Consider the following 225,908-nt stretch of genomic DNA (forward strand, 5'->3'; position numbering starts at 1 on the left):
ATCGGCTCCGTCTACCGGTTCTTCTCCAACAAGCGGGCGCTCGTCGACGCCCTCGCGCTCCGCAACCTGGACACCTACGCCGACCGCATCGCCGCCCGGCTCGCGGACCTCCCGGCCGGCGACTGGCGTGCCGCCATCGACGCGGTCCTCGACGAGTACCTGACGATGAAGCGGAGCGTCCCCGGCTTCGCGCTCGTCGACTTCGGGCCGCCGTTCCCCGCCGAGGGCGCGGCGGACGACGCCAACCGGCGGCTGGCGGACCGGCTCGCCGCGCTGCTCGCCGGCCACCTCGGCCGACGGCCCGACGAGGCCCTGTCCCGGGCGATCCTGGTGAGCGTCGAGGCCGCCGACGCGCTCCTCCAACTGGCCTTCCGCACGGAACCGTCGGGGGACGCGGCCATCGTCGCAGAGACGCGGACCCTGCTCAGGTCCTACCTCGCCCAGACGCTCGACTGAGCCAGGGTCCTGGGCGGGGGGAGCGTTCGACGGCTCCGCGTGTGTCCGGCCGCGGGTGCGCCCGCCTCCCCGTGCGCCTTGCGAGGGCCCCTGGGCGGGAGCGTTCAGCCGCTCCGCGTGCCGACCGCGTGCCTGAGCGCCTTGCGCGTCGCCCCTGGGCACCTTGCGCGTCGCCCCTCGCCGGGGCCTTCGGCTCCGCGTCTCCGGCCGCCCGTGCGTCCTGCGCGCCGCTCCTGGCGGGTCCGCCCGCCTTCTCGCTGCTCGGCGCCGCCGTACTGAACGCCATTCCGGTCCCCGTGAGACCCGCTCTCCAACATCACCGTGTTGACCTGGGGTTTTGCTCGTATTGCTCACGCGTCAACATCTTGTTAACGCCGCGAGAACGCCCCTAACGTCATCCGGACCGCCGACACCGGTGGGAGTTCAAGGATGAACGTTAGGTATCCCCCATGCTGACAATCCTCGGCTTCGCCATGATCGCGACCTTCCTGGTCCTGATCATGACGAAGAAGATGTCGCCGATCGCGGCGCTGGTACTGATCCCCGCACTGTTCTGTGTCGCCGTCGGACAGGGAGCGCAGCTCGGCGACTACGTCATCGAAGGCGTCGGCAACCTCGCGCCCACCGCGGCCATGCTGATGTTCGCCATCGTCTACTTCGGCGTGATGATCGACGTCGGCCTGTTCGACCCGATCGTCCGGGGCATCCTGAAGTTCTGCCAGGCCGACCCGATGCGCATCGTCGTCGGTACGGCGGTGCTCGCCGCGATCGTCTCGCTGGACGGCGACGGCTCCACCACCTTCATGATCACCGTCTCGGCGATGTATCCCCTCTACAAACGCCTGAAGATGAGCCTGGTCGTCATGACCGGCGTCGCGGCCACCGCCAACGGCGTCATGAACACCCTCCCCTGGGGCGGCCCCACCGCTCGTGCCGCCACCGCCCTCAAGCTGGACGCCTCCGAGATCTTCGTGCCGATGATCCCGGCGCTGGCCATGGGTCTGCTCGCCGTGTTCGTGCTGGCGTACGTGCTCGGCCTCCGGGAGCGCAAGCGCCTGGGGATGCTCACGCTCGACGAGGCGCTCGCCCGGGAGCCGGAGCCGGAGACCGTGTCCACCGGTGCGGGCGGCGCCGGCGGTGAGGACCGCCTCCGCAAGTCCGCCTCCGCGGGCGGTACGGGGACGGGGACGGGCGCCGGCACCGGCGGAGACTCCGCGGCCGACCCCGCGGACGAGGACGACGACGCATTCCAGGGCCTCGACCCGAACCGGTCCACGCTCCGCCCGAAGCTCTACTGGTTCAACGCCGGGCTCACCGTCGCCCTGCTGACGGCGATGATCATGGAACTGATGCCGATCCCGGTGCTCTTCCTGCTCGGCGCGGCCCTCGCGCTCACCGTCAACTTCCCCCACATGCCCGACCAGCGGGCCCGGATCGCCGCGCACGCCGACAACGTCCTCAACGTCTCCGGCATGGTCTTCGCCGCCGCCGTATTCACCGGAGTCCTCACCGGCACCGGCATGGTCGAGAACATGGCGGACTGGGTCGTCGGCGCGGTCCCCGACGCGATGGGCCCGCACATGGCCATCGTCACGGGCCTGCTCAGCCTGCCGCTCACCTACTTCATGTCCAACGACGGCTTCTACTTCGGCGTCCTCCCCGTCCTCGCCGAGGCCGGCGCGGCCCACGGGGTCTCGCCGCTGGAGATCGCGCGCGCCTCCCTGGCCGGCCAGGCCCTGCACATGTCCTCGCCGCTCGTGCCCGCCGTGTACGTCCTCGTCGGCATGGCGAAGGTCGAGTTCGGCGACCACACCCGCTTCACCGTCAAGTGGGCCGTCCTCACCTCCCTCGTGGTGCTCGCGTCGGGCGTCCTCTTCGGCATCATGTAATGCCACGCACACCGCGAACCGGGCCCGGCAGGGGCTGGCTGTTGCGCCTCGTCATCGCCTTCGCCTTCGCGCAGGGGGCGGTGTCGATGGCGCGGCCCGCCGTCTCCTACCGGGCCCTCGCGCTGGGCGCCGATGAGGCGGCCGTCGGCGTCATCGCCGGGGTCTACGCCCTGCTCCCGCTGTTCGCCGCCGTGCCGCTCGGCCGCCGCACCGACCACGGACGCTGCGCGCCCCTGCTGCCGCTCGGCGTGCTCCTGATCTCCGGCGGCTGCGCGGCCGGCGGCATCGTCTCCTCGCTGCCCGCGGTGGCCGCCTGGAGCGGGGTGATGGGCCTCGGCCACCTGTGCTTCGTGATCGGCGCGCAGTCCATCGTGGCCCGGCAGTCCGCGCCCGACGAACAGGACCGCGACTTCGGGCACTTCACCATCGGGGCCTCGCTCGGCCAGCTCATCGGCCCGGTCGCCGCGGGCGCGCTCATCTCCGGGCAGGGCGGGTCCCTGGGCCGTACGAGCGCGCTCGCCCTCCTCGTATCGGCCGCGGTCGCCGCGGTCGCCCTCATCTCGCTCCGGCGCATCGAGCATCGCCGGGAGGCCGGCCCCGGGGTCGGCCCGACGGCAAGGTCCCGGTCCGCGCGATCCTGGGCGCGCGCGGCGTCCCCGCGGGCATCTTCATCAGCATGGCGGTGCTGTCCGCCACCGACATCCTCACCGCCTACCTGCCGGTCGTCGGTGAACACCGCTCCATCGCCCCGGCCACCGTCGGGCTGCTGCTGAGCCTGCGGGCCGCCGCCACGATCGCCTGCCGGCTGGTCATGTCCCCGCTGCTGCGGCTGCTGGGCCGCAGGGCCCTGCTGACCACCAGCTGCCTGCTCGCGGGGCTCCTCTGCGCGGGCGTCGCCCTCCCCGTGTCCGTCGCGGTCCTCGCCGTCATGCTCGCCGTCCTCGGCTTCTGCCTCGGCGTCGGCCAGCCGCTGTCCATGACCACCGTGGTCCGGGCCGCCCCCGACCGGGCCCGGTCCACCGCGCTCGCCCTCCGGCTGACCGGCAACCGGCTCGGCCAGGTCGCCGCCCCCGCCGCGGCGGGGCTGATCGCGGGAGCGGTGGGAGTGGCCGCCCCGTTCGTGCTGCTCGGCGTGGGCCTGATCGGCGCGGCGGGACTCGGCCTGCGCGGCGACGGACGACCGGAGCCGTCGCAGGCACCCCTGGACACGGGGTCGGTACGGGCGCCCCTCGCCACGGAGCCGGTTCCGGCCCCCCTGGACATGGAGCCGGCACAGGCATCCCCGGACACGGAGTCCGCCCACGCTCCGCCGGCCCAGGTGCCCCCGGCCGTACCGCAGGACACCCCGGCCGGCGGCGGGCCCGTACCGCCGATCGCACGGAACGGGGCCGAGAACCCTGGCTGACCGGGCCGCAGCGGGCGCGTACCGCCGATCGCAAGGAACGGGGCCGAGAACCCTGGCTGACCGGGCCGCAGCGGGCGCGTACCGCCGATCGCACGGAACCGGACCGAGAACCCCGGCTGACCGGCCGGCAGCGAGCCCGTACCGCCGACCGCACGGAACGGGGCCGAGAACCCCGGCTGGACCGGTCCCACCGGACCCGTCTGCCCCAACCTTCGCGCGAGTCATTCCCACACCCCGCCCGGTGGGCTAGCTTCCACACAGCCGCTCCCCACCGCGATGCCACCACTTCCTCCGGGCGGACCCTCATGACGCGCGCGATCTCCCTGCACCAAGTCAGCAAGAACTACGGCCGGGACCGGCGGGCCGTCGACCGGTTCACGCTCTCCATCGACCCCGGCGAGTTCGTCGTGCTGCTCGGGCCCTCCGGCTGCGGCAAGTCCACCGTGCTGCGCATGATCGCGGGCCTGGAGGAGATCACCGAGGGCGAGCTGCTCCTCGACGGGGAGTACGCCAACCACACCCCGCCGCGGACACGCGGCATGGCGATGGTGTTCCAGAACTTCGCCCTCTACCCGAGCATGACCAACCGGGCCAACATCGGCTTTCCGCTGAAACTGGAAAGCCCCCGCGAGGACAACACCGCGCGCGTCGAGGCCACCGCCCGGATGCTCGGGATCGGGCACGTCCTCGACCGCTACCCCGCGCAGCTCTCCGGCGGCGAGCGCCAGCGGGTCGCGATGGGCCGGGCCATCTCCCGCCGGCCCTCCGTGTTCCTGATGGACGAGCCGCTCTCCAACCTCGACGCGAAGCTGCGCAGCCATCTGCGTGCCGAGATCGCCCTGCTCACCAGGGAACTCGGCGTCACCACGGTCTATGTCACGCATGATCAGGCCGAGGCGATGTCCCTGGGCGACCGGGTGGCCGTGATGCGCGGCGGAGTCCTCCAGCAGGTCAGTCCGCCCCGCGAGGTCTACGCCCTGCCGGACAACGTGTTCGTGGCCGCCTTCATCGGCACCCCGCGCATCAACCTCCTCCAGGCCGTCGTGCACGCCCCGCTGGAGGGCCGGATGTCGATCGACCTCGGGAGGCAGCGGCTCGCCCTGCCCGAACCCCTCAGCCCCGACCACCAGTTGCTCCGGATCCAGCAGGGCCGGCGGATCATCGTGGGGCTGCGCTCGGAGGCGGTCCGGGTCGCCCCGCCCAGTCAGGCCCGGCCCGGCGAGGTCGCCCTCAGCGGCATCGTCGAGCATGTCGAGTACCAGGGGCACGAGGCGCTGGTCCACCTCAGGACCGGTTCGCGGCCCGCCGTGGTCCCGGACCTCGAATCCGCCCGGCCCCGGGCGATGCCCCGCCGCCGCAGGGCCGCGGCCGGCGGGGGAGGCGGGGTCGGCGTCCTGGAACGGCTCAGGGGGCGGACGGGCGGCCGTATCAGCGGTCCTGTCGTGACCCTCGACGATCCCGCCCCGGACCCCACGGAGCCCCGGGGCCCCGACCACCCCTCCGCCCCCTCCGGCGACCTGGTCGTGCGCACCGGCCCCGACATGCGACTGCGGACCGGGGGACAGGTGCCGCTGCTGGTGGACCTGGCCCACCTGTACGTCTTCGACCACTACGGCCGCCGCATCTGCCCCCTGCCCCGGGACGCCCCCGGCTTCGACGACCTCCCCCAGGGCTGAGGGGCCCGACGGCTCAGCGCCCCGTGGAGCCGTCGGCCAGCTCACGGAGGATGTCCGCGTGACCGGCATGGCGACCGGTCTCCTCGATCATGTGCGTGAGGGCCCAACGGACGCTGGGGGCGGGGTCGTCCGGGCGTGGGCGGGGCACCGGCGCGCCGAGGTCGGTGCACGTGTCGAGTGCGCAGTTCGCCTCCGCGACCGCTTCCCGGTAGCGGGCGACGACCTCGGCCACGCCGTCCGCGGGGGCGGCGTGGAAGGTCGCCGCCCAGTCGGCGACCCGCTTCCCGAGGAACAGGGACCGCTCGACGGACGTCAGGTGGTTGAGCAGGCCGAGCAGATTCGTGCCCGAGGGCACCGTGGCGGCGCGGGCCTCCGGTTCCGGGGCTCCCTCGACCTTCGCGGCGATCGAGTCGCGTAGGTAGTCGAGGAAGCCGCGCAGCACCTCGGCCTCGCTGCCCCCGGTCCGGGGCGGCGGGGTGTCCCGGCGGCGTGGCGGGCGGGGTTCGGCGGTCATGGGTGTCTCCTGAGGATCCGGGTTCGCGTGCTCGCTCCAGTCTTGGCCGGCCCACTGCCGCCCGGGCAAGGGATCATGCCGTTACGGCAAGGCGGTGCGAGGCAGGGACGCTCGTGCCGGGGCGTGCGTGCCGGGGCGGTGCGTGCCCGGGTGACCGGCGTCTCCCAAGGCTCCCTGGCGCCGGAAAACTAACGGCGCTAGTTTGGGCGGGTGCGACGTGCCGCCCCGCGCCGCAGGGCTTCGGCGCTCCGCACAGCTCGGCTCCGCACAGCACGTCCGGGAGGAAACAGCCATGAAGGCGCATGACCAGATGTACATCGACGGTGCGTGGCGGCCCGCCGCCGGCCAGGACACGATCGCGGTCGTGAACCCGGCCGACGAGCAGGTCATCGCCCATGTGCCGGCGGGGACGGCCGAGGACGTCGACGCGGCGGTACGGGCGGCGCGCGCGGCTTTCCCCGCCTGGGCCGCGACCCCGCCCGCCGAGCGCGCCGCCCGGCTCACCGCGCTGGCCGACGCGCTGGCCGCCCGCAAGGACGCGATGGCCGAGACCATCACGGCCGAGCTGGGCTCGCCGCTGCCGCTCTCCCAGAAAGTTCACGCCAGCGTGCCCGTGCTGGTGGCGGCCTCGTACGCCGAGCTGGCCGCCCACCACGCCTTCGAGGAGCGGATCGGCAACTCCACCGTGCTGCTGGAGCCGGTCGGCGTGGTCGGCGCGATCACCCCCTGGAACTACCCGCTCCACCAGATCGTCGCCAAGGTCGCCCCCGCCCTCGCCGCGGGCTGCACCGTCGTCCTCAAGCCCGCCGAGGACACCCCGCTCACCGCGCAGCTCTTCGCGGAGGCCACCGAGGCGGCCGGTCTGCCGCCGGGCGTCTTCAACCTCGTCACCGGCCTAGGACCGGTCGCCGGCCAGGCGCTCGCCGCCCACGAGGACGTCGACCTGGTCTCGTTCACCGGCTCCACCGCGGTGGGCCGGCAGATCGGCGCCACCGCCGGAGCCGCGATCAAGCGCGTCGCCCTCGAACTGGGCGGCAAGTCCGCCAACGTGATCCTGCCCGGCGCGGACCTGGCCAGGGCGGTCAACGTCGGCATCGCCAACGTGATGACCAACTCCGGCCAGACGTGCAGCGCCTGGACCCGGATGCTGGTGGACGCCGAGCGGTACGAGGAGGCCGTGGAGCTCGCGGCGAACGCCGTCACCAAGTACGTGGTCGGCGAGCGGGTCGGCCCGCTCGTGAACGCCAAGCAGCGAGACCGGGTGCGCGGTTACATCGCCAAGGGCGTCGAGGAGGGCGCCCGGCTGGTCGCGGGCGGCCCGGACGCGCCCCTGGAGACCGGCTACTACGTCAGCCCGACCGTTTTCGCCGACGTCACCCCGGACATGACGATCGCCCGCGAGGAGATCTTCGGCCCGGTGATCTCGATCCTGCGGTACGAGGACGTGGACGACGCCCTCCGTATCGCCAACGACACCGTGTACGGGCTCGCCGGCGCCGTCTGGGCCGCCGACGACGAGGAGGCGGTGGCCTTCGCCCGCCGGATGGACACCGGACAGGTCGACATCAACGGCGGGCGGTTCAACCCGCTGGCCCCGTTCGGCGGTTACAAGCAGTCGGGGGTGGGACGCGAGCTGGGGCCGCACGGCCTGGCGGAGTACCTCCAGACCAAGTCGCTCCAGCTCTGAACCCCGTAACCCTTTCCGCACAAGGAGCCTGCTCGTGGTCCGCGCCGCCGTACTGCCCGCCGTCGGAGCTCCGCTGGAGATCACCGACATCGTCCTGCCGGAGCCCGGCCCCGGCCAGGTGCGCGTCTCCCTCGCCGCCGCCGGCGTCTGCCACTCCGACCTGTCCCTGTCCAACGGCACCATGCGCGTCCCGGTGCCCGCCGTCCTAGGCCACGAGGGCGCCGGTACGGTCCTGGCGGTCGGCGAGGGCGTCACGCATGTGGCCCCCGGCGACGGCGTGGTCCTCAACTGGGCCCCTTCCTGCGGGGCCTGCTTCCACTGCGGGATCGGCGAGGTCTGGCTCTGCGCCGACGCCCTGAAGGGGACCGCCAACCTCCACGCCCGTACGGCCGACGGCACCGACCTGCACCCCGGCCTCAACGTCGCGGCCTTCGCGGAGGAGACCGTCGTCGCCGCGAACTGCGTGCTCCCCGCCCCCGACGGCATCCCGCTCACCGACGCCGCCCTCCTCGGCTGCGCGGTCCTGACCGGCTACGGGGCGATCCACCACAGCGCCCGGGTCCGCGAGGGCGAGAGCGTCGTCGTCTTCGGGATCGGCGGCGTCGGCCTCGCCGTGCTCCAGGCCGCGCGGATCGCCGGCGCCTCCCGGATCATCGCGGTCGACGTCTCCCCGGCCAAGGAGGAGCTGGCCCGGCAGGCGGGAGCCACCGACTACGTCATCGCCTCGGCCACCACCCCGCGCGAGATCCGCAAGCTCACCGGCGGCCGGGGCACGGACGTCGCGGTCGAGTGCGTCGGCCGGCCCGCGACCATCCGGGCCGCCTGGGAATCCACCCGGCGCGGCGGGCGCACCACGGTGGTCGGCATCGGCGGCAAGGACCAGGAAGTCACCTTCAACGCCCTGGAGATCTTCCACTGGGGCAGGTCCCTGACGGGCTGCGTCTATGGCAACAGCGACCCGGCCCGCGACCTGCCCGTCCTCGCCGGCCACATCCGCGCGGGCCGCTTCGACCTGTCGATGATGGTCACCGAGCACATCGCCCTGGACGGCATCCCCGCCGCCTTCGACAACATGATCGCGGGCAGGGGCGGCCGCGCGCTGGTGGTCTTCCCTTGACCGGCCGGGCGTCCGTGACCAGCTAGAAGTCCGTGCCCAGCCGGAAGTCCGTGGTCCGTCAGAAGCTGGTGGCGCGCCGGAAGTCGGTGGCGCGCCGGAAGTCGGTGGCCCGGGACGCCGACGTCACCGGGCCACCGACAGCCGGGCGTCCATCGCGCCCTCCTCGACCAGCCGGGAAGCCCCGCTACGTCCGTTCCGCCCGGCGCTCCTCCTCGTGACGGTCTTCCTCCACCGGCCGGGCCGGATCTCCGCCCGGGGCCCCGGTCCGCTGACGGCTCCGGGAGACCGCCACCCCGACCAGGCAGAGCAGCCCGCCGAGTACCCCGAGCAGCGTCGGCACCTCGTCCAGCAGCAGCCACGCCATGAGCACCACCAGCGCCGGGACGGCGTACGTGGTGGCGCCCATCCGGCCCGCGGTGGTCCGGGCCAGGGCGTAGCCCCAGGTGGTGAAGGCCAGCGCGGTCGGGAAGACGCCCAGATAGATCATGTTCAGCGTGGCGGACATGGGGGCGTCGGCCGCCTCGGAGACCAGCACCCCGGTGAACGGCAGGCAGGCGACGGCGCCGATCACGCAGCCGAAGGTGTTGATCTGCAGCGAGGAGCCGTGCGCGAGCGCCGGCTTCTGGCTGACCACGCCCAGCGCGTAGACCACCGCGGCCAGCAGGCAGAGCGCCACGCCCAGCACGGAGGAGCTGCCGTGCCCGGACATCGCGAGGCCGACGACGACCGCGCCCAAGAACGAGATGCCCATTCCCAGCAGCAGGCGGCGCGGCAGCCCCTCGCCGAGCATGCGGGCGCCCATCAGGGCCATCAGGATCGGCCCGATGTTCACCAGCATCGCCGCCGTCCCGGCGTCGACCTCCTGCTCGCCCCAGTTGAGCGCCACCATGTACAGCCCGAACCACAGCACGCCGGACGTGATGATTCCGCGCCAGGCACCGCGCCCGGGCAGCCCCTCCCGCCGTACGAGGAGGATCGCCCCGAGCACCAGCGCGCCCGTCACCAGCCGCCCGAGGGCGAGCGCGCCGGGGGAGTAGGACTCGCCCGCACTCCGGATGGACACGAAGGCGGAGGCCCACAGCACGACCGTGGTGCAGGCGGCGGCGGTGGCGCGCCGGCGGTGGGCCGGCGGGGAGACCGGAAGGGGTGTCGGGGTCGTCGTCATGGCCACGACCGTAGGCCCGGAACGCTCCTACCCCCACTCAATTGTCGAGGGCCGTCAATCGGCGGCCGGGCCGCCCCGCCCTGTGGTCGGCGACCCCTCGGCGACCGGGCAGCCAGGGCACCGTCCGTCCCGAGCGCCGGTTCCGTCCTCGAGCGCCGGACGGGCTGAAAGCGCTGGTCTCCGTCCTCAAGCATCGGACGGGCTGGACAGCCGCTCGTCCGTGGGCCGCGCGTACTGCTCGTACTGCATCGTCAGCCCGTCCAGCAGGGCCCGCAGCCCGGTCTCGAAGGCCCCTTCGTCGACCTGGCGACGGTGGTCGGCGAGCAGGTGGGCCTGGCCGAGGTGCGGGTAGTCGGCGGGGTCGTAGGCGGACTCGTCGTCGACGAAGCCCCCGGCGAAGGAGCCCAGCGCCGAGCCGGTGATGAAGTAGCGCATGAGCGCCCCGATCCGGGTCGCCTGCGCGGGCGGCCACCCCGCCCCCACCATCGCCCCGAACACCGCGTCGGCGACCCGCAGCCCCGCCGGGCGCCGCCCGGGGCCCCGGGCGAGGACCGGGACGATGTGCGGGTGCGCGGCGAGGGCGGCCCGGTAGGAGAGCGCCCAGTCGTGCAGGGCCTCGCGCCAGTCGCGCGGGTCCGACTCCTCGAACATCGACAGGTCGACCTGTACGGAGACCGCGTCGGCGACGGCGTCGAGGATCTCCTCCTTGTTGCGGAAGTGGTTGTAGAGCGAAGGGCCGCTGACCCCCAGGACGGCCGCCAGTCGACGCGTGGAGACGGCGTCCAGCCCTTCGGAGTCCACGAGCGCGCTCGCCGCCCCGACGATGCGGTCTCTGCTCAGGAGGGGCTTGCGCGGTCGGGCCATGCGGCTCATAGTAGGGCCTGCGAACCAGAAACTAGCAGTGCTAATTAATGTGCGCCCGGGCGGCGCCGGTGAGAGGCAGTGGGTGGGCACGATGGACCTGACGCTCAGCGAGGAGCAGGAAGCCGTCCGGAAGCTGGCCGAGGACTTCGTCGCCCGCGAGGTCGCCCCCCATGTCGTCGCGTGGGACCGTGCCGAGAATGTCGACAGATCGATCGTGAAGAAGCTCGGGGACCTCGGCTTCCTCGGTCTGACCGTCCCCGAGGAGTACGGCGGCTCCGGCGGCGACCACCTGTCCTACTGCCTGGTCACCGAGGAGCTGGGGCGCGGCGACTCCTCGGTGCGCGGCATCGTCTCCGTATCGCTCGGGCTGGTCGCCAAGACCGTCGCGACCTGGGGCGACGAGGAGCAGAAGCGTGCCTGGCTGCCCCGGCTCACCTCCGGCGAGGCGATCGGCTGCTTCGGCCTCACCGAGCCCGGCACCGGTTCGGACGCCGGGAACCTCGCCACCCGGGCCGTGCGCGACGGCGGTGACTACGTCGTCAACGGCACCAAGATGTTCATCACCAACGGCACCTGGGCCGATGTCGTACTGCTCTTCGCGCGGACGAACGACGCCCCCGGCCACCGGGGCGTCTCCGCCTTCCTCGTCCCCGCCGACACCCCCGGCCTCACCCGCCGCACCGTCCACGGCAAGCTCGGCCTGCGCGGCCAGGCCACCGCCGAACTGGTCCTCCAGGACGTCCGGATACCGGCCGGTTCTCTCCTCGGGCCCGAGGGCAAGGGCTTCTCCATCGCCATGTCCGCCCTGGCCAAGGGGCGGATGTCCGTCGCGGCGGGCTGCGTGGGCATCGCGCAGGCCGCCCTGGACGCGGCCGTGCGCTACGCCGGCGAGCGCGAACAGTTCGGCAAGGTCATCGCCCGCCACCAGCTCGTCCAGGAGCTGCTCAGCGACATCGCCGTCGACGTGGACGCGGCCCGGCTGCTGACCTGGCGCGTCGCCGACCTGATCGACCGGGGCCAGGAGTTCGCCACCGCCGCGTCCAAGGCCAAGCTGTACGCGTCCGAGGCCGCCGTCCGCTGCGCCAACAACGCCCTCCAGGTCTTCGGGGGCTACGGCTACATCGACGAGTACCCGGTCGGCAAACTGCTGCGGGACGCCCGCGTGATGACGCTCTACGAGGGCACCAGCCAGATCCAGAAGCTGATCATCGGGCGCGCGCTGACCGGCGTCTCCGCCTTCTGACCGGCTCGCGGGTTCGTACGGGTGTCTGAGTACGGGCTGAGTACGGGCGCGGATGTGGCGTGCGCCACGTCGGCGGATGCTGAACCCATGAGTGACACGACATCGGTCAAGCAGCAGAGCACCGCCGCCTTCTACATGCAGGCGGTCGCCTCCTTCATGGTGGCGATCGGCGCGGTCGCCTTCGGCATCTTCTTCCTCGACGCCGACGCCTGGGTGCGCGGCTTCCTCGCCATCGGCGTGCTCTACCTCGTCACGTCCTGCTTCACGCTCGCCAAGGTGATCAGGGACCGCCAGGAGGCCGGACAGATCGTCAGCCGGGTGGACCAGGCCCGGCTGGAGAAGATCCTCGCCGAGCACGACCCCTTCCAGAAGCTCTGACCGGCAGGATCGGGCGGGGCAATTGCTAAGCGCTTGCTCAGGTTCGGGGTATGGTGTGCGTCCTGTTGACGGAGAGGGGCCCTGGGCGATGTGTGCGGCGGAGGAGACGAGCGGCGAGGACGCGCCGTGGGGCGAGGTCACTCCCGAGGCGGCCAGGCGGCTCCTCGTCGCCGCCGTGGACGCCTTCGCCGAGCGCGGATATCACGCGACCACCACCCGTGACATCGCCGGCCGGGCCGGGATGAGCCCGGCCGCGCTCTACATCCACTACAAGACCAAGGAAGAGCTGCTCCACCGGATCAGCAAGCTCGGCCACGAGCGGGCGCTGTACGTGCTCGCGGCCGAGGCCGACCGGGACGGCACGGCCGCCGAGCGCCTCGCCGGGGCCGTCCGCTCCTTCGTCCGCTGGCACGCGGAGCGGCACACCACCGCCCGGGTCGTGCAGTACGAGCTCGACGCGCTCGGCGAGGAGCACCGCACCGAGATCGTCGCGCTGCGGCGCCGGAGCGACGCGGTGGTGCGCCGGATCATCGGCGACGGGGTGCGGGACGGCGAGTTCGACGTCCCCGACGTCCCCGGCACCGCCCTCGCGGTGCTCTCCCTCTGCATCGACGTGGCCCGCTGGTTCAACGCCCGGGGAACCCGCACCCCCGACGAGGTCGGCGAACTGTACGCCGGCCTCGTCCTGCGGATGGTCGGAGCCGGGCAGGCCCAGAAGTAGCCTGCGGCTCCGGAAGCAGGCGGGGCTCCGGAGGCAGCCGACGGCTCCGGAGGCAGCCGACGGTTCCTCAAGTGTCAGAAGTAGTAGCGGGACACCGACTCGGCGACGCAGGCCGGCTTCTCGCTGCCCTCGCGCTCGACCGTGACGACCGCCGTGACCTGTACACCGCCGCCGGCCTCCTCGACGCCGCGCAGCACCGCCGTCGCCCGCAGCCGCGAGCCGACCGGGACGGTCGAGGGGAAACGGACCTTGTTGGTCCCGTAGTTGATGCCCATCTTCATGCCCTCGACCCGCATCACCTGCGGCACCAGCGCGGGCAGCAGGGAGAGCGTCAGATAGCCGTGCGCGATGGTCGTGCCGAACGGCCCGTCCTTCGCCCGCTCCGGGTCCACGTGGATCCACTGGTGGTCGCCGGTCGCGTCGGCGAACCGGTCGACCCTCTCCTGGTCGATCTCCAGCCAGTCGCTGTGTCCCAGCTGCTCGCCCACTCCGTCCCGCAGCTCCTGCGCGGACGTGAAGATCCTCGGCTCTGCCATGTTCCCGGTTCCTGCCTTCCGGCTCGGCGCACCATCAGGCGCGATGTCTAAGCGCTTGCTCAGCATCGTTGTGCGGCGCGTTCCTGTCAACGACATGGCAGTAGATTCGAGGGGTGCCCCAGATTCCGCAGACACACCACGAACTCTCGGTCGGCCAGCTCTCGGCGCGCAGCGGCGTGGCCGTCTCGGCCCTGCACTTCTACGAGACCAAGGGCCTGATCACCAGCAGCCGCACCAGCGGCAACCAGCGCCGCTACCCGCGGGACGCGCTGCGCCGGGTCGCCTTCGTCCGGGCGGCCCAGCGCGTCGGTATTCCCCTGGTCACGATCCGGGAGGCGCTCGCCGAACTGCCCGAGGAGCGCACGCCGAACCACGAGGACTGGGCCCGCCTCTCCGAGGTCTGGCGCAAGGAACTGGACGAGCGCATCGGGCAGTTGCACCGCCTGCGCGACCATCTGGCCGACTGCATCGGATGCGGCTGTCTCTCCCTGGAGACCTGTGTGCTGTCCAACCCCGACGACATCGTCGGTGAGCGGATCACCGGTTCCCGTCTGATGCCCGAGGGCCGGAAGCCCCCGGCGCACGTAGTTCCCCGGGCCCGGGCGCGAGGCCTCACGCCGCCGTCGTGGCCGGCCTCCGGTGCCGTGGCAGCCGTGCCCTGGCCAGTGTGCGGTCGGTCAGGGCGGGCTGCGGGACCGCGATCCCGCAGCCCGTGCACACCGGGCCCGCCCAGGGCGCCTCGCCCCGCTCCTGCCGCCACTCGATGCCGGTGTCCGCGCAGACCGGGCAGGCGGAGCCGGGGCCGGCGCCAGAGCCGCGATCAGGCGGCGCAGGACCTCCGCGAGCGGCTCGGTGGGATGGATGTCCGGGTCGGAGCAGCGGGCCACCCCGTGACCGCCCCAGGTGCGGCGGTGCCAGTCGTCGAACGCACCGGGCCGCCGCAGTCCCGCGTGCTTCTCGCGCCGCCGCCGCTCGGCGAACCCCGCCTCGTACGCGAGCCAGACGGCCCGCGCCTCCTCCAGCTCGTCCAGCGCGCCCACCAGGCGCACCGGATCGGGGGCCCGGTCCTCGGGACCGATCCCGTGCCGGGCGCACAGATGATCCCAGGTCGCCCGATGCCCGTAGGGGGCGAACCTCTCCAAACACTTGCGCAGCGAATACCGCCGCAGGGCCAGATCCCCCATCGGATCGCGGACCTGTCTCGCAAGACTCCGGAAACCGGCCATGACACCGCCACCTCCGTCGCTCTTCCTTGGACGTCAAGGAGTGGACGTACGCCTGCCCGTTTCGGCTCCATCGAAAGATGAAATCCGTCCATTGGCCGAGACTCCCCATGTGGGAAGGGGTGCCACGGGCGGGAGCGAAGCGGCGCGCGGGCGGGTGGTGCGAGGGCGCACTCCTCGCGCGGGTGGCGAAATCCGATGGCGCCGTCACGGGCCCGTGCGGTTGGGTTCCCCCCATGACAACAGCTCGTCCGCGCCTGGAGAAGGTGACCCCCGACAACGTGCTCGCCGCCTGTCGGCTGGAAGTCGCACCCGAACAGCGCGGGTTCGTCGCCCCGGTGGCGCGGTCCCTGGCCGAGGCCTATGTCCACCCCGACCTGGCCTGGCCCCGGCTGATCTGCGACGGTGAGCGCCTCGTCGGCTTCGTGATGGCGTACTTCGACCTGCCGTTCGACTTCGACGCCGGAACGCCGGACGCCCCGCCCCGCTCCGGGCTCTGGCGGCTCGCCGTCGCCGCCGGCGAGCAGGGCCGGGGCTACGGGCGGTTCGCCGTGGGGGCGGTGAACGAGGAGATCCGCCGACGGGGCGGAACGGTCTCGACCGTGACCTGGAAGCCCGGCGAGGGCGGCCCCGAGGAGTTCTACCTCCGCCTCGGCTACCGCAGGCGGGGCCTCACGGACGACGGCGAATACCTCGGCGACCTGGACCTCACCGCCTGACCGGACGCGGGGGCCTAGCCTCCGTACCGCAGATACCTCCGCCGCTTCGCCCGGAACGCCGACAGGTCCCGCCGCCACGCCCGTACCACCGTGTCGGTGTCCGCGCCCGCGTCGATCATCGTGCGGACACGGGTGTTCCCGGTGAGCTTGTCGATCCAGTTGTCCGGCCGCCAGGCGAAGCCGCTCCACGTCTGCTTCGCCGTCACCAGCAGGGCGATCCCGGTGCGGACCGGGTCGAAGACCTCCCGGTCCTGGACGTGCACCTGCACCCCGCCCACCGTCTTCCCCGCGAACTTGGAGAAGGTCGGCGCGAAGTACGCCTCGCGGAAGGCCACCCCCGGCAGCTCCAGGGCGTTCGCGGCGGCCGCCCAGCGGTGGTCGACGCCCTCCGCGCCCAGGAGTTCGAAGGGCCGCGTGGTGCCGCGGCCCTCGGAGAGGTTCGTGCCCTCGAAGAGGCAGGTGCCGGAGTAGACGAGCGCCGTCTCGGGCGTCGGCATGTTCGGGCTCGGCGGCACCCACGGCAGCCCGGTGTCGTCGAAGAAGTCCGAGCGCCGCCACCCCGACATCGTCACCACCTCCAGCCGCACCGGATTCTCGTGCAGGAACTCCGCGTTGAAGAACAGGGCCAGCTCCGCCACCGTCATCCCGTGCGCCTGGGCGATCTCCCGGCGTCCGACGAACGTGCCGAACGCCGGGTCCAGCACCGGGCCCAGTGCCGCCCGACCGGTCACCGGGTTCGGCCGGTCCAGCACCACGAGGCGCTTGCCCGCCAGCGCCGCCGCCTCCATGCAGTCGTACAGCGTCCAGATGTACGTGTAGAAGCGCGCACCCGCGTCCTGGATGTCGAAGAGGACCGTGTCCACGCCCGAGGCGGTGAAGACGTCCGCGAGCGGCTGCCCGCTCTTGAGGTACGTGTCGTAGACCGGCAGCCCGGTCGCCGGGTCGTCGTAACGGCCCTCGGAGCCGCCCGCCTGCGCGGTGCCCCGGAACCCGTGCTCGGGGCCGAAGACGGCGGTCAGGTCCACCCGTGCGTCCGGGTGCATCACGTCGACGATGTGCCGGACGTCGGCCGTGACGCCGGTCGGGTTGGTGACGATCCCGACCTTCTGGCCCCGCAGCGGCCGGTAGCCGTCGGCCGCCAGCCGGTCGAAACCGGTGAGCACCCGGCCGCGCCCGGGCCCGGAGCCGCGTCCGGCGGCGGCCGTCGCCGCGGCGGGACCGGTGCCGGCCACTGTCGCCGCGAGCGCGCCCACGGCGCCTCCCGCGGCCAGCACCCCACGTCGGGACAGGCTCATTCCGCTACCTCCATGATCGCGCCGACTGTCATGGCCACGCACGCTAGCGCGGGCGGGAGCCGCACGGAACGACCTGGACCGCGCCGGATTCCCCGAGCCGGTCGCGGGGATCCGCACGGGCCCCGGCCGGTCCGTCCCCGCCCCTTCCCGGATCACATACCGACCGGTTAGTCTGCCGGTGCAGCCGGATGGGAAGGGCGGGATGACGATGGGTACGGTGCAGGGCGCCGGCGTAGTGGTCACAGGGGCCGGAGGCGGCATCGGCGCCGCTCTGGCCCGCAGGTTCGCCGCCGGGGGCGCGCGGGTCGTCGTCAACGACCTCGACCCCGCCCGGATCGAACCGCTCGCGAAGGAGATCGGCGGCTTCGCCGTCGCCGGGGACGCCTCGGGCATCGTGGACGCCGCCCGGGAGGCGCTGGACGGCACGGTGGACGTCTACTGCGCCAACGCCGGCCTCGCCTCGCCCGGCGACGCGTTCGCCGACGAGGAGGTCTGGGCCGACGCCTGGGACGTCAACGTGATGGCCCACGTCCGCGCGGCCAGGGCCCTCCTGCCGGACTGGCTGGAGCGAGGCAGGGGCCGTTTCGTCACCACCGCCTCCGCCGCCGGGCTGCTGACGATGATCGGCGCGGCCCCGTACAGCGTCACCAAGCACGGCGCGGTCGCCTTCGCCGAGTGGCTCTCGCTCACCTACCGCCATCGCGGGGTCAAGGTCCACGCGATCTGCCCGCAGGGCGTGCGCACCGACATGCTCACCGCCGCCGGTTCGGCCGGCGAACTGGTCCTCGCTCCTGGCGCCATCGAGCCGGACGCGGTCGCCGACGCGCTGTTCGAGGCGATGGACGCCGACCGCTTCCTGGTCCTGCCGCACCCCGAGGTGGCCGGCTACTACCAGGCCCGCGCCGCCGATCCCGACCGGTGGATGGGCCAGATGAACCGCCTCCAGCGGAAGTGGGAGGCGAGCGGCGCGTGAACGACCCGATCCCCGACCCCGCCACCCCGGCCCCCGGCGGCTCGATCTACGCGGCCCAGCCGTGGCTCGCCCTGCTCAGCGACGCCCAGCGCGCCCCCGTCACCCCGCCCGCGACCGTGCTGCACGCCTTCCGCGCCGCGGTCGGCCGCACACCCGAGCACCCGGCCCTGGCCTACTTCGACGGACGCCTGAGCTACCGCGAGACCGAGGAGCTGTCCGACTCGGTGGCCGGACACCTCGCCGCCCGAGGGCTGCGCAGCGGCGACCGGGTCGCGATCATGCTTCAGAACAGCCCGCACTTCGTCCTCGCGCTGCTCGGCGCCTGGAAGGCGGGCGCGACCGTCGTCCCCCTCAACCCGATGTACAAGTCCGGCGAGGTCGGCCACGTCCTCGCGGACGCCGGGGTCACCGCGCTGATCTGCTCGGACCGGGCGTGGGAGGCGTATCTGCGGGACATCGCGGCGGCGGCCCCGGACCTCACGGTCGCGCTCACCGCCTGCGAGCTGGACCTCCAGAGCGTGAACGACCCCCGCGTCCTCGGCTTCGAACGGCTCCCGGCCCCCGGCCCCGACGACCTCGCGGACGATCTGCTCACCGCGGCCCGCGCCGGGAACCCGGCCCCGGCCGGCCGGGAGCTCACCGCCGCCGACACGGCGCTGATCAGCTACACCTCCGGGACGAGCGGCACCCCCAAGGGCGCGAAGAACTCCCACGGCAACATCATGGTCAACGCCGAACGCCAGCGCACCGGCCATCCGATCGCGGAGGGCTCCGTCTATTTCGCGCTCGCCCCGCTCTTCCACATCACCGGCATGGTCTGCCAGCTCGCCGCCTGCGTCGCCAACGCGGGCACCCTGGTCCTCGCCCACCGCTTCGAGGCGGGCGTCGTCCTGGAGGCCTTCGCCACCCACCGCCCCGCCTACACCGTCGGCCCCTCCACCGCCTTCATGGCGCTGGCCGCGCACCCGGACGCCACCCCGGACCACTTCGCCTCGTTCCGGGTGATCTCCTCCGGCGGCGCGCCCCTGCCGCCCGCGCTCGTGGAGAAGTTCCGCGCGGGCTTCGGCCCGTACATCCGCAACGGCTACGGACTCACCGAGTGCACCGCCCCCTGCGCCTCGGTCCCGCCCGAGCGCGAGGCCCCGGTGGACCCGGTCTCGGGCACCCTCTCCGTCGGCGTTCCGGGCCCCGACACCTTCGTACGGATCCTCGACGAGACGGGCGGGGAGGTCCCCTTCGGGGAGCAGGGCGAGATCGCGGTGCGCGGTCCCCAGGTCGTCTCCGGCTACTGGAACCTCCCCGAGGCCACGGCCGCCGCCTTCCCGGACGGCGAGCTGCGCACCGGCGACATCGGCTTCATGGACGCGGCGGGCTGGCTGTACGTCGTCGACCGCAAGAAGGACATGATCAACGCCTCCGGGTTCAAGGTGTGGCCGCGTGAGGTGGAGGACGTCCTCCACACCCACCCGGCGGTGCGTGAGGCGGCCGTCGTGGGCGTGCCCGACGCGTACCGGGGGAGACGGTCCGGGCGTACGTGAGCCTGCGCCCGGGGACCTCGGTGGAGCCCGGCGAGCTGAGCGCTCACTGCGAGGAACGACTCGCCGCGTACAAGTATCCGCGCGAGGTGGAGATCCTGGCCGAGCTGCCGAAGACGGCGAGTGGGAAGATCCTCAGGCGGGAACTGCGTTCCCCCCGTTAGAACGGCGTCGAAACAGCGCACGCACGGTACGAAAGGAAGGTGGCGGCTCATGGCCAAGGCGACGGACCAGAACGGCACTCCCGTCCCCCAGAGGCTGCTGGCCGCCGCCACCCGGCTCTTCGCCGAGCGCGGGTACGACCGCACCTCGGTCCAGGAGATCGTCGAGGCGGCGGGCGTCACCAAGGGGGCGCTCTACCACTACTTCGGCTCCAAGGAGGACCTGCTCCAGGAGGTCTACGCCCGGGTGCTCCGGCTCCAGCAGGAGCGGCTGGACGCCTTCGCGGACGCCGAGGCCCCCATCGAGCAGCGGCTGCGCGACGCGGCGGCCGACGTGGTCGTCACGACCATCGACAACCTGGACGACGCCGCGATCTTCTTCCGCTCCATGCACCACCTGAGCCCCGAGAAGAACAAGCAGGTGCGCGTCGAGCGCCGCCGCTACCACGAACGCTTCCGGGCCCTGATCGAGGAGGGCCAGCGCGGCGGCGTGTTCTCCTCGGCCACCCCCGCCGACCTGGTCGTCGACTACCACTTCGGCTCGGTCCACCACCTCTCCACCTGGTACCGCCCGGACGGCCCGCTCAGCCGCCAGGAGGTCGCCGACCACCTCGCGGACCTGCTGCTGCGGGCCCTGCGCCCCTAGGCCCTGTCCGGCCGACGGATCGTGCCATCCACTGGCCCGCTCCGCCGGTCGGGGCGAGGCTGGAGAGATGACGTATGTCCTGCCTCCCGATGAGGTGCCGGAGTCCGCGGGCGAACGCTGTCCGTTAATAGAACGGTCATGTCCGGTTTCCGCTCTTGACGGAGCACTGTCATTTCCTTGAGCATCGGTCACGCATCGCGCACCTCTGGGCCGCTAGTCGGGGCCCACGCTCCAGGACCCGGCCGGATCACCGCGCGGCCGGGGACCCCCCGCACGTTCCGTCAGTCCCCAACGGAATCCGGAGCCCGTGAATGAGACCGAACCGTTTCACCCTGCGCAGATCCCCGACGGCCGCCCTGGCCGTCGCCCTCGCCGCCGTCCTCGCCGCCGGAGCACCGGCCGCCCAGGCCGCAGCCGCGCCGGTGCCGGCGAGCGCCGCCGCACCCGACATCCCCCTGGCGGGCGTCAAGGCCCACCTCACGCAGCTCTCGACGATCGCCGCGAACAACGGCGGCAACCGCGCCCACGGCCGCCCCGGCTACAAGGCGTCCGTCGACTACGTGAAGGCCAAGCTCGACGCCGCCGGATACACCACCACACTCCAGCAGTTCACCTCGGGCGGAGCCACCGGCTACAACCTGATAGCCGACTGGCCCGGCGGCGACCCGAACAAGGTCCTGATGGCCGGGGCCCACCTCGACTCGGTCTCCTCCGGCGCCGGGATCAACGACAACGGCTCCGGCTCGGCCGGCGTCCTGGAGACCGCCCTCGCCGTCTCCCGCGCCCAGTACCAGCCCGACAAGCACCTGCGGTTCGCCTGGTGGGGCGCCGAGGAGCTGGGCCTGATCGGCTCGAAGTACTACGTCAACAACCTGCCGTCCGCCGAGCGTTCAAAGCTCTCCGGCTATCTCAACTTCGACATGATCGGCTCGCCCAACGCCGGCTACTTCGTCTACGACGACGACCCGGTCATCGAGAAGACCTTCAAGGACTACTTCGCGGGCCTGAACGTCCCCACCGAGATCGAGACCGAGGGCGACGGCCGCTCCGACCACGCCCCGTTCAAGAACGTCGGCGTTCCCGTAGGCGGACTCTTCACCGGCGCCGGCTACACCAAGTCCGCCGCCCAGGCGCAGAAGTGGGGCGGGACCGCGGGGCAGGCCTTCGACCGCTGCTACCACTCGTCCTGCGACACCACGAGCAACATCAACGACACCGCCCTGGACCGCAACAGCGACGCCGCCGCCCATGCCATCTGGACCCTGTCCTCCCCCGCCGGCGAACCGCCCGCCGGGGACGTGTTCAGCAACACCGCCGATGTCGCCATCCCGGACGGGGGAGCGGCCGTGACCTCGCCGGTCGCGGTCACCGGACGGACGGGCAACGCCCCAGCCGCCCTCCAGGTCGGCGTCGACATCAAGCACACCTGGCGCGGCGATCTGGTCGTCGACCTGGTGGCCCCGGACGGCACCGCGTACCGGCTGAAGAACTCCAGCAGCGGCGACTCGGCCGACAACGTCATCACGACGTACACGGTCAACGCCGCCGCCGAGGTGGCCAACGGCTCCTGGAAGCTCCGGGTCCAGGACGTCGCCCGTCAGGACACCGGCTACATCGACAGCTGGAAACTCACCTTCTGAGCCTGCCGTATACGTACGGGCGCGGCCCCCTCCCGAAGAGCACCTCGGGAGGGGGCCGCACCGGCCGCACCGCCGCCCGTCACACGTACCGCTTGATCTCCCGCCGGGCCAGCGACCGCTGGTGCACCTCGTCCGGCCCGTCCGCCAGCCGCAGCGTCCGCGCCGAGGCCCACAGCTCCGCCAGCGGGAAGTCCTGGCTCACCCCGCCCGCGCCGTACAGCTGCACCGCGGAGTCGAGGATGTCCACCACCGCGCGCGGGGTGGCGATCTTGATGGCCTGGATCTCGGTGTGCGCGCCCTTGTTGCCCACGGTGTCCATCAGCCAGGCCGTCTTCAGCACCAGCAGCCGCAACTGCTCCACCGTGACCCGGGCGTCCGCGATCCAGTTCTGCACGACGCCCTGCTGCGCGAGCGGCTTGCCGAACGCCGTACGCGCCACCGCCCGCCGGCACATCAGCTCGATGGCCCGCTCCGCCATCCCGATGAGCCGCATGCAGTGGTGGATCCGCCCCGGGCCCAGCCGCGCCTGCGCGATGGCGAAGCCGCCACCCTCCTCACCGATCAGGTTCGCCGCGGGCACCCTTACATCGTGGAAGACCACCTCGGCGTGACCGCCGTGCGCGTGGTCCTCGTACCCGTACACCCGCATGGCGCGCCGCACTTCGAGCCCGGGGGTGTCGCGCGCCACCAGGATCATCGACTGCTGGCGACGGATGTCCGCGCCGTCCGGGTCGGTCTTGCCCATCACGATGAAGACCGCGCAGTCCGGGTTCATCGCCCCGGAGATGTACCACTTGCGCCCGTTGACGACGTAGTCCCCGCCGTTCCGGGTGATCCGCGTCTCGATGTTCGTCGCGTCCGACGACGCCACGTCCGGCTCCGTCATCGCGAACGCGGAGCGGATCTCCCCGGCGAGCAGCGGCTCCAGCCACCGCTTCTTCTGCTCGTCGGCGGCGAACTGGAAGAGCACCTCCATGTTCCCGGTGTCCGGGGCCGCGCAGTTCAGCGCGGTCGGCGCGAGGTGCGGGGAGCGTCCGGTGATCTCCGCGAGCGGGGCGTACTGGAGGTTCGTCAGCCCGGCCCCGTAGTCCGCGTCGGGCAGGAAGAGGTTCCACAGCCCCTGCCGCCGCGCCTCGGCCTTCAGCTCGCCCACGACCGCCGGGGTGTCCCACGGGGAGGCGAGGAGTGCCCGCTGCTCCTCGGCGACCTGCTCGGCCGGATACACGTGCTCGTCCATGAACGCGAGCAGCCGGCTCCGCAGCTCCTCGGTACGGGCGTCGAATGCGAAGTCCATGAGGGTTCAGCCTTCCTGGAGGGTGGTGAGGCCGTGCTCGATGAAGACGGGGACCAGATCGCCGATCCGGTCGAAGCCCGCGCCGACGGTCTGGCCGAGGGTGTAGCGGTAGTGGATGCCCTCCAGGATCACGGCCAGCTTGAACCACGCGAACGCGGTGTACCAGGAGAGGGCGGAGGTGTCCCGGCCCGAGCGGGCCGCGTAGCGCTCGATCAGCTCGGCGGGGGAGGGGTGCCCGGCCGCGCCGCTGGTGGTGGAGACGGGAGACTGGGGCAGGTCGAGGTCGGAGCTGTACATCACGAGCAGCCCGAGGTCGGTCAGCGGATCGCCGAGCGTGGACATCTCCCAGTCGAGGACGGCGTTGATCCGGTCGTCGGGGCCGAGCAGCACGTTGTCCAGGCGGTAGTCGCCGTGGACGACGGTGGGCGCGGGGGAGGAGGGCAGCCCGCGGCCCAGGGCGGCGTGCAGCTCGTCGATGCCCGCGAGCTCGCGGTTGCGGGAGGCGTCCAGCTGCTTGCCCCAACGCCGCACCTGCCGGTCCAGGAAGCCGTCGGGACGCCCGAAGTCCCCGAGCCCGACCGCCCCCGGGTCCACGGCGTGCAGGTCGACCAGGGTGTCGACGAGCCCGAGGACCGCCGCCCGGGTGCGCTCGGGGCCCAGCGGGGCGAGCTGCTCGGCGGTGCGGTAGGGGGTGCCCTCGACGTACTCCATCACGTAGAACGGGGCGCCGATCACGCTGTCGTCCTCGCAGAGCAGCAGCGGTTCCGGCACCGGGACGGCGGTGGGGTACAGGCCGCTGATCACCCGGTGCTCACGCGTCATGTCGTGCGCGGTGGCCAGCACATGGCCGAGCGGAGGCCTGCGCACCACCCACTGCCCCGTCCCGTCGCCGACGACGTAGGTCAGGTTCGAGCGACCGCCCTCGATCAGCCGCGCTTCGAGGGGCCCGCTCACCAGCCCCGGCCGCTCGCGGTCGAGATGTCCGCGCAGCGGTTCCGGGTCGAGACCTGGTGGGGGGAGTGAGCTCATGGTGCGTACCTCCGGGCGACGGAACAAGACGGTTGGGCGAGGCGACGGGACGATCGGGAACCATGATGCCGACCAGTCGGTATGCCGTCCAGTGCCCTCCCGTGATCCGGCGGCGCGGAAGCCGGTCCGACCCTTTCGGTGAAACTCATCCCTGAATAGAGTTCACGTATGAATACAGATGATCTGGTGATCGAGGGCGTCCGGCTCACCCCGATCCTCGTGTCCGACCCACCCCTGCTGAACACCCAGGGAGTCCACCAGCCGTACACACCGCGCCTGATCGTGGAGGTCCTCACCCGGGGCGGGACGACCGGCGTGGGGGAGACCTACGGCGACGGCGCCTACCTGGAGCCCGCGCGCTCCCTCGCCGCGGCGCTCCCGGGCCGGGCGGTCACCGATCTGAACGGGCTGTTCGCCCTGGCCGAGGAGGTGTGCGGCGCAGCGCGCGCCGCGGACGACCGGGTCGACGCCGGGGGGCTGCGCGGGGTCAGGAACGCGGAGAAGATCCGGCTCTCGGTCGTCTCCGCCCTCGAGGTCGCCTGCCTGGACGCCCTCGGCAAGGCCCGGGGCCTGCCCGTGCACGCCCTGCTCGGCGGCAAGGTCCGTGACACCGTCGAGTACAGCGCCTACCTCTTCTACCGCTGGGCCGCCCACCCCGGCCCCGGCGAGCGGGACGACTGGGGCGCGGCGCTCGACCCGGCCGGCGTCGTCGCCCAGGCCCGGCGCTTCGCCGACACCTACGGCTTCGGCTCCTTCAAGCTCAAGGGCGGCGTCTTCGAGCCCGACCGGGAGATCGCCGCGATCCACGCCCTGGCCGAGGCGTTCCCGGGCCGCCCGCTGCGCCTGGACCCGAACGGCGCCTGGTCCGTCCCCACCTCGCTGTACGTCGCCGAGCAGCTGAAGGGCGTCCTCGAATACCTGGAGGACCCCACCAGCGGCACGGCCGGCATGGCCGCCGTGTCGGCCGGCACCGACGTCCCGCTCGCCACCAACATGTGCGTCACCACCCTCGCCGAGGTACCCGAGGCCTTCGCCCGCGACGCCGTCCAGATCGTCCTGAGCGACCACCACTACTGGGGCGGACTGCACCGCACCCGGGAACTGGCGGCCATCTGCCGCACGTTCGGCGTCGGACTCTCCATGCACTCCAACACCCACCTCGGCATCAGCCTCGCCGCGATGACCCACGTCGCCGCGACGGTGCCGGACCTCGCTCACGCCTGCGACAGCCACTACCCCTGGCAGACCGAGGACGTCATCACCGAGCGCCACACCTTCACCGGGGGCCGGCTCACCGTCTCCGACGCCCCCGGCCTCGGCGTCGAACTGGACCGCGAGCGCCTGTCCGCCCTGCACCGGCGCTGGCTGGCGGACGAGACCCACCGGGAGCGCGACGACGCGGCGGCCATGCGCGCCGCCGACCCGCGGTGGACGACCCCGACGGTCCCGCGCTGGTGAGGACGCCGACGGTCCCGCGCCGCCGAGAGGGGTGGGCCCCGGCCGTACCCCCTGAGTTGCGGCGGCCCCGACCTGCACGGAAGGTCGAGGAATGAAGGCGATCAGCTACAGCGCGTACGGCTCCGCCGACGTCATGGAGTACGGCGAGCGGCCCGACCCGAAGGTCGGCCCCGACACGGTCCTGGTGAAGGTACGGGCCGCCGCCGTCAACCCGGTCGACTGGAAGGCCCGCGAGGGCTACCTCCAGGGTGGCCTCGAAGCCGTCTTCCCGGTGATCCCCGGCTGGGACGTCTCCGGGGTCGTCGTGCAACCGGGCGTCGCCGTGGACGAGTTCGCGGTCGGCGACGAGGTCATCGGCTACGTACGCGAGGACTTCCTCTCGCGCGGTACGTTCGCCGAGTACGTCGCCGCGCCCGTGCGCACCCTGGCCCGCAAGCCCCTGAGCCTGAGCTTCGAGGAGGCCGCGGGCCTGCCGCTGGCCGGGCTGACCGCCTACCAGGTGCTGCACCGCACCCTGAAGATCCGCGAAGGCGACACCGTCCTGGTCCACGCGGCGGCCGGCGGCGTCGGGTCGCTCGCCGTCCAGATCGCCCGGCACACCGGCTGCCGGGTGATCGGCACCGCGAGCCCCCGCAACCACGAGCACCTCCGCAGCCTCGGCGCGGAGCCCGTGGAGTACGGCGAGGGCCTCGTCGACCGGCTGCGCGCACTGGTCCCGGACGGCTTCGACGCCTCCTTCGACACGGTGGGCGGCGACGCCCTGCGGGCCTCCGCCGACACCCTCGCCCCGGGCGGCAGGCTCGCCTCCATCGCGGACGGCGAGGTCTTCTCCTACGGCGGCCGTTACGCCTTCGTGCGCCCCGACGCCGACGACCTGGCCCAGGTCGCGGAACTGGCCGAACGGGGCATCGTCACCGTCCATGTGGACCGGGTGTTCCCGCTGGAGCAGGCCGCCGACGCGTACCGGCTCAACGAGGAGGGGCGGACCCGCGGCAAGATCGTGGTGACGGTGGACTGGGACGGCTGAGGAGCCCGCCGGCGTCCCGGTTCGCTCAAGAACAGCCCGGCCGCGCGGGTCCGGCTCGGCTTCGAGAACAGCCTGGCCGCCCGCGTCCGGCCCGCGTCCGGCCCGGCTCGGCTGGGCTCGGCTCGGCTCGGCTCGGAAAGAGTCCGGCCGCCCGCGTCCGGCCCGGACGACCGGTCCGGGCCTCAGAACAGCATCGCCGCGGCGAACACCGCCAGCGCCACCGTGCACAGCGTCGCCGCCAGCGCTCCTCGCGGGGCGAGCGGCTCCGGCCGCGCCGCCTCCATTCGCAGCATCCGACGGTGGGCCACCACCAGGAAACCCAGCCAGGCCGCAGCGCTCAGCGCCACCGCGACCACCGCGGCCGGGGTCGCCCCGCCGAGCAGCGCCTGCCGCACCGCGAGCAGCGCGACGACCGTGGCCGACAGCGTCGTACGCCGCCAGGCCAGCCGGGTCCGCTCGGGCTGCAGCCCGGGATCCCGGTCCGCCGTCGCCGTCACACGCCCTCCCAGCCGAAGAGGACCACCACCACCATCGCCACGGCGACGACGGCGACCACCAGGCTCAGCAGCGTCGGGAACCGGGACACCGGCAGGTCCTCGCCCCGCCGCATCGCCCGCTCGCACCGCACCCAGTGGTTGACCGCCCGCAGCGCGCAGAGCACCCCGGCCGCGAGCAGCCCGAGCGCGAGCCCGGCCCGGGCGCCCCACACGAGCTCCGGCAGGAACTGGTCGACGGCGAAACCCCCGCCGATCAGGGCCAGCGCCGTCCGGATCCAGGCGAGGAACGTCCGCTCGTTGGCCAGCGAAAAGCGGTAGTCGGGGGTGTCCCCCTCGTCCCGGATCCGCTGCGGCGCGAACCACAGCCGTACGCTCTGCACGATCTTGTCCACACCTGGAACCCTAGTACCAACGTCGCTCAGGCCCGGGCGACGGCGTCTACCAGGTCCCGCCGCACACGTCTGTCCGATACGGGCACCCCACGGCGACGGCCTGCGGGGAAGGTCAGTCCGCTCGGCAGAACGTGTCCTTGGTGGGCATCCGGCCCTCGACGAGGTAACGCGTGGCGGTGTTCAGGGCGCAGGAGTTCTTGCCCAGGACGTACACGCCGTGCCCACTGTCGTCGACAGTGACCAACCGCGCCCGGTCGCCGAACTTCTCGCGCAGCATCTTCCCGCCCCGCAGCGGGGTCGACGCGTCCCGCCGGTTCTGCAGGAGCAGCACGTTGCGGGGGCCCTCGGCGTTGATCTTCACCGGGGGTTCGGCGGGGGCGTACGGCCAGAAGGCACACGGGGTGATGTTGGCGGTGGCGGCGCCGAACAGCGGGTGGCGTTCGCGGTCCGCGGTGACGCCCCGCCGGTAGGTGTTGACGTCCTCGGGCCACTCGATGTCGTTGCAGGTGACGGAGAGGAACACGGTCAGGGCGTTGTCGTTCGGCGACGACGTCCCGTCACCCGTCTCCTCGGGGACGGGTGACAGGGCGCGGGCCGCCGTCCGGTCGCCTTCGCGCAGCGCCTGCCAGGTCTGCGCCAACTTGGGGTACTGCGACTGCTTGAACAGGTGGCTGAACGTCAGGAGCCGGAAGAGGCTGCCGTCGATCCCCGCGACCGGAGTGCCGTCGAGCACGCCGGCGATGGCGAGGTAGGAAGCCCGGACCTGTTCGGGGGTGCGGCCCAGGCCGTAACTGTCGTGCCGGCGGGCGGCCCATCGCGCGAAGTCCGGCAGGGTCTGCTCCATGCCGAGCGCGTAGCGGCGCAGGCCGTCGCGGTCGAGGTGGGTGTCTCCGATGTTGCTGTCGAGCACGATCCGGTCGGCTCGCTCGGGGAACATCGACGCGTACGCGGCGCCGAGTGCCGTGCCGTAGGAGTAGCCCAGGTAGCTGGTCGTCTCCTCGTCGAGCGCGGCCCGGATCCGGTCCAGGTCGCGGGCGGTGTTCGCCGTGGTGAGGTGGCGCAGCGTGCCGTCGTAGTTGGCCGCGCACTGCTCGGCGGCCTGCTCGGCGACTTTCGCCTGTGCGGTGACCGCGGCGTCGTCGACCGCGTACGGCGGGATGTTGGAGTAGTAGGGGCTGTCCGTGGTGAAGCCGCAGCTGACCGGTGTGGAACGGCCCGTCCCACGGGTGTCCATGCCGATCAGGTCGTAGCGGTCGGTGACGCCGGTGGGCAGGCCCTGGGCCACCAGCAGCGCGGAGAGCGCCAGCCCGGACCCCCCGGGGCCGCCCGGATTGAGCATGAGGACGCCACGCCGTTCGTCCGGGTCGGCGGCGGCCAGCCGGGAGACGCTCAGGTCGATCTGCTTCCCCTCCGGGTCGGCGTAGTCCAGCGGGACGGGCACGGTGGCGCACCGCAGCTCGGTCGGAGCCGCTTCGGCCACGACGTCGTCGGGGCACTGGCCCCACTTCAGCGGCGGCGCTTCGGGCTCCCCGGCGGCGGCGGGCACCGCGGCGAGCGAACCGCCGAGGCCGAGGACCACCAAGAGGGCCAGGCTCCGGCCCGCTCTGCCTTGTCGTTTCATGTCCAGTCTCCGCATCCGGTTCGTGGTCGTGGTCCTGGCCATCCCACCGCGTGCCCTTGGGGCAGGGTCAACAAGGACCGGCGTGGAACCGGCCGGTGGTTGACTGTGCCCCCAGGGCACGGTCTTGAATGGCTGCGGGGGGGGGGAAGACGCTGGAGAAGGGGCTCCCGGTGGGCTGGAGTACGCGTCAGCTGGCGGAACTCGCGGGCACGACGACCAAGGCCGTGCGGCACTACCACGAGATCGGCCTGTTGGACGAGCCGGAACGGGCGTCCAACGGCTACAAGCGGTACGGCGTCAGCCATCTGGTCCGCCTGCTGCGCATCCGCAGACTGACCGACCTCGGCGTGGCCCTCGCGGATGTCCCGTCGGTCGAGAGCGGCGACGAGAAGGCACGGCAGATCCTCCGTGACCTGGACGCCGAACTCGCTGCGGACATCGAACGCCGGCAGCGGATGCGGCGGGAACTGGCGGCCGTCATGGAGAACCGGGCCGCGCTCGACATGCCCCAGCAGTTCAGGACACTCGCCGACGATCTGCCCGAGACCCAGCGGTCGCTGCTGATGGCCTACTCCAGCATCCTCACCCCCGTGGCGATGGCCGCCCTCCAGGAACAGCTCGCGGGACCTCGCCGGGATCTCGAAGGGGAATTCGCGGCACTCGACGAGGACACCCCCGAAGAAGTGCGGCAGCGGCTGGCGGAACGAATGGCGCCCGGTGTCCGCCAACAGCACAGGGACCATCCCGGCCTGGCCGACCTGGCGTACTCCTCGCGCCGGGAGCCGGCGGTCGCCGAGTCGGTCGTCGTGCACGCGCTGGTCGAGTACTACAACCGCGCCCACCTCGATGTGCTGCAACGCGTCCACGCGATCCTCTTCGAGGACGACACCGCGCAGAGCGAACAAGACGAGGCCCGGGACTGAGAGCCCGCGCCGGGACTGAGAGCCCGCGCCGGGACTGAAAGCCCGCGCCGGGACCGAGAGCCGGCGCCGGGACCGAGAGCCGGCGCGTACCTCGCCTCCGTGGCCGGGGCCGGCCGCCCTGCATGATCGTCCGGCTACTCGACGCGGGCTGCCGCAAAGCACTGTCGCGGACAGACTCCCGGACGCCCGCCACGCACACGTTCCACGAGTACGGGAGGCTACTCACCGACCGGGCCCGCTCAACCCCGGTCAGCCCCGGTCAGTCCCGCGCGGACCCGTTCGAGGCGGCCGAGTCCGGTCGAGCCGCCCGGAACTCCCGCAGCCGCCGGTACGCCTCCACCCCGTCGGGCACCCAGGGCCACTCGTCGAGCCGCCGCTCCAGCTCCGCGTCGTCCAGGAACGTGTGCCAGGCGACCTCCTCCACCTGCGGGGAGACCGGCGGCTCGCACCGCACCCGGTAGACGGCGGACCACCAGGTGTGCGCCGCGTCGGCGTAGAGGAACCGGAACAGCGGCTCGGGCCGCGGCAGCCCCGAGACCCCCAGCTCCTCCTCCGCCTCGCGCAGCGCCGCCTCGTCGTACGACTCGCCCGCCCCCACCACCCCGCCGACGAACATGTCGTAGTGCGAGGGGAAGACCAGCTTCGTGGGCGTACGCCGATGGACGAAGACCCGCCCCTCGGCGTCGCGCGCCTCGATGAACACACAGCGGTGCCGCAGCCCCCGCGCGGTCGCCTCGCCGCGCGGGGCCTGCCCGATGACCTCGTCTCTCTCGTCGACGATGTCCAGGATCTCGTCAGAGGGCGTCATACGTTTCATCCAACAGCACCCGGACGGTTGACGTGGCCCCGGCGGGTACCCAAGATCTGACGCACGGGTAACTTGAACGTTCCGCCGGTCCGGTGGGCCGACCTTCCCCGCCCGCCCCGAGCCACCCCGACAGGACGGAACTCATGGCGTACGACGCTGATGTGATCGTGATCGGGGCAGGACTCGCCGGGCTCGTGGCCACCGCCGAACTGGTCGACGCCGGCCGTTCCGTGATCCTCCTCGACCAGGAGCCCGAGCAGTCCATCGGCGGCCAGGCGCACTGGTCCTTCGGCGGTCTCTTCCTCGTGGACTCGCCCGAACAGCGTCGGCTGCGGATCAAGGACAGCCGGGAGCTGGCCCTCCAGGACTGGTACGGCACGGCGGGCTTCGATCGGGAGACCGAGGACCGCTGGCCGCGTAAGTGGGCCGAGGCGTACGTCGACTTCGCCGCCGGCGAGAAGCGCTCCTGGCTGCACCAGCAGGGGCTGCGCATCTTCCCGGTCGTCGGCTGGGCGGAACGCGGCGGCTACGACGCGATGGGCCACGGCAACTCCGTACCCCGCTTCCACATCACCTGGGGCACCGGCCCCGGCGTCGTCGCGCCCTTCGAACGGCGGGTCCGCGAGGGCGTCGCCAAGGGGCTCGTTCAGCTGAGGTTCCGCCACCGCGTCACCGGCCTCGCCCGCACTGCCGGGGCGCTCGACACGGTCACCGGCGAGATCCTGGAACCCAGCGCCGCCGAGCGCGGCACCGCGAGCAGCCGGGAGGCCACGGCCCCCTTCGAGCTGAAGGCACAGGCGGTGATCGTCACCTCCGGCGGCATCGGCGGCAACCACGACCTGGTCCGCGCCCAGTGGCCCGAGCGTCTGGGCACTCCGCCCGAGAAGATGCTGTCCGGGGTGCCCGCGCACGTCGACGGACTGATGCTCGGCATCGCCGAGAAGGCGGGCGCGCACCACATCAACCGCGACCGGATGTGGCACTACACCGAGGGCATCGAGAACTGGAACCCGATCTGGGCCCGGCACGGCATCCGGATCCTGCCCGGGCCCTCGTCGCTCTGGCTGGACGCGCGCGGCAAGCGCCTGCCGGTCCCGCTCTTCCCCGGCTTCGACACGCTCGGCACCCTCGAACACATCATGGGCTCCGGCCACGGCTACACCTGGTTCGTGCTCAACCAACGCATCATCGGCAAGGAGTTCGCGCTCTCCGGCTCCGAGCAGAACCCGGACCTGACCGGCAAGTCGGTCCGCGACGTGATCGGCAGGGCCCGCGCGGACGTGCCCGCACCGGTCAAGGCGTTCATGGACCACGGAGCGGACTTCGTCGTGGAGAAGGAACTCGGCGCGCTGGTCCGGGGCATGAACGCGGTCACCGGCGACGACCTCATCGACGAGGCGAGCCTGCGCCGCGAGATCACCGCCCGTGACCGGGAGATCGCCAACCCCTTCACCAAGGACCTCCAGGTCACCGCGGTCCACGGGGCCCGCGCCTACCTCGGCGACCGCCTCATCCGCACCGCGAAACCGCACCGCGTCCTGGACCCGGCGGCGGGCCCGCTGATCGCGGTCCGGCTCAACATCCTCACCCGCAAGTCCCTGGGCGGCCTGGAGACCGACCTGTCCTCCCGCGTCCTCGACCCCGAGGGCGCCCCGCTCCCCGGCCTGTACGCGGCGGGCGAGGCGGCGGGCTTCGGCGGCGGCGGAGTCCACGGCTACCGCTCCCTGGAGGGCACGTTCCTGGGCGGCTGCATCTTCTCCGGCAGGGCGGCGGGCCGGGCAGCGGCGCAAGCGACTGCGTAACGCCCCGACCGGGGCCGCTGTGCGAGCCTCCCCCGATCGCTGAGGACCTGGCCCCGAACCTCAAGCCCTCCGGGCCGCGTTGCGAGCCCCCCGGCCATCGGACCGGGCCGGCACTTCAAGCCCCTCCGGCGATTGAGGAGCGGGGCCCGGGGCAGCGCCCCGGCGGCCACCCGGCCGAAGGCCCCGCCCCCACCCCGCGGACGAACCGGACCCCGCCCTCACCCCAACCGCTCGACCACCCGAAACCGCTCCGCGACGATCAGCGTCCCGTCGTCCACCGTGAACCCCGGATCCCCCAACGCCTCCCGCATCTCCTCGCTGTGCCAGAACCGCTCGTGCCCCGCCCGCCATTCGGCCACCGACCGGTATCCCTCGCCCTCGTCGAGCGCATGCTGGAGATCCACCTCCCCCAGGGGCAGTACCCGTACGTCGATCAGCTCCAGCACCGCCACCTCCCGCCCTTCCGAGTCGATCAGCGCGGAGCGTTCGCCCACGGGGGAAGCTCCTCCTGCTCCCGTTCGTACTCGGCCAACAGCCCGGAGGTGGACACCTTCTCGCCGGAGAGGACCGCCGCCACCAGCCGGTCGCGCAACGGCCCCGGAAAGGCGAGAAGGAAAGGGCTGAGGGGTTCGCGGGGTTCCATGTCCTCAGTGTGTCAGGCGCCACTCCGCGCCCACCGACCCGGCCGCACGCTGCGCGAACACCCCGCCCGATGGGGCGCAATCCAGCCAAGTAGCGGAAAAGTGCACAGAGTTGACATCAAGCGCCCCTTGACGGGGAGCATTGCCTACCGCTTTGCTGTGCGCGATCATCCGCTCGCACACCGCATCGAAAGAAGCCTGCGGCATGCCCCCGCCTCCGCCGCCCCTGGGCCGCTCCCGCCGTCGGGGCAGCCGCTCGGACCACGTCTTCGACCTGGCCCTCGACGACGATGAACTCATCGCCGCACGAGGCCGGTTCGTTCAGGGAAGATGGTCCGAGGCCCGCACCCTGCTCGTGGGCACCGGGCGGGACTGGGACCGCCGCGGACACCGCGTGCTGGCCCTCGCCGAGACCCCGTCCGCCGTGGACTGGGCCGGTGACTGGCTGCTCGTCGAACCCGAGAGCGCCGACGCCGCCACCCTCCTCGGCTGCGCCCGGGTCGCCCGCGCGCTGCGGCCCAAGGCCAAGGCGAACGACGCCGCCCGTGCCCGGGAAGCCTGCCTGGCCGCCGCCCGTCTCCTCCCCGACGACCCCACCCCCTGGCTCGCGCTGCTCCTCCTGGACCGGGGCCGCGACGACGGGGCGGACGAGACCGGCCGGCTCTTCGAGGAGGTGCGCTCCCGCCACCCCGACCACCATCACGCCCACCACGTGATGACCGCTCTGCTGGCCGAGAGCAACCCCGCCAGCGGCCACGACCCCCTCCACGAGGTGTACGACTTCGCCGCCTGGGCCGCCGAACTGGCCCCCGCCGACTCCCCGTTGTCCGTTCTCCCGGTCATCGCCCACGCCGAGCGCTACCGCGTCCTGGTCGCCGCCGGCATCGAGCCCGGCGACCCGGCGCTCTCCGGGCACTGGTCCGGACGGCGGGCCCGCCAGGTGATGAAGGCCGCCTTCGACTGGTGGCTGGAATGGGAGCGCGAGGACCACCCGCGTCACCGCCTCGACCTGAACTTCCTGGCCCACGCCAAGGTCTGCGAGGGCCGGCCCGCCGAGGCCGCCGCCCTCTTCCACCGCATCGGCCCGTACGCCACCGCCGCGCCCTGGTCGTACTCCGGACGGGAGCCCCACGCCGCGTTCGTCGCCGCGCGCGCCTACGCGCTCGGCACCCGGTGAAGCGCCCGTGAAGCGCCCGTGAAGGGCCCGCGAAGCACCCCGTGATCCACGAAAGGCACCACCCCACCACGAAGAAGGGACCCATCCCGCCATGTCGAGGGGCAGTTCGATTTCCAGCGAGACCGGCAGCACGAGGGCGACGGCCGACACCGGCGGGATCAACACCTACAAGGGCGAGGAACGAGCCCTGCGGGCGAACCGGCTCGGCACCCCCGGACTCCTGCTGTCGGTGATCGCGGCCAGCGCCCCCCTGATGGTGGTCGCGGGAGTGATGCCCACGGTCTTCGGCGTGATGGGCATCGTCGGCCAGCCGCTGCTCTACCTCATCCTGGGCGTCGTCCTGATGCTGTTCAGCGTCGGCTACGCGGAGATGAGCCGGCACGTCCACAACGCCGGCGCGTTCTACGCGTACATCGCCCGCGGGCTCGGCCCGACCGCCGGCGCCGGAGCCTCGCTGGTGGCGTTGGTCGCGTACAGCGCGATGCAGGTCGGCATCTACGGAATCCTCGGCTTCGAGGTCTCCGGCATCTTCGCCACGTATCTCGACATCGAGCTGGCGTGGTGGATCCCGGCCCTGGTCGCGGCGGCCGTCGTCGGCGCCCTCGGCTGGCTGAAGATCGACCTCAACGCCAAGGTGCTCGGCGTCCTGCTGGTCATCGAGTGCGCCCTCGTCGTGATCTTCGACATCGCCGCCGTGAGCAAGCCCGGCCCCGAGGGCCTGTCGCTGCACGCCTTCAACCCCGAGACCCTCACCGGCGCCGGGCTCGGCACCGCGCTCTGCTTCTGCATCGCCGCGTTCGTCGGCTTCGAGCAGGCCCCGGTGTACGCGGAGGAGACCAGCCGCCCGCAGATCGTGGTGTCCCGGGTGATGTTCCTCGCGGTGGGCTACGCCGCGCTGTTCCTGGCGATCAGCTCCTGGGCCCTCACCGTCGCCGCCGGACCCGGCTCCATCGTCGACACCTCCCTCAAGGAGGGCCCCGGCATGCTGTTCGGCCTCACCGAGGAGCGGCTCGGCTCCACCTTCACCGACGTGCTGCACGTCCTGTTCGTCACCGGGATGTTCGCCGCGCTCCTCAGCTTCCACAACGTCGTCGCCCGCTACGCGTTCGCCATGGGCCGCGAGGGGCTGCTGCCCGCCCGCTTCGGCCGCACCAACCGGGCGAGCGGCGCCCCCGGCACCGGCTCGCTGCTCCAGACCGTCGTCTCCGTGGTGATCATCCTGGCGTTCGCGTTCACCGACGACAAGCCGGTCGGCGACCCCACCGCCCCCGTCCTGCGGCTGTTCACCTGGATGGGCAACGTCGGGGCGCTGGGCGTCATCCTGCTCATGGCCGCCGCCTCCTTCGCCGTCATCGCCTTCTTCGTCAAGCGCGGCGCGGGCCGCGCGCAGGCCCCGCGCCTGGTCGCCTCCGGCCTCGCCGGACTCGCGCTCCTGACGATCGCCGTCTTCACCCTCCGCGACTTCGACGTCCTCGTCGGCTCCGGCCCCGGTTCGGCCCTCAGCCGGCTGCTGCCGGGCGTGATCATCCTCGCGCTCGTCGGAGGCCTCGTGTACGGGGCGGTGCTGCGCTCGGTCAAGCCCGAGGTGCACGCCCGCATCGGCCTCGGCAACGAGGCTTTCCAGCTGGAGAAGGCGGCCGAGAGCGATTCGGCCCGCCGCTGACGACTCCCGTACGCACGCGAGACGCCCGCCCCGGTGCCGTACCGGGGCGGGCGTCTCGTCCTTGCCGTACGGGAAGGGCTACAGCAACAGCGAGAGCAGCAGGATGAAGGCCATGGCCACCACGGAGATGATCGTCTCCATCACCGACCAGGTCTTCACGGTCTGGCCGACGTCCATGCCGAAGTACTCCTTCACCAGCCAGAACCCGGCGTCGTTGACATGGCTGAAGAAGAGCGAACCGGCGCCGACGGCCAGCACCAGCAGGGCCGCGTGCGAGGTCGACATGTCGGCGGCCAGGGGGGCGACCAGACCGGCGGCCGAGATGGTGGCGACGGTGGCCGAGCCGGTGGCGAGGCGGATCGCGACGGCGATCAGCCAGCCGAGCAGCAGGGCCGGGATCGACCAGTTCTCGGAGAACTCCAGGATCATCTGACCCACCCCGGCGTCGATCAGCGTCTGCTTGAAGCCGCCGCCCGCCCCGACGATGAGCAGGATTCCGGCGATCGGGGCGAGGGACTTCTCCACCGTGCCGGCGAGCCGGTCCTTGGTGAACCCGGCGGCCCGGCCGAGCGTGAACATCCCGACGAGGACGGCCGCGAGCAGGGCGATCAGCGGCGAACCGATGACCGCGGTGACCTTCTGGAGACCGTTGTCGGGGTTGTCGACCACGATCTCGACGAGCGCGTTCAGCAGCATCAGGACGACCGGGAGCAGGATGGTCGCCAGGGTCGCGCCGAAGCTCGGACGGCGGTCCAGGTCCTCGGAGGGGCGCTGCGGGATCATGTTCTCCGGCGGCTTGATGTCCACCCAGCGCGCGGCGTAGCGGGAGAAGACCGGACCGGCGATGATCACCGTCGGAATGGCGACCAGCACGCCGAGCGCCAGCGTCACGCCGAGGTTGGCGTCCAGGGCGTCGATCGCGACCAGCGGGCCGGGGTGCGGCGGGATCAGTCCGTGCATCACGGAGAGTCCGGCCAGCGCGGGGATGCCGATCCGCATCAGGGAGTAGTTGCCGCGCTTGGCGACGAGCAGGACGACCGGGATCATCAGCACGATCCCGACCTCGAAGAACAGCGGCAGACCGATGATCGAGGCGATCAGCACCATCGCCCACGGCATGACCCGGCCGCTGGCCTTCGCGAGGATGGTGTCGACGACCTGGTCGGCCCCGCCCGAGTCGGCGAGCAGTTTGCCGAGGATCGCGCCGAGCGCGATCAGGACGCCCACGCCCGCGACGGTGGAGCCGAGGCCCGCGGTGAAGCTGAGGATCGTGTCGGCCGGAGCGGCTCCCGCGAAGGAGCCGAGCGCCAGCGAACCGATGGTCAGCGCCAGGAACGCGTGCATCTTGAGCTTGGTGATGAGGAGAACGATGACGGCGATGCCCGCCAGGACGGCGATGCCCAACTGAGCGTTGCCTGCCGAGGTGATCGGTTCGGCGGCTTCCGCTGCCAGCATCTCGACGCTGAGACTGGTCACGGTGATGGTCCTTAACTATCGAGCCGGCGCAGCGCGGCGACGGCTCGGCGGGTGATTTCCTCGGGGGTGCCGGACACGTCGACGCTCACCCCGGCCTCGTCGGCCTGGAGCGGCTGCAACGTCGCGAACTGCGAGTCGAGCAGCGCGGTGGGCATGAAGTGGCCCTTGCGGTCCGCCATCCGCTCCTCGATCAGCGCCCGGTCACCGGTCAGATGCAGGAAGACGGCGTCCGGCGCCCCGTCCCGCAGCCGGTCCCGGTAGACCCGCTTGAGCGCGGAGCTGGAGACGACCCCGCCGAGCCCGGCCCGCCCGTGCGCCCACGCGCCGATGGCGTCCAGCCAGGGCCACCGGTCGTCGTCGTCCAAGGGGGTGCCGGCCGACATCTTGGCGATGTTCGCCGGAGGATGGAAGTCGTCGCCCTCGGCGTACGGAACGCCGAGTTCGGCGGCGAGCAGGGGACCGATCGTGGTCTTGCCGGTTCCTGCTACGCCCATCACCACGACGACGTGGGGGGTGCTCATGGGGGGTGCCGTGTTCATGGGTGTCTCGCTGTCTTCTTCGACATCGGTCCGTCGCGCTACTGAAACCTATTAGGTACGACTTATTCAAGAGTCTGTGACGTAAACGTCGTACTTATTGTTCCCGAGGGTCGCCCCGTAGGCTTGACCCATGACCACACAGAGCCAGGGGCTGCATACGCATGTGCTGGACACCCTGGGTCTGGAGATCTCCTCCGGCCAGTGCCCGCCCGGCAGCGTCCTACGCACCGACGAGCTCGCCCAGCGCTTCGACGTCTCCCGTACGGTCGTCCGCGAAGTGGTCCGGGTCCTGGAGTCGATGCACCTGGTCGAGTCCCGCCGCCGCGTCGGCGTGACGGTCCGCCCCACCGAGACCTGGAACGTCTACGACCCCCAGGTCATCCGCTGGCGCCTCGCCGGCGCCGACCGCCCCCGCCAGCTGCGCTCCCTCACCGTGCTGCGCTCCGCGATCGAACCGGTCGCGGCGTCCCTCGCCGCCCGCCACGCCACCGCCGCGCAGTGCGCCGAGCTCACCGAACGCGCCCTCGGCATGGTCGCCACCTCGCGCGGCCAGCAGCTGGAGGGCTATCTCGAACACGACATCGCCTTCCACCGGATCGTCCTCAACGCCTCCGGCAACGAGATGTTCGCCCGGCTCGGGGACGTCGTCGCCGAGGTCCTCGCGGGCCGCACCCACCACCAGGTGATGTTCGAGGACCCCGACCCGGCCGCCGTCACCCTCCACGTCCGCCTCGCCGAGGCGGTCCGCGAGGGCGACCCGGAGGCCGCCGAACGGATCACCAAGGAGATCGCGGTCGGCGCCCTGCACGAGCTGGACGTGCTCGCTCCGTAGGACCTTCCGCGCGACGCGGCGCAGGACCCGGCCCCCGAGGCGTACGGTGGTCCGCGATCGATCTTCGCGAAGCGCGGGAGCAGGGAGAGCAGGGCTATGGCACAGCAGGTGCAAGCAGTCATCGCACCGGGGAAGAACGAGCCGGTCAGGGTCGAGACGATCGTGGTCCCGGACCCCGGCCCCGGCGAGGCGGTCGTGAAGATCCAGGCGTGCGGCGTCTGCCACACCGACCTGCACTACAAGCAGGGCGGCATCAACGACGAGTTCCCCTTCCTCCTCGGCCACGAGGCCGCGGGCGTCGTGGAGTCGGTCGGCGAGGGCGTCTCGGACGTCGCCCCCGGCGACTTTGTCGTTCTCAACTGGCGTGCCGTGTGCGGCCAGTGCCGAGCCTGTCTGCGCGGACGCCCCTGGTACTGCTTCGACACCCACAACGCCAAGCAGAAGATGACGCTGCTCGACGGCACGGAGCTGTCGCCCGCGCTGGGCATCGGCGCGTTCGCCGAGAAGACCCTCGTCGCCTCCGGCCAGTGCACCAAGGTCGACCCCGAGGTCTCCCCGGCCGTCGCCGGACTGCTCGGCTGCGGCGTCATGGCGGGCATCGGCGCCGCCATCAACACCGGCCAGGTCGGCCGGGGCGACTCCGTCGCCGTCATCGGCTGCGGCGGCGTCGGCGACGCGGCGATCGCCGGATCCCGGCTGGCCGGCGCGGCGAAGATCATCGCGGTCGACATCGACGACCGCAAGCTGGAGACGGCGAAGAAGATGGGCGCCACCCACACCGTCAACTCCCGCTCCACCGACCCGGTCGAGGCCATCCGCGCCCTCACCGACGGCAACGGCGCCGACGTCGTCATCGAGGCGGTCGGCCGCCCGGAGACCTACCAGCAGGCCTTCTACGCCCGCGACCTCGCCGGAACGGTCGTCCTCGTCGGCGTCCCCACCCCGGACATGAAGCTCGAACTGCCGCTCCTGGACGTTTTCGGCCGCGGCGGCTCGCTCAAGTCCTCCTGGTACGGCGACTGCCTGCCCTCCCGCGACTTCCCGATGCTCGTCGACCTCCACCAGCAGGGCCGCCTCGACCTCGCCGCCTTCGTCACCGAGACCATCGGCATCGGCGACGTCGAGCAGGCCTTCGCCCGGATGCACGACGGCGACGTCCTCCGCTCGGTGGTGGTCTTCTGATGACCGCCCGCATCGACCACCTCGTCACCTCCGGCACCTTCGCCCTCGACGGCGGCGAGTGGGACGTCGACAACAACGTCTGGATCGTCGGCGACGACACCGAGGCGATCGTCATCGACGCCGCCCACGACGCCGCCGCCATCGAGGCCGCGCTCGGCGGCCGGGCGCTGCGCGCCATCGTCTGCACCCACGCGCACAACGACCACATCGACGCCGCCCCCGCCCTCGCGGACGCCACCGGCGCCCCGATCCTGCTCCACCCGGACGACCTGCCGCTCTGGCAGCAGACCCACCCGGACCGCGCCCCCGACGGCACCCTCGCCGACGGCCAGGAACTGACCGTCGCGGGCACCACGCTCACGGTCCTGCACACCCCGGGCCACGCCCCCGGCGCGGTCTGCCTGTACGCCCCCGAGCTGGGAACGGTCTTCACCGGCGACACCCTCTTCCAGGGCGGCCCCGGCGCCACCGGCCGGTCCTTCTCGTCGTTCCCGACGATCATCGACTCGATCCGGGACCGGCTGCTCACCCTGCCCGGCGACACCGCCGTCCGCACCGGCCACGGAGACCCCACCTCCATCGGCGCGGAGGCCCCGGGGCTCGACGAGTGGATCAAGCGCGGCCACTGAGCGCCGCGCGCCTCACCCCTCCGGCCAGGCGGAGAGCCGGAGCCCGCTCTCGAAGCGGCGCGGCTCCCCGCCGACCGGATCGGTGAACTCCAGCACCCGGGCCAGCAACTGCAACGGCCGCGAGAAATCGTCAGCGGCCCCTTCCTCCTCCACCACCGGATACAGCGGATCGTGGACGATCGGCAGCCCCAGCGCGTTCATATGGACACGCAGCTGATGCGTGCGCCCGGTAGCGGGCAGCAGCCGATAACGCCCGACCCCGCCCCGGTGCTCCACCAGCTCCACCAGGCTCTCGCTGTTCGCCTCCCCCGGCTCCTGGCGGGCGGCGAGCACTCCGCGCTCCTTCACGATCCGGCTCCTCACGGTCCGGGGGAGGACGAGCCCCGGGTCGTACGGGGCCACCGCCTCGTACTCCTTGCGCACCAGCCGGTCCCGGAACAGCGTCTGGTACGCGCCCCGGTCCCCGGGCCGCACCACGAACAGAACGAGCCCCGCGGTCAGCCGGTCCAGCCGGTGCGCGGGCTGCAACGCGGGCAGCTCCAGCTCCCGCCGCAGCCGGGCCACCGCGGTCTCGGTGATGTGCCGCCCCCGGGGCGTGGTCGCCAGGAAATGAGGCTTGTCGGCGACCACGAGCCGCTCGTCCCGGTACACGACGCCGACAGGGAAGGGCACCGTCTCCTCCGGCGCGAAGTCCCGGTGGAACCAGAGACACCGCCCCGCGACATACGGCTCGTCGCCCCGCACGGCGACCCCGTCGGCCCCCACGAACCGCCCGGCCCCCAGCATCTCCGCCACCCGGGCCGCCCCGATCGCCCCGCCGAACCGCCCGACCAGATGGTCCCCGACGCAGCCCCAGAGCCCTTCGGGATCCTCCGGCAACCGCACCCGCACCGCGTCGATCCCGTTCCGCTGGGCGAGCGGCGCGGGAGACGGCTTCCTGCGCCCTCGCATCGTCGCCCCTCTCCGTGGTCGCCCGGTGACGCAAAAGAGCCCCACCGAAGTGGGGCTCCTGCTGGTGTCCGAGGGGGGACTTGAACCCCCACGCCCGATAAAGGGCACTAGCACCTCAAGCTAGCGCGTCTGCCATTCCGCCACCCGGACAAGGTGTCTGTCTCGCGGGCCGTGCCCGTTCCGACGTGGAAAACCATAGCAAACATTCGAGGGTGCTCGATCACGCCCCGATGGCTGTGAACGGTGCGTGACGGGGGGTGCGCGGCCTTGGGCGCGGGCCGTGGGCGCGGGAGGATGAGGGGGAGCACCACAGCGACAGTGGAAGGAACCAGCGTGAGCGAGAGCAGCACGGGCAGGGCCGTCACCGGCGGCAACGCCGAGAGGGAGGTCGTCGACCTCTGTCGTGACCTGATCCGGATCGACACCAGCAACTACGGCGACCACTCCGGCCCCGGTGAGCGGCTCGCGGCCGAGTACGTCGCGGAGAAGCTCGCGGAGGTCGGCCTGGAGCCGAAGATCTTCGAGTCGCACAAGGGGCGGGCCTCCACGGTCGCCCGGATCGAGGGCGAGGACCCCTCCCGCCCGGCGCTCCTCATCCACGGGCACACCGACGTCGTCCCGGCCAACGCGGCGGACTGGACGCACGACCCGTTCTCCGGGGAGATCGCGGACGGCTGCGTCTGGGGCCGGGGCGCGGTCGACATGAAGGACATGGACGCGATGACCCTCGCGGTCGTCCGCGAGCGCATGCGCACCGGCCGCAAGCCCCCGCGCGACATCGTGCTCGCCTTCCTCGCGGACGAGGAGGCCGGCGGGACGTACGGCGCGCGCTACCTCGTCGACAACCACCCCGGGCTCTTCGAGGGCGTCACGGAGGCGATCAGCGAGGTCGGCGGCTTCTCCTTCACCGTCAACGAGAACCTCCGGCTGTATCTGGTGGAGACGGCCCAGAAGGGCATGCACTGGATGAAGCTGACCGTGGACGGCACCGCCGGACACGGTTCGATGATCCACAAGGACAACGCCATCACCGAGCTGTCCGAGGCGGTCGGCCGGCTGGGCCGGCACAAGTTCCCGGTGCGGGTCACCAAGACGCTGCGGCACTTCCTGGACGAGCTCTCCGACGCGCTGGGCACCGAGCTGGACCCGGAGAACATGGACGCGACGCTCGCCAAGCTGGGCGGCATCGCCAAGCTCATCGGCGCCTCCCTCCAGAACACCGCCAACCCCACACAGCTCGGCGCCGGCTACAAGGTCAACGTCATCCCGGGCCAGGCGACCGCCCACGTCGACGGCCGGTACCTCCCCGGGTACGAGGAGGAGTTCCTCGCGGACCTGGACCGGATCCTCGGGCCCAACGTCCGGCGCGAGGACGTGCACGCGGACAAGGCCCTGGAGACCACGTTCGACGGCGCGCTGGTCGACGCCATGCAGACCGCGCTGGTCGCCGAGGACCCCATCGCCCGTGCCGTGCCGTACATGCTCTCGGCCGGCACCGACGCCAAGTCCTTCGACGACCTCGGCATCCGGGGCTTCGGATTCGCCCCGCTGAAGCTGCCGCCCGAGCTGGACTTCGCCGGGATGTTCCACGGTGTCGACGAGCGGGTCCCGGTCGACGGTCTGCAGTTCGGCGTGCGGGTGCTCGACCGGTTCATCGACCACTCCTGACCGCTCCCTGACCGATTCACCGTTGAATCGTCCACCTGTACGGACATGTCCGAACGAGTGAAACGAGCCGTTCACACGTAGCCCCGCCACATTCTCCTCGTTACAAGGTTTGCGGTCCGCGGCTGGGACCGCATTTTCCAACTAGGAGGAATCATGATCAAGAAGGTCGTCGCAGTTGCGGCTGCTACGGGTGGCCTCGTTCTCGCGGGTGCGGGCATGGCTTCCGCCGACGCGGGCGCCCAGGGTGCTGCCATCGGCAGCCCCGGCGTGCTCTCCGGCAACGTCGTCCAGGTCCCGATCCACGTGCCGATCAACGTGTGCGGCAACACCGTCTCCGTGATCGGTCTGCTGAACCCCGCCTTCGGCAACACCTGCGTCAACGCCTGACGTTGAAGGTCGACCCGTAAGGGTTTGAGCTCGACCGGTCCCGGAGTGCACTCCATGCACTCCGGGACCGTTCGGCATTCGGCTCCCGCACGGTCATGTCCGGGGGTTTTTCGGAAGCCAGAAGGCAGGAAACGAACCTATGCGACAGGTCACTCGTAAAGGCCTGATCACCATGGCGGCTGCGGGCGGAGTGCTCGCGCTGAGTGGCGGATACGCCCACGCCGACTCGGGGGCGGCCGGTACCGCCTCCGGTTCACCGGGCGTGCTGTCCGGCAACTCGGTCAGCGTCCCGATCGACATCCCGGTCAACGTCTGCGGCAACTCCGTCACCGTCGGCGGACTCATCAACCCGGTGTTCGGAAACGACTGCGAGAACGGATCGGCAGAGTCCGACCGCTCCGGGGACCGCTCGGCAGCTCCCCAGGAGCGCTCGGTCCCGGGGGGCTCCGGAAACGGCGCCCGGGCCGGCGACACCACTGCCTCGGACGGGCGCACCGACGCGTCGGACCGGCACTCCGAGCCCGGCACCGGCCGTCACCGGGCCCAGGGCAGCGGCGCCACGGCCGAGGGGACCGCCCAGGGTTCGCCCGGCATTCTCTCCGGTAACACGATCCAGGCTCCGATCAGCGTCCCCGTGAACATCTGCGGCAACAGCGTCTCCGTGATCGGGCTGCTGAATCCGACCTTCGGCAACAGCTGCTCCAACGACGCCGAGGTTCCGCCCCCGCCGCCCGAGCCGCCGGTGAAGCCCCCGGTCACGCCCCCGGTCACGCCGGAGAAGCCGGTCACCCCGCCGGCCAACCAGCCGCCCGAGCCGAACGCTCCCCAGGCCCGGAACATCCCCGGGGAGCAGCTCGCGCAGACCGGTGGGGGCGGGCTGGAACTGCTCATCCCGGCCAGTGCCGGACTGCTGCTCGCCGGTGCGGGATCGGTTCTCTACCGCCGCTCGCGCAGCGCCGCCTGATCCGGGCGCGCGCAGCACGGCACAGCCCAGGTGAGGGAGCGGGCCCCGCGACCGCGGGGCCCGCTCCCTGTCACCAGGTGGCCCGTAGCTGACGGATGATCCGTCTGCGCAGCCGCACCCTGCGGCTGCCGTCCCTGCGGAGCGTCAGGCGGTCCAGTTCCCAGTGTCCGTACTCGGCGTGGTCGGTCAGGAGTCGGGCCGCTTCCTTGCGGGAGACCCCGCGCGGCACGTACACGTCGACGAATTCGTATTCCGGCATCGCATCTATTGTGCGGGCAGAGCCCCGGTACGGATAGCGTCTGCACTATGTCTGATGCTGCGCAGCCCACCGCTGCCGAGGTACGTGCCGCCGCCGAGGCGGTCAAAGCCGCGATCGACCGTCACCTCGACGCGGTCGAACGCCGCACCGGGGACGACGACCCCGCCGTCTACGACGCGTTCAACGCCCTTGCCGCTGCCGCCGAGGTCTACGACGAACTCCTCTACGAGCGCTACGACGAAGTCACCCCCTTCGAGATCCCCGGTGCCGACGACTCCCTGCCTCCCTACGCCGGTCCCGCCGAGCCCAGCGCGCTCAGCGTCCTGATCCGGCGCGACTACCTGGTCGCGGAGCCCCCGCGGCTGCTCGCACAGGCTCAGCGCCTCGCCGACCTCGACGCGGGTCCGGGCGGCGGACAGGACACGGCCCCGGTGGTCGGCACCAGCGTCCACGCCGCGCTCGGCGTGCTCTTCGGCGAGTACGAACCGGACGAGATCGCCTCCCGGCACAAGGAATTCGGCCTGGAGGAGGGCGACTCCACCCTCTGGGTCTCGGCCGGGGAAGCGCCGCCGGAGCCGGGAGAGTGGCTCGGCGCCCCGTTCGAGGACGCCGACCCCGAGCTGGTGGTCTGCCGCTTCGACGTCAGCGCGGTCTTCGACGACGAGGACGAGCCCGACGAGGAGTTCACCGGGCCCTCGGTGGGCGGCCTCTGACCCTTCCCCCTCCTCCCGCACCGGACGTGACGGTGGGGCCCCGGCGCACCGTGCGCCGGGGCCCCACCGCTGTCCGCGACAAGGCCTAGGACGACGCGCCGGGCGTCGGGAGCGCCTCCAGCAGCGCGCGCAGCCGTGTCGTCCGCTCCTGAGCCGGCACCTGCGCCACCGCGTGCGGGAGCGCCTGGTCCACCCCGTGCACCACGGACAGATGCCGCTCGCCCCGGCCGAACGCGGTGTACACCCAGGGCCGGCTCAGCCCCTGCGCGGCGTCGCCCGGCAGCACCACGACCGCGGCGGGCCAGCGCATCCCGGCCGCCTGATGGGCGCTGAGGGCCCAGCCGTGCCGCACCGACGACTCCACCCGCTCCTGCGGTACGACGACGGGGACGCCGCCGCAGTCCAGCCGCAGCCCCTCCGCGTCGGCCGAGCGCACCACCCCGGGCACCGCCCGGCCGGGCGCGGGCACATGGACCACGCGGTCGCCCGGGTCGAAACCGCCGAACCGGCCGGGGCCCGGGTTGAGCCGCTGCTTCAGCGCCTCGTTCAGCGCCCTGGTCCCGGCGGCCCCGCCGTGGCCCACGGTGATCACCTGGGTCTCCTCGGCGGGGATGGAGAACGCCCGGGGCACCGAGTCGGCGACCAGCTGCACGGTGCGGTGGACGGCCTCGCCCGCGTCGCGGACCGGGACGATCACCACCTCCTTGCCCGGAGCGTCGACCTGGTTCAGCTCGCCGATGCCGATACCGGAGACCAGCTCGCCGATCGGCCCGGGATCCGGGGTCCGGGAGACGATCTGCGGGCAGGCGTGGGACGCCAGCACATCGGCGAACACCCGCCCGGCGCCCGCCGAGCCCAGCACACCCGGGTCGCCGCTCAGCACCAGCCGGGCGCCGTCGGCCAGCGCCTCGACCAGGACCGCCGCACCCTCCACGTCCAGCTGCGGGGCGTCCAGCACGACCAGCAGATCCAGGGCGAGCGCCCCGTCCTCGTCCCGGCCGGGGCCCTGCGCACCGGAGAGCAGGCCGGCCAGCGTGACCGCCGTGTCCGGATCGCCGGTGGCGGCCGCGAGCCGCCGACGGCCGTCCTCGCTGTGGGTGGCGCCCAGGGCCCGCAGCCCCAGGCCGCGCGCCGCCGCGATCAGGGCGGCGGGCTCGGCCCGGGCCGCCTCGCCGCCGCTGTGCGCGACCAGTCCGGCCGCGGCGGTCGTACGGATGAGCTCGGCGGCCGACGGGCTGGGGGCCGCGGCGGCCGCCTCCGTCCAGTCGGCGGCCTTCTCGCAGGCGTTGACCAGCCGGGCCAGGCCGTCGGCGAGGCTCTCCTCGGCCAGGGCGTAGCGGTCCAGGCCCAGCAGCACCTGGACCGGCTCCCGCGCGACGTCGGCCTCCTCCGCGAGGCCCGCTTCGTCGGCCTCGGCCCCGGCGTCGTCGTCCGGCGCCGGTTCCTCGCCCTCCTGGAAGAGCAGGGCGACACCCTCCTCGACGGCGTCCCGCACCGCCGCCTCGGGATCACCGACCGCGCGCTCGGCGAGCGCCGCCCGCACGGTCTCGGCGTCCAGTGCCGTGTGGCCCTGGAGCGCGGCGCGCTCCAGCAGCCAGCCGACCAGGGCCGACGTCCTGCGGCCGTCGTCCGGGCCGCAGTCGGCGCCCAGCAGGGCCCGTGCGAAGCCGTCGGCCTGCTCGGGCCGCACACCGGGCACGGCCAGCAGCTGCCAGGGGTCGGTGCGCAGCAGCTCGGCCGCCTGCTCGCCCAGCGCGCCGACGGCCGGGCGGGCCAGCGACTCGGGGGCCCCGCCCTCCGTGAGCACCGCGCGCACCGTGTCCAGCGCTTCGGGGGACGCGGTCCGTGCCGTCGGCGCGGCGGCGGGCGCGGGGGACCGGGACGGCTGTGCGGCGGCCGGTGCGGTGCGCCGGGCGGCCGGGGCCGGGGCGGGCGGGTCGAAGAACGCGGTGCCCGCCTTCTCGCCGCTCTCCACGGCGCGGACGGCCGCGAGCAGCTCGGCGGCCGTGCCGCTCAGTTGCGTGCCGGCGGCGATGGGCGCGGCCTTCTCCGCCTTGCGCTTCTCGATCCGCTCCCGCAGTTCGCGCTGGGCGGCCAGCTCGGCCTGCGCCTCCGAGAGCTCGGCGGCGGGAGCCGCTTCGGCGGGCCCGGCGTCAGCGGTCGCCTCGGCCTCCCCGTCCTCCGCATCGCCCTCCGCGTTCCCCTGCGTGTCGTCCTCGACGTCGGCCGGAGCGCCCGACGCCTCGGTGCCTTCAGGCGCGTCGGGCACGTCGGGCGCGTCCGAGGTATCGGGCGCTTCGGCGTGCTCGGGGCCTTCGGCACCGGGCTCCGGCGGGGACACGGTGTCCTGTGGTGTGTCCGTGCCGACGGTGCCGGGGGTCTCCCCGGGAAGCGCAGTCACAGCGTGCTCCAGTCCTGGTCGGGATAGCGGTGCACGGGCGCCGACACATCGTCGAGCGCCTGGCAGATCTCGTAGGGAAGACTAAGCGCCTCCACTGACAAAGCCTCCGCGAGCTGCCCGGCGTTGCGCGCCCCGACGATCGGCGCGGCCACCCCGGGCCGGTCCCGGACCCAGGCGAGGGCCACCTGGAGCGGACTCGTCGCCAGTCCGTCCGCCGCCGTCGCCACCGCGTCGGTGATGCGGGCCGATGCGTCGTCGAGATACGGCTCGACGAACGGGGCGAGCCGTGTCGACGCGCCCCGGGAGCCGGACGGGGTGCCCTGGCGGTACTTGCCGGTGAGCACACCGCGCCCCAGGGGCGAGGACGGCAGCAGCCCGATGCCGAGGTCCAGCGCGGCGGGCAGCACCTCGCGCTCGATGCCCCGCTGGAGCAGCGAGTACTCCATCTGCGTACTGGCCAGCCGGGTGCGCACCCCGGGCGCGGCGAGCTGCCAGGTGGCGGCCTTCGCCAGCTGCCAGCCGCAGAAGTTCGACACGCCCGCGTACCGCACGCGGCCGGAGGACACGGCGAGGTCCACCGCCTGGAGGGTCTCCTCCAACGGGGTCCCCGGGTCGAAGGCGTGGACCTGCCACAGGTCCACGTAATCCGTGCCGAGCCGCTCCAGGGACGCGTCCAGAGCGGCCAGGAGGTGCCCGCGCGAACCGTTGAAGCGGCGGTAGGGGTCCGGGACGTTGCCCGCCTTCGTGGCGAGGACCAGATCCTGACGGGGGACCAGGCTCCCGACGAGCTGCCCGAGCAGATATTCGGCCTCGCCGCCCCCGTACACATCGGCGGTGTCCACCAGGGTGCCGCCCGCGTCCCAGAAGGCCTTGAGCTGGTCGGCGGCGTCGTGCTCGTCCGTGTCCCGGCCCCAGGTGAGGGTGCCGAGCCCGATGCGGGACACGCGAAGGCCGGTACGGCCGAGATGCCTCTGCTCCATGGGCGCTGAGATTACTGGCCACGGCCCCACCGGGTGGCAGGCCTGTGGACAACCGGAGGTCCGCCGGGCCTGCCGGATCTCCGTCACCCGCGCTAGAGTCCGGAGAAAGGGACGTTACTGATCAGTAAGGGGAGCGGCTATGCGGCTCGGCATCAATCTCGGTTACTGGGGCGCCGGCATGGACGGCGACAACCTCGCCGTCGCGCAGGAGGCCGACCGGCTCGGCTACGACGTCTGCTGGGCGGCCGAGGCGTACGGCTCCGACGCCCCGACCGTGCTGACCTGGGTCGCGGCCCGGACCGAGTCGATCGACGTCGGCTCCGCGATCATGCAGATCCCGGCCCGCCAGCCCACCATGACGGCGATGACCGCCGCCACCCTCGACTCGCTCTCCGGCGGCCGCTTCCGCCTCGGCCTCGGGGTCTCGGGCCCACAGGTCTCCGAGGGCTGGTACGGCGTGAAGTTCGACAAGCCGCTGGCCCGCACCCGGGAGTACGTGGAGATCGTCCGCAAGGCGATGACCCGCGAGCGCGTGTCGTACGAGGGGGCGCACTGGACGCTGCCGCTCCCCGACGGTCCGGGCAAGCCGATCAAGCTCACCGTGCACCCCCAGCGCGAGCACATCCCGCTCTACATCGCCGCGATCGGCCCCAAGAACCTGGAGCAGACCGGCGAGATCGCCGACGGCGCCCTGCTGATCTTCCCCTCCGCCGAGCACCTGGAGGAGACCGCGATCCAGCCGCTGCGCGCGGGCCGGGAGAAGGCCGGGAAGACGATGGAGGGCTTCGACGTCAGCCCGACGCTGCCGCTCGCCGTCGGCGACGACGTGACCGGCCTCGCCGACATGTTCCGCCCGTACACCGCGCTGTACGTCGGCGGGATGGGCAGCCGGAAGCAGAACTTCTACAACCAGCTCGCCCAGCGCATGGGGTACGAGAAGGAGGCCGCCGAGATCCAGGACAAGTACCTCGGCGGGGACAAGGCGGGGGCCGCCGCGGCCGTGCCGCACCAGCTGATCGACCAGACCGCGCTGCTCGGCCCCGTCGAGCGGATCGCCGAGCGGATGCAGGCCTATGCCGCCGCCGGGGTCACCACGCTCAACCTCGCCCCGGCCGGCTTCACTCTTCAGGAGCGGCTCACCGCCCTGCGCGCCGGCACGGACGCCCTGGAGCGTTCCGGGCTCGCCTGACGGACGACACCGGTAGACCGGGACAGCACTACGGCCGTGGTGGGGGCTCGGGGGTCCTCCCCGCCACGGCCGTCACCCGGAACAACGCGCCGCACGCCCCAGGGTTACGCCGCCGGGCCGGGCGCCGCCCGCCGGCCGCTCCGGTTGCCGACCGCCCCGCGGCGCATTTGACTCTTCCTGCGCACTACTGCTCCGCGGACCTCGACTCCGCGGGCAACGGGTAGGGAGGTGGCCGTCATGCTCTCAGCACAGACTCTGTTCCAGGAGATTCTGGACAACGACGAGTCCTACCGGCTCTTCTGTTCCATCGCCGCGAGCGGTGAGGCCCAGGGCGGCTGGGAGAACGCCCGCATCGCCGCGCTCGCCCCGGAGAGCTGCCGCGACCTGGCCCCCAGAATCGTCCGGCACGGCGCCGACGAGGACAAGCACGGCCGGATCTTCCACGCGCTCCTGAAGAAGCGCGGACTGCCGCCCGTCGAGGTCCCGCCGGAGACCGACTACACGATGCTCCTGGAACAGCAGGGCATCGGGCTCGCGCACTCACGGTTGCGCGGCGAACAGCGGCTCACCGAGCGCGACATCGTCACCTATCTGGCCCACAGCCGCGTCACCGAGCAGCGCGCCTCCGAGCAGATGTGCCTGCTGCGCCGGTATTTCGCCGACCACCCCGACATCGGCCGCGCGGTGAAGATGATCTCCCACGACGAGGACAACCACCTCGCCTACTGCCACGAGGAACTCCTCGGCCTCGCCCGCGCCGGGCACGGCCGCACCATCCAGCGGACCCTGCGCGAGTGCGCCCTGGCCGAGATCCGCGTCTACCGCGACGTCAGCCTCGCGGTGATGGCAGCCATGGGCCGGGTGCTCGGCTGGCCGCGGCCCAAGGCGGCCGTTCTCGCCGCGGGCATCCACGCGGTGTACGCGTACGAGCGCCTCGTCGGCTGGCGGCGCATGGTGAGCCTGGAGATGCCGCGTCGGCGCGACGCGCTGGGCAGCCCCGCCGCACCGGAACGCGAGTACGCCTGAGGCACACGACTCGCGGCACCACGACTCGCGGGCGCCGGGCGCTCAGAGCCAGCCGCGCCGCTTGAACAGCCGGTAGAGACCGAACACGGCGCAGCCCATCGCCGCGACCACCGCAGGGTAGGTCCACACCCAGTGCAGCTCCGGCATGTGGTCGAAGTTCATGCCGTAGACGCCCGCCACCATCGTCGGGACGGCGGCCATGGCCGCCCAGGCGGAGATCTTGCGCATGTCGTCGTTCTGCCGCACGCCCATCTGTGCCAGATGCGCCGACAGAATGTCCGAAAGCAGCCGGTCCAACCCCTCCACCTGTTCGTTGGCGCGCGTCAGATGGTCGGCCACGTCCCGGAAGAACGGCTGCGCGTGCTCGTGGACGAACGGCACGCCCGCCCCCGAGAGCCGGGCCATCGGAGCGGTCAGCGGCCCGGCCGCCCGCCGGAACTCCAGCACCTGTCGCTTGAAGGTGTAGATCCGGGCCGCGGTGTTCTTCGAATCGCCGCCGCTCGGGGCGAACACCTCCGCCTCCAGCTCCTCCAGGTCTAGCTGGAGCTCACCGGAGACGTCCATGTAGTGGTCCACGACGGCGTCGCTGACCGCGTACAGCACCGCCGTCGGGCCGTGCTTCAGCACCTCGGGCTCGGCCTCCAGCCGACGGCGCACGGCGGCCAACGGGGCGCCCTCGCCGTGCCGGACCGTCACCACGAACGAGTCCCCTATGAAGACCATCAGCTCGTCGGCGCTGACCTTGTCGCTCTCGGGCTCGTAGACGATCGGCTTGAGGACGGCGAACAGGGAGTCGTCGTACACCTCCAGCTTGGGCCGTTGATGCGCCCGCAGAGCGTCCTCCACGGCCAGCGGGTGCAGCCCGAACTCGTCCCGTACGAGGTCGAACTCCTCCTCCGTCGGCTCGTGCAGCCCGATCCACAGGAACGCGTCCTGCGCGTCCCGCGCCTCGTCCAGGGCATCGGAGAAGTCGTCGGGCCGTTCGGTGCGGCGCCCGTCCCGGTAAATGGCACAGTCCACGATCACGGCGAGCATTCTTCCCTCTCGACCGCCCATCACGCACCTTCCCCGTCCCTCTACCCTGGCGGGTATGCCCACCCTGATCCTCGTACGCCACGGACGCTCGACCGCCAACACCGCCGGAGTGCTCGCGGGCCGCACCCCCGGTGTCTCCCTCGACGAACGCGGCGCCGAACAGGCCGCGGCTCTCCCCGCGCGGCTTTCCGCGGTGGTCCCGGTCCTCGCCGTCAGCAGCCCCCTGGAGCGCTGCCGGCAGACGCTCCAGCCGCTTCTCGACGCCCGCCCCGGCCTGCCCCTGCACACCGAGGACCGCGTCAGCGAGTGCGACTACGGCGACTGGTCGGGACGGAAGCTGGCCGAACTGTCCGACGAGCCCCTGATGTCCGTCGTCCAGCAGCACCCCTCCGCCGCGGCCTTCCCGGGCGGCGAGTCGATGCGCGCGATGCAGGCCCGCGCCGTCGACGCCGTACGCGACTGGAACGACCGGGTCGAGGCGGAGCACGGTGAGGACGCCACCTACGTCATGTGCTCGCACGGCGACATCATCAAGTCCCTCGTCGCCGACGCGCTGGGCATGCACCTGGACCTCTTCCAGCGTGTCCACGTCGACCCCTGCTCGGTCACCGCGATCCGCTACACCCGGCTGCGCCCCTTCGTCCTGAGGCTCGGCGACACCGGCGACCTCGCCTCCCTGGCTCCCCGCGAGCAGTCCGTCGGGGCGGACGCCGCCGCGTCCCCCACGGACGACGGCTCGGCGGACGCGACGGTCGGGGGCGGTGCGGGCGCGCCGTGATCGCTCCGGGCAGTAGGGTGGACGCGCCGTAGCGCCGCTCAACCACCATCGAAGCTCAAGGGAGCAGGACGTGTCCCGTCAGGTGTTCCTCTACGACCCACCGGACCGATTCGTGGCCGGTACGGTCGGGTTGCCTGGCCGCCGTACGTTTTTCCTCCAGGCGTCCTCCCAGGGCAGGGTCACCAGCGTCGCCCTGGAGAAGGCCCAGGTCACCGCACTCGCCGAGCGGATCGACGAACTGCTCGACGAGGTCGTACGCCGCACCGGGGGCAACTCCCCGGTGCCCGCGGTGGCCCCCACCGACGTCTCCGACACCGCGCCGCTCGACGTGCCCGTCGAGGAGGAGTTCCGGGTCGGCACCATGGCCCTGGCCTGGGACGGCGAGGAGCAGCGCATGATCGTCGAGGCGCAGGCCCTCGTCGAACTCGACGCCGGCTCCGAGGACGACCTCGCGGAGGCCGAGGAGAAGCTCCTCCAGGACGAGGAGAACGGCCCGCCGATGCTCCGTGTCCGGCTCAGCGGCGCCCAGGCCCGCGCCTTCGCCAAGCGAGCCCTGGACGTCGTCAACGCAGGCCGCCCGCCGTGTCCGTTGTGCAGCCTGCCCCTTGATCCGGAAGGACACGTATGCCCGCGCCAGAACGGATACCGTCGCGGAGCCTGACGGACACGGACCTGCTCACCCTGCTCACCGAGGGCACGATCACCGTCCTCGGGCAGGTCGGCGGGGCGTCCAACGCGGTGCTGCACTGCACGGTGGCGTACGAGGGCGAGGAGCGCCCCTGCGCCTACAAGCCGGTCGCGGGGGAGCAGCCGCTGTGGGACTTCCCCGACGGGACCCTCGCCCAGCGGGAGGTCGCCGCGTACGAGATCTCCCGGGCGACCGGCTGGGACCTCGTGCCGCCGACCGTGCTGCGGGACGGGCCGTACGGGCAGGGCATGTGCCAGCTCTGGATCGACGGCCCCCCGTCCGACGAGGACGCCCCCGAGCTGCTGGCGCTCGTCGAGGACGAGGAGCCCGGTGACGGCTGGAAGGCCGTGGGCTTCGCGGACGTGGGGGAGGGGAAGACCGCGCTGCTGGTACATGCCGACGACGTCCGGCTGCGGCGGCTCGCCGTGCTGGACGCGGTGATCAACAACGGTGACCGCAAGGGCGGACACCTGCTGCCCGCCCCCGGCGGACGGCTCTTCGGCATCGACCACGGCGTCACCTTCAACGCGGACGACAAGCTGCGGACCCTGCTCTGGGGCTGGGCGGGCGAGCCGCTGACCGAGGAGGCGCTGGCCGTGCTGGGCCGGCTCGCCGTCGAGCTGGCGCCGGGGACGGCCCTCGCCACCCGGATGGCCGAACTCATCACACCGGCCGAACTGGAGGCCCTGCGCCGGCGGGTCGACGGGCTGGTCAAGAGCGCCCTGCACCCGCGGCCGAGCGGCCAGTGGCCACCCATCCCCTGGCCCCCGGTGTAGGAGCTCCTGGCGTCCGGGCAAGGCCGTACCGCCTGCCCCGGGTTTCCCGCAAGAGGGCCTCTTCGGACAGGTTTCCGGTGCCGGTTCGTATCCGGAAGCATCGTCCGGTTACGCTCATGACATGCATGCCTGGCCCGCTTCTGAGGTCCCCGCCCTGCCTGGCAAGGGCCGCGACCTTCGGATCCACGACACCGCGACCGGCGGACGGATCACCCTTGACCCCGGTCCCGTCGCCCGCATCTACGTCTGCGGCATCACGCCGTACGACGCGACCCATATGGGTCATGCGGCGACCTACAACGCGTTCGACCTCGTTCAGCGCGTGTGGCTCGACACCAAGCGGCAGGTCCACTACGTCCAGAACGTGACCGACGTGGACGATCCGCTGCTGGAGCGGGCCGTGCGCGACGGTCAGGACTGGACCGAGCTCGCGGAGCGCGAGACGGCGCTCTTCCGCGAGGACATGACCGCCCTGCGGATGCTGCCCCCGCAGCACTACATCGGAGCGGTCGAGGCGATACCGGGCATCGTGCCCCTCGTCGAACGCCTCCGGGACGCGGGCGCCGCCTACGACCTGGACGGCGACGTCTACTTCTCCGTCGACGCCGACCCGCACTTCGGCGAGGTCTCAGGCCTCGACGCCGAGGCGATGCGCCTGCTCTCCGCCGAACGCGGCGGCGACCCGGAGCGCCCCGGCAAGAAGAATCCCCTCGACCCGATGCTCTGGATGGCCGCCCGCCCGGGCGAGCCGAGCTGGGACGGGGCCTCCCTGGGCGAGGGTCGCCCGGGCTGGCACATCGAGTGCGTCGCCATCGCGCTCGACCACCTCGGCATGGGCTTCGACATCCAGGGCGGCGGCTCCGACCTCGCCTTCCCGCACCACGAGATGGGCGCATCCCACGCCCAGGCGCTGACCGGCGAGCACCCGTTCGCCAAGGCGTACGTCCACGCCGGAATGGTCGGCCTGGACGGCGAGAAGATGTCCAAGTCGCGCGGCAACCTGGTCTTCGTCTCGACGCTGCGCCGCGACGGCGTGGACCCGGCGGCCCTCCGGCTCGCCCTGCTCTCCCGCCACTACCGGTCCGACTGGGAGTGGACCGACCAGGTGCTGGCCGACGCCGTCGAGCGCCTCGCGCGCTGGCGGGCCGCCGTCTCGCGCCCCGACGGACCGTCGGCCGACGCGCTGGTCGAAGAGGTCCGCGAGGCCCTCGCGGACGACCTGGACAGCCCCGCGGCGCTCGCCGCGGTGGACCGCTGGGCCGCGCTCCAGGGCGCGGAGGGCGGCGCGGACGAGGGTGCGCCCGGCGTCGTCTCGCGTACGGTCGACGCCCTGCTGGGCGTCGCGCTGTAGGACGGAGCGCGGCACCGGACACACGAACGGAGCGCCGCACGGGATCGGCTCCCGTGCGGCGCTCCGCCGTTCCTGGGCCTCCACTGGCCACCGGCGCCCGCTCAGTCCTCGTCGGGGGTGCCCCCGGAGCCTTCGCCGGCGTCGTTCCCCGGCGCCTCGTCAGGGCCCTTGGCGCCCTGGTCGTCGGCGGCCTTCCCCCGCCCCGGCTCCGGACGCGGCGGCTTCGGCGGGCGGGTGCGGCCGCTGGAGGGGTCACGCAGATACGGCACCTCCCCGGACTCCGTCGCGTGGCCGCCCGGACCCTGCCCGGGGCCGCCGTCCCGCCGTCGCAGATAGCGCTCGAACTCCCGGGCGATGGCCTCGCCGGACGCCTCGGGAAGCTCCGCGGTGTCCCGCGCCTCCTCCAGCGTCTGCACGTACTCGGCGACCTCGCTGTCCTCCGAGGCGAGCTGGTCCACCCCGAGCTGCCAGGCCCGTGCGTCCTCGGGCAGTTCGCCCAGCGGGATCCGCAGCCCGATCAGGTCCTCGAGACGGTTCAGCAGGGCCAGCGTCGCCTTCGGGTTCGGCGGCTGCGACACGTAGTGCGGTACCGCGGCCCACAGGCTGACCGCGGGGACGCCGGCGTGGGTGCACGCCTCCTGGAGGACCCCGACGATGCCCGTGGGCCCCTCGTACCGCGTCTCCTCCAGGTCCATCGTCCGTGCCAGGTCCGCGTCCGAGGTGACCCCGCTCACCGGCACCGGCCGGGTGTGCGGGGTGTCGCCGAGCAACGCGCCCAGGATGACGACCATTTCGACGCCCAGCTCATGGGCGAAGCCGAGGATCTCGTTGCAGAACGACCGCCAGCGCATGGACGGTTCGATACCGCGCACCAGGACCAGGTCCCGGGGCTTCTCCCCGCCCACCCGCACCACGGACAGCCGCGTCGTCGGCCAGGTGATCTTCCGCGTACCGCCGTCCAGCCACACCGTGGGCCGGTTGACCTGGAAGTCGTAGTAGTCCTCGGCGTCCAGCGCCGCGAACACCTCGCCCTTCCACTCCCGGTCCAGATGACCGACCGCTGTGGAGGCGGCGTCCCCGGCGTCGTTCCAGCCTTCGAACGCGGCCACCATGACCGGGTCGATCAGCTCGGGCACCGACTCGAGCTCGATCACCCGGGCCTCCTTCCGATGTCTCCATACGTACGGAGCAACCTTACGGCTTCCGGGGGCCCCCGCCGCAGCCCTCTTGCACGGCCGGGTGAACCCTGCCACCGGGAGTGGATCATCGGGCGGATCAGTGCATCATGGCCCCCCGCGACACGGCGGCCCGCCGTTCCGCACCGGTAGGGCGGCGAGCCGGCCCCGCGTCAGCTCCGCGGCGAGGACGGCGCCTCCCGGCGCACCACCGGGGCGATCTCCTCCGCGAACCGCTGGAGCGTCTCCAACTGCTCCGGCCGGCCCAGCCCGAAGCCGTCCACGGTGATCGACTGGAGGTCGTGGCGGTAGACCTCGTGCCAGCCGAGGATCTTGTCGATGATCTGCTGCGGGCTGCCGATCAGCTGCGGTCCGCCCTCGATCGCCTCCTCGATCGTGCGGAACGGGGTGTTGTAGCCGGCCCTGCCCTCCAGACGCGGCTTGAAGACCTGCCGCACCCGCGCCTCGTACAGCGCCTTGTACCGGTCGATCGCCGCCTGTGAGCTGCTCGCGATGAGGAGTCCGCCCGATCCCGCCGCCACCTGGGCGTCCGCCGGATCGTGCCCGTACGCCTCGAACCGCTCCCGGTAGTGGGCGATGAGCCGGGCGTACGCCTCGCGCGGCTGGATGGCGTTCGCGGTGAACAGCGGGTCGCCGTGCTTGGCCGCCAGTTCGGGGGAGTTGCGGCTGGTCGCCGAGCCGTGCCAGACGCGCGGCACGCCCGCGTACGGGCGCGGCACCGTCGTCACGTTCTTCAGGGGCGGCCGGAACTCGCCCTCCCAGTCAACGCCCTCCTCGCTCCACAGCCGCCGCAGCAGCTCGTACTTCTCCTTCTGGAGGTCCCACTGCCGTGCTTCGTCGAGCCCGAACAGGTCGAAGTGGCCCGCCTCCGCGCCCTTGCCGACGACGAGTTCGACCCGGCCCCGGGATATCTGGTCGAGCGTCGCGAAGTCCTCCGCCACCCGGACCGGGTCGAGGATCGCGACGACGGTCACCCCGGTGAGCAGCCGGATGGTGCTGGTACGGGCCGCGATCGCGCCCAGCACGACGTTCGGACTGGAGGAGAGGAACGCCCCGGCGTGCCGTTCTCCGACGGAGTACGCGTCGAAGCCGAGCCGCTCCGCCACCGTGGCCGTGTCGATCACCTCCTCGAACCGGTCGGCGGCCGGGAGGAGTTCACCGGTGAGCGGGTGCGGTTCGTGGCCGATCAGGGAGAGCACGGAGAATCTCATGAACTCCACTGTCCCCGGGGCACGTTGCGAGCGTATGGCGGGAGTGTGGCGCGTGCGCCGGGGCGATCGCGCACGTCGGCGGGGGCGGCTCCCGAGGGAACCGCCCCCGTCCTGGCACGCGTGAGGCGGGTCAGTCCCGGTCGGTCAGCAGCTTCTCGACGCCGGCGCGGACGCCGTCCGTCGCCAGGCCCCGGATCGTCAGCGTGGTCCGCCGGCGCAGCACGTCGTCCGCCGTCTCGGCCCACTCGTGGTCCCGGGCGTAGGCGACCTGGGCCCAGATCTCCGGGGCGTCCGGGTGGACGCGCTCGGCCAGCTCCGGGCTCTCGTTCGCCAGCCGGGCGATGTCGAAGGCGAGCGAACCGTAGTGCGTGGCCAGGTGCCGGGCGGTGTCCGGCGCCATCCGGGGGCCGGGTGTGCCGCCGTCGATCAGCAGCCGGTGCGCCACCGCGTTCGGGTTGGCGATCCCGGGCAGCGGGAGCTTCCGGGGCAGCCGGCTCATCGGCTCCATGTCCTCGGCCAACGGGTGCCCGGGCAGGGCGGCCAGCTTGTTCATGACGGTGCGGCCGATGTGACGGAAGGTCGTCCACTTGCCGCCGGCGACCGACAGCATCCCGCCGCGGCCCTCGGTGACGACCGTCTCGCGCTTGGCCTTGGACGTGTCGCCGGGACCGCCGGGCAGCACCCGCAGACCCGCGAAGGAGTACGTGATCAGATCGCGCGACAGCTGCTGGTCCTTGATCGAGAACGCCGCCTCGTCGAGGATCTGCGCGGTGTCCGCCTCGGTCACCGCGACGTCCGCCGGGTCGCCCTCGTACTCCTCGTCCGTCGTGCCGAGCAGCAGCATGTCCTCCCAGGGGAGGGCGAACGTGATCCGGTACTTGTCGATCGGGGTGGCCAGCGCCGCCCGCCACGGCCGGGTCCGCTTGAGGACCAGGTGCGCGCCCTTGGACAGCCGGATGGAGGGGGCCGCGTTCGGGTCCTCCATCTTCCGCAGGTGGTCGACCCAGGGGCCGGTGGCGTTCAGCACGAGCCGGGCGGTGACGCCGAACTCGGTGCCGTCCGTGCTGTCCTTCAGGTCGGCGCCCGTGACCCGGCCCCGGGTGAAGCGGAGCCCGGTGACCGCCGCGTGGTTCAGGACGGCCGCGCCCGCGTCGACGGCCGCGCGGACCGTCATCAGGGCCATGCGCGCGTCGTTCATCTGATCGTCGCCGTAGACCGCGACGGCCTTGAGGTTGTCGGTGCGCAGCTCGGGGACGTCGCGCTGCGCCTTGGCCGGGGAGATGACGTGGCCGACGCCGTCGCCGAACGCGGAGAGCGCGGAGTAGGCGAAGACGCCCGCGCCGAGCTTGGCCGCGCCGTGCGGGCCGCCCTTGTAGACCGGCAGGTAGAAGGTGAGCGGGTTGGCCAGGTGCGGGGCCACCTCGCGGGAGACCGCGCGGCGCTCGAAGTGGTTCTCGGCGACCAGCTTGACCGCACCGGTCTGGAGGTAGCGCAGACCGCCGTGGAGGAGCTTGGAGGAGGCGGAGGAGGTGGCGCCGGCGAAGTCGCCGGCGTCCACCAGGGCCACCCGCAGCCCGGACTGCGCGGCGTGCCAGGCGGTGGAGATGCCCAGGATGCCGCCGCCGATGACCAGGAGGTCGTACGTGGCCCGGGACAGCTGCTCCCGGGTCTCGGCGCGGCTCGGCAGCGAGCCGGAGGCCGGGTGCGTTCCGAGGGCGGGAACGCTCTGCAGGGTGGTCATGGTGATGCTCCTCGTCAGCTTTCTTCGTCCTCGATCCAGCCCATGGTCCGTTCGACGGCCTTGAGCCAGCTCTTGTACTCGCGGGCACGGGTGTCCGCGTCCATGCGGGGTGTCCACTCGGCGGCCCGGCGCCAGTTGGCGCGCAGCGCGTCGGTGTCCGGCCAGAAGCCGACGGCGAGACCGGCGGCGTAGGCGGCGCCGAGGCAGGTGGTCTCGGCGACCATGGGGCGCACCACGGGCGCGTCCAGGAAGTCGGCGAGCGTCTGCATCAGCAGGTTGTTGGACGTCATGCCGCCGTCGACCTTGAGCGCGGTCAGCTCGACGCCGGAGTCCTTCGTCATGGCGTCGCTGATCTCACGGGTCTGCCAGGCGGTGGCCTCCAGGACGGCACGGGCGATGTGCGCCTTGGTGACGTAACGGGTGAGACCGGTGATCACCCCGCGGGCGTCGGGACGCCAGTAGGGGGCGAAGAGACCGGAGAAGGCGGGCACGAAGTACGCGCCGCCGTTGTCCTCGACCGAGGAGGCCAGCGTCTCGATCTCCGCGGCCGACTTGATCAGGCCCATCTGGTCACGCATCCACTGCACCAGCGACCCGGTGACCGCGATGGAGCCCTCCAGCGCGTACACCGGGGGTTTGTCGCCGATCTGGTAGCCGACGGTGGTGAGCAGCCCGTTGTACGAGTTCACCGGGGTGGAGCCGGTGTTCATCAGCATGAAGGTGCCGGTGCCGTACGTGGACTTGGCCTCGCCCTCGGCGAAACAGGTCTGGCCGAAGAGCGCCGCCTGCTGGTCGCCGAGCGCGGAGGCGACGGGAATGCCGTCGAGGATGCCGCCCTTGGCGTGGCCGTACACCTCGGCGGAGGAGCGGATCTCGGGGAGCACCGCGGCCGGGATGCCGAGGGAGGAGAGGATCTTCTCGTCCCACTCCATCCGGTGCAGGTTCATCAGGAGGGTGCGTGAGGCGTTGGTGACGTCGGTGACGTGCACCCCGCCGTCGGTGCCGCCGGTCAGGTTCCAGATGACCCAGGAGTCCATGGTGCCGAAGAGGATGTCGCCGGCCTCGGCGCGCTCGCGCAGCCCCTCGACGTTGTCGAGCAGCCAGCGGACCTTGGGGCCGGCGAAGTACGAGGCGAGCGGCAGCCCGGTCTCGCGGCGGAACCGGTCCTGGCCCACGTTGCGGCCGAGCTCCTTGCAGAGCGCGTCGGTGCGGGTGTCCTGCCAGACCAGCGCGTTGTGGACCGGCTCACCGGTGTTCTTGTCCCACATCAGCGTGGTCTCGCGCTGGTTGGTGATGCCGATCGCCTTGACGTCGGCGGAGGTGATGCCGGCCTTGACGACGGCCCCGGCGACGACCTCCTGGACGTTCTCCCAGATCTCGGTCGCGTCGTGCTCGACCCAGCCCGGCTTCGGGAAGATCTGCTCGTGCTCCTTCTGGTCGACGGAGACGATCCGGCCGTCCTTGTCGAAGACGATGCAGCGGCTGGAGGTGGTGCCCTGGTCGATGGCCGCGATGAACGGCCCGGTGCCGTGGGTGCCGGTGGTGTGTGCGTCGGTCACGGTGTGCTCCCGGAGGTCTGTGAAGTGAGGAGGTGCGGCTCGGACTGGGGTGTCTACGCGAAGGCGAGGTTGTAGAGCCCGCCGGCGAGTGCGCCACCGATGAGCGGACCCACGATGGGTACCCACGCGTAGCCCCAGTCCGAACCACCCTTGTTCGGCAGCGGCAGCAGGGAGTGCACGATGCGCGGACCGAGGTCGCGGACCGGGTTGATGGCGTAGCCGGTGGGGCCGCCGAGCGAGAGGCCGATACCGACGACGACCAGGGCGGTGATCAGCGCGCCGAGGACGCCGAGGCCGTTGCCCTCGTCATTGAGGCCCTGGGTCAGGATCGCCAGGACCAGCACGACGGTCGCGATGATCTCGGTGACGACGTTCTGGACGCCGTTGCGGATCTCCGGACCGGTGGAGAAGATCCCGAGCACCGGGCCGGCCTTCGGGGCCGCGGCCCGGTCGACCATGCCTTCGTCGGTGGACTTGGTCCCGACGATCTCCGGGTCGGTCAGATGCGCGTGGAACTGGCCGTAGTAGACCGCCCAGACGAGCAGGGCGCCGATCATCGCGCCGAGCAGCTGCGAGAAGAGGTAGAGGGGAACGTCGCCCCACGCGGTGCCGCCCTCGATGGCGAGGCCGACCGTGACCGCGGGATTGAGATGGGCGCCCGATACGCCGCCGGCGAGGTAGGCGCCGGTCAGCACGGCGAAACCCCACCCGAGGGTGATGGCCAGCCAGCCCGCGTCACGGGCCTTGGAGCTCTTCAACGTGACGGCGGCACAGACACCGCCGCCGAGCAGGATGAGTACGGCGGTACCTATGGTCTCGCCGATGAAAATGTCGGAGCTGGACACCCGCGACTCCTTTGTCCTTCGTCCAGGGGAGAGCGGAGCACCGGGCCCGCCGGTGATCCGCGCCCCAGATGGGTATCCACGAAGCGTGGGCAGCCCACCTGTAAGGGCTTGACCGGCCCTTGGCACCATCACACCCTAACGCGTATTGCCGTTAGGCGTTCGACAATGCCGACCGTTGAACGGCAGTGTTTCCCCCGAGTGAAGGAAGCGTCAAGGGTTCTGTGGTCCACGACTCGGCGCGCGACGCGATCGTTACCGCCAGGGGCCGGGGCGGCTCGGGGCGGGCTCGGACACGCCGCGGCGTGAGCGGCGACCGCCCGGCGCCGGGCGGCAGGAGCGGACGCGGCCGCGTACGGAGTCACGCGTACGGCGCCACGCGTACGGCGCCACGCGTACGGCGCTACGCGTACGGGCTCACGCCGACGGGCGCACACGTACGGGAGCGGGAGGGGGCGCGGCGCGGGGAGCGGGCGGGGCGGGCCGTGCGGATTCGTCAGAAGCGGTTGGCGCCCAGATCCCGGGAGACCGCGCGGGCGCAGTCCCGCACGGCCGCGATCAGCTCGGGGCGCAGCGTCCCGCCCGGGGCCACCCGCTCCACCGCGCCCGTCACGGCGACCGCCCCGACGGGCATCCTGCGCCGGTCGTGGATCGGGGCGGCCACCGCGGCCACGCCCTCCCAGGTCTCCTCGGCGTCGGCGGCCCAGCCCTGGGCCCGGATCAGGTCGAGCATCGACTCGAAGGCGTCGGCGGCGGTGACGGTGCGCCCGGTGAAGGAGCGGCGCTCCGCCTCCATTACCTCGCTGTGGGCCACCGGGTCGTACGCGGACAGCACCTTGCCCAGCGCCGTGGAGTGCAGCGGCTGCATGGCCCCGACCTCCAGCACCTGGCGGCTGTCGTCGGGCCGGAAGACGTGGTGGACGATCAGCACGCCGTGCTGGTGCAGCACCCCGAGGTGCACGCTCTCGCCGCTGGAGCGGGCCAGGTCGTCCGTCCAGACCAGGGCGCGCGCCCGCAGCTCGTGGACGTCCAGATAGCTGTTGCCCAGCCGCAGCAGCTCCGCGCCCAGCTGGTAGCGGCCCGACGCCGCGTCCTGCTCGACGAAGCCCTCCAGTTGGAGCGTGCGCAGAATGCCGTGCGCGGTGCCCTTGGCCAGCCCCAGCGAGGAGGCGATGTCGGAGAGCCCGAGCCGGCGCTCGCCGCCCGCCAGCAGGCGCAGCATCGCGGCCGCCCGCTCCAGCGACTGGATGTTCTTGGCCATCGCGCCGTACTCCTCCACCTCGGTTCGACAATGCTGAACACTATCGGTCGATGCCGACCTGCGCCGGACTCCGGGGGAAAGTCTCCGCCACCGGGCCGCACCCGCCGCACCCGCACAGCATGCAGTCCGTCCCATGGACGCCCCCTACGGTCCCGAGCGGTGTCGGGCTAGGCTGGCGAGGTGCGCCTTCCCCAAGAAGGACGCAAAGCCGACAGCCGTCGCATCCCTGGGAGATCATCCATGGCCTCGTTGCCGACATCCGCCGCCGACAGCCGGACCCGCGCAGACGCACTCCGAGAGGCGCTCGCCACCCGTGTGGTGGTGGCCGACGGGGCGATGGGCACCATGCTCCAGGCGCAGGACCCCACGCTGGAGGACTTCGAGAACCTCGAAGGCTGCAACGAGATCCTGAACGTCACCCGGCCCGACATCGTGCGTTCGGTACACGAGGAGTACTTCGCGGTCGGCGTCGACTGCGTCGAGACGAACACCTTCGGCGCGAACCACTCCGCCGCGAACGAGTACGAGATCGCCGACCGCATCTTCGAGCTCTCCGAGTCCGGCGCCCGGATCGCCCGCGAGGTCGCCGACGAGTTCGGCGCCAAGGACGGACGCCAGCGCTGGGTCCTCGGCTCGATCGGCCCCGGCACCAAGCTGCCCTCGCTCGGCCACATCACCTACGACGTCCTGCGCGACGGCTACCAGAAGAACGCCGAGGGCCTCCTGACGGGCGGCTCCGACGCCCTGATCGTCGAGACCACCCAGGACCTGCTGCAGACCAAGTCCAGCATCATCGGCGCGCGCCGGGCGATGGACGCCCTCGGCGTCCACGTGCCCCTGATCTGCTCCCTCGCCTTCGAGACGACCGGCGTCATGCTGCTGGGCTCCGAGATCGGCGCCGCCCTGACCGCCCTGGAGCCGCTGGGCATCGACCTGATCGGGCTGAACTGCTCGACCGGCCCGGACGAGATGAGCGAGCACCTGCGCTATCTCGCCCGCCACTCCCGTACGCCCCTGATGTGCATGCCCAACGCCGGCCTGCCCGTCCTCACCAAGGACGGCGCGCACTTCCCGCTCGGCCCCGACGGTCTCGCCGACTCCCAGGAGCACTTCGTCCGGGACTACGGCCTCTCCCTCATCGGCGGCTGCTGCGGTACGACGCCCGAGCACCTGCGGGCCGTCGTCGAGCGCGCCCGGGGGCTCACGCCGACCGAGCGCGACCCGCGCCCCGAGCCGGGCGCGGCCTCGCTCTACCAGACCATTCCCTTCCGGCAGGACACCGCCTACCTGGCGATCGGGGAGCGCACCAACGCCAACGGCTCCAAGAAGTTCCGCGAGGCCATGCTGGAGGCCCGCTGGGACGACTGCGTGGAGATGGCCCGCGACCAGATCCGCGAGGGCGCGCACATGCTCGACCTCTGCGTCGACTACGTGGGCCGCGACGGCGTCGCCGACATGGCGGAGCTGGCCGGCCGCTTCGCGACCGCCTCCACCCTCCCGATCGTGCTGGACTCCACCGAACTGCCCGTGCTCCGCGCCGGCCTGGAGAAGCTCGGCGGCCGGGCCGTGCTGAACTCGGTGAACTACGAGGACGGCGACGGCCCCGAATCCCGCTTCGCGCAGGTCAGCGCCCTGGCCTCCGAACACGGCGCCGCGCTGATCGCGCTGACGATCGACGAGGAGGGCCAGGCCCGTACGGTCGAGCACAAGGTCGCCATCGCCGAGCGGCTGATCGAGGACCTCACCACCAACTGGGGCATCCACGAGTCGGACATCCTCATCGACACCCTGACCTTCACCATCTGCACCGGTCAGGAGGAGTCCCGCGGCGACGGCGTCGCCACCATCGGGGCGATCCGCGAGCTGAAGCAGCGTCACCCGGACGTCCAGACCACGCTGGGCCTCTCCAACATCTCCTTCGGTCTGAACCCGGCCGCGCGGACCATCCTGAACTCCGTCTTCCTCGACGAGTGCGTCAAGGCCGGCCTGGACTCGGCGATCGTGCACGCCTCGAAGATCCTGCCGATCGCCCGGCTGGAGGAGGAGCAGGTCAAGGTCGCCCTCGACCTGATCTACGACCGCCGCAGCGAGGGCTACGACCCCCTCCAGAAGCTCATGGAGCTGTTCGAGGGCGTCAACATGAAGTCGATGAAGGCGGGCCGGGCCGAGGAGCTGATGGCCCTCCCGCTGGACGAGCGCCTCCAGCGCCGCATCATCGACGGCGAGAAGAACGGCCTGGAAGCCGACCTCGACGAGGCCCTCCAGGACACCCCGGCCCTCGACATCGTCAACAACACGCTGCTGGAAGGCATGAAGGTGGTCGGCGAGCTGTTCGGCTCCGGCCAGATGCAGCTGCCGTTCGTGCTCCAGTCCGCCGAGGTCATGAAGACGGCCGTGGCCCACCTGGAGCCGCACATGGAGAAGACCGACGACGACGGCAAGGGCACGATCGTGCTCGCCACCGTCCGCGGCGACGTCCACGACATCGGCAAGAACCTCGTCGACATCATCCTCTCCAACAACGGCTACACCGTCGTCAACCTCGGTATCAAGCAGCCCGTCTCCGCGATCCTGGAAGCCGCCGAGGAGCACCGCGCGGACGTGATCGGCATGTCCGGCCTCCTGGTGAAGTCGACGGTGATCATGAAGGAGAACCTCCAGGAGCTCAACCAGCGCAAGATGGCCGCCGACTTCCCCGTCATCCTCGGCGGCGCCGCGCTGACCCGGGCCTACGTCGAGCAGGACCTGCACGAGATCTACGAGGGCGAGGTCCGCTACGCCCGGGACGCCTTCGAAGGCCTGCGCCTCATGGACGCGCTCATCGGCGTCAAGCGCGGCGTGCCCGGCGCGGCCCTGCCCGAGCTCAAGCAGCGCAGGGTCCCCAAGAAGGACGTCGACACCGCGGTCCTGGAGGTCGAGGAGCCCGAGGGCTCGGTGCGCTCGGACGTCTCCACCACCAACCCCATCCCCGAGCCGCCGTTCCGGGGCACCCGCGTCATCAAGGGCATCCCGCTCAAGGACTACGCCTCCTGGCTCGACGAGGGCGCGCTCTTCAAGGGCCAGTGGGGCCTCAAGCAGGCCCGGTCCGGCGACGGACCGACGTACGAGGAGCTGGTGGAGACCGAGGGACGCCCGCACCTGCGCGGCTGGCTCGACCACCTCCAGTCCAACAACCTCCTGGAAGCGGCCGTCGTCTACGGCTACTTCCCCTGCGTCTCCAAGGGCGACGACCTGGTCCTCCTCCACGAGGACGGCTCCGAGCGCACCCGCTTCACCTTCCCGCGCCAGCGCCGCGGCCGCCGCCTCTGCCTCGCCGACTTCTTCCGCCCCGAGGAATCCGGCGAGAGGGACGTCATCGGCCTCCAGATCGTCACCGTCGGCTCCCGGATCGGCGAGGCCACCGCCGAACTGTTCGCCGCCAACTCCTACCGCGACTACCTGGAGCTGCACGGCCTCTCCGTCCAGCTCGCCGAGGCGCTCGCCGAGTACTGGCACGCCCGGGTCCGCAGCGAGCTCGGCTTCGCCGGGGAGGACCCCGCGGACGTCGAGGACATGTTCGCGCTGAAGTACCGCGGCGCACGGTTCTCGCTCGGTTACGGGGCGTGCCCGAACCTGGAGGACCGGGCCAAGATCGCCGACCTCCTCCAGCCGGAACGCATCGGCGTTCACCTCTCCGAGGAGTTCCAGCTCCACCCGGAGCAGTCCACCGACGCCATCGTCATCCACCACCCCGAGGCGAAGTACTTCAACGCGCGCTGAGGGGGTCTTCCCGGCCAAGGTCGGGTCCGCCCCTGATCGTCAAGTCCCCGTTGCCCCGTATTCCCGCCGCGGCCTCGCGCCCTTCGCGCACCGTGGCCGGACACGTCGTACACTGGTCGGTCCAGCGCAGGCCGGTCGCCCTCCCGTTCTCCGGGAATGGCGGCCGGCCTTCTCGTCCCTTACGGAAGGTGTGCCGGATGACCAGTACGGTCCCCGCGTCCTTGACCCGCACGGCCGAAGGCGCCGCCCTGCAGGCGGTCCTTCTCGACATGGACGGAACCCTGGTCGATACCGAGGGCTTCTGGTGGGACGTCGAGCAGGAGGTCTTCGCAGGCCTCGGGCACCGGCTCGACGAGGCCTGGCGGGACGTGGTCGTCGGCGGTCCGATGACCCGCAGCGCCGGCTACCTCATCGACGTCACCGGCGCCGACATCCGGCTGGAGGAGCTGACGGTGCTGCTCAACGACGGGTTCGAGAAGCGCATCGCGCGCGGGGTGCCGCTGATGCCGGGCGCCGAGCGGCTACTCGCCGAACTGGCCGCGTACGAGGTGCCCACCGCGCTCGTCTCCGCCTCCCACCGCCGGATCATCGACCGGGTGCTGGAATCGGTGGGCCGCCACCACTTCGCGCTCACCGTCGCCGGGGACGAGGTCGCCCGGACCAAGCCCCACCCCGAGCCCTACCTCACCGCCGCCGCGGGCTTCGGCGCCGACCCCTGGCGCTGCGCCGTCATCGAGGACACGGCGACCGGGGTGGCCGCCGCCGAGGCCGCCGGCTGCCGGGTCGTCGCCGTGCCTTCCGTCGCCCCGATCGCGCCCGCGGCCGGACGCGTGGTCGTCGGCTCCCTCGAAGAGGTCGACCTCGCCTTCCTGCGCAAGCTCATCACCCAGGCGGGCGGAACGGGCTGACCCGCACCGGGTGTGCACCCGCGCCCGCCGCGCACTTGTGAACGAACAGCGGATTTTCTGGTCGTCCCCGTGTGCGTTCCGACAACGTTCCGTGGATGTGGATCAGTCGCAGGGTGCGTCTGGGAAGAGGCCCGACAGGTGAGCTTCCTCACCTGCGGGCCTCCGGAGGGCCGCCGGGATCGGATGGGCTGTCCGTAATCGTTGGCGTATGTCACCCCGCCCGGTCGCCGGAGGCGCGGGAGCCGTCCGCCGGGCGGTCGGAGGTGCCACCCGCGGCTACTAGCTTGGATTCCTCACCTGCCGGGATGAGGGAGAACGTCCAGATGAACCGCAAGACCCTGGTGCTGCCGGCCGTCGTCGGCCTGCTCGCCCCCGTGCTCGCCGCCTGCGGCAGCACGGACAGCGGCGCCGGTGGCGACGGAGCCATCGTCGTCGGCACCACGGACCAGCTCGTGGCCTCCAAGGAGAACCCCGCGCCGCTCGACCCGGCCATCGGCTACGAGGCGGGCGTCTGGAACGTCCTGCGGCAGACCGTGCAGACCTTGACCACGGTGCCGAGCGGCGGCGGCGAGCCGGTGCCCGAGGCCGCCCGCAGCTGTACCTTCACCGACACCGCGAACGAGAGCTACCGCTGCACCCTGCGGCCGGGCCTCACCTTCGCCGACGGGGCACCCGTCACCGCCGAGGACGTGAAGCACTCCATCCAGCGGGTCATCGACATCGACGCGGACAGCGGGCCGGTCGGACTCCTCGCCAACATCGACATGATCGAGACCAAGGGCGACGACCAGGTGATCTTCCACCTGAACGCGCCCGACGCGACCTTCCCGTACAAGCTCGCCACCCCCGCCGCCGGCATCGTCCCGAAGGCGCAGTACCCGGCGAAGAAGGGCCGCACCGGCTTCCAGGTGAACGGCTCCGGCCCGTACACCATGAAGCCGCGGGTCGAGGGGGGCCGGGTCGTCGAGATCGCCTTCACCAGGAACCCCTCGTACAAGGGCGAGCTGAAGGTCCTCAACGACGAGGTCGAGATGGAACTGTTCCCCGACGCCGAGGCCATGGGCAAGGCGCTCGACGAGGAGAAGATCCACATGATGACCCGGGCGATGTCGCCCCAGCAGGCCCGCGACATGCTCGTGGAGCCGGAGGAGGGCATCGAGCTCACCGAGCTGCCCGGCCTGGCCATCAGCTACCTCGGGTTCGACACCAAGGACCCCGCGGTCAGCAAGCCCGTCCGCCAGGCCATCGCGCAGATCGTCGACCGGGGCGCGATCGCGGGTAAGGTGTACGGCACCACCGCCGAACCGCTGTACTCGCTGATCCCGTCCAGCATCGCCGGGCACACCAACGCCTTCTTCAACAAGTACGGCGAGCCCAGCACCGCCAAAGCCCGGGCGATCCTCGACGACGCCGGGATCAAGACGCCGGTGAAGTTCACCCTGCACTACACCAGCGACCACTACGGCCCGGCCACCGCCGAGGAGTTCAAGGCGATCCAGCAGCAGCTGAACAGCTCGGGCCTCTTCGACGTCTCCGTCCAGGGCAAGGAGTGGTCGCAGTACCGCCCCGAGCAGAAGCGCGGTGACTACGCGGCCTACGGCATGGGCTGGTTCCCCGACTTCCCGGACCCGGACAACTACACCGCGCCCTTCCTGGACGAGAACAACTTCCTCAACTCGCCCTACCGCTCGCGCGAGGCGCAGAAGGTCCTCATCCCGCAGTCCCGCCGCGAGACCGACCGCACCGCCGCCGGCCCCACCTACGAGAAGCTCCAGGACATCGTCGCCACCGATGTTCCGGTGCTGCCGATCTGGCAGGGCAAGCAGTACGTGGCCTCCCGCGACGGGATCGCCGGTGTGGAGCGCTCCGTCAGCGCCACCTCCGAACTCCAGCTCTGGGAACTCAACCGGCCCAGCGCCTGAGACCCGACCCGAAGCCGTCCGGCCCGCCCCCTCCTGTTTCCAGGACGGGGGCGGGCCGGACGGCTTCGTCGTGTGCGTATGCGTATGCGTATGTGCGCGTGTGCGTTGTGGTGCGGGTGTGCGGGGCCGCTACTGCGCGCCGGGACGCACCAGCCCGCTCTCGTACGCGTACACCGCGGCCTGCACCCGGTCCCGCAGGCCCAGCTTCGTCAGCACATGGCCCACATGCGTCTTGACCGTCGTCTCGCTGACGAACAGATCCGCCGCGATCTCCGCGTTGGACAGCCCCCGCGCCACCAGCTTCAGCACCTCGACCTCACGGTCCGTCAGCGTGTGCAGGGCGTCCGGCACCGGGTCCTCACCGGACGGCAGGTGGTCCGCGTACTTGTCCAGCAGACGGCGCGTGATGCTCGGCGCGAGCATCGCCTCGCCCGCCGCCACCACCCGGATCGCCTGCACCAGCTCCGCCGCCGGGGCGTCCTTCAGCAGGAAGCCGCTCGCCCCGGCGCGCAACGCCTCCACCACGTACTCGTCCAGATCGAAGGTGGTCAGCACCAGCACCTTCGCCGGGCCGTCCTTCCCGGGGCCGGAGATCTGACGCGTGGCCTCCACGCCGTCCATCCGCGGCATCCGGATGTCCATCAGCACCACATCGGGCTGCAGCGCCCGCACCTGATCGATGGCCTGCAGACCGTCACCGGCCTCACCGACCACCGCCAGATCGCCTTCGGCCTCCAGAATCATTCGGAAACCGGTGCGCAGCAGAGGCTGGTCATCGACCAGAAGGACGCGGATCGCCACAGGAACTCCTTAAGGGCCCTCAAGGGCCACGGCACGGCCGGCCTCGGCCTGGACCGGTCCCATTCTGCCCTGGCCATCCTCACCCGAATCCGCAGGGCGGACCGACAGCGGGTATACCGGGGGAGTCCCGCCGAATTCCGGACACACCGCCTGGTGGTCGCACCAGCCGCACAGCTTCGTCGGCCGGGGCCGCCAGTCCCCGGTCTCCGTCGCCAGCGAGATCGCCTCCCACAGCGCCAGCAGCTTGTGCTCCACCCGCTCCAGGTCCGCCACCACCGGGTCGTACGTCAGCACGTCCCCGCTGCCCAGATAGACCAGCTGGAGGCGGCGCGGCACCACGCCCTTCAGCCGCCAGATCACCAGCGCGTAGAACGTCATCTGGAACAGCGGACCCTCGGAGTACTCCGGCCGCGGCGCCTTGCCCGTCTTGTAGTCGACGATCCGGACCTCGCCGCTCGGCGCGATGTCCACGCGGTCGATCACCCCGCGCAGCCGCAGCCCCGACTCCAGCTCCGTCTCGACGAACAGCTCACGCTCCGCCGGCTCAAGACGCGTCGGGTCCTCCAGCGAGAACCACCGGTCCACCAACCGCTCCGCCTCACCCAGCCAGCGCGTCAGGCGCTCCCCCTCGGTGTCCCCGGCGAACAGCCCGGTCAACTCCGGCTTCGACTCCAGCAGCCGGTCCCACTGGCCGGGGATCAGCGCCCGCGCCCGCGGCGCCGTCCGGTCGGCCGCCGGTGCGTCGAAGAGCCGCTCCAGCACCGCATGGACCAGCGTGCCGCGGGTAGCCGCCTCGCTGGGCTTCTCCGGCAGCTTGTCGATGACCCGGAAGCGGTAGAGCAAGGGACACTGCATGAAATCGCTCGCCCGCGACGGCGACAGGGACGAAGGCGGCTGGGGCGGCCGCGGCACGGAGGTCATGTCTGAAGACCCTACGGCCCGCCACTGACAACGAGCGGCATACCATCGACGGCAGACCCTCCCACACTGCATGATCGTGGCCAACGCCACTCACCGAACCGAAGGGACCCCGTGGACGACAGCGGCGACAGCGGGCGGCCGCAGCCCGGCGCAGGGGGAACGGCCCCCGGCGCCGACCCCGACAACGGCAAGCCGAAACGCCCCGCCGAGCCGGGCGGCGGCCTGCTCATGGGCCGGCCCTTCGGCGTGCCCGTCTACGTCGCCCCCAGCTGGTTCGTCGTCGCCGCGCTGATCACCTGGGTGTTCGGCGGTCAGCTCGACCGTGTGCTGCCGGAGCTGGGCGCCGCCCGATACCTCGTCGCCCTGTTCTTCGCCATCGCCTTCTACGCCTCCGTGCTCGTACACGAACTGGCCCACACGGTCGCCGCGCTGCGCTACAAGCTCCCCGTCCGCCGCATCCAGCTCCAGTTCTTCGGCGGGGTCTCGGAGATCGAGAAGGAGAGCGAGACACCCGGCCGCGAGTTCGTCCTGGCCTTCGTCGGACCGCTCCTGTCCCTGGTCCTCGGCGGCGTCTTCTACGGCGCGATGCAGTTCGTCGAGCCCGGCACGGTCCCCGGCGTCCTGGTCGCGGGCCTGATGATCTCCAACCTCATCGTGGCCGCCTTCAACCTGCTGCCCGGCCTGCCGCTGGACGGCGGCCGGATGCTCCGCGCCGTCGTCTGGAAGATCACCGGCAAGCCCATGAGCGGCACCATCGCCGCCGCCTGGGTCGGCCGCGGCCTCGCCGTCGTCGTCCTCGTCGGACTGCCGCTGCTCACCCACACCGGAGCACTCGGCGGCACCGCGCAGGACATCGGCGGCGTCGAGACCGTCATGGACGCGCTGCTCGCCGCGATCCTCGCGGGCATCATCTGGACCGGCGCCGGGAACAGCCTGCGCATGGCCCGCCTCCGCGAGCACCTGCCCGACCTCCGGGCCCGCACCCTGACCCGCCGCGCCGTCCCCGTCGAGTCCGCCACCCCGCTCTCCGAAGCGCTGCGCCGGGCCAACGAGGCGGGCGCCCGCGCCCTCGTCGTCGTCGACGGACAGGGCGACCCCAAGGGCGTCGTCCGCGAGGCCGCCATCGTCGGAGTCCCCGAACACCGCCGCCCCTGGGTCGCCGTCAGCGGCCTCGCCCAGGACCTCACCGACGGTATGAGGATCCCCGCGGAACTGGCCGGCGAAGCCCTCCTGGACCGGCTCAAGGCCACCCCCGCCACCGAGTACCTGGTCGTCGAGGAGACCGGCGAGATCTACGGAGTCCTCTCCACCGCCGACGTGGAGCGCGCCTTCGTCAAGGCCATGGCCCGCCCCGGCGCCTGACGCCCTCCAGGACGGCCGACGGCCGTGGCCCGGGCGGTCGGCGGCCCGGGAATCCCCGGTAGGCTGGTCACATGTCTGAACCGACCGGTGCCGCCCGCCGACGTGGGCCCTTCAAGGTCGGGGACCAGGTACAGCTCACCGACCCCAAGGGCCGCCACTACACCTTCACGCTCGAAGCCGGAAAGAACTTCCACACCCACAAGGGTTCTTTCCCGCACGACGAGCTGATCGGTGCTCCCGAGGGCAGTGTTGTCCGCACCACGGGAAACGTCGCCTATCTCGCGCTGCGCCCCCTGCTCCCCGACTACGTCCTGTCCATGCCCCGCGGCGCCGCCGTGGTCTACCCCAAGGACGCCGGCCAGATCCTGGCCTTCGCCGACATCTTCCCCGGCGCCCGTGTCGTGGAGGCCGGGGTCGGATCCGGCTCGCTCAGCACCTTCCTGCTGCGCGCCATCGGCGAGCAGGGCATGCTGCACTCCTACGAGCGCCGCGAGGACTTCGCCGAGATCGCCCAGCAGAACGTCGAGCGCTACTTCGGCTCCCCGCACCCGGCCTGGCAGCTGACCGTCGGCGACCTCCAGGACAACCTCTCCGACACCGACGTCGACCGTGTCGTGCTGGACATGCTCGCCCCCTGGGAGTGCCTGGAGGCCGTCTCCAAGGCCCTGGTGCCCGGCGGCATCCTCTGTGCCTACGTCGCCACGACGACCCAGCTCTCGCGCACCGTCGAGTCCATCCGCGAGATCGGCTGCTTCGCCGAACCGCAGCCCTGGGAGTCGATGATCCGCAACTGGCACGTGGAGGGCCTCGCCGTCCGCCCCGACCACCGGATGATCGGCCACACCGGCTTCCTGGTCACCGCCCGCCGCCTCGCGGACGGCGTCGAGCCGCCGCTGCGCCGCCGCCGCCCGTCCAAGGGCGCCTACGGCGACGACTACGACGGACCCGGCAGCCAGAGCCGTGGCGGCCCCGCCGCCGACCGCGGCTGACCCGTCCAACGCACCGGCGCCGCCGCGCGGTTCCCCGACCGACCGGGGAACCGCGCGGCGGCGCCTTTTCGTCGCCCCCGCCGTTCCGCCCCGGTGTGAGGTGTGGCACGATGCCGGCAACCCCTCGGAGGTGTCCCCACCCCCTCACCGGGCTTCCAGGAACCATCAGGAGACATACCGCGTGCAGACCCCCGCGCTCCCGGATCTCGCCCACACCGCCGCCAAGCCGATGCACTGGCTCGCCACGGCCGCGGCGATGGCCGGGGTCGTCGCACTGGCCGGGCTGCTCCAGCCCCGTACGGCCACCGCGACCGCCACGGCCCCCGAGCAGCGGACCACCACGCAGCACGGCGCCCCGCTCCCGACCCGGCCGGCGTGGAGTTCCCGCTGGAGTGCGGCGGCGCCGGGACGACCGTCGCGAAGAAGGCCTCCGGGGACCTCGACGGCGACGGGCGGCCGGAAACCGTCGCCGTGGTGCACTGCGCCGCCGGATCGGGGACCCCGCCCGGCGGCATCTACGTCCTGACACGGAGCAGCGGGGCCGCACCCCGGGTCGTGGCGACCCTGGTGGACCCCGCTGACAGGAAGACCGTCGGGGACTTCGCCGTACGCGAGGGCCTCGTCTCGGCGACCCTGCTCGGCTACTCCTCGCTCGACGTGCCCCGCTGCTGCCCCGACCAGGAGGAACAGGCCTCCTGGCGGTGGAAGGGGAAGGCGTTCGTCCGCACCTCCGGGGACCTCGCGCGCAGCGTCTGAGCGCGCACCGCGGGGCTCCGGCCGGCGTCGGGGCGCGAGCCCCCCGTACCGGCTAGTCGGCGTCGGGGCCGTACACCTCGACGCTGTCCTTGACGCGCCGCACGTGGATGCAGTCCCCGGGGCACTCCTTGGCCGAATCGACGACGTCCTGGAGGAGCGGCAGCGGCACGGGCGTGGTCGCCCCCGGGCTCTGCAGGAGCTCGTCGTCGCCGCTCTTCACATAGGCCAGGCCGTCGATGTCCAGCTCGAAGACGTCGGGGGCGTACTGCACACAGATGCCGTCGCCCGTACAGAGGTCCTGGTCGATCCAGACCTCCAGGTCCTGCGTGTCACTGTCGCCCGGCGGGTCCTGCTGCACGGTCATGTGTCCTGCCGTTCCTGCGTATCTGAACCAATTGGAGCCAGCCCTGACGGGTGTTGAACGGTTCGACGATACAACCGGCGGCTTTCCGGTGGCGAAGGGTGGGTATTCCCTTGACGTGAGGGAGAGCGCAAGGGTGAAGATCGGACACGCCCCGCAGTCTTTGTGATCTAGGGGTTTCAATCACCACCCACCCAGGTAGGGTCAGGAAGCGTCCAGCTCCCCATGGAGGAGGTGAGGACCGTGGCAGCCCACGACGACGACATGAACCGCGGCATCCGGCCCGCGCGAGGGTCAGAGGACCCAGCCGGCCAGGTTGCCTATCTCGAGCAGGAGATCGCCGTCCTGCGACGTAAGCTCGCCGACTCTCCGCGTCATACGAGGATTCTCGAAGAGCGGATCGTCGAGTTGCAGACGAACCTGGCAGGCGTGTCCGCACAGAACGAGCGGCTCGCCAACACGCTCCGTGAGGCGCGTGACCAGATCGTGGCCCTCAAGGAGGAGGTCGACCGGCTGGCGCAGCCGCCGGCCGGCTTCGGCGTCTTCCTGCAGGCCAACGAGGACGGTACCTGCGACATCTTCACCGGGGGCCGCAAGCTCCGGGTGAACGTGAGCCCCAGTGTCGAGCTCGAGGAGCTCCGGCGTGGCCAGGAGGTCATGCTCAACGAAGCGCTCAACGTGGTCGAGGCCATGCAGTTCGAGCGCGCCGGGGACATCGTCACCCTCAAGGAGATCCTTGAGGACGGCGAGCGCGCCCTGGTGGTCGGGCACACCGACGAGGAGAGGGTGGTGCGGCTCGCCGAGCCGTTGCTGGACATCACCATCCGCTCCGGCGACGCCCTGCTCCTGGACTCCAGGTCGGGTTACGTCTACGAGGTGGTCCCCAAGAGCGAGGTCGAGGAGCTGGTCCTCGAAGAGGTCCCGGACATCGACTACGACAAGATCGGCGGCCTGGGCGACCAGATCGAGCTGATCCGCGACGCGGTCGAGCTTCCGTACCTGCACCCCGACCTCTTCAAGGAGCACGAGCTCCGCCCGCCGAAGGGCATCCTGCTCTACGGTCCGCCCGGCTGTGGCAAGACCCTCATCGCCAAGGCCGTCGCCAATTCGCTCGCCAAGAAGGTCGCCGAGGTCACCGGGCAGCCCACGGGGAAGAGCTACTTCCTCAATATCAAGGGTCCCGAGCTCCTCAACAAGTACGTCGGCGAGACCGAGCGGCACATCCGCCTGGTCTTCCAGCGTGCGAGGGAGAAGGCGAGCGAGGGCACCCCCGTCATCGTCTTCTTCGACGAGATGGAGTCCCTCTTCCGTACCCGCGGCAGCGGCGTCAGCTCGGACGTGGAGAACACCATCGTCCCGCAGCTGCTCGCCGAGATCGACGGTGTGGAGGGCCTGGAGAACGTCATCGTCATCGGCGCCTCCAACCGCGAGGACATGATCGACCCCGCCATCCTGCGACCCGGCCGTCTCGATGTGAAGATCAAGATCGAGCGCCCGGACGCCGAGGCGGCAAAGGACATCTTCGCGAAGTACCTCACCCCGGGGCTCCCGCTGCACGCGGACGATCTGGCCGAGCACACCGGCTCCCGGCCGGCCGCCGCCCACGCCATGATCCAGTCCGTCGTGGAGCGGATGTACACGGAGTCCGAGGAGAACCGCTTCCTGGAGGTCACCTACGCCAACGGCGACAAGGAAGTCCTCTACTTCAAGGACTTCAACTCCGGCGCGATGATTCAGAACATCGTCGACCGGGCGAAGAAAATGGCCATCAAGGCATTCCTGGAACAGGGCCAGAAGGGACTGCGGGTCGCTCATCTCCTGCAGGCCTGCGTGGACGAGTTCAAGGAGAACGAGGACCTGCCGAACACGACCAACCCGGACGACTGGGCCAGGATTTCCGGCAAGAAGGGTGAGCGGATCGTCTTCATCCGCACACTCGTCACCGGAAAGCAGGGCGCGGACACCGGCCGTTCCATCGATACGGTGGCCAATACCGGCCAATACCTGTAATACGCGGACCGGCTGCGGAAGCCCCCGGGGTTTCCGCAGCCGGTTTCATTCCCCCGTTCCGGCCGTGCCGGAGCAATGTCGCAATGGAGCTCCCCACCGGCGCAGAGGCGCTCTAGGCTCTGCGGTACCGCCGAGTCGCGCAGTGCGGTGACGGGCACCGCACACGCAACCGGACACAGCAGCGGTACTTGAGCGTCGTCCCCGGAGGGGCCGGCGCCGGGCAAGGAGGGCCGCATGACCGTACGGCGAGTAATGGGCATCGAGACGGAGTACGGGATCTCCGTCCCCGGCCACCCCAACGCCAATGCCATGCTCACCTCGTCCCAGATCGTCAACGCCTACGCGGCGGCGATGCACCGGGCGCGCCGCGCCCGGTGGGACTTCGAGGAGGAGAACCCGCTGCGTGACGCGCGAGGCTTCGACCTCGCCCGGGAGACCGCCGACTCCAGTCAGCTGACCGACGAGGACATCGGCCTGGCCAATGTCATCCTCACCAACGGCGCCCGGCTGTACGTCGACCACGCGCACCCCGAATACAGCTCCCCGGAGATCACCAATCCGCGCGACGCGGTGCTCTGGGACAAGGCCGGCGAACGGATCATGGCGGAGGCGGCCGAGCGGGCGGCCGCCATCCCGGGCGCGCAGCCGATCCACCTCTACAAGAACAACACCGACAACAAGGGCGCCTCCTACGGCACGCACGAGAACTACCTCATGCAGCGGGAGACGCCGTTCTCGGACATCGTGCGCCATCTGACGCCGTTCTTCGTCTCGCGCCAGGTCGTCACGGGCGCGGGCCGGGTCGGCATCGGCCAGGACGGCAACGAGCACGGCTTCCAGATCAGTCAGCGCGCCGACTACTTCGAGGTCGAGGTCGGACTGGAGACCACGCTCAAGCGCCCCATCATCAACACCCGGGACGAGCCGCACTCCGACGCCGAGAAGTACCGTCGGCTCCATGTGATCATCGGCGACGCCAACCTCTCGGAGATCTCCACCTATCTCAAGCTCGGCACCACGTCCCTGGTGCTGGCCATGATCGAGGACGCCTTCATCAACGTCGACCTCGCGGTCGACCAGCCCGTGCGCACCCTGCACCAGGTCTCCCACGACCCGGACCTCCGGCAGCTGATCACGCTCCGCAGCGGCCGGACGCTCACCGCGGTCCAGCTCCAGATGGAGTATTTCGAGCTGGCCCGCAAGTACGTCGAGGAGCGGTACGGCGCGGACGCCGACGAGCAGACCAAGGACATCCTGGTCCGCTGGGAGGACACCCTCAACCGGCTGGAGACCGATCCGATGAGCCTGTCGGGCGAGCTGGACTGGATCGCCAAGCGGGAGCTCATGGAGGGCTACCGCCGCCGCGACGCGCTGGACTGGGACGCGCCCCGGCTGCATCTGGTGGATCTCCAGTACGCGGACGTACGGCCCGACAAGGGCCTCTACAACCGTCTGGCGGCCCGCGGGAAGATGAAGCGCCTCCTGGACGAGGACGAGGTCACCAGGGCCCGTACGAAGCCCCCGGAGGACACCAGGGCCTACTTCCGCGGGCGCTGCCTGGAGCAGTACGCCGACGACGTGGCGGCGGCCTCGTGGGACTCGGTGATCTTCGACCTGCCGGATCGCGACTCGCTGCAGCGGGTGCCCACCCTGGAACCGCTGCGCGGCACGAAGGAACACGTCAAGGACCTGCTGGACCGCTGCCGGACGGCGGAGGAGCTGGTCCGGGTGCTGTCGGGCGGCTGAAAGGCCTCCGGGCTGGGAATCAATCACCTTGAGGGCGGGCGTTGCCTCAACTACCGGGTCAAATGTCGGACCCCGTGGGTAGGGTCTGATCAAGAGCTTCGATTGCTTCGAACCGAGCGGGGTGAGCTACATGGCGACCAAGGACACCGGCGGCGGACAGCAGAAGGCGACACGTTCCACCGAGGAGACCGAGGAGCAGGCGCAGGACGCGCAGGCGTCCGAGGACCTCGCGGAGCGCCAGGAGAAGCTGAGCGACGACGTCGACTCGGTCCTGGACGAGATCGACGACGTCCTGGAGGAGAACGCCGAGGACTTCGTTCGGTCGTTCGTTCAAAAGGGTGGACAGTAGTTCATCAGTGTGAACGCCCGGATGTGTTCCGGGAGCTCACACGGATATGCGCGCAGACAACGGGGGGAGGGGGTGCCGGCGTTCGCCACGGCGTGCGTCGTCACCCCCCGCCCGCCGATCCCGGGGGCCGTTTCCCGGTCCCGCCGGATCGGTGCGGATAACCCCTGCCGAACATGTGGATCACTCCCGTCGGGCGGGTAGGGTCCGTGGCGTACGTACTTGCTTCAACGGCAATCCGGCCATCGGCAAGTCGGGGGATGATCCTGACTCTCCTGCGCAGGGCCATCGCATACCTGGAGGGAAACGCGTGGAAGCCAACACTCGTAGCACCGGGCGTCTACCAGCTGCCTTCCTGACGCCGGGTTCGTCCTCGTTCATGGACTTCCTGTCCGACCAGTCGCCCGAGATGCTCCCGGGCAACCGGAGCCTCCCGCCGCTCCAGGGGGCCATCGAGGCGCCGCACGGGACGACCATCGTCTCGGCGTCCTTCCCCGGTGGCGTGGTCCTGGCCGGCGACCGGCGCGCCACCATGGGCAACATGATCGCCTCGCGCGACATGCAGAAGGTCTTCCCGGCCGACGAGTACTCCGCGGTGGGCATCGCCGGCACCGCCGGACTGGCCGTGGAGATGGTCAAGCTGTTCCAGCTGGAGCTGGAGCACTTCGAGAAGGTCGAGGGCGCCCAGCTCTCCCTGGAGGGGAAAGCCAACCGCCTCTCCACCATGATCCGCAGCAACCTCGCCATGGCCATGCAGGGCCTCGCCGTGGTGCCCCTCTTCGCCGGCTACGACGTCGACCGCGAGAAGGGCCGCATCTTCTCCTACGACGTCACCGGCGGCCGTACCGAGGAGAGCGGCTACGCGGCCACCGGGTCCGGGTCGATCTTCGCCCGCAACGCGATGAAGAAGCTCTACCGCCAGGACCTGACGGAGGAGCAGGCCCTCACCCTGGTCGTGCAGGCGCTGTACGACGCGGCGGACGACGACTCGGCGACCGGCGGCCCCGACGTGGCCCGCCGCATCTACCCGATCGTCACCGTCATCACCGACGAAGGCTTCCGGAGGCTGACCGACCAGGAGTCCTCCGAGATCGCGCGCTCCATCCTGGAACGCCGACTCGAGCAGCCCGACGGCCCGCGCGCCGCGCTGCTCTGATCCGGACCTCTAGCCTCCAGACGCACTCGTCACTGACAGAAAGGGACGGATAGCCGGTGTCGACGCCGTTCTATGTCTCACCCCAGCAGGCCATGGCCGACCGGGCGGAATACGCCCGCAAGGGCATCGCCCGTGGTCGCAGCCTCGTTGTGCTGCAGTATGCCGACGGCATTGTGTTCGTCGGCGAGAACCCGTCCCGCGCTCTGCACAAGTTCAGCGAGATCTATGACCGGATCGGCTTCGCGGCCGCCGGCAAGTACAACGAGTACGAGAACCTCCGCATCGGTGGTGTGCGCTACGCCGATCTGCGCGGATACACCTACGACCGGGACGATGTGACGGCCCGTGGGCTGGCCAACGTCTACGCCCAGACGCTCGGCACCATCTTCTCCAGCGCTGCCGAGAAGCCGTACGAGGTGGAGCTGGTGGTCGCCGAGGTCGGCAGCGCCGCCGAGGGTGACCAGATCTACCGGCTGCCGCACGACGGTTCGATCGTGGACGAGCACGGCTCGGTCGCGGTCGGCGGCAACTCCGAGCAGATCAGCACCTTCCTCGATCAGCGCCACCGCGACGGGATGACGCTGGCCGAGGCGCTCAAGCTGGCCGTCCAGGCGCTCTCGCGGGAGCCGGGCGGCGGCGAGCGGGAGATCCCGGCGGAACGCCTGGAGGTCGCGGTCCTGGACCGCACCCGCCCCCAGCAGCGCAAGTTCAAGCGGATCGTCGGCCGTCAGCTGGCCCGGCTGCTGGACACGGAGGCCGCCGGCAGCACGCCGACGGACGCCCCGTCCGACATCGAGGACACCGACATCACGGACGGCACGGACCGTGCCGACAGCACTCCCGACTCCACGGAGGAGACGGACAAGTAGGGGACGAGCGGCGCCCCTCGGGGCGCTGTGCCCCCGGGTCCCGGCCCGGGGGCACCGTCATGTCCGGGCGGCGGGCGGCGGCGCCGTGGAGCCGCGTACGACGAGCCGGACCGGCAGACCGCCCCGCTGGACGGGGCGACCGTCCAGCACCGCGAGCAGCGCCTCCATGCCCCGCTCCCCGACCTGCTCCGCCGGCAGCCGCACCGTGGTCAGCTCCGGCTCCAGCGCGGTGGCCAGGGCCAGGTCGTCGAATCCGGTGACCGACAGTTCGTCCGGCACCCGCAGCCCGAGCCTGCGGGCCGCCTTGCAGGCCCCGGCGGCCAGGATGTCGTCGTCGCAGATGATCGCGGTGGGCCGGTCCCCGATGGCCGACAGGGCCTGTTCGGCCGCCTCGGACCCCGCCCGGACCTCCAGAGGGGCGCGCACCGTGCGCACCGTCACGTCCCCCGCCGCTCCCAGCGCGTCGTGCAGCGCCCCGGCGCGCACCGCGAACGTCCAGGTGTCCACGGCGGACGCCAGATGCAGGAAGCGGCGGTGGCCGAGCCCCAGCAGATGGGCCGTCACCTGCCGCATGCCGTCGACGATGTCGAGGTTCACCCGGGCGGCGGGCCCGGTGTCCGAGGGGTCGCTGTCCAGCATCACCAGCGGCAGATCCGCCCCGTGCAACGCGCCCAGCGCGTCGGCTGCCATCGAGGACGCGATGACCCCGTCGAGCGCGGCGCGGGCCGAGGCGAACGGGTCCCGGGCCGGGCCCGTGCCGTCGGGCGAGGGGTAGAGCACCACGCCGAAGTCGTGCTCGGCGGCGAGCGCCGCGGCCCCGGCGTACACCCGCGCGAAGAACTCGTTGGTGAGCGCCGGCACCACCAGCAGCGCGGTCCTGGTGCGGCCGAGCCGCAGACTGCGCGCCGCCAGATTGGGCCGGTAGCCGATCTCCGCCGCGGTGTCCCGGACCCGCTGGGCCGTGGTCTCCGACACCCTGCCCGGCCACTTCCCGCCGAGCACCAGGGAGACCGTCGCCTGGGAGACGCCCGCCGCACGGGCCACGTCGCGGCTGGTGGGCCGGGCGGGGCCGGGCTGCTGCGCGCTGGTCACTCGTGCCTCCGTGCGGGATGTTTCCGTAACGCCGCGCGGTGGACCCGCGAACTGCGCACATGGTACGTATGAACCTCGAAGTTATACGTAACACCTCGGGGGCGGCGCAGCCGACCGGGGCGGAGAGGGGCGGACATGGCCGCGGGATATCTGGACATCCTCCGGGCGCGGCATGCCGCCCGGCTGCTGACGGGCACCCTCGTGGGGCGGCTGCCCAACGGCACCGCGCACATCGCGATCGTGCTGTTCACCCGGGCGGAGGGCGGCAGCTACACCCTGGCCGGCGTGCTCGCCGCCGCCTACGGACTGGCCACCGCCGTCGGGCAGCCGCTGCTCGGCCGGGCGGTCGACCTCTACGGGCAGCCCCGCGTCCAGCTCCCGGCCGCCGTGGTCTCCGCGCTCGGCATGACGCTGCTGGCCGTCACGGGCCTCTCCTCGCTCCCGCTGGCCTACCTCGCCGTCATCATCGCCGGAGTCGCCACACCGCCGCTGGAGGGCGGCCTGCGGGCCCTGTGGCCCAGCGTCCTCAAGGGCGAGGGCCAGGTGCACCGGGCCTACGCCATGGACGCCGTGGCGCAGGAGATCATGTTCACCGTCGGCCCGCTCCTGGTGACGCTGCTCGTATCGCTCTGGTCGCCTGCCGCCGCGCTGCTCGTCATCAACGCCATCGGGGTCCTCGGCGCCCTCTCGGTCGTCCTGTCCGAGCCCTCGCGGACCTGGCGCTCCGCGCCCCGTGAGGCGCACTGGCTCGGCGCCCTGCGCTCGCCCGGTCTCCTCGCCCTGCTAGGCGCGTTCTTCTTCGTCGGGCTCGCCCTCGGCTCCATCACGGTGGCCGGGGTGGCGTACGCGGACGACCACGGCCGGGAATCGGTGTACGGGTGGCTGATGGCCGCACTCGGGCTCGGCGCGCTGATCGGCGGGCTCGGCTACGGGGCGCGGCAGTGGGCCGGCGCCCGAGAAGCGGCTGCGGGTCATCGTCGGACTGCTGGCACTGGGCTATCTGCCGCTGACGCTCACCCCCTCGGTGCCCGTCATGACCGCCCTCGCCGCCCTCGCCGGAGTGTTCCTCGCACCGGCCATCGCCTGCTCCTTCATCGTCGTCGACCGGCACGCCCCGCGCGGCACGGTGACCGAGGCGTTCTCCTGGCTCGTCACCACGTTCGGCGTGGGCGCGGCGGCCGGCACGGCCGTCGCGGGACCGGCCGTCGAACTCGGCTCGACCGCCTGGAGCTTCGCCGTCGCCGGGGCCGGGGGAGTGGCCGCCCTGGTGGTCCTCCTGGCCACCGGGAACGTCCTCGCGCCCCCCTCCCGTACGCCCGCCGTCGTGACGGGATCGGAAAATGATCGAAACGGGGCCGTCGAACCCGGTTTCAGCTCAGGCCATAAGGCGTAATGTTCAGTCATGGACCGCCGCATTTTCGGGCTGGAGAACGAGTACGGCGTCACGTGCACGTTCAGGGGGCAGCGCCGACTGTCACCTGACGAAGTGGCGCGCTACCTCTTCCGCCGTGTTGTGTCATGGGGCCGCAGCAGCAATGTCTTTCTGCGGAACGGCGCCCGCCTCTACCTCGATGTGGGATCGCATCCGGAATATGCAACCCCCGAATGCGACAACGTGACCGAACTGGTCACGCACGACAAGGCGGGCGAGCGCATTCTCGAAGGCCTGCTCGTCGACGCCGAACGCCGCCTGCACGAGGAGGGAATCGCGGGCGACGTCTATCTCTTCAAGAACAACACCGACTCGGCGGGAAACTCCTACGGCTGCCACGAGAACTACCTCGTCGCCCGCCACGGAGAATTCTCCCGGCTCGCGGACATCCTCATTCCGTTCCTCGTCACCCGGCAGCTGATCTGCGGTGCGGGCAAGGTGCTCCAGACCCCGCGCGGCGCGGTCTACTGCGTCAGCCAGCGTGCCGAGCACATCTGGGAGGGTGTCAGCTCCGCGACCACCCGCTCCCGGCCGATCATCAACACCCGCGACGAGCCCCACGCCGACGCCGAGCGGTACCGCCGCCTCCACGTCATCGTCGGTGACTCGAACATGTCCGAGACGACCATGCTGCTCAAGGTCGGCGCCACCGACCTGGTGCTCCGCATGATCGAGGCGGGCACGGTGATGCGCGACCTGACCCTGGAGAACCCGATCCGGGCGATCCGCGAGGTCAGCCACGACCTCACCGGGCAGCGCAAGGTGCGCCTGGCCAACGGCCGGGAGGCCTCGGCCATCGAGGTCCAGCGGGAGTACTACGAGAAGGCCGTGGACTTCGTCGAGCGCCGGGGCATCCGCACCGGCACCGTCGACCAGGTCCTGGAGCTGTGGGGCCGCACCCTGGACGCGATCGAGGCCGAGGACCTCGACCGGATCGACACCGAGATCGACTGGGTCATGAAGTACAAGCTCATCGAGCGGTACCGGGCCAAGCACAACATGACCATGTCGAATCCGCGGGTCGCCCAGATAGACCTCGCCTACCACGACATCCACCGCCGCCGAGGCCTCTTCTACCTACTGGAGCGCAAGGGGCAGACCGCCCGCATCTGCAACGACCTGAAGATCTTCGAGGGCAAGTCGGTGCCCCCGCAGACCACTCGGGCGCGGCTGCGCGGCGACTTCATCCGCAGGGCCCAGGAGCAGCGGCGGGACTTCACCGTCGACTGGGTCCACCTCAAGCTCAACGACCAGGCGCAGCGCACCGTGTTGTGCAAGGACCCGTTCCGTTCCGTCGACGAGCGCGTGGAGAAGCTGATCGCCGGCATGTGAGCCGACGTCACCGCATCACGGCCCCGGCCCCCAGGACCCCCACCGGTCCTGGGGGCCGGGGCCGTCCGTGCGGGGTCCGGCCCCAACCGAATCAAAGGGCCTAGAGTGTTGCGGGACCGATTCACCGTGCCCCCTGAGATCTGAGGAACCAGTGCGCCGAATTGCCGGCCTTCTTCTCGCCCCCCTCCTGCTGCTGTCGGCAGTGGCGTGCGGCAGCGACGACAAGGCCTCCGACTCCGCCTCGTCCAAGAACGGCGTCCCCGCCATCACCGCGGGCGCCAAGTTCGGCGAGAAGCCCACCCTCTCCAAGGGGGAGGGTGACCCGCCCAAGGAGCTGAAGACCGAGGTCCTCAGCGAGGGGGACGGCGCGAAGCTCAAGAACGGCGACGCGATCCAGGTCAACTACCTCGGTCAGGCGTGGGACTCCACCAAGCCCTTCGACAACAGCTTCGACCGCAAGCAGCCCTTCGACCTCACGCTCGGCGCGGGCATGGTCATCCAGGGCTGGGACAAGGGCCTGGTCGGCCAGAAGGTCGGCAGCCGCGTCGAGCTGGTCATCCCGCCGGAGCTCGGCTACGGCGAGCAGGGCCAGGGCGACATCAAGCCCAACGCCACGCTCGTGTTCGTCGTCGACATCGTGAAGGCCACCCAGATCCCGGCCTCCGCCAAGGGCACCGAGGTCGCCCAGGACAACGTCGACCTCCCCAAGGTCGGCGTCAAGACCGACGGCAAGGCCCCGACGGTCACCATCCCCAAGGGCGACCCGCCGAAGAAGCTCGTCTCCAACTACGTCCTGGAGTCCGACGGCGAGGTCGTCAAGGAGTCCGACAGCGTCGTCGTGAACTACGTCGGCATGATCTGGAAGGGTGCCAAGGAGTTCGACAACACGTACACCACGGGCAAGACCCAGACCTTCCCGCTGTCCCAGGTCACGCTCAAGGGCCTGAAGAACAGCCTGGTCGACAAGAAGGTCGGCAGCCGGGTGCTGCTCGTCATCCCGCCGGACCAGGCCTTCGGGGACCAGCAGCAGCAGGCCATCCCGAAGAACTCCACCCTGGTCTTCGCCGTGGACATCCTCGGCAAGGTGTAAGACTGTCCCGGTTGTCCAGTTCATCATTTAGAGGAGCAGTTTCCGTGAGCATCGAGAAGCCCGAGGTCGACTTCCCGGGTGGCGAGCCGCCGGCCGACCTGCAGATCAAGGACATCTGGGAGGGCGACGGCGCGGTGGCCCAGGCCGGCCAGACCGTCTCCGTCCACTACGTGGGCGTGGCCTTCTCCACCGGCGAGGAGTTCGACGCCTCCTGGAACCGCGGCACGCCGCTGCAGTTCCAGCTCGGCGCCGGTCAGGTCATCTCCGGCTGGGACCAGGGCGTCCAGGGCATGAAGGTCGGCGGTCGCCGCGAGCTGATCATCCCCGCGCACCTCGCCTACGGCGAGCGCGGCGCCGGCGGCAAGATCGCCCCGGGCGAGACGCTGATCTTCGTCTGCGACCTCGTAGCGGTCTGATCCGTTCCGACTGTGCGCATGAGGGCCCCCGTCGCACGGCGGGGGCCCTCACCGCTCTCCGGACGGTCCCGTCACCGCTCTCCGGTCGGCGGCCCGCCTTTTGGTCCCCACACCCCGGGGCGGTACGGTCGACGGTCGTAGAGCAACAAGAGAAAGGGCGTCGATGGCGATTGCCAAGGCCGAGCGGTTGATGAACCTCGCGCTGTGCCTGCTGGGGACCCGGCGCCCACTCAGCAAGCGCGAACTCCGCGGATCCATCGAGGCCTACCTCGAAGCGGGTTCCGACGACTCCTTCAACCGGATGTTCGAGCGCGACAAGGACGATCTGCGTGAGCTCGGCCTCGTCATCGAGACCGTCGAGAACCTCGACGGCGACACCGGATACCTGGCCCGCCGCGACAGCAACCGGCTGCCCCCCATCACCCTGGACGCCGAGGAGGCCGCCGCCCTCGGCCTCGCCGCCAAGGTCTGGCAGCAGGCCCGCCTCGCCGGAGCCGCCAGCGGCGCCCTCCAGAAGCTGCGCGCCGCCGGAATGCCGGAGGCCGAGGACGCCTACGAGGTCCACAGCGCCCTCGAACCCCGCATCCCCGTCCACGAGGCCGCCTTCGAGCCCCTGATGCTGGCCTGCCGCGACCGGCGCCCCGTCACCTTCGACTACCGCAAGGCCAACTCCGCCTACCCCGAGCAGCGCCAGGTCGAACCCTGGACCCTCGAATGCTGGCGCGGTCACTGGTATCTGGCGGGCTGGGACCGCGAGCGCGGCGCCGAACGCGTCTTCCGGCTCTCCCGCATCACCGGCAAGGTCCGCTCCCGCGCCGGGGCCTTCAGCGCCGAGGTGCCCGACGTCGTCACCGTCCGCGAGACCGTGGAGAGCTGGGCCGGCGAGACCGCGACCCGGACCGCCCGGATCAGGCTGCGCGCCGGAGCCGGTTACCCGCTGCGGTCACGGGCGATAGCCGTGAGGGAACGCGGCGACGGCTGGGACGAGCTGGAGATCCCGTACGGGCACGGACTCGACGCCTGGCTCGTGGAGTTCGGCCCGGACGTCGTCGTGGAGGAACCCGCCGATCTGCGGGCCGATGTGGTGGACCGGCTCCGTGCCGTGGCCAAGGACTAGGGGCAGGGAAACGATGGCCACGAACGCGATCGACCAGACCCGCCGGATGCTGTCCCTGGTGACGTATCTGCGCGAGCGCCCGGGCGCCCACGTCCAGGACGTGGCACGGGCCTTCGGGATCACCGAGGACGAGCTGATCTCGGACCTCGACGTCCTGCCCATGTGCGGCACCAGCTTCCGCGGCGGCGACCTCCTCGACATCGACACCGACGGCGACCGGATCTGGTGGCACAACCCGGACGACGTCGCCGAGCCGCTCCGCCTCGCCGCCGACGAGGCCACCGCGCTGCTCGTCGCGGCCCGCGCCGTCGCCACCCTGCCCGGCCTGCGCGAGAGCGACCGGCTCGCCCTCGTCCGCGCCACCGCCAAGCTGGAGACGGCCGCGGGCGAGTCCGGCGCGGCCAGCTCCCGCCTCTCGGTGACCTTCGAGGCGGAGGGCGGCGTCTTCGCCGACGTCGACCGGGCCATCTCCGAGCGCCGTCGGCTCTGGCTGCGCTACTACTCGCCCGCCCGCGACGAACTCACCGAGCGCGAGGTCGACCCGATCCGGCTCTTCGCCGTCGGCCACACCTATATGGAGGGCTGGTGCCGGCTCTCCGAGGCCCGCCGGACCTTCCGGCTGGACCGGGTCGCCGAGATCCGCCTCCTCGACGCCCCCGCCGCCCCGCCCGAGCTGGAGCTGCGCGACCTGTCCGAGGGGCTGGTCCAGCCCGCCGCCGAGGACCCGGAAGTCGTGATCGAGGTCGGCGCCGGCGGTCGCTGGGTCGCCGAGTACTACCCGCACGACTCCGCCGACGAGCTCCCCGACGGCGGCCTGCGGATCACCCTGCGCACCCCGGACCCGGCCTCCCTGCGCCGCCTCGCCCTGCGCCTCGGCGGCGACGGCCGCATCGTCACCCCGCCGGAGCTCGCGGACAGCGCCCGCGAGGCCGCCCGCGAGGCACTCGCCGCTTACGAGGACGCGGTCTGAGACCCGAGGAGGGAAGACAACGATGAACCGGACGCCCCTGTTCCCGGCCACCACCGGGATCCGCCCGGCGCCCCTGCCCGGCGCCGGACCCGTCCCGGTGCCCGTACCCGCCGCCGTACGCTTCCGGGCCGCCTGCCCCGACTGCCGCGGGCGCTTCGAGCTGGCCGCCGCGGCACTGCGCCTCGCTATCGGCGCCACCAGCCGCACCACCTTCTACACCTTCACCTGCCCCGAGTGCGGCGCCTCGGTCCGCAAGCCCGCCGGGGAGCGCATCATCGAACTGCTCACCGGCGGCGGTGTACGGACGCTGCGCCTGCACACCGCCCTGTAGCGACCGAACCCCGCGCCCGTCCGAAGCCCGGTCAAAAGCCCTGTAGGAAGCCCCGTAGGAAGAGGGACCGCCGTATGTTCTGGCCCATGCTCGCCATCGCCCTCGGATTCCTGGGCATCGCCGTGCTCGGCGTCCTGGGCATCAAGGTCTTCGTCGAGGCCCGGCGTCTCGGCCGGCAGGTCACGGTCACCACCGAGCGGATCAACCGGGCGTCCGAGGACCTCGAACGGGCGGCCACACGCCTCGCGACCACCGGCGAAGGCCTGCGATAACGGTCCCTGAGGCCTGATGTTCGACCGCACCGGGGGGTACGCTGCATGGGTCGGCCCAGGCAGGGAGGTGCGGGTCGCAAGCAGGAGTACGCACGGGCATTGCCTCGCGTTTACCCCTGCGGGTTACGATCGCTGCCAAGCGCAACGATCGGACGTATGCCCGGTCGAGCGGGTAGCGAGCCCACCCTCCAGCCGCCTCAGTGAGAAGGAAGTCGCACATGATCGGCAATCTGAAGCCCCTCGAGATCGTTCTGATCATCGCTGTCATCCTGCTGCTCTTCGGTGCCAAGAAGCTTCCCGACATGGCGCGCTCGCTCGGCAAGTCGGCCCGCATCCTCAAGAGCGAGGCCAAGGCCATGAAGAAGGACGACGCGCCGACCGCCGCGCCCACGACGGAGACCGTCGAGGACCCGAAGCCCCCGCAGTCCCCCACCGCGCGCACCATCCAGGCCGCTCCGGGAGACGTCACCAGCTCCCGCCCGGTCAGCGAGGCCAAGCCCACCACCCAGAGCTGACAGCTGACGCGCTCCGCCGACAGCCGCCGCACGAGACGAGGGAAGTGGGTTGCTCAAGTCTGCCCGCAAGCAGGAGAAGGACGACGAGGGGCGGATGCCTCTCCTCGATCACCTGCGTGAGCTGCGTAACCGGCTGCTGAAGGCCGTGCTGGCGATCGTCGTGGTGACGACCGTCGCGGCGTTCTTCCAGAAGGAGATCTACGACTTCCTTCTGCGCCCCCTTCTTCAGTCCGTCGGGTGCGACGACGGCGTGGTCGTCGCCGTCAACGGCAAGCCCTGCGCGCTGCTGAAGACCAACACCCTGCTGGCGCCGTTCACCAACGCCCTCAAGGTCGCCCTGATGTCGGGTGTCCTGCTGGCCACCCCGGTCTGGCTGTACCAGTTGTGGGCCTTCGTGGCCCCCGGGCTGCACAAGGGTGAGAAGCGCTACGCCTACGCCTTCGCCATCGTCGGCGCGCCCCTCTTCCTCTCCGGCGGCTACCTCGCGTACGCGATCCTGCCGCAGACCGCCGAGATCATGCTCGGGTTCAGCCCCGAGAACGTGCAGAACCAGATCGAGCTCGACAGCTATCTGGATCTCCTGGTCCGCATGGTGGTCGTCTTCGGCATCGCCTTCGAACTGCCGCTGCTCCTCATCGCGCTGAACATGACCGGTGTCGTCTCCGGCAAGCGGATGTTCGGCTGGTGGCGCGGGATGATCGTGGGCCTCACCGGTTTCGCGGCGATCGCGACACCGGGTGGCGAACCGGTCTCCATGCTGCTTCTCGCCGGACCGCTCGCGGTCCTCTACTTCATCGCCGTCGGCTTCTCCCTGCTGAACGACAGGCGGCGCAACCGCAACAACCCCGACGCCGAGCTCAGCGACGACGAGGCCTCCGATCTCGATCTGACACCCGAGCCCGTCGGGAGCGTGGAGCGTGTCTCCGGCTCCCGCCCCGCGCTTCCCGGGCAGGCGTCCGGCGAGGCGGACGGGCCCGGACCGCGCCGGCTGAACGGTTACGACGACATCACCTGACCTTGTAGGGTCCGGCGCGTGACCAGCGAGATCACCCTCTTCGTCAATCCCACCGCAGGACGCGGCCGGGGCGCGCACGCCGCGCAGCCGGCCGCTTCCGCGTTGCGGGACGCCGGATTCTCCGTCGTGACGGTGCTGGGCCAGGACGCCGACGACGCCCTGCGTCGGGCTCGCGGGGCCGTCGCGGCGGGGACCGGGGCGCTGATAGCCGTGGGCGGGGACGGGCTGATGTCCCTCGCCCTCCAGGCCGTCGCCGGGACCGCCACCCCGCTCGGCGTCGTCGCCGTCGGCACCGGCAACGACTTCGCCCGGGCGCTGGGGCTGCCGATACGCGACCCGGCCGCCGCCGGACGGCTGGCCGCGCGGGCGCTCAAGGAGGGCGGTCACCGCGACATCGACCTCGGGCGGGTCGGGGACCGCTGGTTCGGCTCGGTTCTCGCCTCCGGCTTCGACTCCTGGGTCAACGACCGGGGCAACCGGATGCGGTTCGTCGGCGGCCGGTTCAAGTACGACCTCGCGATCCTCGCCGAACTGGCCGCCTTCCGGCCGATCCCGTACCGGATCCGGCTCGACGGGGGAGAGGCCGCCGAGATCGAGGCCACCCTCATCGCGGTGGGCAACGGAACCACGTACGGCGGGGGCATGCGGATCTGTGCCGAAGCCGAGATGGACGACGGGCTCTTCGACGTGACCGTGGTGGGGCGGTGCACCCGCACCACGCTCCTCAAGGTCTTCCCGAAGGTCTACCGGGGCACGCACCTGGGCCACCCCGCCGTCACCGTGCACCGGGTCTCCTCGATCGAGCTGGCGGCGGCCGGGGTCACGGCGTACGCGGACGGTGAACCGCTGGGCGCGCTGCCGCTCACCGCCACCTGTGTACCGGGCGCCGTGCGGGTGCTCACCGGGGGCTGAGGAGGCGCCGGCCGGGTCCCGGGCGAGCAAACGACCAAGGGCATTAAAGGTCGCGCTGAGTGTCAGAGGTGGCGGGTAGGCTCGTAGCCAAGATGACAGAGGACCTCTCACCAGCTGAGCGATACCAGGCTTCTCGGGACCGTGCGGCCGAGATGGCCACGGCCCTCGGGCCCTTCCGCGAGATGTACGAGTTCGGTCTGGACCCGTTCCAGATCGAGGCCTGCCAGGCCCTGGAGGCGGGCAAGGGGGTGCTGGTCGCGGCCCCCACCGGGTCGGGCAAGACGATCGTCGGCGAGTTCGCCGTGCATCTGGCCCTGGAGCAGGGCCGCAAGTGCTTCTACACCACCCCGATCAAGGCGCTCTCCAACCAGAAGTTCGCCGATCTGGTCAAGCGCTACGGCGCCGACAAGGTCGGTCTGCTGACCGGCGACAACAGCGTCAACTCCGAGGCGCCGGTGGTCGTGATGACCACCGAGGTCCTGCGGAACATGCTGTACGCGGGCTCCCAGTCGCTGTCCGGCCTCGGCTATGTGGTCATGGACGAGGTGCACTACCTCTCCGACCGCTTCCGGGGCGCGGTGTGGGAGGAAGTGATCATTCACCTCCCCGAGTCGGTGACGCTGGTCTCCCTGTCGGCGACCGTCTCCAACGCGGAGGAGTTCGGCGACTGGCTGGACACCGTGCGCGGCGACACCGAGGTGATCGTCTCCGAGCACCGCCCGGTGCCGCTCTGGCAGCACGTGATGGCCGGACGCAAGATGTACGACCTCTTCGAGGAGGCGACCGACCACGGGGGGCGCGGGTCCGGACGGCGCGAGGTCAACCCGGATCTGGTCCGTCTCGCCCGGCAGGAGAGCCAGAACGTCTACAACCCCCGGGACCGCCGCCGGGGCAAGATGGTGCGCGAGGCCGACCGTGAGCGCGAGAGGCGTCAGCGCGGCCGGATCTGGACGCCCGGCCGGCCCGAGGTCATCGACCGGCTGGACAACGAGGGCCTGCTCCCCGCCATCACCTTCATCTTCAGCCGGGCCGGCTGCGAGGCCGCGGTCCAGCAGTGCCTGTACGCCGGTCTGCGGCTCAACGACGAGGACAAGCGCCGACTGGTCCGGGAGATCGTCGAGGAGCGGACCGCGTCCATCCCCGGCGAGGACCTGCACGTCCTGGGCTACTACGAGTGGCTGGAAGGTCTGGAGCGGGGCATCGCCGCGCACCACGCGGGCATGCTGCCGACCTTCAAGGAGGTCGTGGAGGAGCTGTTCGTACGGGGGCTGGTCAAGGCCGTCTTCGCCACGGAGACCCTGGCGCTCGGCATCAACATGCCCGCGCGTTCCGTGGTGCTGGAGAAGCTCGTCAAGTGGAACGGCGAGCAGCACGCCGACATCACCCCCGGCGAGTACACCCAGCTCACCGGCCGGGCCGGACGCCGCGGCATCGACGTCGAGGGCCACGCGGTGGTCCTGTGGCAGCGCGGCATGGACCCGACGGCGCTGGCCGGACTCGCGGGCACCCGTACGTATCCGCTGCGCTCCAGCTTCCGCCCCTCGTACAACATGGCGGTCAACCTGGTGCAGCAGTTCGGGCGGCACCGCTCGCGGGAGCTGCTGGAGACCTCGTTCGCCCAGTTCCAGGCGGACAAGTCCGTCGTGGGGATCTCGCGTCAGGTGCAGCGGAACGAGGAGGGCCTGGAGGGCTACCAGGAGGGCATGACCTGCCACCTCGGTGACTTCGAGGAGTACGCGCGCCTGCGGCGCGACCTCAAGGACCGCGAGACGGAGCTGGCCAAGCAGGGCGCGGCGCAACGCCGGGCGGCGGCCGCCTCCTCGCTGGAGAAGCTGAAGGCCGGGGACGTCATCCACGTGCCGACGGGAAAGTTCGCGGGGCTCGCCCTGGTGCTGGACCCGGGGCTCCCTGCCGGGCGGGCCAACGGGCACCGCGGGTTCGACCACCACGACGGGCCGCGTCCGCTGGTGCTGACCGCCGAGCGGCAGGTCAAGCGGCTGGCCTCGATGGACTTCCCGGTGCCCGTGGAGGCGCTGGACCGGATGCGCGTCCCGAAGTCGTTCAACCCGCGCTCGCCGCAGTCCCGGCGTGATCTGGCCTCCGCGCTGCGGACGAAGGCCGGGCACGTCGTGCCCGACCGGCACCGCAAGGGGCGGGCACCGGCCGCCGACGACCGCGAGATCGCCCGGCTGCGGACCGAGCTGCGCGCCCACCCGTGCCACGGGTGCGACGAGCGGGAGGACCACGCGCGGTGGGCCGAGCGCTACCACCGGCTGCAGCGGGACACCCGGCAGCTGGAGAAGCGGATCGAGGGGCGGACGAACACGATCGCCCGGACCTTCGACCGGATCGTCGCTCTCCTCACCGAGCTGGACTACCTCCGGGGCAACGAGGTCACCGCGAACGGGCGGCGGCTTGCCCGGCTGTACGGGGAGCTGGATCTGCTCGCCAGCGAGTGCCTGCGGGAGGGTGTCTGGGAAGGGCTCAACCCCGCTGAACTGGCGGCTTGCGTATCGGCGTTGGTGTACGAGGCGCGGCAGGCCGATGACGCCGTCGCGCCGAAGCTGCCGTCCGGTCCCGCCAAGCTCGCCATGGGCGAGATGGTGCGGATCTGGGGGCGGCTGGACGCCCTGGAGGAGGGCTTCAAGATCAACCAGACGGAAGGGGTCGGGCAGCGCGAACCCGATCTCGGCTTCGCCTGGGCGGTCTACATGTGGGCCTCGGGCCGGACGCTGGACGAGGTGCTGCGCGAGGCGGAGATGCCGGCGGGGGACTTCGTCCGGTGGTGCAAGCAGGTGATCGATGTGCTGGGTCAGGTGGCCGCGGCGGCTCCTCGCGATGCGGGGGAGGGGGCGAGTTCCGTGGCGAAGAACGCGCGTAAGGCGGTGGACGCGGTGTTGCGGGGAGTGGTGGCGTACAGCTCTGTCGGCTGACGCCGGTGCCGGTGCCCGGCGCTGACGGGGGTGGGGCAGGTGGTGTGGGTGCGCCTGCGGCGGGCTTGTTCCCCTACCCACCCCTTCCCGGAACCGGGGCTCTGCCCCGGACCCCGCTCCTCAAGCGCCGGAGGGGCTGGAAAGAGCTGCTCCTCAAGCGCCGGGGGGCTTGAGCGGGCTCAAAGAGGGGCGGGGCCGGCGGGGGTCGGTCGGGGTCAGGTGCTGCGGGTTTTCGCCGCTGCTCCCGCGCAGACCATGCCCAGGAGTACGGTCAAGCCGCCGACGATGATGTGGTTGATCACGATCCGACGCCGTCCGGGAAGCGGGCGGTGTACACGTCGGCGGGGCCGAACTCGAACGGGGTGCCGAGCGCGTCCCCGGCGGCGGACCCGGCCACGGCTCCGGCCACGCGGTCGGCCCGGCCCAGAGGTTCACGGTGTGTCATCCGCTCAGGCCAGGGCAGCGCCCACGCACGACGAGGGGCGGGGAGAAGCGGCGTACCGCGTCTCCCCGCCCCTCGTCCGTGGGGGGTGGTGGGGGCTACTTCGGGGGCATCAGGACCGAGTCGACGATGTAGACCGTCGCGTTGGCGGTCGGGACGTTGCCGCAGACGACCTTCGAGGCGTCGTTCACGGTGTACTCGACGCCCGAGCCGGCCGTGGTCAGCTTGCTCTTCTCCAGCGTGTCGAAGGAGCCCTTCTCCAGCTGCTGCGGCGTCAGCTTCTCGCCCACCACGTGGTAGGTGAGGACCTTGGTGAGCTCGGCCTTGTTCGCCAGCAGTGCGTCCAGGTCGGCCTTCGGGATCTTGGCGAAGGCGTCGTTGGTCGGGGCGAACACCGTGATGTTCTCCGCGTTGTTGAGCGTGTCGACCAGGCCTGCCTGCTTAACGGCGGCCACCAGCGTCGACAGCTCCTCGTTGTTCGAGGCGGCCGTGGCGACCGGGTCCTTCGCCATGCCGTCGAACGAGCCCGCGCCTTCCGTCGGCACCGATGAACAGGCCGGGCCGAACGGCTCGTCCATGGACGCCGAGTCATCGGCCGAGGGGCTCGCCGGGGCGGACGAGCTGGGCGTCGAGCCTGCCGCCGAGTCCTTGGAGGAGTCGTCCGACGAGCAGGCGGTCAGGGCGAGCGGCAGCACGGCCGCTGCGGAGACGGCGACGGCTGCGCGGCGGAAGAGGAGCGTGTTCATGGCGTTTCTCCTGGATCGAAGGTCGTGTGCGAAGAGAGAAAGAGAAGAGAAAAGGGGAGTGGGGCATGCGGCCCGTGGGACCGGCGGGGCGGAAGTGCCCCGGCCGATCGCGCGTCGTTCCGGTCTGCTCTCACACAAGGGGTTCGACGCCGGTCGGTCGGCGGATTGGTCCCAGATCCTCATTCACCCGTTCGGAGTAGATGCACTGGTCGACCAATCCATCCGGCCACCAGCCGCGAATGCAGGGTGAGGAGCACTCCAGCAGTGCTCCGACCTGTGTGGAAGGACCGGAGGGAGCCGGAATGGCAGGGGAACGACGGCGGACGGCGGTGGTCGGATCCGGAGTGGCGGGACTGACCGCCGCCCACGTTCTCCGGAACGCCCACGAGGTGACGCTGTACGAGGCGGAGGACCGCGTCGGAGGCCACGCCCACACGCATGACCTGACCGCGTCCGACGGCCGGGTGCACCGCGTGGACTCCGGGTTCATCGTGCACAACCGCCGGACCTACCCCCACCTGCTGCGGCTCTTCGACGAACTGGGCGTCGCCACCCAGGAGTCCGAGATGTCGATGTCCGTGCGGTGCGAGGGCTGCGGCCTCGAATACGCAGGGGCGCGCGGCCCGGCCGGGCTCTTCGCGCAGCCGCGCTCCGCCGTGCGCGGCCCCTATCTGCGGATGCTCGCCGAGGTGCCGCGCTTCCACCGCGCGGCCCGGGCCCTCCTGGAACTGCCGGAGAGCGGGACGGACGGGGCGGGCGGGACGAACGGGATGACGCTGGGGGAGTTCGCCCGGCGCGGGCGCTTCTCGCCCTACTTCCACGCCCACTTCCTCACGCCCATGGTCTCCGCCGTCTGGTCCTGCGACCCGGTCACCGCCCTGCGCTACCCGGCCCGCTATCTCTTCCGCTTCCTCGCCCACCACGGCATGCTCGCCATCGGTGACTCCCCGGTCTGGCGCACCGTCACCGGCGGGTCGCGCAGCTACGTCGACCTCCTCGTCAAACAGCTCACCGCCGTGCACACCTCGACCCCGGTACGCGCCATCACCCGGCACGCGGACGGCGTCGAGATCACCACGGAGGACGGCACGAGGACCCCGTACGACTCCGTCGTCATCGCCACCCACCCCGACCAGGCGCTGCGGCTGCTCACCGACCCGACCGACGCCGAGCGCGGCACGCTGGGCGCGTTCCGGTACTCCCGCAACCCGACCCTGCTGCACACGGACACCGCGCTGCTGCCGCGCGCCCGGGGGGCCAGGGCCTCCTGGAACTACCTGATGCCCTCGTGCGCCGCCGACGCCGACCGCGTCACCGTCAGCTACGACATGAGCCGCCTCCAGCGGCTCGACGCGCCCGAGACCTTCGTGGTCACGCTGAACGGCTCCGACCGCGTCGACCCCGCCTCCGTGCGCGCCCGCATGGTCTACGAGCACCCCGTCTACACACCCGGGTCCGTCGAGGCCCAGGCCGGGCTGCCCGCCCTCTCCGGTCCCGTCACCGCCTACGCGGGGGCGTACCACGGCTGGGGGTTCCACGAGGACGGCTGCCGTTCGGGGGTCGAGGCCGCGGCGGCCCTGGGGGTGAGGTGGTGAACGCCCTCTACCCGTGCACGATCACGCACGTGCGGAACCGGCCGACGAGGTACGCGTTCCGGCACCGTACGTATCTGTGGCTCATCGACCCCGACCGGCCGCCCCGGCTGCCGCGCCTCCTGCGACCGCTGGCCCGGTTCGACCCCCGCGACCACTTCGGCGGCACCGCCCCCACCATCCGGGCCGGGCTGGAGCGCTTCCTGCGGGCGCGGGGCGTGGAGCTGGGCGAGGGCACCGTCACCATGCTCACCCAGGCCCGGGTGTTCGGACACGTCTTCAACCCGATCACCGTCTACTGGTGTCACCGGGCCGACGGGAGCCCCCTCTGCGTCGTCGCCGAGGTGCACAACACGTACGGCGGACGGCACGGCTACCTCCTGCGCCCCGACACGCATGACCGGGCCGTGGCCGACAAGGATTTCTACGTCTCGCCGTTCTTCCCCGTGGACGGCGGCTACCGGATGCGGCTGCCCGAGCCCGGGCCCCGGCTCGACCTGAGCATCCACCTGGAGCGCGACGGAGCCCGCCCGTTCACCGCGACCGTCCGCGGCCGGCGTCGGCCCGCCGCCCCCCGGGAGCTGGTGCGACTCGCCCTGCGCCACCCCCTGTCCACCGTCCTCGTCTCCGCCGCGATCCGCCTGCACGGCATCCGGCTCTATCTGCGCGGGCTCCCCGTGCAGCCCCGTCCCCCGCACCGCCCTCAGGAAGGCATGCAGTGACCGCGCCCACCTCCGCGCTGCCGGCAGAGCACACCCCCGGGACCGACCCGGAACGCTGGCCCGACATCATCGCGCAGCCCCGCGCCTCCCGCGCCCGGACCGCCGTCGCCGAGCGCATCGTCCGCCAGGCGCTCGCCCGGCTCCCCCTGCGCGCCCGCCTCGCGGGCAGGGACGACATAGGTCTCGGCGGGCCGCTCATGGACATCCGCGACCCCGACGCCTTCTTCCGGCGGATCGGCGCGAGCGGACTCATCGGCTTCGGCGAGTCCTACATGGCGGGGGAGTGGGACGCGCCCGACCTGGTCGGCGTGCTGACCGTGCTGGCCGACAACGTGGCCGGCCTCGTCCCCCGGCCGCTGCAACGCCTGCGCGGCATCTGGGCGCTGCGCAAACCCACCGCCCAGCTGAACACCCCCGAAGGCTCCCGAACCAACATCAGCCACCACTACGACCTGTCCAACGAGCTGTTCGCCCTCTTCCTCGACGAGACGCTCTCGTACTCCTCCGCCGTCTTCCGCGGCTTCCCCGCCGAACGCGACCTGCTGCCCGCCGCCCAGCACCGCAAGATCGACCGGCTGCTGGACGCCGCCGGGGTCACCGAGGGCACCCGCCTCCTGGAGATCGGCACCGGCTGGGGCGAACTGGCCGTCCGCGCGGCGGCCCGAGGCGCCCGGGTCGTCACCGTCACCCTCTCCGCCGAACAGCGCGAACTGGCCCGCGCCCGGATCCGCGAGGCCGGGTACGCGGACCGCGTAGAGGTGCGGCTGAGCGACTACCGCCACGTCACCGGCGACTACGACGCCATCGTCAGCGTCGAGATGGTCGAGGCGGTCGGCGAGGAGTTCTGGCCGTGCTACTTCGAGACCCTGGACCGGCTGCTCGCCCCCGGCGGCCGGATCGCCCTCCAGGCCATCACCATGCCCGACGACCGGCTCCGCGCCAGCCGCTCCACGTACACCTGGATCCACAAGTACATCTTCCCCGGCGGGCTCCTGCCCTCCACCGAAGCCGTGGAGCGGATCACCACCGGCCACACCCGCCTGCGCACCACGCAGCGCATCCGCTTCGGCGCGCACTACGCCGAGACGCTCCGGCTGTGGCGGGAAAGGTTCACCGAGCGGGCGGCCGAGGTCGACGCCCTCGGCTTCGACGCCGTCTTCCGCCGGATGTGGACCTTCTACCTCGCCTACTCCGAAGCGGGCTTCCGCTCCGGCTATCTCGATGTGCAGCAGCTGCTTCTGACCCGCGAGGAGACCGCGTGACCACCACCGCACCCAAGCCCCCCGCCCGGCGCACCCCGACCGGGGCCGCCCAGCGCGTCGAACCGCTGATCGAGCGGTTCCTCGGCGGCCCGCCGCCGGTCCGGGTACGGATGTGGGACGGCAGCGAGACCGGGCCCAGGGACGCCCCCACCGTCCACGTGCGGACCCGCAGAGCGCTGCGTCGCCTGCTGTGGGAGCCGGGCGAACTCGGTCTCGCCGAGGCCTACATCACCGGCGACATCGACCTCGACACCGATCTCGGCGACGGGCTTCGCGCCATGCGCCGCGCCGCGCGCGACCGCGGCCTGACCGCGCCCGCGCCCGCCCTCGCCGACCGGCTCAGGGCGGCGGGCCTCGCCCTGCGCCTCGGCGCGGTCGGCCCCCGGCCGCCGGTCCCCGCCGCCCGCGCCGGACTCCGCGGGACCCTGCACAGCAAGGCCCGTGACCGGGCGGCGATCAGCCACCACTACGACCTGTCCAACGCCTTCTACACGCTGCTGCTCGACGAGACGATGGCGTACTCCTGCGGCTACTGGACCAGCGAGGCGCCCGACTACGGCCCGGCCGACGCGCAGCGCGACAAGCTGGAGCTGATCTGCCGCAAGCTCGGACTGCGGCCCGGCGCACGGCTGCTGGACATCGGCTGCGGCTGGGGTTCGCTGACCCTGTACGCGGCCGAGCGCCACGGCGTCCACGTCACCGCCGTCACCCTCGCCGCCGAACAGGCCGCGTACGTACGGGAGCAGGTCACCGCACGCGGCCTCGACGATCGCGTCGAGGTGCTGAACATCGACTACCGGGACATCGCGGGGCGGCCGGAGACCCGGGGCGCGTACGACGCGGTGTCCACGATCGAGATGGGCGAGCACGTCGGGGACGCCGAGTACCCGGCGTTCACCGCGATCCTGCACGACGCGCTGCGGCCGCGGGGCCGGGCCCTGGTCCAGCAGATGTCCCGGGGGACGACGGCGCCGGGCGGCGGCGCGTTCATCGAGTCGTACATCGCCCCCGACATGCACATGCGGCCGCTCGGCGAGACCGTCGCCCTGCTGGAGGGCGCCGGTCTCGAGGTGCGTGACGTCGAATCGCTGCGCGAGCACTACGTGTGGACGGTGGAGGCCTGGCGGCGCACCCTGGAGGAGCGCTGGGCGGAGTTCGTCGCGCTGGTGGGGGAGGAGACCGCGCGGGTGTGGCGGCTCTACCTCGTCGGCGGCGCGCTCGCGTTCGAGGAACGCCGGATGGGCGTCGACCAGATCCTCTCCGTACGGCCCGACCCGGTCGGCTCCGCCGCGATGCCGCCCACCCCGCGCGGTTGGTACGCGCCGGCCGCCCCGGAGGAGAGCCCATGAGCGGCTTCGCCTGGTCCGCGTTCGCGAGCGGGCTCGCGGGCGCGGCCGTCGCCGCGCTCGGCGTCATGCTCGTCACCTTCGCCGTCGCCCTGAAGAAGGGCGTGCACCGGATCGTCGACGTCGCCTGGGGCATCGGGTTCGCCGCCGTCGCCCTGGTCTCCTACGGCCTGTCGGCGGGCGACGGCGACGACGGCCGCCGGCTCCTGGTCACCGCGCTGACCGTGATCTGGGGGCTGCGCCTCGCCGTCCACATCGGCCGACGCGGCCGGGGCCACGGAGAGGACCCGCGCTACGAGAAAATGCTGGCGAAGGCCCCCGGCAACCCGAACCTGCACGCCCTGCGCAAGGTGTATCTCCTCCAGGGGGCGCTCGTCTGGCTGGTCTCGCTGCCGGTGCAGGCCGCGCATTACCTCACCGCGCCGCTCGCCTGGTGGGCTTGGGCTGGGGCACTCCTGTGGGCGGTCGGTCTCGCCTTCGAGGCGATCGGCGACGCGCAGCTCGCCCGGTTCAAGGCGGATCCCGCCAACAAGAGGAAGATCATGGACCGGGGGCTGTGGTCCTGGACCCGCCACCCGAACTACTTCGGCGACTTCTGCGTCTGGTGGGGGCTCTTCCTCTTCGTCTGCCAGGCCCCCGCCGCCGCTGCCGCCACCGTCGTCGCCCCGCTGGTGATGAGCTTCCTGCTGACCAAGGGCAGCGGCGCGGCTCTGCTGGAGCGTCATATGGCCGACCGGCCCGGGTTCGACGCCTACGTGGCGCGGACGAGCGGCTTCTTCCCCCGGCCGCCGCGCCGGGTCTGACAGCCGACGAGGCCCGTCCCGCGTCTCCTCGGGCCGGGTCTCACAGCCGAAGAGGCCCGTCCCGCTTCTCCGCGGGACGGGCCTCCTCGCGTCGTGGCCGTCGTCCGGTCAGTCCAGACCGCGGGCGCGTTCGAAGCGGGCCCGGGCCTCGGCCAGGTCCACCACCGGGTCCGGGTAGTCCAGACCCGCCCGGTCCAGGCCCTGAAGCTTCCAGGGCTCGTGGATCGCGGCCCCCTCCAGCTCCGCCAGCTCCGGCACCCAGCGCCGTACGTAGGCACCGCGCGGATCGAAGCGCTTGCCCTGGATCACCGGGTTGAGCACGCGGTTGGGCCGGGTGTCCGTGCCGGTGCCCGCCACCCACTGCCAGTTGAGCTGGTTGTTCGCCAGGTCGCCGTCGACCAGCAGGTCCAGGAAGTGCCGGGCGCCCACCCGCCAGTCCACGTACAGCGTCTTGGTGAGGAAGCTCGCGGCCAGCATCCGGCCCCGGTTGTGCATCCAGCCCTCGTGCGCGAGCTGCCGCATCGCCGCGTCCACCAGCGGATAGCCCGTACGCCCGGACTTCCAGGCGTCGATCTCGTCCTCGTCGGAGCGCCAGCGGTCCCGGCGCGGCCGGTAGTCGGACCAGGAGGCGTCCGGCCGGCCCGCGAGGACCTGGTGGTGGAAGTCGCGCCAGGCCAGTTGCCGCACGAACGCCTCGCCGCCGGGCCCGCCCTTCTCCCGGGCGCGGTGGACCAGTTCGGCGGCGGAGACCGTACCGAAGTGGAGATGGGGGGAGAGCCGGGACGTCGCGTCGCCGGCCAGGTCGTCGTGGCCGTCCTCGTAGTCGGCCATCGGCCCGTTCAGCCAGCTCGTCACCAGCTTGCGGCCCGCCTCCTCGCCGCCCCGGGCGAGGCCGGGGGAGAGGTTCTCCACGCTGTCCCGGTCCGGGAGCGGGTCGCTCGCCACACCGTCCGGCACCCGCACCGTGCGGGGAGCGGTCAGTGTGCCCCGTACTCCCTCCGTCTCCCAACGCCGGAAGTACGGGGTGAACACCGCGAAGTGGTCCTTGCCGCCCGTCGGGACCACCCGCCCCGGAGCGAGCGCGGTGACCACCGCGTCGTGGACGCGCAGCTCGCTGCCGGTGCCCGCCAGGGCCTCCCGGATCCGTTGCTCGCGCCGCGTCGCGTACCCGCTGACCCCGGCGGCGACGTGCACGCAGGCCGCCCCGGTCTCCTCGGCCACCCGCCTTACCGCCTCGGCCACCTCGCCCCGGCGGACGACCAGCCGGCCGCCCCGGTGGCGGAGTCCGGCGTCCAGGGCGGCCAGGCAGTCGGCGAGGAAGGCCAGCCGGTTGGGCGCGTCGAACCCGGCGCGGTGGACGGCGTCGTCCCGGACGAACAACGGGACGACCTCGTCCGCGTCCCGCAGAGCGGCACGCAGCACCGGGTTGTCGTGCAGCCGCAGATCGGAGGTGAACAGCACCACCGCGACACTCATGGAACGGACGCTCCCTTGCATGGTTCGTGGAGGAGTGGGCAGGTGAGCGGTCAGGCGGTCGGGAAGTCCATCAGCGCCACCGGGGACGAGGTCGGTTCGTCGGAGCCTCCGGCGGGCTCGACCGTGATGCCCATCCCGGACGCCCGGTCCACCGGCCCGTCCAGCAGGACCGCGTCGTCGCTCGCCTTCGGATCCATCAGGCCGGCCGAGCGCATCGTGCCCTCGTCGTTGAACCAGAGCTGGTAGACCTTGCCGCTCGGCGGCCGGTCCATCCCCGAGGCCAGGAACACGGCACGGTTCTGGCTCCGCGAGACGACGACGGTGCCGTGCGCGCCGCCCGCCAGCCCACTCGACGTGGTCTTCGCGTCCGGGGCCGAGAGCACCTGGGCCAGCTGCTCGTTCTGCCGCTGCGCCTGGTTCGCGTCCTGCCGCGCGTCCTGCGCCACCTGGTTCTGCCAGACCGCGACCCCGCCGAACGCGGCGGTCGCGGCGACGCAGGCGGCGAGCGCGTAGGCGTACCACCGGCCGGTGCCTCCGCCCCCGCCGGTCCGCGCTCGTCTGCCGTGCGCCGGAGCCTCCTGGCGTACGGTCGTGATCTCCCGCAGCACCCTCTCGCGCAGCTCGCGCGGCGGGGTCTCGGCGACGGCGAGGCCGAGCCGGGCGGCGGTGGCCGACAGCTCCCGCACCTCCTGGGTGCAGGCCTCGCAGTCCTCCAGGTGCCGCTCGAACGCCTGCCGTTCGGAGTCCGGCAGCGCGTGCAGGGCGTAGGCACCGGTCAGCGTGTGCAGTTCGGCCGTGCTCATGCGCTCACCCCCAGGCAGTCGCGCAGGCGGATGAGGCCGTCGCGGAGTCGTGTCTTGATGGTGCCCAGCGGCACGGCGAGCAGCTCGGAGACCTCACGGTAGGTCAGGCCCCGGTAGTAGGCCAGGGTCACCGACTCCCGTTGCAGCTCGGACAGGGTGCGCATACAGCGCCGTACCTGTTCTCTCTCCAACCTGGTCTCGACCTGTTCGGACACCTCGTCGAAGGCGGGCGTCCGGTCCAGCAGCGCCGCCTTGTGCTCCCGGGCGGCGGCGGCCTCCGCCGAGCGGACCCGGTCGACGGCCCGGTGGTGCGCCACGGTCAGCACCCAGTTCATCGCGCTGCCCCGGGAAGCCCGGAAACGGGGCGCGGTGCGCCACACCTCCACCAGCACCTCCTGCGCCACCTCCTCCGACTGGGCCGGATCGCGCAGCACGCTGCGCACCAGGCCGAGCACGGGGCCGCTCACCGCGTCGTACACCGCGGCGAACGCGTCCTGATCGCCCCGCGCGACCCGCACCAGGAGCTCCTGGAGGTCGGGGCCGGGCGAGGGCACCCCACTGATGTGTACGGCTTCCTTCACGCGGGTTTCCTCCAGGGACGATCGTCGCTTCCGGCAGTGATTCGGAGCCGGCGACCGTACGGATTGGTCGGGTGCCCGCGATCTTCGCAGACAGGGCCCCGGGAGGGCGCGACTCAGCCGGTGGGCGTTTCGCGCCCTCGCAGGCGGACGGCGCGGACGGCGAGGAAGATCAGCAGGCCGAACGGCGACAGCAGGATCGTCAGGATCAGCAGCGGCCCCATCAGCAGCGGCGACAGTCCCAGCTTCCGGCTCTGGAGGTACATCCACTGCCCGAGCAGCAGGTCCCAGGCGATCACCTGCGCCCAGATGGTCCCCGCGCCGCCGGCCAGCGCCGTCAGATCACGGAACGCGTCGATGTCCGGGCTGCTCACCGCCGTCCAGAGCTCCGGGAACACCGGCACGGCCATCACGACGTAGACGGCGAGCACGGGCAGCACGGTCAGCGGCGAGGCGACGACACGGGCGGTGCCGGACCAGGTGGGGGCGAAGATCATCAGCAGCCAGAACGGGGCGGCCAGGTAGAACGTGATCTCGAACAGGGCGCCGGTCATGCCACGGGTTCCTTGTCGTCGGCGGTGCGGGAGGAGGGGTGGTCCGGGGCGGCCGTGCGCAGCGCGCTCCACGTTCCGTACGCCACCGCCGCGAGGACGGTCCCGGCGGCGGCCAGCGTGGCCCCGTCCGGGTGGATCAGCGGCTGCCCCCGGAGCGCCTGCCAGGTGATGAGCGCGACGAGCGCCGCGTAGCCGGCCACGGCGACCCGCACGAGACGCAGCCGCACCCCGGCGTCGCGCAGCGGGGTGAAGCGGGGCGCGAGGAGTACCAGGACGATCACGAGGAGCGGGAGGAGCTGGAGGGCGTGCATGCCCACGAAGTGCGGGGCCCGCAGATCGCCGCCGGTCGTCGACCAGCCGGTCAGCGGCATGGCCGGGCCGCCGTCCGGTACGCCCACGGAGTGCGCGCCGACGATGTCGGCGGTGTCGAGGTTCCCCGCCGCCCGCTGGCTCTCGCTCGGCAGCGGCATCAGGAAACCGAGGGCCGCGCCGACCAGGGCGATCAGCAGCCCGCCCCGGACGGCCAGGGCCGTCGCCCGGTCGGCGATCCGCGTGCGCAGCAGCAGGACGGCGATCACCAGGGTGGCCGCCCACAGGACGACGATGGTCACCCCCATCGCGTCCCACAGCACCGCGTCGAACGTGGTCGCGAAATTGAAGTGGCTGCGTCGGCCCCGGACGACCTGCACCGTGATCAGCACCATCTCGGTCAGACTCGTCAGCACGACGACGTGCCCCGCCCACCGACCGATCCGCCGCCCCCGGGTGAGCTGGGCCAGCATCCAGGCCAGGGTCAGGCCGTACGCGGCGAAGGACACGGCGAACTTGAACGGCTTCGCCCAGATCGGCGCCCCCACCAGGACCCGGTCGTCGACCACGAGGCCCACGGCGGAAACGAGGGCCACGACGACCATCGCGGCGGAGAAGACGACTAATGAACGATGCCAGGAACGCCATGACGACATGAGGGACCCCCCTGTGGTGACGTGATGAATATTGGATAGCCGCACTGTCCGCTATCCGATAGAGGGACTATCTATGATGAGGGTGGTTTCTGGCAAGGGCGAAAGGGCGAACACGCGGTGCGCATCGGTGAATTGAGTCGCAGGTCCGGAGTCCCGGTGCCGACGATCAAGTACTACCTACGGGAAGGGCTGCTGCCCGCAGGAGAGTTGACCAGCCCGAACCAGGCCCGCTACGGCCCCGGGCACGAACGCCGGCTGCGCCTGATCCGGGCGCTCCTGGATGTGGGCGGCCTCTCGCTCGCCAGCATCGGTGAGGTCCTGGAGGTCATGGACGACCCCGAGCAGCCGGTGCACAAGGTGCTCGGCATCGCGGCGGACGGCGTCACCCCGGCAGGCGGGGAGGAGGCGGGGCCGGAGCTGGAGGAGGCGCGGGAGGAGGTGGCCGAGCTGCTGCTGCGGCGGGGCTGGCACGCCGACGAGCGAGGTTCCGCCGCCGAGTCACTGGCGGGGGTGCTGGCCGCGCTGCGCAGGGCCGGGCACGGCGGATACATCGACCTGCTGGACGTCTACGCGGATGCGGCCGAGCCGCTCGCCCGCGCCGACCTCGACTACGTACAGCGGCGGGTGGCCCGCGAGGACCTGGTGGAGAGCGTCGTCGTGGGCACCGTCCTCGGCGAGGCGATGTTCGGCGCGCTGCGGAGGCTGGCGCACATCGATGTGTCCTTCCGGCGCTTCGAGTCCCCGCAGAACCTCTCGGGGCCGGTCGATCCGGAGGGCTCCCACGCCGCGGAGGGGGGCGCGGGCGGGGAGCGGGGCGCCGGGGCCGGTGGCGGCGGTGCGGAGCCGGGCCCTGCGGGCTGATCCGGTGCGGGCTCCGGGGTGCTGGCCCGGCGGGTGCGGTGCGATGTGCGTGGCGGCCCCGGTGCGGCCGCCACGCGTCGGGTCACCCCCCCGACGCGCGGGCCCTGTCCGCCGCGCAGGTGCGGCGGACAGGGCCCGGTGGTCCGTTCGGCGGGGCCGCCCGGCGCGGGCCCGGCAGGGGACCCGGGGGCGGCCGGCGTCGGGGCGGGAGCTACGGAGCGGTCGTGCCGCTCTCCTGCTCGCGCTCCACCTGCTCGTTCCACTCGCGCTTGACTGCGCGCCAGGCGTCGTCGTTCTGGCCGAGACGCCAGTAACCCGAGATCGAGAGCCGCGCCAGGGGGATCTGCCGCTCCACGCGCAGATACCGGCGGATCTCCTTCACGAAGCCCGCCTCCCCGTGCACGAAGGCCTGGATCTCGCCCTCCGGGAAGTCCAGCCCCTTCACGGCGGCGGTCAGCAGCTCGCCGACGGGCCGGTCGCCACGGTGCAGCCAGGTCACGGCCACCCCGTCGGGCGTCACGATCTTCTGCTCCTCGGAGGCGTCCGACACCTCCACGAAGGCGTGTACCGGCGCACCCGACGGCATCTGCTCCAGCGCCGCCGCGATCGCCGGCAGCGCGCTCTCGTCGCCGACCAGCAGGTGCCAGTCCGCCGACGCCTCGGGACCGTAACCGCCGCCGGGGCCGAGGAAGGTCACCTGCTCGCCCACCCGGGCCCGCTGCGCCCACGGTCCCGCGAGTCCCGCGTCGCCGTGCACGACGAAGTCGACGGCCATCTCCCGGGCGACCGGGTCCCACGAGCGCACCGTGTACGTACGGGTGGTGGGCCACAGCTCGCGCGGGTACCGCTGCCGGATCGCGGCCATGTCGAACGGGTGCGCGTAGTCCGCGCCCTCGGGCGCGAAGCACAGCTTGATGTAGTGGTCGGTGAAGCCGGAGAGGGTGAAGTCCGCGAGCCCTTCGCCGCCGAGGACCACCCGGACCATGTGCGGGGTGATCTGCTCGGTGCGCACGACCTGCGCCCCCTGAGCCGTGGGTCCCTGCCGGGCCGGCCGCTCTGCCACGAGGTACTCCCTGGTTCGAAAACGTGAGCTTAGGTATGCCTAAGTTAACATCTCAGTGCTGAAGGGTGGTCAGGAGCCGCTGGAGCGCTCCGCCCAGCCCCCACTGCTCCGCCAGCGCCTCCAGGGCGGCCGGGTCGCGCGGTTCGCGGGGCAGCGCCGGGTCGAAGTCGGGCACGGGGACGTCCCCGGCCACCCGGACCACCTTCGGCGCGACCGCCACGTAGGCGCGCGACTCGTCCAGCCGCTTGCGCTGCGAGGGCGTCAGCTTCGCCTTCGGGTCGTCCACCGCCGCCATGATCCCGTCGAGATCGCCGTACGCGTCCAGCAGCTTCGCCGCCGTCTTCTCACCGATGCCGGGGACGCCCGGGAGCCCGTCGCTCGGGTCGCCGCGGAGCAGCGCCAGGTCGACGTAGCCCGTGCCGTCCACGCCGTACTTCTCGCGCAGCCAGGCCTCGTCGGTCACCTGGAGGGTGCCGACGCCCTTGAGCGGGTAGAGCACGCGCACCTGACGGGCGTCGTCGACCAGCTGGTACAGATCGCGGTCGCCGGTGACGATGTCCACCGGCCCGGTCGCCCGCCCCGTGAGGGTGCCGATGACGTCGTCCGCCTCGTACGGCGTGACGCCGACCCGGGCGATCCCGAGCGCCGCCAGCACGTCCTCGATGATCGGGACCTGCGGGGACAGCGTGTCGGGGATCTCCTCCTCGTCCGTCTGTCCGGCGGGCGTCTCCTCGGCGACCCGGTGCGCCTTGTACGTCGGGATCAGGTCGACCCGCCACTGCGGGCGCCAGTCGTTGTCCCAGCAGGCGACCAGATCGTCCGGCCGGTGGTCGTGCACCAGGCGGCCGATGAAGTCGAGGAGGCCGCGCACGGCGTTCACCGGCGTCCCGTCCGGCGCGCGCACCGAATCGGGCACGCCGAAGTAGGCGCGGAAGTAGAGGGAGGCGGTGTCGAGGAGCATCAGGCGTCGCGTCACAGACCCGATGATGCCCCACCGCACCCACAGTCGCTCCGGGTAACCGCTTACCGCCGCTCCGTCGCAGGTCAGTGACCTGGATCACTGTTGTGTTTGGGCTGTGTAAGCGAGGGCAGGCGCGCCATCGGAGCGAACCACGTCGCATTTTCAACTAGTGCATGTGCCACGCGGACAGAACCCGCACCGCTCCACGGTCTGCCGGAGGGGGTGGCAGACCGTTTTTCGGTTCAACGCGTGAGGTGTATGTGTCCAGGCTGCAAGCCGAGCACTTGTACAAAGTCTTCGGCAGACGACCCGATGAAGCCGTGCGGAAGCTCGAAAGCGGCTCCGACCGCGACGAGTTGCGCGCCGAGGGAACGACCGCAGCGGTGATCGACGCCTCGTTCACCGTGGAGCCGGGTCAGATCTTCGTCGTCATGGGGTTGTCCGGCTCGGGCAAGTCCACCCTGCTGCGGATGCTCAACGGTCTGCTCGACCCCACCGCGGGCCGGGTGCTGTTCGACGGTGAGGACCTGACCGCCCTGAGCCCCCGCGACCTGCGGCACGTCCGCTCCACCAAGATCAGCATGGTGTTCCAGCACTTCGCGCTCTTCCCCCACCGGAGCGTCCTGGAGAACGCCGCGTACGGCCTGGAGGTCCAGGGCGTGTCGCGCGAGGAGCGCGAGGTCCGCGCCACCGAGGCGCTGCGGATGACCGGCCTCGAAGGCTGGGAGAAGTCCTGGCCCGACGAGCTGTCCGGCGGTATGCAGCAGCGCGTGGGCCTCGCCCGCGCCCTGGCCACCGACGCCGACCTGCTGCTCATGGACGAGTCCTTCAGCGCGCTCGACCCGCTGATCCGCCGTGACATGCAGGACCAGCTGCTGGAGCTCCAGAAGCGCCTGAAGAAGACCATCGTCTTCATCACCCACGACCTCAACGAGGCCATGCGCCTGGGCGACCGGATCGCCGTCATGCGCGACGGGGAGATCGTCCAGCTCGGCACCGCCGAGGACATCCTCGTCACCCCGGCCAACGACTACGTCGCCTCCTTCACCCAGGACGTCGACCGCTCCCGGGTGCTCACCGCGGGCGCGATCATGGCCGAGGCCCACACCGTGATGGGCACGAAGGCTGCGGACGGCAAGGAACTGCGCACCCCGCAGGACGTGCTGGCCGCGGCACCCGCCACGGTCCCGGAGTCCACGCCGATCATCGACCTGTTCACGCCCTGCTCGCAGAGCTCGAACCCGGTCGCCGTGACCGACGCCAGGGGCAAGCTCGTCGGCGTCGTCCCCAGCTCCCGGCTGCTCGCCGTCCTCGGTGAGCCGATGACCCCGGCCGAGGCCCCCCGCGACACCGAACCCGCGGCAGCGGACGGCGTGAAGAAGGTGGCCAGTGTTTAGGCTCCCCCTCGGCGAATGGGTCGACTCCGCGGTCGACTGGCTGCAGACCCACCTCGCCTGGCTCTTCGACGCCATCAGCTCCGTCGTCAGCGGCATGTTCGACGGCATAGCCGCCGTCCTGTCCGCCCCTGCACCGCTGCTCTTCGCGGGCATCGTCGCCGTCATCGCCTGGTGGCTGCGCGGCCTGCCCGCGGCACTGCTCACCTTCGTCGGGTTCGCCCTCATCGACTCCGTCGAACTGTGGGCCGAAGCGATGGACACCCTCACCCTGGTGCTCGTCGCGACCCTGGTCACCCTGGTCATCGCCGTGCCGCTGGGCATCTGGGCCTCCCGGTCCAGGACGGTCAGCGCGATCACCCGGCCGGTCCTGGACTTCATGCAGACCATGCCCGCCATGGTCTACCTGATCCCCGGCGTCATCTTCTTCGGCGTCGGCGTGGTCCCCGGCATCATCGCCACCATCATCTTCGCGCTGCCCCCGGGCGTCCGGATGACCGAACTCGGCATCCGCCAGGTCGACGGCGAACTCGTCGAGGCGGCCGAGGCCTTCGGCACCACCTCGCGCAACACGCTGCTGCGCGTCCAGCTGCCGCTCGCCCTGCCCACGATCATGGCCGGAATCAACCAGGTCATCATGCTCGGCCTGTCCATGGTCGTCATCGCGGGCATGGTCGGCGGCGGCGGCCTCGGCGGCTCCGTCTACCGCGCCATCGGCAACGTCGACGTCGGCCTCGGCTTCGAGGCGGGCATCTCCATCGTCATCCTCGCCATGTACCTGGACCGGATGACCGGCGCGCTCGGCACCGAGGTCTCCCCGCTGGGCCGCCGCGCGGTCGCCAAGGCCCAGGCCATGGCCGAGGGCTGGAAGATCTGGACCTACCGCCCGCAGCCCCGCATCGCGGCCGTCGGCATCGTCGTCCTCGCGCTCGTCGCGGGCAGCATGAGCGTCTTCGGCGGCTCCAAGGACGACACCGCGGGCAAGGCCGCGCAGGTCGGCGACGGGAAGAAGGTCAGCATCGGCTACATCCCGTGGGACGAGGGCATCGCCTCCACGTTCCTCTGGAAGGAGATGCTGGAGCAGCGCGGCTTCGAGGTCGACGTCAAGCAGTACGAGGCCGGCGCGCTGTACACCGGTATGGCCAACGGGCAGATCGACTTCCAGACCGACTCGTGGCTGCCGGTCACCCACGCCAGTTACTGGGCGAAGTACAAGGACCGCCTGGAGGACCTCGGCGCGTGGTTCGCCCCGACCTCGCTGGAGCTCGCAGTCCCCGCGTACATGAAGGACGTCCAGACCATGGACGACCTCAAGGGCCGGGCCTCCGAGTTCAAGGGCCGGATCGTCGGCATCGAGCCGAGCGCCGGCGAGATGGGCCTGCTCAAGGACAAGCTGCTGCCGGGCTACGGCCTGGACAAGGAGTACAAGCTCATCGACGGCTCCACGCCGTCCATGCTGGCCGAGCTGAAGCGCGCGTACGCCAAGAAGGAGCCGATCGTGGTTCCGCTCTGGTCGCCGCACTGGGCGTACAACGAGTACGACCTCACCAAGCTGAAGGACCCCAAGGGTCTCTGGGGCAAGGGCGACGGCGTCCACACCCTGGCGCGCAAGGGCTTCTCCGCCGAGGACCCCGTGGTCAGCAAGTGGCTCAAGGACTTCAAGATGAGCGAGAAGCAGCTCACCAGCCTTGAGGCCGAGATCCAGAAGTCCGGTTCCGGCAAGGAGCAGGAAGCCGTCCGCACCTGGCTGAAGGACAACCCGGGCGTCGCCGACAAGTGGTCCCCGGTCCCGAAGGACGCCAAGGCCGACGGTGGCAAGGACGAGCGTGACCGTGCCGTCGAGGTCGCCTGGTTCCCCTGGGAGGAGGACATCGCCGCCACGTACCTGTGGAAGGCGGTCCTGGAGGAGCGCGGCTACAAGATCAACCTCAAGCAGTTCGAGGTCGGCCCGATGTACGCCGCGATGTCACGCGGCCAGATCGACGTGCAGTTCGACGGCTGGCTGCCGTACACCCAGAAGAATTACTGGGACAAGTACGGTGACAAGCTGACCGACATCGGCTCCTGGTACGGGCCGACCTCCATCGAGGTCGCCGTCCCCGACTACGTCAAGGACGTCAAGACCCTCGACGACCTCAAGGGCAAGGGCTCCGACTTCAAGGGCCGGATCGTCGGCATCGAGCCCGGCACCGCCACCATGGAGAACCTCAAGAAGAAGGTCCTGCCGAGTTACGGCCTGGACAAGGAGTACGAGGTCCTCGACTCCTCCACGCCCGGCATGCTGGCCGAGCTGAAGCGCGCGTACGCCAAGAAGGAGCCCATCGCGGTCCTGCTGTGGACCCCGCACTGGGCGTACAACGAGTACGGCATGACCAAGCTGAAGGACCCGAAGAAGGCGTTCGGCGAGGGCGACCGCCTGCACACCATCGCCTCCAAGGAGTTCCCGAAGCAGTACCCGCAGCTGACGAAGTGGTTCAAGGACTTCAAGCTCACCGAGAAGCAGCTCGGCGGCCTGGAGAACGAGATCCAGAAGCGCGGCGTGGGACACGAGGAGGAAGCCGTGAAGGCCTGGATGGACGACAACCCGGGCATCGCGGACACCCTGGCGCCCCAGTAAGGGCCCACGGGCACGAAAGCAGCAGGTCGTGAGGGGTGGCCCCCGCCTTCGGGCGGGGCCACCCCTTCCGGCTGCCCGGGGGCGTTTACCGGACGTCGTGCGCAACCATGTGCGTAAGGTGCTGGCAACCGGGAGGATGGCGGAGGCGGGAGGGAGCCGGGACATGGACGACAAGGACACACCGCGGGTGGGCGCCGCCGTCCGCCGACGACGCAGAACACTGGGACTCACGCTGGCCGCGGTCGCCTCGCGCAGCGGTCTCTCCGTGCCCTTCCTCAGCCAGATCGAGAACGAGCGAGCCCGCCCCAGCCCCCGCTCCCTCGACCGGGTCGCCGAGGCGCTGGAGACCACCACCGGGCGTCTGCGGGCCGCCGCCGACTCCGCGCGCGCCGTCGACGTCGTCCGGGCCGAGGAGGTCGAGGGGGGCGAGGGCGTACGCCGTCTGGTGCGCGGCCGGCACCAGCTCAGCGCCCTGGAGTTCACCGGCGAACCGGACCTCGGCCGTGAGTTCCAGCACCGCAACGACGAACTGATGTACGTCGTCGAGGGCGCCGTGGACGTCGAGGCCGAGGGCCAGGTCCACCGCCTGGAGCGCGGCGACAGCCTGTTCCTCTCCGGCGGGGTCCGCCACCGCTGGCGCGCCACCGTGCCCGGCAGCCGGCTGCTGGTCGTCGCGGTGGCCGAACACATCGACGCCACGTTCGACTCGCGCCGCTGACCCCGTACGCCGTACGGTGCCGCGTTCGTAGGGGGCGCCTGTGGGGCCGCAGCCCGTACGGAACGCAAGCCCGCTCCACTCGCTCGCGAAAGGCCCGTCCGTGCGCGTCGTCTCCCTGGTCCCCTCGCTCACCGAGGCCGTCGCCCGCACCGCACCCGGGCTGCTCGTCGGGGTCACCGACTGGTGCACGCACCCCGCGGATCTCACCGCCGCCCGCGTCGGCGGCACGAAGAACCCGGACGTGGCCGCGATCGCCGCCCTCGCCCCCGACCTCGTGATCGCCAACGAGGAGGAGAACCGGGCCCCCGACCTCGAAGCGCTCCGGACGGCCGGGCTCGACGTCCTGGTCACCGAGGTCCGCACCCTGGATCAGGCACTCGCCGAACTGCACCGCGTCCTCGTCGACGGCTGCGGGCTGCCCCGGCCCCGCTGGCTGGACGAGGCGGAGGCCGCCTGGGCCGCCCTGCCCGCGCCCTCCGAGAGCCCCCGCCCCGCCGTCGTGCCGATCTGGCGGAGGCCCTGGATGGTGCTGGGCCACGACACCTTCGCCGGTGACCTCCTCGCCCGCCTCGGCATCCGCAACGTGTACGCCGACCACGCCGAGCGCTACCCGCGCATCCGGCTCGACGAGCTGAACGCCTCCGGGGCCGAGCTGGTCGTGCTGCCCGACGAGCCCTACCGCTTCACCGCGGACGACGGACCCGAGGCCTTCCCCGCCCTGCCCGCCGCACTCGTCGACGGGCGGCTGCTCACGTGGTACGGGCCGTCGCTGGCCGAGGCGGCACGGGCGCTGCCGTCAGCGCTCCGCTGAGCACCCCGAGCGCCGTCCGCGTCCCGGCCGCCGCCCAGGCCGCCACCAGGAGGACGTACAGCGCCACCGCCAGCCAGGTCAGCGCGTCGAGCCCGGTGTGCCGCGCCAGACCGGCCGCGCCCGTCACACACGTGCCGACGGGAAAGGTGAACGCCCACCACGTCATGGCGAGGCCCATGCCGTTCCGGGCGGCCCGCACCACCATCGCGGTCGCCAGGGCCAGCCACAGCAGCGCGAAGCCCATCACCGGCACCCCGTACAGCACGGCGAACGCGCCGAACGCGGAGGCGTAGGGGGCCCCGACCGCCCCCGGGGCGACGTCGGCCAGCTGGTTGACGGCGGTCGTCGACTGCCCGAGCGGGCCCAGCACCAGAAAGAGCGTCGGGGTCAGCGCGAGCGGCAGCGGACCGTGGTGGACCAGCCGGGAGAAGACCAGCGGCAGCACGACCAGCGTGGCCAGCAGCGACAGGCCGAACATCGCGTAGCAGGCCAGCAGCAGCGCCTCGCGCCCCTGTCCGGCGGCGACGTGGGGCACCAGCAGCGCGCCCTGCGAGGCCGACACCATCGGGGCGACCAGCGGCAGCAGCCACACCGGCGACGCGGTTCCGGGCGCGGGACGGTGGCGTACGACCATCAGATACGGCACCACGACCGCGGCCACCAGACCGATCGCCGTACCCGCCGCGAACAGCACCACGTCCACCGCGAGCGCCGCCCGCGCGCCCACCACGTCCTGGCCCACCGTCAGCGTGGCCCCGCCGACGGCCAGCAACGCCATCGACAGACAGCCGTAGAACGGGGCGACGGCCGGGTCCAGCAGATGGGCGCGGGCCTGGTCACGGTGGCAGAGCCAGTGCCCGGCACGAGCGGCGAGGACGGCCAGCAGCAGCACCGTCGACAGTACCCACACCACGGTGCACGCGGCCCGCAGCCCGGGAACGTCCCCCGGAAGCATCGCGCCGGCGCTCGCGACGATCGCGGTGCCCATGACACTCGCGTACCAGTTCGGGCCGATGTGCCGCAGGAACGGCAGTCGCGTCCCGTCGCCGGGAGCCGTGGCCGGACGGGTCGAAAGCGCGGCGGGCGGCGACGGTACGGCGGTCCGGGTCACCGGAAAGATGGTCATGCCACGATTCTTCGCGGCCGGGCCCCCGCCCACCAGGGACTCCATTCCTATGAGGTCATAAGCTGGCTTTATGACCGGCGACGACGCGCACGCACCCCACGTTTCCCTCTCCCACCGGGTCCCCGACCTCGGGGCGCTGCAACTGCTGCTCGCCGTCGCCCGCCACGGCAGCCTCGGGCGGGCCGCCCGGGACGTCGGCATCAGCCAGCCCGCCGCCTCCAGCCGCGTCCGGTCCATGGAGCGCCAGCTCGGCGTCGCCCTCCTGGACCGCTCACCGCGCGGCTCCCGGCTCACCGACGCGGGCGCGCTGGTCACCGACTGGGCACGCCGGGTCGTCGAGGCGGCGGAGGCCTTCGACGCCGGCGCCCAGGCGCTGCGCGACCGCCGCGACTCCCGGCTGCGGGTCGCCGCCAGCATGACGATCGCCGAATACCTGCTGCCGGGCTGGCTGATCGCGCTGCGTGGCGAGCGGCCGGACACCGCGGTCTCGCTCCTCGTCGGCAACTCGGCGGCCGTCGCCCGCCGCCTGGTCACCGGCGAGGCCGACCTCGGGTTCGTCGAGGGCCTGTCGATACCGGAGGGCCTCGACGGCACCGTCATCGCCCACGACCGCCTCGTCGTCGTGGTCGCCCCCAGCCACCCCTGGGCCCGCCGCCGCACCCCGCTGCTGCCCGGCGAACTCGCCGCCACCCCGCTGATCCTGCGCGAACACGGCTCCGGCACCCGCCAGGTCCTGGACGCGGCGCTCGCCGTGCACGGCGGACTGGCCCAGCCCCTGCTGGAGCTCTCCTCGACCACGGCGGTCAAGGGCGCGGCGGAGAGCGGCGCGGGCCCCTGCGTCCTGAGCGAACTGGCCCTCGGCGAGGAGCTGTCGTCCCGCCGCCTCGTCAAGGTCCCCATCGCGGGCGTACGGCTGCGCCGCCAACTGCGCGCGGTCTGGCCCGGGGGCCACCGTCCCACCGGCCCCGCCCGCGATCTGCTGTCCCTGACCGGCCGCGACGGCTGACCCCGCCAACCCCGGCCGCCGTGTCGGAGCCGGACCCTAGAGTGGAAGCATGAGCTACGCGACGCCGCCCGGCTGGTATCCGGACACGGGCGCACCCGGCTTCGAGCGCTGGTGGGACGGTACGGCCTGGACCGTGCACACCCGCCTGCCCGGCGCTGCCCACGCCGCACCGGAACAGCCGCCCGCACCCGCGGCGTTCGGCCCGCCGTCGCTTCCGCTCCCGCACCAGCGCGGCCCCCGGGACGAGGCCGGCGGCGGAGGCCGGACGAAGGTCCTGGCGATCACGCTCTCCGGGGTGCTGGTCCTGGGCGCGGCCGTCGCCGGGGCCGTGCTGCTCGGCCGCGACGAGGGCGCCACACCCGCGGCTCCGACGACGGCCGCCTCGCCCCCGGCTCCCGTCACCGCCCCCACGGCCACCGCCTCCTCCGCCCAGCCGGACCCGGACTCCGACTCGGACGAGGACCCCACCGTCCTCGTCGACCAGCTCAACGGGGTCACCCTGCCGGTGCCCGAGGGCTGGGAGAAGCCCGAGAGCACCTTTGACGACGCCCCCACCATCCGCACCGAGCAGTCCTACGACTGCCCCGGTGGCGCGGCGTTCTGCTACCACGGCACGGTCACCACCCGCACCGCCCGGGGCGGCGAGACCGATGTCAGAACCCTGGCCGAGGCCGACATCGTCACCGCGGCCGACAAGGCCTACGAGGAGGACAACCTCGGCCGGCGCACCCACGGCGGCATCACGTCCCACCAGGTGCTCAAGACGCAGGAGCTGACCGTCGCCGGCCGCACCGGCTACCTGGTGCGCTGGCAGGTCACCACCGGCAAGGGGCCCGGCGGGTACGTGCAGTCCCTGGTCTTCCCCTCCACGGTCGGCGCCGGAACACCGGTGATCGTCCGGTTCGCCTTCGACGCCGAGGCACCCGGGCTGCCGTTGACCCTGATGGACACCATCACCCGGGGCATCCGCCCGCTCGGCGACAGCGCGACGAGCGGTGGAGTGGGCGCGTCCATCGGCCCCTGAAGCCCACACCGCCCGCGGCCCGAGGTCAGAGGAAGGTCCGCCCCTCGCCCCGGTAGGTCGGAACGCTCGCCGTGACCCGGTCGCCCTCGATCAGGTGCAGCGCGTCGAAGCGCTCGCACAGTTCCCCGGCCTTGGCGTGCCGGAACCACACCTTGTCGCCGATCAGCAGGTCGTCGGCGGGGGAGCCCCGCAGCGGCGTCTGTACCTCGCCCGCGCCCTCCTGCGCGCCGTAGCGCAACCCCTCCGGCAGATACGGCACCGGCGAGCGGTCGGAGCCGGCCGGACCCGACGCGGGATAGCCGCCCCCGAGCACGGTCACCACGCCGACGCCGGGCCGGCGCACCACGGGCTGCGCGAACAGGGCCGCCGGCCGGCCGGTGAACGACGAGTAGTCGTCGAAAAGCCGGGGCACGTACAGCCCCGAACCCGCCGCGATCTCCGTCACCGCGGCCTCGGCTGCCGTGTGCTGCACACTGCCGGTCCCGCCGCCGTTGACGAACTCCAGCTCCGGCACGACCGCGCGGACCGCCCGGACCACTTCCGCCCGGCGCACCGACAGCTGCTTGCCGGCGGCCGACTGCATCAGCCGGATCGCCCCGGACCGCAGCGGCCGCCCCGCCTGCGCGTCGCCGACCCCGGCCACATGCCCCTCGTACGCCATCAGCCCCACCAGCCGGAACCCCGGCCTGCGGACCACCGAGCGGGCCAGCTCGGCGAGTTGCGCGGGGGAGCGCAGGGGGGAGCGCAACGCCCCGATACGGACCCGGCCGCCCAGCATCCGCAGCGAGGTGTCCAGCTCCAGGCAGACCCGGATCTCCTCCCGGCCGCCCGCCCGGGAGGCGTCGATCAGCTCCAGCTGGGCGTGGTCGTCGACCATCACGGTCACGGCCCCGGCGAGCTTGGGATCGGCCGCCAGCTCGGCGAACGCGGACCGGTCGGCCGACGGGTAGGCCAGCAGGACGTCGTCGAACCCGGCCCGCGCGAGCCACAGCGACTCCGCCAGCGTGTAGGACATGATCCCGGCGAACCCGGGACGCGCGAGCACCCGCTCCAGCAGGGCCCGGCACCGCACCGACTTGGTCGCCACCCGGACCGGCTTCCCGGCCGCCCGCCGCACCAGATCGTCCGCGTTGGCGTCGAACGCCTCAAGATCGACGATCGCGATCGGGGCGTCGAGATGGGCGGTGGCCCGGTTGTAGCGGGTCCGGTCAGCCGCGCGGGCAGTCATGGCCGCAGCTTGCCAGAGAGCCGCTACGGCTGGGTAGGGGGATGATCGGGACAGATCGTCCGCCGACCGGGGCGTCCCGTTCCCCGCCGCCCGTCCGCAGCCCGTAGAGTGACGTGCACGCGAGCACCAACGGGCCTGTCAGCGGCGGTGATCCGTAGTCGGTACGAGGACGTGTATGCGGGGGGCTGGATGAGTACCGAAGCGCAGCGCGCCCCTGTGCCGCCCCGCCCGACCACCCCTCCCACGTCCCCGGCACCCGCTTCCTCGCCCACGCCCCCCGCACGGACCGCGCCGCCCCAGCAGGTTCGGCCGACGGTCGCTCAGCAGGCGTCTCAGGGCACCTCGGTCCGCCCGCCGGCTTCGGCCGCGCAGGAAGCGTCTCCGGCCCCGGCGGCTGCTCCGGCCCAGCAGTCGGCCCAGCGCCCCGCCCCGCCCCGCCCCGCCGGACCGGCCCAGCAGGACCCGCCGATGCGTTCGGCCGCGTCGGCCGCGTCGGCCGCGTCGGCCGCGCCGTCCGCGCCGTCCGCGCCGTACGCGCCTGCCGAAACCGCCGGGCCGCCCCCGCTGGATCCGAAGGCCCCGCCGACCCGGTTCACCCTGGCGGCCCGTGCCGTCCCACCAGCCCGTCCGGCTCCGCCGGCAGCTCCCGCCCCGGCCCCTTCCGCCCGGGCGATCCCGCAGGCCGGACCCGGGACTCAGGCCCCATCGGCAGCTCCTGTCCCGCAGGGAGTACCGACCCCGCAGGCGCCACCGGCAGCTCGTGTCCCTCAGACCGCACCGGCAGCCCCCGCCTCGGCCCCTTCCGCCCGGGCGATCCCGCAGGCCGGACCCGGGACTCAGGCCCCACCGGCCGCCCCCGCCCCGCAGGGAGCACCGGCCCCGCAGGCCGGACCAGGGACTCAGGCCGCGCCGGCCCAGCTGCCCACGCCCCCCGGGGCCCCCGCGCCCGCGCGACCCTCCAAGAGCCCCACCCCGATGCCGCCGGGCCGGCCCCCCGCGGGTTCCGCGAACCCGACGCTTCCCGGTCCGCCCGCTAGCCCGCCGCCCGTCACCCGGCGCAGGCCCGTCGGGGCCGTCGATCTGACACCCGCGCCGGGAGCCGTGCCGCCGCCCCCCGGCGGCTACCGGCCGCCGGTCCGTTACGGCTACCCGGAGACTCCTGCCGAGACCACCACCCGGCTGCGGCCGGTCCGCCCCCGGCAGCGGTGGCGTACCGCGGCGGCCGCCGCCTGCGTCGTGCTCGGCCTCGGTCTGATCGGCGGGGCGGTCACCGGGGCCTGGCTGACCGGCGACTCCTCGGCCGAGACCACCGGGAACCCGTACACCGCCGCACGCGGCGCCTGGCACAGCGTCCCCGTCGACACGCTGTTCCCGCGCGCCCTCCAGGGGAAGGGCGCGGGCCCCGGCGGCACCCACCGCGCCTGGACGCGGATCGGCGTCGCCGCCGACAGCACGTGCGGGAGCGGGCTCGACCCGCTGCTCCTGACCACGCTCCGTTCCGTGGGCTGCGAACGGCTGGTGCGCGCCACCTACACCGACGCCACCCGCTCCGCCGTCACCACCGTCGGCCTGGTCTTCACCGAGGCCGACGCCCCGGGCATGCGGGCCCTGCACACCCGGTTCACCGAGCAGAAGCTCGGCGCGCGCAAGGACCTCATGCCCCGTACGTACGCTCCCGAGGGCACGTCCGCGGCCTCCTTCGGCGACGGGCAGCGCGCCAGCTGGACGGTCGACCCGCTCACCGAGATCCCGGTCGTCGTCCTCGCCGTCTCCGGCTTCGCGGACGGCCGCACCGTCGCCGAGCCGCAGCCCGCGCCCGCCGCCATGGCCCCGGGTGCCACGACGGACATCGCCCAGGCCGGGCTCGGCCACGAGGCGAAGGGCATCGCGGACCGGGTGGAGCGCGGGCTGCGCAGGCACGTCGCCGAACTCACGGAGCGGCCCGGATGACCCGACGACCCCACCGCGTCCTTGCCGCGGTCTGCGCCGCCGCCGTCCTCGCGCTCGCCCCCGCCGCGCCCGCCCACGCGGACGCCATCCGCGACCAGCAGTGGGCGCTGGACGCCCTGCACACCGACCGGGCCTGGCAGACCACCCGGGGCCAGGGCGTCACCGTCGCCGTCCTGGACACCGGGGTCGACGACGCCCACCCCGACCTGACGGGCCAGGTGCTCCCCGGCAAGGACCTCGTCGGCTTCGGCGCCGCCCGCGGTGACTCCTCCTGGGCCCTGCACGGCACCGCGATGGCCGGCATCATCGCCGGACGCGGCAGCGGCCCCGGCCGCTCCGACGGCGTCCTCGGCATAGCCCCCGAGGCCCGGATCCTGCCGGTCCGGGTCATTCTGGAGTCCAAGGACCCCGCCCGGGCCAAGGCCCGCAAGTCCCGCGGCCCCGCCCTCGCCGACGGCATCCGCTGGGCCGCGGACAACGGCGCCGACGTCATCAACCTCTCCCTGGGCGACGACAGCAAGTCCGCCCACCCCGACCCCGGGGAGGACGCGGCCATCCAGTACGCCCTGTCCAAGGGCGTCCCCGTCGTCGCGTCGGCGGGCAACGGCGGCGAGAAGGGGGACCGGATCTCCTACCCGGCCGCCTACCCCGGGGTGATCGCGGTCGCCGCGGTCGACGAGTACGGCACGCACGCCTCGTTCTCCACCCGCCGCTGGTACGCCACCGTCAGCGCCCCCGGCGTCGACATCGTGGTCGCCAACCCGGACGGGCACTACTACATCGAGTGGGGCACATCGGCCGCCGCCGCGTTCGTCTCCGGCGCGGTCGCCCTGGTCCGGGCCGCCCACCCCGGCCTTGACCCGGCGCAGATCAAGAAGCTCCTCGCCGACACCGCCCGCGACGCCCCCGCCGAGGGCCGCGACGACGCCCGCGGCTACGGGATCGTCGACCCGGCGGAGGCCATCGAGGCGGGCTCCCGGCTGCGTCCGGCCGACCTGGACGCCAAGGCCGCCCCGGCGGGACACCGGGGGCGGTACTTCGGCGATGGCCCGACCCCGGCCCGTACCGCCGACGCGACGGCCAACTGGGCCGCCCCGCTCGCCGGGGGCCTCGGCGCGGCGCTGCTGGCCGCGGCCGTCGTTCTGTGGCGCGGCCGGAACGCCTCCGGCCGCCGCTGAACGCACCACGCCCGGACCGTCCCGTGCCGAATCACCGGCTCGCCCCGGACACCGTGTCCGACCGGTCGCGCGCGGGCGCCTTCCGAGCCTGATCACCGGTGTGCCCGCCGCCGCGCGGGGCGGCCCCGCGGTGCACCACGACCACCGCCACCAGCCCCAGCGCCAGGCCGAGCGCGGTCCGGAGGCCGAACGGCTCCCCGAACATCAGGGCTCCCCACACCGCCGTGACCGGGGCCATCAGGAACATGAGCGTGTTGACCGCCGTGACGCCCGAGCGCCTCAGGATCAGCCAGTACAGCCCGTATCCGCCGAAGGTGGACAGCACCACCAGCCAGCCGACCGCGCCCCAGAACGCGAGCTCGGCGGGCGGCAGCGCGGTCCCCGTGCCGAGGGCGAGCGCGGTGAAGATCACGGTGCTGGCGGCGCAGTGCACGGTCAGGGACACCGAAGGGGCCACCCGGGTGGCGGAACGGCTCTCCAGGAAGGTGGCGGCCACCAGCGACAACATCCCGACGAACGGCAGGGCGTAGGCCCACCCTGCCACCCCCGCGGCGGCGGAGGCGTCGGCCGTCGTGACCACGACGACCCCGGCCACCCCCAGGCACAGGCCGAGCCACTGCCGGGCGGTCACGTGACTCCGCAGCAGCGGTCCGGCCAGCGCCCCCGCCACCAGGGGCTGGACCCCGTCGATCAGGGCCGTGGTGCCCGTGGAGACCCCGAGGTGGATCGCGTAGTAGACGGTCAGCAGATAGCCGCTCTGCGACAACGCGCCGATCACCGCCTGCCGGACCACGTCCCGGGCGCCGAGGCCCCGCCAGGAGGCGCGCGCCACGGTCACCGCGACCACGGCCAGGACGACCGTCAGCGGCAGGAACCGCCACATCAGGATCGTGAGGGCGGACGCGCTGCCGGCGCCGAGCTTGGCCCCGATGAACCCGGAGCTCCAGCACAGAACGAAGGCGACCGGGAGCAGGACGTTCATGACGCACCTCGCTATACAGATCGGTATACCTACCCTCTCGACTATACAGATCGGTATACTCGTGGCCATGGGTACCTCCGAGGAGCTGCGACGGATCACCATGACGCCTGCCGCGCGACGGGCCCTGGCGGCCGCCGAGCGGCTCTTCTACGACCGGGGCATCCATGCCGTCGGAGTGGACCTGATCGCCGCCGAGGCCGGGGTGACCAAGAAGACCCTCTACGACCGCTTCGGCTCCAAGGAGCAGATCGTCGTGGAGTACCTCGCCGACCGCGACGAACGCTGGCGCGCCTTCCTCGCCGAGCGCCTCGACGCCGCGCCGCCCACGCCGCGCGCCCGGATCCTGGCCGTCTTCGACGCCTCGCGCGCCTGGATGGCGGAGAACGGCTCCAAGGGGTGCAGCATGGTCAACGCCCACGCGGAGATCAGCGACCCGTCCCACCCGGCGCACGCGGTCATCACCGGCCAGAAGCAGTGGATGCTTCACCTGTTCACCCGGCTCGCCCGAGGCGTCGAGGGACTGGGCCCCGACGCCGCCGACCGGCTGGGCCGGACGTTCATGCTGCTGCACGAAGGGGCCCTGGTCGCCCATGGACTGAAGGTCTTCCCGGACCCCGTCGCCCACGCCCGCGAGGAGGCGGCCGCCCTGCTGGCCGGGGTCACCGCGCGCTGAGCCTTCGCGCCCGCCCCACCTGCGGGCAGGCGGCCGGACCCCAGGCACTACCCTCGTCCCGTGGAGCTCAAGAACATCCCGGACCCCGGTTTCTCCGACGACGACGGCTCGGCGTCCCTCGCCCTGACCAGGGCCCTGGACGCCTGGTCCCGCGACCGGAGCGCCGTCGGCCCGGTCCTCACGGCGCTGCGCGACGCCCGGCTCCTGGTCCCCGTCGTCGCCGTCCTGGGCGAGGTCGAGGAGGACGAGAAGGGGCTCCGGCGCGAGAAGACCAGCGACATGGCCGTGCCCACACTCCGGGCCGGCGACCGGCGCGCGCTCCCCGCCTTCACCTCGACCGCGTCGCTGGCGCTCTGGGACCCGCAGGCGCGTCCCGTGGCCGTACCGCTGCACCAGGCGCTCCAGGCCGCCGCTCACGAGAAGGCCGACACCGTCGTGCTGGACCTCGCCGGACCCGTCGCCTTCGAGCTGAGCGGGCAGGCGCTCCTGGCCCTCGCCGAGAACCGCACCAGCACCGACCCGCTCCAGGACCCCGCCGTCCTCGCGGCCGTACGGGAGACCGTGGCCGCCGACCCCGCCGTGGTCCGCGCCCACCTCGGCCCCGGCAGTGCGGACGGCACCCTCGCCCTCGTCCTCGCGCCGGACGCCGTGCCCGCCGAGGCGGCCCGCCGCATCGCGCAGGCGCTGTCGGCCAGCGAGGTGCTGCGGGCCCGGCTGGTGAGCGGCCTGGATCTGGCCGTTCTCCCCGCCGGCACGCCCACACCGGGGGAGCCCCTCTTCGCCCGCTGACGCAGCGGGCCGCACCGGGACGACCCGGTCGACGCGCGCCAAGTGCCCGCCGCCGTGAGAATTGTCGGGAATTCGGAGAAATCCGACCGGCCGATCAAGCTCGCGAGGTGGTTCCATGCAGAAGCGGATCGTGGCGTCAGAGTTCCTCGGCACCGTGCTGCTGGTGTTCTTCGCCGTGGGGTCCGCGGTGGTCGCCGTCGACTACCTCGGCACGGTGGGCATCGCCCTCACCTTCGGCTTCACCCTCCTCGCGCTGGCCTACGCGCTCGGCCCGATCTCCGGCTGCCACGTCAACCCCGCGGTCACGCTGGGCATGTATATGGCGGGCCGGATCGGCATCCGTACGGCCGTCGAGCGCTGGGTGGCCCAGTTCCTCGGAGCGGTCGTCGGCGCCGCCCTGCTGTTCCTGCTGGCGAAGCAGATCCCGGGACTGGAGACGAGCGGCGAGTTCGGCACCAACGGCTACGGAGACCGGTCGGCCGTCGGCATCAACATCGGCGGCGCGTTCCTCGCCGAGGTGGTCCTGACGTTCCTGCTCGTCTACGTGGTCCTCGCGGTGACCCACAAGGTGGCGGTCACCGGCTTCGACGGGCTGCCCATCGGTCTGGCGCTCGCCGCGATCCACCTGGTGGGCATCCCGCTGACCGGCACGTCGGTCAACCCGGCGCGCAGCTTCGGCCCGGCGCTCTTCGCGGGCGGCGCGGCCCTCTCCCAGCTCTGGCTGTTCCTCGTCGCGCCCGTGGTCGGCGGAGCGATCGCCGCCTACGTCCACCGGCTCACCCACCCCTGCCCCAACCTCCTGCCCGCGGAGACCGAGGACGCCATCTGACGAACCCGCCCCGGGCCGCACCCATGCGGAAGCCCGCCGCCCCACGGGGGGACGGCGGGCTTCTGGCGTACGGGAAAGGGGGCGGCGGTCAGCCGTAGACGGGACCGGTGTACTTCTCGCCGGGGCCGTGGCCGGGCTCGTCCGGCACCAGCGACGCCTCGCGGAAGGCGAGCTGGAGGGACTTCAGGCCGTCGCGCAGCGGGGAGGCGTGGAAGGTGCTGATCTCCGTGGCGCTCGCGTCCAGCAGTCCGGCCAGCGCCTGGACCAGCTTGCGGGCCTCGTCGAGGTCCTTGTGCTCCTCGCCCTCCTCGGTGAGGCCGAGCTTCACGGCGGCTGCGCTCATCAGGTTGACGGCGACCGTCACGATCACCTCGACCGCGGGGACCTCCGCGATGTCGCGGGCCATGTCGTCGAAGCCGGGGTTCTCACTGCTGGGGGTCGCGTCACTCATGCCCACACGATAAGGCCAGGCCACCGCCCTCCCGCGCGCGGGAGCCGCTTCGGGACCCGCCGGGGCCAAGAGGGGGACGATGGCGGGGAGACGCGGGATTAGCGCCCCCGGGGCCGGGCTGCTAACCTTGTGTAACGACCGGCCGGACATCTATGTGCCCGGCCCACAAGTGGAGGCTCCGATCTCCCACCTGACCGTCCTCATCGGACGGCGGGTCACCGGTCAGACGGTCCCCATCGTTCCGTACGGACGATGGAGCCGTCCGATGCGCCCCGCGGTTGACCGCGGCGGTGTTCCGGTAGTTCCTGGAGCCCCGCCTGTGTCCCGTCCGGGGCATTTTTGCGCTCCCGGCTCGGTTGGTCTTGACGTTATAAGACGTTACGCGGCTGTCCGCCAGGCGGTCGCGTGGTGCTACCGAGGAGGATCCATCAGCGCCGAGCCCCGCATCAACGACCGGATTCGCGTTCCCGAGGTCCGACTTGTCGGTCCCAGTGGCGAGCAGGTCGGGATTGTTCCGCTTGCCAAAGCCCTGGAACTCGCACAGGAGTATGACCTCGACCTGGTCGAGGTGGCGGCGACAGCCCGTCCGCCCGTGTGCAAGCTCATGGACTACGGGAAGTTCAAGTACGAGTCGGCCATGAAGGCCCGTGAGGCGCGCAAGAACCAGGCGCACACGGTCATCAAGGAGATGAAGCTCCGGCCGAAGATCGACCCGCACGACTATGACACCAAGAAGGGTCACGTCGTCCGGTTCCTCAAGCAGGGCGACAAGGTCAAGATCACGATCATGTTCCGTGGTCGTGAGCAGTCCCGCCCCGAGCTGGGCTTCCGACTGCTCCAGCGTCTGGCTTCGGACGTGGAGGACCTGGGCTTCATCGAGTCCAACCCGAAGCAGGACGGCCGGAACATGATCATGGTTCTGGGCCCGCACAAGAAGAAGACCGAAGCCATGGCCGAGGCCCGTGAGGCCCAGGCCGCCCGCAAGGCCGAGCGTCAGGGCACGACCGACGCGCCGACCGAGGGCGACACCGCCGAGGCTCCGGCCGAAGCGGTCGAGGCTCCGGCCGAGACACCTTCCGAGGCGTGACCTCAGGGGCTGCCATCCAGGCGGCCCCCGGGTCCCCCCGGAATCCCATAGAGATCTGACGCCCCTGCAGTCCGGTGCCCCGCACCGTGAGGGGCGCCACTGACGAGGAGAGAACGGCGCGATGCCGAAGAACAAGACGCACAGCGGTGCCAGCAAGCGCTTCAAGATCACCGGCTCCGGCAAGGTGCTCCGCGAGAGGGCCGGCAAGCGCCACCTTCTCGAGCACAAGTCGTCCAAGAAGACCCGCTCGCTGACCGGCACGGTCGTCGTGGCTCCGGCCGACGCCAAGAAGATCAAGAAGCTTCTCGGCAAGTGAGGCTCGGCCTCCGGCTCGCCCCGGAGGCACGACCTCGATCACACCGGGACCAATTCGTTTCCGGGCCGTGTGAGGACACCCACGGCCCCGCTACAAGGAGTTAACAAGTGGCACGCGTCAAGCGGGCAGTCAACGCCCACAAGAAGCGCCGGGCAATTCTCGAGGCGGCCAAGGGCTACCGCGGGCAGCGTTCGCGTCTGTACCGCAAGGCCAAGGAGCAGGTCACCCACTCCCTGGTCTACAACTACAACGACCGCAAGAAGCGCAAGGGCGACTTCCGTCAGCTGTGGATCCAGCGCATCAACGCCGCTGCCCGCCAGAACGGCATGACGTACAACCGCCTCATCCAGGGTCTGAAGGCCGCCAACATCGAGGTGGACCGCAAGATCCTGGCCGAGCTCGCGGTCAACGACGCCAACGCGTTCGCCGCCCTCGTCGAGGTCGCTCAGAAGGCCCTCCCGAGCGACGTCAACGCCCCGAAGGCCGCCTGATCCAGGCACCCCCTTCCAGGTAAGCGAACCGGACCCGCAGGCGCACGCCGCCTGCGGGTCCGGTGCGTTGGCCCGCCGACCCACCCGCCGACGACACCCCACACCGCCACAGCCGTACGCAGAGAGGCTCGCCGCCGACCATGGGCACCCCCGAACTGATCTCCCCGCGTTCCCCCCGCGTCGCCGCCGCCCGCCGGCTGGCTCGCCGCAACTTCCGGGGCAAGGAGCGCAGGTTCATCGCCGAGGGGCCCCAGGCCGTACGCGAGGCCGCCGCCCACCGGGGCGGTGACGGCGAGCCGACGCTCATCGAGCTGTTCGCCACGCCCGAGGCCGCCGACCGGTACGCCGACATCGTCGAGGCGGCCCACACCGCGGGCGCCCGGGTGCACCTGGCCGACGATGACGTCCTCGCCGACGTCTCGCAGACCGTCACCCCGCAGGGCCTCATCGGCGTCTGCCGCTTCCTGGACACCCCGTTCCAGGAGATCCTCGCCGCGAAACCCACCCTGGTGGCCGTTCTGGCCAACGTGCGGGACCCCGGGAACGCCGGGACGGTACTGCGCTGCGCGGACGCGGCCGGCGCGGACGCGGTGATCCTGACCGACGCCTCGGTCGACCTCTACAACCCCAAGTCCGTACGGGCCTCGGCCGGTTCGCTCTACCACCTGCCAGTCGCCGTCGGCGTCCCCGTCGAACAGGCCGTGCAGGGCCTGAGGGACGCCGGGGTGCGCATCCTCGCCGCCGACGGGGCCGGGGCCGACGACCTGGACGACGAGCTGGACGCGGGCACCATGGGCACCCCCACCGCCTGGGTCTTCGGCAACGAGGCCTGGGGGCTCCCCGAGGAGACCCGCGCGCTCGCCGACGCCGTCGTCCGCGTCCCCATCCACGGCAAGGCGGAGAGCCTCAACCTCGCCACCGCCGCCGCCGTCTGCCTGTACGCCTCCGCCCGCGCGCAGCGTCCCCGGCGCACCTCCGACGCGTAACACGGCACCGCTCCGACGGCCCGTCAGCACACGATCCCAGCCATTCCCGCGCCCCTCCCGCCGGCGCACTCCTCTCCGCGCCCCCACAGGGTGTCGCCGGTTCGCCACCGCCTAGTAGGGTGACGAACTCGGGGGCCCACTGCACCGGTTCGAGAGGTGGGGATACGGGAAGATGGCTGTCGGCATGAGCTCGCCGCGACCGGCGCACACCACCGCGGCACGCGCTGCGGAAGAGGAGCCGGACGGGTCGGCGGCCGGTGCGGACGACCTCGGCGCCGGCCTCGGCCAGGCAGCACCCGGCATCGACCCGGACGACCTTCCCGACGGTCTCGTCGTCGCCGACGCGAGCGGGCGCGTCGTCTGCTTCAACGCCGCCGCCGCCCGCATCACCGCCACCCCCCGCGCCGACGCCATCGGGCGCCCCTGGATGTCGCCCTCCCGCTGGAGGACCTCAAGGGGAAGCGCTGGTGGGAGCTGACCGACCCGTACGGCGGACTCGCCACCCGCAAGGCACAGCCCGAGCGCAACCTGCTGCTGCCCGGCGGCCGTGAGGTGCTGGTCTCCGCCCGTTACGTACGCGAGCACGCGCTCGGCCCGGTGCGACGGGTCGTGGTCTCGCTGCGGGGCACCGAGGCCCGCCGGCGTACCGAACGCAGCCACGCCGAGCTGATCGCCACCGTCGCCCACGAACTGCGCTCCCCGCTGACCTCCGTCAAGGGGTTCACCGCCACGCTGCTCGCCAAGTGGGAACGTTTCACCGACGACCAGAAGCGGCTGATGCTGGAGACCGTCGACGCGGACGCCGGCCGGGTCACCCGGCTCATCGCCGAACTGCTCGACATCTCCCGCATCGACTCCGGCCGGCTGGAGCTGCGCCGCCAGCCCGTCGACGTCTCCGCCGCTGTGGCACGGCACATCCAGGCGCTCATCACGGGCGGCCAGGCACCCGACCGCTTCCGGGTCCGGGCCCGGGGGCCCCTGCCCGCCCTGTGGGCCGATCCCGACAAGGTCGACCAGGTCCTCGGCAACCTCCTGGAAAACGCGGTGCGCCACGGCGAGGGAACCGTCACCATTGAGATCGCCCCGGCACCCGCGCCGGGGGCGGACGACGAGACGGGAACGGCTGTCACCGTGAGCGACGAGGGCCCCGGCATCCCCGAGGAGTCGATGGGCCGTGTCTTCACCCGCTTCTGGCGGGGGAGCAAGCGGGGCGGCACGGGCCTGGGCCTCTACATCGTCAAGGGCATCGTCGAGGCCCACGGCGGCACCATCACCGTCGACCGGGGGCCCGGCGGCGGGGCCGAGTTCCGATTTATTCTGCCTGTGAGCATGCCCGCCTATCTGAAGTAGAGGGGTTTGCGTAGCAATCAGGCAGGGTGGTGGTGGGCGACGGGAGGGCTGAGCGGCCCACAGGCTCCCCGACCGTCCTGCGGCCTTTAGACTCGACCTTTGGCACCTTTGCGTCCTCCAGTCGTCGAGCGGGGTCGCGCCATCAGCCAATCGGAAGCACGGGAAGAGATGTCGGCACCGAACAAGTCGTACGACCCAGTCGAGGTCGAGGCACTGAAACCGGAAGAGATCGAGCGCCTGCGGGACGAGGCGTTCGCCGCCTTCGCCGCCGCCGGCGACCTCGACGCGCTCGCCCAGGCGAAGACCGCGCACACCGGAGGTACCTCGCCGCTGTCCCTCGCCAACCGCGAGATCGGCGCCCTGCCCCCGCAGGCCAAGGCCGAGGCGGGCAAGCGCGTGGGCCAGGCCCGCGGTGCCGTCTCCAAGGCGCTCGCCGCCCGCCAGGCGGAGCTGGAGGCCGAGCGGGACGCCCGGGTGCTCGTCGAGGAGGCCGTGGACGTCACGCTGCCCTACGACCGCGTCCCGGCCGGCGCCCGCCACCCCCTGACGACCATCATGGAGCGCGTCGCGGACGTCTTCGTGGCCATGGGCTACGAGATCGCCGAGGGCCCCGAGGTCGAGGCGGAGTGGTTCAACTTCGACGCCCTGAACTTCGTGCCCGACCACCCGGCCCGCCAGATGCAGGACACCTTCTTCGTGCAGGGCGCCACGCCCGACGGGAAGGCGACCGAGGGCGACGAGTCCGGCGTCGTGCTGCGTACGCACACCTCCCCGGTCCAGGCCCGCTCGCTCCTGGAGCGCAAGCCCCCCGTCTACGTGGTCTGCCCCGGCCGGGTCTACCGCACCGACGAGCTCGACGCCACGCACACCCCGGTCTTCCACCAGATCGAGCTGCTCGCCGTCGACGAGGGCCTCACCATGGCCGACCTCAAGGGCACCCTCGACCACATGGTCCAGGCGCTCTTCGGACCGGACATGAAGACCCGGCTGCGGCCGAACTTCTTCCCGTTCACCGAGCCGTCCGCCGAGATGGACATGGTCTGCTACGTCTGCCGCGGCGCGTCCGTCGGCAACCCGGACCGCCCCTGCCGCACCTGCGGCAGCGAGGGCTGGATCGAGCTCGGCGGCTGCGGCATGGTCAACCCCAAGGTGCTCGTCGCCTGCGGCGTCGACCCCCAGAAGTACAGCGGATTCGCCTTCGGGTTCGGCATCGAACGGATGCTGATGTTCCGCCACAACGTCGAAGACATGCGAGACATGGTCGAGGGCGACGTCCGGTTCACCCGGCCGTTCGGGATGGAGATCTGATGCGCGTCCCGCTTTCCTGGCTGCGGGAGTACGTAGACCTGCCGGCGACGGAGACCGGCCGTGACGTACAGGCCAAGCTCGTCTCCGTGGGCCTCGAGGTCGAGACCGTCGAGCAGATCGGCGCGGGCCTCAAGGGCCCCCTGGTCGTCGGCAAGGTCCTGACCATCGAGGAGCTGGAGGGGTTCAAGAAGCCCATCCGTTTCTGCACGGTCGACGTCGGCACCGCCAACGGCACCGGCGAACCGCAGGAGATCGTCTGCGGCGCCCGTAACTTCTCGGTCGGCGACAAGGTCGTCGTGGTCCTCCCGGGCGCGGTCCTGCCCGGTGACTTCGCGATCGCCGCCCGCAAGACGTACGGCAAGACCTCGCACGGAATGATCTGCTCCACCGACGAGCTCGGCATGGGCGACGACGGCACGCACGGCATCATCGTGCTGCCGCCGGAGCACGAGGTCGGCACCGACGCGATCGAGCTGCTCCAGCTCGTCGACGAGGTCCTCGACATCGCCGTCACCCCGGACCGCGGCTACTGCCTCTCGATGCGCGGTGTCGCCCGGGAGACCGCCATCGCGTACGGGCTGCCGCTGCGCGACCCGGCGCTGCTGGACGTGCCCGCGCCGAACGCGTACGGCTACCCGGTCAAGATCAGCGACCCGATCGGCTGCGACCGCTTCACCGCGCGCACCGTCACCGGTCTCCAGCCGGAGGCCCGCTCCCCGATCTGGATGCGCCGCCGCCTCCAGAAGGCCGGGATGCGGCCGATCTCGCTGGCCGTCGACATCACCAACTACGTGATGCTGGAGCTCGGCCAGCCCTTGCACGCCTACGACCGCACCCGGGTCGAGGGGCCGATCGGCGTGCGCCGCGCCGCGCAGGGCGAGAAGCTCACCACGCTGGACGGCACCGTGCGCGTGCTGGACGCCGAGGACCTCGTCATCACCGACGACCGCGGGCCCATCGGCCTCGCGGGAGTCATGGGCGGGGCCAACACCGAGATCGCCGACGCGGACGGCGAGCACGCCCTCACCACCGAGGTCGTCATCGAGGCCGCGCACTTCGACGCGATCTCGATCGCCCGCACCGCGCGCCGCCACAAGCTGTCCTCCGAGGCGTCCAAGCGCTTCGAGCGTGGCGTCGACCCGCAGGCCGCCGCCGCTGCCGCGCAGCGCACGGTGGATCTGCTGGTCCTCCTCGCGGGCGGCACCGCCGAGGCCGGGGTCACCGAGATCACCGCCCCGTCCGCGCCGCGCACCATCGCGATGCCCGCCGACCACCCGGACCGGGTCGCCGGTATGGGGTACGGCCGGGAGACCGTCGTCCGCCGCCTCCAGCAGGTCGGCTGCGACGTCTACGGGCAGGACGAGCTGATCGTCACCGTCCCGTCCTGGCGGCCCGACCTGAACGAGCCGAACGACCTGGCCGAAGAGGTCATCCGGCTGGAGGGCTACGAGAACCTCCCCTCCACGCTGCCGACGCCCCCCTCCGGGCGCGGTCTCACCGACCGCCAGCGGCTGCACCGTCGCATCGGCCGGGTGCTGGCCGGAGCCGGTTACGTCGAGGCGCTGAGCTACCCGTTCATCGGCGACGCGGTCCTGGACCAGCTCGGCCTGGAGGCCGGCGACGCCCGCCGCCGCACGGTCAAGCTCGTCAACCCGATCTCCGACGAGGAGCCGGCGCTGCGCACCACGCTGCTGCCGGGCCTCCTCGGCGCCCTGCGGCGCAACGACGGTCGCGGCAGCCACGACCTGGCGCTCTTCGAGACGGGCCTGGTCTTCAGGCCGACCGGCGAGGAGACGGCCGCCGTCCGGCTGCCCGTCGACCGCCGTCCCACGGACGAGGAGATCGCCGGTCTGAACGCGGCTCTGCCGCGCCAGCCGCGCCGCGCCGCCGTCGTCCTCGCGGGCGCCCGCGAGCAGTCCGGCTGGTGGGGCAAGGGCACCCCGGCGACCTGGGCGGACGCCGTCGAGGCCGCCCGGTCCATCGCCGCCGAGGCCGGTGTGGAGGTCATCGTCCGCGCCGACCAGCACGCCCCGTGGCACCCGGGCCGCTGCGCCGCGCTGTACGTCACCGTGAACGGCGAGGAGACCCTCTTCGGACACGCGGGCGAACTGCACCCGCGCGTCATCAAGGCGCTCCACCTGCCCGAGCGGACCTGCGCCGCCGAGGTCGAGCTGGACGTCCTGGAGCAGGCCGTCGACGGAGCGCTCCAGGCGCCCCGGATCTCCACCTTCCCGGTGGCGACCCAGGACGTCGCGCTCGTCGTCGCCGGGGACGTACCGGCCGCGGACGTGGAGCGGGCCCTGCGCGAGGGCGCGGGTGAACTCCTCGAATCGCTGCGGCTGTTCGACGTCTTCACCGGTGAGCAGATCGGCGGGGGCAACAAGTCCCTGGCGTACGCGCTGCGCTTCCGCGCCGCCGACCGCACCCTGACCGTCGAGGAGGCGTCCGCCGCCCGCGACAGCGCGGTGGCCCTGGCCGCCGAGCGCACGGGCGCGGTGCTGCGCGGCGCGTAGCCCGTGCCGCGGCGTTGAGAAGGGGCGTATCCGGCCACCGGATACGCCCCTTCTCCATCCCGCCGAGCGACGGAGGGACCACACGCCGGAGCCGGAGCCGGAACCGGGAGGAACGCGGTTCCGATGTCCGTTCCGCAGCCACCCTCCTTCGTCGTCGGTCAGTGGGCCGTGCGGTCCGAGCGCCGTCCGCGCTGCCTCGGAGTGTCGGGCAGGTCAGCAGCGCGGACGGCGCGGGTGCGGGTCGTAGGCCGTTACGAGGGGGAGCCGACGACCCGGCCGCCTCTTGCGAGGGAGCTCATTCAACCGAGCCCGGGACCCGCGCGGCAGAGCGCACAGCAGGAGGGTTCGGGCATTCCGTTCACACCCCGTGTGAATCGTGCTCCACTAGGCTCATCGCGACACCCACCTGGGGGGACGATGGAGCCCAATGTCCTGCTCGAAGCCCTGATCGAGGAGGCCGGTGTGTCCCGCGCGGGCCTCGCCGGTCACGTCAACCGGGCGGGCCTGACCCGTGGGCTGAGCCTGCGGTACGAACACACGGCGGTCTCCCGCTGGCTCAAGGGCCAGCGCCCGCGGGGGCAGGCGCCCGACCTGATCTGCGAGGTGCTGGCCGGCCGGCTGGGGCGGCCCGTAGGGCTCGACGACGTCGGGATGGGCGCGTCGGCCGCTTCCGCCGGGGCGGACGCCGGCGCCGGGAGCGGATCCCTCTGCGGGTTCGTCGAGCGGGCCACCGCCCTGTGGCGCTCCGACGAACAGCAGCGCCCGCACCTGGCCACCGTGCCCGCCGTCACCGGCACGCCGGCGGTGATGCCGGTCTGGGAGTGGGAGAACCCCCCGGAGGACACCGACGTCTCGCGGCCGGGACCGGGCCGGGTCAGCGCGGCCGACATAGCGATGCTCAAGTCGGCCCGCGACCACTACGAGCAGATGTACCGCAAGACGGGCGGCCTCGCGACCAGATCCCGGATCGTCCGCTTCCTCAACGCCGAGGCCGCACCGCTGCTGCGCGGCGGCTACAGCGACGCCCTGGGCCGGAGCCTGCACCGGGCGACGGCGGGACTCGTGGCGGTGGCGGGCATCTGCGCCTACGACTCCGACGCCCACGGACTCGCCCAGCGCTACTTCCACCAGGCGCTGCGGCTCGCCAAGTCCAGCGGGGACCGGGGGCTGGGTGGCTATGTGATCGCGCTGCTGGTCACCCAGTCGCTGTTCCTCGGCGACTACCGCCGCTCCATCGCCTTCGCCGAGGCCGCGCTGCGGGCCGCCGGCGGTCACATCACCCCCGCCCTCGCCGCCGATCTGCACGCCATGCAGGCCAAGGCGTACGCCCGGCTGGGCGACGCGGCGAGCGCCCGGGCCTGCATCGGGCGGGCCGAGGAACAGGCGGGCAGGATCCACACCGGCCGGGAGCCGGACGAGACCGGATACGTCCAGCCGGGCCTGGTCGATGTCCAGGTGGCCGAGGCGCTGCTCGGTCTCGGGGACCTGCCCGCCGCCCGGGAGCACGCGGCCTCCGCCGTGCGCGCCCCGGCGCACGACCGGGGGCGCGTGCACCGTCTCGCGATGCTCAGTCATATCGAGCTGCTTCAGGGCGAGGCCGACCGCGCGGCCGGTACAGCTGCCGAAATGGCGATGAGGGCCCGGGGAATGGAGTCCCAGCGCCTCCGCGACCGGCTGCGGGAGATCCGGCGCGAACTGGCCGCGAGCGGCTGCTCCGACGCGGTGGGGACCACCGACCTCATCGACGAGGCGCTCCGCGTGCCTCTGTGAGCTCTGCCGACGCCCCGCCGTTCGCTCCCCGTGACAGCCGAGCCTGCTGACATGTTGACCCCAACATGTCGAAAGGCGGCAGAACCGTGCAGTGGACGAACTTGAGCGAACGGAATGTGTATCAGAACCCGTGGTTCCGGGTGAATCTGGCGGACGTCCAGCTCCCCGACGGCAGTCACCTCGACCACTTCGTCATCCGGCTGCGCCCCGTCGCGGCCGCCACCGTCGTCAACGAGGCGAACGAGGTACTGCTGCTCTGGCGGCACCGGTTCATCACCGACAGCTGGGGGTGGGAACTGGCCGCGGGCGTCGTCGAGGACGGCGAGGACATCGCGGTGGCGGCGGCCCGCGAGATGGAGGAGGAGACCGGCTGGCGTCCCGGCGAGCTGCGCCCGCTGCTCACCGTGGAACCGTCGAACGGCCTCACCGACGCCCGCCACCACCTCTTCTGGTCCGACGAGGCGCACTGGACCGGACAACCCAAGGACGCCTTCGAGTCCTCGCGCCGCGAGTGGATACCGCTCAAGGTGGTCCCGGACATGATCGCCCGGGGCGAGGTGCCCGCCGCGAACATGGCGGCCGCCCTGCTGATGCTGCACCACCTGAGACTGGGCTGACCCGGCCGGGCGCGAGAGCTCCGTACGCGCGAGGAGCCGGCCACGGGGGCGACCGGGACCGGCTCCTCGACAGCGCATCGCGTGTGCGGACTCCGGGAGCTCATCGAGCCGTGTGCACGGCGCCTCCCCGCGGTTCCCCGCTTGTGCCTACTGCGGGCCGATGATTCGCCGCGTACCAAGTAGTCAGCCACTTGCATACGGCACCCACTGCGGCTGGTGGCTCCAGCCGTTTCGTGCCCCCTGCCCGGTCCGCCCAGCCCGACCGGGAACAGCATCCGACCCCTAAGCTCCGCGAACAGCCCGCGACCGCTGGGCGATGAGCAGTCCCAGGCCGTCCAGGATGCGGTCCAGGCCGAACTCCAGTGCCTGGTCCCTCCCTCCCTCCACGGCCGCCGCGGCCAGCGCGGCGGTGAGGGCGGGGTAGCGCTCGCCGTGAGCCCGCATCAGCTCCACGAGCGTGTCGCTGAGCTGCGCCTCGGGGTGGCCGGCCGGCCCTGCCGCCCGTGCCTGCTGGGCGATCCCGCGAACGTGGCCGGACACCAGGACGACCGCGTCCATCCGCTCGGCGCCGGAAAGGCCGGTGCCCTCGAGCGCCGCGAGGGCCTGCTCCATCCAGGCGAGTTCCCTGGGCCCCATGACTCTCGGGCCGACCGTGGCGTCCAGCAGCCAGGGGTGCCGGTGAAAGACGGTGACCAGGCGGCGGGCCCAGCCGCCCAGCTCCTCCCGCCAGTCGTAGGGCGGGCCGCTCGCCGGTGGGGCTTCGCCGATCGCGGCCTCGACCATCAGGGCGACCAGCTCGGCCTTGCCGGGCACGTACCGGTAGAGGGCCATCTTGGTGACATCGAGCAGCGCGGCAACCCGTTGCATGGACACCGCGCCCAGTCCCTCCGCGTCGGCGATCTCGGCCCCGGCCCCTGCGATGCGGTCCAGGCTGAGCGCCGGCCTGGGACCACGCGAGGACTTCGGGTGCGGGCCCCAGAGCAGCCGCACCATCGGGCTCCGTTCGTCGCTCATCGCTCCGCTCCCGTCTTCCGGTCTTGCGGCTCATCAAAACTGTGTCTACGGTACACACCAATAATTAGCGTCCGCCGGACACAGTTTTAAGGGAGTGACATCCATGAGCAAGAGCGTCCTCATCTCCGGTGCCGGCATCGCGGGGCCGGCGCTGGCCTACTGGCTCGGCCACTACGGGTTCGAGCCCACGGTGGTGGAGCTGGCACCAGCACTGCGCGACGGAGGCCAGGCCGTCGACTTCCGGGGAGAGACCCATCTGACCGTGCTGGAACGCATGGGTGTGCTCGAGAAGCTGCGCGCCATCCAGACCGGCGGCAGCGCGATGCGCTTCGTCGACGAGCAGGGCCGACAGCTCCTGCGCCTGCCGCCCGAGTTCGCCGGTGGCGAGGTGGAGGTGCTCCGGGGCGACCTGACCCGGGTGCTGTACGAGCACAGCCTCCCGCACGCCGAGTACGTCTTCGGCGACTCCATCACCGGCCTCACCGAAAGCGCCGCGGGCGTACATGCCGCCTTCCGGCACGGCGCGTCCCGGCGGTTCGACCTCGTGATCGGCGCGGACGGGCTGCACTCCAACGTGCGCCGGATCGCCTTCGGACCCGAGGTGAGGTTCGTCCGCCATCTCGGCTACTACGCAGCCACCTGGCAGCTGCCCAACGACGGAGGTTTCGGACGGGGTTCGGTCGGCTACAACGCGCCAGGCCGCCTCGCGAGCGTCGGCTGCGACCACCGGGACGCAGCGCGGGCCGGCGCTTTCCTCGTCTTCGCGTCCCCTCGGCTCACCTATGACCGCCACGATCCGGAGCAGCAGAAAACCCTGATCCACCAGGCGTTCGCCGGACTCGGCTGGGAAGTGCCACGGCTCCTCGCGTCCCTCCGGCAGGCCCCGGAGATCTACTTCGACTCGATCAGCCGGGCAGACGTCGACACCTGGTCCACGGGGCGCATCGGCCTCGTCGGGGACGCCGCGTGCGGCGCGACCATCGGCGGCATGGGCACCGGAACCGGCATGGTCGCTGCCTACGTGCTGGCCGGCGAACTCGCACGATCCAACGGCGACCACCGAACTGCCTTCACCCGGTACGAGAACGCGATGCGCGCCTACGCCCAGGGCTGCCAGAGGGGCGGCGAGCGCACCGGGAAGTTCCTTGCCCCCACCACCCGGAGCGGCATTCGTATCCGCAACGGCCTGCTGAGCCGACGCTCGTTCCTCGACCTGATGCTCAAGGCGGGGCAGAAGGTCAGCACAGTCACCCTGCCCGACTACCGAACCGAGCTCAGCCGGCTCAGCGCGTGACTGCGGAGGCCACCGTCACCGCAGGCGGTGATCAGCGTAGGCCCGAGGTCTGAATCGCGGCGTCGGTCCGGCAGCGGGAGACGCGGCTTCTCGGGCTGCACACGGCTCCGACCTCGGGCAACGTGACCTGACAGGACCGGCGGCATCGGTGCCGGTCCCGCCAGCAGGACGCTCAGTAGGCGTAGAACCCCGACCCCGTCTTGCGGCCGAGTCGGCCCGCGTCGACCATGCGCTGGAGCAGCGGGGGAGCGGCGTACAGCGGCTCCTTGTACTCGGCGTACATCGAGTCCGCGACCGAGGCCACGGTGTCCAGGCCGATCAGATCGGCCAGCTTGAGCGGACCCATCGGGTGGGCGCAGCCCATCTCCATGCCGTTGTCGATGTCCTCGCGGCTGGCGATGCCCGACTCGAACATCCGGATCGCGGAGAGGAGGTAGGGGATCAGCAGCGCGTTCACGACGAAGCCGGACCGGTCCTGGGCGCGGATCGGGTGCTTGCCGAGCACGTCCTGCACGACGGCCTCGGCGCGGGCGATCGTCTCGTCCGATGTGGTCAGGGCCGGGATCAGCTCGACGAGCTTCTGCACCGGGGCCGGGTTGAAGAAGTGGATGCCGATGACCCGGTCCGGGCGCGAGGTGGCGACGGCCAGCTTCACCAGCGGGATCGAGGAGGTGTTGGAGGACAAAATCGCGTCCTGCCGGGTCACCACCTGGTCGAGCACCTGGAAGATCTCGGTCTTGACCTGCTCGTTCTCCACGACGGCCTCGATGACGAGATCGCGGTCGGCGAACTCCCCGAGGTCGGTCGTGAAGCTCAGCCGGCCGAGGGTCTCGTCCCGCTCCTCCGCGCTGATCTTGCCGCGCTCGGCGGCCTTCGAGAGGGAGTTGTACAGACGGGTGCGGCCGATCTCCAGCGCTTCGCCGGTGGTCTCGGCGACCTTCACTTCGAGGCCGCTGCGCGCGCACACCTCCGCGATACCCGCGCCCATCTGGCCACAGCCCACCACTCCGACGCGTGCAATGTCGGCCATAGAGTCCGTCACCTCGTGCCTTTCGCTGTTCTCCGTATCGCAGGGTCCCGTGTGATTCCGGTGCCCGCCTCGACCCCACGACGTTACTCCGAATGCCGATGCGGACGTCCCGCGGGTCATGGCGGCCACGGATGGGAATGATGCGGTTACGTAGAGCTATCGACGTTGGAGCGGGACATGGTGGAGAGAGGCGGGCCAAGATGAGGCGAACGGGAGTGGCGAGGAGGGCGTTCGTGCTGGGTGCGGCCGGACTGCTGGCGGCGTTGACGTCGGCCGGTGACGCGGTCGCCTTTCCGGCGGGGAGGAGAAGGGGCGGCGGCGGACGGTTCGCGGCGCCGGGCCAGGTCCGCGGTATGTGGATCGCGACGGTCGCCAACATCGACTGGCCGTCCAAGCCGGGGCTCACGGCGGCGCGACAGGAGACCGAGCTGCTCGCGTATCTGGACCGGGCGGTCGAGCTGCGGCTCAACGCGGTGGTGTTCCAGGTCCGGCCGACCGCCGACGCCCTGTGGCCCTCGCCGCACGAGCCGTGGGCCGCCTGCCTCACCGGGACCCAGGGGAAGGACCCGGGCTGGGACCCGCTCGGCACGGCGGTGCGCGCGGCGCACGACCGGAGCCTGGAGCTGCACGCCTGGTTCAACCCCTACCGGGTGGCGAACCACACCGACCCCACCCGCCTCATCGCCTCCCACCCGGCCCGGCGGAACCCGAGCTGGGTCGTGCCGTACGGCGGGAAGCTCTACTACAACCCCGGGCTGCCGGAGGTCCGCCGCTTCGTCCAGGACGCGATGCTGGACGCCGTGCGGCGCTACGACGTCGACGCGGTGCACTGGGACGACTACTTCTACCCGTATCCGGTGTCCGGTCAGACCTTCGACGACGACGCGGAGTTCGAGCGGTACGGCGGTGGCTTCGCCGACCGGGCGGCCTGGCGGCGCGACAACATCGACCGGCTCGTGCGCGAGACGGCGGAGCGGATCCGGCAGATCAAGCCCCACGTCCGCTTCGGCGTCAGCCCCTTCGCGGTCTGGCGCAACGCGGCGACCGACCCGCTGGGTTCGGACACCCGGGCGGGCGTGCAGACCTATGACGACCTGTACGCCGACACCCGCAAGTGGGTCAAGGAAGGGTGGATCGACTACATCTGCCCGCAGATCTACTGGCACATCGGCCAGACCGCCGCCGACTACGCCAAGGTCCTCGCCTGGTGGAGCCGGACCGTCCGGGGCACGGGCGTCGATCTGTACGTGGGCGAGGCGCTGTACAAGGCGGGTGACCCCGCGCAGGCGGATCCCTGGCAGGACCCGGCGGAGCTGTCCCGCCACCTCACCCTCGCCCGGGACCACGCGGAGGTGGGCGGCCACGTCTTCTTCTCGGGGAAGAGCGTGATGGCGGACCGGATCGGCGCGATGCGGCGCGTCGTGGCCGACCACTACACGGACCGGGTCCGGCTCTATCCGGACCGGGGCAGCACCTATCCGCACCACGGTCGCCCTTCGGCTGGGTGAGCCGGGACCCGGGACCCGGGTCCGGTCTCCGGCGGTGCGGTGGCCGGGCCGCCGGGGCCGCGCACGGCTGAGGCAGCGCATGAGCGGATGGCTGAGGGGCGTGCGGTGGCCGGGATCCGGGTGTGCGAGTCCCGGCCACCGCGCATCCTGCCGCTACCGCCCGTCCTTCGGCGCCTCTCTGTGCCGGACGACGCTGTCGGGGCCCGGTGACATCAGGTGTTCACGGCCGTCATCGAAGCGGAGCCGGTACGGGGGAGCGCCCCCGTCGCCGAGCACCTCGATGATCTCGGCGACCCGGTCGTGCTGTCCCACGGTCCTGCCGTGCATCAGCAGCCGGTCGCCCGTGTGTGCCTCCATCGGGAGCGACCTCCTCACAGGGGGAGACGGTATCCGTGTCGACAAGTCTATGACCGTACGCGCCGGGATTCCCCCGCTGCGCCGCGGCCGGCCCGCTGGGTGGCGGCGATGCAGACCAGCACGGCCACCGCCGCCACCGGAGCCGCGGCGGACATCTCCTCGCCGAGCAGGAGGAAGGACCATACGAGCGTCAGCAGCGGCTGGGCGAGCTGGAGCTGACTGGCCCGGGCGACCCCGATCGCCGCCATGCCCCGGTACCAGACGTACAGCCCGAGGAAGGTCGACCCGGCGGCGACCCACACCAGGCCGAGGACGCCGTGGGCGTTCAGGTGCACGGGTTCGAGGGGCAGGGCCACCAGGGCGCCCGCCACCGCGAGCGGCAGGCACAGGACCAGGGCCCAGCCGATCACGTGCCATCCCGGCATCAGCCGGGCCAGCCGACCGCCCTCGGTATACCCGGCCGCGCATACGAGGAGCGCGCCGAACAGGTACAGGTCGCCGGTGGCGAGAGCCCCTCCGCTCTGCTGCACGGTGAAGGCGATCACCACGGCGGCCCCGGCGAGAGCCGCGGTCCAGAACGTGCGTGAAGGGCGCTCACCGGTGCGCAGGGACCCCAGCACCGCCGTGGTGAGCGGCAGTAGGCCCACGACCACGGCCGCGTGCGAGGTGGTGGAGGTCTGCAGCGCCAGCGTCGTCAGTAGCGGGAAGCCCACCACCACCCCGCCCCCGACGACCGCGAGGCCGGCCCAGTGCCGGCGTTCGGGCAGCGGGACGCGCGCGGCCAGCAGCACACTGCCCGCGATCAGGGCGGCGAGCACACTGCGCAGAGCGACCAGGGACCAGGGGCCGAAACTCTCCAGCCCCCAGGCGGTGGCCGGGAAGGTGAGCGAGAACGCCACCACGCCGAGCCCGGCGAGCACGGTGCCGCTCCGGCCGACCGATGTCCCCGGCGCGGGCCTGCTTCCCGACCCGTCCGCGGCCGAGGCAACGGCCGCTTCCGGCGGGATCGCCGCAGCGGTCCGAGAGGTGCCGACCGGCTCGGTAACCGCTATCGATGAAGGCGGGATAGCGCTATTGTCTGTTCTCATGCAAGAGCGTAGCAGCGTCGCCGAACTGGTCACTTCCCTGAAGGTTGACCTCAACCGCTACTCTCCCGGTGGAAAGCTGCCATCCAGTCGTGCGCTGGTCGAGCGGTTCCGGGTCAGCCCCGTGACCGTCTCCCGCGCCATCGCCCAGCTCGCCGCCGAGGGGCTCGTCGTCACCCGCCCCGGCTCCGGCGCCTTCCGGGCGCATCCCCGCGTCGCCCTGCCCGCTCCGGGCGACACGTCCTGGCAGGAGGTGTCGCTGAGCGGCGACGGCGGGCCCGAGGTGGTGCCGCGCACCGTGGACGCCTCCGGCGTGCTGGTCACCCTCGCCGCACCGCCGCCCGGCGTCATCGAGTTCAACGGCGGCTACCTCCACGCCTCCCTCCAGCCCGAACGTGCGCTCTCCGCGGCCCTGGCCCGCGCGGGCCGCAGACCCGGCGCCTGGGGCCGCCCCCCGACGGACGGACTGCCCGAACTGCGTTCCTGGTTCGCCCGCGAGATCGGCCCCGCCGTCTCCGGCACCGACGTCCTGATCACCGCGGGTGGCCAGAGCGCCCTGGCCACCGCGCTGCGCGCGCTCGCCCCGCCCGGTGCCCCGGTCCTCGTGGAGTCGCCCACCTACCCCGGGATGCTCGCCGCCGCCCGCGCCACCGGACTGCGACCCGTCCCCGTGCCGATGGACGCCGACGGGGTACGCCCCGATCTGCTCGCCGACGCCTTCCGAGCCACCGGCGCCCGGGTCTTCGTCACCCAGCCCCTCTTCCACAACCCCACCGGGACCACCCTGGCACCCGCCCGCCGCCCCGAGATCCTGGCCATCGCCCGCGCGGCCGGGGCGTTCGTGGTCGAGGACGACTTCGCCCGCCGGCTCGTCCACGACGACGCCGGACCGCTTCCGGCACCGCTGGCCGCCGACGATCCCGACGGCGTCGTCGTCCACGTCTGCTCGCTCACCAAGGTCACCTCGCCCAGCCTGCGGGTCGGGGCCCTGGCCGCCCGCGGGCCGGTGCTGGAGCGCCTGCGGGCCATCCAGGTCGTCGACAGCTTCTTCGTACCGCGGCCGCTCCAGGAAGCCGCGCTGGAACTCGTCGGCTCCCCGTCCTGGAGCCGTCACCTCGCCGCGGTCGCCACCGAGCTGAAGCACCGCCGGACGACCATGGCGGCGGCTCTCGGCGGCGAGCTGCCGGAACTCGCGCTGCCGCATCTTCCGGCGGGCGGCGGCAGCCTCTGGCTCCGGCTCCCGGGCGGCGGCCCGGGAGCGGCCACCGACGAGCCGGCCGTCGTCTCGGCCGCCCTGCGCGCCTCCGTCGCCATCGCCCCCGGACGGCCCTACTTCTGCGCCGAACCCCCGGCCGGCCACGTCCGCCTGAGCTTCGCCGCGGTCTCCGGGGCGGCCGAGATCGTGGAGGGCGTCCGGCGCCTCCGTACCGCCTTCGACGGGTTCCTGGGCGGCTGACCGCAGCGCCCCGCCGTGCGCGCCCTCTTGACCAAACAGGCGTTCGGCCCCACGATCCCGCCATGACGCTTCGGGTCTCCCTGGTCGCAGCGGCGCGCAGCTCCTCCCGGCTGGCCGAACGCTTCGACGACGACCGGCCGCTCGACCAGGCCGGCTGGCACGAGGTGCAGCTCGTCGCCCACACGCTCGTGCCGCTCGGCGCCGCCGAGCTGCGCTACTGCTCGCCCACTCCGCGCAGCCGTGCCACCGGGGACGCCCTCGGATTCGCGCCGATGGCGCAGCCGGCCCTGCGCGACTGGGACATGGGCCGCTGGCGTGGGCTGACGCTGGGCGAGGCCACCGCCCGGGAACCGGCCGCCGTGGACCACTGGCTGGCGGACCCGCGCAGCGCTCCGCACGGCGGCGAGTCGATGCTCGGCTTCATCGGGCGGGTCGGCGGCTGGCTGGACACCCGTCCCGCCGCCGACGGCCTCGTCGTCGCGGTCGCCGAACCCGCCGTGATCCGGGCCGCCCTCGTCTACGCCCTGAACGCCCCGCCCTCCGCGTACTGGAACGTCGACGTCCGTCCGTTGTCCACCATCACGCTGACCGGCCTGCCGGGCCGCTGGAGCCTGAGCCTGGAGGCGGGCATCCGCTGACCGGGGCGGGGCCGGGGGAGGCCCCGGGCCGTGGCTCGACGGTCACTGCGGCGACCCGTTCACCGGAGACCGGGATGTCTTCGAGGAGAACTTCACCGAGCGCGGTGACCGGAGCGCGGTGAACCGGACGCGGCGAACCGAGCTTTTTGACCCGGGCGCGGCGGTGACCATCCTGGTCGACGGGAAGCCTGCGGTGGACCTCTGGAGCCGCGGGGCCGAGGCGGCCCGCGCCCCCGCCCCGGGGAGAGTGGGGCGCCTGGTCAACGCCCTCGGCCTCTGACTGGGCGGTGGGAACCGCTTCTGCGGCCCCGGCCCGCGGGCGCTCGGCCACGACGCCGCGGGTGGCTCCTGCGGTCCGGCCGACTCGGCTGCCTCGATCGCCGTCGGGTACGTCATGAACCGGATGGGCTCCCGGCTCGCCGACGACCCGCGCGGGACGGCCCTGGTGAACGCCGTCCACGCGGCCCACGGGGAGGCCCTCGGGAGGCGCGCGGAACAGGGCGTCCGACGTGCCGACCCAACCCGGGTTTCACCTGCGGTTGCCAGGAATGTGAGGATGTCACCATGACAACCAAGGTCTACTTCGACATCACCATCGACGATGCGTCCGCAGGGCGGATCACGTTCAACCTGTTCGACGACGTCGTCCCCAAGACGGCGGAGAACTTCCGCGCGCTCGCCACCGGCGAGAAGGGCTTCGGCTACGCCGGCTCGTCCTTCCACCGCGTCATCACGGACTTCATGCTCCAGGGCGGCGACTTCACCCGCGGTGACGGCACCGGCGGCAAGAGCATCTACGGCGAGAAGTTCGCCGACGAGAACTTCACGCTCAAGCACGACCGTGTGGGTCTGCTCTCGATGGCCAACGCCGGAAAGAACACCAACGGCTCGCAGTTCTTCATCACCACGGTGCTCACCCCGTGGCTGGACGGCAAGCACGTGGTCTTCGGCGAGGTCGCCGACGACGACAGCATGGCCCTGGTCCGCAAGATCGAGGCGCTCGGCTCCTCCAGCGGCAAGACCCGCGCCAAGGTCACCATCGACAAGTCCGGCGTTCTCTGACCGGTCCGACAACCCGACGGGCCCGTGGCCGGGTTCCGTTCCTCCGACGTACGCGTCGGCGGGGCGGAACCCGGCCACGGGCCCGTGGCATGCGACCGCCGGTTTCCCTGCCACGCCATCCCCGGACTCGGGCAAAATTCGACGTGTCTACAGCGGGGGAGGCGCGATGCGACGCACCGAGCCGCACGAGAACCGGCCGAGACGACCCATCGTGCGGTGAGCCCGGCCCAGTTCCCTCAGGGACGGGGCCCTCGGCCCTGACACCCGGCGCGTTCGTCCGCCGGTCCGCTGCCGGCCGGCTTGCTGATGAGGGGGCTACTGCCGACCGGACTGCGCGGCCCGCTCGGCGTTGCGCTCCTTGATCCGGGCGGACTCCTTGCGCACCTCGGCCTGCGTGGCGCGCTCCTTCTCGAGCCACTCGGGCATCTCGTCCCTCAGCGCGTCGATCTGCTCGGTGGTGAGCGCCTCGGAGACCCCGCCGCGGGCGAGCCCCGCGATGGAGATGCCGAGCTTCGCGGCGACGACCGGACGGGGGTGCGGGCCGGTGCGGCGCAGCTCCACCAGCCAGGCGGGCGGGTCGGTCTGGAGGGCGTTGAGCTCGGTGCGGGAGACGGCACCCTCCTGGAACTCGGCGGGGGTGGCCTGGAGGTACACACCCAGCTTCTTCGCCGCCGTGGCGGGCTTCATGGTCTGGGCGGTCTTGTGCGACGTCATGGGTCCAGGGTATCGACCATGGGACATACCTCCGACCACCTGCCGGTAGCCTGGTTCCGTGACAGGCTCGGACATCCCCTCATCCTTCAGGCTCGCGTACGTTCCCGGCGTGACGCCCACCAAGTGGGTGAGGGTCTGGCGCGAGCGGCTGCCCCACACCTCTCTGGAACTCGTCCAGGCCACCGCGGCCGAGGCGCCGGAGCTGCTGGCGGACGGCGGCGCGGACGCCGGTCTCGTACGGCTCCCGGTCGACCGGGACGTCCTGAGCGCCATCCCCCTCTACACAGAGACGACCGTCGTCGTGATCCCCAAGGACCACGTCGCGACCGCCGCGGAGGAGGTGTCGCTCGCCGAGCTGTCCGACGAGATCGTGCTGCACCCGCTGGACGACCTCCTCGCCTGGGAGACCCTGCCCGGCCGCCCCGCCGTCGAACGCCCGGCGACCACGGCGGACGCGATCGAACTGGTGGCGGCGGGCGTGGGCGTCCTCCTCGTCCCGCAGTCCCTGGCCCGCCTCCACCACCGCAAGGACCTCACCTACCGTCCTGTCCCGGAAGCTCCCGAGTCACGCGTCGCCCTGTCCTGGCCCGAGGCGGAGGCCACCCCCGACCTGGTGGAGGAGTTCATCGGGATCGTCCGGGGGCGCACCGTCAACAGCACCCGTGGCCGCGCGGCCACCCCGCCGCGTCCGGCGAAGGACAAGGCCAAGGCCAAGGACAGCAAGGCCAAGCGGGGTGGGGCGGGCGGCGGCGCGGGCGGCGCCCGGAACAGGTCCGCGGCGGGCAAAAAGCCCCAGGCGGGCGGCCGGACCGGCGGCCAGGGCGGCAAGCGCGGAAAGCCGCGGGGCCGGTAGCGTACCGAGCTCCGGCCCGCGGCCGTCGCCTCCGGGTTCGGCCCGCGAACGCCACCACACGCCGGTTGTCTCGTTGATGGAGCAACCGCCGTATGCAGGGGAGCGTCCGTCCGATGCCGAACATCCGCAGACCGATGCCGTACATCCGCAGGTGGTCGCCGACCGCGCGCGGGCCGTTGCCGAGCACTCGCGGAAGCCGGCGTCTCGGCCTCGTCGGGATGCTGCTCATCGCCGTGTTCTTCGCCGGGTTCCAGCTGACAGCGGTCACCGGGCGGGCTTCGCCCGACACGAAGAACTACCTCTCCTACGCCCTGAGCCTCAGCGGCGCGGACCGCCAGGAGGCGGGCCGGCTGGCCATCGGCTACTCCTGTGCCAGCGGGCAGCACGCACTGGACTTCATCCCCTGGACCAGCAGGAAGGCCGCGGGAGAGTCGGAGGAGAGTTGTGCGCGCCGGTTGAACGACTCGGTCGCGTACTGGTCGGACCACGGCAACACGTCGGGGATGACCGCACCGTTCGCCAACCAGCGCTTCATGGCCATCTTCGAGGCCAGGCCCGGCTATCCGCTGTTCCTGGTCCCTTTCGTGGCCGCCTTCGGAGCCACCTGGGGTCTCTGGCTCGCCGGGCTCGTCGTCGCGCTGGCCGGAAGCGTCTGCGTCCTGCTCACCCTCCGGGCCGCGGGGGCTTCCCGGCGGGCCGGGCTGGCCGGGCAGGCCCTGTACCTCGCCCTGCCCACCGGCACCGTCGCCATGAACCCCTTGAGCGACGGGCTCTCCCTGGCGCTCGGTACGGCGGTCCTCCTCGGCTGCGTCCTGCTGCTGCGGGACCGGCCCCGTACGGGCACGGCGCTCGTCGCGGGCGGCCTCGCCCTGATGTTCCTCGTCCGCTACTCGCAGGCCCTGCTGCTGGCGGCCGCTCTCGCGGGCGTCTTCCTGGCCTGGGCCGGGTGGCTCCGGCTGAAGCGTCGGGAGCTCGCCCCCGTACTCCGGGCGGCCGGACTGTGCGGTGTGCTGGCGGCGATCGTCTACGCCGGGGCGCATCTCCTGTCCTGGCCCATGGGCCAGGACAGTGCCCAGGACCTGCTGACCCATCACTACCAGCGCCCCGACCGGCCCGACCCCTGGCCCGAGTTCTTCGTCCAGGAGCGGGTCTTCTGGTCGGCGTGGCTCCGACGCCAGGCCACCTACCCGGTCCTCCCCGTCCTGCTCGCGCTCTCGGCCTGGGCGCTGCTGAGACGGCGCTCCGTGGTGCTGCCCGTCGCCCTGGCGGCAGGGGCGGCGGGCCTCCTCAACCAGGCGGGCCACCCGAATCTCGACCAACTGCTCGGCCACCGCCTCATCGTGTTCGTCTGGCTGCTGCCCGTCCTGACGATTCCGCTGCTCCTGGACCGGCCGCCGACCTACTCCCCGCCCGACGAGGACACCTCGCCACACGCCGCACCGGTTCCCGTGGGCGGCGTCCCGGCCGACGTCCCGGGCGAGGCCCGTCACCCCACGTCGCGCAGCTGAAGAAGGTACGCCGCGGTCAGTGCGACGGCACGGTCCTCGTCGTGCAGCAGCTCCCCGAGAGCACGTGAGGAAGCCGTCCCCGGGACGCCGCCCAGCGCCTGGGTCAGTCGCCCGCGCGCCGACGCGCCGGTGGTGTCGCGGGAGAGGCGGTCGGCGAGCACGGCCGCGATCCGGTCCGCCGCCGTGTCGTCGCCGGCCAGCAGGCTCAGCGCGTCGGCCGCATCGGTGTCGTTCGTCCCCGCCAGGACCAGGTCGACGAGCAACGGGACCGCATCGGCCTCGCCGCGCGTCCCGAGGGCCAGGGCGGCGTAGCCGCGGACCACGGCGTCGGGGCTCGCCAGGGCGTCCCGCAGCAGCGCGGTGGCCTCACCGCCGGGCATCTCGGCGAGGGAGCGTACGGCGCGTTCCCGCACCGCCGCCTCCGGTGAGCCGAGCCCCTCCGCCAGCAGCGCCGGGCCTCGGCCGCCCGATCGAGCCACTGCCCACCGGAGGGCCCCGGCCACATGCGGGTCGCCCTCGCCGAGCGCCGCCTCGACCAGGGCCTCCACCGGTACCTCGTCGACCGAGGCGAGGGCGGCGCGCTGGCGGTCGGCGGGGCTCCGGGATCCCAACGCCCCCAGGAGCGTGACGACCTGGAGGACGTCCTCCCAGCCGGCCGGATCCGTGGCGTGGACGCGGTGCAGCCGGGTGAGCAACTCGGTCTCCACCGCGATGCGTTCGCGCGTCCGACGGATCAGGTCCTCGACGAGTGCCGAGGGTGTGAAGCCGGGGTCGTCGAGGGCTCGCCCGATCTCGCGCAGCGACAGCCCCAGCGCCCGCAGGCTCTCGACATGAAAGATCCGCTGGATGTCCTTCCCCGAGTACTCCCGGTAACCCGACCCGGTGCGGCCCGACGGCCGCACCAGGCCGAGCGACTCGTAGTGCCGCAGCATGCGGGCACTGACTCCCGACCGCCGCGCGACTTCACCGATCAACACGCCTCAGGGACCTTCCGCACCAGAGCGACCGGAGCGATCGGAGCCGTCCCCGGTGTCCCCGGAGTCACCGGGGCCGCTCTGGCCGTCGAGGGCCACGACGCGCTTCGCCTCCTCCACGGCGAGCGTGAATCCGGCGTCCGGGTCGCTCAGCAGCCGTTGGGTGGCGAGCGCGTGCGCGTGGACGAGCGGGTCGGGGCTCCGCGTCGCGGCGGCCAGAGCCGGCGCCGCCGCGTCCCCCAGGGCGACCAGGGCCTGGCTGAGACTCAGCCGGGTCTCCCGCCCGCCGCGCCCGAGCTGCGTCGCCAGCAGTACCGCCAACGCGGCCTCCTCCCCGCCCGGTACGAGTACCACCGCCGCCCGCCAGGCACTCCGCGCCACCTCGTCGTCGGCGTCGGTCATGTGCGCCCGGGTGATCGCCGGCCACGCCCGCCCGTCCCCGATCTTGGACAGCGTGTGCAGCGCCTGGCTCCGCGCCCGCGTCCGCTCGGAGCGCAGCTCGCGGAGCAGCGGGGGAAGGGTGAGGGACACCGGGTGACGGGTGAGAGCCCACGTCAGCATGTCGCGTACGAAGAACTCCGGCTCGACCGCGCACCGCTCGACGAGCGTGCCGACGCAGCGCGGGTCCGGCGCCGAGCCGACCGCCAGGGCGGCGCGCAGCCGCACCGACGCGCGGTCGTCCTCCAGCCCCCGCAGCGCTCGTACCGTGTCCGTGTCGTGTCCCGTGACCGTCATCGAGACCACCTCCTCGGCAAGCAGTGAAGAGCTTGTCACCGTGTCAAGGTCAACCCTGCCGTGTGCCTCGGCCGGGGGCCCGGCTCACGGGCCGCGCCAGACGTTGGCGAAAGCGGTGTTCTCGATGGTCCGCCGTTGGCGTACGGCCTCCAGCTCCATCACCGCTTCGTGGACGGTGGCGACCACGGTCGTCACCGTCTCGTCGTCGAGGCGGGGCTCGTCGTCGCCGGACCGTCCGCCGTCGATGCCCACGGCCGACGCGAGGGCGGCCAGGACGGGCTCCCCCTCCTCCCGGCGGCCGAAGGCCCGGCGGCGGCCGGGGGTGTCGACCAGCTCCACGCGCCTGGGGCCGAAGGGCAGCCGACCGCTCCTCTTCTGTGTGAGCTCGCCGTCCTTCTCCAGAGCGTCCTGGTAGGTGGCCGCGAGGTCCCGGCCGCGGCGCCACAGCCAGTCATCGATCCGCTCGTGGGGCGGTTGCCGCGTGATCCGTGCGGCGGCCTCGCCGAGAAGCGGGTCGTCCGGCGTCGACGGCCCGCCCGGCACGATGAGGTCGCCGTCCACGGTGACGGTTCCCGCCCCGACGAGATCGAGCAGTTCGGCTCCCGCGAGGGCGAGCGACAGGTCGCCCTGCCCCACGGTGTGCTCCGGTACCGGATCCATGGCGATGATGAACAGGTCTTTCGCCGTGGTCATGAACGGCTCCCCTCAGAGACATCGGCAAAGCGGGCCCCACCGGCCGCCCCGGCCAGGAGCCGGTACGGCGGCGGGGCGACTGCTGCCACCAGTATCGCCCCCACCCGGGCCGTCCGGCCCTGGGCCGGGCGCAGGTCCGGCGTTGGGTCCGACAAAGGCGATGGCCGTCTCCCGGTGTGACCCCTGGGCTGATCCGGTGGGCGCGTGGGACGACCGTCCTCCCCGCTCCCCGCTCCCCGCTCCCCGCTCCCCGCTCCCCGCTCCCCGCTCCCCGCTCCCCGCTCCGTACCGCACGGCTGCGTCACGTTCCCGGGGAGGGCGCCGGGTGGTCCCGGCGTCGTTCTCCGCCGGGCGTCGCCGCACCAGTCGCCCCCCTGCTCGCCGAGCAGCCGCGGTCGGCTCCGGATCATGGTCAGTTGCTCTGTGTGTCATCATGTGTGCGCAGTGTCACGACGCTGTCGCCTCGGCGACCCGTGCGTCGGCGCGCCTGCGGAAACACGTTTCCCCGCCCGGCCCCACCCGCGACCGGCCCTGCCTGCCGGGAAGAGGGCCACGGCGACACCCTCACCACCAGAAGGATTTCCCCCATGCGCTTCCGCTCCACCTTCGCCGCCGCTCTCGGCGCCGCTCTGCTGCTCGCCGCCGTCCCCTCCTCCGCCTCGGCCGCCGAGGGGCAGTTCCGCTACGACTACGTGACCGTCGAGGGATATGAGGCGACCGGTTTCCTGAACAGCCCGCCCAGCGGCGAGTGCGTCAACCTCCCGGGCGTCGGCCTGGAGAACCCCGAGCCCGGGCACTCCCCGAAGAACCGCACGGACGCCTGGGCGGAGGTCTTCACGGGCGTCGACTGCGAGGGTGCTTCCTTCCACCTCCGCCCGCACACCGGCGGGGCCTCGGAGCGGCTGAAGGTGCGTTCGGTCGTCTTCCACTGACGCACTGTCGTATACCGAGCCGTCGCACACCCCTGAATCACCGCTGCACACGCCGCCGCTCGTGACTCCCTGAGGAGCCACGGGCGGCCGGACGTGCTGGGGGCGTCCTGTACGAGACCGTCCGGCGCCTCCGCCCGAACGGCTGCCCGGCCCCGCTCAGCTCCTCCGCTCGCCCAGGACACAGAATTCGTTGCCCTCAGGGTCGAGGAGGGTCACCCAGTGCTGCCCGTCCTGCACGGTGTCGCGGCGCCGGGCGCCGAGGGAGAGCAGTCGGGCGACCTCGGCCCCCTGGTCGTCGGGGCGGAAGTCGGGGTGCAGCCGGTTCTTCGACGTCTTGCCCTCGGGGACGGGAACGAAGAGCAGCCCCGGCATCCGGTCCGGCTCGGGCCGGATCTCGATGATCTCCTCGGATTCGTCGACCACTACCCAGTCGAGAGCCTCGGCCCACCAGCGCCCGAGGGCGATGGGGTCGGCGGAGTCGACGATGATCTGTTCCCATTCGAGTGCCATGGGTGTGAGCATAAACAGGGCCTGCGGTGTACGGGTCGCGGCCTCCACGTCCCCGGAACGGCCCGCTCGCCCCGCCTCCCGTACCGCTTTCCGAAGACTTGCCCGCTCGGTCTCGACGAACCGGGTGTGACCGAGAATTTTTGTTGGCACATGGAGAGTGTTAGTTGGCACACCTTGGTCACGTAGCGCTGTGTAGCCAGAGCAGCTGTGTAGCCGAAGAGCCTTGCGCGAGGAAGTCGTACGCGGTGGTGCGCGACGGAGTCGTACGTAACTGGGGACGATCGGGGCCCTGGCAAGATTTTCGTAGACGGAGATCATCTGGGTGCTGAGCACCGGGCTTCATGAAAGCGCGAGGTTAGGAGACGCCTGCTCTGTTCTCAATCGCGGCAGCCAGGGCACGCTTACTTGACGCAGCTGGAGGACTCGATACCTGTCCGACGACGTGGTGGAGTTCCGTCACGGATAGGCGTCAGGCGGGAAGGCTGTGCAGTAACTACGACACTGTGTCGGTGGTTCCCCCCTACCATGGGGCCATGGCGCAATGCACAGCACCCTCCCGAGGCCACCGCACCGCGAGTGGAGCCGCGAACTGCCCAGCGTGCAGCAACTGGGGAAGGTCGTACTCCCGGTCGTCATACCCGTCGGGCTCCTCGTACAGCAGCGGCGGCGGAGGCCGGTCTTCGTCGTACGGCTCGTCCGGAGGTGGGACCTCGCGTCGCACCAGGTCCGGCAGGACGGTGTCGTACACCCCGACCGAGTGGCAGGCGGTCGAGCCCTACGCCGAGAAGGCTGCGGTACAGGCCCAGACGTACCCGGACAAGCGAGACCTCTTCCTGTGCCACGCCTGGAACGACCGTGAGGGCAGCGCGAAGGAGCTCTACGGCCACCTGAAGACCAGTGGCGCGACGGTGTGGTTCAGCGAGGAAGACATCCCGCTCGGTTCGCTGCAGATGCGCGAGATCGACAAGGGGCTTCGTAACTCCCGCATCGGCATCGTGCTGGTCACGCCATCCCTACTTGAGAGCATCAAGAACGAGGGCATCGCCGAAAAGGAACTCGCCGTCCTGCTCAATACCAATCGCGTCGTGCCCGTGACGCACGGGGTGACCTTCGACGAGCTCTACGACGTCAGCCCCATGCTCGCGTCCCATTCCGGGCTGAGCACAAAGGAATCGTCGCTCGACGCCGTCGCCGCCAAGATCGCTGCTGCTGCCGCCGCGCTTCCCGCTGCCTGACGCTCAGCTCAACCCGCACGAGCAGTCGATGCCGTTGCCGCGAGAGAAGAAAAAGTCGCAGCCGGGGTGGTGCTCACGGTCGGTGCGCTGCACCGGCACCCGGTCCACTACGAACGCGCGTCGTGGTTGTGGTCCGCTGACGATCTCGCGGAGCTGCTGCACCTCGCTCGGCCACAGCCGGTAGCCCGACGACAGCCGGGCATCCACACCGAGCGAGAACGAGCCGGCGGTCTGCTGCTGGACGGCATCGGCACCGTGCTGCGTCCATCGGGTGATCGCCCCCAGCAGCGTCAGGCGAGCTTCGGACCTCTGGGCGTCGGTCGTGTCCGCACCAAACAGGCCGGGGGCGATGCGGCGAGCCTGCCCGTTGGCCCCGGCGACCATCAGCGCGACGGACGGGTGCGACCGCACGTCGGCGAGCAGGTCGGTGTCGCGGAGGACATCGTCGTCGGCCATGGTAGCCACCATTCGTTGTTCGTGCCGGAGCAGGGAGCTGAGGAGCACCGCGATGGGTGCGAGGGAGGGCAACGAATGGTGCCGTGAATTTCTCCTGTGTGTCTCGTTGCTATGCCGAGAATCAGAGATCTCGTCCCCGTGGGGTCACCCCCCTGGGTCGTCGTCTGCACAACAACCGGACGTCCGGGCCGGGCAGGAGCGGCAGCCCCCACCCGACCTGGTAGCCGGGTGGCTCAGTCGTCCGCGATGGTCAGCTCGACGACTCGGTCGGCGTCCACGATGCGAGCGCCGAACCGGCACGTCCCGCGGACGGCGATGCTGCCGCTGCCGAAGTAGGCGTGCTCGCTCACGGCGAGGACGACCTGCCCCCACGCACCGAGCACGGCGTCCTTGTCCACGATCAGGAACTGACCAGCGGGCATGGCGAGGGTGACCAGCGTCGGGACGCTGAGCACTGTGCGTGCCGAGAATCTCGTCCGCGCAGGCCATCCCGCTGGCGGCCGCTGCCAGTTGCCACGGCATGATGACCACTCGTGCTCCTGCATCTCGCCTATCTGACCGTGTCGAATGCCTTTGCCGCGCTCTGGCTGCTCCCGATGAGCGACCGGGCCAACTGCTCAGCGTCCCGTCCTTCCCAGAGCGTGAGCGGGAGCCGGGTGGTGGCGTCGACCAGAAGAGTCCCGTACGTGTCTCTGTAGAGGGCGAAGTCGTCCACGCCCAGGACTCTCGGCGTCTGCAGAGGCGGCAGCGGGATCCGCATCAGCTGGGACAGGACGGTGCACCGCGAGAGCCCGACGTGCAGGACCTTCAGCATCCGGGCGCCGCCCCGGCCCGCCAGCAGCACTCCCACCGCCTCGACCATGTGCTGCAGCAGCGGCGTGCGCCGCTGGTAGCGCACGGTCAGACCCGGCACCTGCTCGACGAACGTCAACTTCGCGCAAGCGGCGTTCTCGCAGTACAGACGCCGCACACTCAACTCGATCAACACCGGACGACCACCCAGCGAGGCATCCGCGAGTCGTCTGACGTAGCGGCTGTGACACCACCCACTCGGCCGCCCGCAGCCCGTACGCGACGCGGGAGTAAACGAGCGCGTACGGGCACGGACCACCACCACGGGTCCAGAGCCGTCGACCGAGAGAACCAACACGCCCGCCAAGTGCGGTAACAGGTACGACAGTTCAACAGAGCACACTCAAAGGCTGCCCGTCATGCGACCTCAGCACCCAGATGATCTCCGTCTACGAAAATCTCGCCAGGGCCCCGATCGGCGTACGTCCCAGGCCACCGATGCGTGGAGCCGGGCTCCCGGTCCCCCCCGGGCCACCACGGCTCCGCTCCCGGCCGCCCACGGAGGCCGGCAGTGTCTTCAAGTTGCACGTTAATCGGTGTCCGCGGCGTCGACACGGCGCCGACCGACAGGGCCTGAAGGCGGGCTGCGGCCGAGTGGGCACTGAGCTGGCGACCGGAGGGCCAGATGATAGTGGTCAGCGGCCTGAACGGGATCACTGCGACGTTCTGGGCGGCGAACGGGGCCGAACCGAGATAGCTCATGCCGCCGATCCCGCGCAGATACGCGCGAGCGGATCTTCCCGGCTCGTGATGCGGACCGTACCGGCCCCGGCCACGCGCACCCCGAGCGCCACAACCGGCTCAAGGGCGATCCAGCTTGCAGCGTCCACCAGGGCGAGCGGCTCGTCCGCCAGCAGATCGAGATGACCACCGGCGACCGCATCTGGCACGTGTTCAACACCGAGCGCCGTACGGCCTGGATCGACAGCAACCCATGACCAAAGCCGTGGCCGATTGGAGCGCCCGGCCCTCCCGGCCCTCCCGGCCCTCCTCGCTCGGAATCCAACCAAGATCACTGGCTCAGCGCCGAGACCGTAACCGGAACCACGCCGAGACCTGCCCGAAGCGCGAGCCAGCTATTACCCACGCCTCGGCGCCGCCGTACAGCTCTCACTATTAGCCGCGTCGCATGAGTGCCGCATTCAGGGAGCCGCTTTTCAGTAGGCGTGATTCTGCTACTGTCGAGACACCCCTCCAAGAATTCCGGTGGATTTCAGCTGGTCTACCGGGAGGAGGTGATTCGGTGTCCGGCAGGAACCCCGACGAGGGAACCAAGCCGGACCGGACCAAGCGGCAGTCAGCCGTCCAGATATGCATCCTGATCGCGCGCGCCAGCCAGGCCGCGTACTGGGTGTACAAGCTCTGGCAGCTGAACTAGCAGCAACGATGGGCCCGGCCGATGCCACGGCCGAGCCCATCACAGGTCCGGAACCGGGGGCCCCACGATCTCGTGCAACAGAGGCGTGGGGCCCGACTCATTTGTGGACCGAGTGATCTGTCCGGCTTCCCGGAACTGGCGATCAGCTGCCAGCCTACATCCCTTTTCCTATTCGCGAAACCCAATGAATTCCGGATCCCGATTCCCGAATCGGGAAACTGTCGAATCTCGGGGTCCTCCAATTATCCGCGAATGTTGGCATTTCATCCTTTCGATTCGCCCCTGCCGTATGACTTCATTTCCTCATCCCGTGTGGTGTTTCGAGGGCACGGCCATCGGCTTCGGGGGCGTCCCCGTTCGTTTCGGAGACGCGGCCGTCGGCTTCGGGGGCGTCCCCGTTTGCTTCGGGAGCACGCTGCCGGGCTTCGAGGCCAGCCGGTCTCGCGGGGCAGGTCTCGGTCTCGCGGACGCAGGTCTCGGTCTCGCATAGGTCTCGCGGGAGGTCTCGGCGTTCAACGACACAGGTCTCGTCTTCATCGCGACAAGATCGGCGTTCAGCGGCACGGGGCCTGTGTTCAACGGCTGCTGTTGCGACACGACGGCGACGTCTGTGTCGACGGCGACGCGGACGACGACATCGGTGTCGACGGCGACGCCTTGTCCGCGGACAGTCCGCGCGGACGGATCTGGATGTCCGCTCGGATACCCCGGATGTCCGACGGGTTGTCCGCCCCCGCCGTGACGGCGGGCCGAGGACGGACCGCAACGCGGACCGGGACGGTCCCCGGCGGACCGGAGTGGGGACCGGGTGGGGACGGACCGGGCTGGGGACCGGGGACGGATTGGGGGACCGAGACGATCCCCAGCGGACCTGGATGGACCGGAGTGGGGAACCGGGCTGGGGAACAGGTGGGGACCGTCCCCGCTCGGTCCACAGCGCCTGAGCGCGTTCACGCTCGGTGATCGTGAACGCCGTGAATCAGTGAGCGTGAACGCCGTGAACTGGGACCGTGAACCGAGCTCACCGCACCAGTTCACGCTCACCCAAGAACCGGTAATCAGGAAGCGGTAATCCGTACCGGTACCGGTGCTCGTACGGCGCCTGTACGAGCACCGCGGCGTACGACCGGTGCGGCCGTACCGTACGGCGCACGTACGGCCGTACCGGATGCAGTTGCGCGTGATCTGCGAAGTGCTTCCCGCCCAGGCGGGAACTGGGTTCTCCGCAGTTCGTCCGGCCCTTCGCCGGGGCCGTACGTACGCCTCGGCAATGCACCCGTACGTGCGCTGTACGTGCACCGTCCGCGTGCGGTAGTACGGCGGCGATGCCGCCCGTACGGCGACTGGAACTACCGGTTCTTGGGTGAGCGTGAACCGGTGCGGTGAGCTCGGTTCACGGTCCCAGTTCACGGCGTTCACGCTCACTGATTTACGGCGTTCACGATCACCGAGCGTGAACGCGCTCAGGCGCTGTGGACCGAGCGGGGACGGTCCCCACCTGTTCCCCAGCCCGGTTCCCCACTCCGGTCCGTCCCGGTCCGCTGGGGATCGTCTCGGTCCGCCGTCCCCGGTCCCCAGCCCGGTCCGTCCCCGGTACGTCCCCGGTCCGCGTTGCGGTCCGTCCTCGGCCCGCCGTGACGGCGGGCCCGCGTCACAGCGGAGGGCGGACAACCCGTCGGACATCCGGGGTATCCGGGCGGACATCCAGATCCGTCCGCGCGGATGTCCGCGGACAAGACGTCGCCGTCGACACGGACGTCGCCGTCGTGTCGCGACAGCAGCCGTTGCACACGGGCCCCGTGTCGCTGAACGTCGATCTTGTCGCGAAGAAGACGAGACCTGTGTCGTTGAACGCCGAGACCTCCCGCGAGACCTAGGCGAGACCGAGACCTGCGTCCGCGAGACTGGCTGGCCTCGAAGCCCGGCAGCGTGCTCCCGAAGCGAACGGGGACGCCCCCGAAGTCGACGGCCGCGTCTCCGAAACGAACGGGGACGCCCCCGAAGCCGATGGCCGTGCCCTCGAAACACCACACAGGAATGCGCGGTTGCGCGGGCCGGCACGGCGAGACAAGAACGCGCAGAGTTGGGCGTCGGAATTCCGACGAGATTGATCCCAGGTGCGGCTGACCTGTTCCGTGGTGGAGTGTCCCACTGGGCGAGGTACAGCCCAAGGCCCCGTGGCGAGGGCATTCGGAGGGACTCTGCTCGGTGCTCTCCTGGCGCCTGGGGCCGTGAGCAGGTGCCGGAGTGTCGGCTGCCCACCCGGCAGGAGCTCAGCGCGGGAGGAGCCTTCCCTGGCGATTCGTGCCAGCCGCTCGTCGCCCAACGGAGGGCACTCCGGCAGGGCTCCTCCACAGTCACGGACAGGGAAAGGCAGCCGAAGCCCTGGTGAGGAGGGGTGCACGGTTCCACATCGGGCCGCCCCGCACCACGCCCAACAGCCGCTTCGGACGCGCAAAAGGTGATGTGGTGTTCGTCACATGGGCGAGAGCGTCGTCGCGTCAGCCGCCGGGCCGGCGGCCACCGCGCGGGAGGCCGACACGGTTCTGCGACTCCGCGTACGGCCCTAAGTGGAATCTCTGGCTACCTGTTCTCCTGGGCGCCGCACCCGCGTGCGGGCCTGCCTTGGCTACCGGCCCGGAGCTTAGCCTTGATCCACCGAGGTGGATCAAGGCTAAGTGCGTTGTAGGGGTCTGCTTGTCTGGCATTGCAGTGGGGGGCTCGCACGTCAGTCTACGGACGGTGCCAGAACCGGAGACGGCGGCGGATCCCTCCCCGTTGTTTCGGCTGGGGATCTCTGGTGTCGTGGACGGCCAGCAGGCGACCGTCCTGGTTCCGGTTCTGGTCGATTTCCGCTGGCGAGTAGCGGCGAGCCCAGCGGACGCGGCCGTCACGGATCCAGTAGTGCGACTGGCACGGGAGGGACCAGTTGCCGATCGATGGGGTGAGGGAGGCGTTCTCGCCGTCGTAGGTGAGGGACCACTGGGCCGGGGAGAGGGGTGTGACGACTTCGTACCCGCATCCGCAGCAGCACAGGTGGGCGCAGGTGCGGTACGGGATCGAGATGTAAAGCACTCCTGCGTCCATGGCCTGGGGGAAGGTCTCGGTGAAGACCGGGCGCAGGGTGTCTTGCGGAGTCACGGGAGGTCCTCGTTGGCGATCTCGTTGGTGATCAGTGAGTACGTGGTATGGGCCTCGTCGGTGGCGTCGGCGTAGATGCCGAGGGAGCGTTTCCATCGGATGACGGCCAGGACGGCGTTGAGCGCGTTGAGGTCCGCGGTCTGGATGTTGCTTGCGTAGGCGTCGCGTTCGGGTGCCGGCCGGGGGATGCGCCCGCGGGGCGTGTCTCGGCGGCCGGGGAGGCTGGTGGTGATGCGGAGCAGTCCGCTGAGGCGGCCGTCGATCTCTTCGATGCCCATGCCGACGTCGATGAACGGCACGTCGTGGGCTTCGAGCCAGTCGATGATGATGGGCTTGCTGGCGGCGTCGTCGGAGGCGAGGAACACGAACGTCGCCCCGCTGAGGAGGTCGAGGTTGTCCTCGTCGAGGTACTGCGCGCAGGCGGTCACGCCCTGGTGCATGTTGGCGTAGATCGAGGCGAAGTGCGTCGCCTTGGGTGGGCGGGTGCTCAGGGTGTCGAGGGTGGGGGCGCCGGGTGCGCGGAAGGCGTTGTGGTTGTCGAAAGTGTCGCCGTCGATGAGGAGGATCGAGTCGACCTCGGTCTTGGCGACCTGGTCGAGGATGTAGCTGCCGCTGCCGCCGAGGCCGACGATCACGATCCGGTGGCCCCGGAAGCGGCGGTTGATAGCCGTGATGCCGGCGCGGGAGGTGGCGGTGTCGCGATAGGCGAAGGGGCTGTCGTCGTCGATCTCCTGCCACGCGGCGCCTGGGGTGGGCGTGGCTGAGGGGTCGAGGGCGTGGGCGTGATCGGCGATGATCCGCGCGTACGCGGCGATCTTCGTGTACTGGTCGGGGTAGCCGTCCGGGGGCTTGCTGGAGAGCATGAAGTTCGCCTGCATGCCCTCGGCGATCACTCGGCTCTCGGGGGTGGCCAGGGGCAGGGGGTGGCCGTGCTCGGTGCAGGGGGTGGAGCCGCCGAACCAGATGCGGTGGTCGGTGCCGGAGACGAGGCGGTCTCCGCTGACGGTGATCGGGTGGGCGAGGAAGCCGTGCTCGACAGTGCGGTTCTCGGTGACGTACGGGATCCGGACGATGATGTGGCCGGCGTGGACGGTGATGGCGTAGCCGTCGTCGATGAGGCGGGACAGGTCGGGGTCACGAGCGAGAAGTGCGGTAGACATCGAAGACCATTCCCTCCTTCACTCGGACGCTGTGGCCGGCGGTGAGGCTGCCTGTTCCGTGGCCGTCGTGTCCGCGGCTGTAGCGGACGGTGTAGGTGTCCTGGTCGTTCGGCGGCTGGCCGGGGTAAGCGAGGTCGACGACCTGCTCATACGTGATCTCCTTCGCCTCCCAGATGTGGGGGCGGGCGTTGACGATGATCGTGACGGGCTTAGGCCCGTGAGTGTCCTGGGACATGGGGTCCTCCTGAAGTGGGGAGCGCGTGTTCGGACTGTGGATGCCGGGGTACCCCGGCGCGCCGCTACGGGGGCGGCGCGCCGAGTGCCCGGGGGTTGTGGCGGTCAGCGCCTGGGGAGGGCGAGAAGGTTGTTGGTCCATACGCCGTCGGCGTGGGTCCGCAGGTACTTCTCGCCCCGGGTGGGCGTCACCACGAGCACTTCCGTGCTGCGGCCGGCTGCGTCACTCGTATAGGCCTTGCCGGCCTTGTTCTCGATCCAGTGGACGATCTCGGCCCGGGTGTTGTCGCCGGTCTTGCCAGTCGCCTGCTCGGTCCACCACAGGTGGGTGATGTGCTCGTGCGCGGTTCCGCCGGCCGTCAGGCGCACTGCGGTGATCTGGATAGCCATGTTGCTGTCCCTGCCGGCGACGTTCCTACGGGTCCCCGCGGCCGGCGCCCGGGTTCCGTGAGCACCCTGGGTGGGGTGCTTCGCCTGGGACAGACGACGTAACTCGCGGGTAGGAAGACGCGTGTGGCTGGCGGGGCCGGCGGGGTGTCAGGAGCAGTCGAGGCAGCGGTCGCTGTCCGGGGCAAACATCGCGGGCGGGTGCTTGAGGAAGCAGCCGGGGCAGGAGCGGCCGGGGGTGCGCGGCGGGCAGGCGCAGCGGCCGCATTCGGGGCAGTGAGGGACGCGGCAGCGCCAGCAGGCGGGTTCGAAGGAGCGGTAGTTCTCGTCGCAGTTCGCGCAGATGTAGTCGCGCGACCGGGGGCCGGTGTCGGTGGTGGGCGGGGTGAAGGCGCGCCAGGGGGCGGAGTCGGTGACGAGGACGGCGACGGTGTAGCCGTCCATGGGGGCGGTATCGGTGTGCAGTTCGCGTCCGAGGATGCCGTCGCGGTAGCGGACCTGGGTCCGTCCTTGTACGCGGCCGGGGCCGGCCAGGGCGCGGTCGATGACGGGGATGTCGCCTTGGAAGCTGCCGCGCCGCAAAGGCGGCAGGCCGTGGGAGGCGGCGAAAGCGAGGTGTCCGACAGGGTCGAGGAGGAGAACGTGACCGGGGGCGGGGAGATGCTGGGCTGCTCGCACGCAGACGGCCATGCGAGAGGCTTTGCTCGTCTCCCACAGGAGGGTGATCGCTGAGGCGGTGGGCCCTTTGGCGTCCAGGTGCTGGTCGACGAGATGTGCAGGGAGCAGGATCTGGGCGGCGAACGCGTCGCAGGCGGCGTCTTCGAGGAGGACGCCGCAGTCGGCTTCCTTGCTGAAGGGCTCCATGAGGTCGAAGCTGTTCTTCTGCAGGTGGTGACCGAGTTCGTGCAGGGCGGTGAAGTCCCGCCGTGCGTGGCTGTTGGAGGTGGCGACGGACAGGCGGGGTGGGGGGCCGTAGTCGTACGCGCCGGCGACGCTGCAGCCTTGGGCCGCCTCGTTCTCGGGGACGTCTTTGACGGTGAGCTCGGGCCAGGTCCGCAGTTCCGCGAGGGCGCCTTGCGCCAGGAGTTCGACGGCACCGGGGCGGGCCGTTTCGAGTTCTGTGATCATGGCGGCGGCCTGGGTGCGGGCGGCGCCGGCGAGCACGTAGTTGACCACTCGGGGGTACCCCTCTTCTCTATTGGTCCAGGAGGAGTTCGAAGTAGCGGTCGGTGCGTGCGGTCCAGTTCGGCTGGGTGCGGTTGTCGTCGCGTGCCGCGAGCGTGTAGACGCCATAGGCGGCGCGCAGACGGGCGGCGTGTTCGGTCTCGTTGTACTGGGCGGAGAGCTTCTTGACCTGGCTGCGCCGCAGAGGCCGGTTGAGTTCGTGGACGACGGCGGGTGGCAGGGCGGGGTTGGCGTCGAGGAAGCGGGCGGCGGGCTGGCCGAGGAGTGCGGCGAGCCTTGCGGCCTGTTCGGCAGTGAGGGGCTGCTGGCCCCGCCACACGTCCAGCGCCAGAGGGGGTAGCAGTTTCAGTTCGGCCGCGAGCTGCTTGACGGTGATCCCATGCTCACCAAGGAGCTCGGAGAGACCTCCCGATCCTTGCGGGGTCCACCATGCGGAGCCAAGGACCTCGAAGTGGCCGGTGAGAACGGCGCGGTACTCACCTGCCGCTGAGGACAAGACGGTACGGCTCCCCCACTGGGCGCCGGTCACTGTGTCGGCGAGCGCACGGGAGGTGAGATTGTCGGGGCGGCTTGTCAGCTCGCTGACCTGCCGGTCCAGCACACACCACGGCACGGTGGTCTCCAGGCCCCACCACAGGGCCAGCGGCTGCTCCAGGGTAGTCGCCTGGGCGGGCAGAAGCAGGGTGTCGGCGTCGGCGTACCGCTCGAATGAGGCCGGCACGACGCGCGCGGTGTCGTCGTCACCGGCCGCGGTGATCAGCAGCAGCTGGATGGTGTCCTCCCACATCGCGCGCCAGATTTGGCCGGGGCGCGGGTCCTGGGGTGCTGCGGTGGCCACTCGGTGGACGGCGTCGGGTACTTTCAGGTTCGCTGCGGCGGCTAGAAGCCTCTGGTAGGCAGTGGTGTGGACAGAGCTCATGCCGTCTCCCCCGTCTCCTCGGCTGTGGTCCATCAGCGCATTCTCTTCTCACTGGGTCCAGACGACGTAACTGGGGCTGTTCACGACGCAGCCTCGCTGCAGCGCCGCAACAGGGCAGCCATGACCACCTGGGGATCGCTGTCAGCGGAGAGGGCATCAAAGAGCATCGTCTTGAGGTTGGACAGGACAAGCGCCGCATGGCCTTGCCGAATCTCCAGTAGTTGCGCCGCGTGGTGGGCGTCCTTGTCGAGGTAGGGAAGCAGCAGACGCTCGTTGGGTGAGAGGCGCTGCCAGATGTCCTCGGCAACCCCTTCGACCCCGGTCGGGTCCGGTGCGGTGGTGGCTGCATGCTGCTCGACGATGGCGGCGACGGTCCCTTCGTCGGCGAACAGAGGGGTCATGCGGGCCGGTGCCAGAAGCCCGAATCGGGCCTCGAGAACCTTGGCGAGGTCTTCCTCCCGTACCGCTCCCTGTGCGTACTGCAGCACGGACAGCAGGATGGCCATCAGGGCGCGCACGGTCTGCTGGGGTGTGGGGCCGGAGTGGTTCCAGCGGGTGATGCCGACGCCTTTCACCTGTGCGGCCTGGGCGATGAGATCGTCGAGATCTCCCTGCCATACGGCTCCTTCGGCTTGGTCGGCCAGTGCCCAGCGCGGCGGGGAACCCTTGAGCTTGCGGTAGGCCGCGTCCTCGCCCATCCGCCGGGCGATACGGCGCCGAAGCTTGCCTCGCGGTGTCTTCTTCGCCTCGTCGATGAGGAAGTTCTTGATCGACGTGAGAAACAGTCGTTCCAAAGAGGCTTCGTCGGCGGCCTGGGTGAAGCAGACGGTCACGAACCGTTGTCCCGCGCCTTCCTGGGACAACATCGCGCTAATCACGTCGTAAGCCGCGTCATCGCTCCATACCGTGTGCCCCTCCGGGGGCGGAAAACCGGTGCCACGGCGCACCTGGTGAACCAGCCTCCGCAGCAGTTCGAACGTGGCTGGCCCCAACCCGCCGGTCTGCAGCTCCTCGTACGCGCTTTCTGTCACGAGCCCCACCCCGATCCCTGCCCCGCCGGACGTCTACGGCCGTGGGGCTTCACGCCTGCTTACACCAGGATCCACCTCCCTCACATGCGACACGCGCATATTCCTCTTGCCGTGCGGAAGGGCTCGCCGACTGCTGTCCGGGCACGGGGCATCAGCACTCTGCGCGGCGGCAGGGGCAGCGACGGCAACACCTCGGCCGGGCAGCGCCCCATCCGGTGCTCGAGCCGCAGGCGACGCTACGGCAGCGCACGGCGTTCAGCGGCGCTTCGCGCGGGCGGTGTCGACTCGCGCGAAATCGGCGGGCTTCTCATCCATGAGCAGGCCGTTGGGGTCCACGAGTGGCGCTACTACTAGGTGAAGGTCCTGCCCGGCAGCGTCGTCCTGGCCGTCGTGCCATCGTGCAACCGCCCGGCCGGCGCCTGCCACCAGGTCGGCAAGCTGGAGGGAGGCATGATCCACTGACCGGCCGCGGACCAGGTTCTGAAGGTGGCTCTGCTCGATCAGGCCTTGCACCAGACCCACGGCTGTCGCCCCGCGTTCCAGGACGTCGAGTTTGTCGTCGGTCAGAAGCCGTTGGTCGTCCGCGAGGACCTGGAGCTTGCCTCCGTGTCGGATCGAGGCGTGGAGGATGACCGTCGGCACGGCGGTGACGAGCGGATCGGTGGAGTCGTCGAGCAGTCCGTGCTCTCCGGTCGGTGTGGCTTCGGACGGCCGCTCACGGGCGAAGGCTTCGGCTTCCGGGCGGGTTGTGCGCAACATCTCCAGGACCTGTGCCGCCTTCTTCGCCTGCGGGGCTTTACGGCGACGGGCGTAGGCGTGGCACTGCTGGATGACGGTGAAGAGCTCGTCGACGGTGACATGGTCGCCCGTACGGTTCTTCTTGGAGAAGAAGCCCACGGCAGTGGCGATGAGTCGGTCGAAGCCGTCGCGGCCCATCGCCCGGGGGCCTTCGGTGGCCAGGTCCAGGGCGAACTGCCGGGCGACGCCGTTCATGACGATGTCGATGCCCATGGCGTTGAACCGCTCCTCCAGTAGGAGGTCGACAAGTTTGGCCGCGACGAAGTAGTGCTTGTCGATCACGTATACCGAGGCGCGGTCATGGAGCGGACCATCGGGTGCCAGCAGGTCGCCCAGGAGGTGACGGCGCCGGCCCGCAGCCGGGCCGGCGAACATCTTCTGGAACTTCAGCTCTGTCGCGGACTTCTGGATCCCCGCCTCAACACGCAGGGTGTCCACGATGGCGGCAGCATCGGCGTCATCAATGGCCACCGAGCCCAGGATCATGTAGCGGTCCCCGCCGTACAGCTGATCGCCGTGGTAGCCGGACTCGTCAATGGCGATCCACCGTCCGGCCCCGGCCCGGTCGTCGGTCGGTTCCAGACGGCTGCGACGACTGAAGTTCGCTCCGAGCAGTCCCGTCCCGGCGTTCGGCGCATGGTCACGTTCGATCACCCTGCCATCCTCGCCGCACGACGCCGCACCGACAAGCTGCCCGACCGCTCCACCCGACTCCCGTGCCTGCTGCTGCGCTGCAGGCATGACGAGCATGCCGGTGAAGCCTCATTCTCACAGTCGGCAGGAATGACGGTGCGTATCGCAGACGAGGGGTGCGCCGCGCAGTTGCAGCGTCGGTGTACCGGTCCGTGGAGGACTGGACCGGGTGCAGGACACATCCCGGATGCTCCGTGGCGCCGGCAGAGGGTGCGGCGCACCCGCTTCGCCCTTCATGATCGTTCTTGATCCGCATCATGTGGTGCTCCAGCCTGCCGGACAGCGCCGAAGGCCCCACCGTGCCCCCTCGCTCCGCCGCCGGGCAGACGACCTCCGCGCCGCCGGCGAGATCCGTTCCCTTGCCTGCGCCGGCACGACGTTGACGCTCCCGATGCAGACCGCGGCTTGGGGCTTGGGTGCAGGTCGCATGCCGTGAGCTGCTCCTGTCGGCCTGCGGGAATTGCTGTGCAGATCAGCGCTGCATGAACCGGATGTCGGGGTACTGGCGTTCGTCGGCAGGCCATGGAACGGCCCACGGCTGGTTGTCCCCGTCCCGCAGGAGGGTGACGATGTTGCGTCCGTCATACAGCTTCTCGAGGGGATGACCCGTGACATAGGACAGAACCTGTGCGTAGTCGCCCACATCGAAGGGATCGAAGACAAACTTGGTGGACATGCCCTGGAGGGGCAGCGTCATGACATCGAGGTAGTTCTCACCTGCATACAGAAGATGCTTGGGGACGCGGTTGAACAGGGTAGTCATGTAGGCGGCCAGGGCAGCCACCTCACGGAACTGCTGCGGGTGGAGCACGAGTTGTTGGGCCGCCTCGAAAGCTGGAACGGTCACAGCCTGGGCGAGCGCGCCCCAGTCCTGGAGCACGGCGACGACGGCGGTCGCTCCGACTCTGATGGCGAAGAACGGGAAGTTGATGATGTCCACATAGTCGAAGCGGTGGCGCGGGTCGGTGGGCTCCTGCGCCTGGAAAACGAACACGGAGGCCGGATGCTGATCTGTTTGCCAGCGTACGGCGCCGCGAGCCGCCTGCAGCAGCAGGTGGTGCATGCGGAAGGTGGTCAGGAATTCGGGCGAGACGATGGAGCCAACCTGCGGGTCACGCCGGTCAGTGAGGAGCGATAGTTCCCGGAACATGAGGCCGTAGTAGATCTTGCCCATCCACAAGAACAGGGTGGTGGCGTCCAGGGCCGCAACCGCTTCGGGGCCCTCGGCGAAGGCGTCGCCCACGGCTTGTTCGATGCGCGACAAATGTTCGTTGTTGCAGGTGCTGCAGCAGGGAATCTTCATCTGCTTGTACGGCATCAAGGTGCCGTTGAGCAGCGTGATCTTCTCGTTCCACAGGTCGCACCGCCGCAGCAGCCACTGGGGAAGACATGCTCGTCGGTCCGGCCTCTGACAAGGTCGGCCCCGCACAGGAAGCATCGGTCCTGGGTGAGCGCTTGGTCGCGGTCCCACTGGGAGGGAAACTCTGGTATCTCGTTCTGATCGGCGCTCTGTGACACGGGCCGACCCTAGACCAGTTGGCGAGCCTTACGGGTAGGGCGGCGGCGCGACCGGCCGCGCCAGACAGTTCAAGGCTGCCGGACACGTCGTGACAAGTTCTTTGAACCCTTGGCGTCCGTCCTACGACCGGCAGCCGCTCTCCGCGGCTGCGTCGAGCGGGACGCTACGCCGCCTTACTGCGCGGATCGGTGTCCGACATTCGAAACCGCGCCGCCCGTATCCGATTGGACGCGTCGTCATGTCGTCGGCAGAACTCTCTCTTGCTGCACGGGCGTGACACCAGGAACTCTGGCTCGTTGCTCAGCGTGGGCCGCCGTCTGCGTCGGCCCCGGCTTTAGACGCCATCTCATTTGGTGAGTCTGCGGTAGCAGATGAGGGTGCAGGCGATGCTGGTGAAGGCTAGGAAGTGGTCGGCTTTGCGTTCGTAGCGTCGGTGGAGGCGGCGGCAGCCGGCGAGCCAGGCCATGGTGCGCTCCACGGTCCAGCGATGGCGGCCCAGCCGTTGCGAGGACTCGACTCCCTTGCGGGCGATGCGGTGGGTGATGCCGCGTTCGCGTAACCATTGCCGCAGGTGGGCGTAGTCGTAGCCCTTGTCGGCGTGGAGTTTGGCGGGCTTGCGCCGTCGCCGGCCGCGGCGCGAGCGGATTGGCGGGATGCCCTTCACGAGGGGGATCAGGGCCTGGCTGTCGTGCAGGTTGGCGCCGGAGATGCCGACGGATATGGGCAGACCCGACCTTTCCGTGATCAGGTGGATTTTCGAGCCGTACTTGCCCCGGTCGACAGGATTCGGACCTGTCAGGTCCCCCTTTTCAGGGCTCGCATGTTCACCGAGTCGATCGCGCACCGCGACCAGTCCAGCTCGCCGCGGGCACCCAGTTCGTCGAGGACCAGGCGGTGGAGCTTGGCCCACACCCTGGCCTTCGACCACTCCGAGAACCGCCGGTGGGCGGTCGCGCCGGACGGGCCGAACGACGCCGAAGGCAGCTGCTGCCAGGTACAACCCGATGTCGCCACGAAGACGATCGCCGCCAGCACTTCCCGGTCGCCGTGCCGGCGCCGGCCACCGCCCTGCGGCCGCGACGGCGCCTCCGGCACCACCCGCTGGAACAACTCCCACAACTCGTCCGGCACCAACCGCTCAACGATCCCCACCATGACTCACAGAATACCGAGTCGCCCAAATGAGATGGCTTCTTAGTGCGTCCTGCCCCGTGAGCGGGACACACGATCAAACGCCGAAAGTGGCAGGGCAGCGACGCAGATCACCGGTGCTGGCTCGTACCTTGACGCGCACCAGGTCACGGGACGATGTGCGCGCCACGAAGGGACACGAGCGTTATGAACCCCAACCACCGTGACAAGCAGGCGGCGAAGGCCCGCCGCGAGGCGGACGGCCGCCCGTATGCTGCGCATCTCGCCGACGTCCGGCGTGAACGTCTGGAGCACCTTGGCCGCGTCGAGCACGAGGAGTTCGTGTCCGACAAGCTCAAGGCGGACAATCCGATGCCCGCGGAACTCCCGTTGCTCGTGCGCCACCACATCAGCGAGATTAACCGCTATTTCTGCGACGTGCTGATGCACGCCTATCACGCCGACACTTACGCGGCATGGGCACGGATCGCGCTGTACCGGCTGACCGACGCTCTGGAGCACTTCCATCTGATGATCGGCACGACCGTGGCGCACCTGCAGGACAACCACATTTCCCCCGACCGGATCCGCACCTACGTCCAGGCCCACACCTATAGAGACGTCGAGGCGTTCGTCACCCCGAAGGCCAAGGAGCACCTAGACGGCCTGATCGGCAGGAACGAGACGGCCGACGGCAGGCAGCACTCCGGCATCAGCCATCACATCGGGCGCCGCATCGCAGAGCGCACCGGATGGGCAGAGCCGGACCGCGAGGACACCCCGGAAGCGTTCCTCGCCGTGCTCTACAACAACTATCCCGACGACCCGCAGGCCTTCGGCGCCCTGCCCGAACACATCCGGGACTGCGCACTCAAGACCGCGCCGCACTCCCTGGTGACGATCTCGGACGACGACGAGAGCTGACCCTTCGGGCGTAGCCCGGTGGGCGATGGTCTCTAGCACCACCGGGCTACACCGCTTACGCGGCAGGACCGGACCGGGAAACCACCTGGTCACGGGCCTGCCGCCTGAGACCCGCGAGGGGTCGAAGGGGCCGAGGGCCGAACTTTCGAAAAAGCCACTGTCGAGGAGTACGTCACGGGCCGGGGCGACGACGGCGAGTTCGACGACACCTGGGCCGATACCGCCGGCCGCCTCGCCGAAGCCGCGGAACTCGAAGCGGAGAAGACCTGCGAAGCCTGTGGTGAGCTCGGACGCGCCCGCTCCACGGCGACCAACACGGCACCTGGATCAAGGCCCTTTGCGATGGCTGCAGGGCAGTCCCTGGCTCCGCTCTATGTAATTTCGCGATCGGACAAGCGAAGAAGTGAGCACATTGGTTCGAAAACATTCGACGCTCCAAGCCAAATTGTGGTCAATTCCAAAGAAGGGTCGCCATCTCTGGGCAGAGGGTGCTGCCATGGGTAAATGGGCGGCACAACGAGGGCAGTGATCCCATCGGAGTCAAGCCACCTTGACCAGTTGGCCATTGAGTACGACGGGGATATCACCGAGCGGGATCGGCTACGGCTCGATGACGACTGGCCTCGTCGGTGGAGTTCGTCATGGCGGGTGGGTGCTGGCGAAGTCTGTTGGCCGATCCGAGACATGGCGCACGTGCCGGTGCTGTCGTCACGTCCGATGCGGGGGTTCACATGGCGGGCGAAGCAGCGGCATCGCCCCGGCCTGGAAGTGATGGCCTCAACAGGCAGGCAACACGGCTTCGAGTCGCTGGAAGAGATGCGCCTGCTGGTCGCGCTGGACTTCTTGAGGGCATCGGAGGTTCTGTCGCAGCCGTTCCGGCTGGATTTCGAGCATGTGGGCGGACATGCCTGGCACATCCCGGACTTCCTGGCTGTGATCGACGGCGGGATGTGGCTGCTGGACGTCCGGCCGATGAAGCTGATCAAGAAAGAGGACGCACTGAAGTTCGCGGCGGCCAGGGAAGTGGCGGCCGCCTGCGGCTGGCGGTACTCGGTGATCGCGGGCTGGCGTCCGCATGTCTGGAGCGTCCTTGATCACCTGTCTTCTCGCCGACGGCCGGCGAGGGACCTGCTTGGCATGCGAGACCAGCTGCTCACCGCTGTCGGCGGTCAGCCGGGACGGATTATGACGTTCTGCGAGCTAGCGGACTCGACCAGCGTGCCTGCCGTTGGCCGGGCGAACATCGTCCGGCGGCTCTGGCACCGCGAGCTCGGCGTTGACCTGGGCAGTCCTTTGCGGGACAGCTCGCTGATCTGGGCGGTGTGATGGCAGTCAGGGGCTTCTTGCAGATCGCACCGGGCAGGCGGGTCGCGCTCAACGGCATCGAGTGGACGATCGAAGCCGTCCACGGTCAGTTCGGCCGGCTCGTCCTCACGGACGACGACGGCCGCACGGAGACCCGCTCGTTCCGCTGGCTCATCAACCATCCCGACCTGCGGCTCCTGCCGAAGGCCGAAGCGTCGGGGCCCCCGTCGCCAGTCGCCCAGCAGCCGAGGACCCTGGCTGACCTGACAAAGGACCAGCTGGAGCGGGCCCGGCTGCGGGCTGCGCACGTGCTGGAAGCCGAGACGGGGTTCCGGGAGGGCCACCCGGCTCGGGCCCTGCCGGGTGAGCCCCGGCCTGCCTACGACCCGGACAGCACGACGCTGACCGAGCGCCGCCGCTTGAAGGCTGCGGAGATGGAGGCGTTGTTCCGTCCGGAGGCGGTCCGGCTCGGCCTGCAGCATCTCAGCTACCGGACACTGATGCGTCTGTCGGGACTGTCCGGCGACAGTCTCCTGCTGGCCTGCGCGGACGGGCGCTGGACACGGCGACGCAGCGGGCACCGCAGCATCACCGAGGAGGTCCGGGAGGCGATCTTCGCGGTCAAAGCCGAGTGCCGCGAACGCGCTGGCCTGAGCCTGGCTGCCAGGCACCGGTTGATGCACCAGTACATGCGCGAGCGGTTCCCAGCCTTCCCGACGGAGAGAATCCCTTCCCGCTGGACGTTCGCGACGGTCTGGGAGGAGTGGTTCGGGCCCGGCGGAGCCCGGCCTCGTTACGGGCGAACGGCTGAGGCCGCCGCAGAGGCCGGGGTCTCCGGCCGGGTGGTGGTCCATCGGCCGGGCCAGGTTCTGGTGCTGGACTCGACGCCGATGCCGGTGAAGCTGCGCGAGACCGTCTTCGGTGATGCGGTCACCGCGACGCTCACCCTCGCGCTCGATCTCTACACGCACGGGCTGCCAGCCTTCCGGCTGACGCTGCAGTCCGACACCTCGGTCGATGTCGCGATGCTGCTGCGGGACGTGATGCTGCCGCTTCCGATGCGGGACGGGTGGGGCGAGGACATGGAGTGGCCCTACGCCGGGGCTCCGGCCGACGTGATCGCCGAGTTCACCGGGCATAGGGTCGCCGCCCTGCCGTTTTTCGCGCCGGAGACGGTCACCACCGACCACGGCGGCCCCTACAAGAACCACGACCTGGTGGAAGCCGAGCGGGAGATCGGCTGCCGGATCCTTCCTGCCCGTGTCCTGCGCCAGACCGACAAGTTCGCGGTCGAGCGCCAGTTCCTCACCGTCCAGACCATGCTCTTCGAGCACCTGCTGGGTTTCACCGGCGGTGACGTCGCGGACCGCGGGGCCGACCCGGAACGCGATGCGAGCCTCACGCTCGCACAGGCCGAGCACATCATCGCGACCTGGATCGTCCAGATCTGGCAGAATCGCAAACTCGGCGAATACGCCCCGAGTTGGGCGCCGGGCGAGGATCACAGCCCCAACACGCTGTTCGCCGCGGCGATGGAACAGGGTGGATTCGACCTGGACTTCCCCGAGCCGAACTTCTACTACAAGGTCCTGCGCAAGCACCACGTGAAGATCCATCCGCGTCGCGGTGTGAAGATCCTCGGGCTTTGGTATCACGACCCGATCCTTGACGATCCGCGGTTCCAGCAGCCCTCCACCCGAGGCGGCAAACACGCACGCCAATGGGTGGTCCGCAGCGACCGAAGGGACCGCCGACAGGTGTTCCTCCAGGACGACGCCGACCATGAGACCTGGCACATCCTGCGCTGGCGAGGGCTGCCTCCCGACGGCGAGATCCCCGCCTTCTCGGACAAGATCGCAGGCGCCCTTCTGGCGCACGTGAAGGCGAACAACATCAGGATCCACTCCGAGAGCGAGCTCCTGAAGCACCTACTGGGGATCCTCGGCTCGGTCACCCCCGTTGACCAGTGGCCTAGCCAGGCCAAGAAGAAGGCCGGAAAGAAGCGGCGCGTCGCCCAGGCCCGCGAGATCACCCGAGCACAGGCCGCTGCGGCCGACCGCCTCGCCGCACCGACACCGACACCGACACCGACACCCGCAAACGAGCAGGTCCAGGCGGAGATGCCCGTGGCCTGGGCCGAGCACGCCCGCACGATCGACCACGTCGTCGACACCGACCGGCGCCGACGACGCGAAGAAGCACTTGCCGGCACCATGCCTGTCGCACCGGCGACGCTGCACGCAGCCCTAAACCGGCGCCGCATGTTCCGGCTTCCGCCTCCCGACGACTCGGAAGCCGACACAACGGTCCGGGAGGACGACACGTGACCCAAGCTCTCTATCACGACAATTCGGTGGAGGGCCTGCCTTCACGAGCCAGGATCGCCGAGTTGATCCTGAGCAGCCGCCCGTCCCTCGACACCTACGCCGGCTGGCAGTACTACCGCACCCACTGCGATCTCCTCGTCCCTGCCACCGTCATCCCGCCGAAACAGTGGTCAATGCTTCCCGAGAGCCGCCAGTACGACTACGACCTCTACCGAGAGCTGACGAACGCGAACCTCCCGCTGCAGGACACCCCCATGCACGACAAGGTCGGCAGGCTGATCCGACGCCGGTTGAGCGGCAACACGAGGAAGAAGAACGATCCGACCCGCGCCGGCGTCATGATCAGCGGCTGGGGCAACTACGGCAAAACCGCGTCTATCATCTCAGCCGGGGCCGTCTTCGAAGACCAGTGGCTGGAACTGCACAGCCACCTCAACCCCGGGGCCATTCAGGGCACTCGGGACCTTCATGCGCCGGTCGTCTACGTCTCAACCCCGGTGACCGCGACCCCTAAGAGCCTTTGCGCATCGATCCTGGCCTTCTTCCGGGCCCAGACCCGCAAGTCGGCCACGTTGCCGGAACTGGTACGGCAAGTCACCGACTCCCTCCACGACCACGGCGTCAAAGCGCTGATCCTGGACGACATCAGCCGGCTGCGCATGCACCGAGCCGACGACCAGGACGTCCTCGACCTGATCCGGGCCTTCATGAGCCTGGACGTCACCCTGATCCTGACCGGCGTCAACATCCCCGGCACCGGACTGCTTCGCGAGGCCACGTGGAACAAGAAGACCCGGCAGTGGGAAATGCCGCCGCTGGAGTCGACCCGCATCCACGGCTTGGAGATCACTCAGACCGAGCACCGCTTCGAACTCATCGAGATCGACCGCTTCCGCTACACGACCCCGGAGCAGATCCAGGCCTTCGTCAATCACCTGGAGGGAATCGAGCAACACCTGCGGCTCTTCAACGCGCAGGCGGGCATGCTCACTGGCGGCACCATGCCGGAGTACCTGATGCGCCGAACCGGCGGTGTCATCGGCCTGCTGGGACGCCTGCTCGAAGACGGTGCTCAAGAGGCCATGGAGTCCCAGAAGGAGCTGATCGACGAGAACCTCCTGGACGAGATCGTGCTCCGACGGGACGCGCCCGAGCAAGCGCCGGACGAGCCCGTGATCCCGGCCGACCCGCCGGCCGCTGACAAGAAGACCGCGCGGACGAAGCGGCCCCGGAATACCGTCTTCGATGACCACGGCCCGACCGCATACACAAGGTCGTGAGGAGTAGGGCCGTGATGCATCCGCTACCCCGGAGCCTCGAACCCGTGGCGGGAGAATCCCTGGTCGGCTACCTGCTTCGGCTAGGGCACCGCCTCGACCTCTCGCCCCTGCACCTAATCCGTGCGGCGGGCTGGACCAATCGCGTCTCCAACATTGTGCTGCTGAACCTCTCCCCGCCACAGGCCCAAGCGTTCGCCCTGCTGACGAAGCAGACAGCCGGGGAAGTCTCGGCGCTGACGCTGACGCAGTGGCGAGATCGATATCCGCCGATCGCCCGGTCCATGACCAACCCGGGACGGATGATGCCCGACACATGGCTCTACTTCGGCTGGCCACGGTTTTGCCCCTCCTGCTTGGCAGGCAACGGCACCCCAGCCCAACGGCTGCACGGTGGGGCCTGGCGCAAACTCTGGCATCTGCCCGTCGTCTTCGCCTGCGTCGAGCATCAGACTTACCTAGAGGCCAACTGTCCGCACTGCGGCCAGCCGCACGGCAGACCAGGGCGGCTGATTCAGCGCGTCAACGACCACACTCTGCATCCAGCGCAATGCCGGTGGACGATCGACGCCCAGACGCCGAAGAGGAAGTCCTACGCTTGCGCCGGCCGACTCGACCACCGTGCCGCATTTGCCCACATTGGTCGGCCACAACCGACTGCCGACGTCCTCCGTTTCCAACGATCTCTCCTGTCCCGACTGGCGTTGTCGACTCCAGCCAAGGACGCATCCGAATACTTCACCGACCTCCGGCTGGCAGCCGCGCTGATCAGTACGACCTGGCCGCAGAGCTGTCACCTCTTCGACGCCGACACCTCAGAGCGAATCGACTCCTATTCGCGGAACCTGCACGGCGGTGAGAGCGGAAGGCACTACTACCAATGGGTACGCGACACGCCACCGCGCGACCCCGTTACCTGCGGAGCCCTGCTGATGGCCGCAGATCGGCTGCTTTCAAGGCACGATTTCCCTGCCCTTCTGGCAGATCTCACACACGCTGCCTTCACCGCCTCCAACCAGCCTCGAAGCCGAACACCATGGGTCGTTGTCTATGACCGGCACGAGAGCGACTGCTCTGAGCGGCTCCGCCAGGCAGCCGATCCTGGGACGCGGCTGTTCCGCCGGGTGCGCAGAGGAACCCCCCTCCAAAACGGCTACCGGCCTGAGCACATCCCGGCATTCCTAGAGTCGGACTGGTATCAGCGCCACCTGGCCAGTACCGGGGGCTCTGCATCCAGGCTCGTACGGAGGACCGCCGCCGCCCGACTCGTCCAGTGGGCCATGGGTGGATCCCTCGATGACGCCGCAAAATTCCTCGAGATCCCGCTCGTCCAGACAGCCTGCTTCTCCGGACGTGATGCTCGGTGGTCACTGAGGAGTGGCTGCAACCCTGTTGAGTTCGACAGGGCTCTCCGCGCACTCGCCACAGAACTGCACTCACCACGCCAACCGCCGATTGACTACCGGCGCAGGCGACAGACTCTTCACGAGTGGGTACTCAGCCCCGACACTTGGAATGCACTGGTCCAGGGCCTACATCGGCCCCTCCATGCCACCCGGATCGACCTCGGCGATCGAAAACGTCAAACGGCATCCGTCTATGTCTGGACCCTCGTCACACAGGGCGAGCACCTCTTCGCTCCGCGGCCGCTCGAAGCCGCACAGCCTCCCGAAGTCGCGCAGCAATGGGCTCGGCGTCGGAACACAACATGGTTCCAGCTCGCTCGTCCCGATCCGATGAGTCATTACGCTGCATTGCGTCAAACTCTGGCTGAGTACGCCCAACAACTTGCCCGGGACATCGACTCAGACGCTGACCAGATCACCAACCCCCCGACACTCACACACAGCAAGCATCCGTGTCCTTGATGTGCCAACTATCCCACTCAAGATGTGCCAACAAGAATTCTCCAAGCTGGCCTGACCTGCGCGGCTCAGACCGCGATGTGCCAACTAGGAATCTCGGTCACACCGGGCCGCTGCCCGCAGCCGGTACATCGTTGCATAAAAGTGCGTCGATGCGTATAGTCATGCCATCGATCAGGAGGGTTACCGATGGTGGTACGAGCAGCAGTGGCAGGGGCGAGCGGCTACGCCGGCGGGGAGTTGCTCCGTCTTCTGCTGGCGCACCCGGACGTCGAGATCGGCGCCCTCACCGGGCACTCCAACGCCGGGCAGACGCTCGGCTCGCTCCAGCCGCACCTGAGGCCCCTCGCCGACAGGGTGCTGGAGCCCACCACCGCCGAGGCGCTCGCCGGGCACGACGTCGTCTTCCTGGCGCTTCCGCACGGCCAGTCAGCCGCCGTCGCCGAACAGTTGGGGCCGGAGGTCCTCGTCGTCGACATGGGGGCCGACTTCCGGCTGAAGGAAGCCGGTGACTGGGAGACGTTCTACGGGTCCCCGCACGCCGGGACCTGGCCGTACGGGCTGCCCGAGCTGCCGGGCGGGCGGGCCGCGCTCGCCGGGACCCGGCGCATCGCCGTGCCCGGGTGCTACCCGACCGCCGTGTCGCTCGCGCTCTTCCCGGCGTACGAGGCCGGCCTCGCCGAGCCGGAGGCCGTGATCGTCGCCGCGTCCGGCACCTCGGGTGCGGGCAAGGCGGCCAAGCCGCATCTGCTCGGCTCCGAGGTGATGGGCAACATGACCCCGTACGGCGTCGGCGGCGGGCACCGCCACACGCCGGAGATGATCCAGAACCTCAGCGCCGCCGCCGGTGAGCCGGTCACCGTCTCGTTCACGCCCACCCTCGCGCCCATGCCCCGCGGCATCTTGGCCACGTGCAGCGCGAAGGCGAGGCCCGGCGTCAGCGCCCAGACCCTGCGGGCGGCGTACGAGAAGGCGTTCGCGGACGAGCCGTTCGTGGACCTGCTGCCCGAGGGGCAGTGGCCCGCCACCGCCGCGGTGTACGGCTCCAACGCCGTCCAGCTCCAGGTCGCGTACGACGCGGCGGCCGGGCGGATCATCGTGATCAGCGCCATCGACAACCTCGCCAAGGGCACCGCGGGCGGCGCCCTCCAGAGCATGAACATCGCCCTCGGACTCCCCGAGGACACAGGTCTTTCGACGATCGGAGTGGCACCGTGAGCGTCACGGCAGCACAGGGGTTCGTCGCGGCGGGCATCGCCGCGGGAATCAAGGAGAGCGGCAACCCGGACCTGGCCCTCGTGGTCAACAACGGGCCGCGTCGCGCCGCCGCGGGCGTCTTCACCTCCAACCGCGTCAAGGCCGCCCCGGTGCTCTGGTCGGAGCAGGTGCTCAAGGGCGGCGAGGTCACCGCCGTCGTCCTCAACTCCGGTGGCGCCAACGCCTGCACGGGGCCCCAGGGCTTCCAGGACACCCACGCCACCGCCGAGAAGGCCGCGGAAGTGCTGAAGGGCCACAGCGCGGGCGAGATCGCCGTCGCCTCCACCGGGCTCATCGGCCTGCCGCTCCCCATGGACAAGCTGCTCCCCGGCATCGAGCAGGCAGCCGCCGCGCTCAGCGAACACGGCGGTGAGAAGGCCGCCATCGCCATCAAGACCACCGACACCGTGCACAAGACGGCCGTCGCGGGCGGCGAGGGCTGGACCGTCGGCGGCATGGCCAAGGGCGCGGGCATGCTCGCCCCGGGCCTGGCCACCATGCTCGTCGTCCTCACCACCGACGCGGACGTCGAGAGCCCCGCGCTGGACGCCGCCCTGCGCGAGGCCACCCGGACCACCTTCGACCGGGTCGACTCCGACGGCTGCATGTCCACCAACGACACCGTGCTGCTGCTGGCCTCCGGCGCCAGCGGCATCACCCCGGGACAGGGCGAGTTCGCCGAAGCCGTACGGGCCGTCTGCGCGGACCTGGCCCGGCAGCTCATCGGCGACGCCGAGGGCGCGTCCAAGGACATCCGGATCGAGGTGATCAACGCGGCCACCGAGGACGACGCCGTCGAGGTCGGCCGGTCCATCGCCCGCAACAACCTCCTCAAGTGCGCCATCCACGGCGAGGACCCCAACTGGGGCCGGGTCCTCTCCGCGATCGGCACCACGCGGGCCGCCTTCGAGCCGGACCGGCTCAACGTCGCCATCAACGACGTCTGGGTCTGCAAGAACGGCAGCGTGGGCGAGGACCGCGAACGCGTCGACATGCGCTACCGGGAGGTCAGGATCACCGCCGACCTCGCCGCCGGCGCCGAGTCGGCCGTCATCTGGGCCAACGACCTCACCGCGGAGTACGTCCACGAGAACAGCGCGTACAGCTCATGACCACAGCGCGGAAGCACACCGCACTCCCGAAGGCGCAGATCCTCATCGAGGCGCTGCCCTGGCTGACCCGGCACCACGGCAGGACCGTCGTCATCAAGTTCGGCGGCAACGCCATGATCGACGAGGGCCTGAAGGCCGCCTTCGCCCAGGACGTCGTCTTCCTGCGGCACGCCGGCCTCAAGCCCGTCGTCGTGCACGGCGGCGGCCCGCAGATCAGCGCCCAGCTCGACAAGCAGGGCCTGGTCAGCGAGTTCAAGGCCGGGCTGCGCGTCACCACCCCCGAGGCGATGGACGTCGTCCGGATGGTGCTCGCCGGACAGGTCCAACGTGAGCTGGTCGGCCTCCTCAACCAGCACGGGCCCCTCGCCGTCGGCATGACCGGTGAGGACGCCCACACCATCACCGCCACCCAGCACCGGCCCACCATCGACGGCGAGCTCGTCGACATCGGCCGGGTCGGCGAGATCACCGCCATCGACACCGGGGCCATCCAGGCGCTGCTGGACGACGGCCGCATCCCGGTCATCTCCTCCATCGCCCGCTCCGCCGACGACCACCACGTCTACAACGTCAACGCCGACACCGCGGCCGCCGCACTCGCCGCCGCGCTGAACGCCGAGACGCTGATGGTCCTCACCGACGTCGAGGGCCTGTACGAGGACTGGCCCAACAGCGACGACGTCATCAGCCGGCTCACCGCGAGCCAGCTGGAGAAGCTGCTGCCCGAGCTGTCCAGCGGCATGGTCCCCAAGATGCAGGGCTGTCTGCACGCGGTACGCAACGGCGTCGAGACCGCCCGCGTCATCGACGGCCGCGTCCAGCACTCGATCCTGCTGGAGATCTTCACCGACGAGGGCATCGGCACGATGGTCGTGCCCGACGCCCCCATCGACGTACACACAGGGCCTGGACAGGGGGAATCATGACTGGCACGGAGACCGGCACAGAGACCGGCACGGAGACCGCGGGACTCACCCGGCGGTGGCAGGGCGCACTGATGGACAACTACGGCACGCCCCGGCTGCCGCTCGTCCGCGGCGAGGGCGCCTACGTCTGGGACGCGGAAGGCACCCGCTACCTCGACTTCGTCGGCGGTATCGCGGTGAACGCCCTCGGCCACGCCCACCCCGCCGTCGTCGAGGCCGTCTCCACCCAGATCGCCTCCCTCGGTCACGTGTCGAACCTGTTCATCGCCGAGCCGCCCATCGCGCTCGCCGAGCGGCTGCTCCAGCTCTTCGGCCGTCAGGGGCGGGTCTTCTTCGCCAACTCCGGCGCGGAGGCCAACGAGGCCGCCTTCAAGATCGGCCGGCTCACCGGGCGCCCCCACATGGTCGCCACCGACGGCGGCTTCCACGGCCGGACGATGGGCGCGCTCGCCCTCACCGGCCAGCCCGGGAAGCAGGAGCCCTTCCGCCCGCTCCCCGGTGACGTCACCCACGTTCCGTACGGGGACGTCGCCGCGCTGCGGGCGGCGGTGACCACCGACACCGCGCTGGTCATCATCGAACCGATGCAGGGCGAGAACGGCGTGGTCGTCCCACCCAAGGGCTATCTGGAGGCCGCCCGGGAGATCACCCGGGCGACCGGCACCCTGCTCGTCCTGGACGAGGTCCAGACCGGTATCGGCCGCTGCGGCCAGTGGTTCGAGCACCAGGCCCACCAAGGAGTCGAGCCGGACATCGTCACCCTCGCCAAGGGCCTCGGCGGCGGACTGCCGATCGGCGCGACGGCCGCCTTCGGACCGGCGGCCGACCTGCTGCAGCCCGGGCACCACGGCACGACGTTCGGCGGCAACCCCGTCGCCTGCGCCGCCGGACTCGCCGTCATCGACACCCTCGCGGCCGACGGCGTGCTCGCCGACGTCAAGCGGCTCGGGGAGAGGATCCGCGACGGCGTCGAGGCGCTGGGACACCCGCTGGTCTCCCACGTCCGCGGCGCGGGCCTGCTGCTGGGTATCGTGCTCACCGGACCCCTCGCACCGCAGGTGCAGCAGGCGGCCCAGGGAGCCGGCCTCCTGGTGAACGCGCCCGCCCCCGATGTCGTACGGCTCATGCCGCCGCTGATCATCGGTGACGCGGAGGTGGACGCGTTCCTGGAGATCCTGCCGAGCGCTCTCGACGCGGCATACGGGGACGGACGATCCGGAGCATGACCCTCCGGAGAATGAGGCGACGACGATGACCGAGGCGCAGGAATCCGAGCACGGCGGGCCGTCCGTGCCGCAGACCCGCACCGCCCGCCACCGCCGGATCGTGGACATCCTGAACCGGCAGCCGGTCCGCTCGCAGAGCCAGCTGGCCAAGCTCCTCGCCGACGACGGGCTGAGCGTCACCCAGGCGACGCTCTCCCGGGACCTCGACGAGCTGGGCGCGGTGAAGATCCGCAACACCGGCGGCGAGCTGATCTACGCGGTGCCGAGCGAGGGCGGATTCCGCACCCCGCAGGCCCCGCTGGGCGGTTCGGCCAAGGAGGAGCGGATGCGCCGGCTCTCGGCCGAACTGCTCATCTCGGCGGAGGCCTCGGCCAACCTCGTGGTGCTGCGAACCCCGCCGGGCGCGGCCCAGTTCCTCGCCTCGGCCATCGACCAGGCCGAACTGCACGACATCCTCGGCACCATCGCGGGCGACGACACGCTGATGCTCATCAGCCGCGACCCGAACGGCGGCCAGGCGCTCGCCGACCACCTGCTGAGGCTCGCTCAGAACGACCGCTGAACCGCCCCGTTCAGTAGCGCGTGATCGCGGTCGGGCCCCAGGAGGTGCCGATCGCGATGTGCGGTTCGCGCTCCGGGTCCGCCCAGGCGAGGATCTCCGCCATGGCGTCGGCCGGGACCGAGACGCACCCGGCCGTCGCCCCGCGCCCGTTCACATGCAGGAAGATTCCCGCGCCCCTGCCCCGTACCGGACGGTCGTAGTTGAAGCCGATCACCAGGGCGCGGGCGTACTGCGTGCCGTAGGAGACCAGGTGCTCGGCCTCCGCCGCCCGGCAGTCCGCCGGACGTGGCTCCACCCAGCGGTTGTACGCGCGCGCGTCGTTGTCCTGGCACCACCAGGAGTCCTCGGTGACCTCGCGGTACGGATACGTCGTGCCGGCCGGGGCGTCCTCGGTGCCGAAGGCGTACGGCAGGTCGTACAGGCCGGTGGGCGTGGTGCCGGTGCCCTGTTCCCGGGCCGCCCCCTCGGCCAGGCCGCCTCCCCCGAACCGCGCGGGAGCCGACCCGGCCTCCGCCCACCGGCCCCCGCGCCGCTCCCACCAGGTCACGGTGCCCGTCGTGGAGCCGGTGTCCGTGGCCTCGGCGGTGATCAGCTGGGAGCCGCCGCCCGTGTCCGCCAGCCGGTACGGCAGGGGAGGGGCATCGGTTCGGCCGGGCCCGGCCCCGAGCGAGCCGGCCAGGGCGAGGAGTACGGCGGCGGTCACGATTGGTCTGCGCATGCTCCGGACCGTACGGCGGCCGGCGGGCCCGCCCCACCGGACCTGCTCCGTACGGCCCAGCGGCTCACTCCGGACGGGGCGGGCTCACTCCGGGAGCGCGGCCGGCAGGGGTGGCAGCGGGAGCGGCAGGCCCGGCAGCCCGTCGATGCTCGTCGCGATGTCCTCCTTCTTCGCGAAGTAGGCGCTGAGGCTCTCGTCGTCGTCGCGCCGGAACCGGTCCGCGTGCAGCGTGCGGTCCTCGTCGTAGCTCAGGAACGGCACGCCGAACCCGCAGGTGTCGCGGATCAGTTCGGCGGTCACCACGATGATCGCGCGCAGTCCGTGCGAGGCCGGGTCGACACCGGAGAAGCGGGCGAGGAGCCCGGGGAACCGGGGGTCGTCACGGAAGACCGGCTCGCCGCGGCCGTGCACGCGCACGATGTTCGGCGGCCCCTGGAAGGCGCACCACATCAGGGTGATGCGGCCGTTCTCCCGGAGGTGGGCGACGGTCTCGGCGTTGCTCCCGGCGAAGTCCAGGTAGGCGACGGTCCGCTCGTCGAGGACGGCGAAGGAACCGGTGAGGCCCTTGGGGGAGAGGTTCACCGTGCCGTCGGAGTCCAGCGGGGCGGTGGCCGTGAAGAAGATGCGCTGTTCCTCGATGAAGGTTCTGAGCCGTCCGTCGATGCGTTCGTGCGTTTTTCCCATGAGGTGATCATCGCCCCCGATCCGGGCGATGAGTAGGGCATTTCATCATCCGGACCCGGTACGCGACGCCTCTCCCCGTACCGCCTCCGTGCGCCCGGGCGGCCGAGCGCGCTGCGCTGACCTGCTCTTTTGACAAACAATACGGTGGACTGCATAGTTATGCCCATCAGTGATTGCACCGTAAGGAGAAACCCGTGACCGAGCGCGTCGTTCTCGCCTACTCGGGCGGCCTGGACACCTCCGTCGCCATCGGCTGGATCGCCGAGGAGACGGGCGCCGAGGTCATCGCCGTCGCCGTGGACGTCGGCCAGGGCGGCGAGGACCTGGACGTCATCCGCAAGCGCGCGCTCGCCTGCGGTGCCGTCGAAGCGGAGGTCGCGGACGCCAAGGACGAGTTCGCCGATGAGTACTGCCTCCCGGCGATCAAGGCCAACGCGCTCTACATGGACCGCTACCCGCTGGTCTCGGCCCTCTCCCGGCCGACCATCGTCAAGCACCTCGTCGCCGCCGCCCGCAAGCACGGCGCCGGGATCGTCGCCCACGGCTGCACCGGCAAGGGCAACGACCAGGTCCGCTTCGAGGCCGGGATCTCCGCGCTCGGCCCCGACCTGAAGTGCATCGCCCCGGTCCGTGACTACGCGATGACCCGGGACAAGGCGATCGCCTTCTGCGAGGAGAAGAACCTCCCGATCGCGACCACCAAGAAGTCCCCGTACTCCATCGACCAGAACGTCTTCGGGCGCGCCGTCGAGACGGGCTTCCTGGAGGACATCTGGAACGCGCCGATCGAGGACATCTACGAGTACACCGACGACCCCGCGGTCCAGCGCGAGGCCGACGAGGTCGTCATCTCCTTCAAAGAGGGCGTGCCCGTAGCCATCGACGGCCGTCCCGTCACCGTCCTCCAGGCGATCCAGCAGCTCAACGAGCGGGCCGGCGCGCAGGGCGTCGGCCGGATCGACATCGTCGAGGACCGGCTCGTGGGCATCAAGTCCCGCGAGGTGTACGAGGCGCCCGGCGCCATCGCGCTGATCACCGCCCACCAGGAGCTGGAGAACGTCACCGTCGAGCGCGAGCTGGCCCGCTACAAGCGGCAGATCGAGCAGCGCTGGGGCGAGATGGTCTACGACGGCCTGTGGTTCTCCCCGCTGAAGCGCGCCCTGGACGGCTTCGTCAACGAGGCCAACCAGCACGTCACCGGCGACATCCGGATGACCCTGCACGGCGGCCGTGCCGTCGTCACCGGCCGGAAGTCCGAGGAGTCGCTGTACGACTTCAACCTCGCCACCTACGACTCGGGCGACACCTTCGACCAGTCCAAGGCGCAGGGCTTCATCGAGATCTTCGGTCTCTCCTCCAAGATCGCGGCGAAGCGTGATCTGCAGGCATAGCCTGACGCTTACCTCGCCCGACCCTCTCTCGTTGTACAGCCGCCTCCCCGTCGTCACGCGGCAGGGAGGCGGTCGCATATCCGCACCTTGGCCTACACCCCGGCCTTTGCCCTAGCCTTTTTGAGGAGCACGCAGTGAGCAGCAACAACGGTGACGTCCGGCTCTGGGGCGCGCGTTTCGCCGACGGACCGGCCGAGGCGCTGGCCAAGCTGTCCGCGTCCGTCCACTTCGACTGGCGGCTCGCCCCGTACGACATCGCCGGCTCCCGAGCCCACGCACGCGTGCTCAACAAGGCGGGCCTGCTCAGCGAGGACGAGCTGACCCGGATGCGGGAAGGGCTCGACCAGCTCGAAGCCGACGTCGCGGACGGCTCGTTCACCGGGACCGTCGCCGACGAGGACGTCCACACCGCGCTGGAGCGCGGGCTGCTGGAGCGCCTCGGCGCCGACCTCGGCGGCAAGCTGCGGGCCGGGCGGTCGCGGAACGACCAGATCGCCACGCTCTTCCGGATGTACCTGCGCGACCACGCCCGGACCATCGGCGGCCTGATCGCCGATCTCCAGAGCGCCCTGGTCGGCCTCGCCGAGGCCCACGCGGACGTCGCGATGCCGGGCCGCACCCACCTCCAGCACGCCCAGCCCGTGCTCTTCGCCCACCACGTGCTCGCCCACGTCCAGTCCCTGTCCCGGGACGCCGAGCGGCTGCGCCAGTGGGACGAGCGCACCGCCGTCTCCCCGTACGGCTCCGGGGCGCTCGCCGGATCCTCGCTCGGCCTCGACCCGGAGGCGGTCGCCGCCGACCTCGGGTTCGAGCACGGCTCGGTCGCCAACTCCATCGACGGCACCGCCTCGCGGGACTTCGTCGCGGAGTTCGCCTTCATCACCGCGATGATCGGCGTCAACCTCTCCCGGATCGCGGAGGAGGTCATCATCTGGAACACGAAGGAGTTCTCCTTCGTCACCCTCCACGACGCCTTCTCCACCGGCTCCTCGATCATGCCGCAGAAGAAGAACCCGGACATCGCGGAGCTGGCCCGGGGCAAGTCCGGCCGCCTCATCGGCAACCTGACCGGCCTGCTCGCCACGCTCAAGGCGCTCCCGCTCGCGTACAACCGGGACCTCCAGGAGGACAAGGAGCCCGTCTTCGACTCCTGCGACCAACTGGAGGTCCTGCTCCCCGCCTTCACCGGGATGATGGCCACCCTCACGGTCAACCGCGAGCGCATGCAGGAGCTGGCCCCGGCGGGCTTCTCGCTCGCGACCGACATCGCGGAATGGCTGGTCAAGCAGGGCGTTCCGTTCCGGGTGGCACACGAGGTGGCCGGCGCCTGCGTCAAGGAGTGCGAGCAGCAGGGCATCGAGCTCGACCAGCTCACCGACGAGCAGTTCGCCAAGATCTCCGAGCACCTCACCCCCGAGGTCCGCACGGTGCTCAACGTGCGGGGCGCCCTCGCCTCCCGCGACGGCCGGGGCGGAACGGCCCCCTCCGCCGTCGCCGTACAGCTCGCCGAGGTGAAGGAAGACCTGGCCGCCCAGCACGCCTGGGCGACCGCCCGCCAGTAGGGAGGCCGATCGGGTGCGCGCGGGGGGCCGCGCCGCACCGGATGGGCGAAGGGCATCACGCGCTCACCGGGGTAGGAGTAACCGAAACCCGAACCCGAGGAGCCCGCGATGCCCTTCGCCGCCCTGGCCGCCGCGACGACCCCGACCGCCCACATCGGGCTGGGCCTTGCCGCCGTCGGGAGGCCCGGCTACATCAATCTCCACCGAGACCGGGACCTGCCCGCCGACCGCGACGCCGACGCCCTGCGCGCCCGCACCCACGAACTGCTGGACGCCGCCTACGCCCAGGGCGTCCGGTACGTCGACACCGCCCGCTCCTACGGCCGAGCCGAGGAGTTCCTGGGGGAGTGGCTGGACGCCCGGCCCTCGTTCACCGACCTCGTCGTCGGCAGCAAGTGGGGGTACACCTACACCGCCGACTGGAGCGTCGAGGCCGAGGAACACGAGGTCAAGGACCACAGCCTCGCCACCTTCGAGCGCCAGTACGCCGAGACCCGGGCCCTCCTCGGCGACCGGCTCAGCCTCTACCAGGTCCACTCGGTCACCCCGGACAGTCCCGCGCTCACCGACAAGGAACTGCTCGGCCGCCTCGCCGCCCTGGCCGCCGACGGCGTCACCGTCGGCCTCTCCACCAGTGGGCCCGCCCAGGCCGACGCGATCCGGGCCGCCCTCGCCGTCACGGTCGACGGCGAACCCCTCTTCCGTACGGTCCAGGCCACCTACAACGCCCTGGAGACCTCGGCCGCGCCCGCGCTCGCCGAGGCCCACGACGCCGGGCTCACCGTGATCGTCAAGGAGGGCATGGCCAACGGGCGTCTCGCCGGGGACGAGGCCCCCGCCGTGTTCCAGGAGATCGCCGCCGCCGCGGGCGTGGGCGGCGACGCGGTCGCCCTCGCGCTGGTCCTGCACCAGCCCTGGGCGGACGTCGTGCTCTCCGGCGCGGCCACGGCGGGCCAGCTCTCCGGCAATCTGCACGCCGCCGTCGTCGACCTGGACGACGAGCAGCGGGCCGGCCTCGACGCCCTGGTCGAGGAGCCGGAGGCCTACTGGCGCCACCGGGCAGGACTGCCCTGGCACTGAAAGCCCGCCCACAGGCCCGGCCCGGCCGGTCTCAGGCGCTCGTCAGGACGACGAGTTCCCGGGTGGCCCGCGTCATCGCGACATAGCGGTCCACCGCCCCCTCGACGCCCACACCGAAGTCCTCCGGGTCGACGAGGACGACCAGGTCGAACTCCAGGCCCTTCGACAGCTCCGGGGTCAGCGACCGCACGCGGGGCGTCGCCCGGAACGCGGGGTCGCCGATGACACAGGCGATCCCCTCGTCGTGCGCGGCGAGCCACTCGGCGAGGACGGTGGGCAGCTCCCCGACGGGGCCGTACGTGACGGGGATGCCGCTGCTGCGGACGGAGACCGGCACGTTGGCGTCGGGGAGCACGGCCCGGACCACCGGCTCCGCCTCCGCCATGATCTCCCGCGGAGTCCGGTAGTTGACGGTCAGGGAGGCCAGGGTGATCCGGTCGAGCCCGACCCGCTCCAGCCGCTCCCGCCACGACTCGGTGAACCCGTGCCGGGCCTGCGCACGGTCCCCGACGACGGTGAAACTCCGCGACGGGCACCGCTGGAGCAGCATCTGCCACTGGGCGTCGGTCAGTTCCTGCGCCTCGTCCACGACGATGTGCGCGAACGGCCCGGCCAGCAGGTCGGGTTCGGTGCCGCTCGGCCGGTCGGCGGTGGCCAGGGACTCCCGGAGATCCGCCCCGCGCAGCATCACCAGCGCGCCCTCGCCGTCCGCGTCCGCGTCGGCCAGGGTCTCGTCGGCGAGCAGACTCTCGACAACCTGGTCCATCTGCTCGCGTTCGGCGGCGGCCGCCGCCTCGTGACGACGTCTGCGCCGGGACGCCTCCGGGTCGCCGAGCCGCTGCCGTGCCGCGTCGAGGAGAGGCAGGTCGGACACCGTCCAGGCGTGGGCGTCCGGGCGCTGCAACCGCCCGACCTCCTCCGAGGTCAGCCAGGGGGCGCACTTACGCAGATAGGCGGGTACGGACCAGAGGTCGCCGACCAGGTCGGCCGCCTCGACCAGCGGCCAGGCGCGGTCGAAGAGGGCGAACAGCTCCCGGTCGCGCCGCAGCGAGGCACGCAGCTGTTCCTCCGGTGCGTCGCCGTCGTGCTTGTCCACGAGGATCGTGAGCAGCTCCTCCCAGATCTCCTCACGCGCCTCGTTGTGGGGTGTGCCCGGGTCCGCCGCCCCGAACGCCGAGGCCCAGTCGGCGGCGCCCAGCCAGATGTCGGACCAGTGCGTCTGGACCCGTACGCCCGTGGTGGGCGGCTCCTCGTAGAACCGCACGGCCGGCTCGACCGCCTTCACCAGTTCCGCCGACGCCTTCAGCCGAGCCACCTCCGGGTCGGTCTCGGCGCCCGCCCCGCTCCCTCGACGACCAGGTCCCGCAGGGTGCACGTCTGCACGCCCTCCTCCCCGAGGCTGGGCAGGACATCGGCGACGTACCCCAGATAGGGCTCGTGCGGCCCGACGAACAGCACGCCACCGCGGCGGTGGCCCAGGCGCGGGTCGGAGTAGAGGAGGTAGGCGGAGCGGTGCAGCGCGACGACGGTCTTCCCGGTGCCGGGCCCGCCGTCGACGACGAGCGCGCCCCGGGAGCCCGCCCGGATGATGGCGTCCTGGTCGGCCTGGATGGTGCCCAGGACATCGCGCATCCGGGCCGACCGGTTGCCGCCCAGACTGGCGATGAACGCGGACTGGTCATCCAGCGCGGCGTGACCGGCGAAGCCCTCCGGTGCGAACACCTCGTCCCAGTAGTCGCTGATCCGGCCGCCGGTCCAGCGGTAGCGGCGGCGGCTCGCCAGGCCCATCGGATCGGCGTGGGTGGCCCCGAAGAACGGCTCGGCGGCGGGGGAGCGCCAGTCGAGCAGCAGCCGGTGGCCCGTGCTGTCGGTCAGCCCGAGCCGTCCCACGTACAGCGGTCCGGAGCCGTCCGCGGCGACCATGTGCCCGAGGCACAGGTCGAGGCCGAACCTCCGCAGGGCGCGCAGCCGGCCGGTCAGCCGGTGGATCTCCACATCCCGGTCCATCGCCTGCCGGCTCGCTCCCCCGGGCGCCCTGCGTTCGGCCGCGAGCCGGTCGGTCAGTTCGGCGATCGACTGTTCCAGGCAGTGGGCGACGGCCGCGAAGTGCTGCTCGTCATCGGCGATCAGCGCCGGGTCGGCCTTGGAGGAGAGGCGGTCGGGGAGGTCGAACGCGCTGGCGGTCAGGGGTGTCACGGCATCGGTTCCGATCTGCGGTGCGTACGGGGGGCGGCGTACCGTCCCGGCTACGGCCGACGATTCTGCGGCATATGGGGGGTCTTGCGGCAAGGCCCCCCGTGCGCTATAAGTTGAGAGTGGCAAGGAGTGGTTTCACCTCCGGCCACTTTTTTGTTTCCCGCCTCGCTCCGCCCCCCCGCTCTGCCCCCCGCCTCGTGCCTGCCCTCCCTGCTGTACGCCCCCACACCCCGCGGTGAGACGAACATGTCTCAGGTGGGTTATGGTTGTCTCATGACTCTCGACCGTGAGCAGGTGCTGCGCAGCGCCGCCGCCCTGCTGGCCCGCAAATCGACCGCCACCATGGACGAGGTCGCCAGGGCGGCGGGCATCGGCCGGGCCACCCTCCACCGTCACTTCGCCGGGCGCGACGCCCTGGTGAGGGCGCTGGAGAATCTCGGCATCCAGGAGTTCGAGGCGGCCCTGGACGCCGCCCGGCTCGACGAGGACACCTCCGAGGAGGGGCTGCGCCGCCTCATCGCGGCCGTCGAGCCCAGCGCCGGGCTGCTGTCCTTCCTCGTCAACGAGAACCAGCTCTTCGAGGGCGACGAGGTCAACGAGGGCTGGAACCGGGCCGACGCCCGCGTCTCCGCCTTCTTCCGCCGCGGCCAGGAGCGCGGCGAGTTCCGTCTCGACCTCACCCCCGCCTGGCTGACGGAGGCCCTCTACGGGCTCGTCGGCACGGGCGCCTGGGCCGTCCAGGCGGGGCGGGTCGCCGCACAGGATTTCCAACACATGACCGTCGAGTTGCTGCTCGGCGGAGCACGCCGGAGCGTAGAGCAATGACCAGCATCGACCAGAACCCGGACACCACGGACGCCGTACGCCGCCCGGGGCGGTGGATCGCGCTCGCGGTCCTCGTCCTCGCCGTGCTGCTGGTGGCCGTGGACGCGACCGTCCTCGGTCTCGCCACCCCGTTCCTCAGCGAGGACCTCGAACCGACCGGCACCCAGCTGCTCTGGATCGGTGACGTCTACTCCTTCGTCATCGCCGGCCTGCTCGTCTCGATGGGCAGCCTCGGCGACCGCATCGGCCGCAAGAAGCTGCTGCTGATCGGCGCCGTCGCGTTCGGCGCGGTCTCCGTGCTCAACGCCTACGCGACCACGCCCGAGATGATGATCGTGGCCCGGGCGCTGCTCGGTGTCGCGGGCGCCACCCTGATGCCGTCCACCCTCGCCCTGATCCGCAACCTCTTCCACGACCCGCGCGAGCGCAGCCTCGCCATCGGGATCTGGGGCGCGATGGCCTCGGCGGGCGCGGCCGTCGGTCCGGTCGTCGGCGGGTTCCTGCTCGAACACTTCTGGTGGGGTTCGGTCTTCCTCATCAACCTGCCCGTGATGGCCGTCCTGGTCGTCGTCGGCGTCAAGCTGATCCCGGAGTCCAAGAATCCGGCCCCGGGCCCGTGGGACATGCTCAGCGTCGGGCTCTCCCTGGTCGGCATGATCGGTGTGGTGTACGCCATCAAGGAGGCGGCCGCGCACGGGGTGAGCTGGGAGGCCGGGGCGGCGGCCGTCGTCGGCGTCGGTGCGCTCACCTGGTTCGTCCGCAGGCAACTGCGGCTGCCCGCGCCCCTGCTGGACATGCGGCTCTTCCACCACCGGGGCTTCTCCGGCGCGGTCCTCGCCGACCTGCTGACCATCCTCGGCCTGTCGGGTCTGGTCTTCTTCCTCTCCCAGTTCCTGCAACTGGTGCAGGGCCGTGGACCGCTGGAGGCCGGGCTCGCCGAACTGCCCGCCGCCATCGGCGCGGTGACCGCAGGTCTGCTGGCCGGGTTCGCCGCCCGCCGCTTCTCGGTCCGCTCCGTCGTCTCGGGCGGCCTGGCCGCGGTCGGTCTCGCTCTGGGCAGTGTGACGCTGCTCGACCAGAACACCGGGTATCCGCTGCTCGGCTCCATGCTGCTGGTCGTCGGCGTCGGCGCGGGCTTCGCCTTCACCGTCACCGCCGACGTGATCCTCTCCAGCGTCCCGAAGGAGCAGGCGGGCTCCGCGTCCGCCGTCTCCGAGACCGCGTACGAACTGGGCGCGGCCCTCGGCATCGCCCTGCTCGGCTCCATCGTCACCGGCGTCTACCGGGGCTTCCCGACCCCGTCCGGCATCCCCGCCGACGTCGAGTCGGCCGCCCACGAGTCACTGGGAGGCGCGGTCGAGGCCGCTGGGGCGCTGCCCGCCGCCCAGGCCGGGCCGCTGGTCTCGGCGGCCCAGGAGGCGTTCGTCGACGGACTGAGGTCGGCCGCGGGCATCGGTGCGGCGGTACTGCTGGCGGCGGCGGTCGCGGCCTGGTTCCTGCTGCGGGGCCAGAAGCTGGAGGACGGCGTCGAGCACCCGTAGGCCGTACGGCCCTGCGCCGTATCCGCCGGGCGAGGTGAGGTAGGCGGCCTTCGCCGTCACCGTCGTGCTGGTCAGGCGGCCTTCGCCGTCACCGTCGTGCTGGTCAGGCGGCCTCCGTCGTCACCGTCGTGCCGGTCAGGCGGCCTTCGCCTTCGTCGCGTACATGTCCACGTATTCCTGGCCGGACAGCCGCATGACCTCGGCCATCACCGAGTCGGTCACCGCCCGCAGCACATAGCGGTCGCGGTCCATGCCCTCGTAGCGCGAGAACTCCATCGGCTCACCGAAGCGCACCGTGACCTTGCCCGGCCGGGGCAGGCCGGCGCCGCCCGGCTGCAGCTTGTCGGTCCCGATCATCGCGAACGGGATCACCGGAGCGCCCGTCATCAGCGTCAGCCGCGCGATGCCCGTACGGCCCCGGTAGAGCCGGCCGTCGGGGGAGCGGGTGCCCTCCGGGTAGATGGCGAAGGCCTGCCCCTCCTCCAGCACCCGGCGCCCCGTCATCAGCGCCGCGACCCCGCCCCGGCCGCCGTCCCGGTCCACCGGGATCATGCCGCAGCCCGTGAAGAACCAGGCCATCAGCTTGCCCTTGAGGCCCTTGCCCGTGACGTACTCGTCCTTGCCGATGTAGAACACCGGCCGGTCGCAGCAGATGGGCATGATCATCGAGTCGATGAACGTGAGGTGATTGCCCGCGAGGATCACCGGCCCGGTCCCGGGAATGTTCTCGACGCCTTCCACCTGTGGGCGGAACATCAGGCGCAGAATCGGTCCGAGCACTGCCTTGATGACCGTGAGACGGGACAACGGTTCCTCCGGTGTCGTGGCCTGGCCGGCCGCGATGCAATGGGTCGTACGGGCGGTGGCCGGTGCCGACGGGTGATGGTCGGTGCAGGTGAGGACGATACTCGCGGGTATGCCCTGATCGCACATCGGGTTCACGAAGCGGATACACGGTGTTGACGTGTGTTTCCGCCATGTTGGCCGACGAGCCGTCCTCCCGTATACCTCCCAGCCTACGATCGGGCCTCGCTCGACCGGTCCCGGACATCACCAAGCGAGGAGCATTCATGACGGAGCGTGCGCGGAAGACCCCTGGCCGGCGGAGCCTCCTGGGCGCCGCGGCCCTCGGTACCGCGGCCCTGGGCCTGCCCGCCACCGCCCGGGCGGCCGAGCGGGGCCGCGGCCACGGCGGCGGTCACGGATCGCTGCGCGATCTGCCCGTGCCGACGGTGATCGGCCACCGCGGGGCCAGCGGCTACCGCCCCGAGCACACCCTCGGCTCCTACCAGCTGGCCCTCGACATGGGTGCGCACATCATCGAGCAGGACCTCGTGCCGACCAAGGACGGCCACCTCGTCTGCCGCCACGAGAACGACATCACCGCCACCACCGACGTCGCCGACCACCCCGAGTTCGCCGGCCGCAGGACGACCAAGAGCATCGACGGCCTCTCCCTGACCGGCTGGTTCACCGAGGACTTCACCCTCGCCGAGCTGAAGACCCTGCGGGCCAAGGAGCGCATCCCGGGCAACCGCCCGGACAACACCCTCTACGACGGCCGCTGGAGCGTCCCCACCTTCGAGGAGGTGCTGCGCTGGGCGGAGCGGGAGGGCCGCAAGCGCTCCCGGCCGGTCTGGCTGTACGTGGAGACCAAGCACCCCACCTACTTCCGCAAGCTGGGCCTCGGCCTGGAGGAGCCGCTCGCCCGGCTGCTGCGCCGCTACGGCCGGGACCGCGGGAACTCCGCGCTCATCCTCCAGTCCTTCGAGCCCGGCTCGGTCCAGCGCCTCGCCCGCCTCGTCGACACCCCGCGCATCGTCCTGCTCTCCGGCCCGAAGGAGCGCCCCTGGGACTTCGTCGAGTCGGGCGACCCGCGCACCGTCGCCGACCTGGTGAAGCCCGCCGGGCTGGCGTGGATGGCCTCCTTCGCCCAGGGCATCGGCCCCACCCTCGACCTCGTCATCCCCAAGGACGCCTCGGGACGGCTCACCACCCCGACCACGCTGGTGCGGGACGCGCACGCCGAGGGCCTGCGGCTGCACCCGTACACGCTGCGCAACGAGAACAGCTTCCTGCCCGCCGACTTCCGGCGCGGCACCGACCCCAACGCCTACGGTGACGTGTTCGGCGCCTGCGCCGCCTACCTCGCCACCGGGATCGACGGCATCTTCGCCGACCATCCGGACACGGCGCTGCTCGCGGCGGCGGACCACGCCGGGCGCTGACCCGGTACGGAGACGGGCGCGGCGCACCACTCGTACTCGGGGTGCGCCGTCAGCCGCCCGCCCCCGGCGTCCCCCGGTCGGGTGGTGGAGCGCCGCCCGGGGCAACCGGCGGCGCGCACGGCACGTCCGCCGGGGCATGACGCTTCCCGATCACGAACCCGGCCCGGCCGCTTCCACCGCCCTCGTCGTCCGCGCCTTGCAACCCCTGGTGCGCGCGGAGGCGAGGGCCGAGGCCCCGGCCGCCGGGCTCGACCCCGCCGACCTCGAACAGAGCGTCTGGGTGCGGCTGCTGGAACGCCCGGCCGCCGCCGGACCACCCGCCGACGCGGCCCGCTGGGTGCGCGACACCGTACGGGGCGAGGCCCGCCGCGGACGCCGGACAGCCCGGCGGGAACGCCCGTACGCCGGGACGGAGCCCGCCGCCGGACCGGCCGACTGCCCGGAACGCGCCGCCCTCGGGGCCGCCGAACGCCGGGCGTTGCGCTCCGCGCTGGCCCGGCTGCCCGGCCGCTGCCCCCGGCTGCTGGAGGCGATGCTCGCCCCCAGCGACCCGACCTACCGGGAAATCGCAGGGGAGTTGGGTATGTCACAGGGGAGCTTGGGCCCGATCCGTTCCCGTTGCCTTGGATGTCTGCGCAGAATGCTGGCTGCGGAGGTTGTCGCTCCTTCCGTGCGGGAAGGGAGCGGTAGGCAACCGGCGAACAGGTGAGCGGGAGGCGTGCACACATGGGCATGAGCGTGACCATCTCGGCGGCGACGGCACAGGACGTCGAGCAGATCTTCAGACTTCAGTACCTCTGCTTCCAGCGCGAGGCGGAGCTGTACGACAACTACCGGATCGACCCGCTCGTCCAGAGCCTGGAATCCCTGCGCTCCGAAGTCGCCGACGACCTGGTGTTCGTTGCCCGGCTCGGGGACGAGGTCGTCGGCTCGGTCCGAGGCGGCACCGACCCGGACGGCACGGGCCTCATCGGCAAGCTCTGCGTCCACCCCCGGCTCCAGGGCCACGGCCTCGGGGCCAGGCTGCTGCTCGCCGCCGAGGCGGCGCTCTCCGCCGAGCGGGCGACGACCCGCTTCCGGCTGCACAGCGGACACCGCAGCGAGGGAAACCTGCGACTCTACCGGCGGGCCGGATACGCCCAGGTCGGGGCCGTCACCGGAGCCGACGGCGTCCGGATGGTCCTGCTGGAGAAAAACGCGGCCGACCGGGACTACGTGGCCAGCGCCTGACCGCGCGCCGCGCGCGGCGGGGCCGGATGGGCGTCGCTACACCGCGACCGTCTTCGCGCGGCGCAGCCAGATCATCCCGGTGACCGGCAGGATCACCGGGATGAAGAGGTACCCCATCCCGAAGTCCGACCACACCGTCGAGTCCGGGAAGGCGGCCGGCTCGACCAGCGTCCACGCGCCGACGACCAGCACACCGAGCAGCTCCGCGGCACAGCACACCAGCGCCGCCCGGCGGGCCTTCTCACCGCCGCGCACCAGCGAGTACGTGATGAATCCGTACACCAGGGCCGCGACGGCCGAGAGCCCGTACGCCAGCGGCGCATGGTCGAAACCCCTGACCATCTCGACGATCGTCCGCGAGGCCGCCGCGACCGTGAACACCCCGTAGAACCAGACCAGGACCCGGCCGGGACCGGTGCCCAGTTCGAAGGACGGCTTCGGGGCCGTGGCCACCTCGGGGCGGTCGGTGTCGCTCACGTCAGTTTCCCCAGATGTCATAGAGCCGGACCTCCAGAACCGCCAACACGACCGCGCCCGCCGCGACCGTGACCGAACCCCAGCGGGTCCGCTCGGTCAACGAAAGGAATCCGGCCGCGGGCACGGCGGCGAACGAACCGACCAGATAGGCGATGAACACCGCCATCCCCTGCTCCGGCCGCTCCCCGCGCGCCAGCTGCACGACGCCCACGACCAACTGGGCCAACGCCAGCACGGAGACGACCGCCATCCCGATGAAGTGCCAGTCCTTCGTCGGCTGGTCCCGGTAGGCGGCATGTCCGCACCAGGCGGCGAGGGCGAGCGCGGTCACGGCGACCGCGACCGTCAGGGCGTCAAGCATGAGTCGAGGGTATTACGGACGGAACGCCCGCCCGCGTGCGGCCCCGGCCACCATGGAGGCGGCCACCGCACCGGGGCGCACATCGTGGCCTTGGCCACAACCGGCGGCCAGGGTTCCGCTCCCCGGCCACCCGCTCACGCCTGAACCCGCCCCTGCGATCGCCCTGTCATCGCAGGTCACAGCCGTGCGCCGCGTGCCCTCCGGCGTAACCGGAAGGTCGGCGTCCGACCATCCAGCACTGTCCGCTATGCGGACAGCGGGGATCGCGGAGACCTCACGTCTGTTTTACTTGGCCCATGACCACGACGAGCAGCCGCACCCTTGCGACCGAGGCGATCAGCACGCCCGGTGCTCGTTGTATGTGTCGAATGCGCGCCTTCTGAGGGCCCCCGCCTGAGCCTCGCGCCCCGAAGCGAGACCGAGCCTGCGCCGTCCGCACCCCGCGGAACGAGCGCGCCCGCGCATGCGCTGCCCCCGGCCGATCGCCGCTCACAGCCATGCCGAGACCCCCGGCCGACCAGCCCGAAAAGTCTCTTCAGACGAATGCCCCGTGCCCGGCGGACACCGCGCCGCGCACTCGACAGTGACGGAAACCCCTGTGATCACCACGACGGGCCTCACGAAGGTCTACCAGTCGCGCGACCGTGAGGTCACCGCACTCGACGGCGTCGACCTGCACGTCCGCGAAGGCGAGGTGTACGGCGTCATCGGACAGAGCGGCGCCGGCAAATCCTCCCTGATCCGCTGCGTCAACCTCCTGGAACGCCCCACCTCCGGCACCGTGACGGTGGCCGGCCAGGACCTCACCGCCCTCGCCGGCCGCGGCCGGCGGGCGAGCGCCGAGCTGCGCCGGGCCCGCACCCGCATCGGCATGGTCTTCCAGCACTTCAACCTGCTGAGCTCGCGCACCGTGCTGGACAACGTGGAGTTGCCGCTGGAGATCCTCGGACTCTCCGGCCAGGAGCGCACCCGCAAGGCCGGGGAACTCCTCGACCTGGTCGGCCTCGCCGACAAGGCGAAGGCCTACCCCGGGCAGCTCTCCGGCGGTCAGAAGCAGCGCGTGGGCATCGCCCGCGCCCTGGCGGGCGACCCCCAGGTGCTGCTCTCGGACGAGGCGACCTCCGCACTCGACCCCGAGACCACCCGCTCCATCCTTCAACTGCTGAGCGACCTCAACCGACAGCTCGGCCTGACCGTCCTGCTCATCACCCACGAGATGGACGTCGTCAAGGCCGTCTGCGACTCCGCGGCGCTCATGCGGCGCGGCCGGATCGTCGAGTCCGGGACCGTCGCGGAACTCCTCGCCACCCCCGGCTCCGAACTGGCCCACGAACTGTTCCCGGTCGGCGGGACCGCCTCCGGCCCCGACCGCACGGTCGTCGACGTCACCTTCCAGGGGGAATCGGCCTCCCGGCCGGTCATCTCCCAGCTCTCCCGTACGTACAACATCGACATCTCGATCCTCGGCGCCGCGATGGACACCGTCGGCGGCAAGCAGATCGGCCGGATGCGCATCGAGCTGCCCGGCCGCTTCGAGGAGAACGTCGTTCCCATCGGCTTCCTGCGCGAGCAGGGCCTCCAGGCCGAGGTCGTCGAGGACGAGACCGGCCCGGAGGCCGGCGCCGGGACCGACGGGACCGACGCGCCCGCCACCGTCGTACCGGAGCAGACGTCCGCCCTGCTCACCAAGGAGGTCGTCAAGTGACCTGGTCCGAAATGCAGCCCCTGCTGACCCAGGGCACCGTCGACACCCTCTACATGGTGCTGTGGTCCGCGCTGGTCACCGTCGCCGGCGGACTGCCGCTCGGCATCCTCCTGGTCCTCACCGACCAGGGCGGACTGCTCCAGAACGCCCTGGTGAACAGGGTCGTCGGCGTGATCGTGAACATCGGCCGCTCCCTGCCGTTCATCATCCTGCTGATCGCCCTGATCCCCTTCACCACCTGGGTCGTCGGCACCTTCATCGGCCCCACCGCGATGATCGTGCCGCTCGCCGTCGGAGCCATCCCGTTCTTCGCCCGGCTCGTCGAGACGGCGATCCGCGAGGTCGACCACGGACTCGTCGAAGCGGTGCAGTCGATGGGCGGCTCCATCCCCACGATCGTCCGCAAGGTGCTCCTCCCACAGGCACTGCCCTCGCTCGTCTCGGGCGTCACCACCACCCTCATCGTGCTCATCGGCTACTCCGCGATGGCCGGCGCGGTCGGCGGCGAAGGGCTCGGCTCCCAGGCCATCACCAACGGATTCCAGCGCTTCGACAACCGGTTCATGCTGGTCACCGTCGCGCTGCTGGTCGTCATCGTCACGGTGATCCAGCTGATCGGCGACATCGCCGTCCGGCTGCTGGCCCGCCGCGGCCGCACCGCCTCCTGAGGCGCGGCCCCCAGAACTCCCTGTCCCACCGAGCCCGAACTCCTTGTCCGGGCGCACCACCACAAGAAAGAGGCACTTTTCGTGCGCAAGAACATCAAGATCACCGCAACCGCCGCTTCCGCCGTCGCCCTCGCCCTGGGCCTGAGCGCCTGCGGCACGGCCTCCGACCCGGCCGCCAAGAGCGAGACCGGCTCGAACGCCGACACCTCCAAGGCCCTGGTCGTCGCCGCGTCCCCGACGCCGCACGCCGACATCCTGAACTTCGTCAAGAAGAACCTGGCGAAGAAGGAGGGCCTCAACCTGGAGGTCAAGGAGTTCACGGACTACGTCCTGCCGAACACCGCCACCCAGAACGGCCAGGTCGACGCCAACTTCTTCCAGCACAAGCCCTACCTGGACGACTTCAACGCGAAGCAGAAGACCACCATCGTGCCCGTGGTCGACGTCCACCTGGAGCCGCTGGGCCTCTACTCCAAGACGGTCAAGGACCTCAAGGACATCAAGGCCGGCCAGACCGTCGCCGTCCCCAACGACACCACCAACGGCGGCCGCGCCCTCCAGCTGCTCGCCGAGAACGGCCTCATCACCCTCAAGGACGGCGTCGGCACCAGCGCCAAGCTGAGCGACATCACCGACAAGAAGGGCCTGGAGTTCAAGGAGCTGGAGGCCGCCACCGTGCCCCGCGCCCTGGGCGACGTGGACGCCGCCGTCATCAACGGCAACTACGCCATCGAGGCCGACCTGAAGCCCGGCAAGGACTCCCTCGCCCTGGAGAAGGCCGAGGGCAACCCGTACGCCAACTTCCTGGCGGTCAAGGACGGCAACGAGAAGGACCCGCGCGTCGAGAAGCTCGCGAAGCTCCTCAACTCCGACGAGGTCAAGAAGTTCATCGAGGACACCTACCAGGGTGCGATCGTCCCGGCCTTCGGCGCCCCCGCCAAGTCCTGACGCCCGCCCGGCACTTGCCGACGGAGCCCCGCACTTCCCTCCCGGAGGCGCGGGGCTCCCTCGTGCGGCCCCGCCCATGCGCACCACGCACCCGATGCTGCATGCTGTGCTTTTAACCGGTCTTCGGCATGGAGCTGCGCATGACTACCACCTTTCCGTCCATCTCCATCAGCACGGACAGGTTGGTGATGCGCCCCTTCGAGATGGCCGACATCCCCGCGTACATCGAGATGATGAACGACGAGGCGGTCGTCGCGTGGATGGACGGGCCGAACCCGTACACCCAGGTCGACGCCGAACGCTGGGTACGCAGGATCGCTCCTGCCGAGCGCACCGGGGGCCACGGCATCGCCCTCGCCGTCACCGAGTTCCTCACCCAGCGGCTCGTCGGCAGCGTCCGCCTCCTCGACACCGACTGGCGTACCCGCTCCACCGAGGTCCGCTACATCACCGCCCCCTGGGCGCGCGGCGAGGGCTACGCCACCGAATCCGTGCTCGCCATAGCCCAGTGGCTCTTCCGGGACCAGGGCTTCGAACGCATCGAGCTGCGCACCCCCGCCGACAACACCGCCTCCCAGCAGGTCGCCCAGAAGCTCGGCTGCATCAGCGAGGGCGTCCTGCGCAACGCCCGCATCGCCCGCACCCGGACCGAGAACGGCACCGACGGCGGCTGGACCGACATCCGCACCGACCTGATCGTCTGGGGACTCCTCCCCGAGGATCTCGAAGGGGTCGCGGAACAGCTCGCCGACGCCGGCGACTACGGCACGTACAACACCTGGAAGTAGCGCCCGAGGCCTCCCGCGGGCCCGAGGTCCGGACCAGGTACTCTCACCCCTGCCCGGCACCGCACGGGCAACGCCCCGCCCCCTCCGACACCTCAGGAGACAGACGACGATGGCCGACCGGGTCACGGTGATCGGCTGGGACGGCTCGCCACTGACCAGAGCGGCCACGGCCGCGCTCTCGGCCGCCACGCTCGTCGCCGGCGCCGCCCACCACCTCGTCCTGCCGGAAGTGCCCCCGCAGGCCGAACGCATCCGCCTCGGCAGCGTCGACCTCGCCGCCCGCAGGATCGCCGGCCACCGCGGCAGCGCCGTGGTCCTCGCCGACGGCGACCCCGGCTTCTTCGGCGTCGTCCGCACCCTGCACGCCCGCGAACACGGCCTGGAGGTCGAGGTCGTCCCCGCCGTCTCCTCCGTGGCCACCGCCTTCGCCCGGGCCGGCATGCCCTGGGACGACGCCCAGGTCGTCGTCGCCCACCCCCGCACCCTGCGCCGAGCGGTCAACGTCTGCCGGGCCCACCACAAGGTCGCCGTCCTCACCTCACCGGGCGCCGGACCCGCCGAACTGGCCCTGCTCCTCGACGGCGTCCACCGCACCTTCGTGATCTGCGAGGAACTCGGCACCGACCGCGAGCGCGTCACCGTCCTCACCTCCGACAAGGCGGCCGACCACGCCTGGCGCGACCCCAACGTCGTCATCGTCATCGGCGGCGGCCCCGAGACCACCGCCGCCGGCGCCTGGATCGCCGGCCGTCAGCCCGCCTACCCCCAGGGGATACGGGGCTGGGCCCTGCCCGCCGAGGCCTACCGGGCCGCCGGGGCCGAGCGGATGCAGGAGTCCGGCGAGGGCGAGTTCCCCGGCCTGCGCGCCGCCCAGCTCGCCCGCCTCGGCCCCCGCACCGGCGACCTGGTCTGGGACATCGGCTCCGGCAGCGGCGCCTTCGCGATCGAGGCGGCCCGCTTCGGCGCGGCGGTCCTGGCCGTGGACGACGACCCGGCGGCCTGCGCCCGCACCGAGGCCGCGGCCCGCGCCTTCGGCGTCCCCGTCCAGGTCGTCCGCGGCCGCGCCCCGCACGTCCTGGAGCGGCTGCCCGAACCGGACGTCGTACGGATCGGCGGCGGGGGAGTCCCGGTGGCCCGGGCCGTCATCGACCGGCGACCGGAACGCATCGTCACGCACGCCTCCACCCGGGACGAGGCCGAGGCGCTCGGCGCGGCCCTCACCGGCAACGACTACACCGTCGAGTGCTCGCTGCTCCAGTCCGTCGACCTGGACCCCGAGGTGTGGACCGAGCGGGAGAGGTCCGTCGTGTTCCTGCTCTCCGCAGGGCGTTCCGACCTCGCCCCCTGACCCGCTCGGCCCGGTGCGGAAGGTAGGCTGGCGGATTGTTGTACCGCACCCGGCCGTTCGTCGCTTCGTTCGTCAATGTCCGGAAAAGTGGACCGTTTTGGTCCGCACTGTGGTACGGCACAACCCGGGGGACGCGCAACGTGGCGCAGTCCACAGTGAGCCGTGGCAGAACAGCCTGTCGCGGCGGCGAACGGCCGCGAGAATAGGAAGCCGCGCGGGCGCTTCGTGCCGCGCGGCGAGCCCGCTCGTTCTTGATGACGAGCACCGGCGTGCCGTGGTTCGGCGTCCCGGGCGAAGGGCCGAAGGAGCACTGACGATGGGCGAGGGGTACGCATGACTGACACCGGCCAGATCCCGGGCGAGGGACTGCCGGAGAACGCAGGCATGGTGGAGCAGCCGGGCATCCCCGCCCCGGACGCGTACACCTTCCTCGACCCCTCCGAGCACACTCCCGAGGACGACGACCTTCTGCTGATGCCGACTTCCCAGGGCGCCTGGAGCGACCCCCAGGCCGCCCCGGCCCCCGCGCAGGGCCAGCCCGCCGCGCAGACCGCGGTGGCGCAGCCCGCCGCTCCCGAACACGGTGTGCCCCAGGCCCAGGCCCAGCAGCTCCCCGCGCAGCAGGGCCAGTTCGCTCCCGCCGCCGCTCCCGCCGAGACGCACAGCACCCATGAGTCCGGTGGCCGCGACTCCGGCTCCGCGGACCTCGACGGCGTACGCAACCCCGCGCCCGCACCGGTCGGCGCGCACGCCGCCCCCGCCCGCCGCCCGCTGCACCGGGGCCCCGCCTCCGCCGAGGCCCCGTCGTACGGGGGTACGCAGGGCGGCGTCGTGCGCTCGCTGGCCGACCGGGGCCCCGCCGGAGCCACCCGGATCGCCGCCCCCGTACGCCACGCGGCCCCGCCGGCGGCCGGCCCCGCGTACGTCGAGGTCCCGGCCGAGGACCCCTCGACCCTGCCCGGCCCGCAGTTGGGCGAGATCCCGCCGCAGGCCGGCGCCCCGTGGGGGGCTCGGCCCCCGCAGTCGGAGCCGGAACAGGTCATCGCGGAGCCGGCACAGGCCGATCCGGCTCGGCAGCCCGAGCAGGTTCAGGCTGTCGAGGCCGAACAGCCGACGGCCGAGCCCGTTGTGGTCGAGCAGGCCCCGGCGGTCGAACAGACCGAGGCCGCGGTTGAGGCCGAGGAGCCGGTTCAGGAGGTTCCGCCGGTCGAGGCGGCTGAGGCGGTCGAGCCGGTACAGCCGGTCGAGCCGGTGGCCGTGCCCGCCCCGGCGGCGGCGGTTTCGGCGGCCCCGATCGAGCAGCCGGACCAGCCCGTCGCCGCTGCGCAGCCCGAACAGGCCCCGCAGGACGCCCCGGCAGAAACGGTCGTTCCCGAGCCCGCCGCCGTGGAGACGCCCCCCGCCGGCCCCGTCGTCGTCCCGGAGCCCGAGGCGGCCCGGCCGGAGGCTCCGGCAGAGGCACCCGCTCAGGTTCCGGCCGACGAGGTGGCCGCATCCGGGCCGCCGGAGCCGGCGGCGGCGCAGCACGGTGCCGCCACGCTCCCGGAGCCCGAGGCCCTGGCCGTCCCGGTGGAGGCCGCGGCCCCCGAACCCCAGGCCCCGGCACAGGAAACCCCTGTCGTCGCGCCGGTGGTACAGCCCGAGGCAGCGCTGCCCGAGCAGGAGCGGCCCGTCGAACCGACTCCTGAGCCGGCCCCGGCGGTAGCGGTGGCCGAGAGCCCGGAAACCCTGGCTGCTCCGGAAGCCGCTGTGGCCCCGGAAGCGGTCGTGACCCCGGAAGTGGTCGCGCCGGAGCCGGCGGCCTCGCCGCTCGCTCCCGAGCCCGCGCAGCCCGTCGCTGTGGAGCCGGTGGAGCCCGTGGGACCGGTGGAGCCCGTGGGACCGGCGGAGCCCGAGGGGCCGGTGGAGTCGGCCGAGCCCGCGACGGAGGAAGCGCAAGGAGTTGAGGGAACGGAGGGACCGGAGGCGCAGGAGCCGTCGGCCCAGCAACTCCCCGCAACGGAGCGGGAAGCCACTCCGGCCCCCGCCCCCGCCACCGAACCGGGCGGCGCACCGGCGGCAGCAGCGGCCGACGTGGCCGTGCCCGAGGCCGAGGACGGCAACGGCCCCGAGGTCATCGAGACACCGGAGCTCCCGGAGCCGCCCGCGCCCGACCACCAGGCACCCGCCGCCGACCACCAGGCACAGGCTGAGGCACCGCAGCACATCGAAGCACCGCAGCACACCGAGGCACCGCAGCAGTCGGAGGCACCGCAGCAGTCGGAGCCGGCACAGCGACCGGAGGAGGCACAGCGGCTCGAAGGGCCCGCCGAAGCCGCGGAACCCGCCGGGCAGGCCGAGCCGTTCACCCCGCCCGCCCCCGGTTACGACGACGCCGAACGGGAAGCGGTCCTGCGGGTCATGCGCGAGCGCCGGGACATCCGCAACGGCTTCCGCAGCGACCCGATTCCGCACGAGGTCCTGCTCCGGGTGCTGGAGGCGGCGCACACCGCGCCGAGCGTCGGCCACTCGCAGCCGTGGGACTTCGTCGTCATCCGCTCCGCCGAGACCCGCCGCTCCATGCACGAACTGGCACAGAGCCAGCGCGACGCCTACGCCGAGTCGCTGCCCAAGGGCCGGGCGAAGCAGTTCAAGGAACTGAAAATCGAGGCGATCCTCGACACTCCGGTCAACATCGTCGTGACCGCCGACCCCACCCGCGGGGGCCGCCACACGCTCGGCCGGCACACCCAGCCCCAGATGGCCCCGTACTCCTCGGCCCTCGCCGTCGAGAACCTGTGGCTCGCCGCGCGCGCCGAAGGCCTCGGCGTCGGCTGGGTCAGCTTCTTCGACGAGCGGGAGATGGTCCGCGCGCTCGGCCTCCCCGAGCACCTGGAGGTCGTGGCCTACCTGTGCGTCGGTTACGTCGACGAGTTCCCCGAGGAGCCCGAGCTGGTGCAGGCGGGCTGGTCCAAGCGCCGCCCGCTGTCCTGGGTCGTCCACGAGGAGACGTACGGCCGTCGCGCGCTGCCGGGCGCCGAGCCGCACGACCTTCTTCAGGAGACGATCTCCGCGATCCGCCCGCTGGACGCGAAGGCGCTCGGCGAGGCGTGGGAGCGCCAGAAGCGGATGACGAAGCCCGCCGGCGCGCTCGGCATGCTGGAGATCATCTCCGCACAGCTGTCCGGGCTCTCGCGGATGTGCCCGCCGCCGATTCCGGAGCCCGCGGCCGTCGCGATCTTCGCCGGCGACCACGGGGTGCACGCCCAGGGCGTCACCGCCTGGCCGCAGGAGGTCACCGCCCAGATGGTGGCGAACTTCCTGGGCGGCGGAGCCGTGTGCAACGCCTTCGCGGCCCAGGTCGGCGCCGAGGTCTGTGTCGTGGACGTGGGCGTGGCCACGGACCTGCCGGCGACCCCGGGGCTGCTGCCCCGCAAGGTACGGGCGGGAACAGCGGACTTCACGACGGGCCCCGCACTCTCCCGGGAAGAGGTACTCGCGGCGATCGAGGTGGGCATCGAGACCGCCCGGGACCTGGTGGCAGCAGGCAACAAGGCCCTGCTCACCGGCGAGATGGGCATCGCCAACACCACCGCGTCGGCGGCCCTGATCTGCGTGTACACAGGGGCCGACGCCTCTGAGGTGACCGGCCGGGGGACCGGCATCAACGACGAGATGCACGCCCGCAAGGTCGACGTCGTCCGCCGCGCCCTCGACCTGCACCAGCCGGACCCGGCCGACCCGATCGGTGTACTCGCGGCGGTCGGCGGCCTGGAGCACGCGGCGATGGCCGGCTTCCTCCTGGGCGGAGCCTCCCTGCGTACGCCGGTGATCCTGGACGGCGTGAGCGCGGGCGCGGCGGCCCTGGTGGCCCGTGCCATCGCCCCCGAGGCACTGGCGGCCTGCATCGCCGGCCACCGCAGCGCGGAGCCCGGCCACGTGGCCGCGCTCAACAAGCTGGGCCTGCGCCCGCTGGTCGACCTCGACCTGCGACTGGGCGAGGGAACCGGCGCGCTGTTGGCGCTCCCGATCGTGCAGAGCGCGGCGCGCGCGATGCACGAAGTGGCGACGTTCGACTCGGCGGGCGTGACGGAGAAGTAGCAAAGGGCGAGGGCGGGGGCTGGAGGCCCCGCTCCGGTCGCCCACCCAGCGCCCCGCCCCGGTCGCCCACCCAGGGCCCCGACCCCGGTCGCCCACCCGGCGCCCCGTCCTCCCGGCGGTCGCCCACCCAGCGCCCCCGCCCCCCGGTCGCCCGCCCAGGGCCCCGCCCCCGGTCGCCCGCCCCCGGTCGCCCACCCAGGCACCCCGTCCCTGGTCGCCTGCCCCCAGCCTCTCCGGCGTTTGAGGAGCGGGGTCCGGGGCGGAGCCCCGAACCCCAGCCCGTCCGGCGATTGAGGACGAGAGGGGGCCCGGGGCGCAGCCCCGGTTCCGGGAAGGGGCGGGGTAGGGGACAGGCCCGCCGCAGGCGCCCCCCACCCCGTATCGTGTTCCCGACCCAGACCTCAGCTTTCGCACGTCACAGCCGCTCCACCGCCGCAGCGGCCCCTACGCAGCACCCGCACGAGGAGCCCGTACCGCCATGGCCGAGCACGCAGACCACGCCGAGCACGCAGGTCACGCCGACCGCGCAGGTCACGCCGACCACCCCGCGTACCCCGTAGGACTGCGTCTGCACGGCCGCCGCGTCGTCGTCGTCGGCGGCGGCCAGGTCGCGCAGCGCAGGCTGCCGCAGCTCATCGCCACCGGGGCCGTCATCACTCTGGTCTCCCCCTCCGCGACGCCCTCCGTCGAGGCCATGGCGGACGCCGGGGAGATCCGCTGGGAGCGCCGCCGCTACCAGGACGGCGACCTCGCCGACACCTGGTACGCCCTGATCGCCTCCTCCGACACCACGGCCAACGACGCCGCCTCGGCCGAGGCAGAACGCACCCGCACCTGGTGCGTCCGGGCCGACGACGCCGAGGCCGCCACCGCCTGGACCCCGGCCACCGGCCGCAGCGAGAACGTGACCGTCGCCGTCCTCACCACCACCTCGCAGGGCCGTGACCCCCGGCACTCCGCCGCCATCCGCGACGCGATCGTCGAGGGCCTGCGCGACGGCACCCTCGCCGCCCCGCACCACCGCACCCGCGCCCCCGGCGTCGCGCTCGTCGGCGGCGGCCCCGGCGACCCGGACCTGATCACGGTGCGCGGCCGTCGCCTCCTCGCGGAGGCCGACGTGGTCATCGCCGACCGCCTCGGCCCCCGCGACCTGCTCGACGAACTCCCGCCGCACGTCGAGGTGATCGACGCCGCGAAGATCCCGTACGGGCGGTTCATGGCCCAGGAGGCGATCAACCAGGCGCTCATCGAGCACGCCAAGGCGGGCAAGTCCGTGGTCCGGCTCAAGGGCGGCGACCCGTTCGTCTTCGGCCGCGGCATGGAAGAGGCCCAGGCGCTGGCCGCCGAGGGCATCCCCTGCACGGTCGTGCCCGGGATCTCCAGCACCATCTCCGTCCCCGGTGCGGCCGGCATCCCGGTCACCCACCGGGGCGTCGCCCATGAGTTCACCGTGGTCAGCGGCCATGTCGCCCCCGAGGACCCGCGCTCGCTGGTCGACTGGGAGGCCATCGCCCGGCTGCGCGGCACCCTCGTCCTGCTGATGGCCGTCGACAAGATCGGCGCCATCGCCGCCGCCCTGATCGCCCACGGCAAGGACCCGGCCACGCCGGTCGCCCTCGTCCAGGAGGGCACCACTGCCACTCAGCGCCGGGTCGACGCGACCCTCGCGGACGTCGGCGAGCGCGCGGTCGCCGAGGACGTGCGCCCGCCCGCCGTGATCGTCATCGGCGAGGTCGTCGCGGTCGGCCCGCACTCCGCACCGGGGACCGGCCGGGACCGCTCGGTCGACCGGGCGTGAAGTAACCCGCGGTTACCCACCTTCATCCCAGGCGTTGGCACCACACACCGGACAAGGCAGTATCACCCTGTGGCAGAACTCATCACCGTCGACGACCCCGACGACCCTCGGCTGAGCGACTACATCGGCCTCACCGACGTCGAGTTGCGACGACGACGCGAACCCGCCGAAGGCCTCTTCATCGCCGAGGGCGAGAAGGTGATCCGTCGCGCCCGGCAGACCGGGTACGAGATGCGGTCGATGCTGCTCTCGGCCAAGTGGGTCGACGTCATGCGCGACGTCATCGACGAGGTCCCGGCCCCGGTGTACGCCGTCGCCCCCGATCTGGCCGAACGCGTCACCGGCTACCACGTCCACCGCGGTGCGCTCGCCTCCATGCAGCGCAAGCCGCTGCCCGCATCCGACGAACTGCTCGCCACCGCGCGCCGGGTGGTGATCATGGAATCGGTGAACGACCACACCAACATCGGTGCCATCTTCCGCAGCGCGGCGGCCCTGGGCATGGACGCGGTACTGCTCTCCCCGGACTGCGCCGACCCGCTCTACCGGCGCTCGGTCAAGGTCTCCATGGGCGCGGTCTTCTCCGTCCCCTACGCCCGGCTCGAAGCCTGGCCCAAGGCGCTGGAAGGGGTACGGGAGGCCGGCTTCCGGCTCCTCGCCCTCACCCCGGACGCCAAGGCGACCAGCATCGACGAGGCGGCCCCGCACCGACTGGACCGGGTGGCGCTGATGCTCGGCGCGGAGGGCGACGGGCTGTCCACGCGGGCTCTGAGGGCCGCCGACGCATGGGTCCGCATCCCGATGGCGCACGGCGTCGACTCACTGAACGTGGGCGCGGCGGCGGCCGTCGCCTTCTACGCGGTGGCCACGGGACGGCCGGAGAGCTGAGCACGGCCGGCCCCGGCCGGTCCCGGCGTCAGGACGACCGCGGCTCCTGCCCGGCCTGCGCCTGTGTCGGCGTCTGCGGCACCCGATACTGCTGCTCGGTCCCGGTCCCGGTCCCGCCGCCCACCCCGCGCGCGGGCCCCTGGCAGCCCTGCGCCGCCGCGATGCCGAGCGCCACCAGCAGCGTCACCACGACGAACACCACCAGCCGCTGGCGCAGCAGCCGCGGATTGGCCGGACGCCGCCCCGCAGAGGTCGAGCGCCCCCCGGAGCGGGTCCCCGGCCGGCCGTTCGTCCCGGCCGGGGCCCCCTGCCGCTTCCCGGAGCGCGTCGTGTCGCGCGAAGCCTGCTGAGGGCGCGAGCCACCGGTGCGCGGCGGCCCCGAACGCGCGGGCGTGCCGCGCCTGCCCGGCTGGGGGCGCGAGGCGGAGGGGCCCTCCGAGCGGCGGGTGTGCTGATCGGCGTACGGGTCGGCCATCCGGCCGGTCGGCCGGTCGGCTTCCTGGGCCGAGCGCTGGGCGGGCGGCCGGCTCTCGTGCAGCCCCTGCGCCTCGCGCGCCGCGATCTCCTTGAGTCGCATGGACAGTTGCAGCGTGCTGGGCCGCTCCTCCGGGTCCTTCGCCAGACAGGCGCTGATCAGCGGGGCCAACGCGTCGTGCACCCCGTGGAGCTGCGCCTCCTCGTGCACGACGCGGTACAGCATCACCTCGGAACTGCCGTGCCCGAAGGGGGAGTCGGCCATCGCCGCGTACGCCAGTGTCGCGCCGAGCGAGAAGACGTCCGTCGCGGGCGTCACGGCCGCGCCCCGGACCTGCTCGGGCGCGAGGAAGCCGGGCGACCCCACCGCCGTACCGACATGGGTGAGCGTGCTCGCCCCGGTCGCCCAGGCGATGCCGAAGTCGATGATGCGGGGGCCCTTGGGGGAGAGGAGGATGTTCGACGGCTTCAGGTCGCGGTGGACCACCCCCGCCTCGTGCACCGCCACCAGACCCTCGGAGAGCGCGGCCCCGATCGAGGCGACCTCGGCGGCGGCCAGCGGACCCTCCTCGGCGACCTTGTCGTGCAGCGAGGGGCCGGGCACGTACTGCGTCGCGAACCACGGGCGGTCCGCCTCCAGATCGGCGGCGACCAGCCGGGCCGTGCAGCCGCCGCGGATCCGTCGGGCGGCCGACACCTCGCGCGCGAACCGCGAACGGAACTCCTGATCCTCCGCCAGGTCGGGCCGGATCACCTTGAGCGCCACCCGCTGGCCGCGACGGTCGGAGCCGAGGTAGACGACGCCCATGCCGCCCGCGCCGAGCCGTCGGTGCAGCCGGAACGAGCCGACGAGACGCGGGTCCTCGCGCCGGAGCCGCATCATCGCCATCGTCTGCCCATCCCCGCTGCCTGGTCCGCCTGACGAGGCACAGCTTACGTACCCCGCGCCCGGCGCGCTCAGAGGCCGCGCCCTCGCGGGGGATTCGATTGTCCGTGCCGGGCGGGAGAGGTGAAGAGGGGGCAGGGCGCGGTGGATCCGGGCCGCTCGGCCGATCGGTCCGCTCAAAGGCCCGCCGGGCAGGGGACATTGGACCACCGCGGGAACGCCGGGGCGCGGCCGTCACGGAGGCCGTGACCACCGCCCGCGCCCCCGGGGCGGCGGTGTCCCGCAGCGGCGTCGGCCCCGCTGCGGCAGCCCGCTGTGGTGGTGGGCGTGAGTGAAGTCACCCGCCGCCCACGCCCCCCGGGCAGGCCGACAGGCAGCCGGAAGCGTGCCGGACGGGCCCGGGTGTCCCCTCCGGGATGACCCCAACCTCCGGTGGTCCGTCTCCACCCAGGGGAGTACGCCGATAGACGACGGCTCATCCTCCGGGAGGCCCGGGATTAGGTACGCGGGCATGACGCCCCGTGCTCGCCGGTTACCTAATGTTGAGGTCAAGCGGCGGGCGCAGCACTCGTCCCCCGAGGTCACACGCCCGCCGCTCCCCATCAGGTCAGGAGAGGAACCATGTCGGACACGGCAGCGCGGACCATGGTCCGTACGCAGGGACGCAGGGCGTACGCCGCGTTCGGCACCCGTTCGTCCGGCACCCGTCACCCCTTGGTGGCGACGGCGATGGTCCTTCCCCTGGCGGCCCTGCTCGCGGTCGTCTTCGGCGGCTGGGAAGCGGTGGTCACACAGGCGTCGTCCGTGGCGGTGATGCTGGGGCGCTGAGCGGCGCCCGGGGTCCGGAAGAGCGGTCCGGTACCCGCACATCCGGCCAACAGCCCCGTGGGGACGGGGGTGCGGCGGACGGCAGCGTTTGTCCGGTCAGCTGGGGAGCTGACCGGGCATCGCGCTGTCCGGGCCCGTGCGTCTCCCCGCCGGGCCGACGCATCCAGCACCGACCGCCCGGGACCTGCCCTGGCGTCCCGGCCCCGGGGAGGTGTGTCGCGGCGTTCCGGCCCAGGCAGTGGCTTCCCGGACCGGTCGGTTCCCCGGCGGCTCTCGCGTTACGCTCACGGCGGGACCGGTGCCACGGCCGGGCCGACCGCCGCCGCCGGGGGAGCCGTTGACCACCACCCAGACCTCAGTCGTCCATGACCTGGGCACCCTGGCGCACCGGCTCTCCCACCCCGCCGGGGCGCGTTGCGTGTGCGAGCCGCCGCAGGTCCTCGCGGACCGGCCCGACGGCACGGTCGTCCGCAGCGGTGCGATCGTCGCGAAGGCCCACGCGGCCGACACCGACCGGGAGGCGCTGGCGGCCCGGATCGCCCTGGCCGCCGCCCCGCAGCTCACCGGGATCCTGCTCCCGCCGCTGACCGTCCCGCCGCCCGCCGGTCGTGGTGCCCGCCCGGTCACCCTCTGGCCGCTCGGCGCGCCCGTGGACCCCACCGACCCCGACGCGGCCCCCTGGGCCGAGGCGGCGGTGCTGCTCGCCCGCCTCCACCGGACGGAGCCCCCGTTCCGGCTTCCGCCGATGCGTGGACCGGCCAAGGCCGCGCGGGCCGTCGCCAGGATGCGCGCCGCGCTTCCCGGCGACCCGGCCGTCCTGCCCGTGCTGGCCGGGTGGCGCGCCCTGCCGGCCTGGGCCCGGGACGAGGCCCCGGCACCCTCCCGGAGGGCCGGCTTCCTGTGCCACGGGGACCTGCACCTCGGCCAGCTCGTCCGCCACCCCGCTCCGGACGGGCCCTGGCTGCTCATCGACGTGGACGACGCGGGGGCGGGTGACCCGGCCTGGGACCTCGGCCGCCCCGCCGCCTGGTACGCCGCCGGACTCCTGGCCCCCGAGGACTGGTCCGCCTTCCTGGCCGCCTACCGGTCCGCCGGGGGACCCGCGGTACCCGCCGGCGGGGACCCCTGGCCCGAACTGGACGTCCCGGCCCGCGCGCTGACGGTGCAGACGGCGGCGCTCGCCCTGGCCAAGTGCGCCGCGGAGCAACGGGATCCGGACGAGCTCGAACAGCTGATGATCGAATCCTGTGCCCGAATCGCTACGTTGCCGCCCGAGTTGGCCGCCGACCACGCGTCGTAGGGTGAACGGACCGCCGCCGGGCAGACATACCCGCGACGGCACAACGAGGGCGAGGAGCCGAGCCGATGATGCAGTGTCCGAAGTGTCACGCGCAGATGAACACGTACAACCGCAACGGCGTCCAGATCGAGCAGTGCAGCGGTTGCCGGGGGATATTCCTCGACTACGGCGAGCTGGAGTCGCTCACCCGCCTGGAGTCCCAGTGGTCCCAGCAGGCCCCGCCCGCACCCCCCGCCCCGCAGGCCTATCCGGCCGCGCCCGCCGCCCACGCCCCCGCCTGGGGCGCGCCGCAGCACGGCGGGCACGGCCAGCACGGCGGGCACTACGGCCACCACCGCCAGAAGGGCTTCGGCCGGATGCTGTTCTCGTCCTGATCGTTCCGGGCGTCCCCTCCGTGCCCCAGCGGCCTTCGCGCCACCGGGACACGGAGGGGACGGACCGTACGACGAAAGAACCCCCGGCCGTGGAGACGGCCGGGGGTTCTCGGTGGTGCGCGATACTGGGATTGAACCAGTGACCTCTTCCGTGTCAGGGAAGCGCTCTCCCGCTGAGCTAATCGCGCAGGGCGAACCTGCGTGTACTGCGTGCGCGATACTGGGATTGAACCAGTGACCTCTTCCGTGTCAGGGAAGCGCTCTCCCGCTGAGCTAATCGCGCGGGGATCCTTGCGGACCGATGATCCTTGCGGACCAGTGGACGATACTGGGATTGAACCAGTGACCTCTTCCGTGTCAGGGAAGCGCTCTCCCGCTGAGCTAATCGTCCTTGGAGGTGGAGACGGGATTTGAACCCGTGTAGACGGCTTTGCAGGCCGTTGCCTCGCCTCTCGGCCACTCCACCAGGGATGGGGGCTCGGGAAGAATCCCCCACCTTCTGCGAGCGGACGACCAGGTTCGAACTGGCGACCTCAACCTTGGCAAGGTTGCGCTCTACCAACTGAGCTACGTCCGCTTGTCGTTTCCGGCCCGCTTGCGCGTCCCGGCGACGTGTTGAACTCTAGCGGATTCCTGGGCCAGTACAAAAACGCGTTTGTGCAGCGTGCTGCGGTGACCTCGCCCCGACGCAGGTCACCGCGGACCGTCCTAGACTCATTCGCGTGTCCGACCTCGCCCCCTTGGCCCGTTTCGACGGCCTCATCGCCTCCGGTCTGCAGGATGTGACCCATGATCCCGCAGCTCTCGACTCATCCGGCTTCTGGGCGGTATGTGCCGATTTCGAAGGGCGTACCGTCTGCGCCCGCTTCTCCGATGTGCGCGAGGAAGCAGTGCCCCCTCCCGTGCCCGGAGCATGGCGCGGGCCCGCCACCGGCGACTGGACCTCCTCGCTGGACCGTGACGCCTACACGGCGGGCGTGCGTCGGATCCGTGAACACATCGCAGCGGGCGACGTCTACCAGGCCAACCTCTGCCGGGTGCTGTCCGCACCGCTCCCCGGCGGCGGGGCCGGCGCCGACGTCGATGCCCTGACCTCCCTGCTCGCGCGCGGAAACCCCGCCCCGTACGCGGGAACGCTCCGGCTGCCGGACCACGGCGTGGAGGTCGCCACCGCGTCGCCGGAACTCTTCCTCCGGCGCGACGGGCGGACCGTGGAGTCCGGGCCGATCAAGGGCACCGGCCGGACCGAGGACGACCTGCTGGCCAAGGACCACGCGGAGAACGTGATGATCGTGGACCTGGTCCGCAACGACCTGGGCCGGGTCTGCGCCACCGGAAGCGTGAGCGTGCCCGACCTCTGCGTCGTCGAGAAGCACCCGGGTCTCGTCCACCTCGTCTCCACCGTCCGGGGCCGGCTGGCCGACGGAGCGGGCTGGCCCGAGCTGTTCTCGGCGGCCTTCCCGCCCGGCTCGGTGACCGGAGCGCCGAAGTCCAGCGCGCTGCGGATCATCGCCGAGCTGGAGCGGACCCCGCGCGGGCCGTACTGCGGTGCGATCGGCTGGGTCGACGCCGACCGGGGTACGGCCTCTCTCGCCGTCGGGATACGGACGTTCTGGATCGACCGGACCGGGCCCGCGCCGCTGCTGCGGTTCGGGACCGGGGCCGGGATCACCTGGGGATCGGACCCGGATCGCGAGTGGGACGAGACCGAACTCAAGGCCTCCCGGCTGCTCGCTGTAGCGTCGGGCGCGTATCCGGAGACAGGAAGGACCGCGCTATGAGGATCTGGGTCAACGGCGGACTGCGGGACGCCGACGACGCCCGGCTGTCGGTGCTCGACCACGGGCTGACCGTGGGCGACGGCATCTTCGAGACGGTGCGTACGAGCGAGGGGCGCCCTTCGCGCTGACCCGGCACCTCGACCGGCTCACCCGGTCCGCCCGGGGCCTGGGTCTGCCCGAGCCGGACCACGACGAGATCCGCCGCGCGGCCGCCGCGGTCATCGACGCCAACCCCGTCGCCCTGGGGCGCCTGCGGATCACCTACACCGGCGGGCTGTCCCCGCTCGGCTCGGACCGGGGGACCGACGGGCCGAGCCTCGTCGTCGCCCTCGACGGGGTGAAGCGCCGCCCGGACAGCACGGCGGTGATCACCGTCCCCTGGACGCGCAACGAACGCGGCGCGCTCGCCGGCCTGAAGACCACCTCGTACGCGGAGAACGTCGTCGCCCTGGCACGGGCGCGGGAACGGGGTGCGTCCGAGGCGCTGTTCCCCAACACCGCCGACCGCCTCTGCGAAGGCACCGGCTCCAACGTGTTCGTCGTCCTGGACGGCCGCGTCCACACGCCGCCGGTGGCCTCCGGCTGCCTCGCCGGGATCACCCGCGCGCTGGCCGTGGAGTGGACCGGGGCCGAGGAGACCGATCTTCCGATGGACGTTCTCGCCGAGGCCGACGAGGTGTTCCTGACCTCCACGCTCCGCGACGTCCAGGCCGTGCACCGCCTCGACGACCGCGAGCTGACCCCCGGGATCGGACCGGTGACGGCGAAGGCCATGCGGATCTTCGCCGAGCGGGCCGGCGACGACCTCGACCCGTAACGGGCCCTGGCGGCTCCACGGCCCGGCGGCCCCGAAAAGCGCGTGACGGGGCCTCGCGCAGGGGATACAAACCCTTGATGACCACGACACTCCGGCCGTCCGGGCCGCTTCAGCAGGGACCCGACGGTGCGCGGGCCCGCCAGTACGACGTGTGCGACAACGGGAGGCCCGTCGGCGCCGTCTCGATCAGCACCGACGACGCGTTCGGCGCGACCGCCGGGGTGCTGCGCTCGCTCGGCGTCGAGGAGCCCCGGCGCAGACGCGGCCGGGGCACCATCGCCGCGCTCGCCGCCGAGGAGGTGCTGCGGGGGTGGGGCTGCACCCGGGTGCGGGTGGAGGTCCCCGCCGACAACGACCCGGCCCGCCGCCTCGCGGCCGCCCTCGGCTACACCGAACACAGCCGCAACATGGTCAAGGACCTCGGCCCGGACACCGCCCCGCTCCCCGCGGGCCTCACCTCGCGCGCGATGGGCGACGAGGAGTTCGCCGCCTGGCGGCAGGACGCGGTGGGCGCGTACGCACAGGGCTGGATCGACCGCGGCGTGTCGCCCGAGCAGGCCGGGCTCAAGTCCGAGGCCGACCACGCCACCCTCCTGCCGGACGGACTGGCGACCGACGGGGTGCGTTTCGAGGTGCTGGAGCACGCGGGCGAGGTCGTCGGACATGTGTGGGTGGCCCGCCGGGAGCTGCCGCCCGGTGGCGACGCCGGGTTCGTCTTCGATGTCGAGGTGCGCGAGGAGCACCGGGGCCGGGGCCACGGCAGGACCCTGATGCTGCTCGCCGAGGACATCACCCGCACCTGGGGCGCGGACCGGCTCGGCCTGCACGTCTTCGCCTCCAACACCCCGGCCCTGCGGCTGTACGAGTCCCTCGGCTACGTGACGACCCGCTACAACCTGGCCAAGGCGCTGTAGCCGCCCGGCGGCCGCTGCTGCCCGCTCACCGGTGGCCGCTGGCGGTCGGCTACCGGTCCCGTGCGGCCAGGATCCCGTCGATGATCTCCTCGATCCGCTCGCGCAGCCCGTCCTGGCTCTTGCCGCCGTCCAGCCGCTCGTCGCCGATCACATAGGTGGGCGTGCCGGTGACGCCGATCGCCTTGCCCTCCGCATGGTCGGCGTCGACGATCAGCAGATGCCGGCCGTCGATCAGCGCGGTGTCGAACTCCTCGGCGTCCAGGCCCAGTTCCCGTGCCACGGCCAGGAGTACCGGCTCGCCCGTGCGGCCGAGGTCGGCGGTGCGGGACAGCAGCGCCTCGATGTACGGCCAGCCCTTCCCCTGGTCCGTCGCCTCCTCGGCGGCCTGGGCCGCGGCGTAGGCGTGCTTGTGCTTGTCCAGCGGGAAGTGGCGCAGCCGGATCTCGACGCGGTCCCCGTACCGGGCGCGCAGGGCGCGCACATCGTCGAGGGCTTGGTGGCAGTCGGGGCATTCGAGGTCGCACCAGAGGTCGAGGACGACCGGTGCCGCGGGGGAGGATTCGCTCATGTGCCCAGTCTTCCAGGCCTGGCGGGCGCCACCCGACCGGGACCTGGCCACCCCCTGGGGAGGAGTCCGGCCCTGAGATGTCCCTGAGGTGGGCGACCACCGTGGCCCCGACGGCGGTCGCCGGTGCAGGATGGAAGGGACGTATCCCCTGCGCCTGGAGGCCCTGATGCTTGCCGAGACCATCTGTTCCGCGGTGTCGGCGGCCGGCCTCGGCATCGCCGCGGTGACCGCGTACCGCAAGCGGTTCCTCACGGCGACGAGGATCGCCGCCTACTCCCTCGTCCCGGTCGGGCTCGTGCTGACCGGGGTCGTCGATTGGGTCGCCGGGATCGCCTTCAAGCCGAGCGTCTGGCTCGGCTTCGGGGTGCTCGGCCTCTCCTGGCTGCTGTTCATGACCACCCGCGCCGTCGAGCGCCGCAGCGGCACCACCCGCGCGGAACGCAAGGCCGCGCGGGCGGCAGGACGGAACGAGGCGGTGGCCCCGGCCGCCTCCGCTCCCTCGCTCGGCGCGGGCGGTGCGGCGGGACCCGCGGCAGCGGCCGCGAAGCCGAAGCCGCAGCCGAAGAAGAAGCAGGAGGCCGCCGCACCGGGCGACGACTTCAGCGACATCGAGGCGATCCTCAAAAAGCACGGCATCTGAAAGAAGCACGGCATCCGAAGAAGCAAGACATCTGAAGAAGCACGGCATCCGAGACGGCGGCCGGCCCTCGTGGGCGCGTGCTCGGGCCAACCGGCCCGAATGTCTGACGGCTCCCCGTACGCCGGAGCGATTATCGATGGCCACGGGACGGTGAACTCCCGGGGGAATGAAGTCGGTTGATCGCCAACACGGCCGCGGGTGCGTCATGATCACCCAGAGATGGTGGACACTTCCCGGGGCGATGCCCCCGCACCCCCCGCCGAAGAGCCCCGCGGCTGTCTCTTCGCGCTCTCCCAGCCGCCCCTGATGATCTTCCTGACGGTGATCGGGGGCCTGCTGCTGATGGCAGCCCTGCATGATCTCTTCGTGCTGTGACGCCTTGCGCCCTTCGTGCTGTGACGCCTCGCGCCACCGTGCGGAGCCTCAGCCGGCGGCTTCCTTGCGCCGGGCCCGGTACGCCGCGACGTGGAGGCGGTTCCCGCACGTACGGCTGGAGCAGTAGCGCCGGGAGCGGTTGCGCGACAGGTCGACGAACGCGTGCCCGCAGTCCGGGGCCTCGCAGCGCCGCAGCCGCTCCTGCTCGCCCGCCACGATGATGAAGGCCAGCGCCATGCCGCAGTCGGCCGCGAGATGGTCGGCGATCGAGGCGTCCGGGGCGAAGTAGTGCACGTGCCAGTCGTAGCCGTCGTGGTCCGTGAGCTGGGGGGTGGTTCCGGCCGCCGCGACGAGCCGGTTGACCAGGTCGGCGGCGGCGCGGGGGTCGGGCGCCGCGAAGACCTCGGCGAAACGGGCCCGGACGTCGCGTACGGCGGTCAGGTCCTTCCCGCCGAGCGTGCCGACCCCGCTGATGAGATGCCGCTCCGCGAAGGCGTACAGCGCGGCGATGTCGGCGAGACCGTCCTCGGATCCACCCGCGAGCCCGCCCCCGGGGTCGTCCCGCGGCGGCTCGTTCTCCGGTGCGGTGTTCACCAGATCGACCACCGTGTCGAGGGCGATCCGGGTGTCGTGAGGGATCAGCACGCTTCGCTCCCTGGCCTTCCGGCGGGCGGGCGCCTGCCGATGGCGGCTGACTCTACTGGCTCGGCGGGCCGGTGCCGGGCCCGGTGCGGGGGGAACGGATCCCTCCGGCGCCAGGGAGGAGGAGCCGCGGCGGCCGGGCGCACCGGCGCCGTCGTCGCGGTGGTTTCCGCGACGACGGCGCCGGTGTCTGCCCTATGCGGTTGTCAGCACGACGCCGTCGCCCCGAGTCGGACGGCGTAGAGCGGCTCTCTGCCTGGCTCAGCTCTCGGCCAGGATGTGGGAGAGCTCCGTGTCGAGATCGAAGTGACGATGCTCGGTGCCGGGCGGAACCGCGGCGTCGGTCCTCTTCAGGAACGACTCCAGGGCTCGCGCCGGGGCTTCGAGCAGGGCTTCTCCCTCTGGGGAGCTCAGGGCGATGCATACGACGCCTTGACCGTGACTACGAGATGGCCAGACGCGGACGTCTCCGGTGCCGGTGGGCCGGTGCAGCCCTTCGGCGAGGAGGTCGCGGGCGAATACCCATTCGACCGTCTCCTCCGCTCCGGTGTGGAAGGTGGCGTGCACGGCATAGGGATCGGCCGTGTCATACCGCAGGCCCGCGGGTACAGGCAGTGAGGACTCGCTCGACACAACGAGGCGCAGGTGCAGCTCGCAGCTGACCGTGGTGTTCATAAGCGCCAGGGCCTTTCGCTCAGTGTGCGCTCGGGGATTCGCACGTCGGCGAAATCGACATGCCACCTACGGTGGCGTTGTAAACCCCTCTGACCCATTTGTGATGCTTCGGGTCCCTCGCTCGGCGGCGTGTAACTTTGAGTTATGCGCCCATTCCAGTGACGAGGACAGGTCGGGTAAGTTGAGCTTCATGAACGCGGAGAGTGACGAGCGGAGCGAGGTCGCCGACCAGGCGGCCCCGGCATCCGCCACGGGGGAATCGGACCGGGCGGAGCGTGAGCTGGGCTCGCGGGCGCCGGGTTTCATCAAGGCGTCGAAAGCGCTCCATCTGAGCTGGCAGGTCGGCGTCTTCATCGTCGGCCTCGGCGTGGTGATCGCGGGCGTGCTCATGCTGGTGCTGCCGGGTCCCGGCTGGCTGGTGATCTTCGGCGGTATGGCGATCTGGGCGACCGAGTTCGTCTGGGCCCAATTGGTGCTGCGCTGGACCAAGCGCAAGGTCACCGAGGCGGCGCAGCGGGCCCTCGATCCCAAGGTCCGGCGCCGCAACATCATCCTCACCACGCTCGGCCTCGTGATCATGGCGGTTCTGGCCGGGATCTACGTCTGGAAGTTCGGGCTCACCATGCCGTGGAAGATCAGCGAGTAGCCCGGGGGACGGTCCAGAAGCACCGCTGACATGGGGTAATGTTTGCGGTGCGCCCGGGCGATTAGCTCAGTGGGAGAGCGCTTCGTTCACACCGAAGAGGTCACTGGTTCGAACCCAGTATCGCCCACCCGGACAGAGGGCCCGGGAGACGGAATCCGTCTCCCGGGCCCTCTGCGTTGCCCTCGGTGCGGTGCCCGCTGGGCCCGGTCCGGGAGCCGCTCTGACCGGCGTGCCCCCCGGACCGGGCGCGGCTCACCGCATCCGCCCCAGCGCGTCCCTGAGCCGACGGGCGTCGCGCAGCCGCTGCTCGTACGTCGCTCCTACCACCAGCAACAACAGCCCGGCCAGGGCCGGCGGCAGCCAGCGCGGGAGCGCACCCGCGACCTGCACCACGTACGGCGCCAGCTCGTGCAGCCCGTCCAGTGCCAGCACAGCCCCACCGAGCAGCAGCAGCGCCTGGAGGCGGTGGCGCGCCCCGAGCAGGGTGATCACCAGCGCCGCCACCCCCAGCAGCAACGGCCGGAGCCAGTCCGTGTCGGTCCAGGCGACCGCCATGCTCGGCAGCAGCGTCGCCGCGAGCCCCGGCCCGTACGCCGTCCACGACGAGGCCTCCGGGTCCCGGCGCCGCCGCAGCACGCCGACCACCAGCGCGGGCACGGTCACCGGCAGCGTGTACGCCTCCGGGAACGACACCTCCGAGGCCGCCAGCCGCACCCACGTGGCCAGCACGAACAGCGCCGCCGCCAGGTAACCCGCCACCGGCCGCCGCTCAGGCCGCACGGCCGCCCCCGCGGCCAGCACCCCGCACAACGCCAGCACCAGGGCCAGGAACGGCGCGTCGGACACCGCGAGCCCCACGGCCACCAGCGCACCCAGCGCGCCCGTCAGCTCCACCGGCAACGCCACCGGGTTCCGCCGCAGCCGCGCCCCGAGCAGCACCGTCAGCGCGGGCACCACGAGCACCAGCGGCGCGGTCTCCTGCGGGGCGAGGCCCAGCGACCGGCCCGCCAGCCCCGTGAGCGCGGTGCCCCAGACCACCGCGGCGACCGCGAACACCGCACGCGGCACCTCGGCTCCCGCCCGGACCGCAGCCCCGGCGAACAGGGCCGCCAGCGCGCCGAACACCGCGTAGGAGGCCACCTCGGACGCCAGCGACAGCACCCCCACGCTCACCGCCCCCGCCACCGCCGCCACCAGGGCGGTCACCGGCATCGCGGTCGCGCCCCGGCCGCCCCCGGCCCCCCGCACCGCCAGCGCGAGCAGACCGCCCACCAGAGCCGTCTCCCCGGCCACCGCGAGCGCGTAGGGCACGTCCAGCAGCGCCCCGGCCAGCAGGACCGCGCCCCAGCCGAGAGCCACCGCCCCAGCACCGACGACCCCGCGCAGCGTGGCCGCGGAAGGCCGCCCGCCGGCACCGGCCCCGGCCCCGGACCAGGCGGTCCAGCCGGACCAGCCGGGCCAGGGCGCCGCGGCCCCGAGCGCTCCCGGCGCTCCCGGTACTCCCACTCCCGGCGTGCCGGTGTCCGCCGTCCTCGGCGCGGCCAATGGCACCGTGATCCGCACGACCGACGGCCACCACCGGTGCGCCGCCCCCAACAGCCCGGCCACCAGCGCGACCACCAGCGGAGCCGCGGCCAGCTCCGACCACGGCAGCGTCGACCCCAGCGCGGACCGGAAACCCTCCGGCGACGCCGCCCACACGTCCGACAGCAGCGTCACCGGGCCCAGCAGCACCGCCGCGAGCGGCGGCAGCGCCCACACCAGGGAGCCGGCCACCACCGCCCCCGACGCCACCAGCACCCCGCGTGCAGCCTCCCTCGGCACCCCTGCCCGTACGACCCCGGTCAGGGCGAGGCCGCACAGCAGATACGCGAGCACCCGCCAGCCGCCCGGCAGCGCGGCGGCAGGTACGCCGCCCACCGCGGCCACCGCCGCGAGGCCCGCCACCACACCGCCCGTCCGGGCGAAACCCTTCGGCGCGCGCCACGCTCCGGCCAGGGCCGCCGCGGCCGCGGCCAGCAGCAGCGCGCCCGGAGCCGCCGCCCCGAGCGGCCCCGAGGCCGTCGTGGACAGCGCCAGGCCCACCGTCAGGGCCGAGAACCCCATCGCCGATCCACCGACGCACGCCGTGACCCGTACCCCGGCGCCCTTGCCCCACAGGGCGATCGCTCCGTCCAGCACCGCGGTCGCCAGCAGCGCCCACCCGACCACCAGCGCCGGTGCGCCCGCGGCCCAGGCCCAGAACAACAGCGGCCACTGCGCCAGCACCACGGCGGCCGGCAACGGCAGCCGCAGCGTGCCCAGCGCCAGCCCGTACGCCGTCCACAGCGCCGCGAGCACCGCCGACGCGACGGCCGTGAAGCCGAGCCCGTCGGTGTCGGGCGCGGCCACCGCGTGGACCGCGTAGACGTCCAGCAGCGTCAGCACCAGGGCCAGGGCGACCAGCGCCTCGGCGGTGGCCGCCAGCCCCCGCCGCAGCAGCACCGCCGGGACGATCAGCGCCCCCAGGGTCACCGCGGCCAGCACGGCCGACCGGCCGCCGATCCCCATCGAACCCCAGCTCACCAGGGTGAACGCGACGGCCGCGACCGTCAGCAGCAGACCGCCCAACGTCAGCAGGACGTTCTGCGCGCCGCGCGGCGCGGACGGCCGCTTCGGCGCATAGCCCCACGGCTGCGCGAGCGCGCCGGGAGGCGCTCCCCAGCCGGACGGGTTCCAGCCCGGGGCGGCCGTCGACGCGGGCGACCGCAGCGCGGCGAGCAGCCAGGTGCGCCGGGTCAGCAGCTGGGCCCGGCGGGCGTCCAGCTCGGCCAGTTCTCGATCGAGGCGGGCCAGTTCCTCGGCGGGCGGGGGCACGTGTTCCATGTACGGGAGTGTGGCCCCGGCCACCCGGCCCGCACATGCGCTCGGATACTCACTTCCCGGCCGCCGCGCCCCGAGTGCGGCCCGACCGGAAGGAGTTTGAACGAAGCCCACGAAGCCCTGTATGGTTCAACCCGTTCCCGGGCGATTAGCTCAGTGGGAGAGCGCTTCGTTCACACCGAAGAGGTCACTGGTTCGAACCCAGTATCGCCCACCGGGGAAAGCCGGTCCGCCAGCATCACGCGGACCGGCTTTCGCATGTCCCACGCCTCGAACCCCTCACGCCGCCGCGGGCAGCTCCGGGCGCAGCGGCCACGCCGGATCCACCGTCTCCGGCGTCCCGCTCTTCGCGAACCACGCCTCCAGACCACGCGCCTGGGCCGCGTGCCAGGTCGCCTGCAAGGAGTGCAGCTCGGACGGCGACAGCCGCTCCAGCCGGGCCGAGAAGCGCCGGCACACCGCCCGAACCAGCTCCAACGAGGCCGTCGCGTCGGCCGCCGCGTCATGGGCGCCGTCGAGCACCACCTCGTAACTCGCGCACAGGGCCGTGAGCGTACGACGGCCCTTGCGGTAGCGGTCCAGGTGCTTGTCCAGCACCCGCGGATCCACGACGCGCATCGGCACCCCGTCCAGATAGCCGGCCAGCGACGACGCCCGGTGCCGTTTCAGCTCCCGGTCCAGCAGCGTCAGGTCGAAGGGGGCGTTCATCACCACCAGCGGCCGCCCGGTCGCGCAGCTCTCCGCCAGCGCCCGGGCTATCTCGTCCATCACCGGGGCGGGCCAACGCCCGTAGCGCTGGAGGTGATCGTCGGTCAGACGGTGGATCTCGGCCGCCTCCGGCGGAACCGGGACGCCCGGATTGACCAGCCAGCGCGTGACGCGGACGCGCCCGCCCGCGGTGTCCTGCGCGACGAGAGCGGCCGAAACGATCCGGTCCTGCTCGACGTCCACGCCTGTTGTCTCCGTGTCAAAAGCGGCCAGCGGCCCCTCGAACCAGTGCATCATCCCCGAACTCCTCGCACCCGCACGGCAGATGGAGTGATTCCTCTGCCCGATATCGGTGATACCCGGGCTGTTTGCCTGATACGCCGTTTGCGGGCGGTCCGATGCGGTGACAACACAGGTGAGACGCCGGGGAGTTGCTTCCGACGTCCGTCGATCCGCCCAGCCCACGACACCCGCCGGCAGACCACCTGCCATCGATCGGCACGCCCGGAAGGCACACGGAGCCATGGCGCTCGCGCAGCCCGACCCCGGGGGGACCGCCCGCGCCGAGGCCATCGGGCCCCGGCCGCCGCAGCAGCTCGACGCGCCGCTGCGCGGCTCCCTCGCCACCACCGCCTGCATGGAGACCCTCCAGGTGGGCTATCTGCACGCCGTCGCGGCGGCGGCGGGATGCTCCCTGTCCCAGCCCTTCCCCGACAACGGCATCGACTGGCACGTCAGCCACGGCGCCCCGGCCCACACCGTCGACGACGAAGTGACCATCAAGGTGCAGCTCAAATGCACCTACCAGATACCGCCGCACCCGGCGGGCGGGGCGTTCTCCTTCACGCTCGACAACGCCCACCTCGTCAAGCTCGCCCGCAGCCCGGTGTCGGTGCACAAGATCCTGGTCGTGATGATCGTCCCCCGCAGCCAGGACGACTGGCTGCGCGCCGGGCCCGGGGGCCTCGACCTGCGCCACTGCTGCTACTGGACCAACCTGGCCGGCCACGCGGTGACGGGCCGGCACCGGACCACTGTGCGCGTCCCGACCTCACGGATCTTCGACGACCGCGCACTCTGCGACATCATGGCCCGGGTCGGGGCCGGAGGGAGACCCTGATGCACCGGTCGATGGACGAGCCCACGGGCGGAGCGGGTCTGCCCGCCGCCCGCTCGCATCCCACCGCCCGCCCCGGGCCCCCGCCCCTCGCCGGGGCCGGTGAGGAACTCCCCGACCCCGCCGTCCTCGGGGCCCTCCTGCGCCGGCACGGCTGGCAGCGGCGCGGGGGAGCACCGGGACGCTACGGCCGCTGGACCCCGCCCGGATCCGCCGCGGGGACGACCAGCCTGCTGGTGCCCGAGAGCGCGGGCTTCCCCGACAGCGGGGAGCTGATCGAGGAGGCCCTGCTCGCCCTCGGCCGCAGCGCCGCCCCCTCCGCCCGCGACATCCTTCTCTCCCTCACCCTGCCCAGCGACGAGATCCGCTGGTGGCGCGAGGTCCCCGAGTCGGCGGCGGCAGCCGCGGGCGCCGCCGCCTGGACCGAGGCGGAGGAGCTGCGCTCGGCCGCCCGGCAGGTCCTCATGGCCGGCGCCCTCGCGGCCCGCGGCCGGGCCGGCTACCACGGGGCCCGGCACCGCCGGAAAGCGCGCGCCGCCCTGGACGACGCCCTGATCGGGCCCGGAGCCGACGGCCGGAGCCTCACCGCGTACGTCCCCGTCGCCTCCGGCCGCGCCGTCGCCGTGCGGCTCTGCCACGCCCTGCACGCCACCCGCGAGGCGGTGGACTACCAGCGGGCCACCGGCGGCATGGAGGCCTTCGACAGCGCGGTCGCGGCCGGTGTCGGCCGGGAGCTGACCGAGGCGTTGATCGCCCTGGTGCGCGGCTCCGAGGGGGCCCGGATCGACCTGCGCTGGGCGCCCGCCGCAGGCACCCCGGACGGCTGCCCGGCCCGCCCCGCGCCCGTCGAGTTCTCCCCGGGCGACCTGCCCGCCCTGCGCGCCGCCGGAGCCCGCTACCTCCGCGACGAACCCGCCGTGCAGGTGCTGCTGACCGGCGCGGTGGTCCGGCTGCGCCGCTCGGGGCCGCGCGGCGCCGGAATCGTACGGCTGCGGGTACTGGCCGGGGCCGAGGTCGCGCACGTCCGGGTGGAGCTGGACGAGGAGGCGTACCGCATCGCGGGCCACGCGCACCTGGTCGGACTGCCGCTCCGGGTGGAGGGGCGGCTGGAGAACCGGGGCGGCTTTCGGCGGCTCACCGGGGCCTCGCAGGTCGCGCCCGTCCAGGTCGACGAGGCCGAACGGGACCGGCTGATGAAGGCCCTCCAGGAGAACGTGGACTTCTTCGAGGAGGCGTGCGCGGGGGAGGAGCCGTAGCCCGGCCCGGAAGCCGTTCGCATCGGGGGCGTACGGCTCGGTACGATCCATAGTGCCCAGCCACTATGGAGCGGGCATCCCCTCAGTCAGGAGAGACCGGTGTCAGACGTCCGTGTGATCATCCAACGCGATTCCGAGCGGGAAGAGCACGTGGTGACGACGGGCACGACGGCCGGCGAGCTCTTCCCCGGTCAGCGCACCGTCGTCGCCGCGCGCATCGGCGGCGAGCTCAAGGACCTCTCCTACGAGCTCCAGGACGGCGAGTCCGTCGAGCCGGTGGAGATCTCCTCCGAGGACGGCCTGGACATCCTGCGCCACTCCACCGCGCACGTCATGGCCCAGGCCGTGCAGGAGCTCTTCCCCGACGCCAAGCTCGGCATCGGCCCGCCGGTCAAGGACGGCTTCTACTACGACTTCGACGTCGAGAAGCCGTTCACCCCCGAGGACCTCAAGGCCATCGAGAAGAAGATGCAGGAGATCCAGAAGCGGGGCCAGAGGTTCTCCCGCCGCGTGGTCTCCGACGAGGCCGCCCGCGAGGAGCTGGCCGACGAGCCGTACAAGCTGGAGCTCATCGGCATCAAGGGTTCCGCCTCCTCGGACGACGGCGCGGACGTCGAGGTGGGCGGCGGCGAGCTGACCATCTACGACAACCTCGACCCCAAGACCGGCGACCTGTGCTGGAAGGACCTCTGCCGGGGTCCGCACCTGCCCACCACCCGGTTCATCCCGGCGTTCA

200 protein-coding genes, 8 tRNA genes and 13 pseudogenes (2 of these 221 running past the window's edge) are annotated in these 225,908 nt (G+C 71.7%); 136 read left to right on the forward strand and 85 right to left on the reverse strand.

Features of this window, described 5'->3' with window-relative positions:
* The 4 genes and pseudogenes from AC3CH1_RS29930 to AC3CH1_RS29945 all read left to right on the forward strand — a co-directional run.
* A protein-coding gene (locus AC3CH1_RS29930; protein ID WP_488466773.1) for a TetR/AcrR family transcriptional regulator crosses the window boundary here: on the forward strand, positions 1-456 show its 3' portion. Its footprint begins 165 nt before the window's first position; 456 of the gene's 621 nt are visible here — the last part of the coding sequence; its start codon lies off the left edge, out of view; its stop codon occupies positions 454-456.
* A gap of 449 nt (positions 457-905) precedes the next feature.
* Positions 906-2,345, forward strand: a complete 1,440-nt coding sequence (locus AC3CH1_RS29935; protein ID WP_488465744.1) for a CitMHS family transporter — start codon at positions 906-908, stop codon at positions 2,343-2,345.
* Positions 2,345-3,750: pseudogene (locus AC3CH1_RS29940) on the forward strand (MFS transporter). Before AC3CH1_RS29935 ends, AC3CH1_RS29940 begins: the two are co-directional and overlap by 1 nt.
* 305 nt (positions 3,751-4,055) lie before the next feature.
* Positions 4,056-5,426 (forward strand): ABC transporter ATP-binding protein, encoded by a 1,371-nt coding sequence (locus AC3CH1_RS29945; RefSeq protein ID WP_488465745.1) that lies wholly within the window; start codon positions 4,056-4,058, stop codon positions 5,424-5,426.
* 13 nt (positions 5,427-5,439) lie between these two features.
* Here AC3CH1_RS29945 and AC3CH1_RS29950 read toward each other — a convergent pair whose 3' ends face one another.
* Positions 5,440-5,940 (reverse strand): DinB family protein, encoded by a 501-nt coding sequence (locus AC3CH1_RS29950; protein ID WP_488465746.1) that lies wholly within the window; start codon positions 5,938-5,940, stop codon positions 5,440-5,442.
* A gap of 292 nt (positions 5,941-6,232) precedes the next feature.
* Here AC3CH1_RS29950 and AC3CH1_RS29955 point away from each other — a divergent pair, with 292 nt between their 5' ends.
* Together AC3CH1_RS29955 and AC3CH1_RS29960 are read left to right on the forward strand one after the other, a co-directional pair.
* Positions 6,233-7,627 carry an aldehyde dehydrogenase family protein gene (locus AC3CH1_RS29955; protein WP_488465747.1) on the forward strand — a complete coding sequence of 465 codons (1,395 nt, stop codon included), beginning with the start codon at positions 6,233-6,235 and terminating at the stop codon, positions 7,625-7,627.
* A 34-nt stretch (positions 7,628-7,661) separates the two neighbouring features.
* Positions 7,662-8,744: a Zn-dependent alcohol dehydrogenase gene (locus AC3CH1_RS29960; protein WP_488465748.1), complete on the forward strand. Its 1,083-nt coding sequence runs from the start codon at positions 7,662-7,664 to the stop codon at positions 8,742-8,744.
* A gap of 184 nt (positions 8,745-8,928) precedes the next feature.
* Here AC3CH1_RS29960 and AC3CH1_RS29965 read toward each other — a convergent pair whose 3' ends face one another.
* Together AC3CH1_RS29965 and AC3CH1_RS29970 are read right to left on the reverse strand one after the other, a co-directional pair.
* Complete coding sequence (locus tag AC3CH1_RS29965) at positions 8,929-9,909, reverse strand: DMT family transporter (RefSeq protein WP_488465749.1); 981 nt, start codon at positions 9,907-9,909, stop codon at positions 8,929-8,931.
* A gap of 186 nt (positions 9,910-10,095) precedes the next feature.
* Positions 10,096-10,773, reverse strand: coding sequence for a TetR/AcrR family transcriptional regulator (locus tag AC3CH1_RS29970; protein ID WP_488465750.1), 678 nt, complete (start codon positions 10,771-10,773; stop codon positions 10,096-10,098).
* A 91-nt stretch (positions 10,774-10,864) separates the two neighbouring features.
* Between AC3CH1_RS29970 and AC3CH1_RS29975 the strand changes: the two genes are divergently transcribed.
* From AC3CH1_RS29975 to AC3CH1_RS29985, 3 genes are all read left to right on the forward strand, one after another.
* Positions 10,865-12,016, forward strand: coding sequence for an acyl-CoA dehydrogenase family protein (locus AC3CH1_RS29975; RefSeq protein ID WP_488465751.1), 1,152 nt, complete (start codon positions 10,865-10,867; stop codon positions 12,014-12,016).
* A gap of 87 nt (positions 12,017-12,103) precedes the next feature.
* Positions 12,104-12,394 (forward strand): YiaA/YiaB family inner membrane protein, encoded by a 291-nt coding sequence (locus AC3CH1_RS29980; RefSeq protein ID WP_018959586.1) that lies wholly within the window; start codon positions 12,104-12,106, stop codon positions 12,392-12,394.
* An 88-nt stretch (positions 12,395-12,482) separates the two neighbouring features.
* Positions 12,483-13,115, forward strand: a complete 633-nt coding sequence (locus AC3CH1_RS29985; protein ID WP_488466774.1) for a TetR/AcrR family transcriptional regulator — start codon at positions 12,483-12,485, stop codon at positions 13,113-13,115.
* A gap of 74 nt (positions 13,116-13,189) precedes the next feature.
* On the opposite strand, the gene AC3CH1_RS29990 is transcribed toward AC3CH1_RS29985, so the two are convergent.
* The gene (locus AC3CH1_RS29990; RefSeq protein WP_488465752.1) at positions 13,190-13,651 is read right to left on the reverse strand and encodes a MaoC family dehydratase; all 462 of its coding nucleotides are present in this window, start codon (positions 13,649-13,651) and stop codon (positions 13,190-13,192) included.
* A 113-nt stretch (positions 13,652-13,764) separates the two neighbouring features.
* On the opposite strand from AC3CH1_RS29990, the pseudogene soxR reads away from it, so the two are divergent.
* A pseudogene (gene soxR, locus AC3CH1_RS29995) lies at positions 13,765-14,229 on the forward strand (redox-sensitive transcriptional activator SoxR); the annotation flags it as partial.
* Between the two features lie 34 nt (positions 14,230-14,263).
* Here soxR and AC3CH1_RS30000 read toward each other — a convergent pair.
* A pseudogene (locus tag AC3CH1_RS30000) lies at positions 14,264-14,877 on the reverse strand (hypothetical protein).
* A 233-nt stretch (positions 14,878-15,110) separates the two neighbouring features.
* Between AC3CH1_RS30000 and AC3CH1_RS30005 the strand changes: the two are divergent.
* Positions 15,111-15,593, forward strand: a complete 483-nt coding sequence (locus AC3CH1_RS30005; protein ID WP_488465753.1) for a GNAT family N-acetyltransferase — start codon at positions 15,111-15,113, stop codon at positions 15,591-15,593.
* A gap of 14 nt (positions 15,594-15,607) precedes the next feature.
* Here the strand turns inward: AC3CH1_RS30005 and AC3CH1_RS30010 are convergent, their stop codons facing one another.
* Positions 15,608-16,888, reverse strand: coding sequence for an exo-beta-N-acetylmuramidase NamZ family protein (locus AC3CH1_RS30010; protein ID WP_488465754.1), 1,281 nt, complete (start codon positions 16,886-16,888; stop codon positions 15,608-15,610).
* 202 nt (positions 16,889-17,090) lie between these two features.
* Here AC3CH1_RS30010 and AC3CH1_RS30015 point away from each other — a divergent pair, with 202 nt between their 5' ends.
* The 5 genes and pseudogenes from AC3CH1_RS30015 to AC3CH1_RS30035 all read left to right on the forward strand — a co-directional run bounded on the left by AC3CH1_RS30015 (position 17,091) and on the right by AC3CH1_RS30035 (position 21,843).
* The gene (locus tag AC3CH1_RS30015; protein WP_488465755.1) at positions 17,091-17,861 is read left to right on the forward strand and encodes an SDR family oxidoreductase; all 771 of its coding nucleotides are present in this window, start codon (positions 17,091-17,093) and stop codon (positions 17,859-17,861) included.
* 116 nt (positions 17,862-17,977) lie between these two features.
* The gene (locus AC3CH1_RS30020) at positions 17,978-19,399 is read left to right on the forward strand and encodes a class I adenylate-forming enzyme family protein (protein WP_488466775.1); all 1,422 of its coding nucleotides are present in this window, start codon (positions 17,978-17,980) and stop codon (positions 19,397-19,399) included.
* Positions 19,361-19,560, forward strand: a pseudogene (locus tag AC3CH1_RS30025) (AMP-binding enzyme); the annotation flags it as partial. The gene AC3CH1_RS30020 and the pseudogene AC3CH1_RS30025, both read left to right, overlap by 39 nt.
* A 49-nt stretch (positions 19,561-19,609) precedes the next feature.
* On the forward strand, positions 19,610-20,203 hold the full coding sequence (locus tag AC3CH1_RS30030) for a TetR/AcrR family transcriptional regulator (protein WP_215106797.1): 594 nt from the start codon (positions 19,610-19,612) through the stop codon (positions 20,201-20,203).
* 311 nt (positions 20,204-20,514) lie between these two features.
* Positions 20,515-21,843: a M28 family metallopeptidase gene (locus AC3CH1_RS30035; protein ID WP_488465756.1), complete on the forward strand. Its 1,329-nt coding sequence runs from the start codon at positions 20,515-20,517 to the stop codon at positions 21,841-21,843.
* Between the two features lie 79 nt (positions 21,844-21,922).
* On the opposite strand, the gene AC3CH1_RS30040 is transcribed toward AC3CH1_RS30035, so the two are convergent.
* The gene (locus tag AC3CH1_RS30040) at positions 21,923-23,137 is read right to left on the reverse strand and encodes an acyl-CoA dehydrogenase family protein (protein WP_488465757.1); all 1,215 of its coding nucleotides are present in this window, start codon (positions 23,135-23,137) and stop codon (positions 21,923-21,925) included.
* Positions 23,138-23,143: 6 nt separating this feature from the next.
* Complete coding sequence (locus AC3CH1_RS30045) at positions 23,144-24,166, reverse strand: phosphotransferase family protein (protein ID WP_488465758.1); 1,023 nt, start codon at positions 24,164-24,166, stop codon at positions 23,144-23,146.
* A 168-nt stretch (positions 24,167-24,334) separates the two neighbouring features.
* On the opposite strand from AC3CH1_RS30045, the gene AC3CH1_RS30050 reads away from it, so the two are divergent.
* The gene (locus AC3CH1_RS30050; protein WP_488465759.1) at positions 24,335-25,624 is read left to right on the forward strand and encodes an enolase C-terminal domain-like protein; all 1,290 of its coding nucleotides are present in this window, start codon (positions 24,335-24,337) and stop codon (positions 25,622-25,624) included.
* A gap of 91 nt (positions 25,625-25,715) precedes the next feature.
* Entirely contained in the window at positions 25,716-26,651 is a 936-nt protein-coding gene (locus tag AC3CH1_RS30055; protein ID WP_488465760.1) for an NADP-dependent oxidoreductase, read from the forward strand.
* 182 nt (positions 26,652-26,833) lie between these two features.
* On the opposite strand, the gene AC3CH1_RS30060 is transcribed toward AC3CH1_RS30055, so the two are convergent.
* The 3 genes from AC3CH1_RS30060 to AC3CH1_RS30070 form a co-directional block, all read right to left on the reverse strand.
* Positions 26,834-27,148: a DUF202 domain-containing protein gene (locus tag AC3CH1_RS30060; RefSeq protein WP_488465761.1), complete on the reverse strand. Its 315-nt coding sequence runs from the start codon at positions 27,146-27,148 to the stop codon at positions 26,834-26,836.
* On the reverse strand, positions 27,145-27,540 hold the full coding sequence (locus tag AC3CH1_RS30065; protein WP_488465762.1) for a YidH family protein: 396 nt from the start codon (positions 27,538-27,540) through the stop codon (positions 27,145-27,147). The genes AC3CH1_RS30060 and AC3CH1_RS30065 overlap by 4 nt, the downstream gene beginning before the upstream one ends.
* Positions 27,541-27,652: 112 nt before the next feature.
* Positions 27,653-29,161, reverse strand: a complete 1,509-nt coding sequence (locus AC3CH1_RS30070; RefSeq protein WP_488465763.1) for an alpha/beta hydrolase — start codon at positions 29,159-29,161, stop codon at positions 27,653-27,655.
* 170 nt (positions 29,162-29,331) lie between these two features.
* Between AC3CH1_RS30070 and AC3CH1_RS30075 the strand changes: the two genes are divergently transcribed.
* Complete coding sequence (locus tag AC3CH1_RS30075; RefSeq protein ID WP_488465764.1) at positions 29,332-30,084, forward strand: helix-turn-helix domain-containing protein; 753 nt, start codon at positions 29,332-29,334, stop codon at positions 30,082-30,084.
* A 259-nt stretch (positions 30,085-30,343) separates the two neighbouring features.
* Here AC3CH1_RS30075 and AC3CH1_RS30080 read toward each other — a convergent pair whose 3' ends face one another.
* Positions 30,344-30,892, reverse strand: coding sequence for an NUDIX domain-containing protein (locus AC3CH1_RS30080; RefSeq protein ID WP_488465765.1), 549 nt, complete (start codon positions 30,890-30,892; stop codon positions 30,344-30,346).
* Between the two features lie 143 nt (positions 30,893-31,035).
* On the opposite strand from AC3CH1_RS30080, the gene AC3CH1_RS30085 reads away from it, so the two are divergent.
* Positions 31,036-32,694 carry an FAD-binding dehydrogenase gene (locus AC3CH1_RS30085; protein WP_488465766.1) on the forward strand — a complete coding sequence of 553 codons (1,659 nt, stop codon included), beginning with the start codon at positions 31,036-31,038 and terminating at the stop codon, positions 32,692-32,694.
* A gap of 218 nt (positions 32,695-32,912) precedes the next feature.
* Here the strand turns inward: AC3CH1_RS30085 and AC3CH1_RS30090 are convergent.
* Positions 32,913-33,337 (reverse strand): annotated as a pseudogene (locus AC3CH1_RS30090) (ASCH domain-containing protein).
* 203 nt (positions 33,338-33,540) lie between these two features.
* Here AC3CH1_RS30090 and AC3CH1_RS30095 point away from each other — a divergent pair.
* Together AC3CH1_RS30095 and AC3CH1_RS30100 are read left to right on the forward strand one after the other, a co-directional pair.
* Positions 33,541-34,512: a hypothetical protein gene (locus AC3CH1_RS30095; RefSeq protein ID WP_488465767.1), complete on the forward strand. Its 972-nt coding sequence runs from the start codon at positions 33,541-33,543 to the stop codon at positions 34,510-34,512.
* Between the two features lie 91 nt (positions 34,513-34,603).
* Positions 34,604-36,175, forward strand: coding sequence for an APC family permease (locus tag AC3CH1_RS30100; RefSeq protein WP_488465768.1), 1,572 nt, complete (start codon positions 34,604-34,606; stop codon positions 36,173-36,175).
* Between the two features lie 78 nt (positions 36,176-36,253).
* Here the strand turns inward: AC3CH1_RS30100 and AC3CH1_RS30105 are convergent, their stop codons facing one another.
* Complete coding sequence (locus tag AC3CH1_RS30105; RefSeq protein WP_488465769.1) at positions 36,254-37,651, reverse strand: GntP family permease; 1,398 nt, start codon at positions 37,649-37,651, stop codon at positions 36,254-36,256.
* A gap of 11 nt (positions 37,652-37,662) precedes the next feature.
* Positions 37,663-38,172, reverse strand: coding sequence for a gluconokinase (locus AC3CH1_RS30110; RefSeq protein WP_488465770.1), 510 nt, complete (start codon positions 38,170-38,172; stop codon positions 37,663-37,665).
* 148 nt (positions 38,173-38,320) lie between these two features.
* Here AC3CH1_RS30110 and AC3CH1_RS30115 point away from each other — a divergent pair, with 148 nt between their 5' ends.
* From AC3CH1_RS30115 to AC3CH1_RS30125, 3 genes are all read left to right on the forward strand, one after another.
* On the forward strand, positions 38,321-39,022 hold the full coding sequence (locus AC3CH1_RS30115) for a FadR/GntR family transcriptional regulator (RefSeq protein WP_228924992.1): 702 nt from the start codon (positions 38,321-38,323) through the stop codon (positions 39,020-39,022).
* A gap of 96 nt (positions 39,023-39,118) precedes the next feature.
* Complete coding sequence (locus tag AC3CH1_RS30120; RefSeq protein ID WP_488465771.1) at positions 39,119-40,204, forward strand: S-(hydroxymethyl)mycothiol dehydrogenase; 1,086 nt, start codon at positions 39,119-39,121, stop codon at positions 40,202-40,204.
* Positions 40,204-40,833 (forward strand): MBL fold metallo-hydrolase, encoded by a 630-nt coding sequence (locus AC3CH1_RS30125; protein ID WP_488465772.1) that lies wholly within the window; start codon positions 40,204-40,206, stop codon positions 40,831-40,833. The genes AC3CH1_RS30120 and AC3CH1_RS30125 overlap by 1 nt, the downstream gene beginning before the upstream one ends.
* A 12-nt stretch (positions 40,834-40,845) precedes the next feature.
* On the opposite strand, the gene AC3CH1_RS30130 is transcribed toward AC3CH1_RS30125, so the two are convergent.
* The gene (locus AC3CH1_RS30130) at positions 40,846-41,784 is read right to left on the reverse strand and encodes an RluA family pseudouridine synthase (protein ID WP_488465773.1); all 939 of its coding nucleotides are present in this window, start codon (positions 41,782-41,784) and stop codon (positions 40,846-40,848) included.
* Between the two features lie 62 nt (positions 41,785-41,846).
* Positions 41,847-41,934, reverse strand: a tRNA-Leu gene (locus AC3CH1_RS30135).
* 183 nt (positions 41,935-42,117) lie between these two features.
* Here AC3CH1_RS30135 and AC3CH1_RS30140 point away from each other — a divergent pair.
* From AC3CH1_RS30140 to AC3CH1_RS30150, 3 genes are all read left to right on the forward strand, one after another.
* Positions 42,118-43,452 (forward strand): M20/M25/M40 family metallo-hydrolase, encoded by a 1,335-nt coding sequence (locus AC3CH1_RS30140; protein ID WP_488465774.1) that lies wholly within the window; start codon positions 42,118-42,120, stop codon positions 43,450-43,452.
* 153 nt (positions 43,453-43,605) lie between these two features.
* Positions 43,606-43,839, forward strand: a complete 234-nt coding sequence (gene chpH, locus AC3CH1_RS30145) for a chaplin ChpH (protein WP_361868997.1) — start codon at positions 43,606-43,608, stop codon at positions 43,837-43,839.
* Positions 43,840-43,978: 139 nt separating this feature from the next.
* Complete coding sequence (locus AC3CH1_RS30150) at positions 43,979-44,803, forward strand: chaplin (protein ID WP_488465775.1); 825 nt, start codon at positions 43,979-43,981, stop codon at positions 44,801-44,803.
* A 70-nt stretch (positions 44,804-44,873) separates the two neighbouring features.
* Here the strand turns inward: AC3CH1_RS30150 and AC3CH1_RS30155 are convergent, their stop codons facing one another.
* The gene (locus AC3CH1_RS30155; RefSeq protein ID WP_003970138.1) at positions 44,874-45,062 is read right to left on the reverse strand and encodes a DUF5703 family protein; all 189 of its coding nucleotides are present in this window, start codon (positions 45,060-45,062) and stop codon (positions 44,874-44,876) included.
* Positions 45,063-45,109: 47 nt separating this feature from the next.
* Between AC3CH1_RS30155 and AC3CH1_RS30160 the strand changes: the two genes are divergently transcribed.
* Positions 45,110-45,775, forward strand: a complete 666-nt coding sequence (locus tag AC3CH1_RS30160; protein WP_488465776.1) for a hypothetical protein — start codon at positions 45,110-45,112, stop codon at positions 45,773-45,775.
* Between the two features lie 85 nt (positions 45,776-45,860).
* Here the strand turns inward: AC3CH1_RS30160 and AC3CH1_RS30165 are convergent, their stop codons facing one another.
* Positions 45,861-48,176 (reverse strand): helix-hairpin-helix domain-containing protein, encoded by a 2,316-nt coding sequence (locus AC3CH1_RS30165; protein WP_488465777.1) that lies wholly within the window; start codon positions 48,174-48,176, stop codon positions 45,861-45,863.
* Positions 48,173-49,156 carry an aldo/keto reductase gene (locus AC3CH1_RS30170; protein ID WP_488465778.1) on the reverse strand — a complete coding sequence of 328 codons (984 nt, stop codon included), beginning with the start codon at positions 49,154-49,156 and terminating at the stop codon, positions 48,173-48,175. The genes AC3CH1_RS30165 and AC3CH1_RS30170 overlap by 4 nt, the downstream gene beginning before the upstream one ends.
* Positions 49,157-49,295: 139 nt before the next feature.
* Here AC3CH1_RS30170 and AC3CH1_RS30175 point away from each other — a divergent pair, with 139 nt between their 5' ends.
* Positions 49,296-50,345, forward strand: coding sequence for an LLM class F420-dependent oxidoreductase (locus AC3CH1_RS30175; protein ID WP_488465779.1), 1,050 nt, complete (start codon positions 49,296-49,298; stop codon positions 50,343-50,345).
* Between the two features lie 237 nt (positions 50,346-50,582).
* On the forward strand, positions 50,583-51,371 hold the full coding sequence (locus tag AC3CH1_RS30180) for a ferritin-like domain-containing protein (RefSeq protein ID WP_488465780.1): 789 nt from the start codon (positions 50,583-50,585) through the stop codon (positions 51,369-51,371).
* Positions 51,372-51,413: 42 nt separating this feature from the next.
* Here AC3CH1_RS30180 and corA read toward each other — a convergent pair whose 3' ends face one another.
* Complete coding sequence (gene corA / locus AC3CH1_RS30185; protein WP_488465781.1) at positions 51,414-52,406, reverse strand: magnesium/cobalt transporter CorA; 993 nt, start codon at positions 52,404-52,406, stop codon at positions 51,414-51,416.
* A 55-nt stretch (positions 52,407-52,461) separates the two neighbouring features.
* Here corA and AC3CH1_RS30190 point away from each other — a divergent pair, with 55 nt between their 5' ends.
* The 4 genes from AC3CH1_RS30190 (at position 52,462) to mshC (ending at position 55,999) form a co-directional block, all read left to right on the forward strand.
* Positions 52,462-53,184 carry a histidine phosphatase family protein gene (locus tag AC3CH1_RS30190; RefSeq protein WP_488465782.1) on the forward strand — a complete coding sequence of 241 codons (723 nt, stop codon included), beginning with the start codon at positions 52,462-52,464 and terminating at the stop codon, positions 53,182-53,184.
* Positions 53,185-53,254: 70 nt separating this feature from the next.
* On the forward strand, positions 53,255-53,845 hold the full coding sequence (locus AC3CH1_RS30195; protein WP_018959545.1) for a DUF3090 domain-containing protein: 591 nt from the start codon (positions 53,255-53,257) through the stop codon (positions 53,843-53,845).
* Positions 53,809-54,648 (forward strand): SCO1664 family protein, encoded by an 840-nt coding sequence (locus AC3CH1_RS30200; RefSeq protein ID WP_488465783.1) that lies wholly within the window; start codon positions 53,809-53,811, stop codon positions 54,646-54,648. Before AC3CH1_RS30195 ends, AC3CH1_RS30200 begins: the two co-directional genes overlap by 37 nt.
* A 121-nt stretch (positions 54,649-54,769) precedes the next feature.
* Positions 54,770-55,999, forward strand: a complete 1,230-nt coding sequence (gene mshC, locus AC3CH1_RS30205) for a cysteine--1-D-myo-inosityl 2-amino-2-deoxy-alpha-D-glucopyranoside ligase (protein WP_488465784.1) — start codon at positions 54,770-54,772, stop codon at positions 55,997-55,999.
* A gap of 101 nt (positions 56,000-56,100) precedes the next feature.
* On the opposite strand, the gene AC3CH1_RS30210 is transcribed toward mshC, so the two are convergent.
* The 6 genes from AC3CH1_RS30210 to AC3CH1_RS30235 all read right to left on the reverse strand — a co-directional run bounded on the left by AC3CH1_RS30210 (position 56,101) and on the right by AC3CH1_RS30235 (position 63,809).
* The gene (locus AC3CH1_RS30210) at positions 56,101-57,153 is read right to left on the reverse strand and encodes a PAC2 family protein (protein WP_488465785.1); all 1,053 of its coding nucleotides are present in this window, start codon (positions 57,151-57,153) and stop codon (positions 56,101-56,103) included.
* 194 nt (positions 57,154-57,347) lie between these two features.
* Positions 57,348-58,406: an LLM class flavin-dependent oxidoreductase gene (locus AC3CH1_RS30215; protein ID WP_488465786.1), complete on the reverse strand. Its 1,059-nt coding sequence runs from the start codon at positions 58,404-58,406 to the stop codon at positions 57,348-57,350.
* 130 nt (positions 58,407-58,536) lie between these two features.
* Positions 58,537-60,147, reverse strand: coding sequence for a glycerol-3-phosphate dehydrogenase/oxidase (locus AC3CH1_RS30220; RefSeq protein ID WP_488465787.1), 1,611 nt, complete (start codon positions 60,145-60,147; stop codon positions 58,537-58,539).
* A gap of 14 nt (positions 60,148-60,161) precedes the next feature.
* The gene (gene glpK / locus AC3CH1_RS30225) at positions 60,162-61,706 is read right to left on the reverse strand and encodes a glycerol kinase GlpK (RefSeq protein ID WP_488465788.1); all 1,545 of its coding nucleotides are present in this window, start codon (positions 61,704-61,706) and stop codon (positions 60,162-60,164) included.
* Between the two features lie 53 nt (positions 61,707-61,759).
* Entirely contained in the window at positions 61,760-62,551 is a 792-nt protein-coding gene (locus tag AC3CH1_RS30230; RefSeq protein WP_488465789.1) for an MIP/aquaporin family protein, read from the reverse strand.
* Between the two features lie 493 nt (positions 62,552-63,044).
* Positions 63,045-63,809: an IclR family transcriptional regulator gene (locus AC3CH1_RS30235; protein ID WP_488465790.1), complete on the reverse strand. Its 765-nt coding sequence runs from the start codon at positions 63,807-63,809 to the stop codon at positions 63,045-63,047.
* A 240-nt stretch (positions 63,810-64,049) separates the two neighbouring features.
* Here AC3CH1_RS30235 and metH point away from each other — a divergent pair, with 240 nt between their 5' ends.
* The 3 genes from metH (at position 64,050) to AC3CH1_RS30250 (ending at position 70,398) form a co-directional block, all read left to right on the forward strand.
* Complete coding sequence (gene metH, locus AC3CH1_RS30240) at positions 64,050-67,568, forward strand: methionine synthase (protein WP_488465791.1); 3,519 nt, start codon at positions 64,050-64,052, stop codon at positions 67,566-67,568.
* A gap of 197 nt (positions 67,569-67,765) precedes the next feature.
* Complete coding sequence (locus AC3CH1_RS30245; RefSeq protein ID WP_488465792.1) at positions 67,766-68,476, forward strand: HAD family hydrolase; 711 nt, start codon at positions 67,766-67,768, stop codon at positions 68,474-68,476.
* A 323-nt stretch (positions 68,477-68,799) separates the two neighbouring features.
* Entirely contained in the window at positions 68,800-70,398 is a 1,599-nt protein-coding gene (locus AC3CH1_RS30250) for an ABC transporter substrate-binding protein (RefSeq protein ID WP_488465793.1), read from the forward strand.
* A 129-nt stretch (positions 70,399-70,527) separates the two neighbouring features.
* Here AC3CH1_RS30250 and AC3CH1_RS30255 read toward each other — a convergent pair whose 3' ends face one another.
* Positions 70,528-71,199: a response regulator gene (locus tag AC3CH1_RS30255; protein ID WP_352241707.1), complete on the reverse strand. Its 672-nt coding sequence runs from the start codon at positions 71,197-71,199 to the stop codon at positions 70,528-70,530.
* A gap of 9 nt (positions 71,200-71,208) precedes the next feature.
* Complete coding sequence (locus AC3CH1_RS30260) at positions 71,209-72,054, reverse strand: RecB family exonuclease (protein WP_488465794.1); 846 nt, start codon at positions 72,052-72,054, stop codon at positions 71,209-71,211.
* Between the two features lie 177 nt (positions 72,055-72,231).
* Here AC3CH1_RS30260 and AC3CH1_RS30265 point away from each other — a divergent pair, with 177 nt between their 5' ends.
* From AC3CH1_RS30265 to AC3CH1_RS30275, 3 genes and pseudogenes are all read left to right on the forward strand, one after another.
* Positions 72,232-73,482, forward strand: coding sequence for a site-2 protease family protein (locus tag AC3CH1_RS30265; RefSeq protein ID WP_488465795.1), 1,251 nt, complete (start codon positions 72,232-72,234; stop codon positions 73,480-73,482).
* A gap of 71 nt (positions 73,483-73,553) precedes the next feature.
* Positions 73,554-74,471, forward strand: a complete 918-nt coding sequence (locus tag AC3CH1_RS30270) for a tRNA (adenine-N1)-methyltransferase (protein WP_265602514.1) — start codon at positions 73,554-73,556, stop codon at positions 74,469-74,471.
* Between the two features lie 181 nt (positions 74,472-74,652).
* Positions 74,653-75,227 (forward strand): annotated as a pseudogene (locus tag AC3CH1_RS30275) (hypothetical protein).
* Between the two features lie 52 nt (positions 75,228-75,279).
* Here AC3CH1_RS30275 and AC3CH1_RS30280 read toward each other — a convergent pair.
* Complete coding sequence (locus tag AC3CH1_RS30280; protein ID WP_488465796.1) at positions 75,280-75,591, reverse strand: ferredoxin; 312 nt, start codon at positions 75,589-75,591, stop codon at positions 75,280-75,282.
* 240 nt (positions 75,592-75,831) lie between these two features.
* On the opposite strand from AC3CH1_RS30280, the gene arc reads away from it, so the two are divergent.
* The 6 genes and pseudogenes from arc (at position 75,832) to prcA (ending at position 81,715) form a co-directional block, all read left to right on the forward strand.
* A complete protein-coding gene (gene arc, locus AC3CH1_RS30285; RefSeq protein WP_488465797.1) occupies positions 75,832-77,598 on the forward strand; it encodes a proteasome ATPase in 1,767 nt (588 codons plus the stop codon).
* A 234-nt stretch (positions 77,599-77,832) separates the two neighbouring features.
* Entirely contained in the window at positions 77,833-79,344 is a 1,512-nt protein-coding gene (dop, locus tag AC3CH1_RS30290; protein WP_488465798.1) for a depupylase/deamidase Dop, read from the forward strand.
* A gap of 130 nt (positions 79,345-79,474) precedes the next feature.
* A complete protein-coding gene (locus tag AC3CH1_RS30295; protein ID WP_018515354.1) occupies positions 79,475-79,693 on the forward strand; it encodes a ubiquitin-like protein Pup in 219 nt (72 codons plus the stop codon).
* Positions 79,694-79,856: 163 nt separating this feature from the next.
* Positions 79,857-80,049, forward strand: a pseudogene (locus AC3CH1_RS30300) (endonuclease domain-containing protein); the annotation flags it as partial.
* Positions 80,001-80,846, forward strand: a complete 846-nt coding sequence (gene prcB, locus AC3CH1_RS30305; protein ID WP_488465799.1) for a proteasome subunit beta — start codon at positions 80,001-80,003, stop codon at positions 80,844-80,846. The pseudogene AC3CH1_RS30300 and the gene prcB, both read left to right, overlap by 49 nt.
* Positions 80,847-80,902: 56 nt before the next feature.
* Positions 80,903-81,715: a proteasome subunit alpha gene (gene prcA, locus AC3CH1_RS30310; protein ID WP_488465800.1), complete on the forward strand. Its 813-nt coding sequence runs from the start codon at positions 80,903-80,905 to the stop codon at positions 81,713-81,715.
* A 57-nt stretch (positions 81,716-81,772) separates the two neighbouring features.
* Here the strand turns inward: prcA and AC3CH1_RS30315 are convergent, their stop codons facing one another.
* Positions 81,773-82,807 (reverse strand): LacI family DNA-binding transcriptional regulator, encoded by a 1,035-nt coding sequence (locus tag AC3CH1_RS30315; RefSeq protein WP_488465801.1) that lies wholly within the window; start codon positions 82,805-82,807, stop codon positions 81,773-81,775.
* 135 nt (positions 82,808-82,942) lie between these two features.
* Between AC3CH1_RS30315 and AC3CH1_RS30320 the strand changes: the two are divergent.
* The 12 genes and pseudogenes from AC3CH1_RS30320 (at position 82,943) to AC3CH1_RS30375 (ending at position 95,142) form a co-directional block, all read left to right on the forward strand.
* A pseudogene (locus tag AC3CH1_RS30320) lies at positions 82,943-84,200 on the forward strand (MFS transporter).
* A gap of 9 nt (positions 84,201-84,209) precedes the next feature.
* On the forward strand, positions 84,210-85,571 hold the full coding sequence (gene pafA, locus AC3CH1_RS30325) for a Pup--protein ligase (protein ID WP_398616314.1): 1,362 nt from the start codon (positions 84,210-84,212) through the stop codon (positions 85,569-85,571).
* Between the two features lie 151 nt (positions 85,572-85,722).
* Positions 85,723-86,661, forward strand: a complete 939-nt coding sequence (locus AC3CH1_RS30330; RefSeq protein ID WP_488465802.1) for an FKBP-type peptidyl-prolyl cis-trans isomerase — start codon at positions 85,723-85,725, stop codon at positions 86,659-86,661.
* Between the two features lie 44 nt (positions 86,662-86,705).
* The gene (locus AC3CH1_RS30335; protein ID WP_488465803.1) at positions 86,706-87,077 is read left to right on the forward strand and encodes an FKBP-type peptidyl-prolyl cis-trans isomerase; all 372 of its coding nucleotides are present in this window, start codon (positions 86,706-86,708) and stop codon (positions 87,075-87,077) included.
* Positions 87,078-87,240: 163 nt separating this feature from the next.
* Positions 87,241-88,194 carry a helix-turn-helix transcriptional regulator gene (locus AC3CH1_RS30340; RefSeq protein WP_488465804.1) on the forward strand — a complete coding sequence of 318 codons (954 nt, stop codon included), beginning with the start codon at positions 87,241-87,243 and terminating at the stop codon, positions 88,192-88,194.
* Positions 88,195-88,207: 13 nt separating this feature from the next.
* Positions 88,208-89,164 carry a helix-turn-helix transcriptional regulator gene (locus AC3CH1_RS30345; RefSeq protein ID WP_488465805.1) on the forward strand — a complete coding sequence of 319 codons (957 nt, stop codon included), beginning with the start codon at positions 88,208-88,210 and terminating at the stop codon, positions 89,162-89,164.
* Between the two features lie 22 nt (positions 89,165-89,186).
* Positions 89,187-89,495 (forward strand): hypothetical protein, encoded by a 309-nt coding sequence (locus AC3CH1_RS30350; RefSeq protein ID WP_215102850.1) that lies wholly within the window; start codon positions 89,187-89,189, stop codon positions 89,493-89,495.
* 74 nt (positions 89,496-89,569) lie between these two features.
* Positions 89,570-89,767 (forward strand): SUI1 family translation initiation factor, encoded by a 198-nt coding sequence (locus AC3CH1_RS30355; protein WP_397922763.1) that lies wholly within the window; start codon positions 89,570-89,572, stop codon positions 89,765-89,767.
* A 218-nt stretch (positions 89,768-89,985) separates the two neighbouring features.
* Complete coding sequence (gene tatA, locus AC3CH1_RS30360; protein ID WP_488465806.1) at positions 89,986-90,282, forward strand: Sec-independent protein translocase subunit TatA; 297 nt, start codon at positions 89,986-89,988, stop codon at positions 90,280-90,282.
* 49 nt (positions 90,283-90,331) lie between these two features.
* The gene (gene tatC / locus AC3CH1_RS30365; protein ID WP_488465807.1) at positions 90,332-91,297 is read left to right on the forward strand and encodes a twin-arginine translocase subunit TatC; all 966 of its coding nucleotides are present in this window, start codon (positions 90,332-90,334) and stop codon (positions 91,295-91,297) included.
* An 18-nt stretch (positions 91,298-91,315) separates the two neighbouring features.
* Positions 91,316-92,209: a diacylglycerol kinase gene (locus tag AC3CH1_RS30370; protein WP_488465808.1), complete on the forward strand. Its 894-nt coding sequence runs from the start codon at positions 91,316-91,318 to the stop codon at positions 92,207-92,209.
* 92 nt (positions 92,210-92,301) lie between these two features.
* The gene (locus tag AC3CH1_RS30375; RefSeq protein WP_488465809.1) at positions 92,302-95,142 is read left to right on the forward strand and encodes a DEAD/DEAH box helicase; all 2,841 of its coding nucleotides are present in this window, start codon (positions 92,302-92,304) and stop codon (positions 95,140-95,142) included.
* Positions 95,143-95,446: 304 nt separating this feature from the next.
* On the opposite strand, the pseudogene AC3CH1_RS30380 reads toward AC3CH1_RS30375, so the two are convergent.
* Both AC3CH1_RS30380 and AC3CH1_RS30385 read right to left on the reverse strand, forming a co-directional pair.
* Positions 95,447-95,587: pseudogene (locus AC3CH1_RS30380) on the reverse strand (ADP-ribosylglycohydrolase family protein); the annotation flags it as partial.
* 95 nt (positions 95,588-95,682) lie between these two features.
* Positions 95,683-96,330: a fasciclin domain-containing protein gene (locus AC3CH1_RS30385; RefSeq protein WP_265602530.1), complete on the reverse strand. Its 648-nt coding sequence runs from the start codon at positions 96,328-96,330 to the stop codon at positions 95,683-95,685.
* A 302-nt stretch (positions 96,331-96,632) separates the two neighbouring features.
* On the opposite strand from AC3CH1_RS30385, the gene AC3CH1_RS30390 reads away from it, so the two are divergent.
* Genes AC3CH1_RS30390 through AC3CH1_RS30410 form a run of 5 tightly spaced genes read left to right on the forward strand, consistent with a single transcriptional unit; the run spans position 96,633 to position 102,055 of the window.
* A complete protein-coding gene (locus AC3CH1_RS30390; protein WP_488465810.1) occupies positions 96,633-97,925 on the forward strand; it encodes an NAD(P)/FAD-dependent oxidoreductase in 1,293 nt (430 codons plus the stop codon).
* Positions 97,919-98,644, forward strand: coding sequence for a DUF1365 domain-containing protein (locus tag AC3CH1_RS30395; protein WP_488465811.1), 726 nt, complete (start codon positions 97,919-97,921; stop codon positions 98,642-98,644). The genes AC3CH1_RS30390 and AC3CH1_RS30395 overlap by 7 nt, the downstream gene beginning before the upstream one ends.
* Positions 98,641-99,906 (forward strand): class I SAM-dependent methyltransferase, encoded by a 1,266-nt coding sequence (locus tag AC3CH1_RS30400; RefSeq protein ID WP_488465812.1) that lies wholly within the window; start codon positions 98,641-98,643, stop codon positions 99,904-99,906. Before AC3CH1_RS30395 ends, AC3CH1_RS30400 begins: the two co-directional genes overlap by 4 nt.
* The gene (locus AC3CH1_RS30405; protein WP_488465813.1) at positions 99,903-101,255 is read left to right on the forward strand and encodes a class I SAM-dependent methyltransferase; all 1,353 of its coding nucleotides are present in this window, start codon (positions 99,903-99,905) and stop codon (positions 101,253-101,255) included. The genes AC3CH1_RS30400 and AC3CH1_RS30405 overlap by 4 nt, the downstream gene beginning before the upstream one ends.
* Complete coding sequence (locus AC3CH1_RS30410; RefSeq protein WP_488465814.1) at positions 101,252-102,055, forward strand: DUF1295 domain-containing protein; 804 nt, start codon at positions 101,252-101,254, stop codon at positions 102,053-102,055. The genes AC3CH1_RS30405 and AC3CH1_RS30410 overlap by 4 nt, the downstream gene beginning before the upstream one ends.
* A gap of 108 nt (positions 102,056-102,163) precedes the next feature.
* On the opposite strand, the gene AC3CH1_RS30415 is transcribed toward AC3CH1_RS30410, so the two are convergent.
* From AC3CH1_RS30415 to AC3CH1_RS30435, 5 genes are all read right to left on the reverse strand, one after another.
* Positions 102,164-103,531, reverse strand: coding sequence for a cryptochrome/photolyase family protein (locus tag AC3CH1_RS30415; protein WP_488465815.1), 1,368 nt, complete (start codon positions 103,529-103,531; stop codon positions 102,164-102,166).
* Between the two features lie 50 nt (positions 103,532-103,581).
* Positions 103,582-104,334, reverse strand: a complete 753-nt coding sequence (locus tag AC3CH1_RS30420; protein WP_488465816.1) for an anti-sigma factor — start codon at positions 104,332-104,334, stop codon at positions 103,582-103,584.
* A complete protein-coding gene (locus tag AC3CH1_RS30425) occupies positions 104,331-104,915 on the reverse strand; it encodes a sigma-70 family RNA polymerase sigma factor (RefSeq protein WP_265602538.1) in 585 nt (194 codons plus the stop codon). The genes AC3CH1_RS30420 and AC3CH1_RS30425 overlap by 4 nt, the downstream gene beginning before the upstream one ends.
* 113 nt (positions 104,916-105,028) lie before the next feature.
* On the reverse strand, positions 105,029-105,466 hold the full coding sequence (locus tag AC3CH1_RS30430; protein ID WP_488465817.1) for an ABA4-like family protein: 438 nt from the start codon (positions 105,464-105,466) through the stop codon (positions 105,029-105,031).
* Positions 105,463-106,431 (reverse strand): hypothetical protein, encoded by a 969-nt coding sequence (locus AC3CH1_RS30435; RefSeq protein WP_488465818.1) that lies wholly within the window; start codon positions 106,429-106,431, stop codon positions 105,463-105,465. Before AC3CH1_RS30435 ends, AC3CH1_RS30430 begins: the two co-directional genes overlap by 4 nt.
* Positions 106,432-106,587: 156 nt before the next feature.
* Between AC3CH1_RS30435 and AC3CH1_RS30440 the strand changes: the two genes are divergently transcribed.
* On the forward strand, positions 106,588-107,292 hold the full coding sequence (locus tag AC3CH1_RS30440) for a MerR family transcriptional regulator (RefSeq protein WP_488465819.1): 705 nt from the start codon (positions 106,588-106,590) through the stop codon (positions 107,290-107,292).
* Between the two features lie 211 nt (positions 107,293-107,503).
* On the opposite strand, the gene AC3CH1_RS30445 is transcribed toward AC3CH1_RS30440, so the two are convergent.
* Both AC3CH1_RS30445 and AC3CH1_RS30450 read right to left on the reverse strand, forming a co-directional pair.
* Complete coding sequence (locus AC3CH1_RS30445) at positions 107,504-108,355, reverse strand: siderophore-interacting protein (RefSeq protein ID WP_488465820.1); 852 nt, start codon at positions 108,353-108,355, stop codon at positions 107,504-107,506.
* A gap of 52 nt (positions 108,356-108,407) precedes the next feature.
* A complete protein-coding gene (locus AC3CH1_RS30450; protein WP_488466776.1) occupies positions 108,408-109,316 on the reverse strand; it encodes a 5'-3' exonuclease in 909 nt (302 codons plus the stop codon).
* A 320-nt stretch (positions 109,317-109,636) separates the two neighbouring features.
* Here AC3CH1_RS30450 and AC3CH1_RS30455 point away from each other — a divergent pair, with 320 nt between their 5' ends.
* The 4 genes from AC3CH1_RS30455 to AC3CH1_RS30470 all read left to right on the forward strand — a co-directional run bounded on the left by AC3CH1_RS30455 (position 109,637) and on the right by AC3CH1_RS30470 (position 114,856).
* Positions 109,637-110,713, forward strand: a complete 1,077-nt coding sequence (locus AC3CH1_RS30455) for a quaternary amine ABC transporter ATP-binding protein (protein WP_488465821.1) — start codon at positions 109,637-109,639, stop codon at positions 110,711-110,713.
* Positions 110,706-113,327: an ABC transporter permease/substrate binding protein gene (locus tag AC3CH1_RS30460; RefSeq protein ID WP_488465822.1), complete on the forward strand. Its 2,622-nt coding sequence runs from the start codon at positions 110,706-110,708 to the stop codon at positions 113,325-113,327. Before AC3CH1_RS30455 ends, AC3CH1_RS30460 begins: the two co-directional genes overlap by 8 nt.
* A 163-nt stretch (positions 113,328-113,490) precedes the next feature.
* The gene (locus AC3CH1_RS30465) at positions 113,491-114,045 is read left to right on the forward strand and encodes a helix-turn-helix domain-containing protein (protein WP_488465823.1); all 555 of its coding nucleotides are present in this window, start codon (positions 113,491-113,493) and stop codon (positions 114,043-114,045) included.
* Positions 114,046-114,145: 100 nt separating this feature from the next.
* On the forward strand, positions 114,146-114,856 hold the full coding sequence (locus AC3CH1_RS30470; RefSeq protein ID WP_488465824.1) for a helical backbone metal receptor: 711 nt from the start codon (positions 114,146-114,148) through the stop codon (positions 114,854-114,856).
* On the opposite strand, the gene AC3CH1_RS30475 is transcribed toward AC3CH1_RS30470, so the two are convergent.
* Complete coding sequence (locus tag AC3CH1_RS30475) at positions 114,795-115,982, reverse strand: TDT family transporter (RefSeq protein WP_488465825.1); 1,188 nt, start codon at positions 115,980-115,982, stop codon at positions 114,795-114,797. The two genes, AC3CH1_RS30470 and AC3CH1_RS30475, sit on opposite strands and share 62 nt — an antisense overlap.
* 70 nt (positions 115,983-116,052) lie before the next feature.
* Between AC3CH1_RS30475 and AC3CH1_RS30480 the strand changes: the two genes are divergently transcribed.
* A complete protein-coding gene (locus tag AC3CH1_RS30480) occupies positions 116,053-116,988 on the forward strand; it encodes a LysR family transcriptional regulator (RefSeq protein WP_488465826.1) in 936 nt (311 codons plus the stop codon).
* Between the two features lie 49 nt (positions 116,989-117,037).
* Entirely contained in the window at positions 117,038-118,012 is a 975-nt protein-coding gene (locus AC3CH1_RS30485) for a DUF2510 domain-containing protein (protein WP_488465827.1), read from the forward strand.
* A 25-nt stretch (positions 118,013-118,037) separates the two neighbouring features.
* On the opposite strand, the gene AC3CH1_RS30490 is transcribed toward AC3CH1_RS30485, so the two are convergent.
* Together AC3CH1_RS30490 and AC3CH1_RS30495 are read right to left on the reverse strand one after the other, a co-directional pair.
* Positions 118,038-119,240 (reverse strand): amino acid deaminase/aldolase, encoded by a 1,203-nt coding sequence (locus AC3CH1_RS30490; RefSeq protein ID WP_488465828.1) that lies wholly within the window; start codon positions 119,238-119,240, stop codon positions 118,038-118,040.
* A 332-nt stretch (positions 119,241-119,572) separates the two neighbouring features.
* Positions 119,573-119,836 carry a hypothetical protein gene (locus AC3CH1_RS30495; protein WP_488465829.1) on the reverse strand — a complete coding sequence of 88 codons (264 nt, stop codon included), beginning with the start codon at positions 119,834-119,836 and terminating at the stop codon, positions 119,573-119,575.
* A gap of 505 nt (positions 119,837-120,341) precedes the next feature.
* On the opposite strand from AC3CH1_RS30495, the gene AC3CH1_RS30500 reads away from it, so the two are divergent.
* Together AC3CH1_RS30500 and mycP are read left to right on the forward strand one after the other, a co-directional pair.
* On the forward strand, positions 120,342-121,190 hold the full coding sequence (locus AC3CH1_RS30500; protein WP_488465830.1) for a hypothetical protein: 849 nt from the start codon (positions 120,342-120,344) through the stop codon (positions 121,188-121,190).
* On the forward strand, positions 121,187-122,368 hold the full coding sequence (mycP, locus tag AC3CH1_RS30505; RefSeq protein ID WP_488465831.1) for a type VII secretion-associated serine protease mycosin: 1,182 nt from the start codon (positions 121,187-121,189) through the stop codon (positions 122,366-122,368). The genes AC3CH1_RS30500 and mycP overlap by 4 nt, the downstream gene beginning before the upstream one ends.
* Positions 122,369-122,399: 31 nt before the next feature.
* On the opposite strand, the gene AC3CH1_RS30510 is transcribed toward mycP, so the two are convergent.
* Entirely contained in the window at positions 122,400-123,350 is a 951-nt protein-coding gene (locus AC3CH1_RS30510) for a DMT family transporter (protein ID WP_488465832.1), read from the reverse strand.
* A 67-nt stretch (positions 123,351-123,417) separates the two neighbouring features.
* Here AC3CH1_RS30510 and AC3CH1_RS30515 point away from each other — a divergent pair, with 67 nt between their 5' ends.
* The 3 genes from AC3CH1_RS30515 to AC3CH1_RS30525 all read left to right on the forward strand — a co-directional run bounded on the left by AC3CH1_RS30515 (position 123,418) and on the right by AC3CH1_RS30525 (position 125,641).
* On the forward strand, positions 123,418-124,023 hold the full coding sequence (locus AC3CH1_RS30515; protein ID WP_488465833.1) for a TetR/AcrR family transcriptional regulator: 606 nt from the start codon (positions 123,418-123,420) through the stop codon (positions 124,021-124,023).
* A 60-nt stretch (positions 124,024-124,083) separates the two neighbouring features.
* Positions 124,084-124,812, forward strand: a complete 729-nt coding sequence (locus tag AC3CH1_RS30520; protein ID WP_488465834.1) for an SseB family protein — start codon at positions 124,084-124,086, stop codon at positions 124,810-124,812.
* Between the two features lie 115 nt (positions 124,813-124,927).
* Complete coding sequence (locus AC3CH1_RS30525) at positions 124,928-125,641, forward strand: MIP family channel protein (protein WP_488465835.1); 714 nt, start codon at positions 124,928-124,930, stop codon at positions 125,639-125,641.
* Between the two features lie 88 nt (positions 125,642-125,729).
* Here the strand turns inward: AC3CH1_RS30525 and AC3CH1_RS30530 are convergent, their stop codons facing one another.
* A complete protein-coding gene (locus tag AC3CH1_RS30530; RefSeq protein WP_018959482.1) occupies positions 125,730-126,092 on the reverse strand; it encodes a DUF1844 domain-containing protein in 363 nt (120 codons plus the stop codon).
* A gap of 370 nt (positions 126,093-126,462) precedes the next feature.
* Between AC3CH1_RS30530 and infC the strand changes: the two genes are divergently transcribed.
* From infC to AC3CH1_RS30575, 9 genes and pseudogenes are all read left to right on the forward strand, one after another.
* The gene (gene infC / locus AC3CH1_RS30535) at positions 126,463-127,179 is read left to right on the forward strand and encodes a translation initiation factor IF-3 (protein WP_397923159.1); all 717 of its coding nucleotides are present in this window, start codon (positions 126,463-126,465) and stop codon (positions 127,177-127,179) included.
* 121 nt (positions 127,180-127,300) lie between these two features.
* Positions 127,301-127,495 carry a 50S ribosomal protein L35 gene (gene rpmI / locus AC3CH1_RS30540; protein WP_003970213.1) on the forward strand — a complete coding sequence of 65 codons (195 nt, stop codon included), beginning with the start codon at positions 127,301-127,303 and terminating at the stop codon, positions 127,493-127,495.
* A gap of 107 nt (positions 127,496-127,602) precedes the next feature.
* Positions 127,603-127,986 (forward strand): 50S ribosomal protein L20, encoded by a 384-nt coding sequence (gene rplT / locus AC3CH1_RS30545; protein WP_007457565.1) that lies wholly within the window; start codon positions 127,603-127,605, stop codon positions 127,984-127,986.
* A 140-nt stretch (positions 127,987-128,126) separates the two neighbouring features.
* Positions 128,127-128,972, forward strand: coding sequence for a TrmH family RNA methyltransferase (locus AC3CH1_RS30550; protein WP_488465836.1), 846 nt, complete (start codon positions 128,127-128,129; stop codon positions 128,970-128,972).
* Between the two features lie 172 nt (positions 128,973-129,144).
* Positions 129,145-130,322: pseudogene (locus AC3CH1_RS30555) on the forward strand (sensor histidine kinase).
* 168 nt (positions 130,323-130,490) lie between these two features.
* A complete protein-coding gene (gene pheS, locus AC3CH1_RS30560; protein WP_488465837.1) occupies positions 130,491-131,630 on the forward strand; it encodes a phenylalanine--tRNA ligase subunit alpha in 1,140 nt (379 codons plus the stop codon).
* Positions 131,630-134,143, forward strand: coding sequence for a phenylalanine--tRNA ligase subunit beta (gene pheT, locus AC3CH1_RS30565; protein WP_488465838.1), 2,514 nt, complete (start codon positions 131,630-131,632; stop codon positions 134,141-134,143). Before pheS ends, pheT begins: the two co-directional genes overlap by 1 nt.
* A gap of 417 nt (positions 134,144-134,560) precedes the next feature.
* Positions 134,561-135,913 (forward strand): NsdA family TPR-like regulatory protein, encoded by a 1,353-nt coding sequence (locus tag AC3CH1_RS30570; RefSeq protein ID WP_488465839.1) that lies wholly within the window; start codon positions 134,561-134,563, stop codon positions 135,911-135,913.
* An 86-nt stretch (positions 135,914-135,999) separates the two neighbouring features.
* Positions 136,000-136,530, forward strand: a complete 531-nt coding sequence (locus AC3CH1_RS30575) for an NUDIX hydrolase (protein ID WP_488465840.1) — start codon at positions 136,000-136,002, stop codon at positions 136,528-136,530.
* Positions 136,531-136,812: 282 nt separating this feature from the next.
* On the opposite strand, the gene AC3CH1_RS30580 is transcribed toward AC3CH1_RS30575, so the two are convergent.
* Positions 136,813-137,544, reverse strand: coding sequence for a TetR/AcrR family transcriptional regulator (locus AC3CH1_RS30580; protein ID WP_488465841.1), 732 nt, complete (start codon positions 137,542-137,544; stop codon positions 136,813-136,815).
* Positions 137,545-137,647: 103 nt separating this feature from the next.
* On the opposite strand from AC3CH1_RS30580, the gene AC3CH1_RS30585 reads away from it, so the two are divergent.
* On the forward strand, positions 137,648-138,838 hold the full coding sequence (locus tag AC3CH1_RS30585) for an FAD-dependent monooxygenase (protein ID WP_488465842.1): 1,191 nt from the start codon (positions 137,648-137,650) through the stop codon (positions 138,836-138,838).
* Positions 138,839-139,010: 172 nt separating this feature from the next.
* Here AC3CH1_RS30585 and AC3CH1_RS30590 read toward each other — a convergent pair whose 3' ends face one another.
* Entirely contained in the window at positions 139,011-139,868 is an 858-nt protein-coding gene (locus AC3CH1_RS30590) for a 3-hydroxybutyryl-CoA dehydrogenase (protein ID WP_488465843.1), read from the reverse strand.
* A 200-nt stretch (positions 139,869-140,068) separates the two neighbouring features.
* On the opposite strand from AC3CH1_RS30590, the gene AC3CH1_RS30595 reads away from it, so the two are divergent.
* On the forward strand, positions 140,069-141,376 hold the full coding sequence (locus AC3CH1_RS30595) for a glycoside hydrolase family 10-like protein (RefSeq protein WP_488465844.1): 1,308 nt from the start codon (positions 140,069-140,071) through the stop codon (positions 141,374-141,376).
* Positions 141,377-141,529: 153 nt separating this feature from the next.
* On the opposite strand, the gene AC3CH1_RS30600 is transcribed toward AC3CH1_RS30595, so the two are convergent.
* Together AC3CH1_RS30600 and AC3CH1_RS30605 are read right to left on the reverse strand one after the other, a co-directional pair.
* A complete protein-coding gene (locus tag AC3CH1_RS30600; protein ID WP_488465845.1) occupies positions 141,530-141,733 on the reverse strand; it encodes a DUF1918 domain-containing protein in 204 nt (67 codons plus the stop codon).
* A gap of 47 nt (positions 141,734-141,780) precedes the next feature.
* Positions 141,781-142,821, reverse strand: coding sequence for a DMT family transporter (locus tag AC3CH1_RS30605; protein WP_488465846.1), 1,041 nt, complete (start codon positions 142,819-142,821; stop codon positions 141,781-141,783).
* Here AC3CH1_RS30605 and AC3CH1_RS30610 point away from each other — a divergent pair.
* The 4 genes and pseudogenes from AC3CH1_RS30610 to AC3CH1_RS30625 all read left to right on the forward strand — a co-directional run bounded on the left by AC3CH1_RS30610 (position 142,820) and on the right by AC3CH1_RS30625 (position 145,974).
* Entirely contained in the window at positions 142,820-144,274 is a 1,455-nt protein-coding gene (locus AC3CH1_RS30610; RefSeq protein ID WP_488465847.1) for an aminotransferase-like domain-containing protein, read from the forward strand. The genes AC3CH1_RS30605 and AC3CH1_RS30610 overlap by 2 nt on opposite strands.
* Before the next feature lie 62 nt (positions 144,275-144,336).
* Complete coding sequence (locus AC3CH1_RS30615) at positions 144,337-144,912, forward strand: histidine phosphatase family protein (protein ID WP_488465848.1); 576 nt, start codon at positions 144,337-144,339, stop codon at positions 144,910-144,912.
* Between the two features lie 280 nt (positions 144,913-145,192).
* Positions 145,193-145,378 (forward strand): annotated as a pseudogene (locus tag AC3CH1_RS30620) (EstA family serine hydrolase); the annotation flags it as partial.
* A gap of 98 nt (positions 145,379-145,476) precedes the next feature.
* The gene (locus AC3CH1_RS30625; RefSeq protein WP_488465849.1) at positions 145,477-145,974 is read left to right on the forward strand and encodes a peptidylprolyl isomerase; all 498 of its coding nucleotides are present in this window, start codon (positions 145,477-145,479) and stop codon (positions 145,972-145,974) included.
* A 315-nt stretch (positions 145,975-146,289) separates the two neighbouring features.
* On the opposite strand, the gene AC3CH1_RS30630 is transcribed toward AC3CH1_RS30625, so the two are convergent.
* Positions 146,290-146,688, reverse strand: coding sequence for a DUF5997 family protein (locus tag AC3CH1_RS30630; RefSeq protein WP_488465850.1), 399 nt, complete (start codon positions 146,686-146,688; stop codon positions 146,290-146,292).
* Between the two features lie 58 nt (positions 146,689-146,746).
* Between AC3CH1_RS30630 and AC3CH1_RS30635 the strand changes: the two genes are divergently transcribed.
* A complete protein-coding gene (locus AC3CH1_RS30635) occupies positions 146,747-147,541 on the forward strand; it encodes a LysR family substrate-binding domain-containing protein (RefSeq protein WP_488465851.1) in 795 nt (264 codons plus the stop codon).
* A gap of 218 nt (positions 147,542-147,759) precedes the next feature.
* Complete coding sequence (locus AC3CH1_RS30640) at positions 147,760-149,049, forward strand: hypothetical protein (RefSeq protein WP_488466777.1); 1,290 nt, start codon at positions 147,760-147,762, stop codon at positions 149,047-149,049.
* Here the strand turns inward: AC3CH1_RS30640 and AC3CH1_RS30645 are convergent.
* The 3 genes from AC3CH1_RS30645 to AC3CH1_RS30655 form a co-directional block, all read right to left on the reverse strand.
* Positions 149,028-150,026, reverse strand: coding sequence for a MerR family transcriptional regulator (locus AC3CH1_RS30645; RefSeq protein WP_488465852.1), 999 nt, complete (start codon positions 150,024-150,026; stop codon positions 149,028-149,030). The two genes, AC3CH1_RS30640 and AC3CH1_RS30645, sit on opposite strands and share 22 nt — an antisense overlap.
* A gap of 3 nt (positions 150,027-150,029) precedes the next feature.
* Positions 150,030-150,758, reverse strand: coding sequence for a HEAT repeat domain-containing protein (locus AC3CH1_RS30650; RefSeq protein ID WP_488466778.1), 729 nt, complete (start codon positions 150,756-150,758; stop codon positions 150,030-150,032).
* 84 nt (positions 150,759-150,842) lie between these two features.
* A complete protein-coding gene (locus AC3CH1_RS30655) occupies positions 150,843-151,451 on the reverse strand; it encodes a GOLPH3/VPS74 family protein (RefSeq protein ID WP_488465853.1) in 609 nt (202 codons plus the stop codon).
* A gap of 587 nt (positions 151,452-152,038) precedes the next feature.
* Here AC3CH1_RS30655 and AC3CH1_RS30660 point away from each other — a divergent pair.
* Complete coding sequence (locus tag AC3CH1_RS30660) at positions 152,039-152,383, forward strand: hypothetical protein (RefSeq protein WP_488465854.1); 345 nt, start codon at positions 152,039-152,041, stop codon at positions 152,381-152,383.
* 156 nt (positions 152,384-152,539) lie between these two features.
* On the opposite strand, the gene AC3CH1_RS30665 is transcribed toward AC3CH1_RS30660, so the two are convergent.
* Positions 152,540-152,893 (reverse strand): VOC family protein, encoded by a 354-nt coding sequence (locus tag AC3CH1_RS30665; protein ID WP_488465855.1) that lies wholly within the window; start codon positions 152,891-152,893, stop codon positions 152,540-152,542.
* A 737-nt stretch (positions 152,894-153,630) separates the two neighbouring features.
* Between AC3CH1_RS30665 and AC3CH1_RS30670 the strand changes: the two genes are divergently transcribed.
* Positions 153,631-154,128, forward strand: a complete 498-nt coding sequence (locus AC3CH1_RS30670) for a toll/interleukin-1 receptor domain-containing protein (protein ID WP_061334398.1) — start codon at positions 153,631-153,633, stop codon at positions 154,126-154,128.
* A gap of 3 nt (positions 154,129-154,131) precedes the next feature.
* On the opposite strand, the gene AC3CH1_RS30675 is transcribed toward AC3CH1_RS30670, so the two are convergent.
* From AC3CH1_RS30675 to AC3CH1_RS30690, 4 genes are all read right to left on the reverse strand, one after another.
* Complete coding sequence (locus tag AC3CH1_RS30675; protein ID WP_488465856.1) at positions 154,132-154,584, reverse strand: hypothetical protein; 453 nt, start codon at positions 154,582-154,584, stop codon at positions 154,132-154,134.
* A gap of 233 nt (positions 154,585-154,817) precedes the next feature.
* Positions 154,818-155,006: a hypothetical protein gene (locus tag AC3CH1_RS30680; protein WP_488465857.1), complete on the reverse strand. Its 189-nt coding sequence runs from the start codon at positions 155,004-155,006 to the stop codon at positions 154,818-154,820.
* A gap of 128 nt (positions 155,007-155,134) precedes the next feature.
* Positions 155,135-155,779 carry a transposase family protein gene (locus tag AC3CH1_RS30685; protein WP_488465858.1) on the reverse strand — a complete coding sequence of 215 codons (645 nt, stop codon included), beginning with the start codon at positions 155,777-155,779 and terminating at the stop codon, positions 155,135-155,137.
* Between the two features lie 355 nt (positions 155,780-156,134).
* The gene (locus tag AC3CH1_RS30690; protein ID WP_488465859.1) at positions 156,135-156,326 is read right to left on the reverse strand and encodes a hypothetical protein; all 192 of its coding nucleotides are present in this window, start codon (positions 156,324-156,326) and stop codon (positions 156,135-156,137) included.
* Between the two features lie 353 nt (positions 156,327-156,679).
* On the opposite strand from AC3CH1_RS30690, the gene AC3CH1_RS30695 reads away from it, so the two are divergent.
* Positions 156,680-156,814, forward strand: coding sequence for a hypothetical protein (locus tag AC3CH1_RS30695; RefSeq protein WP_281392946.1), 135 nt, complete (start codon positions 156,680-156,682; stop codon positions 156,812-156,814).
* A 2,733-nt stretch (positions 156,815-159,547) separates the two neighbouring features.
* On the opposite strand, the gene AC3CH1_RS30700 is transcribed toward AC3CH1_RS30695, so the two are convergent.
* The 10 genes from AC3CH1_RS30700 to AC3CH1_RS30745 all read right to left on the reverse strand — a co-directional run bounded on the left by AC3CH1_RS30700 (position 159,548) and on the right by AC3CH1_RS30745 (position 169,036).
* Positions 159,548-159,955: a ubiquitination-like system serine protease family protein gene (locus AC3CH1_RS30700; RefSeq protein ID WP_488465860.1), complete on the reverse strand. Its 408-nt coding sequence runs from the start codon at positions 159,953-159,955 to the stop codon at positions 159,548-159,550.
* Positions 159,952-161,115 (reverse strand): ThiF family adenylyltransferase, encoded by a 1,164-nt coding sequence (locus AC3CH1_RS30705; RefSeq protein ID WP_488465861.1) that lies wholly within the window; start codon positions 161,113-161,115, stop codon positions 159,952-159,954. Before AC3CH1_RS30705 ends, AC3CH1_RS30700 begins: the two co-directional genes overlap by 4 nt.
* Entirely contained in the window at positions 161,090-161,350 is a 261-nt protein-coding gene (locus AC3CH1_RS30710) for a multiubiquitin domain-containing protein (protein ID WP_184580493.1), read from the reverse strand. The genes AC3CH1_RS30705 and AC3CH1_RS30710 overlap by 26 nt, the downstream gene beginning before the upstream one ends.
* 104 nt (positions 161,351-161,454) lie before the next feature.
* Entirely contained in the window at positions 161,455-161,739 is a 285-nt protein-coding gene (locus AC3CH1_RS30715; RefSeq protein WP_266876187.1) for a DUF3892 domain-containing protein, read from the reverse strand.
* 147 nt (positions 161,740-161,886) lie between these two features.
* Positions 161,887-162,912 carry an ImmA/IrrE family metallo-endopeptidase gene (locus AC3CH1_RS30720; RefSeq protein WP_488465862.1) on the reverse strand — a complete coding sequence of 342 codons (1,026 nt, stop codon included), beginning with the start codon at positions 162,910-162,912 and terminating at the stop codon, positions 161,887-161,889.
* Positions 162,913-162,931: 19 nt separating this feature from the next.
* Entirely contained in the window at positions 162,932-163,759 is an 828-nt protein-coding gene (locus AC3CH1_RS30725) for a helix-turn-helix domain-containing protein (RefSeq protein ID WP_488465863.1), read from the reverse strand.
* 161 nt (positions 163,760-163,920) lie between these two features.
* Entirely contained in the window at positions 163,921-164,871 is a 951-nt protein-coding gene (locus AC3CH1_RS30730) for a hypothetical protein (protein ID WP_488465864.1), read from the reverse strand.
* Between the two features lie 255 nt (positions 164,872-165,126).
* Positions 165,127-166,323 (reverse strand): hypothetical protein, encoded by a 1,197-nt coding sequence (locus AC3CH1_RS30735; RefSeq protein ID WP_488465865.1) that lies wholly within the window; start codon positions 166,321-166,323, stop codon positions 165,127-165,129.
* Positions 166,324-166,834: 511 nt separating this feature from the next.
* Positions 166,835-167,680 carry a hypothetical protein gene (locus AC3CH1_RS30740; protein WP_488465866.1) on the reverse strand — a complete coding sequence of 282 codons (846 nt, stop codon included), beginning with the start codon at positions 167,678-167,680 and terminating at the stop codon, positions 166,835-166,837.
* Between the two features lie 547 nt (positions 167,681-168,227).
* Positions 168,228-169,036 (reverse strand): IS5 family transposase gene (locus AC3CH1_RS30745; RefSeq protein ID WP_488460925.1). Its coding sequence is split into 2 segments (ribosomal slippage): positions 168,228-168,688 and positions 168,688-169,036, totalling 810 coding nucleotides; the frame shifts between segments, so codons are not numbered across the junction.
* Positions 169,037-169,219: 183 nt separating this feature from the next.
* Here AC3CH1_RS30745 and AC3CH1_RS30750 point away from each other — a divergent pair.
* The 10 genes from AC3CH1_RS30750 to AC3CH1_RS30795 all read left to right on the forward strand — a co-directional run bounded on the left by AC3CH1_RS30750 (position 169,220) and on the right by AC3CH1_RS30795 (position 181,793).
* Positions 169,220-169,936, forward strand: a complete 717-nt coding sequence (locus AC3CH1_RS30750; RefSeq protein ID WP_488465867.1) for a hypothetical protein — start codon at positions 169,220-169,222, stop codon at positions 169,934-169,936.
* A gap of 684 nt (positions 169,937-170,620) precedes the next feature.
* The gene (locus tag AC3CH1_RS30755; RefSeq protein ID WP_488465868.1) at positions 170,621-171,262 is read left to right on the forward strand and encodes a TnsA-like heteromeric transposase endonuclease subunit; all 642 of its coding nucleotides are present in this window, start codon (positions 170,621-170,623) and stop codon (positions 171,260-171,262) included.
* A complete protein-coding gene (locus AC3CH1_RS30760) occupies positions 171,262-173,568 on the forward strand; it encodes a transposase (RefSeq protein WP_488465869.1) in 2,307 nt (768 codons plus the stop codon). The genes AC3CH1_RS30755 and AC3CH1_RS30760 overlap by 1 nt, the downstream gene beginning before the upstream one ends.
* Positions 173,565-174,848, forward strand: a complete 1,284-nt coding sequence (locus AC3CH1_RS30765; RefSeq protein WP_488465870.1) for a TniB family NTP-binding protein — start codon at positions 173,565-173,567, stop codon at positions 174,846-174,848. Before AC3CH1_RS30760 ends, AC3CH1_RS30765 begins: the two co-directional genes overlap by 4 nt.
* A 14-nt stretch (positions 174,849-174,862) precedes the next feature.
* A complete protein-coding gene (locus tag AC3CH1_RS30770) occupies positions 174,863-176,713 on the forward strand; it encodes a TniQ family protein (RefSeq protein ID WP_488465871.1) in 1,851 nt (616 codons plus the stop codon).
* A 186-nt stretch (positions 176,714-176,899) separates the two neighbouring features.
* A complete protein-coding gene (gene argC, locus AC3CH1_RS30775) occupies positions 176,900-177,928 on the forward strand; it encodes an N-acetyl-gamma-glutamyl-phosphate reductase (protein ID WP_488465872.1) in 1,029 nt (342 codons plus the stop codon).
* A complete protein-coding gene (argJ, locus tag AC3CH1_RS30780; protein WP_488465873.1) occupies positions 177,925-179,079 on the forward strand; it encodes a bifunctional glutamate N-acetyltransferase/amino-acid acetyltransferase ArgJ in 1,155 nt (384 codons plus the stop codon). Before argC ends, argJ begins: the two co-directional genes overlap by 4 nt.
* Positions 179,076-180,005 (forward strand): acetylglutamate kinase, encoded by a 930-nt coding sequence (gene argB / locus AC3CH1_RS30785; RefSeq protein WP_488465874.1) that lies wholly within the window; start codon positions 179,076-179,078, stop codon positions 180,003-180,005. Before argJ ends, argB begins: the two co-directional genes overlap by 4 nt.
* A complete protein-coding gene (locus tag AC3CH1_RS30790; protein WP_488465875.1) occupies positions 180,002-181,231 on the forward strand; it encodes an acetylornithine transaminase in 1,230 nt (409 codons plus the stop codon). Before argB ends, AC3CH1_RS30790 begins: the two co-directional genes overlap by 4 nt.
* A 25-nt stretch (positions 181,232-181,256) precedes the next feature.
* The gene (locus tag AC3CH1_RS30795) at positions 181,257-181,793 is read left to right on the forward strand and encodes an arginine repressor (RefSeq protein ID WP_006123291.1); all 537 of its coding nucleotides are present in this window, start codon (positions 181,257-181,259) and stop codon (positions 181,791-181,793) included.
* Positions 181,794-181,803: 10 nt separating this feature from the next.
* Here AC3CH1_RS30795 and AC3CH1_RS30800 read toward each other — a convergent pair whose 3' ends face one another.
* Both AC3CH1_RS30800 and AC3CH1_RS30805 read right to left on the reverse strand, forming a co-directional pair.
* Entirely contained in the window at positions 181,804-182,511 is a 708-nt protein-coding gene (locus AC3CH1_RS30800; protein WP_488465876.1) for a L,D-transpeptidase family protein, read from the reverse strand.
* Positions 182,512-182,595: 84 nt separating this feature from the next.
* Entirely contained in the window at positions 182,596-183,195 is a 600-nt protein-coding gene (locus AC3CH1_RS30805; RefSeq protein ID WP_488465877.1) for a pyridoxamine 5'-phosphate oxidase family protein, read from the reverse strand.
* A 194-nt stretch (positions 183,196-183,389) separates the two neighbouring features.
* Between AC3CH1_RS30805 and AC3CH1_RS30810 the strand changes: the two genes are divergently transcribed.
* From AC3CH1_RS30810 to AC3CH1_RS30820, 3 genes are all read left to right on the forward strand, one after another.
* Positions 183,390-184,586, forward strand: a complete 1,197-nt coding sequence (locus tag AC3CH1_RS30810) for an argininosuccinate synthase (protein WP_488465878.1) — start codon at positions 183,390-183,392, stop codon at positions 184,584-184,586.
* Between the two features lie 134 nt (positions 184,587-184,720).
* Positions 184,721-186,148 carry an argininosuccinate lyase gene (gene argH / locus AC3CH1_RS30815; protein ID WP_488465879.1) on the forward strand — a complete coding sequence of 476 codons (1,428 nt, stop codon included), beginning with the start codon at positions 184,721-184,723 and terminating at the stop codon, positions 186,146-186,148.
* A 108-nt stretch (positions 186,149-186,256) separates the two neighbouring features.
* Positions 186,257-187,228, forward strand: coding sequence for an aldo/keto reductase (locus tag AC3CH1_RS30820; protein ID WP_488465880.1), 972 nt, complete (start codon positions 186,257-186,259; stop codon positions 187,226-187,228).
* A gap of 31 nt (positions 187,229-187,259) precedes the next feature.
* Here AC3CH1_RS30820 and helR read toward each other — a convergent pair.
* A pseudogene (gene helR, locus AC3CH1_RS30825) lies at positions 187,260-189,424 on the reverse strand (RNA polymerase recycling motor ATPase HelR).
* 273 nt (positions 189,425-189,697) lie between these two features.
* On the opposite strand from helR, the gene AC3CH1_RS30830 reads away from it, so the two are divergent.
* Together AC3CH1_RS30830 and AC3CH1_RS30835 are read left to right on the forward strand one after the other, a co-directional pair.
* Complete coding sequence (locus AC3CH1_RS30830; protein WP_488465881.1) at positions 189,698-190,249, forward strand: TetR/AcrR family transcriptional regulator; 552 nt, start codon at positions 189,698-189,700, stop codon at positions 190,247-190,249.
* A complete protein-coding gene (locus AC3CH1_RS30835) occupies positions 190,246-191,790 on the forward strand; it encodes an MFS transporter (RefSeq protein ID WP_488465882.1) in 1,545 nt (514 codons plus the stop codon). The genes AC3CH1_RS30830 and AC3CH1_RS30835 overlap by 4 nt, the downstream gene beginning before the upstream one ends.
* Positions 191,791-191,925: 135 nt before the next feature.
* Here AC3CH1_RS30835 and AC3CH1_RS30840 read toward each other — a convergent pair whose 3' ends face one another.
* On the reverse strand, positions 191,926-192,597 hold the full coding sequence (locus AC3CH1_RS30840) for a lysophospholipid acyltransferase family protein (RefSeq protein ID WP_050359578.1): 672 nt from the start codon (positions 192,595-192,597) through the stop codon (positions 191,926-191,928).
* Positions 192,598-192,860: 263 nt separating this feature from the next.
* Between AC3CH1_RS30840 and AC3CH1_RS30845 the strand changes: the two genes are divergently transcribed.
* The 3 genes from AC3CH1_RS30845 to AC3CH1_RS30855 all read left to right on the forward strand — a co-directional run bounded on the left by AC3CH1_RS30845 (position 192,861) and on the right by AC3CH1_RS30855 (position 195,248).
* Positions 192,861-194,018, forward strand: a complete 1,158-nt coding sequence (locus tag AC3CH1_RS30845) for a glycerophosphodiester phosphodiesterase (RefSeq protein WP_488465883.1) — start codon at positions 192,861-192,863, stop codon at positions 194,016-194,018.
* Positions 194,019-194,154: 136 nt separating this feature from the next.
* Positions 194,155-194,727, forward strand: coding sequence for a sigma-70 family RNA polymerase sigma factor (locus AC3CH1_RS30850; protein WP_488465884.1), 573 nt, complete (start codon positions 194,155-194,157; stop codon positions 194,725-194,727).
* 17 nt (positions 194,728-194,744) lie between these two features.
* Positions 194,745-195,248 carry a GNAT family N-acetyltransferase gene (locus AC3CH1_RS30855; protein WP_488465885.1) on the forward strand — a complete coding sequence of 168 codons (504 nt, stop codon included), beginning with the start codon at positions 194,745-194,747 and terminating at the stop codon, positions 195,246-195,248.
* Positions 195,249-195,284: 36 nt separating this feature from the next.
* Here the strand turns inward: AC3CH1_RS30855 and AC3CH1_RS30860 are convergent, their stop codons facing one another.
* Together AC3CH1_RS30860 and AC3CH1_RS30865 are read right to left on the reverse strand one after the other, a co-directional pair.
* Complete coding sequence (locus AC3CH1_RS30860; RefSeq protein ID WP_488465886.1) at positions 195,285-195,725, reverse strand: hypothetical protein; 441 nt, start codon at positions 195,723-195,725, stop codon at positions 195,285-195,287.
* Between the two features lies 1 nt (position 195,726).
* Positions 195,727-196,086, reverse strand: coding sequence for a hypothetical protein (locus AC3CH1_RS30865; protein ID WP_030589738.1), 360 nt, complete (start codon positions 196,084-196,086; stop codon positions 195,727-195,729).
* A 598-nt stretch (positions 196,087-196,684) separates the two neighbouring features.
* Between AC3CH1_RS30865 and AC3CH1_RS30870 the strand changes: the two genes are divergently transcribed.
* The 8 genes from AC3CH1_RS30870 to AC3CH1_RS30905 all read left to right on the forward strand — a co-directional run bounded on the left by AC3CH1_RS30870 (position 196,685) and on the right by AC3CH1_RS30905 (position 208,309).
* Positions 196,685-197,791, forward strand: a complete 1,107-nt coding sequence (locus AC3CH1_RS30870) for a methionine ABC transporter ATP-binding protein (RefSeq protein ID WP_488465887.1) — start codon at positions 196,685-196,687, stop codon at positions 197,789-197,791.
* Entirely contained in the window at positions 197,788-198,459 is a 672-nt protein-coding gene (locus AC3CH1_RS30875; protein WP_488465888.1) for a methionine ABC transporter permease, read from the forward strand. Before AC3CH1_RS30870 ends, AC3CH1_RS30875 begins: the two co-directional genes overlap by 4 nt.
* 81 nt (positions 198,460-198,540) lie before the next feature.
* Positions 198,541-199,407 carry a MetQ/NlpA family ABC transporter substrate-binding protein gene (locus AC3CH1_RS30880; RefSeq protein ID WP_488465889.1) on the forward strand — a complete coding sequence of 289 codons (867 nt, stop codon included), beginning with the start codon at positions 198,541-198,543 and terminating at the stop codon, positions 199,405-199,407.
* Between the two features lie 140 nt (positions 199,408-199,547).
* Positions 199,548-200,195, forward strand: a complete 648-nt coding sequence (locus tag AC3CH1_RS30885) for a GNAT family N-acetyltransferase (RefSeq protein WP_488465890.1) — start codon at positions 199,548-199,550, stop codon at positions 200,193-200,195.
* Positions 200,196-200,304: 109 nt separating this feature from the next.
* Positions 200,305-201,543 (forward strand): precorrin-6y C5,15-methyltransferase (decarboxylating) subunit CbiE, encoded by a 1,239-nt coding sequence (cbiE, locus tag AC3CH1_RS30890; protein ID WP_488465891.1) that lies wholly within the window; start codon positions 200,305-200,307, stop codon positions 201,541-201,543.
* A gap of 333 nt (positions 201,544-201,876) precedes the next feature.
* Positions 201,877-205,623, forward strand: coding sequence for a nicotinate-nucleotide--dimethylbenzimidazole phosphoribosyltransferase (gene cobT, locus AC3CH1_RS30895; RefSeq protein WP_488465892.1), 3,747 nt, complete (start codon positions 201,877-201,879; stop codon positions 205,621-205,623).
* Between the two features lie 478 nt (positions 205,624-206,101).
* Entirely contained in the window at positions 206,102-207,421 is a 1,320-nt protein-coding gene (gene cobA / locus AC3CH1_RS30900) for a uroporphyrinogen-III C-methyltransferase (RefSeq protein ID WP_488465893.1), read from the forward strand.
* 69 nt (positions 207,422-207,490) lie between these two features.
* Entirely contained in the window at positions 207,491-208,309 is an 819-nt protein-coding gene (locus AC3CH1_RS30905; protein ID WP_488465894.1) for a TrmH family RNA methyltransferase, read from the forward strand.
* A gap of 28 nt (positions 208,310-208,337) precedes the next feature.
* On the opposite strand, the gene AC3CH1_RS30910 is transcribed toward AC3CH1_RS30905, so the two are convergent.
* Positions 208,338-209,672, reverse strand: a complete 1,335-nt coding sequence (locus AC3CH1_RS30910) for a serine/threonine-protein kinase (RefSeq protein WP_488465895.1) — start codon at positions 209,670-209,672, stop codon at positions 208,338-208,340.
* 618 nt (positions 209,673-210,290) lie between these two features.
* Between AC3CH1_RS30910 and AC3CH1_RS30915 the strand changes: the two genes are divergently transcribed.
* The 3 genes from AC3CH1_RS30915 (at position 210,291) to AC3CH1_RS30925 (ending at position 212,171) form a co-directional block, all read left to right on the forward strand.
* Positions 210,291-210,497 carry a hypothetical protein gene (locus tag AC3CH1_RS30915; RefSeq protein WP_215110628.1) on the forward strand — a complete coding sequence of 69 codons (207 nt, stop codon included), beginning with the start codon at positions 210,291-210,293 and terminating at the stop codon, positions 210,495-210,497.
* Between the two features lie 337 nt (positions 210,498-210,834).
* Positions 210,835-211,797, forward strand: coding sequence for a phosphotransferase family protein (locus AC3CH1_RS30920; RefSeq protein WP_488465896.1), 963 nt, complete (start codon positions 210,835-210,837; stop codon positions 211,795-211,797).
* A gap of 65 nt (positions 211,798-211,862) precedes the next feature.
* Entirely contained in the window at positions 211,863-212,171 is a 309-nt protein-coding gene (locus AC3CH1_RS30925; protein WP_488465897.1) for a TFIIB-type zinc ribbon-containing protein, read from the forward strand.
* Positions 212,172-212,284: 113 nt separating this feature from the next.
* On the opposite strand, the gene AC3CH1_RS30930 is transcribed toward AC3CH1_RS30925, so the two are convergent.
* From AC3CH1_RS30930 to AC3CH1_RS30950, 5 genes are all read right to left on the reverse strand, one after another.
* A tRNA-Val gene (locus AC3CH1_RS30930) sits at positions 212,285-212,359 on the reverse strand.
* 23 nt (positions 212,360-212,382) lie between these two features.
* Positions 212,383-212,454 (reverse strand) — tRNA-Val (locus tag AC3CH1_RS30935).
* Positions 212,455-212,490: 36 nt separating this feature from the next.
* A tRNA-Val gene (locus AC3CH1_RS30940) sits at positions 212,491-212,562 on the reverse strand.
* A 1-nt stretch (position 212,563) separates the two neighbouring features.
* Positions 212,564-212,637, reverse strand: a tRNA-Cys gene (locus tag AC3CH1_RS30945).
* Between the two features lie 38 nt (positions 212,638-212,675).
* Positions 212,676-212,748, reverse strand: a tRNA-Gly gene (locus AC3CH1_RS30950).
* A 145-nt stretch (positions 212,749-212,893) separates the two neighbouring features.
* Between AC3CH1_RS30950 and AC3CH1_RS30955 the strand changes: the two genes are divergently transcribed.
* The 3 genes and pseudogenes from AC3CH1_RS30955 (at position 212,894) to AC3CH1_RS30965 (ending at position 215,683) form a co-directional block, all read left to right on the forward strand.
* Positions 212,894-213,952 (forward strand): chorismate-binding protein, encoded by a 1,059-nt coding sequence (locus AC3CH1_RS30955; protein WP_488465898.1) that lies wholly within the window; start codon positions 212,894-212,896, stop codon positions 213,950-213,952.
* A pseudogene (locus AC3CH1_RS30960) lies at positions 213,949-214,769 on the forward strand (aminotransferase class IV). Before AC3CH1_RS30955 ends, AC3CH1_RS30960 begins: the two are co-directional and overlap by 4 nt.
* Positions 214,770-214,846: 77 nt before the next feature.
* On the forward strand, positions 214,847-215,683 hold the full coding sequence (locus AC3CH1_RS30965; protein ID WP_488465899.1) for a GNAT family N-acetyltransferase: 837 nt from the start codon (positions 214,847-214,849) through the stop codon (positions 215,681-215,683).
* Positions 215,684-215,732: 49 nt separating this feature from the next.
* Here the strand turns inward: AC3CH1_RS30965 and AC3CH1_RS30970 are convergent, their stop codons facing one another.
* Positions 215,733-216,251: a DsbA family protein gene (locus AC3CH1_RS30970; protein ID WP_488465900.1), complete on the reverse strand. Its 519-nt coding sequence runs from the start codon at positions 216,249-216,251 to the stop codon at positions 215,733-215,735.
* Between the two features lie 166 nt (positions 216,252-216,417).
* Here AC3CH1_RS30970 and AC3CH1_RS30975 point away from each other — a divergent pair, with 166 nt between their 5' ends.
* Together AC3CH1_RS30975 and AC3CH1_RS30980 are read left to right on the forward strand one after the other, a co-directional pair.
* Positions 216,418-216,891: a hypothetical protein gene (locus tag AC3CH1_RS30975; protein WP_488465901.1), complete on the forward strand. Its 474-nt coding sequence runs from the start codon at positions 216,418-216,420 to the stop codon at positions 216,889-216,891.
* Positions 216,892-217,110: 219 nt separating this feature from the next.
* A complete protein-coding gene (locus AC3CH1_RS30980; protein WP_164494018.1) occupies positions 217,111-217,266 on the forward strand; it encodes a hypothetical protein in 156 nt (51 codons plus the stop codon).
* A 48-nt stretch (positions 217,267-217,314) separates the two neighbouring features.
* On the opposite strand, the gene AC3CH1_RS30985 is transcribed toward AC3CH1_RS30980, so the two are convergent.
* Both AC3CH1_RS30985 and AC3CH1_RS30990 read right to left on the reverse strand, forming a co-directional pair.
* Positions 217,315-217,911 (reverse strand): CGNR zinc finger domain-containing protein, encoded by a 597-nt coding sequence (locus tag AC3CH1_RS30985; RefSeq protein WP_488465902.1) that lies wholly within the window; start codon positions 217,909-217,911, stop codon positions 217,315-217,317.
* A gap of 258 nt (positions 217,912-218,169) precedes the next feature.
* A complete protein-coding gene (locus AC3CH1_RS30990; RefSeq protein ID WP_003959770.1) occupies positions 218,170-218,583 on the reverse strand; it encodes an SsgA family sporulation/cell division regulator in 414 nt (137 codons plus the stop codon).
* A gap of 190 nt (positions 218,584-218,773) precedes the next feature.
* On the opposite strand from AC3CH1_RS30990, the gene AC3CH1_RS30995 reads away from it, so the two are divergent.
* Positions 218,774-219,229, forward strand: coding sequence for a TIGR02611 family protein (locus AC3CH1_RS30995; protein ID WP_397800829.1), 456 nt, complete (start codon positions 218,774-218,776; stop codon positions 219,227-219,229).
* A 55-nt stretch (positions 219,230-219,284) separates the two neighbouring features.
* Positions 219,285-219,356, forward strand: a tRNA-Val gene (locus tag AC3CH1_RS31000).
* Positions 219,357-219,481: 125 nt separating this feature from the next.
* On the opposite strand, the gene AC3CH1_RS31005 is transcribed toward AC3CH1_RS31000, so the two are convergent.
* Positions 219,482-222,094, reverse strand: a complete 2,613-nt coding sequence (locus tag AC3CH1_RS31005; RefSeq protein ID WP_488465903.1) for an SCO7613 C-terminal domain-containing membrane protein — start codon at positions 222,092-222,094, stop codon at positions 219,482-219,484.
* A gap of 139 nt (positions 222,095-222,233) precedes the next feature.
* Between AC3CH1_RS31005 and AC3CH1_RS31010 the strand changes: the two genes are divergently transcribed.
* A tRNA-Val gene (locus AC3CH1_RS31010) sits at positions 222,234-222,305 on the forward strand.
* A gap of 65 nt (positions 222,306-222,370) precedes the next feature.
* Here the strand turns inward: AC3CH1_RS31010 and AC3CH1_RS31015 are convergent.
* The gene (locus tag AC3CH1_RS31015) at positions 222,371-223,096 is read right to left on the reverse strand and encodes an exonuclease domain-containing protein (RefSeq protein WP_488465904.1); all 726 of its coding nucleotides are present in this window, start codon (positions 223,094-223,096) and stop codon (positions 222,371-222,373) included.
* A 226-nt stretch (positions 223,097-223,322) separates the two neighbouring features.
* Between AC3CH1_RS31015 and AC3CH1_RS31020 the strand changes: the two genes are divergently transcribed.
* From AC3CH1_RS31020 to thrS, 3 genes are all read left to right on the forward strand, one after another.
* Positions 223,323-223,919, forward strand: coding sequence for a DUF4365 domain-containing protein (locus tag AC3CH1_RS31020; protein WP_361869304.1), 597 nt, complete (start codon positions 223,323-223,325; stop codon positions 223,917-223,919).
* An 11-nt stretch (positions 223,920-223,930) separates the two neighbouring features.
* A complete protein-coding gene (locus tag AC3CH1_RS31025; protein ID WP_488465905.1) occupies positions 223,931-225,172 on the forward strand; it encodes a hypothetical protein in 1,242 nt (413 codons plus the stop codon).
* 99 nt (positions 225,173-225,271) lie between these two features.
* Positions 225,272-225,908 carry the 5' end (the start) of a threonine--tRNA ligase gene (gene thrS, locus AC3CH1_RS31030; protein ID WP_488465906.1) on the forward strand. 1,340 nt of this gene lie beyond the right edge of the window, so the window shows 637 of its 1,977 coding nt (coding positions 1-637); it begins with the start codon at positions 225,272-225,274; its stop codon lies beyond the right edge, outside the window.

The sequence above is a fragment of the Streptomyces sp. MGP-P1 genome (assembly GCF_057766565.1).

What these genes read in the sequence shown, in the direction of transcription:
- AC3CH1_RS29935 (WP_488465744.1), top strand. Translation starts at nt 906, where the DNA reads ATGCTGACAATCCTCGGCTTCGCCATGATCGCGACCTTCCTGGTCCTG.
- AC3CH1_RS29945 (WP_488465745.1), top strand. Translation starts at nt 4,056, where the DNA reads ATGACGCGCGCGATCTCCCTGCACCAAGTCAGCAAGAACTACGGCCGG.
- AC3CH1_RS29950 (WP_488465746.1), bottom strand. Translation starts at nt 5,940, where the DNA reads ATGACCGCCGAACCCCGCCCGCCACGCCGCCGGGACACCCCGCCGCCC.
- AC3CH1_RS29955 (WP_488465747.1), top strand. Translation starts at nt 6,233, where the DNA reads ATGAAGGCGCATGACCAGATGTACATCGACGGTGCGTGGCGGCCCGCC.
- AC3CH1_RS29965 (WP_488465749.1), bottom strand. Translation starts at nt 9,909, where the DNA reads ATGACGACGACCCCGACACCCCTTCCGGTCTCCCCGCCGGCCCACCGC.
- AC3CH1_RS29970 (WP_488465750.1), bottom strand. Translation starts at nt 10,773, where the DNA reads ATGGCCCGACCGCGCAAGCCCCTCCTGAGCAGAGACCGCATCGTCGGG.
- AC3CH1_RS29975 (WP_488465751.1), top strand. Translation starts at nt 10,865, where the DNA reads ATGGACCTGACGCTCAGCGAGGAGCAGGAAGCCGTCCGGAAGCTGGCC.
- AC3CH1_RS29980 (WP_018959586.1), top strand. Translation starts at nt 12,104, where the DNA reads ATGAGTGACACGACATCGGTCAAGCAGCAGAGCACCGCCGCCTTCTAC.
- AC3CH1_RS29985 (WP_488466774.1), top strand. Translation starts at nt 12,483, where the DNA reads ATGTGTGCGGCGGAGGAGACGAGCGGCGAGGACGCGCCGTGGGGCGAG.
- AC3CH1_RS29990 (WP_488465752.1), bottom strand. Translation starts at nt 13,651, where the DNA reads ATGGCAGAGCCGAGGATCTTCACGTCCGCGCAGGAGCTGCGGGACGGA.
- AC3CH1_RS30005 (WP_488465753.1), top strand. Translation starts at nt 15,111, where the DNA reads ATGACAACAGCTCGTCCGCGCCTGGAGAAGGTGACCCCCGACAACGTG.
- AC3CH1_RS30010 (WP_488465754.1), bottom strand. Translation starts at nt 16,888, where the DNA reads ATGAGCCTGTCCCGACGTGGGGTGCTGGCCGCGGGAGGCGCCGTGGGC.
- AC3CH1_RS30015 (WP_488465755.1), top strand. Translation starts at nt 17,091, where the DNA reads ATGACGATGGGTACGGTGCAGGGCGCCGGCGTAGTGGTCACAGGGGCC.
- AC3CH1_RS30030 (WP_215106797.1), top strand. Translation starts at nt 19,610, where the DNA reads ATGGCCAAGGCGACGGACCAGAACGGCACTCCCGTCCCCCAGAGGCTG.
- AC3CH1_RS30035 (WP_488465756.1), top strand. Translation starts at nt 20,515, where the DNA reads ATGAGACCGAACCGTTTCACCCTGCGCAGATCCCCGACGGCCGCCCTG.
- AC3CH1_RS30040 (WP_488465757.1), bottom strand. Translation starts at nt 23,137, where the DNA reads ATGGACTTCGCATTCGACGCCCGTACCGAGGAGCTGCGGAGCCGGCTG.
- AC3CH1_RS30045 (WP_488465758.1), bottom strand. Translation starts at nt 24,166, where the DNA reads ATGAGCTCACTCCCCCCACCAGGTCTCGACCCGGAACCGCTGCGCGGA.
- AC3CH1_RS30050 (WP_488465759.1), top strand. Translation starts at nt 24,335, where the DNA reads ATGAATACAGATGATCTGGTGATCGAGGGCGTCCGGCTCACCCCGATC.
- AC3CH1_RS30055 (WP_488465760.1), top strand. Translation starts at nt 25,716, where the DNA reads ATGAAGGCGATCAGCTACAGCGCGTACGGCTCCGCCGACGTCATGGAG.
- AC3CH1_RS30070 (WP_488465763.1), bottom strand. Translation starts at nt 29,161, where the DNA reads ATGAAACGACAAGGCAGAGCGGGCCGGAGCCTGGCCCTCTTGGTGGTC.
- AC3CH1_RS30080 (WP_488465765.1), bottom strand. Translation starts at nt 30,892, where the DNA reads ATGACGCCCTCTGACGAGATCCTGGACATCGTCGACGAGAGAGACGAG.
- AC3CH1_RS30085 (WP_488465766.1), top strand. Translation starts at nt 31,036, where the DNA reads ATGGCGTACGACGCTGATGTGATCGTGATCGGGGCAGGACTCGCCGGG.
- AC3CH1_RS30095 (WP_488465767.1), top strand. Translation starts at nt 33,541, where the DNA reads ATGCCCCCGCCTCCGCCGCCCCTGGGCCGCTCCCGCCGTCGGGGCAGC.
- AC3CH1_RS30100 (WP_488465768.1), top strand. Translation starts at nt 34,604, where the DNA reads ATGTCGAGGGGCAGTTCGATTTCCAGCGAGACCGGCAGCACGAGGGCG.
- AC3CH1_RS30110 (WP_488465770.1), bottom strand. Translation starts at nt 38,172, where the DNA reads ATGAGCACCCCCCACGTCGTCGTGGTGATGGGCGTAGCAGGAACCGGC.
- AC3CH1_RS30115 (WP_228924992.1), top strand. Translation starts at nt 38,321, where the DNA reads ATGACCACACAGAGCCAGGGGCTGCATACGCATGTGCTGGACACCCTG.
- AC3CH1_RS30120 (WP_488465771.1), top strand. Translation starts at nt 39,119, where the DNA reads ATGGCACAGCAGGTGCAAGCAGTCATCGCACCGGGGAAGAACGAGCCG.
- AC3CH1_RS30125 (WP_488465772.1), top strand. Translation starts at nt 40,204, where the DNA reads ATGACCGCCCGCATCGACCACCTCGTCACCTCCGGCACCTTCGCCCTC.
- AC3CH1_RS30130 (WP_488465773.1), bottom strand. Translation starts at nt 41,784, where the DNA reads ATGCGAGGGCGCAGGAAGCCGTCTCCCGCGCCGCTCGCCCAGCGGAAC.
- chpH (WP_361868997.1), top strand. Translation starts at nt 43,606, where the DNA reads ATGATCAAGAAGGTCGTCGCAGTTGCGGCTGCTACGGGTGGCCTCGTT.
- AC3CH1_RS30150 (WP_488465775.1), top strand. Translation starts at nt 43,979, where the DNA reads ATGCGACAGGTCACTCGTAAAGGCCTGATCACCATGGCGGCTGCGGGC.
- AC3CH1_RS30155 (WP_003970138.1), bottom strand. Translation starts at nt 45,062, where the DNA reads ATGCCGGAATACGAATTCGTCGACGTGTACGTGCCGCGCGGGGTCTCC.
- AC3CH1_RS30160 (WP_488465776.1), top strand. Translation starts at nt 45,110, where the DNA reads ATGTCTGATGCTGCGCAGCCCACCGCTGCCGAGGTACGTGCCGCCGCC.
- AC3CH1_RS30170 (WP_488465778.1), bottom strand. Translation starts at nt 49,156, where the DNA reads ATGGAGCAGAGGCATCTCGGCCGTACCGGCCTTCGCGTGTCCCGCATC.
- AC3CH1_RS30175 (WP_488465779.1), top strand. Translation starts at nt 49,296, where the DNA reads ATGCGGCTCGGCATCAATCTCGGTTACTGGGGCGCCGGCATGGACGGC.
- AC3CH1_RS30180 (WP_488465780.1), top strand. Translation starts at nt 50,583, where the DNA reads ATGCTCTCAGCACAGACTCTGTTCCAGGAGATTCTGGACAACGACGAG.
- corA (WP_488465781.1), bottom strand. Translation starts at nt 52,406, where the DNA reads ATGCTCGCCGTGATCGTGGACTGTGCCATTTACCGGGACGGGCGCCGC.
- AC3CH1_RS30190 (WP_488465782.1), top strand. Translation starts at nt 52,462, where the DNA reads ATGCCCACCCTGATCCTCGTACGCCACGGACGCTCGACCGCCAACACC.
- AC3CH1_RS30200 (WP_488465783.1), top strand. Translation starts at nt 53,809, where the DNA reads ATGCCCGCGCCAGAACGGATACCGTCGCGGAGCCTGACGGACACGGAC.
- mshC (WP_488465784.1), top strand. Translation starts at nt 54,770, where the DNA reads ATGCATGCCTGGCCCGCTTCTGAGGTCCCCGCCCTGCCTGGCAAGGGC.
- AC3CH1_RS30215 (WP_488465786.1), bottom strand. Translation starts at nt 58,406, where the DNA reads ATGAGATTCTCCGTGCTCTCCCTGATCGGCCACGAACCGCACCCGCTC.
- AC3CH1_RS30220 (WP_488465787.1), bottom strand. Translation starts at nt 60,147, where the DNA reads ATGACCACCCTGCAGAGCGTTCCCGCCCTCGGAACGCACCCGGCCTCC.
- AC3CH1_RS30235 (WP_488465790.1), bottom strand. Translation starts at nt 63,809, where the DNA reads ATGGCCAAGAACATCCAGTCGCTGGAGCGGGCGGCCGCGATGCTGCGC.
- metH (WP_488465791.1), top strand. Translation starts at nt 64,050, where the DNA reads ATGGCCTCGTTGCCGACATCCGCCGCCGACAGCCGGACCCGCGCAGAC.
- AC3CH1_RS30245 (WP_488465792.1), top strand. Translation starts at nt 67,766, where the DNA reads ATGACCAGTACGGTCCCCGCGTCCTTGACCCGCACGGCCGAAGGCGCC.
- AC3CH1_RS30250 (WP_488465793.1), top strand. Translation starts at nt 68,800, where the DNA reads ATGAACCGCAAGACCCTGGTGCTGCCGGCCGTCGTCGGCCTGCTCGCC.
- AC3CH1_RS30260 (WP_488465794.1), bottom strand. Translation starts at nt 72,054, where the DNA reads ATGCAGTGTCCCTTGCTCTACCGCTTCCGGGTCATCGACAAGCTGCCG.
- AC3CH1_RS30270 (WP_265602514.1), top strand. Translation starts at nt 73,554, where the DNA reads ATGTCTGAACCGACCGGTGCCGCCCGCCGACGTGGGCCCTTCAAGGTC.
- AC3CH1_RS30280 (WP_488465796.1), bottom strand. Translation starts at nt 75,591, where the DNA reads ATGACCGTGCAGCAGGACCCGCCGGGCGACAGTGACACGCAGGACCTG.
- dop (WP_488465798.1), top strand. Translation starts at nt 77,833, where the DNA reads ATGACCGTACGGCGAGTAATGGGCATCGAGACGGAGTACGGGATCTCC.
- AC3CH1_RS30295 (WP_018515354.1), top strand. Translation starts at nt 79,475, where the DNA reads ATGGCGACCAAGGACACCGGCGGCGGACAGCAGAAGGCGACACGTTCC.
- pafA (WP_398616314.1), top strand. Translation starts at nt 84,210, where the DNA reads ATGGACCGCCGCATTTTCGGGCTGGAGAACGAGTACGGCGTCACGTGC.
- AC3CH1_RS30340 (WP_488465804.1), top strand. Translation starts at nt 87,241, where the DNA reads ATGGCGATTGCCAAGGCCGAGCGGTTGATGAACCTCGCGCTGTGCCTG.
- AC3CH1_RS30345 (WP_488465805.1), top strand. Translation starts at nt 88,208, where the DNA reads ATGGCCACGAACGCGATCGACCAGACCCGCCGGATGCTGTCCCTGGTG.
- AC3CH1_RS30350 (WP_215102850.1), top strand. Translation starts at nt 89,187, where the DNA reads ATGAACCGGACGCCCCTGTTCCCGGCCACCACCGGGATCCGCCCGGCG.
- AC3CH1_RS30355 (WP_397922763.1), top strand. Translation starts at nt 89,570, where the DNA reads ATGTTCTGGCCCATGCTCGCCATCGCCCTCGGATTCCTGGGCATCGCC.
- tatA (WP_488465806.1), top strand. Translation starts at nt 89,986, where the DNA reads ATGATCGGCAATCTGAAGCCCCTCGAGATCGTTCTGATCATCGCTGTC.
- AC3CH1_RS30375 (WP_488465809.1), top strand. Translation starts at nt 92,302, where the DNA reads ATGACAGAGGACCTCTCACCAGCTGAGCGATACCAGGCTTCTCGGGAC.
- AC3CH1_RS30385 (WP_265602530.1), bottom strand. Translation starts at nt 96,330, where the DNA reads ATGAACACGCTCCTCTTCCGCCGCGCAGCCGTCGCCGTCTCCGCAGCG.
- AC3CH1_RS30390 (WP_488465810.1), top strand. Translation starts at nt 96,633, where the DNA reads ATGGCAGGGGAACGACGGCGGACGGCGGTGGTCGGATCCGGAGTGGCG.
- AC3CH1_RS30410 (WP_488465814.1), top strand. Translation starts at nt 101,252, where the DNA reads ATGAGCGGCTTCGCCTGGTCCGCGTTCGCGAGCGGGCTCGCGGGCGCG.
- AC3CH1_RS30415 (WP_488465815.1), bottom strand. Translation starts at nt 103,531, where the DNA reads ATGAGTGTCGCGGTGGTGCTGTTCACCTCCGATCTGCGGCTGCACGAC.
- AC3CH1_RS30420 (WP_488465816.1), bottom strand. Translation starts at nt 104,334, where the DNA reads ATGAGCACGGCCGAACTGCACACGCTGACCGGTGCCTACGCCCTGCAC.
- AC3CH1_RS30430 (WP_488465817.1), bottom strand. Translation starts at nt 105,466, where the DNA reads ATGACCGGCGCCCTGTTCGAGATCACGTTCTACCTGGCCGCCCCGTTC.
- AC3CH1_RS30435 (WP_488465818.1), bottom strand. Translation starts at nt 106,431, where the DNA reads ATGTCGTCATGGCGTTCCTGGCATCGTTCATTAGTCGTCTTCTCCGCC.
- AC3CH1_RS30450 (WP_488466776.1), bottom strand. Translation starts at nt 109,316, where the DNA reads ATGCTCCTCGACACCGCCTCCCTCTACTTCCGCGCCTACTTCGGCGTG.
- AC3CH1_RS30465 (WP_488465823.1), top strand. Translation starts at nt 113,491, where the DNA reads ATGGACGACAAGGACACACCGCGGGTGGGCGCCGCCGTCCGCCGACGA.
- AC3CH1_RS30475 (WP_488465825.1), bottom strand. Translation starts at nt 115,982, where the DNA reads ATGACCATCTTTCCGGTGACCCGGACCGCCGTACCGTCGCCGCCCGCC.
- AC3CH1_RS30480 (WP_488465826.1), top strand. Translation starts at nt 116,053, where the DNA reads ATGACCGGCGACGACGCGCACGCACCCCACGTTTCCCTCTCCCACCGG.
- AC3CH1_RS30485 (WP_488465827.1), top strand. Translation starts at nt 117,038, where the DNA reads ATGAGCTACGCGACGCCGCCCGGCTGGTATCCGGACACGGGCGCACCC.
- AC3CH1_RS30490 (WP_488465828.1), bottom strand. Translation starts at nt 119,240, where the DNA reads ATGACTGCCCGCGCGGCTGACCGGACCCGCTACAACCGGGCCACCGCC.
- mycP (WP_488465831.1), top strand. Translation starts at nt 121,187, where the DNA reads ATGACCCGACGACCCCACCGCGTCCTTGCCGCGGTCTGCGCCGCCGCC.
- AC3CH1_RS30510 (WP_488465832.1), bottom strand. Translation starts at nt 123,350, where the DNA reads ATGAACGTCCTGCTCCCGGTCGCCTTCGTTCTGTGCTGGAGCTCCGGG.
- AC3CH1_RS30515 (WP_488465833.1), top strand. Translation starts at nt 123,418, where the DNA reads ATGGGTACCTCCGAGGAGCTGCGACGGATCACCATGACGCCTGCCGCG.
- AC3CH1_RS30525 (WP_488465835.1), top strand. Translation starts at nt 124,928, where the DNA reads ATGCAGAAGCGGATCGTGGCGTCAGAGTTCCTCGGCACCGTGCTGCTG.
- AC3CH1_RS30530 (WP_018959482.1), bottom strand. Translation starts at nt 126,092, where the DNA reads ATGAGTGACGCGACCCCCAGCAGTGAGAACCCCGGCTTCGACGACATG.
- rpmI (WP_003970213.1), top strand. Translation starts at nt 127,301, where the DNA reads ATGCCGAAGAACAAGACGCACAGCGGTGCCAGCAAGCGCTTCAAGATC.
- AC3CH1_RS30550 (WP_488465836.1), top strand. Translation starts at nt 128,127, where the DNA reads ATGGGCACCCCCGAACTGATCTCCCCGCGTTCCCCCCGCGTCGCCGCC.
- pheS (WP_488465837.1), top strand. Translation starts at nt 130,491, where the DNA reads ATGTCGGCACCGAACAAGTCGTACGACCCAGTCGAGGTCGAGGCACTG.
- pheT (WP_488465838.1), top strand. Translation starts at nt 131,630, where the DNA reads ATGCGCGTCCCGCTTTCCTGGCTGCGGGAGTACGTAGACCTGCCGGCG.
- AC3CH1_RS30570 (WP_488465839.1), top strand. Translation starts at nt 134,561, where the DNA reads ATGGAGCCCAATGTCCTGCTCGAAGCCCTGATCGAGGAGGCCGGTGTG.
- AC3CH1_RS30580 (WP_488465841.1), bottom strand. Translation starts at nt 137,544, where the DNA reads ATGAGCGACGAACGGAGCCCGATGGTGCGGCTGCTCTGGGGCCCGCAC.
- AC3CH1_RS30585 (WP_488465842.1), top strand. Translation starts at nt 137,648, where the DNA reads ATGAGCAAGAGCGTCCTCATCTCCGGTGCCGGCATCGCGGGGCCGGCG.
- AC3CH1_RS30590 (WP_488465843.1), bottom strand. Translation starts at nt 139,868, where the DNA reads ATGGCCGACATTGCACGCGTCGGAGTGGTGGGCTGTGGCCAGATGGGC.
- AC3CH1_RS30595 (WP_488465844.1), top strand. Translation starts at nt 140,069, where the DNA reads ATGAGGCGAACGGGAGTGGCGAGGAGGGCGTTCGTGCTGGGTGCGGCC.
- AC3CH1_RS30600 (WP_488465845.1), bottom strand. Translation starts at nt 141,733, where the DNA reads ATGGAGGCACACACGGGCGACCGGCTGCTGATGCACGGCAGGACCGTG.
- AC3CH1_RS30610 (WP_488465847.1), top strand. Translation starts at nt 142,820, where the DNA reads ATGCAAGAGCGTAGCAGCGTCGCCGAACTGGTCACTTCCCTGAAGGTT.
- AC3CH1_RS30605 (WP_488465846.1), bottom strand. Translation starts at nt 142,821, where the DNA reads ATGAGAACAGACAATAGCGCTATCCCGCCTTCATCGATAGCGGTTACC.
- AC3CH1_RS30615 (WP_488465848.1), top strand. Translation starts at nt 144,337, where the DNA reads ATGACGCTTCGGGTCTCCCTGGTCGCAGCGGCGCGCAGCTCCTCCCGG.
- AC3CH1_RS30625 (WP_488465849.1), top strand. Translation starts at nt 145,477, where the DNA reads ATGACAACCAAGGTCTACTTCGACATCACCATCGACGATGCGTCCGCA.
- AC3CH1_RS30630 (WP_488465850.1), bottom strand. Translation starts at nt 146,688, where the DNA reads ATGACGTCGCACAAGACCGCCCAGACCATGAAGCCCGCCACGGCGGCG.
- AC3CH1_RS30640 (WP_488466777.1), top strand. Translation starts at nt 147,760, where the DNA reads ATGCTGCTCATCGCCGTGTTCTTCGCCGGGTTCCAGCTGACAGCGGTC.
- AC3CH1_RS30650 (WP_488466778.1), bottom strand. Translation starts at nt 150,758, where the DNA reads ATGACGGTCACGGGACACGACACGGACACGGTACGAGCGCTGCGGGGG.
- AC3CH1_RS30655 (WP_488465853.1), bottom strand. Translation starts at nt 151,451, where the DNA reads ATGACCACGGCGAAAGACCTGTTCATCATCGCCATGGATCCGGTACCG.
- AC3CH1_RS30660 (WP_488465854.1), top strand. Translation starts at nt 152,039, where the DNA reads ATGCGCTTCCGCTCCACCTTCGCCGCCGCTCTCGGCGCCGCTCTGCTG.
- AC3CH1_RS30665 (WP_488465855.1), bottom strand. Translation starts at nt 152,893, where the DNA reads ATGGCACTCGAATGGGAACAGATCATCGTCGACTCCGCCGACCCCATC.
- AC3CH1_RS30675 (WP_488465856.1), bottom strand. Translation starts at nt 154,584, where the DNA reads ATGGCCGACGACGATGTCCTCCGCGACACCGACCTGCTCGCCGACGTG.
- AC3CH1_RS30680 (WP_488465857.1), bottom strand. Translation starts at nt 155,006, where the DNA reads ATGCCCGCTGGTCAGTTCCTGATCGTGGACAAGGACGCCGTGCTCGGT.
- AC3CH1_RS30705 (WP_488465861.1), bottom strand. Translation starts at nt 161,115, where the DNA reads ATGTCTACCGCACTTCTCGCTCGTGACCCCGACCTGTCCCGCCTCATC.
- AC3CH1_RS30710 (WP_184580493.1), bottom strand. Translation starts at nt 161,350, where the DNA reads ATGTCCCAGGACACTCACGGGCCTAAGCCCGTCACGATCATCGTCAAC.
- AC3CH1_RS30715 (WP_266876187.1), bottom strand. Translation starts at nt 161,739, where the DNA reads ATGGCTATCCAGATCACCGCAGTGCGCCTGACGGCCGGCGGAACCGCG.
- AC3CH1_RS30740 (WP_488465866.1), bottom strand. Translation starts at nt 167,680, where the DNA reads ATGCCGTACAAGCAGATGAAGATTCCCTGCTGCAGCACCTGCAACAAC.
- AC3CH1_RS30750 (WP_488465867.1), top strand. Translation starts at nt 169,220, where the DNA reads ATGAACCCCAACCACCGTGACAAGCAGGCGGCGAAGGCCCGCCGCGAG.
- AC3CH1_RS30755 (WP_488465868.1), top strand. Translation starts at nt 170,621, where the DNA reads ATGGCGCACGTGCCGGTGCTGTCGTCACGTCCGATGCGGGGGTTCACA.
- AC3CH1_RS30760 (WP_488465869.1), top strand. Translation starts at nt 171,262, where the DNA reads ATGGCAGTCAGGGGCTTCTTGCAGATCGCACCGGGCAGGCGGGTCGCG.
- AC3CH1_RS30770 (WP_488465871.1), top strand. Translation starts at nt 174,863, where the DNA reads ATGCATCCGCTACCCCGGAGCCTCGAACCCGTGGCGGGAGAATCCCTG.
- argC (WP_488465872.1), top strand. Translation starts at nt 176,900, where the DNA reads ATGGTGGTACGAGCAGCAGTGGCAGGGGCGAGCGGCTACGCCGGCGGG.
- argB (WP_488465874.1), top strand. Translation starts at nt 179,076, where the DNA reads ATGACCACAGCGCGGAAGCACACCGCACTCCCGAAGGCGCAGATCCTC.
- AC3CH1_RS30790 (WP_488465875.1), top strand. Translation starts at nt 180,002, where the DNA reads ATGACTGGCACGGAGACCGGCACAGAGACCGGCACGGAGACCGCGGGA.
- AC3CH1_RS30795 (WP_006123291.1), top strand. Translation starts at nt 181,257, where the DNA reads ATGACCGAGGCGCAGGAATCCGAGCACGGCGGGCCGTCCGTGCCGCAG.
- AC3CH1_RS30800 (WP_488465876.1), bottom strand. Translation starts at nt 182,511, where the DNA reads ATGCGCAGACCAATCGTGACCGCCGCCGTACTCCTCGCCCTGGCCGGC.
- AC3CH1_RS30805 (WP_488465877.1), bottom strand. Translation starts at nt 183,195, where the DNA reads ATGGGAAAAACGCACGAACGCATCGACGGACGGCTCAGAACCTTCATC.
- AC3CH1_RS30820 (WP_488465880.1), top strand. Translation starts at nt 186,257, where the DNA reads ATGCCCTTCGCCGCCCTGGCCGCCGCGACGACCCCGACCGCCCACATC.
- AC3CH1_RS30830 (WP_488465881.1), top strand. Translation starts at nt 189,698, where the DNA reads ATGACTCTCGACCGTGAGCAGGTGCTGCGCAGCGCCGCCGCCCTGCTG.
- AC3CH1_RS30835 (WP_488465882.1), top strand. Translation starts at nt 190,246, where the DNA reads ATGACCAGCATCGACCAGAACCCGGACACCACGGACGCCGTACGCCGC.
- AC3CH1_RS30845 (WP_488465883.1), top strand. Translation starts at nt 192,861, where the DNA reads ATGACGGAGCGTGCGCGGAAGACCCCTGGCCGGCGGAGCCTCCTGGGC.
- AC3CH1_RS30850 (WP_488465884.1), top strand. Translation starts at nt 194,155, where the DNA reads ATGACGCTTCCCGATCACGAACCCGGCCCGGCCGCTTCCACCGCCCTC.
- AC3CH1_RS30855 (WP_488465885.1), top strand. Translation starts at nt 194,745, where the DNA reads ATGGGCATGAGCGTGACCATCTCGGCGGCGACGGCACAGGACGTCGAG.
- AC3CH1_RS30865 (WP_030589738.1), bottom strand. Translation starts at nt 196,086, where the DNA reads ATGCTTGACGCCCTGACGGTCGCGGTCGCCGTGACCGCGCTCGCCCTC.
- AC3CH1_RS30885 (WP_488465890.1), top strand. Translation starts at nt 199,548, where the DNA reads ATGACTACCACCTTTCCGTCCATCTCCATCAGCACGGACAGGTTGGTG.
- cbiE (WP_488465891.1), top strand. Translation starts at nt 200,305, where the DNA reads ATGGCCGACCGGGTCACGGTGATCGGCTGGGACGGCTCGCCACTGACC.
- cobT (WP_488465892.1), top strand. Translation starts at nt 201,877, where the DNA reads ATGACTGACACCGGCCAGATCCCGGGCGAGGGACTGCCGGAGAACGCA.
- cobA (WP_488465893.1), top strand. Translation starts at nt 206,102, where the DNA reads ATGGCCGAGCACGCAGACCACGCCGAGCACGCAGGTCACGCCGACCGC.
- AC3CH1_RS30910 (WP_488465895.1), bottom strand. Translation starts at nt 209,672, where the DNA reads ATGGCGATGATGCGGCTCCGGCGCGAGGACCCGCGTCTCGTCGGCTCG.
- AC3CH1_RS30915 (WP_215110628.1), top strand. Translation starts at nt 210,291, where the DNA reads ATGTCGGACACGGCAGCGCGGACCATGGTCCGTACGCAGGGACGCAGG.
- AC3CH1_RS30925 (WP_488465897.1), top strand. Translation starts at nt 211,863, where the DNA reads ATGATGCAGTGTCCGAAGTGTCACGCGCAGATGAACACGTACAACCGC.
- AC3CH1_RS30965 (WP_488465899.1), top strand. Translation starts at nt 214,847, where the DNA reads ATGACCACGACACTCCGGCCGTCCGGGCCGCTTCAGCAGGGACCCGAC.
- AC3CH1_RS30970 (WP_488465900.1), bottom strand. Translation starts at nt 216,251, where the DNA reads ATGAGCGAATCCTCCCCCGCGGCACCGGTCGTCCTCGACCTCTGGTGC.
- AC3CH1_RS30975 (WP_488465901.1), top strand. Translation starts at nt 216,418, where the DNA reads ATGCTTGCCGAGACCATCTGTTCCGCGGTGTCGGCGGCCGGCCTCGGC.
- AC3CH1_RS30980 (WP_164494018.1), top strand. Translation starts at nt 217,111, where the DNA reads ATGGTGGACACTTCCCGGGGCGATGCCCCCGCACCCCCCGCCGAAGAG.
- AC3CH1_RS30990 (WP_003959770.1), bottom strand. Translation starts at nt 218,583, where the DNA reads ATGAACACCACGGTCAGCTGCGAGCTGCACCTGCGCCTCGTTGTGTCG.
- AC3CH1_RS30995 (WP_397800829.1), top strand. Translation starts at nt 218,774, where the DNA reads ATGAACGCGGAGAGTGACGAGCGGAGCGAGGTCGCCGACCAGGCGGCC.
- AC3CH1_RS31005 (WP_488465903.1), bottom strand. Translation starts at nt 222,094, where the DNA reads ATGGAACACGTGCCCCCGCCCGCCGAGGAACTGGCCCGCCTCGATCGA.
- AC3CH1_RS31015 (WP_488465904.1), bottom strand. Translation starts at nt 223,096, where the DNA reads ATGATGCACTGGTTCGAGGGGCCGCTGGCCGCTTTTGACACGGAGACA.
- AC3CH1_RS31020 (WP_361869304.1), top strand. Translation starts at nt 223,323, where the DNA reads ATGGCGCTCGCGCAGCCCGACCCCGGGGGGACCGCCCGCGCCGAGGCC.
- AC3CH1_RS31025 (WP_488465905.1), top strand. Translation starts at nt 223,931, where the DNA reads ATGGACGAGCCCACGGGCGGAGCGGGTCTGCCCGCCGCCCGCTCGCAT.